Here is a 190568-nt window from a genome sequence, read left to right as displayed (position 1 = left end):
ATCATCTTTCACACCGATCGAGGGGTGGAATATCTGGCGGCCGACTTCCGGAAGAAACTGGCCGCCGCCAATATCGAGCAGAGCGTGAACAGGCCCCGTCGCATGACGGACAACGCCCACATCGAGTCATGGAATAAGTCCATGAAATCCGACATGTACCACCGCAGAGCCTTCAGCACGGACAGGGAGTTGCGGCTGGCGCTTCGCGAATACCTCGATTTCTACAACACCCGACGGCTACACTCATCGCTCGGGTACCAAACACCAGCGGAGTTCGAAGCGCTGTGCAGTTAACCATAAGGTGTCCACTTTTTCGTAGGAAGTCCCCGTCCACGACTCCGCTGCGCTACGTCGTGGCCGCGGCTTATGCTCGGCGTTAGGCATCCATGAGTGAAGAGAACGAGTCGCTCGTATGGCGTTACATGAGCTTTGCGAAATTTGATTGGACCATCCAGAACAAATGTTTATGGCTGTGTCGCGCTGACCTATTGGGTGACCCGTGGGAAATGAGTCTCTCTGGAGAACAGCTAAGACTAGTGATTAATCGCCATCCAATCACGCCTATAGGCGAAGCTCAAAGAGAATCCGCAGAGGAAAGAGCCAAGCGAATCCTAGGGCTATGGCGAAGCCGCACGTTTGTTTGTTGCTGGAACAAGTCGCAACATGAATCAAACGCGCTGTGGAAGATTTATTGCAAGAATCCGGATGGGGTTGCGCTTCAAACAACTCATCAGAAGCTAGAGTCAATCAAGGATCGGCACTCGCTTCACCCGGTTACCTATCCAGTCCCTGGAAGTAGTAATAGGACACCTACGCATACTGATCTTGTAACCAAAAAACGGCCAATGTTTAGCTACGAGGAAGAAGTGCGCATTGTCTTCCACGATGAGAGCAATGAGGCTGGTACAGCCAACGGTGTTCGACTAGAGTTTGACCTTGATCTCATCGAATCAATCCGAGTTCACCCGGAAGCTGGCGAAGCCTTCTTCGAAGTTGTAACGAACATTGTTCAAACTTACGCTCCAAAGTTTAGGGGTAAGGTGGCGTGGTCAGATATGAGACTGGGTCCACCACTCTGATGTACGTCTTTCAAAGGCCTAACCCGTCGTTCAACCTGACGGCCCTGATGCCCGGGCTTCTGTCAGACCCTGCATGCTCTGTGTGGCACAGGGCCGCAGGTTAACTCTGCGTTGGACGACATGAGCAAAGAGTCAGTTATGGCGAAGCTGCGCTCCGATGTTGAGACCTTCGGCTGGCATTGTCTGTCGGTGCATCCGAAAGCGGGAGAAGAAGGGGCGCACTTCACCTACACCATCGGGCTAACAGAAACGCTCGCGCACCCGGAGATCATGATCTTTGGCTTGGGTAGCAAGGTGTCACATCAAATCCTCACCGATTGCGTGGGTATGATTCGTGAGGGCACCACGTTTCAACCAGATGTCGAGTACGAGAATGTGGTCGGGGGAAACTACAAGGTGGTTTTCAAAACCATGAAGCCAGAATTCCTGCTCGAGTACTTTGGCATCGCTGGTCGCTTTTACAATGGAAAGCCCTTCATAGGCCTTGTCATGTTCTGGCCGGACAAAGAGCACTGCTTCCCTTGGCAAGAAACAAACTCGGCAGGCCAGCGTGAGGCGCTAAATGTCGTCCAACTATAGGTTCCACGCGACGTCCCGGCCTCCGCGGCTTTGCCGCTCCGTCCGGGCCACGCGTGAACCTGAGCGTTAGGCCCCAGATGTCACTCATCCACGACATACAAGCCGCCGCAATCGCGAAGGACTCTGACATTCCGACGTTGCTGCGGATGTGCAAGCTTCTCGCAGCCCGAATCTCGCACCAAGAGTTCGCAGACTGGGTGGATCGCGAGCTGAACGGCTACCCAAGTGTTAAGGACTTACCCGACTATCGCGTAGTTCGCGTGGACTCCTATGGTTCTTTCATAGGAACTTCTACCCGAGCCGACAAGTTGCAGATTCCGGTGTCCGTTCTCCCGAGAGAACTTCAAGAGCAGTTCCGCAACGCCTATATGGGCAGCAGCATCAGCGCCTACACGGCGCTCTTGTCGGGTGACAAATCTGGTAGCGTTAGGGAGCCCTGGCCGGTCGCGCTCGCTGTACACAACGCCTCAAAGCTGACTCCTAACATGCAGTGCGTCTCCGCGTGGAAGGAAATCCCGATTGGCGCGGTAGTGCGCCTGATGGATTCGGTGAAAACTCGCGTCCTCGGCTTTGCAATCGATCTAGAGCGTGAAGCACCGGACGCCGGCGAGTTGCCAATTGGAAGTCAACCACCACTTAGCCGCGAGAAGATGACACAGATTTTCAACACGAACATCACGGGCAACGTGGGCAACGTCGCCAATGCCAGTTCCGGCTTTAGCCAGTCGTCCATAACCGTTGAGCCAGGCAACTGGCAGACGCTGCAAACCCGCCTTCTGGAGCTTGGGCTTGCGCCCGAAGACATCGAGGGCCTCAAGCCCGATCTTGAGCGCGCAGCTGCCGCGGGAAGCCCTGAGGAAAAGACGAAGACAGCGAGCAATTGGATCGGTCGTCTTGCCGGCAAGGCAGCAAGCGGTGCGGCAGGCGTCGGCATTGAAGTAGCAGCAACGGGCGTTGCCAAGGCAATTGCCGCCTACTTTGGCCTCTCTGGGGTCTAACCCTTCGCTGCAGCCGACGGCCTACGGCCGCGGCTGAGCTGGAACGTTAGCGCTCATGAAAAGCAATCAAATCTCAGTTTCTTCGCGCACGCTTTCCATTGGTAACTCCGAGTTCATTCGCGCAGTAGCTGTGCCATTTTCCGAAGAAGTCGAGCGTATAGGTCTGCACTACCCCTTGAGCCCTCAAGACAAAGAGGCGGAGCCAAGCGCCGAGTCAGCGGTCTTTGCTGCGGGCGTAGACTTAAGTGGCTTAGTTGGCGTCTTTACTTTTGTCGGAACTTGGGCGGCGACAAAGGCACTCGATGAGCTATTCGATATAAAACTCGGGCCTGCGATACGAACTGCTATACGAAACGCATTTTCAAAATCGTCCGACAAGACTTATGGTATTACTCTGGCAGTACACAACGCCAAAAAGCGCACAACGATTTTAGTGGTCGCTATCGGGGCGAGCGAGAGCGGGCTTCAAAAATCTGAGCAGGCTGTGCGCGCAACCCTGGCATTCGCGGCGCAGAAAGCCGAGCAGGAACCCGCAGAAGGTGTTCATATGTACCTCATTGAAGACGGCAAGTCTGATCTAATCCCCAAGATCACTTCCGACCTTCGTTCTGCCCTTTACGAACTCAGGCATATGAAGCAAACAACTAAGCCGGTAGTCCTGAAACGTGAGCGCTAACCAGAGCTTCAAGTCGACGTCCACGCCTCCGCTTCGCTCCAGCGCGGCTGCGGCTTAAGCTCGGCGGTTAGGCGTCGCAGCAAAACGATACGCGCCAAAGTTACACTCAAAAGACTTGCTCACAGCGGAGGCAACTTTGAGCGACGTCAGGATAACTTCGATCCGGTTTCATAACTTCAAGTCCTTGTACAACTTCTCCGTTGCGCTTCAGGAGATGAATGTTCTTGTCGGCCCGAACAATGCTGGCAAATCGACCGTGATCAGCGCGCTCCGCATTCTCGAGGTAGCACTGCGGCGTGCACGGGCAAAGAATGCGGAACGCGTTCGATTGCCCAATGGAATGATCGGATTTGGACACAACATCTCAGTTTCGCAGCTGACCGTATCGCTTGAGAACGTCAGGACGGACTACAACGAAGAAGATAGTCGCATTGAGTTCCGTCTTTCCAACCGGAACAAACTCTATCTATACTTTCCAGCAGATGGCGGCTGCACGTTGTATTGGGAAACAGAAGGCGCCCCAGTATCTACCGCAGGGCGATTTGCCACCGCCTTTCCAATTTCCGTGAATGTGGTGCCGGTCCTTGGCCCGTTGGAGCATAGAGAGCAACTCGTCACTGATGAAACCGTCAGGGAATCACTAAACACACATCGCGCAAGTAGACACTTTAGGAACTATTGGCGCTATTTCCCAGAACACTGGCAAGTGTTTGCGGAAATGATCTCCGCGACATGGCCGGGGATGACCATCAAGCGCCCGGAGCTCGACCTAGGTTCGCGGCAGTTAACCATGTTTGTTAGCGAGAACCGAATTGACCGAGAGGTCTATTGGGCGGGTTTCGGATTTCAGATCTGGTGCCAGCTGCTAACGCATATCTCTAGAGCGGCTGATGCAACCCTTGTTGCGGTCGACGAGCCGGAGATATATCTACATCCCGACGTACAGAGACAGCTACTCGGCATCTTGCGAAGTCAGTCCGCAGACGTGCTACTTGCCACTCACTCCGTGGAGATCATTGGAGAGTCTGACCCATCTGAACTGTTGCTAATCCAGAAAGGTCGACAGTCGGCCCAACGACTGCGCGATGTTGAGGGGCTGCAACTAGCGCTGCATACCATCGGCTCGGCTCACAACGTAGCGCTCGCGCAGCTTGCCCGGACAAAGAAGCTCTTATTCGTTGAAGGTCAGGACGACTTCCGCACGCTTCGCCGCTTCGCCAAAGTTCTCGGGTATGCCGAACTCACAGCCGGCACCGACGTTACTGCCTTCGAGTCAGGGGGCTTCACCTCGTGGGAGCGCGTTAAATCGTTCGCCTGGGGCGTGCGTAAAACAATCGATCAGCGGATGAAGATCTTTGCTATCTACGACCGTGACTACTTCTGCAAAGCACACGTGGACCATATCCTTTTCGAGTTGCGTAAGGAATTGACGGGGGCGGAGATTCTTGAGCGAAAGGAGATGGAGAACCATCTCCTCAACATTGCGGTACTTCAACGTGCCGTTGACAAGCAGCTTTCCCAAAGAGCCAAGCGAAGCGGGACGTCAGCCCCAATACTTCGCAGCGTCCAAGATTATCTGACCGAGATAACAGACTCGGAAAGACTCAACACGCAATCTCAGTATGTTGCGAAGGAACTGGAGTTTCATCAGAAGTCATCCATCGACAAGAGCACACTCCACAAGCAAGCAATGCAGGAGTTCGAAGCGAAGTGGGATGACATTCATCAACGTATGTCTATAGTACCCGGGAAGGAAGTAATTCGGCGGCTTCGGGAAAGGCTACAGACGGATGCTGGCATTAATCTTACCGATTATCAGATCGTTGATGAGTTTGAGCCCGAAGAGGTACCTGCCGATATGAAACGACTGTTGGCGGAACTTGAGAAGTTTCGCTTGGCACTGATCGATTGATGTCGCTGCAATGCGACGCCTAACCCCTCGGTCGAGGCGAGGCCCAACAACGAATAAGCGAATAAGGGGGCGGAGTAAATAAAGCCGAGCTCATAAACAACAAGTAACATGCTTTAGCCGATAAATGAGTTACCTCGAACTGGCATATCTGCACCTCGCCATCGTGCTGCCGGCTTTCGTCATCGGAACCTATCTTCTGCTCCGAACCAAGGGCACTGCGCACCACCGCGCGCTCGGTCGTGTGTATCTGGTGCTGATGGTCATTACCGGCGGCATCACGCTCGCCATGCCGGCCCAAGTGGGGCCGCAGTTTCTGGGGCACTTCGGGTACATCCATCTGCTCAGCGTGCTGACGCTGGTGACGGTGCCGCTGGCTTATCACGCCGCGCGCACGCATCAGGTGGCGCTGCACCGCCGCAACATGCTTGGGCTTTACTTCGGCGGTTTGCTGCTGGCAGGCGCGTTCGCGTTTGCGCCGGGGCGCTTGCTGCACAGCTGGCTGTTTGGTGCCTGAGGTCTTGAGCTGAAAAAAGCGGGCGGGTTACGGCGCTTGCGCGCCTAACCCGCCCTACGGTTTTGCTCTGATTGTGCTCGACTCTCAGCGAAGACCGCCCTACCAGATCTTCACCCGCTTCTCCGGCGCCAGATACATCTTGTCGCTGTCCTTCACGTCAAAGGCCGTGTAGAACGCCGGCACGTTGATCACCACGCCGTTGCAGCGGAATTCAGACGGCGAGTGCGGGTCGCTCTTGAGGCGTGCCAGCAGGTTCTCTTCGCGGTAGTTGCGGCGCCAGACCTGCGCCCAGCCGATGAAGAAGCGCTGGTCGCCCGTGAAGCCATCCAGTACCGGCGCCGGCTTGCCGCCCAGGGCGAGCTGATAGGCCTTGTAGGCGATGGAGAGTCCGCCGAGATCGCCGATGTTCTCGCCGATGGTGAACGCGCCGCTGAGGTGCTGGCCGGGCAGCGGCTGGTAGGCGTCGTATTGCGCGATCAGGGCCTTGGTGCGCGCTTCGAAGTTCTTGCGGTCCTGCTCCGTCCACCAGCTCTTGAGATTGCCGTCGCCGTCGAACTTGGAGCCCTGGTCGTCGAAGCCATGGCCGATCTCGTGGCCGATCACGGCGCCAATGCCGCCATAGTTCACCGCATCATCGGCATTCAGATCGAAGAACGGCGGCTGCAGGATGGCGGCCGGGAACACGATCTCGTTCTTCAGCGGGTTGTAGTAGGCATTCACGGTCTGCGGCGTCATCTCCCATTCCTCGCGGTCGATGGGACCGCCGAGCTTGTCGATGGCGCGGGCATGCTCCACCGCCGCCGAGCGCATGACGTTGCCGACCAGATCATCGGCCTTCACTTCCAGCGCGGAGTAGTCCTTCCACTTCGTCGGATAGCCGATCTTGGGCGAGAACTTGGCGAGCTTCTCCAGGGCCTTGGCGCGCGTCTCCTCGCCCATCCAGTCCAGCGTGCTGATGCTCTGCTTGTAGGCGGCGAGCAGGTTCTGCACCAGGGTTTCCATGCGCGCCTTGGCCTCGGGCGGGAAATACTTGGCCACGTACAGACGGCCCAGCACCTCGCCCAGGGCGTTCTCGGTGGTGTCCACCGCGCGCTTCCAGCGTGGCTTCAGTTCCTGCGTGCCATTGAGCGTCTTGCCGAAGAAGGCGAAGTTCTCATCCACGAAGTCCTTGGACAGATACGGCGCATAGGCCGACAGCAGCTGCCATTTCAGGTAGACCTTGAGTGTGGGCAGCGGCGTCTTCTGCATCAGCTGGTCCCAGGCGGTGAAGAAGCTGGGCTCACCGATGATCAGGCCCGGCGACTTCTGCACGTTCACGCCTTCGATGTAGGCGTTCCAGTCAAAGCCCGGCGTGAGCTTGGCCAGTTCGGCGAAGGGATATTTGTTGTAGGTCTTGTCGGCGTCGCGGGTGTCCACCTTGGTCCACTGCGCCTTCGCCAGCGCGGTTTCCAGGGCGAGAATCGCTTCGGCGTTCTTGCCCGCATCGGCGATGCCGGCGAGCTTGAGCATGTTCTCGATGTGGCTGCGATAGGCCGCGCGGATGCTCTTGAACTTGGCATCGTCCAGCAGGTAGTAGTCGCGGTCCGGCAGCAGCGTGCCGCCCTGTTCCAGATACACGATGTACTGCGTGGGCGCCTTGGCGTCGGGCTGCACCGCGCCCTGGAAGACGTCCACGCCCAGCCTGGACAGATGCGCCAGCAGCGCGGCCAGATTCTTCTTGTCCTGCAGCGCGTCGATGTTGGCCAGCTCCGCTTGCAGCGGCTTGAGGCCCAGCTCGTTGGCGCGCGCCTCGTCCATGAACGAGGCATAGAGATCGCCCACTTTCTGCTCGTCGGAGCCGGGCTTCTTGTCCTTGGACGCGGCGGCGGTTTCGATCAGCTCGCGCAGATGCAGCTCGGCATCGTCGGCCAGCTTGGTGAAGGCGCCGTAGTTGGACTTGTCGGCGGGCACCGGCGTGTTGTCCAGCCAGTGGCCGTTGATGTGGCGGTAGAAGTCGTCCTGCGCGCGCACCTTGTCGTCGAAGTTGCCCTTCTCCACGCCGGAGACGGCGGCCGGCGCCGCTGCCGGTGGTGGCGGCGCCTTGTCCTTGTGGCAGGCGGCCAGCAGCGTGAGGGCAAGACAGGCGCCGGCGGCGCGCAGGGGCAGGTTCGGCATGGTCGGTTCGATCCGCATCGGACAGGAAGTGGCCACTGTATGGCGATCAGACTGTAATGACAGCCGGAAATTCCCTCAGACGCCGACGGATTTCGCGCCTTGGCTTATCCTGCCGTCGCGCAAGGAAACCCCCGACCATGGCCAAACGCAACTTCAAGACCTCGGCATACCTCAACTACTTCAACGATCTCGCCATGCTCGCCATGCTCGACAGCAGCGGGCAGCTGGCGGACTACGACGAGCTTGTCATCGTCGACGGGCCTTATCGCTACAACAATCTGATGCTCAGCGGTAGCCGCGCGCCCTATCTCGACGAGACCCCCTTCGGGCGCGGTTTCCTGAAGAATCACGCCGCGCGAATCCAGTATCGCAAGGGCGAGTGGGCGGACGAGCGGGAAAAGCGCATCGCCGCCTACGAGCTGTGCAGCCACGAGATCATCGTCAGCCACGACAGCGACGAGATCTACGCCTGGAACGAGGCGGAATTCAGCCGCTTCGTGGCCGGCGCGGCGGGCGTGGCCTATTTCGAATGCCAGAACCTGTGCCTGGATGGTTATGTCTTTTCGCCGGAGAAGCTGGCGGAGCGGCCGCTGTTTCCGCGCAAGGCCTTTGCCTTCAAGAAGTCGCGCATCGGCCCCGCGCAGCACCTGGATTACCTGTGGCTGGTGGGCGTGAATCAGCAGGCCGCCGACCCGCAGCAGAACCACGCAGCGGTGCTCGCGGACGGTTACCACTTCACGCAGATGCGTGACCGCGAGGGGCAGACGCAGAAATACGTCTTCTACACCGCCCTGGACGCCAGCCGCCATGAGCGCCCCTTCGTGAAACGGGTGGCGGGTGAACTTGGCGAGAAGCTGCAGAGCGGTGTGCTCAATGCCGAAGAAGCGGCCGAGATCTTCCTGCTGGGCCTGGAAGGTTTTGCCGGCCTGCCGCCGGCCGGCGCCGGGCAGCGCCTGTATCCGCGCAAGCTGCTGCCGGCGCTGGAGGTCACGCTCAACCGCACCGCCGTGGCGCGCCGCCGTTTCGACTTCAGGCGCGGCTACACCCTGCTCTCCGGGTATCCGCTGATCGCCTTCCTGCCGCCGGATGCGCCGCCGCTGCGCTGCCGCTCGCTCAGCGGCCCGGTCGATTTCGAACTCAGCGAAACGCCGGTGTACCTGGGCGAGGAGATTCCAGCCTTCAGCGCGCCGCTGCGCCAGCGCAACAGCAGCGAGCTGCTGCTGCCGCCCTGGCATTGCGCCGCTGCGGTGAACACGCCCTATCTGGGGCGCCTGCTGCGGCTCTGCCTGCGGGTGCGCAGCGAGCCCGACAAGCCGCTGCCCATGCTGCGCCTGCAGCTCGAAGCGCTGTCCTGAGTGGCGGGCAAGCCATGTTCGAGCCTTCTGCGCAGCGCTTCGATGTCGGCGACAAGCCGGCCTTCTACGCCGAGCTGGCCACGCAGGCACGCGCCCTGTTTGCCGGTGAACGCGACCGCATCGCCAATGCCGCCAATCTCTCGGCCCTGCTCTGGCTGACGCTGCCGGCGCTGAACTGGGCCGGCTTTTATCTCTACGACGGTCGCGAGCTGGTGCTGGGACCGTTCCAGGGCAAGCCCGCCTGCGTGCGCATCGCGCTGGGCCGCGGCGTCTGCGGCACGGCGGCGGCCACGCGCCGCACGCAAGTGGTGGCCAATGTGCATGAGTTCCCCGGCCACATCGCCTGCGATGCGGCGTCCAATTCCGAGATCGTGGTGCCGCTGCTGCGCGGCGAAGAGCTGCTGGGGGTGCTGGATCTGGACAGCCCGCAGCTGGCGCGCTTCGACGCGCAGGATCGCGAAGGCCTGGAGCAGCTGGCGCGGATCTGGGTGGAAGCGCTGGGCTGAGGCAGCTGCAGCAGCACGCCGCGCTGACGGAGAGGGTGCTGCATCAGCAGTTCGTAGGGCGGGTTACGCGCTGCGCGCTAACCCGCCCTGCGGGGCTGTATTGCTTACAAACTCTGCGCCGACCCGGCGATCAGGGCTATCGCCGCCCAGTAGGTGGACAGGATCAGGCCCTGCGCACCGCGATAGAAACCGAAGAACTTGCGCACGCCCAGGGCCGAATCGGAGAGCAGGAACAGCAGCGCGCCGGCCAGGGCATAGGCGCTGTTGTCATTGCCCACGCTCTGCCAGCGCAGCAGTGCGGCCAGGCCCATGGCGCAAAGCACCAGGCCGTAGACCAGCACCGGGATGCGCAACGGCGCCGGCGCCCGCGGCAGCAGCAGCGCTGCGAAGACCAGGGCATACGCCACCACCGCCCAGCCGTAGGCGGGCATGGCCAGCGGCAGCTCGTGGATGAAGGCGTAGACGAACAGCAGATGCGCGAGCAGAAAGCTCGACAGGCCGGTGACGAAGGCGCGGTCGGATTCATACATCAGTGCCACATCGCCGATCAGCGACAGCGCCAGTCCCGCCAGCAGCAGATTGCGATACGCACTGTCCGGCGCCGAGGCGCAGAGCGCGATGATCAGCAGCGTGGTCAGCGGCTTGAGCAGCTTGAACAGCGGCGGCCGTTGTTCGCGCCAGTCGGCGATGATCGCGGCCAGCGCCGACACGGCAATGGCCGCCGGCAAGATGGTGAGCATTTACCCCGTCCCCTTTATGCGTAGCTTGCGGGTAGAGTAGGCCGAAGCCGGCCCACCGCGCCTTGACGCTGCGGCCAGCGCGCGGGGGCGACAAAGAAAAGCCCGGCGCGAGGCCGGGCCAGTCGCCGCGCTGCGAGACGCAGCCGGCATGACGATGAAAGCCCGGTGAGCCTGCCAAGCCCAGATGAAGAGCCGATGACATGGAAAAAATCATCAAGACCGATGCCGAGTGGCGCGCGCTGCTGAGTCCCGAGCAATACCAGGTGACGCGCCACGGCGGCACCGAGTGCGCCTTCACCGGCGCGCTGTGGAACGACCACCGCGACGGCGTGTTTCACTGCGTGTGCTGCGATCTGCCGCTGTTCGACTCGCAAACCAAGTTCGAGTCCGGCACCGGCTGGCCCAGCTTCTTCGATCCGGCGGTGAACGGCCACGTCGCCAGTCGCGAGGACCTCAGCCACCGCATGCGCCGCATCGAGGTGCTGTGCGCGCGCTGCGATGCGCATCTGGGTCATGTCTTTCCCGACGGCCCCAAGCCCACCGGCATGCGCTACTGCATCAACTCGGCGGCCCTGAACTTCAAGCCGCGCGCATGAACATCGCCTGGTTCCAGCACGCCGACTTCGAAGGCCTGGGCTGCATCGCGCCCGCGCTGCTGCAGCGTGGCCACCGCCTGCAGAACGTGCGCCTTTATGCCGGCGAGCCGCCGCCCGCGCCGGATGCTTTCGAGGCCCTGATCGTGATGGGCGGGCCCATGAATATCTACGAATACGAGGAACATCCCTGGCTGCGCGCCGAGAAGCAGGCCATTGCCCAGGCCATCGCCGCCGGCAAGCCGGTGCTGGGCGTGTGCCTGGGCGCGCAGCTGATGGCCGATGTGCTGGGCGGCAAGGTCACGCGCAACGCCGAAACCGAAATCGGCTGGTTCGAGCTCCGGCTGAACGAGCAGGGCAAGCGCGAACCGCTGTTCGCCGGCTTTCCCGAACGCTTCACCGCTTTTCACTGGCATGGCGACACCTTCGCCATTCCCCCCGGCGCGCAGAACCTGATGAGCAGCGCCGCTTGCGTGAACCAGGCTTATCGCTACGGCGAACGCGTGGTCGGCATCCAGTTTCACCTGGAAGTCACCGCCGCCGATGCCCGCGTCTGGTTCGAGCAGGGCGAGCCCCGGCCGCGCACATATGTGCAGCCGGCCGCGGAGATCCTGGCGCAGCTGGATCACTTTGCCGGCAACAACCGCCTGATGCTGCAGCTGCTCGACAACTGGTTGCGCACGGCCTGAGCCATGCCGGAATTACCCGAAGTCGAAACCGTGCGCCGCGGCCTGGAGCCGCATGTGCTGCAGCGGCGCATCACGCGCGTGCTGCTGCGCGAGCCGCGTCTGCGCTGGCCGGTGCCGGAGGCGCTGCCCCGGCTGGCTGCCAAGCGCCGCATCGAGGCCATCGGCCGGCGCGGCAAATATCTGCTGGTCACGCTGGATTCGGGCGACCGCATGATCTGGCATCTGGGCATGTCGGGACGGATGTTCGTGCTGGAGCGCGGCCATCCGCTGGTCAAGCACGATCATCTCGACTTCGAACTCGACAGCGGCCAGCTGCTGCGCTTTCACGATCCGCGCCGCTTCGGCGCGGTGCTGTGGTGGCCGCGCGAGGAAACCGAGCATGTGCTGCTGCGGGCCATGGGCCCGGAGCCGTTCACGCCGGCATTCAATGGCGAGTACCTGTTCGAGAAATCCCGCGGCCGCAGCGTGGCGGTGAAGAACTTCATCATGGACGGCCACATCGTGGTCGGTGCCGGCAATATCTACGCGGCGGAATCGCTGTTCCGCGCCGGCATCCGCCCCACGCGCGCCGCCGGCAAACTCACGCGTGCGCAGTGCCAGCTGCTGGTGGAAAAGATCCGCGAGGTGCTGGGCGAGGCGGTGGAACTGGGCGGCACCACGCTGCGCGATTTCGCCGGCGCGCGCGGCGAGTCGGGCTACTTCCAGCAGGAGCTGTTCGTCTACGGCCGCGAAGGCCAGAGCTGCCGCGTCTGCGGCAGCACCATCAAGCTGGAAGTGCTGGGCGCCCGACAGTCCTGCTATTGCCCGCGCTGTCAGCGCTAGTTCAGCGCGTACGGCACCGCCAGCCGGAAGGGATCGATGCGCGCCTCGAATGCTTCGCTGGATTCGCTGACGATCATGTTGAACTCGCCGTGCATGGTGCCCACCGGCGTGCTCAGCGGACAGCCGCTGGTGTACTGGAATTCCTCACCCGGCGCGAGCACCGGCTGATAACCCACCACACCGGGGCCGCGCACTTCCTCGCTCTGGCCTTCGCCATTGGTGATCACCCAGTGCCGCGAGAGCAGCTGCACGGTCTGTGCGCTCTCGTTGCGGATGGTGATGTGATAGGCGAACAGATACTGGCTGCTGGCAGGATCGGATTGTTCGGCCACGTAGCGTGGCTTGACGATGATGCGGATGCCGCGGGTGAGAGTGTCCGACATCGGGCGCTCCAACTTGGATCAATACATGCCGGTGGCGAGCCGGGCTGCCTCGGACATCATCGACTGATTCCAGGGCGGATCAAACACCATCTCCACCTCGGTCTCGACGATGGTCGGCACCTGCTCGATCTTGCTCTTGACGTCCGCCACCAGGATATCGCCCATGCCGCAGCCCGGCGCGGTGAGCGTCATGCGCACGCTGGCGCGGCGCTGGCCGGGGGCGATGAGTTCGATCTTGCATTCGTAGACCAGGCCCAGCTCGACGATATCCACGGGAATCTCGGGGTCGTAGCAGGTGCGCAGCTGGCGCCAGACCGCGGTTTCGATTTCCTCGTCACTGGCATCGGCGGCCAGTTCCGGGCCGGCCACCACCTGCTGGCCGATGGCGTCGGCATCCTTGCCTTCGATGCGGAACAGATGACCTTCCACCTGCACGGTGAAGCTGCCGCCCAGGGCCTGGGTGATCTGTGCCTTGGCGCCCTCCGGCAGTTCCACCTTGGTGCCCTGCGGAATCAGGATGCCGATGACATCGCGGCTCAGACTGACAGCTTCATTGAAGGCGCTCATGGCGGACGCGAGGCAGAGCCGAGAGGGGCTGATTAATGGAGAAGGATTATCAGTTTAAACCAGCGCGCCGCGCCGCGCGTTCAGCGCCATGCCAGACAAGGCCGTTATGATCCGGCCCTCCCTAGGATCTGCCGGAGTCTTTCATGCGCAAGCCGCTCGCCGTGCTCACCGTTCTTTGCCTGCTGGGTTTTGCGGCGCAGGCCGCGCACGCTGCCGAGCCGCCGCCGCCGCGCATCGTCTCCGTCAGCGGCCAGGGCGAGGTCAGTGTGAAGCCGGATCGCGCGCAGCTGAGCCTCACCGCCGATGCGCTCGATGCCAATCTCAAGAAAGCCCAGGAGCAGGTCAATACCATCGTCCGTAACTATCTGGCCGAGGCCAAGAAGCTCGGCACGACGGACAAGGACATCTCCACTGCCGGCGTCAGCGTTGCCCCGGAGTACGTCTGGGAGCCCAAGCAGAACCGCCAGCGGCTGGTGGGCTATCGCGCCCGGCGTGATATCGCGGTGCTGGTGCGCAATCTCGATCAGCTCGGTGACTACCTGCAGCGCGCCACCGATGTCGGCATCAATCACGTGAATCCGCCGCAGCTGGAATCCAGCCGCAGCACCGAACTCAAGCGCCAGGCCCTGGCCGCTGCGGCCAGCGATGCCCGCGACAAGGCCAAGCTGCTGGCCGAAACCCTGGACATGAAGCTGGGCGCGGTGCGCAGCCTGCGCGTGGACGACAACATCAACACGCCGCCGGTGCCGATGGTGAAGGCGTTTGCGATGCGCGCCGAAGCCGCCAGCGCCGACATGAGCGGCAACGAGCAGATGGGCCTGGCCACCGGCGAGATCAAGTACACCGCCAACGCCAACGCCGACTTCGATCTGCTGGAGCGCTGAAAGCGCAGTTCTGAAAATGCCGCAAGCTCCGCCTTATGTGATGGTTTGACACAAACCGGGAATCACATATCGCAAGTCAGGGCGCGAGCTTGAGCGCGCCATGACATAATCGCGCGCTTTCCGCCGGGCATAGGGGCCTGGAAGTGGCCAGCATCAAGCCAAAATCAACCGCCGTCGTCGGCGTCATCATGGGGTCCCGGTCCGACTGGGAGACGATGGCGCACGCGGTGCAGGTTCTCAGCGACTTGAAGATTCCGCACGAGGCGCGCGTGGTCTCCGCGCATCGCACGCCGGATTTGCTGTTCGAATACGCCGAGCAGGCCGAGGCACGCGGCATCAAGGTGATCATCGCCGGCGCCGGCGGTGCGGCGCATCTGCCGGGCATGTGCGCGGCCAAGACCCAGCTGCCGGTGCTGGGTGTGCCGGTGCAGTCCAAGGCACTCAATGGTCTGGACTCGCTGCTTTCCATCGTGCAGATGCCGGCCGGCATTCCGGTCGCCACCCTGGCCATCGGCAAGGCCGGCGCCAGCAATGCGGGCCTGCTCGCCGCCGCCATTCTCGCCACCACCGACAAGGCCTTGGCCAAGCGCCTCGCGGCCTTTCGCGCGCAGCAGACCGCCAAGGTCCTGAACGACGAACCCCTGCAGCAAAGCTCATGAAAATCGGCATTCTCGGCGCCGGCCAGCTGGGACGCATGCTGGGTCTGGCCGGCTATCCCCTCGATTTCGACTTCGTGTTCCTGGACCCGGCCACCGAGGCCTGCGCCGCGCCGCTGGGCGACCACATCCACGCGGACTATCAGGACGAGGCCGCGCTGGCCGAGTTCTGCAAGCGCGTGGACGTGGCGACCTACGAGTTCGAGAACGTGCCGGCCAAGACCGCCGAGTTCGTGGCGCAGCGCATCCCGCTGCTGCCGGCGCCGGTGGCCCTGACCGTGGGTCAGGACCGGCTCTCGGAAAAGACCCTGTTCGACCAGCTCAAGATCGCGGTGCCGCGCTACATGCCGGTGGCCACGCGCGAGGCCCTGGATTTCGCGGTGCGCAATCTCGGCCTGCCGGCGGTGCTCAAGACGCGCCGGCTCGGTTACGACGGCAAGGGTCAGGCGGTGCTGCGTGCGCCCGAAGACCTGGACGCGGCCTGGGCCCGGCTCGGTGGCCAGCCGCTGATTCTCGAAGCCTTCGTGCCTTTCGAGCGCGAGGTGTCCTGCATCGCGGTGCGCGGTGCCGGCGGCGAGATCCGCTACTACCCGCTGGTGGAAAACGTGCACCGCGACGGCATCCTGCGCACCGCCACGCCGCGCCGCGCCGATCCGCTGCAGGCGCAGGCCGAGGACTATGTGCGCCGCGTGCTGGAGCATCTGCAATACGTCGGCGTGCTGGCGTTTGAGTTCTTCGTCGCGGGCGGCCAGCTGCTGGCCAACGAGATCGCGCCGCGCGTGCACAACTCCGGACACTGGAGCATCGAAGGCGCGGTCTGCTCACAGTTTGAAAACCATCTGCGCGCCATCGCCGGCCTGCCCCTGGGCAGCACCGCGCTGCGCGAGCCCTGCGTGATGGTCAACTTCATCGGCGATGCCCCGCCGCTGGCCGCGCTCGCCGCCATCGACGGCGTGCACATCCACCACTACGGCAAGACCCCCAAGCCGCAGCGCAAGGTCGGTCATGCCACGGTCACCGCGCCGGACGAAGCCCAGCTCGCGCAGCGCCTGGCGCAGCTGCAGCTTCTGGTGGCCCAGAGCGAGAACTAAAAGGCGGCGGGCGTTCAGGCCCTGCGCAGCAGCAGGTCCTCGACGCGCGCATCCGCCGGCAGACGCCAGAGCTGGATCAGCACATAGCTGGCCATGGCGATATTGCCCAGGGCGCAGATCAGCAGCAGCCAGATCACCCGCGCCAGATTGCTGCGCTCCTTGTAGGCCAGCCACAGCCAGAAGGTGAAAAAGCCCAGGTATGTGTCCACCAGCGTGGCGATGAACCAGGGGTGCGTGGCCACCTCGCGCGGCGTCTCGAAGATCGGCAGCTGCAGCGAAGCCCAGCCGGTGGCGGCGAGGATGGCGAGCAGAAACAGCGTGAAGATCAGCTTGAGTTTGAGCATGCAGCAGGGCTCCGATGCGTGGGTCTGAAAAGCTTTCCAAGAATCACGCAGAGGCGCGGCTGTTTGTCATGCCCGCGCAAGCGGGAATCCAGGGCGCTGCGGTTTGCGCGGGCCTGACCCGAAGACTCCGGTGCCGTCGTCATCTTGCGCGTCGCAAGCCTGTTCTGCGCCTTCGCGTCTTTGCGTGATTCTGTTGCCTTGCCTTGCTCTGACCGCCGCGCGCCTCAAGCCTCGCGCCGCAGCGTGATCTGCATCAGATCGATGCTGCCGACGCGAAAACCGCATTCGCAGTAAGCCAGGTAGTAGCGCCACATGCGCAGGAAGCGCTCGTCGAACTGCGCCAGCACCTGCTGCTTTGCGCCCAGCACATTGCGGTGCCAGATCGCCAGCGTCTCGGCGTAGTCCAGGCCGTAGAAGCGCGGGTCCTCGGGCTTGAGGCCCGCCGCCATCGCCAGATCCTGGAAGTGGCCGGGCGGGCAGAGCATGCCACCGGGGAAGATGTACTTCTGGATGAAGTCGCGCTTGCGACGATACTCCTCGAAGATCGCCGGGCTGATGGTGATGCCCTGAATCGCGGCCAGGCCGCCAGGCTTGAGCGCGCGCTGCAGGGTCTGGAAGTAAGCAGGCCACCAGGCCTCGCCCACCGCCTCGTACATCTCGATCGACACCACGCGGTCGTACTGCTCACGCACATCGCGGTAATCGCGCAGTGCGAAGTGCACCTGATGGGAAAGCCCCGCCGCCTGCGCGCGCGCCCTGGCCTCGGCCAGCTGTTCTTCCGACAGCGTGATGGAGGTGACGCGGCAGCCGTAGTGCTGCGCGGCGTAGAGCGCAAAGCCGCCCCAGCCGGAACCGATCTCCAGCAGATGGTGTTCGGGCTTCAGGTGCAGACGCTGCGCCATCAGCGCGAACTTGCGGCGCTGCGCCTCGGCCAGGGTCTCGTTGCGCCCGGCTTCGAACACCGCCGAGGAATAGGCCAGGGTCTCATCGAGCCAGAGCTTGTAGAAGTCATTGCCCAGGTCGTAATGGAAGCGGATGTTCTCGCGCGCGCCGCGCCGGGTGTTGGCGCGCAGGCGGTGCTGCAGCCAGCCATACAGACGGCCCAGCGGATTCTTCTCGTACGGTCCTTTGTAATGAGGCTCGTTGCGGTAGAGCACCATCAGCAGGCTGGCCAGATCGGGCGAATCCCAGCAACCGTCCAGATAGGCTTCGCCAAAGCCCACCTCGCCGCCGCGCAGCACATGGCGGATCAGCGCAGCGGAACGGATCTGCAGCACGCCGTGCGGACCGGGCTCGCTGCCACGGAACTGGCGCAGCTCGCCGCCGGGCAGCAGCACGTCCAGGCTGCCGATGCGCAGACCCTTGAGCATGTACAGCATCAGACGCAGCGACAGCCCGGTGCGCGCGCCCGGCGCCAGCGCCGCCGGCAGCTCCGGCGAAAAGCCGTCGCGGGCCAGCACCGCGTCGAAGTTTTCCTTGTCCTGCAGTTTCACATCGGCCATCGTCAACGCCCCCGTTGTCAGATCGATCAGCTCGCACTCGCCGCCGGCGGCGCCGGCTTGCGATGAAAGCGCGCACCGCGCAGCCACAGCTTCAAGGCCTGCCAGTGGATGGCGCCCAGCACCTTGAGCATCAGCAGCGGCATCGCCAGCACCTGTCGCAGAATCTCGCCATCGCGCAGCGTCAGCCGCTCGCCCGCCAGCGTGGCGTCCATCAGCGGCGCGTCGTCACGTGTCTCGTGAATCGCCACCCGCAGCTGCGCTGCCGGCGCCGCAAGCACGAAGCGGTAGCGGCCGCGCAGATCGAAGAAGGGCGAGACGTGAAAGCACTTGTCCTTCTCCGGCATCGTTCCATACGGCAGCGCCGCGCCGCCGGATGCGAGCACGTAGCTGTGCCGCTCGCCGAAGGTGTTGCGCACCTCGGCGATCACCGCGCGCAGTCCGCCTTGCGCGTGCTCGCAATACCAGAGGCTGATGGGATTGAAGGCCATGCCCAGCACGCGCGGAAAGCACAGCAGACGCACGCGGCCCAGCGGAAACACCAGGCCGTAATCGCGCAGGGTCTGTTCGGCCCAGGGGCGCAGGCCGCCACCGTCGCCGTGATCGGCGTCGTGCAGCGAGAGCAGGTTGAAACGGTTGTGCGAGAAAAAACGCAGGCGCTGGTTCAGCGCAGCGAGCCGGTCGATATCGACCAGCAGATAAAACACGCGATACACGAAGCGGTAATACGGCGGCACATGACGCCGGTGCATGACGCGCGCGGCATACAGACAACCGTCCGCAGCGGCGTCGTGGTTCACAACCGCCCCCACTGCGGCAGGCAGTCGCGGTCCAGCGCCGCCACCGCGCGCAGTCCGGACTTCAGGCCGTCTTCGTGAAAACCGTAGCCGGTCCAGGCGCCGGCCCAGACGATGCCGCGCCGGTTCTGCAGCGCCGGCAACTGTGCCTGTGCGGCGATGGTGGCCGGGGTGTACTGCGGATGCGCGTACTCGGTCTGATACAGCACGCTGCCCTCGGCCGGATCGTGCGGCGGATTGAGCGAGACGATCAGCGGCGTCTTGCCCGGCAGGCGCTGCAGCTGGTTCATCCAGTAGCTCACGCCGATGGGCGCATCGCTCAGGCGATCCTCGGGCAGCAAGGCATTCCAGCTTGACCACACGGCGCGGCGACGCGGCATCAGACTCACATCGGTATGCAGCCAGGCCTTGTTGCGCGCGTAGGGCACATCGCCGAGCAGCGCGCGTTCCTGCACATCGGCATCGGCCAGCAGGCGCAGGGCCTGATCCGAATGCGTGGCACAGACTACGCGGTCGAAACGTTCCTCGCCATTGCGGCTGCTGAGCAGCACGCCGCCATCCTCGCTGCGGCGCAGCGACTGCACGGGCGTGGCACAGCGCACCTGACCCTCGAAGCGCTGCAGCAAGGCTTCGACATAGCGCTGCGAACCGCCGACCACGGTCTGCCATTGCGGGCGCTGATAGACATTGAGCAAACCGTGCGATTCGAAGAAGCGCGCGAAGGCCGGAAAGGGAAAGGCCATGACCCCGGCGGTGGAGCTGCTCCAGATCGGCCCGGCCATCGCCGCCACATAGCGCAGGCGCAGGCTCATGGGATAGCCGCCGCGCTCCAGAAACTCGCCGAGCGTGATCTCGGGCAGGGCGTCGGCCGCCAGCAGCTTCTTGACCTCGGCATTGAAGCGCGTGATCGCCAGCAGCATGCGGATATGCGCAGGCGAGAAGATCAGCGAGGGCTGGGCGAAGATCTTCAGCAGGTTTTCATCGCCGGCCCATTCCACGCGGCCGTCTTCCACCGACACGCCCAGGGACATATCGGTGTCCTGGCGCGGGACGCGCAGCTCATCGAGCAGGGCGTAGAAGTTCGGATAGTTGACCGGGTTGCAGACGATGAAGCCGGTGTCCACGGCCAGCGTGCCTTCGCCGGTGTCCACCTCCACGGTATTGCTGTGCCCGCCGGGACGCAGATGCGCCTCGAACAGCACCACCTGATGGCGGCGTGCCAGCAGATAGGCAGCGGAGAGACCGGCGATGCCGGCACCGACGACGGCGATTTTCATGCGGGACCGAAACAGGAGCAGAGGTTCTGATCCCCTTTACGGCCCGGTGAGGCGCCCGGATGCAGACCGCCCGGCTTATTTCGCCTTGGCCAGCGCCGCCAGCGTCGGCCACACCGTGTCCAGCATGCGGCCCTGCATGGCGGCGGCGGGATGGATGCCATCGTCCTGAAAGGCGTTGGGGTCCAGGGCGAAGCGGTCCATCAGAAACGGCGCCAGCGGCACTTTCAGTTCCTGCGCCAGCCGGGTGTAGCTGTCCTCGAACTGCTGGCTGTAAGCCGGGCCGTAGTTGCGCGGGATGCGCATCTGCATCAGCACCGGCTGCGCGCCGGCCTGGCGTGTCAGCAGCACCATCTGTTTGAGATTGTCACGCAGCTTGGCCACCGGCAGACCGCGCAGGCCGTCATTGCCGCCCAGCTCGATCAGCACCAGGCGCGGACGATGCCGCGTCAGCAAGGCCGGCAGCCGCGCCAGGCCGCCGGCCGAGGTGTCGCCGCTGACGCTGGCATTGACGATGCGCGCGGGATAGCCTGCGTTTTTGAGCCGTTCCTGCAGCAGCGCCACCCAGCCGCGCGAAACCTCGATGCCATAGCCGGCGGAGATACTGTCGCCCAGCACCAGCCAGGTGGGCGCATCCGCGCGCGCCTGCAGCGCCGTACAGAGCAGGACCAGCACACAGAGGACACGTTTGAGCATGAGTTCGGATCGTCAGGCGGTGGTGGCGCGGCATCTCGCCAAAGAGGTTAGCAGCGGCACGCAGACGCTGACGATTCTTCACGACGTCAGTCTCAGCCTGCCGGCCGGCGAATCGCTGGCCATCGTCGGCGCCAGCGGCTCCGGCAAGACCACGCTGCTGTCGCTGCTCGCCGGCTTGGACCGCGCCACGCGCGGACAGGTTCTGCTCGACGGCGTGGACCTGGGCACGCTCGACGAGGACGGCTGCGCGCGTCTGCGTGCCGGGCGCGTGGGTTTCGTGTTCCAGTCCTTCCAGCTGCTGGCCGGCTTCACGGCGCTGGAGAACGTGATGCTGCCGGCAGAGCTGGCGGGCTATGCCGATGCGCCGGCGCGTGCGCGCCTGGCCCTCGACAGCGTGGGTTTGTCGGCGCGCCTGGAACACTATCCGGCGCAGCTCTCCGGCGGCGAGCAGCAGCGCGTGGCCCTGGCGCGCGCCTTCTGCGGCGAGCCTGCGATCCTGTTCGCCGACGAACCCACCGGCAATCTCGATACCGAAACCGGCGCGCGCATCAGCGAGCTGCTGTTCGATCTCAACCACCAGCGCGGCACCACCCTGGTGCTGGTCACCCATGATGCGCAGCTCGCCGGCCGCTGCACGCACCAGCTGCGTCTGCGCGCGGGGCGGGTGATATGAGCGGCGAGGCCAGCGCGCTGCGCTTTGCGCTGCGCCGTCTGCGCCGCGGCTGGCGCAGCGGCGAGCTGCTGATCCTGCTGCTGGCACTGCTGATCGCGGTGAGCGCCAGCGGCACGGTGCGCCTGTTTGCCGAACGCGTGCGCCTGGCCTTGAACGAGGGCAGCAGCGAGGCGCTCGGCGCGGATCTGGTGATCAGCAGCAACAGGCCTTTGCCGGAGCACCTGCGCGAATCGGCGCGAGCTGCGCAGCTGCGCAGCGCCGAGGTCCTGCAGCTGAGCAGCGTGGTGTTCGCCGCTGAGGTTTCCTCCCTGGCTTCGATCAAGGCGGTGAGCGCCGACTATCCGCTGCGCGGCACGCTCAGGCTCGCGGCGCTGCCCTATGCGCCGGCGCAGGACGCCAAGGGGCCGCCGCAAGGTGCGGCCTATGTGGACGCCAAGCTCTGGCAGGACCTGCAGCTGCAGGCCGGCGGCGAAGTGGCCGTCGGTGAACTCAAGCTGCGCGTGGCCGGCGTGATCGAGAACGAGCCGGATCGCGGCAATGGTTTTTCCGATCTGGCGCCGCGCCTGATGATGAACCGCGCCGATCTGGACGCCAGCGGCCTGCTCGGTCCCGGCAGCCGCGCCGACTACCGTCTGTATCTGGCCGGCGCGCGCGAGGCCATCGCGCGCCTGGTGCCGGCGCAGCCCGAGCACGGTCTGCGCTACACGCAGCCGCAGGACGCGCGCCGCGAGCTGCGCGGCGTGGTGCAGCGCGCCGGCCAGCTGCTCGACCTCGCGGTGCTGGCCGCGATGCTGCTGGCCGCCGCTGCCGTGGCGCAGGCCGCGCGCCAGTACGGCGAGAAGCAGCGCGAGGAGATCGCCCTGCTCAAATGCCTGGGCGCTTCGCGCGCGTTCATCACGCGCGCGCTGCTGCTGCAGCTGCTGCTGCTGGGCCTGGCGGCGGGTGCTTGCGGCGCGCTGCTCGCCGCTGCCGGACAGAGCGCGCTGGCGGCGCTGCTGCAGAGCAGCCTGCAACTGGCCTTGCCGCCGGTGTCGCTGCAGCCGCTGCTGGGCGCGGTGGCTCTGGGCTTGCTGATGCTGCTGGGTTTTGCCGCGCCGCCGCTGCTGAGTGCGCGCAACACCCCGGTGCTGCGCGTGCTGCAGCGTGCCGCCGAAAGCCCGGGCGCGCAGCGCCTGAGCCTGCTGCTGGCCCTGGCCACTGCCGCGCTGCTGCTGTGGCTGGCCACCGGGGATGCGCAGCTGGCCCTGCGCGTGGCCCTGGGCACAGCGCTCACCCTGGGCGTGCTGGCGCTGCTCGCCTGGCTGCTGGTGCGCGCGCTGCAGCCGCTGCGCCGCGGCGGCAGGCGCGGCTTCGCGCTGCGCTTCGGCCTGGCCAATCTGGCGCGGCGGCGCGGCGCCACGGTGGCGCAGGCCACGGGGCTGGGCATCGGCCTGCTGGCCCTGCTGCTGGTTTCGGTGGTGCGCGAGGATCTGCTCGACAGCTGGCGGAACAAGCTGCCGGCCGATGCGCCCAACCAGTTCCTGATCAACATCCAGCCCGAACAGCGCGAGGCCCTGCAGGCCTTCTTCGCCAGCCACGGCCTGGGCACGGTCAAGCTCTGGCCGATGGCGCGCGGACGCCTGGTGGCGCTCAACGGCAAGCCGGTGGATGTGGAGTCCTTCGACGATCCGCAGACCCGCGCCTGGATCAACCGCGAGTTCAATCTGTCCTGGACCGATGTCATCGGCAGCGACAATGTGGTGACGCAGGGTCAGTGGTGGGGCGAGGCCGGTCGCGGGCAGGCCTGGCTGTCGGCCGAGGAATACGCCATCGAGCGTCTGCATCTGAAGCTGGGCGACACGCTCACCCTGGATTTCTCCGGCGAGACCCAGACCTTCACCGTGCACAACTTCCGCAAGGTGGACTGGGGCAGCTTCAAGCCCAACTTCTTCCTGCTGGCGCCGGAGGACGCGGTGGGCGAGGCGGTGCCGCGCCAGTACATCGCCAGCTTCTATCTGCCGGCGGCGCGGCGCGCGCTGCTGCGCGAGCTGGTGGCGCAGTTCCCCAACATCAGCGTGCTGGATATCGACGCCGCGCTCAGGCAGGTGCGTGGCCTGATCACGCAGGTGCTGCGCGCCCTGGAGTTCGTGCTGCTGTTCACGCTGGCTTCCGGTCTGGCGCTGCTGCTCGCCGCTGTGGAAGCCACGCGCGGCCAGCGTCAGCGCGAGACCGCGCTGCTGCGCACCCTGGGCGCCAGCCGCGTGCAGATCCTGGCCGCCCTGATGGCGGAGTACGCCTTGCTGGGCCTGCTGGCCGGCGCGGTGGCGGCGATCGCCGCGCAGAGCCTGGCCTGGCTGCTGGCCGTGCAGCTGCTCGACATCCCCTACGGTCCGCGGCCGCTGCTGTGGCTGCTCGGCATGCTGGCCGGCGCGCTGCTGGTGATGGCCCTGGGCTGGCTGTCCCTGCGTGGCAGTCTGCGCACAGCCCCGCGTCAAGTGCTGGCGGGATGAGGATTTCCCCGGGGCGGCCCGGCGCGTTTAGAATTGCGGCCCCGTTTGCTACCGCCCGCACAAGAATCGGAGTTTTGTCAATGAAGAAGCCCGTCAAGGTCGCCATCACCGGCGCCGCCGGCCAGATCGCCTACTCGCTCATTTTCCGCGTCGCCAGCGGCTCCATGCTGGGCCCTGACCAGCCGGTGATCCTGCAGCTGCTGGACATCCCGGACTCGTTGGAAAAGCTCAAGGGCACGGTGATGGAGATCGAAGACTGCGCCTTCCCGCTGGTGTCCGGCGTGGTGGCCACCGCCGATCCGATGGAAGCCTTCGACGGCACCGATTACGGCCTGCTGGTCGGCGCGCGTCCGCGCGGCCCCGGCATGGAGCGCAAGGACCTGCTGGAAGCCAATGCCAAGATCTTCTCCGTGCAGGGCAAGGCGCTCTCCGAGAAGGCCAGCCGCGACGTGAAGGTGCTGGTGGTCGGCAATCCCGCCAACACCAATGCCCTGATCACCGCGTCCAACGCCAAGAAGCTGGACCCCAAGCAGATCACCGCCATGGTGCGCCTGGACCACAACCGTGCGATCAGCCAGCTCGCCGCCAAGACCGGCACCAGCGGCAACGACATCGACAAGGTCATCATCTGGGGCAACCACTCGGCCACCCAGTATCCCGACATCAGCCACACCACCATCGCCGGCAAGGCCGCCAAGAGCCTGGTCAGCCAGGAGTGGGTCGAGAAGGACTTCATCCCCACCGTGCAGCAGCGCGGCGCCGCCATCATCAAGGCGCGCGGCCTGTCTTCCGCCGCCTCGGCCGCTTCGGCCGCCGTCGATCACATGCGTGACTGGGCGCTGGGCACCAACGGCAAGTGGGTGAGCATGGGCATCCCCTCCGACGGCAGCTACGGCATCGCCCCGGGCGTGGTCTACGGCTACCCGGTGACCTGCGCCAACGGCAAGTACGAGATCGTGCAGGGCCTGTCGGTGGACGAGTTCAGCCGCGCCCGCATGAGCGTCACCGAGACCGAGCTGCGCGAAGAGCGCGCCGCCATCGAAGAGCTGCTGAAGTAAGCGCTTCGCGACGCGACACCCAGCTCGCAAAACCGAGGCCTGAAGCGATACGCTTCAGGCCTCTTTTGTTTTCGCCCACCGCTCAAACAACAAGACCGCGGCCATGGAAATCTTCAGCTTCAGCCGGCAGGGCGTGGTGCCCACGCGCCTGGCGCGCGTCGAGCAGATCCCGGAGGAGGGATTCGTCTGGCTGGATTTCACCCGCGACGAAGCCGCGCAATGGCCGAGCTGGGTGCGCCGCCTCACCGGCGTGCAGATCAACAGCGATCACTTCGACGACAGTCTCAATCCCGATCACCCGTCCTACTACGACGGCACCGAGGATTACGACATGCTGGTGTTCCAGGGGCTCACCCCGGAAATCGGCGGCGGCGACTACCTGATCGAAAGCCGCTCGGCGGCGTTCTTTCTGTTCGACGGACTGCTGGTTTCGGTGCGCTCGAAGGAGAACCTGTCCTTCGAGCAGGTCAAGCGCAAGTTCTGTGAGATCAAGCTGCGCTTTCCGTCCACGCCCTTCGGCCTGGTGCATGTGATTCTCGACCTCATGGTCGACCGCTACATGAGCGTGACCGATGAGCTGGAGAAGCGCCTGGAGTCGATCAGCGACGATCTGGTGGACCCCAGGAATCCTTTCGAGGACTGGCAGGAGCTGCTGGCCTACCGCAAGCAGGCGCATGCCCTGGAACTGATCTGCGGCAAGAATCTCGACGCGCTGGACAACTTCCGCCGCGACATGCGCTCGGAGCTTTCCGAAAACCAGCGCATCCGCCTCAATGATCTGCGCGAGCACATCCAGCGCGTGGAGACGCATGCCGACTCCCTGCAGCGCGACATCGAAGTGGCGGTGCAGCTGCACTTCGCCGCCACCGCACACCAGACCAACAAGGTGATCCAGATGCTGACGGTGCTGTCGGCGATCTTCTTCCCCCTGACCCTGATCACCGGCATCTACGGCATGAACTTCGACCACATGCCCGAGCTGCACTGGCGTTACGGCTACTTCTTCGCGCTGGGCCTGCTGGTGACCATTGGCGGTTCGCTGCTGCTGTATTTCAGAAGGCGGAAGTTGTTTTAGAGGGGTCCCCCTCTCCCCAACCCCTCTCCCGCGAGGGGAGAGGGGCTTTGGCTGCGTTGGGATCGAAAGCTCAGCGAGCGCATTGGAGCTATTCCCCTCTCCCCTCGCGGGAGAGGGGTCAGGGGAGAGGGGGGCCTTGCCCCTTCAACCCCGCCGCTTCTCCACCCAGGCCCAGACCATCGTCACCGCGATGGGCGCTTCGCCGGATTCATCCTGCACGCGCACCGGCACCACCATCTCGCCCTTGGGCTCGGCCGCGATGCGCGCAGCGGCGCCTGCATCCAGCGTCGCCGTGGCCTTCAGCGCGCCCTGCGCGCGGCGCTGGTAATCCACGTGCATGCTCTTGAGCAGCGGCAGCTTGTCGTCCGGCACGTTCATGCCGAACACTGCCCCGCTGGTGGTCTCCGCCAGCAGCGCCATCGCTGCGGCGTGAATGCCGCCGATGTGGTTGCGCACCTTGCGGCGGTTGGCCATGTGCACGATGGCCTGCGTGGCGCTCAGATGCTCGAAGCGCGCGCCGCCGGTGCCGGCGAAGCGCACCTGTGAGTTGAAGGCCAGGGTGAGGGCACGACGCGCCAGCGGCGCCGGCAGGCGCTCCAGCTGCGCCACCACGCGCGACAACAGATTCCTGCTCATGAGATTCGGCCGGCGATAAGGGAGGCGGGGATTGTGCCGCCCGCACGCCGCGCCGCCCTTGTCCCGCAGCACCGCGGGCGGTGGCGCAGACGCCAGTGCGCTCCGCTTCGCGGCACAGGTTCTACAATACGCGGCCGTCACACCGTCCCCGCCACCAGGCCCGCCCCGCTCCATGTCCGCGTCCGCCCCACCGCCGCCCCGCTCGCGAGGCCCGCGTCCGTACGCGCTGGAGCTGCACGAACAGGTGCCGGCGCAGCTGGACGAGACCGTGCTGGCCTGTGTGCGCCACGGCCGCGCACTGCCGCCGCCGGCGGATGCGCGCTGCATCGACGTGCCGCTGGCCCTGCTGCAAGGCCCGGGCTGCGAAATCTGGCGCAGCGCCACGCCGGTGCGGCAGAACCGCGAAGGCCGTATCGCCTACGCCGAAAACGGCGAGGTGCTGCTGGGCCATGTGCACTTGCCGGAAGCCGCGCTGGCGGATCTGAGCGCTGCCAGCGAAAGCCTGTACCGCGAGCTGCAGGGCTTCCTGCGGCGCAGCGGTTACGGCGCCTGCCTGCGCATCTGGAACTATCTCGCCGACATCACCAAGGGCCAGGGCGACGCCGAGCGCTACCGGCAGTTCGTGCTCGGCCGCTACCACGCGCTGGCGCAGCAGGATGGTTTCGAGCGCGAGCTGCCCGCCGCCACCGCCATCGGCCTGCAGGACGGCGGTCTGCTGATCTATTTTCTGGCTGCGCGCGAAGGCGGCACGCAGATCGAAAACCCGCGCCAGCTGAGTGCATTTCAGTATCCGCGCCAGTACGGTCCCAAGAGCCCCAGCTTCTCGCGCGCCAACTACCTGGCCTGGTCCGACGGCGCGCAGCTGCTGGTGTCCGGCACCGCCAGCGTGGTCGGTCATGAAACCGCACATGCCGCGCAGGCGCAGCGCCAGCTCGATGAAATCCTCATCAATCTCGAAGCCCTGCTGGCCGAAGCCGACCGCCGCGCCGCACGCACGCACGTCTGGCAGCCGACGCTGATCAAGCTCTACCTGCGCGAAGCCGCGCACCTGAGCGCCGCCAGCGCCCGCCTCGACGCCTGGCTGCCGCCACAGGTGCCGCGCATGATTCTGCTCGGCGAGGTCTGCCGCAGCGATCTGGAGCTGGAGATCGAAGGGATTTTCGGAGTGGGGCTTTAGCCGGACGGCGCCTGCTGCTGAAAACAAGCGCTCGCCGTAAGATCGAGGCGGCGCATCGGCGCCTCAAACGTTCCAGACGGAGTTGCCGCATGTCCGAACCGGAAAAAGCCAAGGGCCCCGCTTCCTATTTTCCTTCCATCGAGAAGAAGTACGGGCAGCCGGTGAGCCACTGGCTGGCGCTGCTCAAGAAGCAGAAAGGCCTCCAGCACATGGAGCTGGTGGCCTGGCTCAAGAACGAGCACGGCATGGGTCATGGTCATGCCAATGCCCTGGTGGCGTATCTGCGGGCGCAGCAGGGGACTTGATCTCGGCGGCTCTGCCCAGCCAGCTGCCAGCGCAGGCATGACCACCGTCAGGCCCGCACCGGCCGCCGAAGGCTTCGCCGTCGGGCAGAGATGGGGTCAATCGCCGGCACCGCAGATCGAGTCCCCGATAAGGGCGCGGTTCATGCGCGAGGGCTACGCGCTGTCGTCAGGCCGAGAGCGGCCGGCGCTTACCGATTCGCCACGAAGCCATCGATCGCCGCGCGCGACACAAACGAGTCATCGCTGAACACGCCGTCCACGCCCGCCTGCAGGAAGCGCAGGATTTCGCTGTAGGCATCGCCGCGTGCGGTGATATCGCTGCTGGAGCGGTAATCGGCAGGCAGGAAATTGTTTTCCGGGCGGAAGGTGTACGGGTGAACGAGCAGGCCCGCCGCGTGCGCATCCGTCACCAGCGTGCTTTCGGCGCCGAGATGACCATCGCCGGTGCGCGCGATCACCATGTTCTTGTCGGGGCCGATGCCGTTGACGGTCCTGGCCAGCTCGGCCAGACCCGCAGGCGTGATCAGATCGGCATAGCCGCGCGGATCACCCGCCGCAACGAAGTCATAAGGCTGCGCAGGCGGCGCGCTCAGCAGCTGAATCAGGCGCAGCGAGGTTTTCGTGCGCAGTGCCTTGAGGTTCGCGACTTCAAAGGACTGGATGAACACCGGTGCATCCGCGGTGGTGTAGCCATTGGCGCTGAGCACGTCGAGCAGCCTCTGCTCCAGCGGCAGGCCGATGCTCTGGAAGTAAGTGGGATGCTTGGTTTCCGGATAGATGGCGATGGTGCGTCCGGTCTCCGTGGTCCTGGCCTTGGCCAGATCGATCACTTCCTGCAGCGTGGGAATCGTGTAAAGGCCGTTGTAGCGCGTATTGTCGGGACGGATGGCCGGGATGCGCTCTTTCGCGCGCAAGGTCTTGAGCTCGGCCAAGGTGAAGTCTTCGGTGAACCAGCCCGTCAGGCTGACGCCATCGATGAGCTTGGTGCTGCGCCGCGATGTGAACTCGGGATGATCGGCGACATCGGTGGTGCCGGAGATTTCGTTCTCGTGACGCGCCACCAGTTGCCCGTCCCTGGTCGCCACCAGATCCGGCTCGATGACATCGGCGCCGTATTCGATGGCCAGATCATAGGACGCAAGCGTGTGCTCGGGCCAGTACGCCGGCGCGCCGCGATGGCCGATGGCCAGAATCGCCGGCAAGGCCTTGGCGCGGGCCGAGCTGCTTTGCGGGCTTGGGTTGTTGTTGCTGCAGGCTGCCAGCATCAGACCGATGACGGCGAGCAGACTGAGGTTCAGGCGGGTGGACATGGGGGATTCCTTGGGCCATTGCGTGCCGCGAGCAGTCGTGAGTGCAACCCACGGACAAGTTCTAAGTGGTCGCGATGACGTGCACATGACATGGCCACGGCCTGACGATCTGCAGGCACAAGGCTCAGAACCACGCCACGCTCAAGCCGTACACCACCAGATAGCGCCCGGTCTTGGCGATGCTGACCAGCAGCAGGAATCGCCACAGCGGTTCACGCAGCACGCCGGCCACCACGGTCAGCGGATCGCCGATGATCGGCGCCCAGCTCAGCAGCAGGGACCAATAGCCGTAACGCTGGTACTGCGCCTGCGCGCGCGCCAGGGTCTGCGCGCGGATCGGAAACCAGCGCCGGTTCTGGAAACGCATCAGGCCCAGACCCAGCAGGTAGTTGAGCCAGGAGCCGAGGATGTTGCCGGCGCTGGCCACGAGCAGCAGCAGTGTGGCGGAATATTTTTTGGAAGCGAGCAGGCCCAGCAGCAGGGCTTCCGATTGCGCGGGAAAAATCGTCGCGGCCAGCAGCGCGCTGGCGAACAGCAGCAGATAGCCACTCATGGTGCGTGCTCAGCGTGCGGCGTGATAGGCCTTGGCCTTGAGCCGGGTGCACCACTGGCGATAGACGATGGCGTTGGTCCAGCTTTGTTCCACCTGCACCTCGGCGATGTAATCGCCCTGCGCCTGCGCCAGCAGATCCTGATACGCATGCGCTGCGTGATTCCTGATGCCGTGACCGATGATGAGCAGGCGCCAGCCGCAGGCCTGGGCCTGGATCTCGCGCACGCTGGCGTTCTTCGGCGGCAGGGTCTGACTGGAGCGGCTGCCGAGTTCCACCGGCAGGCTGGTGCAGGCGCCGAGCAGCAAGGCGGCGGCCAGAACGGGCCAAAGCGTGCGCGGCTTCATCGCACGGCCACCGCGGTGATGCTGGTGCAGCGCATGGTGCCCAGGCCCCAGAAGAACCAGCGTTCCTGCATCGTCACGTCGATCAGCGCGCGCGCATTCGGCACGCTGGCCAGGGCCTGGTCATAGGCGTTCTGCAGACGCTCGTTCAGGCCGATGGGAATCAGCAGCACATTGGTGCCGCAGGCCTCGCCCCTGGCGGCGCCGAGCTTGACGTAGTTGCCTGGCGGCGGCGTGACTTTGATGAAGCCGGAGCTGCAGGCGCCGAGCAGCAGCGCGACGAGCAGCAGCGGCCAGCGGTGATGGGAGCGTGAGGTGGCGGGCATGGTGGCGGGTTTTGCTGCGGGCTTTCCAGGTGGCGTGGGCGTGACGGAAGCGCGTCCCCTCAGCCTAGCCCTCGGCGCCGTCGCTGCGCGATGCCGGCGAGGGCACGGCGCCGCCGAGCGCATCGTGCCACGACGCCGGCTCGGCACGCGGTGCGGAGCGATGACAGGCGCCGAGCAAGCCCAGCATCAGCACGGCAATGAGCAGTTTGCGCATGATCCCGTCTCCTCTTCCGGTTCAAGCTCCGCTGCGCACGCGCGCCACGGCCTTGCGCCAGCCTTCGTAGGCGGCATTGCTTTTTTCCGTCGCCATCTGCGGGACGAAGCGCGCCTGGCTTTGCCAGCGCTTGGCGATGTCGTCCAGCGAGTCGTAGACACCGGCCGTGAGGCCGGCAAGAAAGGCCGCGCCCAGGGCGGTGGTTTCCACGGTCTGCGGGCGCACCACCGGCAGCTGCAGCAGATCGGCCAGGCATTGCGTGAGCCAGTCGTTCACCACCATGCCGCCGTCCACGCGCAGCTCGGTGGGCGGCACCGCGTCCTGCGCCATGGCCTGCAGCAGGTCGCGGGTCTGATACGCCACCGATTCCAGTGCGGCGCGCACGATATGGGCGATGCCGGAATCACGGGTGAGGCCGAAGATCGCGCCGCGCGCTTCCGGGTCCCAGTACGGCGCGCCCAGACCGGTGAAGGCCGGCACCAGATACACGCCCTGCGTATCGGGAATGGACTTGGCGAGATTCTCGGTTTCACCGGCGGCGCGGATCAGGTGCATGGCATCGCGCAGCCATTGCACGGCGGCGCCGGCGACGAAGATGCTGCCTTCCAGCGCATACGTGGTCTGGCCGTTCAGGCGATACGCCACCGTGGACAGCAGGCGCGAGCGTGAGCGGCGGAATTCAGGGCCGGTGTTGAGCACCATGAAGCAGCCGGTGCCGTAGGTGGACTTGATCATGCCGGGCGCGAAACAGGCCTGGCCGATGGTGGCGGCCTGCTGGTCACCGGCGATGCCCCCGATGGCGATCTCGCCGCCCAGCAAGGCGGTCTGCGTGCGGCCGTAGTCGGCGGCGCAGTCGCGCACCTCGGGCAGCAGCGCGCGCGGCACGCGGAAGAACGCCAGCAGTTCTTCATCCCATTGCTGCGTGGCGATGTTGAACAGCGCGGTGCGCGAGGCATTGCTGGCGTCGGTGGCGTGCAGCCGGCCGCCGGTGAGATTCCAGAGCAGCCAGCTGTCGATGGTGCCGAAGGCCAGCTCGCCGTTTTCGGCGCGCGCCCGCGCGCCGGGCACCTGATCGAGCAGCCAGGCGATCTTGGTGGCGGAGAAGTAAGGGTCGAGCAGCAGGCCGGTCCTGGCATTGAGCCAGTCGCTGCGCTCCTGATGCTGCTGGCAGAAGGCGCTGGTGCGACGGTCCTGCCAGACGATGGCGGGATGGATGGGCGTGCCGCTGGCGCGCTCCCAGATCACCGTGGTCTCGCGCTGGTTGGTGATGCCCAGGCTGGCGATCTGCCGCGCCTGCAGCTTCGCGGCGGCCAGGGCTTCGCGCGCGCAGGTCAGGGTGTCCTGCCAGATGCGCTGCGCATCGTGCTCCACCCAGCCGGGCTGCGGATACGACTGCGGCAGCTCGCGCTGCGCCACGCCCAGCTTGCGGCCTTCGGCATCGAAGACAATGGCGCGTGTGCTGGTGGTGCCCTGGTCGATGGCCAGCAAAGCCTTCATGCCAAGCTCTCCGATCTGATCGTCGATAATGTGCAGCCAAGCTTAAAACGATCTGCACCCGTCCGCCCGACATGGTCATCCTCAACCGCCCCGGCCGCCTCATCCCGCTGATCGTGGCCTGCGCGCTGTTCATGGAAAACCTGGACGCGACCATCATCGCCACCGCGCTGCCGCAGATCGCCCAGGCCCTGCACGAGGAGCCGCTGCATCTGAGTCTGGCGATCACCTCGTACCTCTTGAGCCTCGCGGTGTTCATCCCGCTGTCCGGCTGGATCGCCGACCGCTACGGCGCGCGCCGGGTGTTTCGCACGGCCATCGTGCTGTTCACGCTCGGCTCGGTGTGCTGCGGGCTGTCGCAATCCATGCCGCAGCTGGTGGCGGCGCGCGTGCTGCAAGGCCTCGGCGGCGCGATGATGACGCCGGTGGGGCGTCTGGTGCTGCTGCGCAACGTGCCCAAGAGCGAGCTGGTTTCGGCGATGTCCTGGCTCACCATTCCGGCGCTGGTGGGCCCGGTGCTGGGGCCGCCGCTGGGCGGCCTCATCGTCAGCTATGCCTCCTGGCGCTGGATCTTCTTCATCAATCTGCCCATCGGCCTGCTGGGCTTTTATCTGGTCTCGCGCTTCATTCCCGAGACCGCCGCGCGGCCAGGACAGCAGCCTCTGGATGGCCGCGGCTGGGCGCTGCTGGGCATCGGCTGCGCGCTGCTGGTGGCGGGCTTCGAGAATCTGGGCAAGGGCCTGATCGCCGATCCGCTGCTGGCGGCGCTGATCGTCTGCGGCGCGGCCAGTCTGCTGGCCTATGTGCGCCACACCCGCACGCGGGCGCAGCCGATCATCGATCTCACGCTGCTGCGCCTGCCCAGCTTTCGCGCCGCCGTGGGTTCGGGCTCGCTGTATCGCATCAGCATCGGCGCCTACACCCTGCTGATGCCGCTCACCCTGCAGCTGGGCTTTGGCTATTCCCCACTGGTCTCGGGCGCCACGACCTTTGTCTCGGCGCTGGGCGCCATCGTCATGAAGGCGGCCGCGCCGCGCATCGTCAAGCGCTACGGCTTTCGTCCGCTGATGATCCGCAATGCCCTGCTCTCCGCCGCGTTTCTGGTCGGCTGCGGTCTGCTGCCGGCGCTGGACTCACGCTTGATCGTGATGGCCTGGCTGCTGGCCTACGGCTTCTTCCGCTCGCTGGAATTCACCTGCATCAACACCCTGGGTTTCGCCGAAGTGGACGAGGCGCGCATGAGCCAGGCCACCAGCTTCACCAGCACCCTGCAGCAGCTGTCGCTGAGCATGGGCGTGGCCCTGGCCAGCCAGTTGCTGGCGCTGAGCCGTACCCTGCATGGCGGCGGCGCGCTGCTGGCGGTGGACTTCGCATACGCCTTCGTCGGCGCGGCGCTGCTCTGCGTGCTGGCGGCCCTGGGCTTCACGGCGCTGCCGGCGAACGCCGGCGCCAACGTCAGCGGGCATCGCGCCGCGCCGTAGTCGTGAAATGAGGCCGCAGGTGCTGCTGTCATTCCCGCGCAAGCGGGAATGACAGCGCGCGCCGCCGCGCTGCCCGGCCACTGCATGCCCGCGGGCGCGGGCATGACCGGGGTGTTTCGGGGCGACACCGCAGGGCGCAGGCAAGCCGGCCCCGGCGGCGTGTCAATCCCACCTCGGCGCTACAGCGCCACCACCGGCCCGCTCAGCAGCACCGGTCCGGTCGGCAGGCCGGTGGGCGAGCCGCCGGCCGGCTCCAGGCTCACCGCCAGCATGGGCTTGTCCGGCATCCGGATGCCGGCCGGCATCGGCATGCTGCCCTTGCCGGTGGCCGGCAGCAGGCCCAGCGGCGTCGGCGGCTTGCCGGCCTCACCCAGCATCCACAGCTCCAGGCTGTGGGTCTTGTCCAGAGCGTACTGGCCGCGGGTGATGACGCTGATGCGGCCGCGCTGCGGATTCAGCGATACCAGCCACACGGTCTCGGATTTCGGGTCCTGCAGCATCGCCACGAACGGCGGCTTGTGTTCGACCGGCTCGGCCTGCGCCACCTGCGGCGCTGCCGGTGGCGGCTGCTGGCCGATGCGGTAGAGCTGCAGCGACAGCGCCACCACCGCCACGCTCGCGGCCACGGCCCAGAGCTGCAGGAAGGCATTGGCGCCGCGCTTGAGCCGTGCCTGCGCTTGCGGCGGCTGGGCATTGATCTGCCGGTCGATGGCCGCCCACACCAGCTCGCGCGGCGCCTTGGGCGGCAGCTGGCCGAGCAGCGGCGCCAGGCGTGCCTCCCAGAAGCGCACCTCGGCCTGCAGATCGGCGCGGGTCTTGAGCAGGCGCGCGAAGCGCTGGCGCGGCAGGCCGCGCAGGGTGCCGAGCACGTACTCGGCGGCCAGCATCTGCTTCAAGCGGGAATTGCCGTAGTTCATGCGTCCAGGCACTCCCGCAGCTGCTGCAGGCCGCGCCGCACCCAGCTCTTCACCGTGCCCAGCGGCTTCTTCAGGCGCTGCGACAGTTCCTGATGCGTATAGCCCTCGTAATAGGCCAGCAGCACGCTCTGGCGCTGCTCGCCGCCGAGGTTCTCCATGCAGCGCTGCAGCGCGGCGATGCCCTCGCGCTCGGTGGCGCGCAGCTCCGGGTCCAGGGCCTCGCCGGCGGCGAAGGTCATGGGCGGCGCCTCATCCTCCTCCGGCAGCTCGGTCTCGGGGCGTTTCATGCGCAGCAGGTCCAGCGCGCGGTAGCGCGCGATGGTTTGCAGCCAGGTCAGCGGCGCGCCCTTGTCCGGGGCGTAGCTCTCCGCCTTCTGCCACACCTTGAGATAACAGTCCTGCAACGCTTCTTCCGCCCAGTCTCGACGTTGCAGGATACGGATCAGCACCGCATACAGATGCGGGCTGGTGGCTTCGTACAGCGAACGGAAGGCGCGCTGGTTGCCGGAGGCGGTGTCGGACAGCATCTGCATCAGCGCGGCAGCGTCGGCCATGGCGGGTTTTGTCGGAATTTGCAGGCGCGTGTTGGCGCAGTCAGTGTAACCGCGACCGCTATAATCCGCCTCCTCGCCCGCTGCCCAGGATGTTCGACGTGATCACCGGTTCTTACCCAGGCACCCGTCTGCGCCGCACGCGCCTCAATGCCCAGCTGCGCGACATGGTGCGCGAGACCGTGCTCTCGCCCGCGCATCTGATCCAGCCGCTGTTCGTCGCCGAAGGGCCGCTGAAGACCGCGGTGGCCTCCATGCCCGGTGTCAGCCGCCTGGATCTGGACGAGCTGGTGCGCGAATGCGAAAGCCTGCTGGCGCTGGGCGTGGGCTGCGTGGCGTTGTTTCCGGTGACGCCGGCCGAGCGCAAGAGCCCGGGCGCGGAAGAAGCGCTGAATCCCGACAGCCTGATGGTGCGCTCGATCAAGGCCATCAAGCAGGCCGTGCCGCAGATGCTGGTGCTGGCCGATGTCGCGCTCGACCCTTACACCAGCCACGGCCAGGACGGCGTGCTGGATGAGCAGGGCTACGTGGACAACGACGCCACCTGCCAGATCCTGCGCCGCCAGGCCCTGCTCTACGCGCGCAGCGGCGTGGACATCGTCGCGCCCAGCGACATGATGGACGGCCGCGTCGGCCACATCCGCGAGGTGCTGGAGCGCGACAGCCAGAAGAACACCCTGATCATGTCCTATGCCGCCAAGTACGCCTCGGCCTTCTACGGGCCGTTTCGCGATGCGGTGGGTTCCGGCGCCAATCTCGGCAAGGGCGGCAAGGAGACCTATCAGATGGACCCGGCCAACAGCGACGAGGCCCTGCGCGAAGTGGCGCTGGACATCGCCGAGGGCGCGGACATCGTCATGGTCAAACCGGGCATGCCGTATCTGGACATCCTTCGCCGCGTGAAGGACGAGTTCAAGCTGCCCACCGCCGCATATCAGGTCAGCGGCGAATACGCGATGCTGCAGGCCGCCATCGACAAGGGCGTGCTCGACGAAAAGAAAGGCATCCTCGAAGCCCTGCTCTGCTTCCGCCGTGCCGGCGCCGACATGATCCTCACCTACTTCGCCAAGCGCGCTGCCGCCTGGCTGGCCTGATACACGACGGACCATGACCGACCGTTACGCCGTCATCGGCTACCCCGTCTCGCACAGCAAATCGCCCTTCATCCACGCGCAGTTTGCGAAGCAGACGCGGCAGGACCTGCATTACGACGCGGTGGAGGTGGAGGTCGATGCCCTGGCCGAAGCCCTGGCGCACCTGCACGCCGAGCCCTATCGCGGCCTCAACGTCACCCTGCCGCACAAGGTGGAAGTGGCCAAGCACTGCGAGCAGGTCAGCGCGCGCGCGCAGCTGGCCGGTGCGGTGAACACCCTGCTGCGCACCGACAGCGGCTGGCGCGGCGACAACACCGATGGCGAAGGCTTCCTGCGCGATCTCAAGCGCCTGGGCTATGCGGTGCGCGGCGCCCGCGTGCTGGTGCTGGGCGCCGGTGGCGCCACGCGCGGCATTCTCGGGCCGCTGCTCGCCGAGCAGCCCGCGCTGCTGGCGGTGTCCAACCGCAATCCCTGGAAGCCGGAAGCGCTGGCCGAGCAGTTCAAGGCGGTGGGCACGGTGCTGCCGCGCACGCATCTGGCGATCAAGGGTGATCGCTACGATCTGATCATCAACGCCACCTCGGCCGGCCATACCGGTCAGATGCCGCGTCTGCCGGGCCCGTTGCTCGCACAGGGCGGTGCCTGTTACGACCTTTCCTACGGCAGCGCCTTCGAGCCCTTCGCGGCCTGGGCGCGCGAGCAGGGCGCGCAGCGCATCAGCGACGGCCTGGGCATGCTGGTGGAACAGGCGGCGGCGGCCTTCGAGATCTGGCGCGGCGTGCGCCCCGATACCGCGCCGGTGCTCGCCGCACTGCGCAGCTGAGCGCGGCGGTGCCATCGCGCCGCTTCACTTGCGCTCGATGGTGTACAGCATATCGCCGCCGGACTCGACGCCGGTTTCCGACTGCAGCTTGAAGCCGTGGCCGATGCTGTACTGCATGCGGAAGATGTGGCCCGGCTGGAACAGGCCCACGCCGTAGGCGATGAACAGTTTCGGCGAGAGATACTTGCCCACCGTGAACATGGCCTGATCCTGGGTCTGGCCGGGCTTGGCGCCGACGCGCACCTCGTCGATGCCCACCTTGCTGCCCAGCTGCTGCGCCAGCCAGGCGCCGCCGGCCAGGCCCAGCGAGGTGGCGGCGCCGCCCACGGCGGCCTTGTCGGCGGCGCTGGTGGTTTCGTTGAGGGAGCGGCCCAGAATCAGCCAGCCCAGCTGCTGGTCCTGCGGCATGCTCGGCGTGGAGAACAGCTGGAACTGCGGCTTGCGCAGATCCCCGCGCACCAGCAGGCCCACGGTGATGTCGTCGGTGGGCTTGCGCGTGGCGCGCAGGTCCAGCGCCGGCTCGGTGACCGGGCCATTGAAAATCAGGCGGCCGGTTTCGATGCTCAGGTCCTGGCCATAAGCCTTGTAATGGCCGCCATCGAGATTGATTTCGCCGCGCGCGCGCGTGGCCACGCCGGGCCGCTCGATGGCCTGCACCGCGCCCTTGAGCTGGGTCTTGAGACCAAAGCCGTTGAACTGCACGTCCTCGCCCAGGCGCAGGGTGATGTCGGCCGACAGGCGCAGCTCGCGGCGTTTCTGCGCGCCGGGATCATCGCCCACCAGCACCTGATCGCCGCTGGCCGAGACGCTGCCGTCGCCCAGCGACTTGGGCGTGATGTCGGCCTTGGGAATCAGCAGCAGGCCGCTGACGTCCAGCTGCTGCTGCGCCAGCGTGATGCGCAGATCCGGCGAGACCTGCACGCGCGCCTCGCGGGTGTTCACCGCCTGGAAGTTGTCGCCGGAGAGTTTCAGGTCCAGCGCCAGAGGATCGTCCCAGGGATTGATCTGGCCGCTCAGCTGCAGCTGTCCCGGCCCCGAGCTGGCCTGCGCGCTGAGCTTGAGCGGCTCTGCGCCATTGGCCAGCAGCTGCGCGCGGATGTCGTGCACCTCGATGCCCGGCGTCACCAGGCGCAGCGTGCCTTCGCTCAGGCTCAGCTCGCCGCTGGGCTGCGGCTGCGCCAGCGTGCCGCCCAGACGCACATCGCCCTTGAGCGTGCCGCTGGCCTGGGCGATTTCCACGTTCACCAGATGCAGCCAGGACAGATCCGGCAGCTCCACATGCAGCTGACCGTCGAGCGCGCGCTGCATGAAGTCGGTGCCGGGGGCCAGACGCGCCTGCGCGCTGAGGCCGCCTTCGGCGAAGGGCAGCAGCAGATCCAGATGCGAGCCATTGGCATCGTCGCTGATGTTCAGATGCGCGGGCTTGAGCGCCATCGGCGGCAGTCCGCCCAGCTGCCAGCGGCCGGCATCGGTGGCCAGCTGCAGGCGCAGGTCCTGCAAGCCCTGCGCATTGAGCAGCACCTCGCCGTCGCCATGCAGCAGCACCTCGATCTGCGCGCCGCCCGGCAGCAGCGGCTGCAGATAGGCCAGCGCAAATTCACGCAGCGCAAACTGGAAACGCCGCTGCGCGCCGTTCTGCTGCAGGCCGAAGCAGGCCTGCGCCTCGCCGGCCTTCCAGCACAGATCGCTGAAGTGACTGTCCTGCGCGCTGAGGGTGAGCGCGGTGGCCCGCGCCAGGGTCCAGCCCGGCAGGTTCTGCGGCTTGAGCTGCGCCTGACTCAGCTCGCCCTGCCAGCTCAGCCGCTGCGGATCGAAATCACCGTGGGCGCGCAGCAGCAGGCTGCCGGCATCGCCGGCGAGATCCAGCGCGATCTGATGCGCGGCCAGCGGGCCCTGGATGCTCAGCTGTGCCTGCTGCACGCGCAGGCCCGCGTCCAGCTGGGCGAGCTTGAGCTGCACGTCCAGCTGCCGGTCCAGGTCCACGTCCGCCGTCAGCTGCGCCGAAGCCAGGGCATAGCGCTGGTAGTGCAGCTTCTGCGCCTGCGCGCTGGCGATCAGATGCGGGCGCTTGAGCGCGCCCTGCGCCTGGGCCTGCAGCTGCAGGCTGCCGGACAGACCCGGCCAGGCATCGCCGAGATCAGCCGCGCTGAGCGTGGCGCGCGCATCCAGGCTCGGCAGAATCTGGCCGCTGCCGTCGAGCTGCACGCTGCCGCTGTCCAGATGCAGGCTTTCGAAGCGCAAGGTTTCGCCCGCGTACTGGCCGCGAGCCTGCAGATTGAGCGCACGATCACGCAGCTGCGAATTTTCCAGCTGCGCCTCGAACTGCACCTGCGGTGCGGCGCCGACGAGGCGTGTCTGCGCCTTGAAGCGGCCGTTGAGCCTGCCGGGCAGTTCCGGCAGCAGGCTCTTGGGGTCCAGACCGCTGAAGCTGCCTTCACCGTCGATGCGCAGCGCCGCGTTCCAGCTCAGCGCCGCGCGGGCCTGCAGCTCGCCGCCCAGGCCCCGGGCCTGCAGCGTCTCGATCTGCAGGTCCGAGAGCGTGCCGCGCCCCTGCGCCTTGAGCTGCAGGGGCAGCCTGGGCAGCTGCAGCGCACCGGAAAGCTCGTAGCGGTAATCGTCCAGCAGGCCGCGCCAGTGCGCCTCGCCACCGCCGCTGCTGATTTCCTGTTCGCCCTTCTGCGTCAGCTCCTGCGGCGGCCAGCGCAGCTGCTGCCAGCGCAGCGTGAGGTCCGAAGGCTGGTTGTAGCCGAAGTGGCCTTGCAGCGTGCCTTCGAGAAAGCCGTGCAGCTGCGTGGGGGGAAAATCGATGCCGTCCGTGAGCAGCCTGGCCTTGCCGGCCAGCGCCACGCGGCCGACCCAGGGGGTGGTGGTCGCGGCGTGGCGGATGTTCACGCGCGGGCCGATCCAGCCGCCGTTCAACTCGATGTCGGTGAAACGCAGCTCGCTGCCATCCAGCAGCATCACGCGCAGATCACGCACCGCGCCGTCGCGCACGCGCAGGCCCAGCGGCAGCTCGGTGACCGGCGGCGTGGCGGGCGTATCCGGCGTGGGCTTGAGCTTGATGCGCACCTGCCCGGCGCGCACGCGGCCGGCGTCGATGCGCGCCGCCAGCAGAAGCAGGGGCAGCGCGACCTCGGCCTCGGCCTGCGTGATGTCGATGTCCACGGCCTCCACGCCGATGTGCAGCTCGCGCACGCGCAGCGGTCCCCACAAGCGTCCTTCCACGCCTTGCGCGCGGATCATGTCGCCGGTGAGCTTGCCGGCGATTTCAAATCCCAGCTGCGCGCCGGGCGTGGTGAACAACACAAAGATCAGCGCGCCTGCAATCAGCGTCAGCAGCAGGCTGAAGCCGGCGCCCAGGCTCAGCAGCAGATGTTGCAGAAAGCGCTTCACAAGCCCACCCGCACGCCGATATGCAGGCGCACGCCGTTGTCCTCCACCGGGTGTGCGAGATCGATCTGCACCGAGCCGATCGGCGCGCGATAACGCAGGCCCACGCCGATGCCCTGCTTGAGCTTGGGGCTGACGTGATTCTCCACGCCGCCGGCGTCGTAGAAGGTGGCGGCGCCCCAGTTGCCGTAGACGCGCGTCTCCAGCTCCAGGCTCATGGTGGTGAGAAAGTTGCCGCCGACCACCGCGCCATTGGCATCGCGCGGGCCGATGGACTGGTAGTCGTAGCCGCGCACCGACTGATCGCCGCCGGCGAAGAAACGCTGCGATGCCGGCAGGCGTGAGAACTGATCCACCAGATTGGCGCCGGTCTCGTAACGCGCCAGCAGGCGCGTGCGCTGCCAGAGCGGATACGCGCCTTTCACAATCAGATGCGCCTGCGTGAAGCTGACGCTGGACATCGCATCCTTCACCGCGCCGTGCACATCGAAGAACAGGGACCAGCCCTGGCGCGCGTAGATGGCATCGTCCAGCGAGGCGCGGTTGAGGGTGAGGCCGGGCATCAGCATGTCGGCGGCGGTGACGTCCTCGCCCAGCGTCGAGTCCTCGTGCAGGTACTTCAGATAGTAGCGGCGCTGCCACTTGCCCGGCGTGCGGGCCAGGCCGGCGCCGAAACCGTAGAAGCGGCTGAGGCCGGCGCTGTAATCCTGCTGGCCGAGCACACCGTTGAGCGTGAACATCTCGCCGGGCTTGTCGCCGCGCGGGATGCGGTACTCGCCGGCCGCGGTGTTCTTGATGTGCGAGACCTGCGTTTCCACATGCAGGGAATGGCCGGTGTCATTGAGATGGCGGAAGTCGGAGGCCACCGAGCCGCGCACGCCGGTGTCGGTGCCATAGCCGATGCCGAAGTCATAGCGCTGTGATTTGCGCGGCGTGGTGCGGATCAGGATCGGCACCTGATGGTCCTGCGCCTGCTCGCGCTGCGGCAGCATCTCCACGCTCTGGAAATAGCCCAGGTCGCTGAGCGCGAACTGCGTGTCCAGCAATTTCTGCGGATCGTAATCGGCGCCGGCGTGAATCTTCACGTAGCGGCGCAGGAAGGCATCCTCCAGCGGGCGCTCGCCGGTCTGCTCGATGCTGAACTCGCCGAAGCGGTAACGCGGCCCGGTGTCGAAGTGCAGCACTGCCTCCGCGCTGTTGTCGGCGGGCGTCACGCGCAGCTCGGCCTCGGCGTACTGCGCGTCGAGATAGCCCCTGGCGTAGGCGGCGCTGCTCAGGATCGCCTTGGCCTCGTCGTAATCGCTGTGCAGGATGCCCTCGCCTTCCTGCAGGCGGCGATGCATGCGCTTGAGCTCTTTCTCAAAATCCGCCGCGCCCTCGCCGCTGATCTGGATGTCCACGCGCTTCCACACCGTGCGCGGGCCGGGATGGATGATGTACTGCGCCTTCCACTTCGGCGCCGTGCCTTCGAGGCGCGCGTCGATGAAGGGGTTGTAGTAACCGAAGGGCCGCAGCGCCTCGCGCAGCTCCGGGCCGGCCTGACGCTGCAGGCGGTCCACCGTGGCCTGATCCAGATCTTTCTGATTGGCCGCGTCGCGGATCGACAGATAGGCCTCGGCATTGGCCTTCATGGCGCCGCTCACGCCGCTGACTTCCACCTCGATATTGGCCTGCGCCGCTGCGGGCAGAAGCAGCGCGCCGCCCAGCAGGCCCGCAGCGGCGAGCCGGGCCCGCCAGGCGCGGCCGCGCCCGCCGCCGAGCACGGGCAAGCTACTCCGCCCCCGCGTCGCCGATCAGCCAGTTCTGTTCACCACGCGTGTCGCCGCCCAGCGAGGCGAAGTCGAACAGGCTGGCATCGGCCAGCTGCGAGGGCGCGACATTGGTCAGCGAGGCAAACACCTGCTCGATGCGCGCGGGATGCTCGCGCTCCCAGGCGTCCATCATCCTGCGCACCTGCTTGCGCTGCAGCTGTTCCTGCGAGCCGCAGAGATTGCAGGGGATGATGGGAAAGCCTTTGATCCCGGCATAGGCGGCGATGTCGCGCTCGCGGCAATACGCCAGCGGCCGGATCACCACATTGCGGCCATCGTCGGACTGCAGCTTGGGCGGCATGGCCGCGAGCTTGCCGCCGTGAAACAGGTTCAGGAAGAAGGTGGCGACGATGTCGTCCTTGTGATGCCCCAGCGCGATCTTGTTGTAGCCGTGCTCGGCCGCGTAGCTGTACAGCGCGCCGCGGCGCAGGCGCGAGCACAGCGAGCACATGGTCTTGCCTTCCGGAATCACGCGCTTGACCACCGAGTAAGTGTCCTGCTCGATGATGTGATAGGCCGCGCCGATGGATTTCAGATAGTCGGGCAGCACCTGCTCCGGAAAGTCCGGCTGCTTCTGATCCAGATTCACCGCCAGCAGCTCGAAGCGCACCGGCGCCTTGGCCTGCAGCTGCAGCAGCATGTCCAGCATGGTGTAGCTGTCCTTGCCACCGGACAGGCAGACCATCACGCGGTCGCCGTCCACGATCATGTTGTAGTCCATGATCGCCTGCCCCACCTGCCGCCGCAGACGCTTGGCCAGCTTGCCGCGCTCGCGCCGGTCATCGGGCGCGGGCTTGGGCGGCATGTAGATGGGAATTTCCTGGGCAGACATCGGCAAATCCGAGAGGAGCAAAAACGAGCGCTATTGTGGCATGCGGCGCTGTTTGAGCTGCAAACCTGGAGCCGGCTGCCGCTCTCCTGCAAGGACAGAAGGGGCGCAAGGCCGGAGCGGGTTCGTGCGAAATGCGATTGCCTGCGCGTATCACGCTTGCATCCCGCAGGTCCTGAGGCCATCGCCAAAGCTCTCCCCTCTCCACCTTGCGGGAGCGCGGAAGCGGAGCAGGCGGAGGCCGCGCCATTCAGCAAATCGCCCGTCACAGCGTGTAGGCTTGCGACGTTTTCGCGTCCACCAAAACCCGAACCCGCCATGCTCAACCGTCGCCGCTTCCTGCAAGCCTCCTCCGCCTCGCTGGCCCTGGCCGCCCTGGGCCTCACGCCCGAAGTGCTGGCCGCCGCGCGTCTGCGTCTGGGCAAGGCCGCGCCGTATTCCTATGAGGGCCTGGTGGCCCGCGCGCAGGCCGCCGCCGCGCAGCCCTACGCGCCGCCGCCGGCGCTGCCGCGCGCGGTGCTGGAACGCATCGACTACGAGGCGCACGGCAAGATCCACTACCGGCCCGACTACGCGCTGTTCGCCCAAGGCCCGGGCGCGTTCCCGGTGACCTTCTTCCACCTGGGCCGCTACTTCCAGAGCCCGGTGCATATGTACGCGGTGGACAACAGCGGCGGCAGCGCCAGCGAAATCCTCTACGACACGCGCTACTTCGACATGCCCGCCGACAGTCCCGCGCACGAGCTGCCCAAGGGCGCGGGCTTTGCGGGCTTCCGCTTCCAGGAAAGCCGCCTGGGCGATCAGGCGAAAAAGCCCTGGCAGAAAAATGACTGGGTGGCGTTCCTGGGCGCTTCGTACTTCCGCGCCATCGGCGAGCTGTATCAGTACGGCCTGTCGGCGCGCGGCATCGCCCTGGACGTGGCGCAGCCGGAAAAGCCGGAAGAGTTTCCCGCCTTCACGCATTTCTACTTCGAAGCGCCGCAGGACGGCAGCGACAGCGTGGTGGTCTGCGCCCTGCTCGACGGCCCCAGCATCAGCGGCGCCTATCGCTTCCGCATGACGCGCGACAAGGCCGTGCTCACCGAGATCGAATGCGCGCTGTTCCTGCGCCGCGACGTGCTGCGCTTCGGCATCGCGCCGGCCTCCTCCATGTACTGGTTCTCCGAGCGTGCGCGCTGGGAAGCCGACGACTGGCGCCCGGAAGTGCACGACTCCGATGGCCTGGCCATGTGGACCGGCGGCGGCGAACGCATCTGGCGCCCGCTCAACAATCCGCCGCGCACCATGGCCTCGGCTTTCTCCGACAAGACCCCGCGCGGCTTCGGTCTGCTGCAGCGTGACCGCAGCTTCGATCACTACCACGACGGCGTGGCCTACGAGCGCCGCCCGAGCATGTGGGTGGAACCCATCGGCGACTGGGGCGAAGGCAGCGTGCAGCTGATCGAGATTCCCACCGACGACGAGATTCACGACAACATCGTCGCCATGTGGGTGCCGAAGAAACCCGCGCGTGCCGGCGACAGCTACAACTTCCACTACAAGCTGCACTGGAGCGCGCAGGAACCGTATCCCGGTGCGCTGGCGCAATGCACGGCCACGCGCCTGGGCCGTGGCGGCCAGCCCGGTCAGCCGCGTCCGCAGGGCGTGCGCAAGTTCATGGTGGAATTCCTCGGCGGTCCGCTGGAAAAGCTGCCCTTCGGCACCAAGCCCGAAGCCGTGCTCTGGGCCTCGCGCGGCCAGTTCTCCTACGTGTTCACCGAAGCGGTGCCCGACGACGTGCCCGGCCACTGGCGCGCGCAGTTCGATCTCACCGTGGACGGCAGCGAGCCGGTGGACATGCGCCTGTATCTGCGCCTGGGCGACAAGACGCTGTCGGAGACCTGGCTGTATCAGTACCACCCCAGGGGCTGAGGCCCGCCGTCTGAATGGCGAAGGCCGGATTCCGGCCCGGCCTCAGCTGCGCTGACCCGGCAGACGGGCCGGCAGGAACAGAATCGCGCGCAGCAGCGCGAACGCCGCCTCCAGCGACAGGCCCAGCAAACGAAACGGCAGGCTGAGCAGCCAGACCAGCGGCAACAGCAGCAGCGCTGCCAGCGCAATCGGCCAGGACAGCGCGAACAGGATGCACCAGCCGACGAACAGCAACAGCGCTTTCATGGCGAGCCCCGGACGAAATGGCGACGGGGCTTAGGGTCTGTTAACAATTACTTTGCCCGCTGCGTTGCTGCCAGAAATCGCGCCAGGCAAGGCGCGAAACGCAGGCTTTGGTGGTTCCAAAGCCAAGTTTCGCAACGCCGCATGGCGCGATTTCTGGCGCAACCCGAAGGGACGGGGCCGTTTTGCCGCAGGGCGGCGTTGGCAGCCGCTGGCTTGGAATCACCAAGCGGCGCGTCTGCCGCCTTGCCCTGCGGCAAAACGACCTCCGTCGCAGCGCGCAGAGTAATTGTTAACAGGCCCTAGGATGCGTGAGCTGAGCGCGGGGTTTGAATGGCGCGCGTTTCTGGATCGTTGCCGCGTTCATGCCGGTCCAGACCCGCACCCCCTGTGACCCAGGTTGCAGCGGTGCACCCCGAGGTCCTGCCTATACTGCGAGCAGCGCAGTGCAGATCACCGCCGAAAAACGCGGCACTCGGGGAGATGCAGCCATGAACCAGCCGGCACCGCAGGGCGCTTCGAGCAGAAGCGATGAGGAAGCCGCTGCACTCGCAGCGCGCTGGCAGGCGGCGGAGCAGCCGCCGAAATCCCCGGAACAACGCCTGGGTCTGGCCTTGTCCGGCGGCGGGATCCGCAGCGCCACCTTCTGCCTGGGGCTGCTGCGCGGTCTGGCCAAGAACAAGGTGCTGCAGCGCTTCGATTACCTGTCCACGGTGTCGGGCGGCGGATACATCGGCGCGGCCTTCGGGCGCCTGTTCAATGCACAGGTCCGCGCCGCGCAGGTGGAGGAAGGTCTGGCGCGTGATGATTCGCTGTTTCTCTGGTGGCTGCGCAGCAACGGCCGCTTTCTGACGCCGGCCGGCGCAGGCGATCTGTTCACCGCCTGGGCCGGGCATCTGCGCGGCTTCATCGCCACGCAGCTGGAAACCGGCGTGCTGCTGCTGATGCTCTCGGCGCTGCTGGTGGCGCCGCATCTGTGGCTGGCGGCGCGGCCGGATGCCAGCGCCTGGGCGTTTTATGGGCTGCTGCTCGGCAGCCCGCTGTGGACCGCCGCCCTGCTGATGCTGCCGCTGGCGGCGGCGAGCATGTTCGGCTTCTGGTTCAGCGGCGACAATCACCTCAGCTCCAGGCTCGGTGCCGCCGCGGCGGCGGCGCTGGGTCTGGCGCTGCTGCTGCAGATCCTGCCCTTGCCGCCGCTGCGCACTTCGGAAAACGCGCTGGAGGTGGATCTCTGGGCGGCGCCGGCCTGGGTGGCCAGCAGTCTGCTGCTGGCCCTGGTCATCGGCGCGGCGCTGCGCGTGCTGCTGTCCTTGCGGTTCAAGGCCGAGCAACTGCGCGTGCTGTGGACGCAGGCGCTGGCCTGGATGCTGATCGCCACCGCGCTGCTGCTGGTGTTCGGCGCGCTGGATTTCCTCTCCTGGGTGCTCAGCACCTATGTGCTGCAGCAGAGCGCTTCGGCGGGCGCTTCGGGCCTGGGCCTGGGCGCCTTGCTGCTGGGCGCGCTGCGTCTGGTGCTGCCCATGCTGCAGCGTCAGGCCGACAAGACCAGCGGTGCGAGCCTGCCGCTGCCAGCGCTCGCGCATGTGCTGGGACTGCTGCTGCTGGCCATGGTGATGATGTTCTGGATGAGTCTGGCGCAGCTCTGGGTGTTTTTGCTGCAGCCTCAGGATGCCGCGGCGCCGCTCGCCGGCTGGCTGCCGGAGACGCCGGCGCGCTGGCAGTGGCTGGTGGTGACGCTGCTGGCTTACATGCTGCTCACCGGCCGGCATCTGCAGCAGCTCAATCGCTCTTCGCTGCATCTGTTCTACCGCTCGCGCCTCACGCGCACCTATGTGGCGGTGGGCAATGCGCCGGCGCCGGGCTGCGCCCAGCCGCGCTTCCCGCGTCCCTTGCTGGCGCGGGTCGATCGCGAAGCCACCGAGCACACGCGCAAGCTCAGCGAGCTGCTGCCGCAGGACGATATCGCGCTGGCCGACTATCAGCCCTGGCGCCATGGCGGCCCCATTCATCTGATCAACTGCTGCATCAACCAGACCAAGGATGACCGCACCGGCAGTTACAACGCTGACCGCAAGGGCGTGGCGCTGACGGTGAGCGCCCTGGGCCTGGAAACCGGCGCGCAGCTGCCGCAGGGCGGCGCCGGCGGCACACTGGCCGAATGGGTGGCGATCTCCGGCGCGGCGATCAGCAGCGGCATGGGTTCGCAGACGCGCACGGGCGTGGCGGCGCTGCTGTTTCTGGCCAATCTGCGCCTGGGTTACTGGCTGCGCAATCCGCTGGAAGTGCGCGGCCGCTTCGCCAGATTGCTGTGGCAGCTGTGGGGCAAGTACTGCGGCACCGGCGCCGAGATGCTGGCCAGCTTTCCGGGGCTGCGCGGCCCGGCCTGGTATCTGTCCGACGGCGGACACTTCGACAACACCGGCATCTACGCGCTGCTCAAGCGCCGCCTGCCGCTGATGGTGCTGGCGGACTGCGGCGCCGATCCGCTCTATGTGTTCAACGACGTGGAGAATCTGGTGCGCAAGGCGCGCATCGACTACGGCGCCGACATCGAGTTCATCGATCCGCGCTCGCTGCCCTGTACGCCGCAGCAGGAGCCGCTGCGCGAGCTGTTCGACACGCCCGATGGCATCGGTCCGCGGCTCGACCGCCAGTACCTGATGCTGGCGCGGGTGCGGTATGAAGACGGCAGCCTCGCCGCCTTGCTGATCGTCAAGCCACGCCGCAGCGCGCAGCTGCCGCTGGACGTGGCCGGCTATGCGGATCGCGATGGCGGTTTTCCGCAGCAGACCACCGGCGATCAGTTCTTCGACGAGGCGCAGTGGGAGAGTTACTGCGAGCTGGGGCTGCGCCTGGGCGCGGCGATCACGCCGGAACTGCTGGCGCTGCTGCCGCAGTGGGCGGCCGCGGGCAAGCCGGCCGACAATGGCCAGATCACGCCGCCGCCCAAGGACGAGCCGCAGAGCCGGGGCCGGCGCGTGGCCGCCACGGTCGGCACTTCCCTGGGCGTGGGCGCGGTGGCCAGCGTGCTGCTCACGCTCTGGCAGAGCTGGGACGCGCATGCGCAGCGGCGTCTGGAGGCGCAGACTGCGCTCGACCAGAAAGTGCAGGACGTGGTGGCCGAGATCGACAAGGCTTCGCAGGACATCGCCACCAGCAAGAGCTACGACGATCAGCTGCGCATCAAGCTGCTGGCGGTGGTCAACGCCCGGCAGAGCCTGCAGGGCGACAAGCCGGTGGCGGAAATCCTGCAGTCGCAGGCGCTGCGCCTGCAGAAGGTCTGCAAGGACAATCTGGACGGTGATGCGCAGAACAGATGTCTGGTGGACGTGCGCTTGCTGGATGGCGAGAAGCTGGAAGGCTTCTGGCTGAAGCAGCTGCGCGACTACCGGCTCTGGCGCGTGCCGGAAGCTGCCGCGGCGCCGACGACGATGAAATCCTACGCGCCCGCGCCCGGCGCGGCGCCACAGCCTGAAGCGATGGACGGCGCGGCGTATGAGGAAGCGCCGGCGGCTGGCGCGCCCGTCCCGGTGCCTGCGGACCAGCCGGCGCTGCCGATGGGCGATACCGTGCGTCGTGATTGTGCCGCCGATCCCGCCGCCGCCCGGCCGCGCTACACGCTGTACACGCAGATCTACGCCGAGCCGCAGCGCGCGCCGGCCGAGGCGCTGCTGGCCGAGCTGCGCGAGCGCGGTCTGGCCACGCCCGGCATCGAAAACGTGGTGCGCAGCGCGCAGCGCCGCAATCAGGACCCGCCGCTGCCCTGGTCGCAGCCCACGCTGCTGTATCAGCCCGAGAGCAAGGACTGCGCCGAGGCGCTGGCGGCCTATCTGCGCCTGCGGCCGGCGTTCAGGCAGACGCACGCCCAGGCGCTGCCGGCGGGCTTGTCGAACCGCTCCGGCGTGATCGAGCTGTGGCTGCCGGCCGGGCGCAACTGATCAGCGGTGAAGGCTGCGGCCCGCTGGCGCGCTGCGCCTTCGGGCCGCTTCAGATCTCATACTCCGGCCCGCCCGGCACGAGCAGCGACTCCGGCCGCTGCTGCGCGCAGAGCTGCGTGGACAGTTGCCAGTGGAAGCTGAGGCCGTGGAACAGCGCTTCCAGGCTCACCGGGCGGATGATGAATTTCAGGGTGAGAAACAGCAGCAGCAGCGCCAGCAGCGGACGCTTCCAGCCCAGGCTGTGCTGCGGCAGTTTCAGGTATAGCCAGCAGAACAGCAGCAGAAACGCGCCGCCCAGCGCCAGCCCCATCAACACTTCCTCGCCGCTGTGCATCTGCAGCAGGATGCGCGAGATGGCGATGCCGCCCACCAGCAGCGGCAGCAGGATGATCAGCAGCCGGCGCCGCCACAGCGGCGCCTCGCGCATCGCGCAGCAGCCGATGGCGCCGTAGACCAGCGCGCTCATGGCGCTGTGGCCGCTGGGGCTGCGCAGATACCAGTGCTCGATGGGGCAGGCGGCGAAGTAAATCTTCAGCGCGGCGAGACTCGCCGTGCAGCCCAGGAACAGCAGCGCCCAGAGCAGGCCGGCGCGAAAGCCGCTGGCGGACAGCAGCCAAAGGCCCAGCAGCAGCGACAGCCCCCCGAGCAGAAACAGATTGCCCAGGTGCGTGAGCGGCAACATGATGAAACCCAGGTGATGGAAGCCCAGGCTGGTGAGCACTTGCGCCAGGGTCATGTCAGCGGGCGGGCCGGAGACGGCGTTAACGCAGGGCGCTCAGCGGCAGCGGGCCGGGCGCCTCAGAGCCAGTCGCGCGGACGCAGAAACGTCTCCAGCAGCGCCGCCTCCGGCGAGCCCGCCTGCGGCTGGTGCTGATAGCGCCAGCTGGCCAGCGGCGGCATCGACATCAGAATCGATTCGCTGCGGCCACCCGACTGCAGGCCGAAGTGCGTGCCACGGTCCCAGACCAGATTGAATTCCACGTAGCGTCCGCGCCGGTACAGCTGCCAGTCGCGCTCGCGCTCGCCGTAGGGCTGGTCCTTGCGCTTCTCGACGATGGGCAGATACGCCGGCAGATAGTGATCGCCCACGCTGCGCATCAGCGCGAAGCTCTGCGCAAAGCCGCCATCCTGCCAGTCATCGAAGAACAGCCCGCCGATGCCGCGCGGCTCCTCGCGATGCTTGAGGTAGAAGTAGTCGTCGCACCATTTTTTCAGGCGCGGATACACCGCTTCGCCAAAGGGCGCACAGGCCTCCCGTGCCGTGGCGTGCCAGTGGCGCGCGTCGTCCTCGAAGCCGTAGTAGGGCGTCAGATCAAAGCCGCCGCCGAACCAGCACACCGGCAGGGCGTGGGCTTGCTCGCTACGCAATCCTGCTCCGCTCGCAAGAACCGGCGCGACGTCCTTGTCGCCCCTTCCGTCGCTTTGCGACGGAACTTCCGCCATGAAGAAGCGCACATTGGCGTGCGAGGTCGGCACATAGGGATTGCGCGGATGAATCACCAGCGACACGCCCATGGCGCGAAAGCCGCGTCCGGCGAGTTCCGGGCGGTTCTGCGTGGCCGAGGGCGGCAGGCGCTTGCCGCGCACATCGGAAAACGCCACGCCGGCGCGCTCGAACACCGCGCCGCCTTCCAGCACGCGGGTTTCGCCGCGGCCCTGCAGCGGACTGTCGGCAGGTTTTTCCCAGGCGTCACGCACGAAGCTGGCGCCGTCGATCTGCTCGAAGGCCGCGCAGATGCGCTGCTGCAGGCCGCGCAGATACTGCTCGACCGCCTCGGGGTCCAGGTCCAGTGCCGGATTGCTCATCGCCGCAGGATATGTCCGGTGGCGGCGTCGCGGATAGTGGTGGGCTTGGCCAGGCCGCTGAGCGCGCCGGGCACCAGGGTGTCCACCTCGCCCTCGGCGCCGACCTCGAAATAACGCCGCACTTCGAAGGCGCTGCGGGCCGGCTCGCGGCCGGCGGGATTGGCGCTGGTGGACACCATGGGCCGGCCGAAGGCCTGGCAGAGCGCCAGCAGCACCGGATGGCGGGTGACGCGCACCGCCACGCCGTCGTGATCGCCGCTGATCCACATCGGCGTGAAGTCGGTGGCGGGGAAGATCCAGGTGGCCGGACCCGGCCAGGTCAGCGTGGCGCGCTTGAGCGCCTTGCCCGAGGGGATGTCGATGTACGGCATCAGCTGTTCGAGACTGGCGGCGACCAGAATCAGGCCTTTTTCCCAGGGACGCTTCTTCAGCGCCAGCAGCCGTTCCACGGCCAGCGCGTTGTGCGGGTCGCAGGACAGGCCCCAGACCGCTTCGGTGGGACAGGCGATCAGCCGCCCGCCGCGCAGCGCGCGCAGCGCCGCGCGGCGGTGCCAGGGACTCAGATCCATTTAGCCGGCCTTCTTCTTCGCCGCTTTCTTCACGGCTTTCTTGGTTGCCTTCTTGGCGGCCTTCTTCACCGCCTTCTCAGCCGGCGCCGCGTCGGCGGCGGCTGCGGCTGCGGTTTTCCGGGGCGCTTTCTTCGCGCCCTTGCCGCCCTTCTTGGGCGCGGCGGCCTCGGCTTCGGCCAGATAAGCCTCGCACTCGAACACGCTCAGGCTTTCCGGATCGCGGCCCTTGGGGATGCGCGCACGACGCTTGCCGTCGCCGATGTACGGCCCGAAGCGGCCCTTGATGATCTTGATGCCGGTGCCGTCGAAGCTCTTGATGGTCGCCGCTTCCAGCGCCGCGGCTTTCTGTTCGATCAGCTCGATGGCGCGCGGCAGTTCGATGGTGTACGGATCATCGTCCTTCTTCAGCGACACGAAGCTGCTGCCGTGACGCACATAGGGCCCGAAGCGGCCGATGTTGACCTGCACTTCCTCGCCATTGGGCAGGGTGCCGATGTTGCGCGGCAGCTGGAACAGCGCCAGCGCGTCTTCGAGCTTGATGGTGTCGATGCGCTGATTGGCGCGCAGCGAGGCGTAGCGCGGTTTCTCGGGGTCGTCCTTGCTGCCGATCTGCACGAAGGGGCCGTACTTGCCCAGACGCGCGCTCACCGGCTTGCCGCTGACCGGGTCGGTGCCGATCACGCGCGCCTCGGAGACTTCCGCGCGCGACAGCTCCATCTTCTCGTCCACGGTGGGCTTGAAGCTGGACCAGAACTCCGCGAGCAGCGGCTTCCACTGCTTCTCGCCGCGCGAGACCGCGTCCAGATCGTCTTCCAGATGCGCGGTGAACTCGTAGTCCACGTAGCGCGTGAAGTGATCGGTGAGGAACTTGTTGACGATCATGCCCACGTCGGTGGGGATGAAGGCCTTGCCGTCCAGGCGCACGTAGTCGCGCGCCTGCAGGGTGGAGATGATGGAGGCGTAGGTGGAAGGACGACCGATGTCGTATTCCTCCAGGGTCTTCACCAGGCTGGCTTCGGTGTAGCGCGGCGGCGGCTCGGTGAAGTGCTGGTCGGCGATCAGGTCGGCGAGCTTGAGCTTCTCGCCCACTTCCAGCGGCGGCAGCTTCTTGTCGTCATCCTCGTCTTCCTTGCCGGTGGCGGTGTCGGCGCTCTGCAGGTAGGCGGCGATGAAGCCGGGCTCCACCAGCGTCGAGCCGCTGGCGCGGAACGCGTGCTCGCTGCCGGCGCGCAGCTCGGCGGTGACGGTGTCGTACACCGCCTGTTCCATCTGGCTGGCCACCGTGCGCTTCCAGATCAGCTCGTAGAGCTTGGCCTGATCGGGGCTGAGATAACGCGCCACGTCCTTGGGCAGGCGCGCGGCCGACGTCGGGCGCACGGCTTCATGCGCTTCCTGCGCGTTCTTGCTCTTGGTCTTGTAGTAGCGCGGTTCCGGCGGCAGGGCCTTGGCGCCGAACTGCTGCGGAATCACCTTGCGGATCTCGGTCAGCGCATCCTGCGCCAGGTTCACCGAGTCGGTACGCATGTAGGTGATCAGACCCACGGTCTCGCCGCCCAGGTCCGCGCCTTCGTACAGCTGCTGCGCGGCGCGCATGGTGCGGCTGGCGGTGAAGCCGAGCTTGCGGTTGGCTTCCTGCTGCAGCGTGGAGGTGGTGAAGGGCGGCGCCGGATTGCGGCGGCGCTGCTTCTTGTCCACGGCGGCGACCAGCAGCTCGCCGTTCGCGGCCTTGGCGACCATGGCCTTGGCGCTCATCGCGCCGACCACGGTATTGAGCGTGAACTGCTCCACCTTGCGCCCGGACAGCTCCACCAGCTTGGCGCTGAACTGCTGGCGGCTCTTCTCCACCAGCGCTTCCAGCGTCCAGTACTCGCGCGGCACGAAGGCCTTGATCTGTTCCTCGCGCTCGCAGATCAGACGCAGCGCGGGGCTCTGCACGCGGCCGGCGGAGAGGCCCGGCTGCACCTTGCGCCAGAGCAGCGGCGAAAGATTGAAGCCCACGAGATAGTCCAGGGCGCGGCGCGCCTGCTGGGCATTGACCAGATCGGCGGAGATCTCGCGCGGATTCTGGATCGCGTTCTGCACCTCGCGCTGGGTGATTTCATAAAACACCACGCGCTTGACCGGCTTGTTCTTGATCGCGTTCTTCTCGCGCAAGAGTTCCACCAGATGCCAGGAGATCGCCTCACCCTCGCGGTCAGGGTCGGTGGCCAGCCAGAGTTCGTCGGCGTCCTTGAGCGCCGTGACAATCGCGCGCACGTGCTTTTCGTTGCGATCGATGATCTGGTACTTCATGTCGAAGCCATGCGCGACATCCACGGCGCCGTCTTTGGGCACCAGATCGCGCACATGACCGTAGCTGGCCAGGACTTCGAAATCCTTGCCGAGATATTTCTTGATCGTCTTGGCCTTGGCGGGCGACTCGACGATGACCAGATTCTTGCTCATGGACCGCCTGTGGTTCTCGTGGGGCAGGAGCTGCCACACAGGGGCGCCTTATATGCGCAAGCCTGCCGCCGTGTCCAGACCATACGCGTGCGCGCGTGTACGCGCGCGAGGGCACAGGCTTGCGCCCCTGCCTCGCCGGAGCCGGGGGAAAGGGCCGGGGCGAGGGCCAGTGAAGTTCACGGATGGCGCAGGAAAAAGCCGGCGGGTCACGGCGCGGCGCGCCTGACCCGCCCTAAGGGTCCATGCCGTCCTGCGGAAACTGCTGCGAGCGCAGCGCGAGAAAAGTCGCGGCGCGGCGCACAACGGCCGTCCCGCGACGTTTCAGTGTTTGAATTCGCCCTGGTAGTAGACCATCTCTTCCAGGTGCCCGAAGGCCTCTTCGGCCTCCGGCTGGTTGATCAGCACCAGCAGGCAGACCCATTTGACGCGCTCCAGGTCCACTTCTTCCTTGAGCGCCATCAGGCGGTCGATGATCAGCTCGCGCATCTGCACATTGATGATGCCGAGCTGCTCCAGATACATCAGGAAGCCGCGGCAGTCGGTGGAGATTTTCGCGGTCTCCTCGCGCGTGTAGCAGCGCGTGGCGCTGCTGGGCGAAAAGATCAGCGGCAGCTGACGCTGCTGGGCCAGTCCGTCGAGCCAGGAAAAGGCATGGCTGACTTCTTCATCGGGAAAACCTGCGGCGACCAGTTCCTCGCGCAGGGCATCTTGGTTGTCGGCGTCGGAAAACTCGCCTTCCTGGTAGTTTTCGAACAGGTACATCAGCACATCCAGGACCGTTTCTTTCATCCAGTGTCTCCGTGCTGTGTCGAGAAGTGTATCGCAAGGCGCCGCGAAAACTCTTGTGCTGTTGGCGTGCTTCACCTTCCTGTCACAGGCATCCCCGTTTTTCATCCTGCGGCCGACAGGCGTTGATAACGCCCTGATGCCGTGACCGCGATGCCGCCCTCAAGTTCCAGGCGGGTCAGTGCCGCCTGAATCGTACTCACCGGTGCCCCCAGGCGTGCGCTCAGGGCATCGACGTCCAGCAGTTCGTCGCCCAGCGCCGCCAGCAGCCGGCCCGTCAGCGGATCGCGCGCAGTTTGCTGTGCGTCGCGCGCCGCTGCCGGAATGGACGCAGCAAGTCGCGTGCCGAGCAGCGGGCCCAGCTCCTCCAGCACATCGTCCACGGTCTCCACCAGCTTGGCGCCCTGGCGGATCAGGGCATGGCAGCCGCGCGCCTGCGGGTTGTGGATGGAGCCGGGAATGGCCATCACCTCGCGACCCTGTTCCAGGGCCAGACGTGCAGTGATCAGGGAGCCGGATTCGCGCGCCGCCTCCACCACCAGCACGCCCAGGGACAGGCCGGAGATGATGCGGTTGCGGCGCGGAAAGTGGTCCGCCAGGGCGGCCACGCCGGTGGGAAATTCGGAAACCAGCAGGCCGCGCGCGGCGAGTTCATGCGCCAGCGATTTGTGCCGTGCCGGATACACACGATCCAATCCGGTGCCACAGACGGCAATGGTGTATGCATCGGCGCTGAGCGCGCCGCGATGCGCCGCGCCATCGATGCCCAGCGCCAGACCGGAGGTGATCACCAGGCCGCGACGCGCCAGTTCGGCGGCGAAGTCGTGCGCGTTCTGCAGGCCCTGCGGCGTGGCATTGCGCGCGCCGACGATGGCCAGCTGCGGCAGCGTCAGCAGCTCGGTATCGCCCTGACAGAACAGCAGCGGCGGCGGACGCGCGATCTCGCGCAGCTGCGGCGGATAAGCGGCGTCGGCCAGGGTCAGCAGGCGGCGGTTGCCCTGCGCCAGCCAGTCCAGATCAGCGGCGATGCCCGCCGCATCCGCTTCGCGCAGGGCCTGCGCCTGCGCTTCGCTCAGCCCGGCGCCGCGCAGCGCCGCCGGCGAGGACGAGACCACGGTGCTGGCGCTGCCGAAGCGTTCCACCAGCATGGCCAGCGTGCCCGCGCCCAGGCCATCGGCACGGTTGAGCTGCAGCCAGGCGCGGGTTTCGCGGTCGTCCATCCAGAGCCCTTGGTCGCCGCCGAGGTGAGGGGCGGGGGTATAATCGGCAGTCTTCCCGCGCCAGACGCGGCTTGTTTTCACTGTAGTGGGCGCCATTTTAGGGCGTCAACGCAACACCAACGCCGGAATATGTCGCTGCTCACGATTCTCCACCATCCCGATCCGCGTCTGCGCCAGAAGGCGCTGCCGGTGAGCGTGTTCGATGACGCCCTGCAAAAGCTCATCGACGACATGTTCGAAACCATGTACGACGCACCCGGCGTGGGTCTGGCCGCGACGCAGGTGGGCGTGGCCCTGCGCCTGGCGGTGATGGACTGCAGCGAGGACCGCGAGCATCCGCAGCCGCTGGTGCTGATCAATCCGGAAATCCTCAATCCCGCCGAGCGCAAGGAGATGGAAGAGGGCTGCCTGTCGGTGCCCGGCGTCGGCGAGAAGGTGCAGCGCTACAGCCGCCTCACCCTGCGTGCCCTGGATCGTCAGGGCAAACCCTACGAGCTGGTCATGGAAGGCCTGAACGCACAGGCCGTGCAGCACGAGATCGACCATCTCGACGGCAAGCTGTACATCGACTATCTCTCCAGCCTCAAGCGCGAGCGCCTGCAGAAGAAACTCGACAAGCTGCGCCGCGAGGATGCGCCGGCCAAGAGCGCGGCGCGCGGATGAGGCTGGTCTTCGCGGGCACGCCGGAGTTTTCGGTTCCGGCGCTGGAAGCCCTGCATGCGGCGGGCCATGAGATCGTCGGCGTCTACACCCAGCCGGACCGCCCGGCCGGCCGTGGCCGCAAGCTCGCCGCCTCGCCCGTGGCACAGCGCGCCGAAGCCCTGGGCCTGCCGGTGTTCAAGCCGGAGAAGCTGCGCGAACCCGAACAGCAGGCGCCGCTGCGCGCGCTGGCACCGGACCTGATGGTGGTGGTGGCCTACGGCCTGATCCTGCCGCAGGCGGTGCTGGACATTCCCGTGCACGGCTGCTTCAACATCCACGCCTCGCTGCTGCCGCGCTGGCGCGGCGCGGCGCCGATTGCGCGCGCCATCGAAGCCGGCGACGCCGAAACCGGCGTGACCATCATGCGCATGGAGGCGGGCCTGGACACCGGGCCCATGCTGCTCATCGAGCGTCTGCCGATTGCCGCCGATGCCAATGCCGGCAGCCTGCATGATCAACTCGCGGTCATGGGCGCGCGCCTGATCGTGCAGGCGATCCAGAAGCTGGAAGCCGGCGGCCTGCGCGAAACCCCGCAGCCGGCCGAGGGCATGACCTACGCGCGCAAGCTGGACAAGGACGAGGCGCGCATAGCCTGGACGCAGGATGCCGCGCAGATCGCGCGCCGCATCCGCGCCTTCAATCCCGCGCCGGTGGCCTGGACCGAGCTGGACGGAGAGCGCCTGCGCATCTTCGACGCGCGCGCCAGCGCCGGCACGCCCAGCGCCGCGCCCGGCACCGTGGTGCGCAGCGACGCCAGCGGCATCGCCGTGGCCTGCGGCGAGGGCCTGGTGCATCTGCTGCAGCTGCAGTGGCCGGGCGGCAAGGTGCTGTCCGCCGCGCAGATCGCCGCCGGCCGACCCTTGCTGGGGCGGCAGCTGCAATGAGCGGCGCGGACGACGATCTGCCGCCCAAGCCGGATCTGCCGGACTGCTGCAACAGCGGCTGCGCGCAGTGCGTGATGGACGATTACGCCGAAGCCATGCGTCAGTGGCGCGCCGAGTGCGCAGTGATCATCGCGGCGCGGCAGGCGCAGCAGAACGATTCCACCGCGCCCTGAGCGCCGCGCCGCCGCTTCAATTCCCGCTCAAGGCCGCAAGCGGCACCACCGGCAGCACGAGGCTGGACGGGTGTCCGGCATCGCTGTGGATGCGCAGCGTGCCGAGCAGCTGATCGCTCAGGTCCGTGAGCGGCGGCAGTCCATGCGGAAAATCGCTGCTGCTGATCGCCAGGCGCAGGCTGTGACCTTTCTTGATCAGCGCGCTGCTGGGGAACACCTCGATCTGTACCCGCGTCGGCTCGCCGGGCGTGAGCGCCTGACGTGAGCCGGCGGTGTAGGGATGCCAGGGCTGGAGGTTGGCGCCGTCCAGGAAGCGTGACTTGCTCTCGTCCACCGCGCGCAGCGAGGCGGTGAGAATGCCGTTGCTCAGCTCCGTGGACACGCCTTTTTCATCGACATCGGTGACGCGCACCGCGACGCTGGTATCCGTGCCGGAACTGGCCACCCACAGCTCGGCGGCGATGGGACCGTTGAAGTAGTAGTCCTGCGCCATCGGCGCGCTGGTGTAAGTGACCGCGCCCAGCAGCGGCAGCTCGTTGAGGTTGTTCTGGCCCTGGAAGCAGGGCAGCGGCAGCAGGCCCAGCACGCCGGCGGTCCATTGCGCGGTGCTCACCGAACACAAGCCTTCCACCGGAATCTGCAGCGTGCTGTGCGCCGCCTCGCCCGCCGCCGGCGTGTCGAGGCTCAGGCTCTGATCGCCGTGCAGATACCAGCGTGCGGCGCGCGCCTGCGGATGCGGCCAGTCGGAAGCCGAGACGTAATGCTCCAGGCCGTGCACGTACTGCGTGACCGCCGGCATGTCCGCCGCGCCGTTGGCCATGCCGCGCACATAGTGGTCGAACCAGCGCAGGGCGATGGTGTCCAGATCCGGCACGCCGTCGGCCGGCAGGCCGCGGCCGAAGGACGCCGCCAGATGCGTCCAGGGCCCGATCAGCAGCTTGGCTTCGGTGTTGCGCCGGATGGCCTCGTAGAGCAGCGGTTCGCCGCGCTGGAAGATGTCGTGCAGGCCGCCGACGATGAAAGTGGGCGTGCGCACGCGGTCGGCCACCTCGATGGGCGAGCGTTCGCGCCAGAACGCGCTGTCGTAGTTCTGGTCATTCACGCCGAGCGCCGCCTGCGCGATCACCGGCACCTGGAACACCGTCACCGCATCCAGCACGTGCTCCAGCACGATGGGCAGGGCCTGCGCCGAGGGCTGCGCGGGAATCGCGCCCAGGCCGGTGACCAGGCCCATCCACAGCGGAATGAAGCCGACATTGACCTGCCCGCCGGTGAACACGATGTCGCGATAGGCATCGGCCATGGGCACGATGGCGAACACCGCCTTGTGCGCCGGATGCTGCCAGGCGGCGGTGAAGATCTGCGTGATGCCCATGAAGGACGGCCCCCAGGTGCCGACCCGGCCATCGCTCCAGCTCTGCGTGGCCACCCAGTCCATCACCTCGCGGTAATCCTGCTGCTCGCGCGCCGAGAAGGCCTCCCAGGCGCCCTGCGAGGTGCCGGTGCCGCGCACGTCCACCGCCACATGCGCGTAGCCGTGGCGCACGAAGAAGCTGTTGAAGGCAAAGTCGTCGATGGCGCCCGAGGCGCTCTTGTTGTAGCCGGTCTGGGTGAGCACCACCGGCAGCGGCGTGCTCACGGCCTTGCCTTCGGCATCGGCCGGCAGCATCACCTGCACGGAGAGCTGCACGCCATCGCTCATGCGGATGTACTGCGCCGGCAGCTTCGCCGTGTTCGGATATTCCTCGGCGCGCGTGTACTGCCACTGCGCGGCGCGGGGGCTGGTGCTGTCCACGCCCGGCGAAGACGACTGCACGCCACAGGCGCCCAGACTCAGGGCCAGCAGCAGGCTCAACAGCGCGCGACTCGACATGTGTTTCCCCCAGGCATGATGTTTTCGCCTGCGCTGCGGGCTGGCGCGCAGGTCTATGATGTGCGCCCTTTTGTAACCGATCGCCCCTCATGCGCCCATCGCCCGCGCGCCAAGCCCTGAATGTCCGCGCCAGCGCCGCGCGCAGCATCGCGCGCGTGCTGCGCGGCACGAGCCTGGACGATGCCCTGCTGCCGGCGGACCGCTTCCGGGTGCCGGCCGATGCGGCGATGACGCGCCTGCTGGTCTACGGCGTGCTGCGCGATCTGTCGCTGCTGCAATGGCTGGCCGGGCGCATGATGGACAAGCCGCTGCCGCAGGACGATGAGCTCAACACCCTGCTGCTGGTGGGCCTGCATCAGCTGCGCACGCTCAAGACCGCCGAACACGCCGCGATTCACGAAACCGTGGAAGCCGCCGAGGTGCTCAAGCGCCCGCAGGCGCGCGGCCTGCTCAATGCCGTGCTGCGCCGCTACACGCGCGAGGCCGCGCAGCTGGAAGCCAATCTGCCGGGCGATCCGGGCCTGCGCTACTCGCATCCGGCCTGGCTGGTGAAGCAGCTGAAGACCGACTGGCCGTTTCGCGTGGAGGCCCTGCTGGCCGCCAACAACGAGCCGGGGCCGCTGACCCTGCGCGTCAACCGCCGCCGCATCAGCCGCGAGGAATACCTGAAGCGCCTGGGCGAGATGCAGATCGCAGCCAGCGCGGTGGACCATGTGCCCGACGCGGTGATGCTGGCCGAGCCGCGCGCCGTGGAGAAGATTCCGGGCTTTCTCACCGGCCAGGTCTCGGTGCAGGACGCTTCCGCGCAGCTGGCGGTGGAACTGCTGGACCTGCGCGACGGCCAGCGCGTGCTGGACGCCTGCGCCGCGCCCGGCGGCAAGACCGCGCACGCCCTGGAGCGCGCGGCGGTGCAGCTCACCGCCGTGGATCAGGACCCGCAGCGCCTGATCCGCATCGACGAGAACCTGCGCCGCCTGAAGCTCAGCGCGCAGATGATCTGCGGTGATGCCGGCGAGCCGAACCGCTGGTGGGACCGCAAGCCCTACGAGCGCATCCTGATCGATGCGCCCTGCTCGGGCACCGGCGTGATCCGCCGTCACCCGGACATCAAGTGGCTGCGCCGTGAGACCGATATCGCCGCCCTGCAGGCTCAGCAGCTGCGCCTGCTCAAGAGCCTCTGGCCCTTGCTCAAGAGCGGCGGGCGCCTGGTGTATGCCACCTGCTCGCTGCTGGCGGACGAGGGCGAGGAGGTGGTGAAGCGCTTCTGCCTGCTCAGCGGCGAGGCGCGCGTGCAGGCCATCGAGGCCGAATGGGGCGAGGCCACCGCGCACGGCCGGCGCATCGCGCCCGGCGGCGCGCACGACGGGTTTTTCTACGCGGTGCTGCTGAAGAAATAGCCAGGCCCGGGCTGGGGATTTTCGGGTGGCGGAAAAAAGAAAAGCCTTGCGTCGGGCAAGGCTTATCGAGAAAAACGGGGAGCATGATCAGCGGCCCGACCTCCCCCGAAGCCTAGCCGCCGAAACCCCCCTTAACCGTGGCGGAGTCTGACTGCACCTCCGCTCCCAGGTCCCCCAACCGGGTGCACATGAAAGAGCACCCTCGTTGATGGGCTCCACTATAGGGGGGGACAATTTTCCTACTGATAGTAAATTTGCCTCCCTAACCTTGAATTCACTGGCGTGAAAACCGGCATCTTGCGGTGCAACATGAGCCGGCGTAAGGTGCGCGGCCCATGAAAATCATCATCCTCGGCGCGGGTCAGGTGGGGTCCACGCTGGCGGAGAATCTCACCAGCGAACGCAACGACGTGACCGTCGTCGACCGCAATGCGGCCGCGCTGGAGGAGTTGCAGGAGCGTCTGGACCTGCGCACGGTCGCCGGCCATGCGGCCTACCCGGACACCCTGCGCGGTGCCGGCGCCGACGACGCCGACATGATCATCGCCGTCACCGACAGCGACGAGACCAATATGCTCGCCTGTCAGATCGCCGACACCCTGTTCAAGACGCCGACCAAGATCGCGCGCATCCGCGCCACCAACTATCTGCGCGAGGACAAGCTGTTCGGCGCCGGCGCGCTGCCGGTGGACATGCACATCTCGCCCGAGCAGCTGGTCACCGACCAGATCCGCCGCCTGATCGAATATCCCGGCGCGCTGCAGGTGGTGGACTTCGCCGACGGCCGCGTGCGCCTGGTGGGCGTGCGCGCCTACTACGGCGGCCCGCTGGTGTCGCGCCAGCTCAAGGAGCTGCCGCAGCATCTGCCCGGCGTGGAGGCGCGCGTGGCGGCGATCTACCGCCGCGGCCGTCCGATCATCCCGGAAGGCGACACCATCATCGAGGCGGAAGACGAGGTGTTCTTCATCTCCGCCCGCGAGAACGCGCCGAAGATCATCGCCGAGCTGCGCCGCCTGGAGCAGCCGGTCAAGCGCGTGATGCTGGCCGGCGGCGGCAACATCGGCTTTCGTCTGGCCAAGGCCCTGGAAGACACCCGCATCCAGGTCAAGATCATCGAGCGCTCGCGCGAACGCGCGCGCTTTCTCTCCGAAAACCTGCGGCGCAGCATCGTGCTGGCCGGCGACGGCGCCAACGAGGCGCTGCTGCGCGAGGAAAACATCGACGATGTCGATGTGTTCTGCGCGGTGACCAATGACGACGAGGCCAACATCCTCTCGGCGATGCTGGCCAAGCGTCTGGGCGCGCACAAGGCGCTGTGCCTGATCAACCGCCTGTCCTACGTGGAGCTGGTGGAAGGCGGCAGCATCGACGTAGCCATCTCGCCGCAGCAATCCACGGTTTCGGCGCTGCTGGCGCGCGTGCGGCGCGGCGATGTGGTGCGCGTGCACTCGCTGCGGCGCGGCGCCGCCGAGGCCATCGAGGCCGTGGCGCATGGGGACCGCAGCAACTCGCGCGTGGTGGGCCGCCGCCTGGAGGAGATCAAGCTGCCGCCGGGCACCACCATCGGCGCCATCGTGCGCGGCGACGAGGTGATCATCGCCCACCATGACACCGTGGTCGAAGCCGAGGATCACGTGATTCTGTTCATCGTCGACAAGAAACGTGTCGCCGAGGTGGAAAAGCTCTTCCAGGTCGGTTTCTCGCTCTTGTAAGCCCATGCGCAGCGCCCACACCGCAAGCCCCGCGGGCGCTGCGAAGCGGCGCTTCGCCGCCGTGCAGCGCATCGTCGGGCTGCTGCTGATGGGCTTCTCCACCACCATGCTGCCGCCCGTGGCGGTGGATCTGTTCTATGGCGAGAACACCTGGCCGGCCTATCTCATCGCCGCGGCGCTCACCCTGCTTGCAGGGCTGATCATCTGGTGGCCGGTGCGCAACTATCGCGGCGAGCTGAAGGTGCGCGAGGGCTTCCTGATCGTGGTGCTGTTCTGGGTGGTGCTGTCGGCCTTCGGCGCCATTCCGCTGTATCTCACGCACAGCGCCTGGCACAGCCTCACCGATGCGCTGTTCGAATCCATCTCCGGACTCACCGCCACCGGCGCCACCACGGTGGCCGCGGGTCTGGACCTGATGCCGCACGCGACCTTGTACTACCGCTCGCAGCTGCACTGGTTCGGCGGCATGGGCATCGTGGTGCTGGCGGTGGCGGTGCTGCCCATGCTCGGCGTCGGCGGCATGCAGCTGTATCGCGCCGAAACGCCGGGGCCGATGAAGGACACCAAGCTCACGCCGCGCATCACCAGCAGCGCGCGGGCCTTGTGGACCATCTACGTGCTGCTGACCCTGAGCTGCGCGCTGGCCTATCGCCTGCTGGGCATGTCCAGCTTCGATGCGATCTGCCACGCCATGTCCACGGTCTCCACCGGCGGCTTCTCCACGCACGATGCCAGCATCGGCTACTTCCACAGCCTGGGCATCGAAATCGCCGCCATGCTGTTCATGCTGGCCGGCGCCTCCAACTTCGCCCTGCACTTCCTGGCCTGGGAGCAGCGCTCGCTGCGGCTGTACCTGCGCAATGCCGAATTCCGCGCCTTCCTGCTGCTGTATCTGGTGCTGGGCGTGATCGTCTGCGGGCTGCTGTACGCGGCCGGCACTTACGGCAGCCTCGGCGAAAGCGTGCGCAAAGGCCTGTTCCAGGTCATCGCCTACGGCACCGACGCCGGCTTCGCCACCGCCGATCCCAGCCACTGGCCGCACTTCCTGCCGCTGCTGCTGGTGCTGGCCACCTTCATGGGTTCCTGCGCCGGCAGCACCGGCGGCGGCGTGAAGGTGATCCGCCTGGTGTTGTTCGGCAAGCAGGCCAGCCGCGAGATCGCGCGCCTGATCCATCCCAGCGCCGAGCTGCCGATCAAGCTGGAAAACAAGATCGTGCCGGACGCCGTGGTCTACGCCATCGGCGGCTTCTTCTCGGTGTACATCGCCATCACCCTGCTGCTGAGCTTCGCCATGGTCTTCACCGGCCTGGACCCGGTCACCGCCTTCTCCGCCGTGGCCGGCGCCATCAACAACGGCGGTCCGGGCCTGAACAGCGTGGTGGCCAACGTCGCCAGCGTCAGCGAGATCGGCAAATGGATTCTGATCGTCGCCATGCTGATGGGCCGCCTGGAAGTCTTCACCCTGCTGGTGATCTTCACGCCCTCGTTCTGGAGGCGCTGAAGGGGTCGTAGATGCCGGCCACGTCGGCGCGGCACAATACGGCAAACGAATTCGAGCTTAAGGCGGTCCGCCCCATGTCGGTCTTCACCAAAGTCAGCCACGCCCAGCTGCGCAAGTTTCTCAAGCAGTACCCGGTCGGGCCGCTGATCGGTTTCCAGGGCATCGGCGAGGGCGTGGAGAACACCAATTACTTCGTCGATACCGAAGACGGGCGCTGGGTGCTGACGCTGTTCGAACGGCTCAATTACGCCGATCTGCCGTTCTTCCTGGGCCTGATGGATCACCTCGCCTCGCGCGGTTTTCCCAGCGCCATGCCGGCGCGCACGCATGAGGGCGGCAATCTCACCACGCTCAATCACAAGCCGGCGGCGCTGGTGCGCCGGCTCACCGGCCAGAGCGTGCTGTTCCCCAACCTGGAGCAGTGCCGGCAGGTGGGCCGCGCCCTGGGCGAGCTGCATATCGACGCCAAGTCCTATTCCGGACACTGCGACAACTCGCGCGGCGCGCTGTGGCGCGAGCAGACCGGGCGCCTGCTGTCGCGCAAGACCCGCGACGCCGGCATCCGCAAGCTGATCGACGATGAGCTGGCAGTGCAGATGTCCATCGACCTCACCAGCCTGCCGCAGGGCGTGATTCACGCCGACCTGTTCCGCGACAACGTGCTGTTCGTCGATGACCGCCTGACCGGCGTGATCGACTTCTACTACGCCTGCAATGATTCGCTGCTCTATGACCTCGCGGTCACCGTCAACGACTGGTGCTTCGAGGTGGACGGCACGCTCAATCCGGCGCGCTGGGAGGCGATGGTCGGCGCCTATCGCTCGCGCCGCGAATTCACCGAGGCCGAGCGCAGCGCCTGGCCGCTGGTGCTGCGCGCGGCGGCGCTGCGTTTCTGGTTGTCGCGCCTCTACGACTGGACCTTCCCGCGCGAAGGCGATGTGGTGCACATCAAGGATCCGGACCAGTACCGCCGCATCCTGCTGCGGCATCGCGAGCAGGCACCGCCCGCGCTGTAGCCTGCGCGCGGCACGCTGGACCACAATGGCCACCGGCCGTTTCGGCGGCATGGCGGCGACACGGGAATTCACGAGGGGATCTTGCAAGACATGAACGCAGCTGCCGGCGGCGCCGACGCGCCCGTCAACTCACCGCGCCGCGTGCTGCTGGCCAGCCTGGCCGGCACCACCATCGAATTCTTCGACTTCTACATCTACGCCACGGCGGCGGTGCTGGTGTTTCCCAAGCTGTTCTTCCCGGCGTCCGATCCCACCTCGGCCACGCTGCAGTCGCTGGCCACCTTCGCCATCGCCTTCTTCGCGCGGCCGATCGGTTCGGCGCTGTTCGGGCACTTCGGTGATCGCATCGGCCGCAAGGCCACGCTGGTGGCGGCGCTGCTGACCATGGGCCTGTCCACGGTCACCATCGGCCTGCTGCCCACTTACGCCAGCATCGGCGTGCTGGCGCCGCTGGGTCTGGCGCTGTGCCGTTTCGGTCAGGGCCTGGGCCTGGGCGGCGAATGGGGCGGCGCGGTGCTGCTGGCCACGGAAAACGCGCCGCCCGGCAAGCGGGCCTGGTACGGCATGTTTCCGCAGCTGGGCGCGCCGCTGGGCTTCATCTGCTCGGGCGGAGTGTTCCTGCTGCTCTCGGAATTGCTCAGCGACGCGCAGTTCTTCGCCTGGGGCTGGCGCATCCCCTTCATCGCCAGCGCGCTGCTGGTGTTGATGGGCCTGTATGTGCGTCTGAAGATTCACGAGACGCCGGCCTTTCAGAAAGCGCTGGCGCGCGAGGAGCGGGTGCGCGTGCCCATGCTCAGCGTGCTGCGCGATCATCCCCGGGCGCTGATCCTGGGCACGCTGGTGGCGGTGGCCACCTTCGTGCTGTTCTATCTGATGACGGTGTTCGCGCTGTCCTGGGGCACCAGCGCGCTGGGCTATGCGCGGCAGCAGTTCCTGCCGCTGCAGCTGTTCGGCATCCTGTTCTTTGCGCTCACCATTCCCCTCTCGGCGCTGTGGGCCGAGCGCCACGGCCGGCGCCTGACGCTGATGGTGGTGAGTGCGGCGATTGCGGTATTCGGACTGTTCTTCGCGCCGCTGTTTTCCGCCGGCCTGTACGGCGTGGTGGCGACGCTGGCCCTGGGCCTGGCGCTGATGGGCCTCACCTACGGTCCGCTCGGCACCATCCTCTCCGAGCTGTTTCCCACCTCGGTGCGCTACACCGGCGCCTCGCTCACCTTCAATCTCGCCGGCATTCTCGGTGCCTCGCTGGCGCCTTACATCGCCACTTATCTGGCCAAGACCTACAGCCTGCAGTACGTCGGCTATTACCTGAGCGCCGCCGCGCTGCTCAGTCTGCTGGCGCTGGCCTTGACGCCGGAAACCCGCGACCGCGATTTTTCACAAACAGCCTGAGGGCAGGCGCGCCTGCGCGCCACCAACACAAAACGAACGAGGGAGATGCGGCAATGCTCAGCCTGACACGCTACCAATGGTTGGTGCTGTTCGCCGCCTGGCTGGGCTGGGGCTTCGATCTGTTCGACAGCATCCTGTTCAACTTCGTGGCGCCCAACTGTGTGCCCACGCTGCTGGGGCTCACCATCGGTTCGCCGGAAGCCAAGCAGGCCACAGTGTTCTGGACCGGCATTCTCACCTCGCTGCTGCTGATCGGCTGGGCGGTGGGCGGCGTGCTGTTCGGCTATGTCGGCGACCGCATCGGCCGTACCCGCACCATGCTGCTCACCATTCTCATGTACGCGCTCGGCACCGCTGCCTGCGCGTTTGCGCCCAACATCTGGGTGCTGGTGGCCTGTCGTCTGATCGCCAGCCTGGGCATCGGCGGGGAATGGGCGGCGGGAGCTTCGATGGTGGCGGAGGTGATGCCGGAGGAAAAACGCGTGGAGGCCGGCGCCCTGCTCTACACCTCGGCGGCCTTCGGCACCACGCTGGCCACCTTTCTGAATCTGCAGATCGCCGGCCACTGGTTTGCCGACCAGCCGGAAGTCTCCTGGCGCTACATCTTCCTCTGCGGCCTGATCCCGGCGGCGGTGGCCTTCGGCGTGCGCCTGTTCGTGAAGGAGCCGGAACGCTGGCAGAACGTGGCGCAGAACGCCGCGCCGCCGCGTCTGGCCGAACTGTTTTCGCCGCAGCTGCGCCGCGCCACGCTCAGCGGCTTTCTCATGGCGCTGATCGCGCTGATCACCTGGTGGAGCTGCAATGCCTTCCTGCCCACCTTCGCCACCGGCCTGGCGCAGACCGAGGCGGCGCTGCAGGGCCTGTCGCGCGAGGCCACGGTCAAGCTGGTGGAGAACTGGAAGTTCACCGGCACCATGGCCTTCAACATCGGCGGCCTGATCGGCACCCTGCTGACCATTCCCGCCGCCAAGCTGCTCGGCCGCAAGCCGATGTTCGCCATCTACTTCGCCTGCGGCGCGGCGGCGGTGTTCACCACCTTCGGCGGTGACTTCGAGCCGCACACACGGCTGTATCTGTACCTGGCCATCGGCCTGTCGGTGTTCGGCGTGTTCGGCAGCTTCACTTACTACCTGCCGGAGCTGTTCCCCACGCGCCTGCGCGCCACCGGTGCGGGCTTTTGCTACAACATCGGCCGCGTGCTGGCGGCTGCTGGTCCTTTCGTGGTGGGGCTGCTCGGCTCCAAGGTGGCCGGCGGCGAGATCGGCATCCTGTTCTGGATCGGCGTCGTGCCGCTGCTCGGACTGCTGCTGATGCCGTTTGTAGTGGAAACCCGCGGTCAGAGATTACGCGACTGAAGGCCGCTCGTCGGTTCTCCCGATACCGCTGATCCGTACCCGACAGAAGTTATTGGCGGGCGTGTCGCTGCGCTGACAAGAGGCACTGTCACTTTCTTCGGCCCAGCTAGGGAGTTCAAACCATGTCTGTATCCATTTCGGGCGGTTGCTCGCACACCGTCGACCCCGACACCCACGAAGTCGTTCGCGACGGTTATCTGAGCATCGACATCCATTTGCCGCGTCTGGGGCTTTCAGTAGATCTTGATATCCGCACGCATTCGGAATCCGGCCATCACAGCCTGAGCGAGTCGATCGACATCAGCCTGGGCGGAATCAGCATCGACCGCGACGTGAACCTGAGCCTGCCCAGCTCGGTGAGCGGCGGCTCGGCGCTGGGTTCGCTCAGCGGCCTGGTGGGCCACACCGTGGCGCAGCTGGGGCACACCCTGGGGGCGGTTGGCGGTGCGCTGCACGACAGCAGCCATTCTTCGGGTGGCAGCTCGACGCTGGATCTGCAGGACGGCACGCTGATCAGCCTGCCGCACTGGCACCACTGAGTTTCGCTGCGCAGGCGGCGCGCCCGGCTTCGCGGCGCGTCGCCTGCACGAGCGCCGGCATGCGGGCGGCGCACCGGCACTGGCATCCCGTGGCAACGCGCACTACGCTGGGTTTCCTCGTTCAAGCCCAACGGAGCCGGGATGATCCGCATCGCGCATCGCCGCTACGTGCTGATCCTGATGGTGCTGTACGTGCTGCTGTGGCTGGCGCTGGCGGTCGCGCCGCTTGATCGTCACGACTGGCTGCTGGAAAACGTGCTGGTGCTGGCTTTTGCGCTGGGCCTGGCGGCCGCGCAGCGCCACTTCGTGTTCTCGCGCATCTCCTACACGCTGATCTTCCTGTTCCTCTGCCTGCACGCGGTGGGCGCGCATTACACCTATGCCGAGGTGCCATACGAGCGCGCCTGGCAGAGCCTCACCGGCCACAGCTTCAACGCCATGCTCGGCTGGCAGCGCAACAACTTCGACCGGCTAGTGCATTTCTCCTATGGCCTGCTGCTCGCCTATCCGCTGCGCGAGATCTTCCTGCGGGTGGCCGATGCGCGCGGGTTCTGGGGTTATTTCATGCCGCTGGAATTCACCCTGGCCACCTCGGCGCTCTACGAGCTGATCGAGTGGGGAGCGGCGGTGCTGTTCGGCGGCGATCTGGGCGTGGCCTATCTGGGCACGCAGGGCGATGTCTGGGATGCGCAGAAGGACATGGCTTGCGCGGGCGTGGGCGCGCTGCTGGCGATGCTGCTCACCGCCGCGCTGAATGCCTGGATGCAGCGCGATTTCGCGCGCGAATGGACGCAGAGCCTGCGCGTGAAGGACCGCCGCCCTTATGGCGAGGACGAGATCGCGCGCATGCTGGGATTGGACGACGGGCCTCAGGGCCGCACGTAAGTGCCCGTGGCCTGTGCCACCACGCGCGACGGATCGGCGCTGCTCGTCACCCGCACCTGCATCACCAGCTGACGCCGGCCCAGCTTGAGCAGCTCGGCCTCGGCCAGCACATCGCCGGGCGCGGCCTTGGCCAGGAAGCGGATGTTGACGTCGCTGGTCACCGCCATCAGCTCCGGGCCCAGATGCGAGAGCACCAGGGCGTACATGGCCGCATCCACGGCGGTGAACTGCACCGGTCCGGACAGCACGCCGCCGGGCCGTAGCATGCTGGCGTCGAAAGGCAGGCGCACGCGCGCATAGTGTTCGCGCACCGCTTCCACCAGCAGGCCGATGCGCTCGGCGACGGGCAGCCCGCCACGGATCAGCGCCTGCACCGCGGATTCATCCAGCATCAAAGCCATGACCAGCCCCCCAGGGCATCGATGATCAGTTCCAGGGACAGCAGCAGCAGAATCAGCTTGAACAGGCGCGTGAAGGCCGCCTCGCTGATGCGGCCGTTGATGTGCTTGCCCAGCACGGTGCCGGCAATCACGGCCAGACACAGGGGCAGCAGTCTCTGCCATTGCGCCAGCACCGAAAAGCCCACCACGCCGTAAGCCAGCACGCGCAGGCCGTGGCCCAGCACCTGGGTCAGCGCCAGGGTGCCGATGGTGGTTTCACGCCGCCACTCCGGACGCAGGAACAGACGGCCCACGACCAGGCCGGTGGCGCCCACGAACAGACCGATGCTGCCATTGAGCAGGCCGGCGAGCATGAAGGCCGGCCGCTGCGCCAGCGTGCGTCCGGCCGCGCGGGGCAGCAGCGAAAACAGAATCAGGCCCGCCAGCAGCAGCTGGATCAGGCGCGTGTCCAGCGCCGCCGCATACGGCGCCACCAGCACGGTGGCCGGCACCGCCGCCAGCAGGAACCAGCCGGCCGCCGGCCAGTGCACATGCCGCACATAGGCGATGCTGCGCGCGCTGTTGGACACCATCTGCACCGCCGCGAACAAGGGCACGGCCTCGGCCGCGTTCATGCCCAGGGCGTAGAACACCGCAATCAGGATGGTGCCGCCGCCCAGGCCTGCGGCGCCGGAGAGACTGGCGGTGAGAAAGCCGGCGAGCACGATGGCGGCATCGACGGCCAGTTCCGGCGCCAGGCTCATCGCCGCGGATGGCCGTCCCGGTCCAGCGGGCGATTGGCTTCGGCGGCCAGATGCCGCCATTCCAGATAGCTGCGCAGCTCCGGCAGCGTGACGTAGCCGTTGTCGTCGCTGTCCACCTCGGCGAACTTCACGTTCTGCATCGGCAGGGTGGCGAATTCCTCGGGCGTGAGTTTTTCATCGCCGTTGGCGTCGGCCTGCTTGAAGGCGTCGACCAGGGCCTGCTCGCGCGGGTTCAGTGTCGAGCGCGGCGAGGAAGCGCAGGCGGCCAGCGCGGCGGCGAGCAGCGCGGCGATCAGGGTGGGGGCGAGGTGGCGCATGGGTCGCTCATTGTGCCGCAAGCCCGGCGGCAAAAGCTTTCACCAGGCCGTCTGAGCGTTTCGCCGGATTGTCCGCGGCGGCGCCGGCGTCATACTGCCGCCGCCAAGGGAGAGCACACATGTTGCGTCTGTATGGAATGAGCGGTTCCGGCAACTGCTACAAGCCGGCGCTGCTGCTGCGTCAGCTGGGCCAGCGTTTCGAATGGCAGGAGGTGGACATCCTGCAGGGCGCCACGCGCACGCCCGGCTTTCTGGCCAAGAATGCCAATGGCAAGGTGCCGCTGCTGGAGCTGGAAGACGGCCGCGTGCTCGCCGAGTCCAATGCCATGCTCTGCTATCTGGCCGAGCACACGCCGTACTTTCCGGACGATGCCTGGACGCGCGCGCAGATCCTGCAATGGCTGTTCTTCGAGCAGTACAGTCACGAACCCTATATCGCCACGGTGCGCTTCTGGGTGCACTACCTGAACAAGCGCGAAGCCTGGGCGCAGAAAATCGCCGAGGCCATGCCGCGCGGCTATGCCGCGCTGGGCGTGATGGAACAGCAGCTGCAGAAGACCCCCTGGCTGGTCGGCAGCCAGTACACCATCGCCGACATCGCGCTCTACGCCTACACGCATGTCGCGCATCAGGGCGGCTACAGCCTGGACGACTATCCGCGCATTCGTGACTGGATGGTGCGCTTCACGCAGCAGCCGGGCCATGCGCCCATGCCCATCCACGGCTGAACACCGCGCATCGGCTGTGGCATCCGCAGCCGGGCTCAGCACGTATCTTGCTCAAGCCAAAGCCAGCGCTTTGAGCCCGGCGCTGCCGGGCGGCGCAGCGGCTGCGTTCAAGCGGCGATACGAGAGGCGATGAGCGATTCCAACACAGAAGGTTTCTGGCAGCGGCGCCTGATCCGGCCCATCGTCCAGCAGCTGCGTCAGGGCATCACGCCGGAACAGATCGCCCTGACGCTGGCGCTGGCGGCGGTGCTGGGCGTGTTTCCGGTGCTGGGCGCCACCACCTTCCTGTGCGGCATCGCCGCGCTGCTGCTGCGCCTGAACCAGCCGCTGATCCAGGTGGCCAATTACCTGCTCACGCCGCTGCACGTGGCGCTGCTGCTGCCGTTTTATCGCGGAGGGGAAAGCCTGTTTGGCGCCGCGCCGGTGCCCTTGTTCTCGGTCGGCGCGCTGATCGAGCGCTTCGAAGCCTCACCGCTGCGCTTCATCGCCGACTACGGCATGGTGGCGCTCTATGGCATTGCGCTGTGGTGCCTGCTGGCGCCGCTGGTGGCGGCGCCCCTGTATCTGGGCCTGCGTCCGCTGCTGCGCGCGCTGGCGCGTCGCGCCGCAGCCTAGCCGTGCTGTTGCGGTGCTTGCGCCTTGCCCCGAACCAAAAGCCATCGGTTTTACATGTGCCGCCGGGCGCGCAACAGACCGCTGGCGGGCATCCGGCGAACCGGATGCCCGCCCGGGCTTGTCAGCCCACCACCACTTCGCTGATCTGGATCGTCGGCGTCAGCTCGGTGTAGTTGGGAATGTCCGCCAGAATCTGCGGCGCGTTGGGGCCGAAGGCGGCCTGGAAGGCTTCCACGCTGGGGCTGAAGATGTGGCACATGCCCACATAGGTGGGCGGTGCATCCGGCGCGCCGCCGGCCAGACCCTTGTCCACCGTGTAGTGCGAGCAGGCCGCGCCGAGCAGCTTCTTCACCAGCGGCATGTGCTGATCGCGGTAGTACTCATGATTGAAGCGGGCACCGGCCTTGTACGGGTACATCACGCTGACTTTGATCATCGCGCTTCCTCCTGCTTTGGGGTCTGCCGTGGCGAACGGCGGGACGTGGTTTTTCGCCGGCTAGGCTAGCACGGCGCCGGCGCCGGCAGACCGTCATCGGGCTTGGCTACAATTCGCCGTCACCCTGCCAACACTGTCCCGCCCATGACGCGTCCCGCCTCACCCCTGAGCCCCCTGCCCGGTCTGATCTTCTCCTCGCGCTGGCTGCAGCTGCCGCTGTACCTGGGCCTGATCGTGGCGCAGGGCGTGTACGTGATTCTGTTCGTCAAGGAACTCTGGCATCTGATTCACGGCGCCTTCGAGCTGCGCGAGCAGGAAGTGATGCTGATCGTGCTGGGCCTGATCGATGTGGTGATGATCTCCAATCTGCTGGTGATGGTGATCGTCGGCGGCTACGAGACTTTCGTTTCGCGCCTGGGGCTGGAAGGCCATCCCGATCAGCCGGAATGGCTCAGTCACGTCAATGCCTCGGTACTGAAGGTGAAACTGGCGATGGCGATCATCGGCATCTCCTCCATCCACCTGCTCAAGACCTTCATCGAAGCCGGCGCCCTGGGCGCACTGCCGCTGTGCGGCACGGTGGAAGCCACCGCGCGCTGCACCGCTGCCACCACCACCGGCGTGATGTGGCAGACCATCATCCACACCGTGTTCATCTTCTCGGCCATCGGCATCGCCTACACCGACCGCGTGATGAGCGCCGGCGCCGCGGAAGCCAAGGCCAACGCCGAGCACAAGCACTAGCGCGCCAGCGCCATGCTGCGCGCGCTGATCTATGCGCTGGGCATCCTGCATCTGGGGCCGGGCCTGGCTTTCGCGATCCTGGCCTTCGGCTGCGGCGGTGTCAGGCCCGCGCTGGGCCCGCTGTGCGGGCATCAGCAGATCCATTCCTTCATCTGGCTCACCCTGGGCGGCTGGCTGCTGATGACGGCGGGGCTGCTGCTCTATCTGCGTTTCAAACGAGGTCCGGGGAACAAGGCATGAACGCGCTTGGCGACATCCCGCCGCAGCGGATGCGGATCAATGGCGTCGAACTGTCCGTGCGCGTCGCCGGCGAAGGCCCGGCGGTGCTGCTGATTCACGGCTTCCCGGACGATCACCGCATCTGGAGCAAGCAGGTACCGGCCCTGCTGGCTGCCGGCTATCGCGTGATCGTGCCGGATACGCGCGGCTGCGGTGAATCGCAGCTGCTGCCGCAGGTACGCGACTACAAGCTGCCGCTGCTGGTTGCCGATCTGGTGGCCCTGCTCGATGTTCTGGGCGTGAGCCAGGCGCGCGTGGTGGGCCACGACTGGGGCGCGGTGATCGGCTGGCATCTGGCCATGGCGCATCCCGAGCGCGTGGTCTCTTACGTGGCGCTGTCGGTGGGGCATCCCGAGGCTTACGCGCGCGCCGGCCTGATGCAGAAAATCAAGGGCTGGTACGCGCTGATGTTCCAGCTGCGCGGCATCGCCGAGTGGTTCATGCGCGTGGGCAACTGGACGATCTTCCGCCGCTTCACCAACGCGCCCACGCTGGCCCCGCAGTGGATTAAGCAACTCTCGCGTCCCGGCCGGCTCACTGCCGGACTCAACTATTACCGCGCCAACATCGCCATGGTCCTGCCCGGCAAACGTCCCGCCGTGCGCGTGCCGGTGCTGGGCGTGTACAGCACGGGTGATCGCTTTCTGTCCGAGGACCAGATGGTGGACAGCGCGCGTTATGTCAGCGCCGCCTGGCAATACCGCCGCCTGGACGGCGTGGGCCACTGGATGAGCGAGGAAGCGCCCGAGCTGCTCAACGCCATGCTGCTGGAATACTTCGCGGGCTGAGCGAGGTCTGTTGCGCGCCGCCGCGCCGCCGCGCCGCCGCGTTGAAGCGCCGCTGAATCTGCGCCAAGGTATCCGCCATTCCGGCACAGGGGCAGGGGCGAGCATGTACAAGGCATTGGCGATCGGTCTGGCGTTCTTCGCCGTGTTTGCGGTGGCCGGATATTCCGTGGGCCGCTCGGTGGTCACCGCCGAGCCCTACATGATGAGCACCATCGCCAACGCCAGCACCGTGCGCCTCACCGGGCAGCGTCTGGTGCTGGACGTGAGCGATCCCGGCAAGCCGCCCTACTGGAGCCTGGATCTCGCCGACAACCGTCCCGCGTTCCGCAGCGCCGAGGCGATGCTGCGCTCGCTGGACGGCAAGACCGTCTCCGCGCAGAGCAATCTGCTGATGCTGTTCGCCTCCGGCGGCGCCGCGTCCACCACCGTCGGCACCGTCTACAAGCAGGTGCTGGAAGCCAGGAAGACCGGCGACTGGCTCAGCTTCGTGGCCATGGTGGTGGGCGGTGCCTCCGGCTATCTCGCCGGCTACAGTGTCGCCCTGAAAACCGCCAAGCCTTCCGACAAGGAAATCCAGCTGGCCCTGCGCAATCCGCGCACCGTGGAGAAGGTGAAGAAATACGTGTTCCTGTCGCTGCTCAAGAAGCAGCCGCCGCAGACCGCCGCCGCGCCGGCCGACAGCGCCTACTTCGACCAGGCCTGCGCCGCCATCCGCGAGCACGCCGCACACATCGACTGCCTGAGCCAGGCCTGGGCCGCCTCCGGCTACACGCGGCGACCGGCGTACGCCGCCGCGCTGATCCAGGGCGCCGGCAGCGCGCTGAGCAGCGACGAGGTGAATCTCAAGGGCGAGGCGTTCTGGGTGTTTGTGCTGGCGACGGCGCAGGGCGAGTGAGCGCGCAGCGCGTAAGCCAGCTTGCGGTCGTCGCTGATCAGAAGTCAGCGAAGGCGCGCCCGATGCAAACGAGGGCCTGCTCCGGCACAGCTTGCGCTTGCTCATCCGGGTGAATCGAAACAGCACACGGCATGCCCGTTGCCAGCGCCCGAGGCGCCCAGCGCAGCGCCCGCGCTTGAGTATTCCCGAAATGGGTTCGATAACACCCAGTAGGGGAACGCCCCTAACTGACGACTCCGCAGCTCTCGCCCTGTTTCCGCCGCTGCGTCAGCGCCTGCCGGTCTTTCAATGCCTGCAACACACGATCCGGCCGGCGGCGCAGACGCGGCTTTTCCTCAACACGCAAACGGCAGCACCGGCCGCGCCACGCCGCCGCGCTGCTGGCTTTGTGCGCGCTGTTCCGCCAGCCGCACGCGGAAGCGTTTGATCTCGCGGCTCAGGGCTTCGCTTTCCACCAGAAAGCCGTCATGGCCATAAGCCGAACGCAGCTCGGCGTAGCGGCCCTGCGGCAGCAGGCGGGCGATGCGGCGCTGTTCGGCGGGCGGATACAGCAGATCGCTGTCGATGCCGATGAGCAGCGTCGGCACCGGACATTGCGTCAGCGCCAGTTGTACGCCGCCGCGGCCACGGCCGAGATCGTGACGGTCCATGGCGTCGAGCAGGCACAGATAGCTGTCCACGTCGAAGCGCTCCAGAAAACGCGCGCCGTGCGCGTCCAGCCAGCTCTGCACGCTGAATTGCCGCGCATCACGATGCCGGCCGAAGCGTTCCTCGAACTGCTGCCAGTGCCGGTAGCTGCACATCGCGGCCATGCGCGCCACGGCCAGGCCTTCGCGCGGTTCGCGTGCCTGCAGGATCGCGGCGCGCTGCACCTGCGACTGTGCGATGGCCCAGGCCGGTTGTTGCGCGGCGCTGGCGATCACCACGGCGGCGCCGACGCGACGCGGTGCGCTCACCGCCCATTCCAGCGCCTGCATGCCGCCCAGCGAGCCGCCGATCACCAGGTCCAGGCGCGTGATGTTCAGCGCGCCGAGCAGCAGGGCCTGCGCGCGCACCATGTCGCGCACGCTCAGCGCCGGAAAGCGTCGCCCGTAGCGCAGGCCGTCGCGCGGGTTCGGACAGGCCGGACCGCTGGAGCCGTAGCAGCTGCCCAGCACATTGCTGCAGACGATGAAGTCGCGCGCCGGATCGAGCAGGCGCTGCGCGCCGATCAGGCCCGGCCACCATTGCTCGACATCGGCCGAACCGCTCAGCGCATGGCAGACCAGCACGGTGTCGCCACCCGCAGCGGGCCGTCCCCAGCTGCGATAAGCGAGGCGAGCGCCGTGCAGGCGCTCGCCGCTTTCCAGCTCGAAAGGATCCGGCAGTGCGAAGTAACGGGTCTGCGGATGCGCGTGCGCGCCGCTCACTTCATGCGGCCAGCGGCACGCGCGCGGCGCTGAGCGCCTGCGTGAGGTCGTACTTGATGTCTTCGATGTGCTCGATGCCCACGCTGACGCGGATCAGGTCCGGTGTCACGCCGGCCGCGCGCTGCTCGGCTTCCGAGAGCTGCTGATGCGTGGTGGAGGTGGGATGGATGATCAGGGTCTTGGCGTCGCCGACATTGGCCAGATGACTGGCCAGCTGCACCTTGTCGATCAGCCGCCGCGCCGCTTCATAGCCACCGCGCACGCCGAAGTTGAGCACCGCGCCGTAACCATTGCGCAGATAGCGCTTGGCCAGGGCGTGATAGGGGCTGTCTTCCAGGCCCGGATAATTCACCCAGCTCACGTCCGGCAGGGTGCGCAGATAGCGCGCCAGCTCCAGGGCATTGTCCACATGCCGCTGCGCGCGCAGCGACAGCGTCTCCAGGCCCTGCAACAGCAGGAAGGCGTTGAACGGCGAGAGCGAGGTGCCGAAGTCGCGCAGGCCTTCCACGCGCGCGCGGATGGCAAAGGCGATGTTGCCGAAAGGACTGCCGGCGCCGAAGGTCTCCCAGAACTTGAGACCGTGATAACCGGGCGCGGGCTCGGTGAACAGCGGGAACTTGCCATTGCCCCAGTCGAAGCGGCCGGAGTCCACGATCACGCCGCCGATGCTGGTGCCATGCCCGCCAATCCACTTGGTGGCCGATTCCACCACGATGTCGGCGCCATGCTCGATGGGCCGCACCAGAAAGCCGCCGATGCCGAAGGTGTTGTCCACCACCAGCGGAATGCCGTGGCGATGCGCCACATCCGCCAGCGCCTTGAAGTCGGGAATGTTGAAGCGCGGATTGCCGATGGACTCCACATACAGCGCCTTGGTCTTCGGACCGATGGCGCGTTCGAAGTCTTCCGGCTTGTCGCCATCGACGAACTTCACGTCGATGCCCAGACGCGGCAGCGCCACCTTGAACTGGTTGTAGGTGCCGCCGTAGAGATAACTGGTGGAGACGATGTCATCGCCGGCCTGCGCAATGGTGCTCAGCGCCAGGAACTGCGCGGCCTGGCCGCTGGAAGTCGCCACCGCCGCCACGCCGCCTTCCAGCGCCGCGATGCGCTGTTCGAAGACATCGGTGGTGGGATTCATGATGCGCGTGTAGATGTTGCCGAACTCCTGCAGGGCAAACAGACGCGCGCCGTGGTCGGCATCGTTGAAGGTGTAGGAAGTGGTCTGGTAGATCGGCACGGCGCGGGCATTGGTGCCCGGCGCGGGCGCCTGGCCTGCGTGCACCTGCAGGGTTTCATAGCGGTACGGCGGCTTTTCCTGACTCATGTCTTTACTCGGCTGGGGGAGGTGAGGCGAGGGCGGCGCGGTTCAGTTCACCACGCGGCGACAAAGCTGCTCCAGCGCGCGCAGGCCTTCATGCCAGCGGCGATGCCCGGACTGTGTGTTGACGTGTCCGGCCGCGCCCAGGCTCAGCAGCTGACTGCCCCATTGCAGCGACCAGTGCCAGGCACGCTCCGGAGCCAGCCAGGGATCGTCCTCGCTCATCACCAGCACGCTGGGAAAGTCCGGTGCGATGCGATCCAGCTGGGCGTCCAGTCCGAACTTGGCCGGCTCGGCCGGCGCCACCAGCAGTGCGCCGGCAATCAGTCCCGACTGCAGGCGCGCGGCCTTGATCGCACCCAGGCAGCCGAAGCTGTGCGCCACCACGATCACGGGCTTTTGCTGCGTGAGCGCGGTTTCGACGATGGCGCGTGCCCAGGCGTCGAGATCGGGCCGGCTCCAGTCATCGAGGCGGATGCGCGTGAAGCGGGGAAACAGCTGCTGCCAATGCGTCTGCCAGTGCTGCGGGCCGCTGTCGTTCAGACCGGGCGCCACCACCACCGAGCAGCGTGCCAGCGCCGGAAAGTCGCTGGCTGAAACCGGTTTGCGCGCGCGCTCGGCGCGGCGCCGCCAGGGCAGCGTGCTGCGCGGCGAGGTCGAAGAGATGGCAAGGCCCATGTGGATGCTCCAGGCGGGGTGAAGACGGATGGCATCCTAGGGGCCTGGCGCGGCATGGATAAGCCCTATTCTTAGACTTGTTTTGTTGTGGCGCGCGCGCCGCAGCGCTCGGCGTCCGGGCGTGGGCGTCGCAAAACCAAGAACCCCCCGCCATGGCCGGGGGCGGCTTTCAATCCGCTGCGGGACTGCGATTGAGCTGCACCTCGTTGGGGCCGTGCAGCACGCAGGCGGTGCCGCCTTCGCTGTACATCATCGGCACGCAGCGATTGCAGGCGGTGCAGCCCGAGGTGGTGACGCTGCCGTCCTCGAAATGCCGCACCAGCGCCGGATCGTGAATCAGGGCGCGGCCCATGGCGATGGCGTCGAAGCCATCGTTCATGATGGTTTCCACGCCGGCCAGCGATTTCGCGCCGCCCAGATACGCCAGCGGCATCTTCACCGCCGCGCGCACCTGGCGCGAGTGCTCGCGAAAATACAGCTCGCGGAATTCGATCCTGGGTTCCACCAGACGCATCAGGCGCGTGGCGGTGCGCACCACCGGATTCTGAATCGTGGTCAGCGCCTCGGCCGGCATCGGGCTGCCGAAGATCGCCCAGGGCGACTCCACGTTCATGCCGCCGCTCAAGACCAGCAGATGCGCGCCTTCGGCCTGCAGCAGCTGCGCCAGTTCCGCGGCCTGTTCGCCCTGCGTGCCCTTGGCAAAACCTTCGGTGACGCCGATCTTGCAGCTGACCGCGAGCGCATCGCCCACTGCATCCAGCACCTGGCGCAGCACCAGCGCCGGAAAGCGCGCGCGCCGCGCCACGCTGCCGCCGTATTCATCGCGACGCTTGTTGTAGCTGGGCGAGAGGAACTGGCTGAGCAGATAGCCGTGGCCCATGTGGATTTCCACGGCGTCGAAGCCCGCCTCGCGCGCCAGGCGCGCGCCGCGCACGAACTCGCTGGCCACGCGGCGCATGTCGTCCTCGTTCATGGCCTTGCGCCACAGCCGGCCGCTGAGCACGCCGGCGGCATTGAAGCCGCCGCTGGCGCTGAACGGATAACGCGTGCTCAGCTGCGGCAGGAAGTTGAAGGCGCCGCCGTGCGTGATCTGCGCGCAGGCCGCCGCGCCTTCGCGATGCACGGCCTGGGTCAACACGCGCAGATGCCGCAGGCTCTGCGTGTCGAGCGTGATCTGATCGACGAAGGTGCGGCCGTCCGGGCTCACCGCGCAGTACGCCACCGTGCTCATCGCCACGCCGCCGGCCGCCATGCGCCGGTGATGTTCCACCAGCATCTTCGAGGGCACGCCGCCTCGCGCCATGCCCTCGTTGGTGGCGGACTTGATGAAGCGGTTGCGCAGGAGCAGCGGACCGAGCTGCAGGGGCGTATAGGCGCGGGCGGCGGTGGGGCTCAGCGGGTTCATGTGGCGCTCGGGCAGGATCGGCTGCTGCGCACCATAAGCGCCGTGCGCGGCGGCGGCCTCGTCCCAATGCAGCAGCGCGGCCGGCTTCAGCGCTCGCGCTTGAAGGTCAGCACCAGCACGTCGCGGAACGCCGGCTCGCCCGGCTGCTGGGCGTGCACGGCGGTGACGCCGTGAAACACGCGGGCGTCGTCGATCAGGCAGCAGTCGCCGGGCTCGCGCAGGGTGAAGCTGCCCAGCGAACGGCCGTCGGGGGCGTGGATGCTGGTCACCCCGCTTTCGATGTTGTGGCGGCGGATCAGCAGCACCAGCACGTAGTCCACGCCGTCGCGATGCACGCCTTCCGGCGTCGGCAGTCCCGGCGTGCCCGCCTGCGCCTCGATGCGGAACTGATGCGCCTCCACGAACCAGCTGCGCGCGGCGGGCCGCAGGCTGCCGAAGCCGCTCAGGGCCAGGCGCAGCACGCAGCCCAGCGTGCCCTGTTCGAGGTTTTCGCCCATGGGCGCAAACCAGCGCTCGATGCCGCCATTGAGCGGGTTGTAATCCACGCTCTGGTAATGCGGCTGCGCCGGCAGGCGCTGGATGCTGCCATCGGCCTGGGCGCGGAATACGCCATGGCGCCGCCGCCGGTAGCGGCCACGGTCGGCCATGTAAGTGTCCAGCGGCATCGCCTCCCAGCTCTGCGCGAACGCGGGCCAGTCGGCCAGCGAACCCTGTGCCTGCAGCAGCGGCAGCAGGGTGGCGGCGGGCAGCAGGCAATGACCGTCCTGCGCCAGCTGGCGCAGACAGGTCTCGAATTCGGTGGAAGGCTTGGACATGGCGTGAAGGGCGCGCTATTGCAGCCCAGTTGCCCCGGTGAAGCAAGCGCGGCGGCGATCGGGCCATGGTGGCCGCCGCCGGCGGCATGCACAGTGCGAGGACAAATTTGATCGGGGTTCTGTCATGTCCGCGTTTTTCACCAGGCCCGCCGTGTTCCGGCTGGCGATGAGCTGGTATCCGCCGTACTGGGGCAGTGGCATCCGCGTGGCCGAAGTCTCGCCGGACTTTCGTCGCGTGGTGGTGCAGATGCGTCAGCACCGGCTCAACCGCAATGCCTTCGGCACGCATTTCGGCGGCAGCCTGTATGCGATGTGCGATCCCTTCTATGTGCTGCAGCTGGTGGCGCTGCTGGGCGGCGACTATCTGATCTGGGACAAGGCCGCGCGCATCGACTTCCTGCGCCCGGGGCGCGGCACGGTGCGCGCGGTGTTCGAATGGGACGAGGCGCAGCTGGTGCAGATCCGCGCGCAGACCGCCGACGGCGCCAAGTACGAGCCGGAGCGCGTGGTGGAAATCCGCGACGCGCAGGACGAGCTGGTGGCGCGCGTGCACAAGACGCTGTACGTGCGGCGCAAGAAGCAGGCGCGCGGCTAAAAGGCCGGCGGCGCTCAGGTCGAGCTGGGGCGCTTCACGATATTGATGCCCAGCTTCTTGATGCGATGCCAGAGGCTGCGCTCGCTGATGCCCAGCAGCTCGGCGGCCTGCACCTGCACGCCGTTGGTACGCGCCAGGGCTTCCAGCACGAAGCGCCGCTCCAGGCGCTCCAGTTCGGCGTCCAGATCGCTGGGCAGGCCGCCGTTCTCGCTGCTGACCGGTTCATGCAGTTCCGCCGGCAGATCGCCGGCGTCCACGCTGCCGTTGCGCGCCACGATCACCGCGCGCTCCACGCAGTTCTGCAGCTCGCGGATATTGCCCGGCCAGCTGTAGCGCTCCATCAGGCGCAGCGCCGCCGGCGTGAAGGCCGGCATCGGCCGCTCGCTGCTCTTGCCCAGCTCCTGCAGGAAATGCGCGAGCAGCAGGGGAATGTCTTCGCGGCGTTCGCGCAGCGGCGGCAGCTCGATGGGAAAGACATTGAGCCGGTAATAAAGATCGTGACGGAAGCCGCCGCTGCGCACCGCCTCGCGCAGATCGCGATGCGTGGCGGCAATCACGCGCACATCCACGCTGCGGCTCTGGCTGCCGCCCACCGGCTCCACCACGCGCTCCTGCAGCACGCGCAGGATCTTGGCCTGGATGCTCACCGGCATGTCGCCGATCTCGTCGAGAAACACGGTGCCGCCATTGGCCTGCACGAAGCGCCCCGGCCGCGCGCTGACCGCGCCGGTGAAGGCGCCCTTCACATGCCCGAACAGCTCGCTCTCCAGCAGGCCTTCCGGGATCGCCGCGCAGTTGATGGCCACGAAGGCCTCGTTGCGGCGCGCGCTGTTGTAGTGGATGGCGCGTGCCGCCAGCTCCTTGCCGGTGCCGCTCTCGCCGGTGAGCAGGACATTGGCGCGGCTTTCGCAGACCTCGGCGATGGCGCCGATCACACGGCGGAAAGCCGCGCTGGCACCGATCAGATGATCGAAGCGGTAACGGCTTTCCAGCTCGCGGCGCAGGCGCTGGTTGTCCTGCAGCGCCGCCGACAGGCGCAGGGCATTGCCGATGGTGGCGGACAGCTCGCCGATCTCGAAAGGCTTGGCGATGTAGTCGAAGGCGCCTTCCTTGATCATCTGCACCGCGTCCTTCACGGTGCTGTAGGCGGTCATCAGCACCACCGGAATGGTGGCGTGGCGGCTGCGGATGTCCTGCAGCAGGGCGTGCCCGTCCTGGCCCGGCATGCGCAGATCGGAGAGCACCAGATCGACAGGCTCGACGGCCAGCCGCTGCAGCGCGGCCTCGGCGGAGTCGGCGCTGAGCGTGCGATAGCCCAGATCGTCCAGTGCATCGGCAATCACCTCGCGCAGGCGCGGCTCGTCGTCCACCACCAGGATGCAGCGGCGCGGGTTCATGCCAGCACCGGCAGGCTGATTTCGAACACGGTGCCGCCGCTGACGTTGCGGCAGCGGATCTGCCCGCCATGCGCTTCGACGATACTGCGCGTCTTGGCCAGCCCCAGGCCGGTGCCATTGGGCTTGCTGGTGACGAAGGGCTCGAAGATGCGTTCGATCAGCGCCGGGGCGATGCCGCCGCCGCTGTCGCGGAACTGCAGCTGCAGCTGTCCGGCCCGGGGCGACAGTGCGATCTGCAGCTGCCCGCCGCCGGGCATCGCCTCGCAGGCGTTGAGAATGATGTTGAGCACCGCCTGATGCAGCGCGTCCGGATCGCCTTCCACGCGCAGCGCCTGCGCGTGATCGTCGATCTGCAGCTCGATCCGCCGTCGCGCCAGCTCCGGTGCGCAGACCTGCGTCACCTGCGCCAGCAGCGCCGAGGGCGACAGCGCGGTGAGCCGGATCGGCTGCGATCTGGCGTAGGAAAGAAAATCGCCGATCAGACGGTCGATGCGCCGCACCTCGCTGATCACATTGTCGATCAGCTTCAGATCGCGTTCGTTGAGCGCGTAGCGGTTGCGGATCAGTTCGGCGGAGGTGCAGATCACGCCCAGGGGATTGCGCACCTCGTGGGCGATGCCGGCGGCGGCCTCGCCCAGCGCCGAAAGCCGGTCCTGCTGACGCAGCTGCATCTCCAGATGCTTGAGCTGCTCCAGGCGCGAGGCCATGGCATTGAAGGAGTCGGCCAGCTCGGCGACCTCATCATGACCCTGCACCGCGACGCGGCTGCTGTAATCGCCGGCGGTGATGGCGCGCACGCTGTTGGCCAGCGAGCGCAGCGGCCGCGTCAGCCAGCGCGAGACCGCGTAGCCGATGGCCACCGACAGCAGCGTGCCGGTGAGGAAGATGAACAGGAACACGCTGGTGCGCGTCACCCAGCGCGTCGCCGTCATGCTGCTGCGCAGACCGCAGAACACCACACCCTGCAGGCGGCCGGCGTCGTCACGCAGCGGCAGATACAGGCCGGTGTAGGTGCTGTGGTCGACGTCGCGCGCGAAGTATTCGCTGGCCTGCTCGCGCAGCGCCGCCACCACGGCGGGATTGAGCCGCAGCTCGCTGGAGGCGCTCTGGCTGGACTGGAAGATGCGGCGGAAGCCGCCGTCCGCGCCGCTGGGTTCGAACAGGCGGAAGTCGAAGGAGGTGATGTCGCTGATGTGGCTGAAGAAGTCGGAGTCCAGCCAGGTGCCGAGCACCAGCTGGTAGCGGCGGTTCTGATGTTCGAAGCTGCTGCGCGCGGAAATCATCAGGCGCTTGTCCTGCGCGGTGCGGACCTGCGTGAACACCACGTCGCGGCCCAGGCGCACCGGCTGCTGCTCGCGCACCGGCTCGGAGCTGTACACCACCTCGCCATGCTCGTCGAGAATCTGCAGCAGATCAAAGCCCTCGGCGCGCAGGATCATGCGGATCAGCGGCGACAGGCCCTGCGTGCCGGACCTGAATTCGCCGACCAGCCCGGGGTCCTGCGTGAGCACCGCGCTGACCTCGGAGGCCTCGTGCTGGGCATCGATCATCGAGGACACGAAGTAGGTCGCGGTCTCGCGCAGCCAGACGCGCAGATTGTCTTCGAAGGCGCGCGTCACCACGCGGCTCGCCAGCTCGGCGGCGAACAGCATCGGCAGCAGACCCACCAGGATATAGGCCAGCACCAGACGGCCCTGCAGCGAGCTGCGCAGACGCAGCGGCCAGCGCCCGCCCGCCGGCGGCGCGCTCAGGGCCTCGGCGCTGGCAGGCAGGCTGGGTGAGGCCATGCCGGGCGTGCTCAGGCGCTCGCCACGGCAGCCACCGTGAAGGAGGCAGGGGTCGCGGCGCCGGCAGCGATGCCGACGCGCGAGAAGAACTCCACCGAGCGCTGCACCACCTGTTCGCGCTCGCCGTCGAGCGTGATCAGGTGATAGCTGTTCTGCAGCAGGCTCAGGGTCTGCGGTCCGCTGACGCGGCGGCAGACCAGCAGCGCATTGTCGAGACTGGCGACATCGTCCTGCGCCGCGTGCATCACCAGACAGGGACTGCGCACCTGCGGCAGCTGGCGCCGCACGGTACGGGACAGCTGATACATCTGTGCCAGCGCCGGCCAGGGATTGCCGGGCAGGCCGGCGGCGGCGCTGTCACCGCCCAGCATCGCGGCGGCGATGCGCGCGCGGATGCGCTCGTTCTTCAGGCCATAGGGCGGCTGCTCCACGAAGCGCCGCCTGCGGCCGATGCCCAGCACGGTGAGCAGCGGCAGCAGGAAGGACAGCCGCGCCACCGGCGGAATCGCCCAGCCGTCGTAGCGGAAGGTCGCGCCATAAGCCGCCACGCCGGCGATGTCCTGCGGGCGCTCGGCGGCGAGCCTGAGCGCCAGCAGCGCGCCCATCGACAAGCCGCCGACGAACAGCCGCGCATGCGTGCGCAGCAGCTCGCTGGCGGCGGCATCGACGCTGGCGTACCAGTCGCGCCAGCCGGTGGCGATCAGGTCGTCCTCGTTGCCGCAGTGTCCGGCCAGCTGCACCGCGCGCACCGTGTAGCCGGCGCGGTGCAGACCCTTGGCCAGCGGCCGCATTTCCGTCGGCGTGCCGGTGAGGCCATGAACCAGCAGCACCGCATCAGGGCCGCCCGGGAGCTGGTACTCGCTGTTGCGGATCATGGCGCCTGGCCTTTTTAGTGTGTGACGCGATGCAGGGCCTGACCCAGCAGTTCCAGGGCCAGATCGATTTCCGCGTAGCTGATGTGCAGCGAAGGCGCGAAGGTGATCACGTTTTTGTAGTAGCCGCCGATGTCCAGAACCAGCCCGTAGTCTTGCCCAGCCACCTTCAGATCAGCTTTCATGCACTCGGCGACCAGGCGGTCCACCATCGCCTTGTCCGGCGTGAAGCCGTCGGCCTGGCAGATTTCCGCGCGCAGCGCCAGGCCCAGGCCGTCGACATCGCCGATGATGCGAAAGCGCTTCTGCAGTTCCTTGAGCCCGGCGAGGAAGTATTCGCCCTTGCCCATCACCATGTTTTCGTAGTCGGTTTCCGCCAGCATCTTCATGGTCTCCAGGCCTACGGCGGTGCCCAGCGGATTGGAGGCGAAGGTGGAATGCGTGGAGCCGGGCGGAAACACGGCCGGATTGATCAGCTCCTCGCGCGCCCAGATGCCGGCCAGGGGATTGAGGCCATTGGTCAGGGCCTTGCCGAACACCAGCACATCGGGCGTCACGCCGAAGTGTTCGATCGACCACAGCTTGCCGGTGCGGTAGAAGCCCATCTGGATCTCATCCACCACCAGCAGGATGCCGTGCTGGTCGAGCACCTGCTTCAGCTCGCGGAAGAAGTTGGGCGGTGGAATCACATAGCCGCCGGTGCCCTGGATCGGCTCGACGTAGAAGGCCGCGTACTCGGCTTGTCTGACCTTGGGGTCCCAGACGCCGTTGTACTCAGTCTCGAACAGGCGCGCGAACTGCTGCACGCACTGATGTCCGTATTCCTCCTTGCTCATGCCCTTGGGGCCGCGGAAGTGGTACGGGAAGGGAATGAACTGCGCGCGCTCGCCGAAGTGTCCGTAGCGGCGGCGATAGCGATACGAAGAGGTGATGGCCGAGGCGCCCAGGGTGCGGCCGTGATAACCGCCTTCGAAGGCGAACATCAGGCTCTTGCCGCCGCTGGCATTGCGCACCAGCTTCAGCGAGTCCTCCACCGACTGCGAGCCGCCCACGTTGAAGTGCACGCGGCCCTGGCGCTGCCAGGCCTGTTCGGCGTGCTGGGCGATGCGCGTGGCCAGCTCGATCTTGTCGCGGTGCAGATACTGCGAGGCCAGCTGCGGCAGGGTGTCGATCTGCCGCTTCAGCGCCTGGTTCAGGCGTTCATTGGCGTAGCCGAAGTTCACCGCCGAATACCACATCTGCAGATCCAGATACGGCCGCTCCCGGGCATCGTACAGATACGAGCCTTCGCAGCGCGTGAAAATCTTCAGCTCATCCAGGTAATGCACGGTGTCGCCGAAGGAGCAGTACTGCGCCTCGTCCTGCAGCAGGGCTTGTTCATCCATGACTCAAAGGCTCCGGTAGTACAGGGGCTGCGCCTTGGCGGCGCGGCGGTGGTGATGGGGGTGATCGAGCAGCTCGCTGAGCAGGTAATGCAGCTGCGAGAACTGCAGGAAACGGCGGTGCGGGATCTGCCGCTGCTCGCAGTGCTCGGCGAGCCTGCCCTTGGCGAACACGAAATCGGCGCGTGCCGCCAGGCAGAAATCCGAACGGCCGTCGCCGATCAGCAGCACGCGATTGGCGCCCTGTGCCTGCGCCACCGCGCATTTGCACACGCCGCTGCCGGCGCTGCAGCCGGGGCGCGCATGCGGAAACTCCAGACGGTAGTGCTCGCGGTCGGTGGCCAGCAGGCGGTTGGCGTAAATCGGCAGCCGGGGCAGGCGGTGATGCGCGAGCACGCGGCGGATGGCCAGGTCCAGACCGTCGCTGACGATGCTCAGCGGCAGCGCGCGCGAATGACACTCGGCGACGAACCCGGCAAAGCCGGGGTCCAGATGCACGCGCGTGAGCTGCGCATAGAGATCGGCACGCGCGGCGCGCAGCAGCCGCACTTGCGCCGCCATGCAGTCGCGGGCGCTGATCGCGCCGTCCTGCCACTGCTGCTCCAGCGCGCGCCACTCGGGCGCGGCGAAACGCGCCAGCAGCTCATCCGTGACATCGATGGTGGCGATGGTGCCGTCGAAATCGCAGATCACGCTCCAGCGTTCCTGCGCGCGGGCGTGGCGCCAGAGCGTGCTGGGTTCAAGTCGGGTGGAATCGGCCATGCGCAGGCTCCGTGAAGGACTGCCTGCACAGGGGCAAGGACGGTGCCACGGGCACCCTCCAGACAAAACAGGGAGTTATCGGCGCATGCGGCCTGAATCAGCGCGTCGCAGCCTCCGCAAAGCGAAGCCGGCTCCAAAATTTGTAGCCGGCTTCTTGCCGGGAGCGCAGGGAAACCACGCTTTTGCGTAGTGACCTGAAAAACGCCATGGATGGCGTTTTTCGGCAAGCTGTTAGAAAAGCCGCGCCGTTTCGAAGCCAGAGGCCGCAGGGCAAAACTGCGCCTTGGCCTCGGCCGGTCAGATGCCGCGGAACTCCGCGAAGTCCGCCAGCGGCGCGCGCGCGCTGCGCAGCCGGTTCACCGGCGCCTGCTCGTCGGCGTAACCGATGGCCACGGCGCAGAAGAGCATGCGCTCGGCGGGCAGTTGCAGGAATTCCGCGATGGTTTTCGGATAGGCCGACCAGCATTCCTGCGGACAGCTGTCCAGGCCCGCCTCGCGCAGCAGCAGCATCAGGGTCTGCAGGTACATGCCCAGATCCGACCACTGCGGCGGACCCATCTGCCGGTCCACGCTGCAGAACACCGCCAGCGGCGCATCGAAGAACTGGAAGTTGCGCGCGAACTGCTTCAGGCGCCCGGCCCGGTCCTCGCGGGCGATGCCCAGCTCGGCATACAGGGCCTCGCCCAGCTCATAGCGATAGCGCCGGTAAGGCTCGCCCAGCTGCTGCGGATAGACGAAATATTCCGGCGTCTCCTGCGCGCCGCCGGCCAGGCGTTCGCGCATGATGGCCTTGAGGCGCAGCATCTCCTCGCCGCCCACCGCGTGCAGATGCCAGGGCTGCAGATTGCCGCCGGAGGGCGCACGCGCGGCCTGCTCCAGCAGGCGGCGCAGCAGGACGCCATCCACGGGACGGTCGAGAAAGGCCCGCACCGAACGGCGGCTGGCCACGGCTTCACTGACATTCATTTGCGTTCCCCGTCCGGGCCGGAACGGGCCGGCCGGATGTTTCGATAAGCTGTCTGAAAACTTACGGCGGTAATCTGCTGCGGCACCCGACTCGGGTTGACGACTCACAATACTGGAGATGCACATGAAAAAGCTCACGCTCGCCGCCGCCGCCACCCTGATGCTGCTGGGCGCGCAGGCCTATGCCGCTGACGCCGCCCCGGCCGCCCCGGCCGATGCGCCGGCCAAGGCCAGCACGCACGCCAAGGCCCACAAGCATCACGCCAAGAAGGCTGCCAAGAAGGCCGCCAAGCCCGCCGCCGCACCGGCACAGTAAGCCCGGCCGTTAAAAAAAAGCCCGCCGAAAGGCGGGCTTTTTCATTTGCCGGCACAGTCTTCCGAGGATTACAGAGAATCCTTGAGGCTCTTGGACGGCTTGAAGCGAACCGACTTGGACGCCTTGATCTTGATGGCGGTGCCGGTCTTGGGATTCACGCCCTTGCGCGCAGCACGCTTGGCGACATTGAAAGTGCCAAACGGCAGCACCTGCACCTTGCCGTGCTTCTTGATCTTCTTCGCCAGCGTTTCGAAAACCGCGCTCACCGTACGGGCGGCCTGAGCCTTGCTCAGATCCAGTTCCTTGGTGAGATCGTCGATCAGATGCTTACGACCATAACTTGCGGCCACTACCTTGCTCCCTGCAACAAATGCCGGAAATCGCCTCCGGCGGGTTTCGAGCCAATCGCTCTCGCTAAAAAATCAGCGCGCGAAATGTAGCAAGCCACGAAGGTTTCGTGCAGGGGGCTTGCCTTGTTCACAAGCCCGTATCCTCGCCCAGCACCCGTCGCGCACCGCGTCGCGCGCTGCGCCGCAGCGGTGTGATGTTGGCGTGCGCCGAGGGTTCACCGCAGATCGCGGCCTCCAGCTCGCCCAGCGCGTCGGCTGCGTACACCGCCAGTTTCTGCAATGAAGGCAGGGCATCACGGCAACCGGTGAAGGCGAAGGCCAGACGGTCGGCATAACCCACCACCGTGATGTTGAGCGCGTAGCCGTCGAACAGCAGCGGCACCGGATACAGCGCGTCCAGCGGCGCGCCGTGCAGGTACAGCGTCTCACGTGACAGCAGCACGTTGGACACCTGGAAGTTGAACACCGGCGGCAGACGCGCGAGCACGCCGGTCATCTGGCCCACCAGCAGGGGCGACAGGCCCAGCAGCGTGAACTGGCGCAGGGCATCGCCGGAGAGCGTGTGCAGCTGCTCCTTCATGCGCTGCGTCACCGCACGCACCACGTCCAGACGCTGCAGCGGATCGCTCTGCTGCGTGGACAGCGGCACCACGAAGCCGGCGCGCGTGGCCTTGCCCGCTTGCGCCTCGGGCCGCGCCAGACCCACCGGCACCGAGGCCACCAGCGGCACCGGCGGCAGCGCGTCGAGTTCCAGCAGATAGCGGCGCACCGCGCCGGCACAGACGGCCAGGGCCAGATCGTTGACCGTGCAGTGCGCGCGCTCGGCCAGCGACTTGATCTGCGGCAGCGCGAACAGCTGCGTGGCCAGACGCCGCTGTGCGGAGATGCGGACATTGAGCATGCTGCGCGGCGTGGCCAGCGCCGACCGGATGCCGCCTTCCGGGTTGTCGCGCGGCCGGCTCATCTGCACCAGCTTGGCGGCCAGCTGTGCGCCGGCCTTGAACTGCGCGCGCAGCTGCGCGGCGCTGCTGCGCAGCAGGCTCGCGGCCTCATCCTCGCCCTCGTCGCGCGCCGGCAGCGCGCCAGGCAGGTTCCACAAGGCGGTCTGCAGCGCGCCGGCGTCTTCGCTCAGCCAGCGGCGCAGCAGATTGATCGCGCTCAGGCCGTCCAGCGTGCTGTGATGCAGTTTCACGTACAGCGCGAAGCGGCGATGCTCCAGCCCTTCGATGAGATGGATCTCCCAGGGCGGGCGGCGCAGATCCAGCTGATGCGAATGCAGACGCGCCACCAGCACACCGAGCTCGCGTTCCCCGCCGGGGAAGGGCAGCGCGGAATGCCGGAAGTGGTGGTCGATGTCGACCTCGTCCAGGGTCTCCCAGGCCGGCGCCAGCTTGTGCAGACCGCCACGCGCCAGACGCTGGTTGAACGGCGCCGCGGTCACCGGCTGGGCGCGCAGATGTTCGTAAAGGCGGCGCAGATAATCGCGCGGCGCGCCATCGGGCAGGCGAAACGTGAGCAGGCCGCCGACGTGCATCGGCGTACGCGGTGATTCCATGCGCAAGTAGGCGGCATCCACGGGATTGAGGAAGCGCAGTTCAGCGGTCATCCACAGCTCCTTACATGATCGAAAACGCCGCTTCGCAGCGCGGCTTTTGATCCTAGTCAGTTCGGGTGAGGCTACCAGGACATCGAGTACTTAGCTTACGCGCTACAAGAAACCATATGAATGTCGCAGGGAGGAGCAATGCCGTCGTCCAAGGGATTCACGCGCATGAGGCGAAGGATTGCGGTGGCGGCGACCGGATTCTGCGCACTGCTGGGTGCGCAGGCGGCGGGCGCCGGCACCCTGGATCTGGGTAACGAAGTGGAGCTGGAGTACAAGCTCACCGTGACCTATGCGCTGGCGATGCGCACCAAGCACGCCGACCCGCGCCTGACCGATGCGCCGGTGGAAGAGTTCAGCTCCTATCTCAACATTCCCGCTGCGGCGCCGGCGCCGGGCCAGCCCGCGCAGATCTTCCGTTTCGAAGGCCAGGGTCTTTCGCAGTCGATCAACTCCGACGACGGCGACCGTAACTTCGACAAGTGGGCGCTGATTCACAACCGCCTCAGCGGCCTGGGCGAGCTGCAGCTGCACTGGCAGGACTATGGCGCGGTGCTCTCGGGTTCGGGCTTCATCGACGATGTCTACCATCGCAGCAATGACAACGATTCGCCGCGCACGCTCAACCAGTTCGGCCCGGCCGGTGAATATCCCGATCCCAAGCCGCGTGAATTCAGCGGCCCCACCAAGCGTTACGACGGCGGTCGCGCGCGGGTCCTGGAGGCCTATCTCTACGGCAGCTGGTGGCTCAGCGACGAAAGCTCGCTGAACCTGCGCGCCGGCCAGCAGCTGGTGGCCTGGGGCGAGAGCCTGTTCTTCTCCGGCATCGCCAGCGCCATGGGCCCCGCCGATGCCACCAAGGCCTTCGTGCCGGGCGCGGAGGTGAAGGACATCCTGCTGCCGGTGAACCAGATCGCGCTCAATCTCGCGGTCAACAACGAGCTGTCGCTGGTGGGCTATTACAAGCTCTCGTTCCGGCCCACGGAAATCTTTCCGGTGGGTGACTATCTCTCGCCCGCCGACGTGGTCGGTCCGGGCGCGCAGTTCGTCTACGGCTCGGCCAATCCCCTGGCCGCCACCGGCAGCTGCAGCGGCCTGCTGCAGAACTTCCATCTCAACGGTGCGCCGGTGTCGGTGGTGTCGCCGCAGCTGGAGACCCTGGTCTGCGGCCTGCTGGGCATCACCGCCGATACGCTCATCGATGCGCCGGATTACATCTACACCTACCGCGAGAAGGACCTCAAGCCCAGCGCCTTCGGCCAGTACGGTGGCGGCGTGAAGTATCAGCTGACCAGCTCCACCAATCTGGGCCTCTACTATCTGCGCTACAACGACACCAATCCGGCGGTGCAGCTCAACGTCGGCTTCGCTTCCTTCGGCACCGTGGGCGGCGTCAATCTCAGCACGCAGGCGCTCAACCAGTACGTGCCGGTCAGCTACAACGTGAAGTACTTCGACGGCATCCATCTGGCCGGCCTGAGTTATTCCACGGTGCTGGGCGGCTTCAACATCGCCGGCGAACTGAACTACCGCGATGGCATCGACACGCCGGTGGAAGCGCAGATCTCCGGGCACCTGAGTCCGATGTATCAGCGCGGCCGCATCAGCCAGGCGCTGGTCTCGGCCTTGTACGTGACCAATCCGCGGCTGTTCTTCGACGATCTGGTCTCGGTCAACGAAGCGGGCTTCCTGCACGTCAACGGCGTGGATCGGCTGAGCCCCTCGCCCGGCATCATTCCGGTGGGTGAGGGCGGCTCGCTGTTCTACGACCGCAATGCCTACGGCTTCATGAGCCTGCTGATTCCCACCAAGCACAACATCATCTCCGGCTGGGATTTCCAGATGCCCATCGTCTACGGCTGGCTGATCAAGGGCACGCCGGCCATGGCCGGCGCCTTCGGCCCGCTCTATGGTGACGGCGACATGCGCGCGAGCCTGAGCTTCAACATGCAATACCTGCAGAACCTGCAGCTGGGCGTGGGCTACAACTGGTTCTTCGGCAGTCCCAACAAGACCATCAAGCACAGCACGCTCGCGGCCAATCCGTACAGCGACCGCGACTACCTGACCTTCAACCTCAAGTACAACTTCTGATGTGCGCCGCGCACGTCCCCCGCGAGCCTGGAGCCGGCCTTGGATGAACACAATCCCGCTTTTCGCCTGCGCGGCAATCCTCCGCCGCGTGGGCACTTTTCCCAGGCCCCGGCCATGAACGCCGCCGTGTTCGACGCGCAAGAGTTCCGCAAGGCGCTGGGCGCCTTCGCCACCGGCGTGACCATCATCACCACCAGCGGCGCCGATGGCGCGCCGGTGGGGCTCACCGCCAACAGTTTCAATTCGGTGTCGCTGGACCCGCCGATGGTGTTGTGGAGTCTGGCCAACAGCGCCGCCAGCCTGGGCACCTTCCGTCGCGCCGAGTATTGGGCGGTGCATGTGCTGGCCAGCGATCAGGAGGAGCTTTCGGCGCGTTTCGCGCGACGCGGCATCGACAAGTTCGCCGGCCTGGAATACGACGCCGGGCGTGGCGGCATTCCGCTGCTGCGCGGCTGCATGGCGCGCTTCGTCTGCCGCACCGCCTCGCAGTACGAGGGCGGCGATCATCTGATCTTCGTCGGCGAGGTGCTGGATTTCGACCGCAGCGAGGCTGCGCCGCTGGTGTTTCATGCCGGCCGTTATGCGCACGCCACGCATCGCGACAGCCAGGCCACGCGCCCGCGCGAGGCGGCGCTGGCGGGCAGCTTCAGCGAGGACTTCCTCGGCTATCTGCTCGGCCGCAGTCATTTCGCCTTCTTCGGCCAGCTGCGGGATTCGCTGGAGCGCGAAGGGCTCAATGACATGGAGTTCTATGTGCTCTCCACGCTCAGCCTGCAGCCGATACTCAGCGACGAGGAACTGGCGCGCGGCCTGCCCGGCATTGCCGAGGAGCGCTGGCAGCAGGCGCTGGATTCCCTGGTGATGCGCGGCTTTGCCCACACCCGTCAGCGGGATGGTGTGGCCTATGAATTGTCCGAACGCGGCCGCCGCTGCGCCCTGCGTCTGATCTCGCAGGCCAAGGCCCTGGAATCCAAGGTCCTGGAGCGCTTCGACGCCGGCGAAGCCGCCGCCCTCAAATCGCTGCTCGGCCGCCTGCTCGGCGCCATCGACGAAGGCGCCGACGCCATCTGGAAGCCGCGTTGAATCGCCGGCTGCGAAACTGCAACAAGCCGTAGGGCGGCTTGGGCGCGACAGCGCCGTAAGCCGCCATGGCATTGTCGTTCTCGGTTTATCTGGTCTCTTGATTGCGCCTGGGTTTCGTGCGCCTGTCGGCGCCCGAGGTACTTCTCTTTGCTCGTGCAAAGAGAAGTACCCAAGAGAAAGCACGCCCTACGCCTCGCATCCGTCGCCGCTGTCGCGGCGGCGGAAGCCTGCGCTGCTCACGTGCTCGGGGCCGTTGCAGACGCGCCATCCCTGGCGCGGCTGCAACTGAATCGAACTTCCTGTTCGATTCTCCCGCTGCGCTCGCTGCGCTGCTCGGTGCGAGGCAAAGGGGGGTAAGTCAAAAGCAACAGCGCAGCGACGCTCATCGCGAGAATCTGCTGTTGCTTTTGACCTTGGGGTCCCCGTCTCTGGCGCTGAGCTGTGCGGCGAGCGCAGGGGAGAGCCGCCCAGGAAGGGCGGCTCAGTTGCGGCCACACCAGGGATGGCGTGTCCGCAACGGCCCCGAGCACGTTGCACAGCTCAGGCACCGGCGAAGCCGGCGCCAGAGCCGGGGTGTGCTTTCTCTTGCTTACTTCTCTTTGCACAAGCAAAGAGAAGTAAGTCCGCCGCCGAAGGGCGGTGGAAGAAGCCAACAGATCAAGAACAAAACGAAGCAACAATCAGAAAAGCCCAGCGGCTTACGACGCGCTGACGCGCCCAACAAAATTACGCAGTAGTTTTACGAATGCGTTTAACGCGGCAGCAGCAGCGGGTACTGGCTCGTCGCCATCACGTCCAGCGTGCCCAGATCCAGGAAGCGCTCCACGCTGTCCATCATGCGCCGCAGATTGCGCTGATATTTCGCCTGATCGCCGCGCGCATCGAAAAACACCTGCGGATCACGCATCGCCTCGGCGGGAAAGCATTCCTCCACCACCGCCACCCAGTTCGGCGCCTGCGGACTCAGCGCGCGGATGACTTCATTCTGGGTGTACTCGAAAGTGGATTGCGTCTCCAGCGCCACGCTGGTGTGCGTGTCCAGCCACAGCTGGCGCCAGCTGTTGGGGTCCAGGCGGATGGGCCGGCGCAGCAGCGCGATCTGGGCGAAGCCCGGCGTGCGCTGGCCCTGCTGCGGCGGATGGGCGGTATTGCGCAGCGGCTGCGATTCACTGACCAGATAGCAGGCCTGACGTGCGAAGCGCGCCGCCAGCAGCGCGTCCAGCGGTGCGCGCAGCGCGGTGCTGGCGCTGTCCACCCAGACCTGCAGGATCGCATCCGGCGGCGGCTGCGTGGCGATCTGGCGCAGCGGCGCGGCCGGCTTCACCGCCTCGTCCACCAGATTGAGCTGCGCCGCGCGCAGCATGCGCAAACGCCGCAGCGCTTCCTGCAGGTCCTCGCGCAGCAGCTCATCATCCTGCGGCGGGATGGCGCGCCAGAGTGCGTAGATCAGCTTCTGCATCGCCACTCCTCTTACGGCATGTAGGCCCCGCCGTTGGCGTCGAGCGCGGCGCCGGTCACGGCGCTGGCATAGTCGGAAACCAGGAACAGCGCCGCGCGTGCGCATTCATCGTCGGTGGGAATGCGGCCCAGAGGGATGTCCACGGCCACCTGCGCCTTGAGGCTGTCCACGCTCACGCCGTGTTCCCGGGCCTGCCATTCGAAATAGCCCTGCACCGGCGCGCCCCACATCCAGCCCATGTGCACGGAGTTGACGCGGATATTGCTGGGGCCCAGCTCCTTGGCCAGCCACTTCACGGAATTGGCCAGCGCCGCCTTGGACGCTGCATAACCGGCTTCGCCCAGCGGCGGCACCTTGCGCGCGGCCATGGTGTTGATCATCACGATCGCACCGCCGGTCTTCTTCATCTCGGGAATCACCGCTTGCGTGAGCCGCAGCGTGCCGATCAGATTGGTGTCCAGCACCGCGTGCCAGGCATCGAGATTGGCGCTGGAGGCATAGTCCATCTCGCCGTGCACGAAGGCGCTGTTGACCAGGGCATCGACGCGGCCGAAGGTCCTGGCGGTGTTGGCGGCCAGCGCCGCGCAATCTTGCGCCTGGGTGATGTCGCAGACCTGGCGCAGCACGCGGGTCTTGCCGCCCAGGGCCTTGATGCGCGCTTCGGCGTCTTCGAGCTTGTCGCCCGAACGCGCCGCCACCACCACACCGGCCGCGCCTTCACGCGCGGCTTCCACCGCCAGCTTCACGCCCAGGCCGGGGCCGATGCCGGATACCACCACGATCTTGTCTTTGAGCAGCATGGGCCGCTTCTCCTCCGTGTCTTGATGAATCGTTCCAGGGTTGTGAGTCAGAAGTTCCTTGACTTCGCATGCGAATTTCTGACTCACAACACTAGGCTGCCAGCACGTGCCGCTGGCGATAGGCTGAAAAATCGCGTTCCAGCTGCGTCACAGACAGGCCGAACTGTTCCGGCGTGTATTCATGCCCGCCCTGATGCGTCTTCTCGTCGGCCTGCAGCCAGGCCTGCATGCGCGCGGCGGTGTCCTTGTCGAGCTCCAGGCCCAGCCAGTGATAGAGATCGCGCACCACGCTCATGGGCTGCTTCACGGTGTCGCGGAACTGCACGTCGAAGAACTGGTCCGGTGCGCTCTGGCGCACTTGCATGGTGTGATCCAGGGCGCGCCGCATCAGCGTGCTCCATTCGGCGCCGGCCGCCTGGGCATCGGCCTTGTCGCTGTAGATCGCCCAGAGCGTGTGAATGAAGCTGGCGATGGAGGGAATGCTCTGCGCCGGATCGCGATGCGTGAGGATGACCCTGGCGTCCGGAAAGAGCTTGAGCAGCAGATGCATGCGCAGCAGATGATGCGGCGCCTTGAGCACCCAGCGCTGCGCCTCTATGCCGCGCTGGCGCTTCTGCCACTGCAGGAACTGCAGGCAGCGGCGCAGGAACTGGTAGACCACGGTCTGGTCCTGCGCATCCAGCCAGCGCATGTACGAGGGAATGTGCGCGTAGGCATTGAAGGCGGAGAGGAAGGAATGCTCGGTGAGCATCACTTCCTCGTCGGCCTCGTCGGCGTCCATGGGATGGATCGCCACCAGCTTGGGCATGGCGCTGGTCATCATCGCGCACAGCGCGCGGCCTTCCCCGATGCGCGCATTCGGCTCGGCCAGCGACTCGCCGGCAAAAGGCACTGGAAACTGCGATTCCCAGAACGCCATCCAGTAGAAGCGCGGATCGCGCGAGAGCAGGCGATGCAGCTTGGTGGTGCCGGTGCGCGGCAGGCCCCCGATCACCACCGGCGGCGCCACCTGCTCCTGTGCAATCTCGGGATGCTGCCTGAAGTACTGCTCGATGCGCAGGCGGTTGGCCAGCTGCGCAACCAGCTTCTGGCGCATCAGATAGCGGCCGGTGTCGGACAGCTGCGCTTCGCGGTTGAGCGACTCGCAGAGCACGCACAGGCCCTGGTAGGCGCTGGCATCGCCCAGGGCCTGGGCGTCGCCGCCCAGGCCGCCGCATTGGGTGCTGGCTTCGGCCAGCAGGCTGTCGGGATCAAGGGAAATCGGTGCGCTCATGCAGCCAGTACCTGCGGCAGTTCGGAGAAGGACAGCAGCTGCGTGCTCGGATGCACGTGTTCGCGCGCGGCCACCCAGCGCAGGCACAGGGTGCCGCGCCGGTGGCCGGCGGTTTCGAGCCAGTTGGGATGACCCGGATCGCGATGTGCCAGCACCATGGTCACGCTGCCGTCGGCGGCGCGCTGTGCGCTGTGCGCATTGAGATGGATGCGGTGATAGCGGTAGTCCAGCGATTCCATCCACCAGTTGTCGATCTGCAGATTCCAGAAGCGGCATTCGGGGATGCGCGGCAGGCGGATCACCAGCGCCTGGTCTTCTTCCAGGCGCCAGGCGGAGTGGTAATAGAAGATGTTGGGGTCACCGCCGGCGGCCTGGCACACGGCCTGATTGGCCGGCGGCAGCTGGTTTTCGTGTTCCAGATAGCCCTGTGCCCAGTTGGCGAACACCGTGGCGGTGCCTTCGACGAAGCCGGCCACCTTTTTGAGGTTCTGCGCGATGCGCTGCGCCGACAGCGGTTGCGGCTGTGCGCCGGCGCCGGCGCGCTCGATGCGCATCTGCGCAGCGGTTTCGCGGCTGCGGTCATTGAAGGTCTGGCGCACGATCACGGCATTGCTCTCGGGCTCCAGGCGCAGCCAGTTGCCGGGCCTGGGCGTCTGGCTCAGATGCAGCTCGAAGCCGCCATCGGCATCCAGCTGCAGCTCGCGGCCGTCGAGAAAGCCGGTCTGCTCCATCTTGCCGTCGGTTTCATAGCCGCCCTTCTGCGAACCGAAGGACAGATAGGGCACGGTGCCGCGCCGGCCGCGGATCAGGTAGTCGTGATGGCCGTTGATCCGCGCGAACAGATAGGCGTTGTCGGGATTGTCGGCGCCGATCTTGCCGGTTTCATGCGAGGGCAGGAAAAAGCCGGGGAAGTCGGCATCGGCATATTCCAGATGCATTTCCAGGCCGATGCGCAGCAGGCGCGTGAGATAGCGCCAGCCTTCGGCGCGGTCCAGCGCCGTGGCCGGTGTTTCAGGCCGCAGGATCTGTTGTCCCGCGCGCTTGAGCTGCTCGCAGAACTCGCTCCAGACCTGCCCGGAAAGGACCTCCTGCTCCACGCTCATGCCGCGCTCCCGATGGCCAGTCTTGCGACAGTAGAGGCGCGCCGCTACAGCAGCTTCATCTGTTTGCAGTAGTGCCAGCGCGGCGCGCAGGCGCTACTGTCGGCGCCTCCGCCGCCTTGGGAAACGACCGCCATGAATCTGGCCGAACTGGAAAGCCGTCTGCAGAAGCTGGAGGACGCCGAGGCGATCCGTCAGCTCAAGTCACGTTATTTCTTCGCCTGCGACCGCAAGGACCCGCAGACCGTGCGCAGCTGCTTCATCGACGGGCCGATGCTGATCGATTACGGCGCCGTGGGCCGCTTCGACAACGCCGACGCCCTGGTGGCCCTGTACACCGAGGTGGGCTGTCACGATTACATGGTGGAAATGCATCACGGTGCCAACGCCCAGATCGAGGTGCACGACGGCGAGCGCGCCAGCGGCCGCTGGAGCCTGCATTACTTTCTGATCAACACCAAGACCAAAAGCTGCACGCAGCTGGGCGGTCAGTACGAGGACGAGTACCGCAAGATCGGCGCGCAGTGGAAAATCAGCCGCACGCAGTTCCTGGCCACCTCCACCCTGGTGCTGGACATCAACGAGGCCCTGGCCAAGATCCTGTTCGCCGGGCGCGCGCCGGGCGCCTAGGCGCTACAGCAGCTTCAGCACGTTCTCCGGCGGGCGGCCCAGCGCCGCCTTGCCGCGGTACACCACCACCGGACGCTCCATCAGCTTGGGATGGCTGGCCAGCACGTCCAGCCATTGCGCATCGCTGTAGCCGTTGTCGCGGCTCAGGCCCAGCTCGCCGAACAGGTCTTCCTTGCTGCGGATCAGGTCCAGCGGCTTCAGGCCCAGCAGCGTGCAGAGTTCGCGCAGCTGCGCCTTGGACAAGGGCTGCTGCAGATATTCGATCACCGGCAGTGTCACGCCGTGCTCGCGCAGCAGCTGCAGGGTCTGACGGCTCTTGCTGCAGCGGGGGTTGTGCAATATGCAGTCCTGCATAAATCGTCCGGTCCAGGGGAAATCCTCGAGGCGCAGTGTAGCGGCACGTTTTCTACAATGACGGCCCTTTCCCGCGCCCGGATTCCCGATGTCGCAAAGCCCGACCCAAGCCGCCGGCAGCGATGCGGCCGGCGGCCTCGCTTTCGTGTTGCTGTGGAGCACCGGCTATATCGCGGCGGCCTACGCCCTGCACGGCAGCGGTCCCTACACCCTGGCGGCCCTGCGCTTCATCGGCTCGGCGGCGATCATCGGCCTCTGGCTGCTGCTGCGCCCGGCGCCGGCGGTGCCGGCACGGGCGTTGACGCATGCCGCCATCGGCGGGGTGATGCTGCAGGCCGGCTTCTTCGGCTTCATCTATGCGGCGCTGCGCGCCGGCGTGGCGCCGGCGGTGGCGGGCCTGATCACCGGTCTGATGCCGCTCACCACCGCCGTCGGCGCCGCACTGCTGCTGGGCGAGAAACTGCAGCGCCGTGCCGTGCTGGGCCTGCTTCTGGGTCTGGCGGGTGTGCTGCTGGTGGTGGCGCCGGAGCTGCACGGCGGCGGCACGCGCCTGGCCTATGCGGCCGCAGTGGCGGCGCTGCTGTCCCTGAGCCTGGGCACGCTGTACCAGAAGCGCCATGCCAGCGAGCTGGACCCGCGTCTGGCGCTGCTGGTGCAGCTCGGCGCCTCGGCCCTGGTGCTGCTGCCGCTGGCCTGGGGGCTGGAGGGCCTGCGGCTGCATCCCAGCCTGGCCTCGCTGGGCGGCCTGGCCTGGGCGATCGTGGTGAATTCCTGCTGCGGCCTGCTGCTGTATCTGTGGCTGCTTTCGCGCGGCGCGGCGGCGCGTACCGCCAGCCTGTTCTATCTGGTGCCGCCGGTGACGGCCCTGCTCGCGGCGCTGACGCTGGGCGCACAGTTCACGCTGGCCGACGCGCTGGGCTTTGCGCTGGCGGCGTTCGGCGTGTGGCTGGGGCAGCGCTGAGGCGGTATGCGGTTCAGCGCTCGGCGCGATAGCGTGAAGGGCTCATGCCCGTCCAGCGCTCGAAGGCGTGGATGAAGGCGGCCGGCTCGGAATAGCCCAGACGCTCGGCGATGGCCTCCACGCTCAGCTCGCTGTGGCGCAACAGCTGCTGCGCCTTGTTCTGCCGCGCGCTGGCCACCAGGCCGCGCAGGCTGCTGCCTTCCTGGGCCAGGCGCCGGCGCAGGCTGCGTTCGGCCAGGCCGAAGAATTCGGCGATGCGTCCGGCATCGGGCGGGCGTCCCTCGAACAGCTCCAGATGCAGCAGCACCTTGTGGCTGAGGTTGTCCAGCTCGCGTTGCTGATCGACCAGCTGCTGATCGCAGAGATTGCGGTAGAGCGCGTGCGCGGCGGGATCGTGCGTGGGGAACTTCAGGTTCATAAGGGCCTGGTCGATCCAGAAGCGGCCTTCCTTCTGGTCCCAGCGCACCGGGCAGCCGAAGTGCGCTTCGTATTGCGCCGCCTCGGCCGGACGCGGATAGGGCATGTCCACGCGCTGCGGCCTGAGCTCGGTGCCGATGGTCTTCTGGATGTCGTTGACCAGCTTGAAGGTGCCGGACATCTCGCCATCGACCCGGAAGCGGAACGCCCGCCACGGCAGCGGCAGGGGCGCCAGGGACAGCACGCTCAAGCCGCTTTCCTCCTCCTCGAAGCGGATGGTGCTGTAGAGATAGGTGAGCCGCTGGTAGCGCACGCCGCTGAGGATCGCCTCGCGCACATCGGCGCAGGTGAGCAGCAGCATGGACAGGGGGCCGTAGCCGGCAAAGCCGAAGAACGGGCCGGTCTTGAGGCCGGCCATGGGGTCGCGCAGCTGTTCGGCCACTTCCACCAGGATGCGCAGCTCCAGACTGCGCTCGACGCGCGCGCCGGGGTCCAGCCGGTCCAGATCCAGGCCATAACGGGCCAGCACCGGCGCGGGGTCTTCCCCCAGGCTGCGCAGGCCTCGCATGGTGTACATCAGACCCAGAATCGAGCGGCTGCTCATGGCGTGGCTGATTAAATCGGCCTCTGCTCCCGAATTGGCCGGAATTATCAATCAGTCGCCAAAGCCAGCATAGAGCCGCAGGGACAGCGCCCCTAGATTGGCGGCCAAGCGCGATGGTCTTGTCGCGCGCAGCCAATATTGAGGAGACATCATGACCGCACGCGTTCCGCCCCCGTCCACCACCATCGAGACCGAAGTCGCCATCGTCGGCGCCGGTTTCGGCGGCCTGTGCATGGCCATCAAGCTGCTGGAAGCCGGCCGCAAGAACTTCGTGATTCTGGAAAAGGCCATGGAGGTGGGCGGCACCTGGCGTGACAACCAGTATCCCGGCGCCGCCTGCGATGTGCAGTCCCACATGTACTCGTATTCCTTCGCGCCCAAGGCCGACTGGTCGCAGCGTTATCCGGGCTGGCGCGAGATCCAGGACTACATTCTGGATGTCACCAAGCGCTACGGCCTGCGTCCCTTCATCCGCTTCGGCCAGGAAGTGACCGGCGCGGAGTTTCTGCAGGACGAGGGCCGCTGGAAAATCACGACGCGCAACGGCGATGTGATTCTGGCGCGCCACTGGGTGCTGGCCTCCGGCCCGCTGCATGTGCCGGCCGTTCCCGACATCCCGGGTCTGAAGGACTTCAAGGGCAAGATCTTCCACTCCGCACAGTGGGATCACAGCTATGACCTGAACGGCAAGAACGTGGCCTCGATCGGCACCGGCGGCAGCGCCGTGCAGTATCTGCCCGAGATCGCGCCCAAGGTGAACAAGCTGCACGTCTTCCAGCGCACCGCCGCCTGGGTGATTCCGCGCGACATGCGCAAGTATTCGGACTTCAGCAAGAAACTGTTCGCCGCCGTGCCGCTGATGCGCAAGCTGCATCGCGCGCGCCTGTACTGGACCAATGAATCGCGCGTCTGGCCGATCTTCAATCCGCCGCTGGCGCGCGCGCTGCAGAAGCTCGCCACCCTGTTCATCCGCGCGCAGGTGAAGGACCCGGAGCTGGCGCGCAAGCTCACGCCCGACTACACCATCGGCTGCAAGCGCGTGCTGATCTCCAACGTCTACTTCCCCACCTTCAACCGCGACAACGTGGAGCTGGTCACCGACGGTATCCGCGAGGTGCGCGAGCACAGCATCGTCGGCAAGGACGGCGTGGAGCGTCCGGTGGACTGCATCGTGCTGGGCACTGGCTTCGTGGTCGATCCGCGCGTGTACATGAAGGACTTCAAGCTCACCGGGCGTGACGGCCACAATCTGGCGCAGGACTGGGCGCGCGCACCGGAAGCCTATCTGGGCATGACCGTCAGCGGTTATCCCAATCTCTTCCAGCTGGTGGGCCCCGGCACCGCCCTGGGCCACAACTCGATCATCTTCATGATCGAGGCGCAGGTGCATTACATCATCCAGGCCATGAAGGAGATGGAAGCGCGTGGCGCGGCCTATGTGGACGTCAAGCCCGAGGTGCAGCGCGCCTTCAACGCCGACGTGCAGAAGAACCTGAAGAACTCGGTGTGGTCCACCGGCTGCCAGAGCTGGTATCAGACCGCCGACGGCGTCAACTTCACCATCTGGCCCTGGTCCACCTGGCGCTTCTGGCTGCGCACGCGCAAGGTGAAGGCCGAGGAATACGAGTGGGTGAGCCTGCCGACGCAGAAGACCCGCAAGGCGCCGCAGAAAGTCGCGGCTTAAGGCCTCACGAGGCTGCACCAGGCCGGCCGCTGCCACGCGCAGCGGCCGGCCTTACTGTTTGTATTTACAGTTAGCCCCTGCTACTGTTCATGTAAACAGTGCCGAGAGCTGCCATGGACGAACTGACTGCCCGCCAAGCCGAAATCCTCGATTTCATCCGCCGTCACGGCGAGGAAAACGGCATGCCGCCGACGCGTGCCGAGATCGTGGAGGCTTTTGGCTTCCGCTCGCCGACCGCCGCCGAGGATCATCTGCGCGCGCTGGCGCGCAAGGGTGCCATCGAGCTGCGGCCCGGCGCCTCGCGCGGCATCCGCGTGCTGCTGGAGAGCAGCGAGGACGCCGCCAATGACGGCATTCCGCTGGTGGGCAAGGTCGCCGCCGGCGCGCCGATCCTGGGCGTGGAGAACGTGGAGTCCTGGTACAAGCTGGATCGCCGCATGTTCCATCCTGCGCCGGATTTTCTGCTGCGCGTGCAGGGCTATTCGATGCGCGACGCCGGCATCCTGCCCGGCGATCTGCTCGCTGTGCATCGCCAGAACACCGCCGAGAACGGCCAGATCATCGTCGCGCGTCTGGGCGATGACGTCACCGTGAAGCGCTTCGAGCGCAAGGGTGATCAGGTCAGCCTGCTGCCGGCCAATAACGAGTTCCGGCCGATCAAGATCAATCTGCGCGAGCAGGAGCTGCTGATCGAAGGTCGTGTGGTGGGCCTGATCCGCTGCAGCGATTTCGGCGGGGTGTAGCGGCAACGGGGTGTAGCGGCTTGCGCAAGACATGGACAGCCGCGCTGAAAAACTGCAGCAGCTGCTGCGCGACGCGCGTCTCTGGCGCGGCGACCGCCAGGCGCCGCTGCGCGCCTGGCCCACGGGATACGGCGCCCTGGATGCGCTGCTGCCCGGTGGCGGCTGGCCTTGCGGAAACCTGAGTGAAATCGTCTACGCGCAGTGCGGCGTCGGCGAGCTGCGTCTGGCCACCCCCTTGCTGGCGCGGCTCACGCAGCAGCAACGTCCGGTTGCGCTGATTGCACCGCCTTATCTGCCGTATGCGCCGGCCCTGCAGCAGCAGGGCCTGAATCTGCAGCACACCCACATCATCGACGCCGCGCAGGAACCGGACGCGCTCTGGGCCGCGGAGGAGCTGCTGCGCGCCGGTGCCGGCGCGGTGCTGCTCTGGCAGGAGCGGCTGGATCTGCACACGCAGCGCCGCCTGCAGCTGGCCGCCGAGCAGGGCGATGGCGTGTTGCTGGCGTATCGGCGCGGACAGCAGAGCGCGCACGGCACGGCGGCGCTGAGTCTGCGCATCGCGCGCGTGGCGCAGCGCGCGCAGGTGGAAGTGCTCAAGTGTCGCGGCGCACGTCCGGCACAGCCCTGCCTGCTGGCCTCGTGAACAGCCTGTCGCGCCCATGCTCTGGCTGTGTCTGTATCTGCCGCGTCTGCCCGCCGAAGCCCTGGGTCTGCGCGATGCGCGCGAGGTGGTCGTCGCACAGCGCGGCGCCAGCCGCTGGCTGAGTTGCGACAGCGGCCGGCTCGCCGCCGGCACGCCGCTGGCAACGGCCCTGAGTCTGAACGCCGAGCTGCGCGCGCTGCCGCGCAGACCCAAGGCCGAACAGGCCATGCTGCTGGCGCTCGCGCATGGCCTGTATCGCTACGGCAGTCCGGTGCATGCCGAGTTGCGCGAGCTGGATGAAGTGGGCGCGCTGCCGCAGGCGCTGATCTGGCTGGAGATCGGCGCCAGCCTGCGCCTGTTCGGGGGCTGGCCGACGCTGCGCGCACAAGTGCAGGCCCTGCTGGCCGAACAGCAGCATGAGGCGCAGCTCGCGGTGGCGCCGACGCGCGCCGCCGCCGCGCTGCTCGCCAGCCGCGGCGAGCCGGCGTATCTGCCCACGCAGGAAGCCCTGCTCGCGGCGCTCGCATCCTTGCCGGTGAGCAGCCTCTACTGGCCGCACAGCGAGATCGAAGTGCTGCACAGCCTGGGCCTGCGCCGGCTGGCGCAGCTGTTCGCGCTGCCTCGTGCCGCGTTTGCACGTCGTTTCGGTCCGGAGCGTCTGCGTCAGCTCGATCAGCTGCGGGGCCTGGCCGCTGAACCGGCACAGGCTCTGTTGCCGCCCACGCAGTTTCGTCGCCGCTTCGAACTGCTGGGCGAAACCGCGCAGGTCGAGGGTCTGTTGTTTGCGCTGCGCCGCCTGTGTCTGGAACTGCAGGCCTGGCTGCGCGCGCGTGATACGGGCCTGCTGGCACTGCGCCTGAGCTGCGAGCACGCGCAGCGTCGCCGCAGCCTGCAGCTGCTGCGCCTGGCCAGCGCGCATCGCGACGGCGAGCGGCTGTTCACCCTGCTGCGCGAACGTCTCATGCGCGAACCGCTGCCGGCGCCGGTGCGGGCGCTGGAGCTGCGCAGCCTGGAGCTGGCCGAGCCGGTCGCCATCGCCCACGATCTGTTCGATACGCAGGCGCAGGCGCAGCAGAATTTTCAGGCCACGCTGGAACGCGTCGCGGCGCGCCTGGGCGAGTCCGCCGTCTGGCAGCCCGCGCTGCAGGCCGATCATCGTCCCGACCGTGCCTGCCAAGGCGAGCGCGCCGGAGCGGTCAATGCCGGCGACTTGCCGCCACGTCCGCTCTGGCTGCTGGCCAGGCCGCTGCCCTTGCCTGGCACGCCGCAGCTGGAGCCCGACTTCGAACGCATCGAAAGCGGCTGGTGGGACGGCGCCGATCAACGTCGCGACTACCACAGCGCGGAGTGGCAGAACGCGCGCGTCTGGGTGTACCGCCCACGCGATGGTGAGGATGCGCGCTGGTATCTGCAGGGCTTGTGGGGATGAGTTACGCCGAGCTGCACGCGCTGTCCGCCTTCAGCTTCCAGCGCGGCGCCTCCATGCCGCAGGAGCTGATGCAGCGCGCCGCGCAGCTGGGGTATGCGGCGCTGGCGCTCACCGATGAATGCTCGCTGGCCGGTGTGGTGCGGGCCTGGGAACAAGGCCGCCAGCTGCAGGCGCTGGGCCAGCATGCGCCCGCGCTGATCATCGGCAGCGAGCTGCGGCTGGAAGAGGGTTTGCGCTGCGTGCTGCTGGCGCAGACGCAGGCCGGCTACAGCGCGCTGTGCGCCACCATCAGTGCCGCGCGGCGCCGAGCCATCAAGGGTCGTTACCGGCTCACGCGCGCCGACTTCGACACGCCGCGTGCGGATCTCTGCGTGCTCTGGCTGCCGCGCGGCGAGCAGGAGCTGGAGGAACTGGCCTGGCTGCGCGAGCGTTATGCGAATCGCCTGTGGATTGCCGTGGAGCTGCATCGCCAGGGCCGTGATCGCGAGCAGCTCGCGCGGCTGCAGGAACTGAGCCGGCGTTTCGCCGTGCCCTTGCTGGCCAGCGGCGATGTGCACATGCATGTGCGCCGCCGTCGTGCACTGCAGGATGTGATGACGGCACTGCGCCTGCATCAGCCGGTGTCGCGCTGCGGCCATGCGCTGTTTGCCAATGGCGAGCGGCATCTGCGCAAGCTGGAGGTGCTGCGCGAGCTGTATCCCGCCGAACTGCTGCGCGAAACCCTGGTGGTGGCGGAGCGCTGCGCGTTCCGCATCGATCAGGTGCGCTATCAGTATCCGCGCGAAACCGTGGCGCCCGGGCACACGCCGGCGAGCTGGCTGCGCGCGCTGGTGCAGCAGCATCTGCCCGAGCGCTGGCCGCAGGGCTGTCCGGAAAAAGTGCGCGCCACGCTGGACAAGGAACTGGCGATCATCGCCGAGAAAAACTACGAGCCCTTCTTTCTCACCGTCTACGACATCGTGCGCTTTGCGCGTGCGCAGAAGATTCTCTGCCAGGGCCGCGGCAGCGCCGCCAACTCCGCAGTCTGTTATGTGCTGGGCATCACCGAGGTCAACCCCGAGCATCATCAGCTCCTGTTCGAACGCTTCGTGTCGCGCGAGCGCGATGAGGCGCCGGACATCGACGTGGACTTCGAGCACGAACGGCGCGAGGAGGTGATCCAGTACGTCTACCGCAAGTACGGCCGCGAACGTGCCGCGCTGGCGGCGAGCGTGATCAGCTATCAGCCGCGCTCGGCGCTGCGCGATGTGGGCCGCGCGCTGGAGGTCGGCCCGGAAATCATCGACCGCGTCGCGCAGTCCCTGGCCTGGTGGGACGATCCGGAAAAACTCGCCGAGCGCCTGCAGGTGCTGGGCATCGATGCGCAGGCGCCGCGCATCCGCCGCTGGCTGCAGCTCTCCGGCGAACTGATCGCGCAGAGTTTTCCGCGTCATCTCTCGCAGCATGTCGGCGGCTTCGTGATTTCCGATCAGCCCCTGCACGAGCTGGTGCCGGTGGAAAACGCGGCGATGGCCGACCGCACCGTGATCCAGTGGGACAAGGATGATCTGGAAGCGCTCGGCCTGCTGAAGGTGGACGTGCTGGCGCTGGGCATGCTCACGGCCATGCGCCGCACGCTGCAGCATCTGCAGGACTACGACGGCCGCGTGCGGCGCCTGAGCGGGATTCCGCCGCAGGACGCCCAGACCTATCAGATGCTGCAGCGTGCCGAGAGCGTGGGCGTGTTTCAGGTGGAGTCGCGTGCGCAGATGTCCATGCTGCCGCGATTGCGGCCCGCCAATCTCTACGACCTCACCGTGCAGGTCGCCATCGTGCGGCCCGGCCCGATTCAGGGCGGCATGGTGCATCCCTATCTGCGCCGGCGTCTGGGCGAGGAGCCCATCACCTATCCGAAGGGCGAGCGCGATCCGCTGCGCCGCGTGCTGGAACGCACCTGTGGCGTGCCGATCTTTCAGGAACAGGTGATGCAGATCGCGATGGTGGCGGCGGATTTTTCCGCCGACCAGGCCGATGCCCTGCGACGCGCCATGGCCGCCTGGAAACGCGCCGGCGGAATCGAAAAGTTTCGCGACAAGCTGATGCGCGGCTTGCTGCGCAACGGCTACAGCGCCGAGTTTGCCGCGCAGATCTTCCGCCAGATCGAAGGCTTCGGCTCCTACGGTTTTCCGGAGAGTCATGCCGCGAGCTTCGCCTTGCTCGCGTATCAGTCGGCGTATCTGAAGCGCCACCATCCGGCGGCCTTCATCTGCGGCCTGATCAATGCCCAGCCCATGGGTTTTTATCCGCCGAGCATGCTGATCCGCGAGGCGCAGCGCGTGGGCGTGACCGTGCTGCCCATCGATGTCCGGCACAGCTGCTGGGACTGTCATCTGCACGGCCAGCCGCCGCAGGCGCCGGCGCTGCGCCTGGGTTTGCGGCTGGTGAAAGGCTTCAATGAAGCGGCGGCGCAGCGCATCGTCGCGGCGCGTGCGCAAGGTTATGCCGATGTGGAAACCCTGGCGCAGCGCGCGCAGCTGTCATCACGGGAACTGGAAGCGCTGGCGGCGGCGGACGCACTGCACGCGCTGAGCGGCCATCGGCATCAGGCGCGCTGGCAGGCACGTGGGCGGGCGAAGTTCGAAGGCCTGTTGCGCGAGGCCAGCCTGCCCGATGAAGCGGTGGCATTGCCAGCGCCGAGCGAAGGCGAAGACATCCTCGCCGACTATCGCAGCACCTCGCTGACGCTGCGCCGTCATCCAGTGGCCTTGCTGCGCGAGCGGCTCGATGCGCTGCACATCACGGCCAATGCCGCGCTGGAACAGCTGGCCGACGGTGCCCCGGTGCGCGTGGCCGGCGTGGTGATGTTCCGTCAGCGGCCGGGCTCGGCGCAGGGCACGATGTTTCTGACCCTGGAAGACGACACCGGCATCGTCAATCTGATCGTGCGTCCGGAACTGATCGAGCGCGAACGCGAGGCCATCGTCGGCGCGCAGTTCCTGCTGGTGCGCGGTCGCCTGCAGCGCCAGCACCAGGTCACGCATGTGATTGCCGCGCAGTTCGTGGATCGTTCGAGCTGGATCGCGGGCCTGCCGTATCTGTCGCGCGATTTTCGCTGAGCGCCCTGCGCAGCCCGGCTCAGTAATGCACCGGCCGCTGCGCCTGCATCACCGGGCGGGTGTTGAGCATGCGTTCCAGGCGCGCGTCCTTGCGCATCCAGATGCCGTTGATCCAGCTCTGGAAGCGCGTGCGGTATTCGCGGTCGGTTTCGTAATCGCCGTGCATGAGTTCGGCAGGAATCGGCAGCACATCGATGTGCACGGCCAGCTGGTTCTGCTCGCCGCTGGTGAAGCTCCACAGCAGCTTCTTCTGCGTCGGGCGATAGGCGATGGTCACGTCGATGACGCCGGCGAACTGCTCGCCCATGGCATTGAGCGTGAACGACATGCCGCCGGCCTTGGGCGGCAGCAGATGCCGGTACGGTGATTTCTTGGCGAGGCGCTTTTCTTCGGTGAAGCGCGTGCCTTCCAGGAAGTTGATCACGGTCACCGGCTCGCGCTTGTAGATCTCGCAGGCGCGGCGCGTGGTTTCCAGATCCTTGCCGCGCAGCTCGGGATGCGCGGCGAGCTGGCGCTGGTCCAGACGGCGCATGAAGGGGAAGTCCATGGCCCAGCAGGCGATGCCGATCACCGGCACGTAGAGCAGCTCGTACTTGAGGAAGAAACGCGGGAAGGGCACGCGGCCATGCAGCAGATCGAACAGCAGGATGATGTCGGCCCAGGACTGGTGATTGGCAATCAGCAGATAGTTCTTGCCCGGCTGCAGCGGCGTGCGGAATTCCACATCCCAGGTTTCCGCGTGCAGCAGGCGCAGCAGCATCTTGTTGTTGGACACCCAGTTGGTGGCCACCCACACGCAGTAGCGGCTGCAGGCGCGCTGCAGCGGCACATGCGGAATCAGCTTGAGCAGGGCCGCCGGCATCAACAGGATGAAAGCCGCCAGGGTGCTGATGATCAGTGCTGCCGTGGTCAGCAGCATCATCACGCTGGGCGGAAAAATCACTGAGAGCATGGCGGCCTCCGGTGTGCCTCGGTCAGCGGTGGTAAGCGGGACTCAGGCGCTGCACGGCTTCGATCATCGCGCCGGCGTGTTCGGGCGGGGTCTGCGGCAGGATGCCGTGACCCAGATTGAAGATATGACCGTTGCCTTGCCCGTAGCTTTCCAGAATGCCGGCCACCGCCGCTTCGATCTTCGCCGGCGAGGCGAACAGGCAGGCCGGATCGAGATTGCCCTGCAGCGCCACGCGCGTGCCCACGCGCTGTCGCGCGGCCCCGACATCGGTGGTCCAGTCCAGCCCCAAGGCATCGCAGCCGGTGTCGGCCATGATCTCCAGATGCTGGCCGCCGTTCTTGGTGAACAGAATCACCGGCACCTCGGGTGCCACGCGTTTCATGTGCGCCACGATCTGCGCCATCGGCTGCAGCGAGAAACGCCGATAGCCGGCCGGCGAGAGCACGCCGCCCCAGGTGTCGAACACCATCACCGCATCGGCACCGGCGGCGACCTGCGCTTCCAGATACAGGCACACCGAGGCCGAGAGCTTGGCCAGCAGCGCGTCCAGCAGTTCCGGCGCCTCATAGCCCATGCGCTTGATCTGCAGATAATCCGAGCCGCCTTCGCCTTCCACCATATAGGTGGCCAGGGTCCAGGGACTGCCGGAGAAACCGATCAGCGGCAGACGATCCCCCAGCGCGCTGCGGATGGTGTGCACCGCGTCGATCACATAACGCAGCTCCTGCGTGGGATCGGGAATCGGCAGCGCGTCCACGGCGCGGGCATCGCGCACGGTCTGCGCGAACTTCGGGCCCTCGCCTTCCACGAAGCGCAGGCCCAGGCCCATGGCGTCGGGAATGGTGAGGATGTCGGAGAACAGGATCGCGGTGTCGAGCGGATAGCGATCCAGGGGCTGCAGCGTGACCTCGCAGCACAGCTCGGGGCTGCGGCACAGCGCCATGAAGTCGCGGGCCTTGGCGCGCGAGGCGCGGTATTCCGGCAGATAGCGTCCGGCCTGACGCATCATCCACACCGGCGTGCGGTCCACACTCTGGCGCTTGAGCGCGCGCAGGAAACGGTCGTTCTGCAGCTTGCGCATGGTGCTCATCTCTCTAGCCTGCCTTGCGCGCGGCCAGGGCCTGCGCGATCTCGTCCTGAATCTGCTGCGCCATCGCGCGCGGGTCGGCGGCATCCCGGATCGGCCGGCCGATCACCAGATAATCCGCACCGGCGGCAATCGCCGCGCCCGGCGTCATGATGCGTTTCTGATCCGCCTCCACGCGGTTGTCGACCGGACGGATGCCGGGCGTGACGCAGATCAGCTCGCGCGGTGCTTCGGCGCGCAGCTTCTCGACCTCCAGGCCCGAGGACACCACACCGTCGCAACCCGCCGCCAGCGCGCGCCGCGCGCGCGACAGCACCAGCTCGGCGACATCGCAGGCAAAGCCCAGGTCATGGAGATCACCGCGATCCAGGCTGGTGAGCGCAGTCACCGCCAGCACTTTCATGTTGCCGGACTTGGCCTGGGCCGCCGCTTCCATGATCGACTGGTTGCCGTGGATGGTGCAGAAGTCCGCGCCGCGCTCGGCGAGATTGCGCACCGCACGCGCCACGGTTTCCGGGATGTCGAAGAACTTCAGGTCCACGAACACGCGCTTGTCGGCGGCCTTGAGCCAGTCCAGCAGCTCGAAGAAGCCCGGCGCCATCAGCAGCTCCAGGCCGATCTTGTAGAAATGCACGGCATCGCCGAGCCGGCCGACCAGGGCGCGCGCCGCATCGGCGTGCGGCAGGTCCAGGGCGGCGATGAGGCGGTCTTGGGAAGGAATGCTCATCTAGTAACCTGAAATCAGAAAATCGATGGCCGAGAGAATCTCGGCATGTTGTGCGGCCAGATCGGCCACCGCCTCGCGCAGCTCGCGCGCGTCGACCGCCGCCAGATCCGAGACCGCCGCCACCACCGCCAGGCCTTCGACGGTGAACTCCAGATTCAGCCGCGTGTAGAGCCGGCCATAGCGCTCCTTGCGCACCAGCGGCACCACCAGGCGCGAGCCGGTCTGCACCAGGTCGGACTGCACATCGAGCAGGAACGGGACCTCGGCGCGGCTGGGCCGGGTGTTGCGGTAAGCCTGGAACCGGGCCATGGCCTAGAACGAGATCAGATCCTTGTTCCACATGCCTTCGCGGGCGATGCGCTCGCGATGGAATTCGATGGCCTCGCGGTTTTCTTCCTGCCAGCGCCGGCCGCGCTCCTCGCGCAGGGCCTGCTCCAGCTTTTCTTCGAGAAAGCGCGACAGGTTCAGCTGCGCCTTGCGCGCTTCCTGGATCAGGGTCTCGCGGATGCTGAGATTGAGCCGGCGGCGCGGCTCGCTGCTGTACGAGGCGGTGCTCATGGAATACTCCGTTTGATGCGCATGCATTATGCGCATGGCCGGCCGGCCTGGCCAGCTCAGACCCTCGCCAGGGCCTCCCGCACGGCCTGCGCCGAGGGCCGGTTCACGGCCTTCAACTCCTGCGCAAACAAGGCAATACGCCATTCCTCCAGCACCCAGCGCGCGGCATGGAAAGGACCCGGCAGCGCGCGCAGCAGGGGCGTGATCTGCGCCGTGAGCTCCTCGTCGCGCAGCGGCTTGTTGGCCAGGCGCTCCAGGCGCACCTGCAGGCCGCGCAGATAGAGCGTGATGCGTGGCCACTGCGGCTCGGGGATGGCGGCGGCAAAGCCGGGCGCCAGCAGGCTCTCCAGCTGCGCGCGCATGTCCGCCACCGAGGCCGGCCAGCGCGCGGCATAGGCGTCGAGCTGCTTCTTGATGCCGACGGCCTGATTGAGCCAGTTGATCAGGGTGTCCAGGCGCGCGCTGGCGTCCAGGCTGAAGGCGGCGCGACGTTCCAGGGCCTGCTGGAAGTCTTCTCTGCTGCGCACGGCCTCCTCTCCCAGCAGCCGGGTTTCGGCGGCACGCAGCGCCAGCTGCTGGGCGATGTCCTGCGGGTCCAGCCCGAAGGGCGCTGCCAGCAGGGCGAGCTTCAGACGCGCGCTCTTGGCCAGATCGCGGATGCGCTCGGGTACGCGCAGCAGCAGCAGCGCGCGCACGCCGGCGGGGTGCGCACGCGCCGCCGCCTCGGCGGACTCGAACAGGCGCAGATGCACGAACTCGCCTTCGGCCGAGAGCGCCGGATAGCCGCGCGCGCCGTGCGCCAGCGGCACCGACTCGGGCAGCGCCTCGAAGTCCCAGTCCACCAGCTTTTCGCGCGTCCAGCGCTTGAGCGTGTCATCGCTGCGTGCGGCCTGCTGCAGGGCGCTGCGCGCCTCGCCGCGAAAACGTCCGCGCAGCTGCTCCAGGGTTTCGCCCACACCCAGCAGCTGGCCCTTGGCGTCTTCCAGCTGCAGCCGTGGCCGCAGATGCGCTTCCAGCCTGTCCGGTGAAAAATCGCCCGGCTCCAGACGCACGCCGGTCATCGCCTGCAGCGCCTCGCACATGGCCGGCAGCAGCGCGCCCTGTGCCGGATCGAGCCGCTGATGCAGCGCCTGCGCGTATTCGGCGGCCGGCGTGCACTGCCGGCGCAGATGCATGGGCAGGCTGCGGATCAGGGCCTCGATCTTGGCGGCGCGCAGGCCCGGCACCAGCCAGTCGAAAATCTCCGCCGGCAGCTGATGCACCTGCGCCAGCGGAACGTGGAAGGTGACGCCGTCGTGCTCCTCGCCGGGCTCGTGCGAGTACGAGAGCTTCAGGCGCAGATCGTCGATGTCGAGATGATCCGGAAACTGGCTTTCGACATCGGCATTGGCACCGGGGCGCAGGGCATCGGCCTCCTGCATCCGCAGGCCCTGCTGTGCCTGCGGTTCACGCTTGAGCCAGCTCTTCAGGTGCGCGGAGGCGCAGACCTCCGCCGGCACCCGTTCGTCGTACCAGCGGAAGAAATGCGCCTCGTCGGCGAGCAGGTCCGGACGGCGCAGCTTGGCTTCCTTGTCCTGGATGCTGGCGATGAGCTGGAGGTTGTGTTCCAGAAACGCCGGCTTGCGCGGCAGCTCGCCCTTGATCAGTGCCTCGCGGATGAAGATCTCGCGCGCCTCGGCCGGATGCGTGGAACCGTAATGCCGTGCGCGGGTGAGCAGCGGCAGGCCCAGCAGGCTGACGTGCTCGGTGGCGGTCACCTCGCCGCGCTCGCTGTTCCACTGCGGATGCAGGAAGGTGCGCTTGATCAGATGCGGCGCGGCGCGCTCCAGCCACTCGGGTTCAATCGCCGCGTTGTTGCGTGCGAACAGCTGCGAGGTTTGGGCGAGCTGCGCGCTCATCAGCCAGGCCGGCGACTTCTTGATCAGCGCCGAGCCGGGATGAATCTTGAAGCGACGGTTGCGCGGTCCCTGGTACTCGCTCTTCTCCGGCAGCTTGTAGCCGATGTGATCGATCAGGCCGGCGAGCAGGGCTTCATGGACCGGCACGTAGAGTTCATTGAGGCGCTCATCGTTCCAGCGCTTGTCGGCGGCGGGCCGGGGCTCCTCGCGATTGCCCAGCAGATCGCAGATCTGCTTGTACACCGCCTCCCATTCTTCCATGCGCAGGAAGGAGACGAAGTGATCGCGGCAGAGCTTGCGCAGCTGGCGGTTGGAAGCCTGCGCGCTCCAGTCGCGCCATTGCTGCCAGAGCTTGAGCAGGGACAGGAAATCCGAACGCGGATGGCGCCAGATGGCGTGCTTCTGGCGCGCGCTGTCGCGGGCTTCGGCGGGCAGCTCGTGCGGGTCCTGCACCGAGAGCGCGGCGGCGAGCACAAAGATCGCATCCTGCGCGGCCGTGCCGCGCCCGGCCATGGCGATGCGCGCCACGCGCGGGTCCAGGGGCAGACGGGCCAGCTCGCGGCCCAGGGGCGTGAGCGTGCCGGCTTCATCCAGCGCGCCGAGCGTCTGCAGCACGCGATAAGCCTCGGCGACATGACGGCCGTCGGGCGCATCCACCCAGGGGAATTCATCGACCTTGCCCAGACGCAGGGCCGCGAGCGTGAGAATCACGCCGGCGAGATTGGCGCGGCGGATTTCCGGATCGGTGAAGGCCGGCCGCGCGGCGAAATCATCCTCGGCATACAGGCGCACGCAGATGCCGGGACCGAGGCGTCCGCAGCGGCCGGCGCGCTGATTGGCGGCGGCCTGCGAGATCGGCTCGATCTGCAGCTGCTGCACACCGCTGCGCGGCGCGTAGCGGTTGATGCGCGCGGTGCCGCTGTCGATCACATAGCGGATGCCCGGTACGGTCACGGAAGTCTCCGCGACATTGGTGGCGAGCACGATGCGCGGCGCGCGGCCGGTGCTGAACACCTTGTCCTGCGCGCCCGCCGCCAGCCGCGAGTACAGCGGCAGCACCTCGGCGCGCGGATAGCGGCCGGCGAGCACGCGTGCGGCATCGCCGATCTCGCGCTCGCCGGGAAGGAACACCAGCACATCGCCATTGGGCGCCGGCCGCCACAGCGCCTCCACCGCTTCGGCAATCGCGTCTTCCAGTTCCTGATCGCCGGCCATGGGCCGGTAGCGCTGCTCCACCGGATACAGGCGTCCGGAGACGGTGTGGATGGGCGCATCGTGGAAGTGCCGCGACAGGCGCTCGGGATCGAGCGTGGCCGAGGTGATGATGACTTTCAGATCCGGCCGCTGCGGCAGGAGCTGTTTGAGCCAGCCCAGCAAGAGGTCGATGTTGAGGCTGCGCTCGTGCGCCTCGTCGATGATCAGGGTGTCGTAGCTCGTCAGCAGGCGGTCGCGGCCCAGCTCGGCGAGCAGGATGCCGTCGGTCATCAGCTTGATCAGCGAGCGCTCGGAGACGCGGCGGTCGAAGCGCGTTTCATAACCCACCAGCTCGCCCAGCGTGGTGTCGAGTTCGCGGGCGATGCGCTGCGCCACGCTGCGCGCAGCCAGACGGCGCGGCTGGGTGTGGCCGATCAGCCCGCGTGTGCCGCGCCCCAGCTCCAGGCACAGCTTGGGCAGCTGCGTGGTCTTGCCCGAACCCGTCTCGCCGCAGACCACCACCAGCTGCTGCTCGCGGATGGCCTTGAGCAGCTCCTCGCGCGCCTGCACCACCGGCAGCTCTTCGGGATAGCGGATCTGCGCAGGCTTCAGGCGCAGGCGGTTCTCGTAGCGCAGGCGTGCCTGTTCGACGTCCTGATTGAGGCGCTGCAGGTCCAGCTTGCCGCCACGGCGTGCCTGCTCCAGGCGGCGCAGGATGTGGGCGTAGTCGCGGGCGGTGAGCTGCTGTGCCTGCGCGTCCAGCAGGCCGCGCAGCTGCTTGAAGCTGGCCGGATCAGTCATGGGCTCTGGCGGTGCGGCCGATGGGAGCGGAGGGCAGGCTGCGGCACAATGCCGCGCAAGGCGCGACGACGGCCAAGAAATACAAAGAAGGGGAGCAGCGAATGGATTGGCAGAACATCATCGCGGACGTGCGGCAGCATCTCTGGGTTTATCTCTCGCTGCCTTTCATCAGCGCGATCATCGGTTACCTGACCAAGGTGGTGGCCATCCGCATGATGTTCCACCCCATCGAGTTCATCGGTATCCCGCCCTTTCTGGGCTGGCAGGGCATTATCCCGCGAAACGCCGAGCGCATGGCGGGACTGTCGGTGGAAGCCATGACCCGGCACCTGATTTCGGTGCGCGAGGTGTTCAACCGCCTGGACCCGGCGCGCGTGGCGCGCGAGCTGGAGCGGCCGCTGACCGAGGCCATGGAGCGCATCACCCACGAGGTGGCGGAACGCTACCAGCCGGGCCTGTGGGCCACGCTGCCGGAATTCATGCGCCGCAAGATCATCGCCCGCGTGCAGGCCGACATGCCCAACACCATCGAACAGATCATGGGCGAGATCCGCGCGCGCATCGATCAGCTGTTCGACCTCAAGCACATGGTGGTGAGCAATCTGGTCCGCGACAAGCAGCTGCTCAACCGCATCTTCGCCGAGACCGGCCGCCAGGAATTCAGGTTCTTCGGCACCGCCGGCTTCTACTTCGGCTTCGGCATCGGCCTGGTGCAGATGGTCACCTGGGTGTTCTACAAGGAGCCCTGGGTGCTGCCGACCTTCGGTCTGTTCGTCGGCTTTGCCAGCGACTGGCTGGCGTTGCAGATGCTGTTCCGCCCGCTGCGCCCGCGCACGGTCATGGGCCTGAAGGTGCAGGGCCTGTTCCTGCGCCGCCAGCAGGAAGTGGCGCATGACTACGGCAATCTGATTGCCGACCAGATTCTGACGCCGGCCAAGTTCTGGGAGGCGGTGATGCAGGGGCCGCTGTCGGATCGTCTGTTCGAAGTCGTGCAGCGCAATGTGAAGCAGGCGGTGGACGAGCAGGCCGGCGCGGCACGGCCGCTGGTGGCGCTGGTGATCGGCAGCAAGAAGTACAACGAGATGAAGCACGCGGTGGCCGAGGCGCTGATGCGCGAGCTGCCGGTGGCGCTGCAATCGGTGAACCGCTACGCCGAAGACGCCATGGATATCCGCAACACCCTGATCGAGCGCATGCGCGCGATGAGCGCCGAGCAGTTCGAAGGCATGCTGCGCCCGGTGTTCAAGCAGGACGAGTGGGTGCTGATCACGGTCGGCGCGGTGCTGGGCTTTCTGGTCGGCGAGCTGCAGGTGTTCCTGATGATGCACTGAGTCGCGCGAAAACGGACGAGGCAAAAAGAAAACGGGCCGATTTTCATCGGCCCGTTTCCGTTCAAGCACGCCGTGCAGCTGACTTCAGCGAGCCGGCTCCGGCATCTGCGGCAGCGAGTCCCAGGCCGGACCGCCAGAAGCGGCCTCGCCCGAAGCCGGCGCGACGGTGGTGTCCGGCAGCGCGGCGGCCTCACCAGCCGGCGCGGCTGCGGGCTCCGCCGGTGCGGCGGCCGGTGCCGGCTCAGCCGCAGGGGCGGCTTCGGCGGCCGGTGCGGCTTCCGCCGGCGCAGCGGCCGGAGCCGCTTCTGCCGGGGCGGCTTCGGTGGCGGCCGGTGCAGCCGCGCCCTGACCGTTGCCGTTGCTCTCGGTCACCTTCAGCTCGACGCGACGGTTCTTCTCGCGGCCTTCCTCGGTGGCGTTGTCGGCAACCGGCTGGCTCTCGCCGAAGCCCTTGCTGCTCAGACGCGCGGCTTCGATGCCGTGCTGCACGAGATAGTCGTGCACGGCCTTGGCGCGGCGCTCGGAGAGCTTCTGGTTGTAGGCATCGGTGCCGACGTTGTCGGTGTGACCGTCGATCTCCACCTTGATGTCGGTGCGAGACTGCAGCGCGGTGACCACGCCATCGAGCAGCGACTTGGCATTGGCGGTCAGCGAGTACTTGTCGAACTCGAAGTTCACGCCGTGCAGCACGATCACATCCCCCGTGCCGCAACCGCTCAGGTCGATGCGCTCGCCAGCCTGCGGCGGCTTGCAAGCCGGAGGCGGCGGGGGCGGCGGGGGCGGCGCTTCCACCACGGCAGCCGGTTCCGGCGCCGGAGGCGGCGGCGGGGGCGGCGGCGAGGCGAAGGCATAACGCAGGGTGACCATGGCCGACTGCGCTTCGTAGCGCGTGCGGACATTGGAGCCGTCGTTGGCGCTCAGATCGAAGCTCAGGCGTTCGCTGCGCACATAGCGGTAGTCCAGCGAGGCCGTCCAGTGCGGGCTCAGGTCGAAGGCCAGACCGGCGCCGCCCTGATAGACCATGGCGTAGTCGTGACGCGAGGTCAGCTGGCTGCCGTTGTACTGCGGGTCGTCCAGCTTGATCTTGCCGTAACCGAGGCCGCCACCCAGGTAGGGATGCACGGAGCCGGACTTGAACAGATCCCACCAGAGATTGAGGCTGCCGGCTTCGGCTTTCTCGTTGCCGTCGGCCTTCACCGTGCTGCCGGCGGAGCCGCCGACGCCGATCACGGCATTCTTCAGGCCGTTATCGCGATAGCTGTATTCCAGTTCGGGACGCAGGCCGTTGGCGAATGCGTAGCCGAGCGTGGCGCCGCCAACCCAGCCGGTATCGAACTTGAGCTTGGCGATTTCGGTGCCGTTGTCCAGCGCGCCGAGACCGGTATCGCCGTAAATCTTGAGATGCTGCTTGGAAAGAAAATTCGCGCCGCCTTCCAGGCCGAGGTAGATGCCGTCGCCCGCCATCACAGGCAGGGGAGCGGCACAGGCCAGGGCCAGTGCAAGACGGTTGAGCGATTTGGGTTTGCGCGACATGACGGTCCCCTCGCCTTGAAAGCTGTTTGTTGGTAGATCGGGTTTGTAACACCGGTGTGCAGTCCCGGTGCCAGTGTGCGATTAAACCAGAGTTTGCTTTCAGATGCAGGACTTTTCCGCAGCGTGCCCTGCGCAGAAAGCACAGCAAGGTGAGCTGCGTCGCATGGTGCTTGCAGCGCGACGCGTGAAATTCGCACAAGCCTGATCGGCACAGCGGAAATGCGGCGTCTGTGTGCCGGCGGCAGTGTCTCAGAGCAGGCCGTCGCGCTGGCGGCGCAGCTGCGTGGGTGCGGCGCCAAACCAGCGCACGCAGGCACGCGTGAAGGCACTGAGTTCGGAATAGCCCAGCAGTGCGGCGATGTCGCTCAGCGGCAGATGCCGCTCGCCCAGATATTGTGTCGCCAGCCGCCGACGCAGATCCTCCACCAGCTCGGCATAGCTGCAGCCGCTTTCGGCCAGACGCCTTTGCAGCGTCCAGCGCGCCAGACCCAGCGCTGCGGCCACCGCCTCGATGTGCGGATAACCCGACACCAGCCGCGAGCGGATTTCGCCGCACAGGCTGTCGACGAAGCTCAGCTGCCCGGTATCGCCCGCCACCTGCAGCAACTGCTGGCGCAGCTGCACCAGCGTGGACAGATCGCGGCCGGGCATGGCCTGCAGTGGATCGCGCAGACGGAAGCGCAGGGCATTGCGCGACTGGCCATAGCGCACCGGCGCACGGAACGCCTCGCGGTGCTCGCGCCACTGGCCCGGTCGCGGATGCTCGAACCAGACTTCGTCCGGCGCCCAGTCCGCGCCCAGGCAGCGGCGCAGCACATTGGCAAACATGCCCAGGGTCAGCTCGGCGTCCTGACGCCGCTGCAGGATGCGGCCGTCGAGAATGCGGTACTCCAGGCTCAGCACCCCGTTCTGCTCGCGAAACGCGGTTTCGGTGACCTGCTGGTGAAACGGGAACAGGCCCGCCAGATGTTCCAGCGCGCTGCCCAGGTTGGGCGCGGCCAGCGCGATCTGGCCGATCAGGCCCAGCTGCTCGGGCTGGAACTGCTGGCCGTAGCGCAGACCGAAGTTGTCGTCGCCGGTGTCGGCCGCCGCCAGCTCCATCATCCGGCAGTAGGCACCCAGGTCCAGGGGCAGCAGCGGATTGTCGATGCTGGCGCCATCCAGTCCGGCGCGCGACAGCACGGTGCTGTCGTTGCCGCCCTCGCAGCGGATGAAGGCGCGCACGCCGCTGGCGGCTGCCGCCAGTACATGGCGGCCCTGTCCGGAGCTGGTCGATGCCGAAATCCGCATCTTGCGCTGCAGGTCCTTGAACGAAGAATCACGAAAAATCGAAAAAGCAGGACCGCGTCCCCCGACACGGTCCTGCCACAGCCAGCTTCACTCCCAAGCGTGACAGCGCTTGACGGAGCAATAAGCGTGCAAACCGCTCAGGCCGCGTCCGGCGCGCTCGCCAGCAGCGCATCATCGCTGGCCGCCGCAGCGCGCGACTTGGCGCTGAGGAAGTAGAACAGCAGGCTCACCGCGAACAGCGCCAGGAACAGGCCGAACACGATCTTGTTGTAATAGATCATGGTGCCCATGAACACCAGCGCCAGCAGCAGGGCGATGGCCGGGAACGCCGGATAGAACGGTGCCAGGAACGGCCGCACCAGCTTCGGCTCGCTGCGGCGCAGCTTGAACAGGCTGAGCATGGAGACGATGTACAGCAGGATGGCGCCGAACACCGACATGGTGACGATGTTGGCGGTCAGCGGCTGGCCGCCGATCTGGATGAAGCTGTCGGAATAGATGGCCGCGATGCCGACCACGCCGCCGGCGAGAATCGCCCAGTGCGGGGTCTTGCGCGTGGGATGCAGCTTGGCGAAGAAGCCCGGCAGAAAGCCGGCACGCGCCATCGCGAAGATCTGTCGCGAGTAGCCCATGATGATGCCGTGGAAGGAAGCGATCAGGCCGAACAGGCCGATCCACACCAGCATGTGCAGCCAGCCGCTGGATTCACCCACCACCATCTTCATGGCCTGCGGCAGCGGATCATTCATGTTGGCGAGCTTGGACCAGTCGCCCACGCCGCCGGCGAAGAACATCACGCCGAAGGCCAGCACCACCAGGGTGAGAATGCCGCCCACGTAAGCGCGCGGAATGACTTTCTTCGGGTCCTTGGTTTCCTCGGCGGCCATGGCCGCGCCCTCGATGGCGAGGAAGAACCAGATGGCGAAGGGAATCGCCGCGAAGATGCCGCCCAGCGCCGCCGGCGTGAAGCTCGACGTGCCCGCCCAGCCATTGGCGGTGAAATGGCTCCAGGAGAAACCCGGCGCCACCACGCCCATGAACACCAGCAGTTCGAAGATCGCCAGCAGGGTCACGAACAGCTCGAAGGTGGCGGCGATGGACACGCCGGCAATGTTCAGCGCCATGAACACGATGTACGCGCCCACTGCGGCGGTCTTGGGATCGAGTGCCGGGAACTGCACATTCAGATACGCGCCGATGGCCAGCGAGATCGCCGGTGGTGCGAACACGAACTCGATCAGCGTGGCGAAGCCCGCGACGAATCCGCCGAAAGGCCCGAAGGCGCGATAGCTGTAGGCGAAGGGACCGCCGGCATGCGGAATGGCCGTGGTCAGCTCGGTGAAGCTGAAGATGAAGGTGGTGTACATCACCGCCACCAGAATGGTGGAGACCAGGAAGCCCAGGGTGCCCGCCGAGGCCCAGCCGTAACTCCAGCCGAAGTACTCGCCGGAAATCACCAGGCCCACCGCGATGCCCCATAAATGCCAACCGCTCAGGCTTTTCTTCAACTCGGTCTTTGTTGCTGCTTCGCTCATGACACCACTCCTAGAATTGTTCGCCGTGCAGGGGCGAATCAGGTAAGCGCTTGCGGCGCCGAAGGCAGCGAGACCGTCGGCGTTTCCAGTTTCAGATCCACGCCGGTGAGCTGGCGCTCGCGCGCCTCGTTCATCAGCCACAACAGGGTTTCGGCGGCCTGCGCGTGCGAGAGGCCATCGCCGTGCACATTGGAGATGCAGTTGCGCTCGGCATCGACACGGCCCAGGCGCGGCTGCCAGGTGAGATAGATGCCCAGGCTGTCGGCCACCGACAGGCCCGGCCGCTCACCGATCAGCACCGCCACCATGCGCGCGCCCAGCAGCTCGGCGATCTCGTCGCCCAGGGCCACGCGGCCTTGGGCAGCCAGCGCAATCGGCGCGAGCCGCATGCCGTCCAGACGCGGCAGCAGGGCCGCGAGCAGACCCGGCACCTGTGCGCTCACGGCGGCGGCGGACAGACCGTCCGCCACCACGATGGCCAGATCAAAGTCGCCGGCCAGCGCCTGCAGGCGCGAGACGTCTTCTTCATGCAGACGCCGGCCCAGATCGGGACGACGCAGATAGGTCTGCCGGTCCGGCGCCCGCGAGCGCACCGGCACGCTGGGATGCGCCAGCTGCGCGGCCAGGGCATGGAAGTCCACCGCGCCGTGCACGGCATCGCGCGCGCGGCTGTGTGCGGCCTGAAAATCCAGCAAGGCATTCGTGGGCTGCGCGTCGCCGGCGCGGCCGATGCCGATGCGCGCGCGCGTGAGGCCGCGAAAGCGCGCGAAGGGATCGTGCGTGATCCCGCTCATGGCGCGGCCGCAAACAGCTGGCGCAGGGCCTTGCTGTTGGCCTCGGGCGGCGGCAGGCGGCCGTGCTCATCGCACAGGCCCATGCGCTGCAGCCAGGCCGCGAACTCCGGCGCCGGCTGCAGATTGAGCAGATGGCGCAGGCCGAGAATGTCGTGGTAGGCCAGGCTCTGGTAGCTGAGCATCACATCGTCGGCGCCGGGCACCGCGATCATGAAGTTCACGCCGGCGGTGGCGAGCAGGGTCATGAGCGTGTCCATGTCGTCCTGATCGGCTTCGGCGTGATTGGTGTAGCAGACGTCCACGCCCATCGGCAGACCCAGCAGCTTGCCGCAGCAGTGATCTTCCAGGCCGGCGCGGATGATCTGCTTGGCATCGAAGAGATATTCCGGGCCGATGAAGCCGACCACGGTATTGACCAGCAGCGGCGAGAACGGTCGCGCCACCGCGTAGGCGCGCACTTCCATGGTCTGCTGATCCACGCCGTGATGCGCATTGGCCGACAGCGCGCTGCCCTGGCCGGTTTCGAAGTACATGACGTCCTCGCCCACGCTGCCGCGCTGGAGTGCGCGCGCCGCGTCCAGGCCTTCGCGCAGCAGCTTCAGATCGATGCCGAAACCGCGATTGGCGGCCTCGCTGCCGGCGATGGACTGGAACACCAGATCCAGCGGGGCGCCGCGCTCGATGGCGCGCAGGCTGGTGGTGATGTGCGCGAGCACGCAGGACTGCGTGGGAATCTCGAAGCGCTGGCGCAGCTCGTCGAGCATCTGCAGCAGGCGGATGGTGTCGGGCACCGAATCGGTGGCGGGGTTGATGCCGATCACCGCATCGCCGATGCCGTAGAGCAGGCCGTCGAGCGTGGCGGCGGCGATGCCCATGGGATCGTCGGTGGGGTGATTGGGCTGCAGGCGCGAGCCGAGGCGCCCGGCCAGGCCCAGGGTGTTGCGGAACTTCGTCACCACCCGGCACTTGGCGGCCACCGCAATCAGATCCTGATTGCGCATCAGCTTCGACACCGCGGCCACCATCTCCGGCGTGAGCCCCGGTGCCAGGCGCGCGAGTGTGTCGCTATCGGCCGCGTAGGACAGCAGGTAGTCGCGGAACTGACCCACGCTCATCGCCGAAACCGGCGCAAAGGCCTGCGCGTCGTGACTGTCGATGATCAGGCGCGTGACCTCGTCGTCCTCATAAGGCACGACCAGATCTTCCAGAAAGCTCTTGAGCGGCAGCTCCGCGAGCACGCGCTTGGCGGCCACGCGCTGCTCATCGCTCTGCGCAGCCAGGCCCGCCAGCTCATCGCCGGAGCGACGCGGCGAAGCGCAGGCCAGCACCGCCTTCAGATCGGCGAAGCGATAGCTGCGTGCCCCCAAGCGGGTTTGATAAAGCGCCATGAAACCGACCAGCCCCGGGCCCATAAGCCCTGTATCAGACTGCGTTTCATCTTGCTAAAGCCCTGCCAGCGGATTTGACATCCGAACACAGAACGGCGCGGCAGGCCGCCGCGCCGTTTCAGCCGGGAGGCCCGATCAGCAGTTCAAGCTGTTGTTTCAGCTCGTTGATTTGTTCCTGCTGCGCGCTCAGCTGCTGCTCCAGCGCAGCCAGCCGCGCCTCCGTGGAGCCGCTGCGCGGCGCTGCGGCCGGCTCGGCTTCCCAGTCCTGCGGCACCGCAATGGACTCGCCGCCGCACAAAAGATGGGCATAACGCACCGCCGACTGTCCCGGCGCGCGCGGCAGCTGCGTCACCATGGGCTGCGCGCGGTCGGCCAGATCATTGAGCACCGTACGCACCGACTCATCGTCCCCGGGACCGCCCAGCGGCGCGGCATGCGCGCGCAGCTCCGCCAGGGTCTGCGGCCCGCGCAGCATCAGCGTCACCAGCACCGCCTGCGTCTGCGGCTTGAGCAGCAGCTGATGCAGAAACTGATGCCGCCACTTCTGCGCGCGGGCGCTGAAGTTGTCGCGCACCACCAGCTTGAGTTCCTCCAGAAGCCCCAGGGCATTGCCCACCTCGCCCTCGCTCAGATTCATGAGCGGAAAGCGGGACGTCTTCTGGTTGGCCGCGAGCATGATCGCGTTCTGCGTCATGGGGTAGTACTGCGGCGTGGTGATGGACTTCTCCACCAGCGAGGCGATCACGCGGGCTTCGTTCGGGCTGAGCAGCAATTCGGCCATGTCTATCCTGGGCTCATCTGACGCGGGCGCGCATCGTAGCGGGTGGTGGGGTGGGGCGCTATTGGGTGGGCGTTGGTGAGCGCCGCGAACCCGACTGCCATCGTCGGGGAGTGTGAGCGTACGGGGGTTGGTGAAGCTGCGGTGCTTCGTGTCCGGCTTGAAGCATCCGAGTCGCGTTTACTGGCTGGCACTGGTGGGAGGAATAATCTGTCAAGCGGGGGCGTGCAAAAGAGGTGGAGACGATATTGCTCCGGAGAGAGGGCCAGCGCTCAGTTCCGCTTGAGAGTGGCCGTGATAATTAGCTGTCATCAACGAGGGGTGTCGCATGGCAAGCAACAACACAGCTGGCTTGACGGAGAGTGCCGCGGCTCTCTCCGAGGCTTACAGCCAGCATGCAGGGGTGCTGAGAACCTGGCTCGTCGCCTATGGAATTGGTGCGCCCGCGCTCTTCCTCAGCCAAGACAAGATATGGGAGGTTCTGGCCAAGTCCGGACGACTACCGAGCATTGGCATCTTGTTCTTGGCCGGCGTCGCCCTTCAGGTTGTTCTTGCCGCCGTCAACAAGTCCGTCATGTGGGCTTGCTATTACGGCGAAATGAAGCCTGCGTACAAGGACACGCGGCGCTATAAGTTGGCCGATTGGCTCTCTCGCCAATACGCCATCGACTTCGTGCTGGATTTGATCTCGATGGGGGGATTCGGAATTGCCACGTACCAATGCTTTGTGGTTCTGTCTTCAAGCGTGATTGCCTGAGAAGTCAGAAGAGTGCCGAGTAAATTAAGAAGTTATCGGCAAGCCCTCCGAGCAATTTACTCCGGGCGTTCATCTCGGCTCCATGCAGCCCGAACCAATGGAAATTATCCATGCGATACCTGATGCTGTTCTTGGTGATGACGCTGACCGCGTGCGCCACCAAAGTTCCTGTCGGCGAGATTGATCCGAGCGCGGCCATCATTCAGAACCAAAGGCTGGAAGATGGGGAGCACGCGATATCGGCGATGTTTGTGGTCATCGATGGGCAGATGGTGAAGCCGGATGTCATGACCCGTGGCATCGATGCACGTTACGCGGTCGCGCCGGGCAATCACAATCTGGTTCTGCAGGTGGTGCACGGCAAGAACAGCGTGTGGGCACCGGGGCCGCTGATGGAAGCCTATCTGCCGCTCAGCGCGCGCCTGGAAGTCGGTCACATTTATACAGGGCAGGCAAGAGTGGAGCGCGGCATCGCGTATGCCCGCCTGCTTGATCAGCAGACCGGGCAGGCCGTGTCGGAGAATGCAGCCGCAGCGCTGGTGCCAGCCAAGATCGGCGGCGTGATGTTGATTCCGGTGCACTGAGCGCAGCGTTCATGTAGTGCATCGTCGCAGGCGCCACAAACCCGCAAGGCGGGCCAAGTCCCCTGCTGAATCGGTTAGCATCCGGCCTGCAGTGCGCATGGACTTCATCGCCGAAGCCGAGCACTGCCGCGTCAGGCACAGGGCGCGATGCAGGCGCGCCGCAGAGCGCGTCACAGGTCGTTGGGAAACAGGTCATCAGGAGTTCGTGGCAATGAATTTATCCCCCATCAGCGCCGCGCCCTCGGCGGGCGCGCGCATTTCGTGGTTTTCTCTGTTTCATCCCCAATCGCGTCTGGCGTCGGCCTTGCTGCTGGCGCTGGCCTTCGGCAGCGCCTCGGCGCGCCCTCTGTCGTACACGGCCGCCACGGTGGAACCGATGCCCGCCGGCGCGCAGGGCGAGGCGGCGGTGCCGGCTAGTCCGGACGGGTCGGCCGAGCCTTCGCCGTCTTCCGAACTCGCCCAGGGCGGCGATGTGCAGGCGAAGGCTGGCGCCGGCAGCGCCATCCAGCTCAGCACCCCGGCCAGCTACAGCGCGAACTTCAGCACCAACACCGCGCACATCGCGGTGGCCAAGGTCAGCAATACCTCCAGCACCGTGACCTCCGGCGCGCTGCGCCTGGAGCTGTGGGCGAGCAAGAGCGATTACAACGGCGGCAGCCTCAACGGTTATCGCCTGGCGGTGCTGCCCTTGCACGCCAGCGGCAGCAGCAGCACGCAGCTCGCGCCCGGGGCTTACTTCCACGACATCTCGCAGGATGTGCTCGTCGACACCGTGCCGCCGCCGGGTACCTACTATCCGGTGCTGATGGTCACGGAGTACACCAGCGCCTGCACCAGCAATGACGGCTACTGCTTCGACGATTACCTGAAGCTCACGCCGCAGCTGCAGGTGGCCAGCAGCGGCGGCACCAGCAGCAATGCGGTCGAAGTGGTGGGTGCCACTTCCAGCACGCCGGATTATCTGGCGCAGACCGTGCGCTTCAAGGTGGCGGAGCTGCACAACGGCTCGCTGACGCGCACCAGCGGCAGCCTGCGTCTGGAGCTGTGGGCCACCACCAGCGCCTACAGCGGCGGCAGCATCAGCGGCTACCGCATGGCGGTGGCCCCGCTGGCCGGGCTGAGCAATACCAACAGCCAGGGCACGCTGCGGCCGGCCGGCTCCTTCACCAACCTCGATACCACCGTGCCCATCAGCAGCCAGCCGCCGCAGGGCAGCTACAGCGGCACGCTGATCGTCAGCGAGTACAACCAGAGCTGCGGCACTTCCGACGGCTACTGCATCGTCGATTGGGTGAGCTACGCCGATCCCTATCAGGTGCCGCTCACCTCGGTGCCCGATACCAGCGGCAACCTCGGCGGTGGCGGTGGTGGTGCGCTGGGTTGGCTGAGCCTGTCGCTGCTGGGTCTGGGCGCAGGCTTCGCCCGCGTTCTGCGCCGCCGCTAGGCAAGTCGTCACCAGCTGCGCGCCTGCCTCGCCGCAACGGCAAGGCAGGCGCGCCTGCGCACGCCGGCCCTTTAAGCGCCGGCACATCGCGCAATGCCATAATCCGCGCATGACTCTCACCGAACTGCGCTATCTGGTGAACCTCGACAGGGAGCGGCACTTCGGCCGCGCCGCCGAGCGCTCGTTTGTCTCGCAGCCCACGCTGTCGGTGGCGCTGAAGAAGCTCGAAGACACGCTGGGCGTGATTCTGTTCGAGCGCAACCGTGGCGAGGCGCGGCCCACGCCGATTGGCGAGCGCATCATCGCGCAGGCCAAGCGCGTGCTGGCGGAAGCGCGGCTGATCGAGGATCTGGCGCGCGCCGGTCGCGATGAGCTGGCCGGCCCGCTGCGCTTCGGCGCCATCTACACGGTGGGCCCGTATCTGCTGCCCAATCTGGTGCCGCTGCTGCGTGAGCGCGTGCCGCAGATGCCGCTGGTGATCGAAGAAAACTTCACCGCGCGTCTGCTGGAACAGCTGCGCGACAACGAGCTGGATGTGATCTGCGTGGCGCTGCCGGTGGATCTCAACGGGCTCTCGGCCTGGCCGGTGTATGACGAAGACTTCATGGTGCTGATGCCGCCGGAGCATCACTGGGCCAAGGAAAAGGCCATCGCCGCGCGCGAGCTGGCCGGCGAGCCGCTGCTGCTGCTGGGGCCGGGACACTGCTTCCGCGAACAGGTGATCGAGGCCTGCCCCAAGTGCATCGATCCGGATCGCGACGGCCCGCAGCCGCAGACCGGCAGTTCGCTGGAAACCATCCGTCATATGGTGGTCGGTGGCCTGGGCATCACCGTGCTGCCGCAATCCTCGGTGGACAATCGCCTGGAGGAACGCGCGCGCCTGCTGGCCAAGCCCTTCGTGCCGCCGGGGCCGCATCGTTCCATCGCCCTGGTCTGGCGCAAGACCTATCCGCGCCGCGCCGCCATCACGCAGCTGCGCGACGCCATCCTCGCCTGCGGCATGAAGGGCGTGCGCTATCGCCCGGACGAGGCGATGCCCGCGGAGTGAGCGCATGAAAGCTCTCTGGGCACTGCTGGCGCTGCTGCTGTTCGCCGGCAGCGCGCAGGCGCAGGACGGCGACACGCAGCAGCGCACGGCGTTTCGCGCCGCACTGGAAGTGGCGCGGCGCGGCGAGCTGCCGGCCGAAGCGCCGCTGCTGCGCCACTACGCCCTCACGCCTTATCTCAGCGCCGCGCGCCTGCTGACGCTGCTGCCGCAGACGCGTGATGCCAGCCTGGACGCCGAGACGCAGCGCTTTCTCGATGCGCAGGGCGACTGGCCGGTGGCCGGCGAACTGCGCCGCGCCTGGCTGCTGCAGCTGGCAGCGCGTCAGGCCTGGCCGCAGTTTCTCGCGCAGTATCCGGCCGACAGCAAAGACAGCCTCCTGCAGTGCTGGCGCTGGCAGGCGCGCATCGCGCTTGCCAGCGAAGAGCCGGCGCGTCGCGCGCTGGCCCCCGAGCTGCTCGCGTTCTGGCGCGAGGCGCCGCAGCTGCCGCCGCCCTGCAATCCGGTCTTCGACTGGCTGGCGCAGCAGCAAGTCATCGGCGACGCCGATCGCGAAGCGCGCGCGCGCAAGGCCCTGGATGCCGGCAATGCCGACTTCGCCGCCGGCCTGATCGCCGCGCTGCCGCCCGAACGCGCCGCGCCGCTCAGGCAATGGCTTTCGCTGCTGGATGATCCGCGTACGGCACTGGCCGCGCTGGCAGCGGATACCAAGGCCAGAATCGAAGCGCCGGCCCTGATCGCGGGCTTTACGAAGCTGGCGCGCCGCGATGCCGATGTTGCCGCGCAGCTGCTGCCGGCCTTTGCGCCGCCGCGCATCAGCGTCAGCGAGCAGGCCGAGCTGACGCGCAGCCTGGGACTGGCGCTGGCCTGGAACCGCGATGCGCGTGCCCTGGATTATTTCCAGAAGCTGTCCAGCGCCAGCGCGCTGGCCGATACGCGCACCGCCGAATGGCGCATCCGCGCCGCGCTGTGGAATCAGAGCTGGACGCTGGCCGCGCAATGGCTGGCCGAGCTGCCGGTGACGATGGCGCAGGAGCCGCGCTGGCGCTACTGGCGTGCGCGCGTCGAAGCGCAGCTCGGACACAGCGAGGCGGCGCGCAGCGCCTATGAAAATCTCGCGCAGGACAATGGCTATTACGCGCTGCTGGCCGCGCATCAGCTCGACCGGCCTTATCGTCCGCGCTGGCGCCAGCTCGCCGAAGATCTCGACGCGCAGAACCGTCTGCTGCGCAGCGCAGCGCTGACGCGCGCCCGCGAGCTGTTCTATGTCGGTGAGATCAGCTGGGCCAATGCCGAGTGGCGCAGCGCCACGCAGAATCTCAACGAAGCCGAACGCATCCAGGCCGCGCGCCTGGCCTCGCGCTGGGGCTGGCACTGGCAGACCGTGCTCACGCTCAATCAGCTCGACGCCAGCGATGCCCTGGACCTGCTCTATCCGCGCGCCTTTACGCAGGAGATCGCGCTGGCCGCGCAGGACGCGCAGCTGCCTTCCGACTGGGTGTACGGCGTGATGCGCCAGGAAAGCCTGTTCCTGCCGCAGGCGGTGTCCTCGGCAGATGCCCTGGGCCTGCTGCAGCTCAAGCTCGACACCGCGCGCGATGTGGCGCGCAAGATCGGCTTGCCGCGTCCGCAGCGCGAGGAGCTGTTCCAGCCGCAGCTCAATCTGCGGCTGGGCAGCGCCTATCTGCAGCAGATCAATGCGCGCTATGACGGCCAGTTCGTGCCCACCATCTGCGCCTACAACGCCGGGCCCAATGCCGTGGCGCGCTGGCTGCCGCCGCAGCCCATGGCCGCCGACATCTGGATCGAGAACGTGCCGTACAACGAAACGCGCGGCTATGTGCAGCGCATTCTCTGGCACATCGCCGTGCACAGCTGGCAGCTCAGCGGCCAGACGCGCGAAATCGACAGCCTGCTGCAACCGGTGCGCAAGCCATGAAGGTGTATCTGGTGGGAGGTGCGGTGCGCGACCGGCTGCTCGGCCTGCCGGTGAAGGAGCGTGACTACGTGGTGGTGGGCGCCACGCCCGAGGCCATGCTCGCGCAGGGCTACAAGCCGGTGGGCAAGGACTTCCCGGTGTTCCTGCATCCGCAGACCGGCGAGGAGTACGCGCTGGCGCGCACCGAGCGCAAGTCCGGTCATGGCTATTCGGGTTTCACCTTTCACACCGGCGAGGACGTGACGCTGGAAGATGATCTGTCGCGCCGCGACCTGACCATCAATGCCATCGCCCAGGACGAGCAGGGCACGCTCATCGACCCTTACGGGGGTCAGCGCGATCTCGCTGCGCGCCAGCTGCGCCACGTCTCGCCGGCCTTCACGGAAGATCCGCTGCGCGTGCTGCGCGTGGCGCGCTTTGCCGCGCGCTTCGCGCCGCAGGGTTTTACGGTGGCGCCCGAGACCCGCACGCTGCTGCGCCAGCTGGTGGCCAGCGGCGAGCTCGATCACCTGGTGCCCGAGCGGGTCTGGCAGGAAACCGGCAAGGCCCTGCGCTGTGAACAGCCCTCGCGTTATTTTCTGGAACTGCAGGACTGCGGCGCGCTGGCGCTGCTGATGCCGGAACTCGCGGCGCTGTCCGGCGTGCCGCAGCGCGCCGACTACCATCCGGAGGTGGACAGTCTGGTGCACACCCTGATGTGCGTGGACGCCGCCGCGCGCGAGGGTTTCAGCCTGCCGGTGCGCTACTCGGCCCTGGTGCACGATCTGGGCAAGGCCGCCACGCCGCCGCGCGAATGGCCCTCGCACCACATGCACGATCAGCGCGGTCTGCCGCTGGTGGAGACTTTCTCGCGGCGTCTGCGCGTGCCCAATGACTGCCGCGAGCTGGCACTGCTGCATACCCGCGAACATCTGCTGGTGCATCGCGTGCGCGAGCTGCGTCCGGCCACGCTGCTGGATCTGCTGGAGCGTTCGCAGGCCCTGCGCGCCGGCGAGCGCTTCGAGCTGATGCTGCAGGCCTGTCTGTGCGATGCGCGCGGCCGGCTCGGCTTCGAGCACTGCGAGTATCCGCAGAACGACTACCTGCGTGCGGCGCGCGCCGAGGCCATCCAGCTGCAGGCTGCCGATGTGATGGGCGAGGGCCTCAGCGGCCCGGCCATCGGCCAGGCCCTGCGCCAGCGCCGCATCGCCGCGCTCAAGCAGTGGCGCGCCGGTCTTGGGGGAAATCCCTCGGTTTGATGGGCCTCGTCTTGACGGCGGCATTTGCCTGCCGCAACAATATTTGCCTAAGCAAATATTGTTGCGGCAATGAAATATTACGACCCCAAGCGCTTCCGCTCGCAGGACAGCCTCGGCTATCTGAGCAAGATGGCGCACAGCCTGATGCACGACTGCGCCGACGAGATTCTCGCCGGTCACGAGATCAGCTTCATGCAGTGGATCGCCATGCGCAAACTGCGCGAAGGCCTGGCGCTGACCGCCAGCGAGCTGTGCCGCGCCATGAGCCACGACAATGGCGCGCTGACCCGCATGCTCGACCAGCTGGAAGCACAGGGCTTTTTGCAGCGTCAGCGCAGCGAGGAAGACCGCCGCGTGGTGACGCTCAAGCTCACCGCCAAGGGTGAGCGCAAGCTCGACGAAGTCACCGCCCTGGTGGTCGGCCGCCTCAACGAGGTGCTGGAAAATTTCACGCGCGGCGAACTCGACGAGCTTACGCGCCTGCTCAAGAAGCTGATCGGCAGTCTGCAGGACTGGCGCGCGCAGCGTGATGGAGAAGCCGCATGAAGCCGCAGCGTCTGAGCCTGATTGCCGCCGCTGCGCTGCTGGGCGCCTGCGTGCTGCCGCAGAAGGAAGCACCGCGCACGCAGGCCATCGACACGCAGCAGCTGGGCCTGGCCGGCGCGGCATTCAGCGCGGCGCCCGAAGCCTGGTGGCAGAGCTTTGGCGATGCCCAGCTCGATGCGCTGATCGCCGAGGCGCTGGCACACAATCCTTCGCTGGACGAGGCGCTGGCGCGCATGCGTGGCGCACAGGCGCAGTCGCAGGCCGCCGCTGCCGGCGGCAAGCCGCGTTATGCGCTGGACGGCAGCGTGCAGCGCCAGCGGCTCTCGGAGAACTACATCTATCCGCCGGCCGCCAGCGGCTTCAATCCGCATGGCGGCGGCACCTACTGGTTCGCCGATCTGGGCCTGAATCTCAACTGGGATCTCGACTTCTGGGGGCGGCAGGCCGATCTGCTGCGTCAGGCGCGCGGCGAGCAGCAGGCCGTGGTGCTGGACCACGAAGCCGCACGTCTGGCCCTGGCCGGCGCCATCGCCCAGGCCTACGTCGATCTGCATCGCGCCTACGGTCTGATCGATATCGCCACGCAGAGCCTGACGCAGCGCCAGACGCAGCTGCAGCTTTCGCAGCAGCGCCTGCAGGCTGGACTCGACAACGCGCTGCAGCTGCAGAACGCGCAGGCGCAGCTGGCGCAGGCACAGGTGCAGCTGCAGCAGGCACAGACTGCGCGCGAGCTGGCGGTGCATCGCCTCGCCGCGCTCAGCGGCCATGGCGCGGATGCCTATGCGCAGCTGAAGCGGCCGCAGCTCAAGCTCGACGCGGCCTTGCCCCTGCCCGAGCAGCTGCCCATCGATCTGCTCGCGCACCGGCCCGATGTGCTGGCGGCGCGCGCGCGCGTGGACGCCGCCGGCGCCGGCCGTGACGCCGCCCGGGCGGCCTTCTATCCGGATGTGAGCCTGAAGATTTTTGCCGGCTACCAGTCGGTGGGTCTGGACCAGCTGCTGCAGGCTGCCAGCGCCGGCTACGGCGCCGGGCCGGGTCTGCATCTGCCGCTGTTCGATTCGCAGCGTCTGCGCGCCGATTATCGCGGCGCCACCGCGCAGCTGGATCTGGTGGTGGCGCAATACAACCAGACCGTGCTCGACGCGGTGCGCGATGTCGCCGATCAGCTCAGCCAGGTGAGTTCGCTGGAACAGCAACTCGCCCAGCAGCAGAACCGCGTGCAGGCCGCGCAGCGCGCGCAGCAGCTGGCGCAGCAACGCTATGGCGCGGGCCTGGGCTCACGTCTGCCGGTGCTGGACCTGCAGTTGCAGACCCTGGGCGCGCAGCGCGAGCTGCTCGACAGCAGCTGCCAGCTGATCACCAGCCGCGTCAGCCTGCTGCTGATGCTCGGCGGCAGCTTCCATTCCGACACTCAACAGGCCGCGGTCAGCGGCACGCCCCGCTCATGAACACCACTCCTGCTTCTGGCGCCGCTCCCGCCGCGCCCAATCCGCGTCGCCGCCGTCTGCTGATTCTGGCGGTGGTTCTGCTGCTGGTCTTCGGCGGCTACGGCCTGTGGTGGTTCGTGCATGGCCGCTGGTACGTGAGCACCGACGATGCCTACGTATCCAGCGACATCGTGCAGATCAGCGCCTCGGTCGGCGGCACGGTGCTCAGCGTGGCGGTGGACGACACCCAGCACGTCGAGCGCGGGCAGCTGCTGGTGCAGCTCGATCCGGCCGATGCGCAGCTGGCGCTGGCCGGCGCCGAGGCCGAGCTGGGCCGCACCGTGCGTCAGGTGCGCGCGCTGTTCGCGCAGGCCGACGGTCTGCGTGCGCAGCAGCGCGAGCGCGAGGTGGCGCTGCGCGGCGCGCAGTCCGATCTCAAGCGTCGCGAGGCGGTGTCGGCCGATGGCGCGATCTCGGCCGAGGAACTGACGCATGCCCGCGATCTGGTGGCGCAGCTCAATGCCTCGCTGTCGGCGACGCGCGAGCAGCTGGCCAGCACCACGGCGCAGATCGATCACACCGATGTCGCGCATCATCCGCAGGTGCTCGCCGCCGCCGCGCGCGTGCGCGAAGCGGCGCTGGCCCTGCAGCGCACGCGCATCGTGGCGCCGGTGTCCGGCGTGATCGCGCGGCGCGGCGTGCAGATCGGCGCGCGCATCAATGCCGGTGCGCCGCTGATGGCGGTGGTGCCGCTGGAACAGGCCTGGGTGGACGCCAACTTCAAGGAAGTGCAGCTCAAGGACGTGCGCGTCGGCCAGCCGGTGCGTCTGCACGCGGACTACTACGGCAGCGGCGTGGATTATCACGGTCACGTCGCGGGCCTGGCCGCCGGCAGCGGCAGCGCCTTCGCGCTGCTGCCCGCGCAGAACGCCAGCGGCAACTGGATCAAGATCGTGCAGCGCCTGCCGGTGCGCATCGCGCTGGATGAAAAGCAGCTCAGCGAGCATCCGCTGCGTGTGGGCCTGTCGATGATCGTGGAGATCGACGTGCACGATCAGTCCGGCAGCACCCTGGCCAGGCAGCTGCGCAGCCGTGCCGCGCCGCAGGCGCAGGCCGCCGCGCAGAACGATGCCGAGGTGGAGCAGCACATCCAGGCGATCATCGCCGCCAACAGTGGCAGGTCCGGCGCGTGAGCGCAGGCGCTGCCAGCCCCGCGGCGGGCGCATCGCCGCCGCTGTCGCGCGGCATGATCGCCACGGCGCTGGCCCTGGCGACCTTCATGCAGGTGCTGGACACCACCATCGCCAACGTCTCGATCCCCACCATCGCCGGCAATCTCGGCGTTTCACCCGATCAGGGCACCTGGGTGATCACCTCGTTTGCGGTGGCCAATGGCATCTCGGTGCCGCTCACCGGCTGGCTGATGCAGCGCTTTGGTGTGGTGCGCACCTTCGTGATGTCGGTGCTGATGTTCACGCTCGCCTCGTTTCTCTGCGGCGTGGCCTGGAGCCTGCCCTCGCTGATTCTGTTCCGCGTGCTGCAGGGCGCCACCTCCGGACCGATGATTCCCGGTTCGCAGACCCTGCTGCTGGGCCTGTTTCCGCCGGAGAAGCGCGGCGTGGCGCTGGCGCTGTGGTCGATGACCACGCTGGTGGCGCCGGTCTGCGGCCCCATCCTCGGCGGCTTCATTTCCGACAACTACAGCTGGCCCTGGATCTTCTTCATCAATATCCCGGTGGGGCTGTTCTGCGCCGCGATCTGCTGGCAGGGCCTGCGGCGCAGCGAAACGCCGATGCGCAGGATTCCGGTGGACGTGGTGGGCCTGAGTCTATTGATCGTGTGGGTGGGCTGCCTGCAGATCATGCTCGACACCGGCAAGGATGCCGGCTGGTTCGACTCGCCGCAGATCGTGCTGCTGAGTCTGGTCGCGGGCATCGGCTTTGTCGCCTTCATCATCTGGGAGCTGGGCGAGGCGCATCCCATCGTCGATCTGTCGCTGTTCCGGCGGCGCAATTTCACGCTGGGCACCACGGTGTTCTGTCTGGGCTATGCGGCCTTCTTCGGCGCGGTGGTGCTGCAGCCCTTATGGATGCAGACCTGGGTGGGCTACAACGCCACCTGGGCCGGTCTGGTGGCGGCGCCGGCGGGTCTGGTGGCGGTGGCGGTATCGCCACTGGTGGGGCGCAATATCGCCCGCGTGGACGCGCGCATCTTCGCGTCCATCTCGCTGCTGGCTTATGCGGTCTCGTATTTCATGCGCGCCGGTTACACCGCCGACGCCAGCTTCAGCGCCTTTGTGCTGCCGATGCTGGTGCAGGGTGTGGGCATGGCGACCTTCTTCGTGGCCATGATCAGCATCCTGCTCGACGGCGTGCCGCCGGAGCAGGTGCCGGCGGCCTCCGGTCTGTCGAACTTCCTGCGCATCACCGCCGGCAGCTTCGCGACCTCGATGGTGACCACGCTCTGGGACGATCGCGCCGCCTTTCACCAGACACGCCTGGCGGACACCTCCAGCATTTATCAGCCGCAGCTGCAGCTGCCCTTGCAGCAGCTGCAGAGCCTGGGCCTGGATGCGACACAGGCGCAGGCGGTGCTGGCGCACACGCTTTCGGCGCAGGCCTATCTGAAATCGGCGCTGGATTTCTTCTGGCTGGGCGCCTGGCTGTGTCTGATTCTGGTGGGCGCGGTCTGGTTCACCCGGCGTCCGCAGGGCGGCGCACCCGCCGCTGCCGCCGAGTGATCAGGCCGGCAGCAGCACCAGCAGCGCTGCGCCCAGCGCGATGCGATACCAGGCGAAGACCGTGAAGCGGTGGCTCTGCACATAGCGCAGCAGCCACTTCACGGCGATGAAGGCCACCACCGCCGAGACCAGCAAGCCGAAGCCGAACAGGCTCCAGTTTTCCTGATGCAGGGCGCCGGCCTTGGCCAGTTTCAGGAATTCATACCCGCTGGCGGCGAACATGGTGGGAATGCCGAGCAGGAAGGCGAACTCGGTGGCCTGCGGACGCGAATTCAGCCCCGCCAGCATCGCCGCGAAAATCGTCGCCGCCGAACGGGAGGTGCCGGGAAACACCGCCGCGAGTATCTGCGCGGCACCGACGATCAGCGCGATCTTCCAGGTGAGCTGCGCGGACACCGGCAGGCGTTCGGCATGACGCTCGATCAGCAGGATGGCGATGCCGCCGATGATCAGCGCCCAGGCCACCGGCTGCACGGTCTCGGGCAGGGAAAGGCCCAGCTTCTTGGCGGCCAGACCGCCCACGCAGGTGACCAGAAACGCCGCGCAGAGCTTGGCGATGTAGTCGCGGTTGTCGCGCTGGTGCAGGCCCAGCAGCAGCGTCAGCAGACGCTCGCGATAGATCAGCAGCACGGCGAGCATGGCGCCGGCCTGGATGCCGACATTGAACAGCTCGGAGCGCGCGCCCAGCCAGTGTTCGGCAATCAGCAGATGGCCGGTGGAGGAGATGGGCAGGAATTCGGTGACGCCTTCGATGATGCCCAGCCACAAAACGTCGAGCCACTCGCTCATGTGCGCGTTCTTCCGCCGCCAGAAAGGCCGACAAGGATAAGCCAGCGCGGCTTGCGCCGCGCTTGGCTTCAGAGCGTTACGCCTTCGAGCTCCAGCAGGCGCTGCTTGCGCCACAGGCCGCCGCCGTAGCCGCCGAGCTTGCCGCTCTTGTTTACCACGCGGTGGCAGGGCACGACGATGGCCAGACGGTTCAGGCCGTTGGTGGTGCCCACTGCGCGGCAGGCGCCGGCGCGGCCCACGTGTTGCGCCAGCGCTTCGTAAGACCAGGTCTGGCCGTAGGGAATCGTGAGCAGCGCACGCCACACCGAGCGCTGGAACTCGCTGCCCGGATACACCAGCGGCACGTCGAAGTCGCGGCGCCGGCCCGCGAAGTATTCGTCCAGCTCGCGGCGGATCTGCGTGAGATAAGGATGTTCGCCCGGCACGATGGCGCAGCCGAAATACCGGCGCAGCGCGTCGAACTGCTTGTCCAGCATGCGCCGCTCGGTGAATTCCAGCAGCAGCAGGCCCTGATCATTGGCCGCCGCCACCAGCGGGCCCAGCGGGCTGTCCAGCCAGGCCAGACGGATCGGCTCCGCCGTCGCCTTGCCCGGTGCGTCGCCGAAGGTCTTGCCGTAGGCGGCGCGAAAACCGCTGGCCGAAGCAAAGCCACTGCCCAGGGCGATGTCCTCGACACGATGGCCCTGGCGGATGTCATGAAAGGCGGTACTCATGCGACGTCCTCTGCAATAGGCGGCGAAGCTCATGCCGTAATGGTTCTGGAAAAAGCGCCGCACGCGTGCCGGGTCCAGGCCGCGGGCGCGCAGCTGATATTCGCGGATCGGCGTGCCCGGATCGCGCTCGATGGCTTCGATCAGCTGGGCCGCCCAGGCCGGCGGCTTGCCCGGCGCTTCCAGCGGCCGGCAGCGCTTGCAGGGACGGTAGCCGGCGAAGCTGGCCTGCCTGGGCGTGGCGAAGAATTCGACATTGCGCGGCAAGGGTTTCTTCGCGCGGCAGGAGGGCCGGCAGAAGATGCCGGTGGTCTTCACGCCCAGGTAGAACACGCCGTCATAGCTGGCATCGGAAGCCAGATAGGCGCGGGTCATTTCCGGGGCGGCGGGCAGCTGGGGCATGGCGGAATGCTAGTCGTGCGCGTGCACGGCGCGCCAGCAAAAAAACGACAAACAATTCGGTCTTAGGCGGGCAGCAGCGCCAGCGTCTGCTGCGTCTCGCCCTGCGCCACGCCCTCCGGCCCGAAGCGGCGTTCGATGAAATGCGCACGATGCGCGTGGTCGATGCACAGCACGGTGCTGGCGCGCGTGCCGTACTCGGCGCCGCGGATGAAGGCCGGCGAGAGAAAGCGCTCGCGCTCCAGGCCCACGCCGGTGTCGGGCAGTTCGAAGGACTCGGCCTCGCGCGGATCGGCCAGCGCCGTGAACAGCGCCTGGGGGTCTTGTTCGCCCCGCGCGCACCAGCGCGCGAGCGCGGCCTTGAGGTGCAGCAGCTTGGGCCAGGGTGTGTCCAGGCTGGCATTGCTCACCGCGTGGATGCCGGGTGCCAGCGGCGCGCTGCGATACAGCGGCGCATTGCTGGCGTAGTGCGCGCCTTGCGCATCGCCCAGCAGCAGGTTGAAGCCGGCGTAGCGCGGCGCCCGTGGCGCGAGCGTGTCCGCCCACTGCGCGGGATTCAGCGGCTCGCGCAGATAGCCGGCCACCAGCTCGCCGCGCGAGGGCGCATCTGGATCGCGCGGCTCCATGCGCCGCACATTGGTCACCGCCGCCCAGCGGCCGTCGCGATGCAGGGCCAGCCAGCCGCCGCCCTGCAGCAGATCGCGACCGCCGAAAATCAGCGGCGCATCGTCCCAGCTCGCGGCCGGCGCGGTGGGGCGGGCGTGGAATTCATCGCGATTGGCGGCCAGCACCAGGCGGTAGCGCGGGTGCGCATTCAGGGCGAGGGCGATCAGGCACATGGCGCGCAGCATAACGGGCTTGCGCCACGCGCGGCGTTTCCGGCTACAGTCCTGCCATGAGCGCAAGCAAGAAACGCGAGAGCTACGAGCAGCAGCAGTGGCGCGAGCTGCAGCGCTGGCTGAACGATCAGCCGGACTGGGGCACGCGGGTGATGGCGCCGCCTTCGCGCATTGCCGCCTATGCCGCGCAGCATCTGGTGCCGGTGGCGGCGCTGCGCGCGGTGCTGCGCGGCGCGGATCAGGCGGCGTCCTGGAGCGCGGCGCAGCGTGATGTATTGCGCGCCGCCGGCGTGGACACGCTGGCGGCGATGGCGCAACTGCCGCTGTCCGACTGCGACCGTCAGGCGCGGCGCGTGGAATGGCGCGCCATGGCCCTGGCCGGCAGCAGCGGCACGCTGTTCGGCGTGGCCGGTGCGGCGGGCATGGTGGTCGACGTGCCCACGCTGCTGACGCTGGCGCTGCGCACCATCCATCGCAGCGCCTTCTGCTACGGCGAGGACTGGCGCGGCGAGTCCGGGCAGAGCCTGGCCATCGGCGTGTTCGCGCTGGCCTCGGCCAATTCCCTGGAAGAAAAACAGAGCGCCTGGCAGGCGCTGCAAGAGGGCGGCGAACTCTATGAAGCCGCCTGGCGCGACGGCGTGGAGCGTGTCGCCGAACGCGAGCTGGCCAAGGAGGCCGCGCAGCTGAGCCTGAAGACCCTGGCGCAGCGCGTGGGCCTGAACCTGGGCCGGCGCAAGGCGCTTGGCGTGATGCCGGTGCTGGGCGCGGTGCTCGGCGGCGCGGTCAACGCCGGCTATCTGCGCGATGTCGCCAAGGTGGCGCGCTACGCGCTGCAGTACCGCTGGCTGCAGCAGCATCAGCCCGAGCTGCTGGCCCGCCACCAGAAAAACAGCAAGAAGGAGAAAGCCCATGCCGCAGGTGCAGCTGAACGGTCAGACGATCCAGTTTGAAGATACCGGCGGGCCGGGCCTGCCGGTGCTGTTCAGTCACGGCTTTCTGATGGATCAGGAGATGTTCGCCGCGCAGCGCGAGGCCCTGCGCGGCGAGTTTCGCGTGATCAGCTGGGACCAGCGCGGCTTCGGCCGCAGCGAGTTCGACGGCCAGCCCTTCACCTACTGGGATTCGGCGCGGGACGCGCTGGCGCTGCTGGATCACTTGCAGATCGAACGCGCGGTGCTGGCCGGCATGTCGCAGGGCGGTTATCTGTCGCTGCGGGCGGCGCTGCTGGCGCCGCAGCGCGTGCAGGCCCTGGTGCTGATCGACACGCAGGCCGGCCCCGAGCACGAGGACAAGCGCGCCGCCTACCGGCAGCTGCTCGACACCTGGGCCAGCGTCGGGCCGGTCGATGCGCTGGCGCAGACCATCGCCACCATCATCATCGACGATCCGGCGGAGAACGCGCGCTGGATCGCCAAGTGGCGGGCGCGTCCGCATGCGACGATCCGTGAGCCGGGCCGCTGCCTGCTGGAGCGCGATGATCTGCGGCCGCGGCTGAGTGAGATCCGCTGCCCGGCCCTGGTCATCCACGGCAGCCGCGATACCGCCATCGAGCCGGCGCAGGCCCAGGCCCTGCGCGAGGGCCTGCCGCGCGGCGAGGGCGTGGTGCTGATCGAAGGCGCCGCCCATGCCGCCAATCTCACCCATCCACAGGCGGTGAATCTGCCGCTGCTGGCCTTTTTGCGGCGCATCGCTGCCGCCGGGCCGGCCTTGTAACCTGCGATTCATCCGGCTGTCATAGACTGAATCCCCGTTTTTGCCGCAGCAGACCGGATCATGAGCAACGCCCCGCCGGAGCTGGAATTCCAGCCCGCCGATCTTTACCTCAACCGCGAACTCTCGCTGCTGGAATTCAATCGCCGGGTGCTGGCGCAGGCCCTGGACGAGGCCGTGCCGCTGCTGGAACGCCTGAAGTTCCTGTGCATCTCCAGCGCCAATCTCGATGAGTTCTTCGAGATCCGCGTCGCCGGCCTGCAGCAGATGGCCGAGCTCAACCCCGGCAATCGCGGCGCCGATGGCCTGAGCCCCGCCGAAACCCTGGTGGCCATCGCCAGCCGCGCGCATGCCCTGGTCGCCGAGCAGTACCGGGTGTTCAACGAGGTGCTGATTCCGGCGCTGGAGAAGGAAAAGATCCGCTTCGTGCGGCGCAGCGAATGGACCGCCGAGCAGGATGGCTGGCTGCGCCAGTATTTCCAGAACGAGCTGCTGCCGGTGCTCTCGCCCATCGGCCTGGATCCCGCGCATCCCTTTCCGCGCATTCTCAACAAGTCGCTGAACTTCATCGTCCAGCTCTCCGGCAAGGATGCCTTCGGCCGCAACACCGGTTACGCCATCGTGCAGGCGCCGCGTGCGCTGCCGCGTCTGATCCAGATTCCGCGCGAGGTGGCTGGCAGCGGACCGTACGACTTCGTGTTCCTGTCCAGCGTCATTCACGCCTATGTGGACGAGCTGTTCCCCGGCATGGAGGCCAGCGGCTGCTACCAGTTCCGCCTCACGCGCAATTCCGATCTGCTGGTGGACGAGGAAGAAGCCAAGGATCTGATGGAGGCCCTGGAAGGCGAACTGTCGCAGCGCCAGTGGGGCGATATCGTGCGTCTGGAAGTGGCGCACAACTGTCCGGAACAACTCTGGCGCTATCTGATGGAGGTGGCGCAGCTCAATGTCGAGGACGTCTACCAGGTCAACGGCCCGGTGAACCTGCATCGCCTGATGGCGATTCCCGATCTGATCGATCGCAACGATCTGAAGTACGCGCCCTTCAATCCGCGCGTGCCCAAGGCCCTGGCCGGCGATCTGTTCGCCGCGATGCGCGAGCGCGATCAGCTGCTGCATCACCCTTACGATGCCTTCGCGCCGGTGGTGGAGTTCCTGCGTCAGGCCGCGCGCGATCCCAAGGTGCTGGCGATCAAGCAGACCCTGTATCGCACCGGTGATCGCTCGGCCATCGTCGATGCCCTGGTGGAAGCCGCCAGCGCCGGCAAGGAAGTGACGGTGGTGGTGGAGCTGCGCGCGCGCTTCGACGAGGCCAACAACATCGACCTCGCCGAAAAGCTGCAGGACGTGGGCGCGCACGTGGTCTACGGCGTGGTCGGCTACAAGACCCACGCCAAGATGTGCCTGGTGGTGCGTCGCGAGGACACCGGCGCGCTGCGCAACTACGTGCACCTGGGCACCGGCAACTACCATCCGCGCACCGCGCGCCAGTACACCGATTACGGCCTGTTCACCGCCGACGCCGCCATCGGCAAGGACGTGCACGCGGTGTTCCTGCAGCTCACCAGTCTGGGCAAGGTCACCAAGCTCAACCGTCTGCTGCAATCGCCGTTCACCCTGGCCAAGCAGCTGCACGCCAAGATCGAACGCGAGATCGAGAACGCGAAGAAGCACAAGCCGGCGCAGATCATCGCCAAGATGAACTCGCTGGTGGAGGCCGAGATGATCCAGGCACTCTACCGCGCCTCGCAGGCCGGGGTGCAGATCGAGCTGATCGTGCGCGGCATGTGCTCGCTGCGGCCCGGCGTGAAGGGGCTGTCGGAAAACATCCGCGTGCGCTCGGTGGTGGGGCGTTTTCTGGAACACCACCGTGTGTACTACTTCGCCAACGGCGGTGAGGCCGAGATGTATCTGTCCAGTGCCGACTGGATGGAACGCAATCTGTTCAAGCGCGTGGAAGTGGCCTTCCCGGTGCTCGACAAGAAGCTGCGCGAGCGCATCCTGATCGATCTGCAGGCGTATCTGGCCGACAGCGCGCAGAGCTGGCTGCTGCAGGCCGACGGCTCGTATCAGCGTCCGGAGAAGATCGAAGGCAAGCCGGTGCAGCAGCGCCTGATGGAAGAAGGCTGAGCGCTTTCAGGCCAGCCGCAGTTTCATCGGCAAGGTTTCCAGATGGGCCGCTTCGCGCTCCAGATCGGCGCGCGTCAGCGGATGCTCGTCCAGCCAGTGCTTGCGCGTGAACTGCAGGTCCAGGGTCCGGCGCGTGGCCTGCACCCGCAGCGGCGGTTTCAGATCGGCGGCGCGCGAGCGGTGCAGCAGATAGGCCAGGCGCAGGATCATCGCCAGATAGCGCAGCGGCTCCACCCAGTTCTGCGGCAGCTCGGCCAGCGCACCGGCCGCGAACTTGCCGCGATGCAGGCGCACCAGGGCCGCGAGCGCTTTCTGATCGGTCTGTGAAAAGCCGGCCAGATCGCTGTGGCGGACGATGTATTCGCCATGCTTGTGGTAGCCGTTGTGGGTGATCACCAGCCCCACCTCGTGCAGGCGCGCCGCCCAGCGCAGGAACTGTCCGGCCAGATGCGGTTCCAGATCCCAGGCCTCGCCGACCTGATCGAGAATCTGAAGCGCGGTGCGCTCCAGATTTTCCGCCTGCACCAGATCCACGCCGTAGCGCTCGGCCATGCTCGCCACCGCCTGCTCGCGCACATCGTGATCGCTCAGGCGGCCGATCAGATCGTAGAGCAGGCCCTCGCGCAGGGCGCGGTCGGAGGTTTCCATGCGGCGGATGTCGAGCGTGTCGAACACGCCGGCCAGCACCGCCAGGCCGCCGATGAACACCGGACGCCGGTCTTCGCGCAGCCCGGGAAAGTCGATGTCGCCGATGTCCTTGCGCTTGAGCGCCAGCGCGATCACCTGCTCCAGGCCTTCGCGCGTGAGGTGCTCGTCGCTCCAGCCCTGCTCCTTCATCACCCGCCAGATGCCACGGATGGTGCCGGAGGAGCCGATGGCGACATCCCAGCCCGCCTTGCGATACGGCTGCTGCAGGAATTCCAGTTCCACGCCGGCGGCCAGGCGCGCGCGCTTGAAGCGCGCCTCGCTGATGCGGCCGTCCTCGAAGAATTTGCGCGTGTGCACCACGCAGCCCAGCGACACCGATTCCATCAGCCGGGGTTCTTCGCCGCGGCCGATGATCAGCTCGGTGCTGCCGCCGCCGATGTCCACCACCAGGCGACGCGGATGCGCGCGGCCGCGGCCGTGAATCACGCCGCGATAGACCAGGCGCGCTTCTTCCAGGCCGGCGATGATTTCGATGGAGTGGCCCAGCGCCGCCTCGGCTTCGGCGTGGAAGCCGCTGTTGGCGGCGAGCTTGCGCATGGTGTTGGTGCCCACCGCGCGCACATGCGCGGCGGGAATGCCGCGCAGACGTTCGCCGAAACGCCGCAGGCAGTTCAGCGCGCGCTGCGCCACGTCAGTGCGCAGATTGCGGCTGCCACCACCGTCCAGGCCTTCGGCCAGACGCACCGGTTCGCGCAAGCGGTCGATCACCTGCAGTTCGCCGCCGCTCATGCGCGCGACCAGCATGTGAAAGCTGTTGGAGCCCAGGTCGATGGCCGCGAACTCCTGGCCGCTCAGGCGCGGGGCTGGACGCAAGCGACGCTTCAGCATGCGCCCGGCCTGCGGCAATACGTAGGGAGGAAGGCCGGAGCGTCGCGCATCAGCGTGGCAGGCGTAAGGAGAGCGGGAATGCGGCGCAGGTTAACAGGTGGATGATGACGGACTCCAGCGCGGCCGGTCCGCTGCTAGGACAAAGCCCGCCCCGGCGCGTTGACCGGGAGCAACATTTCCCCGAACATAACGCGGCTTTCATGCCGCTTCGGTCCGATTCAAACGATACGTCTGGGGAGTCTTCGCTATGAAATTCGCGCTTCGGGGCTTGTTGGCCCTGACCGCCCCGCTGGCGGTGGCGCTGTTCGCGCCGGTCGCGCAGGCCGCGGCGGGTAATGTCGATGCCGGCCGCGTCAAGGCCAACACCTGCATGGGATGCCACGGCATTCCCAAGTACAACAATGTCTATCCCACTTACCGCGTGCCCAAGATCGGCGGTCAGTCGGCGGAATACATTGGCGCGGCGCTGACGGCCTACAAGTCCGGTGAGCGTAGTCACGGCACCATGCATGCCCAGGCTGCTTCGCTGTCGGATCAGGACATCGCCGACATCGCCGCCTTCATCGCCACCGCGCCGAAGCACCCGTAAAGGATCGTCATGAAGCAGCTCATCACCTACGCTCTCCTCGGCCTGCTGCCCGCCACGGCGGCGCTGGCGGCCGAATCGGTCGCCGCTCCGGAAAAGGCCGCGATCTGCTCCGCCTGTCATGGTCCCAACGGCGCCAAGCCGATTGCACCCACTTATCCGGTGCTGGCCGGCCAGTACGACAACTACCTGGAACGCGCGCTGCACGACTACAAGAGCGGCGCACGCAAGAATCCGATCATGGGCGCCCAGGCCGCAGGCCTGAGCGATGCCGAGATCAAGGCGCTGGCGAACTACTTCTCGCTGCAGGACAGCCCGCTGTATACGCCGACTGTGCACTCGGGCACGAAATAATCGGCGTAGCTACATCGCTGGGCAAAAACAGGCGCCGCAAGGCGCCTGTTTCGTCTTCGGTGCTCTGCGCAGGCGGTTAAACTATTCGCCTTGTGTTCAGCTGTGCGATCTAGACTCCAATAACCCGATGCCCGGACAGGGCACGCATTTGTCAACGAGGGAAGTCCGAATGAACAAGAAGCTGTGGCTGTTGCCTCTGCTGTCCCTGCCCTGCGCCGCGATGGCTGCCCCGGGTTATCAGGTTCCGCCGATCGGCGTGGACCTTTACTACATCCCGCAGACCAAGCTCGAAGCCACCGATGCCTTCAGCGGCCTCACCGCCGATGATGATGGCGATGGTTTCGGCGCGCGCATCACGGCGCCGCTGGCCAACACCGGCCTGCGTTTCAATGCCGAGTATCAGTCCTCCAAGCTCAGCGACAGCGATATCGACGTCGATCAGCTGCGCATCGGCGGCAGCTGGATGACGCCGGGCCCGGTCCGCTTCGGCGCGGTGGGCGAGTACATCGATCTGACCCTGGATGCCAACGGCAACGGCAAGTCCGAGCTGACGGGCTTTGGCGTGCATGGCCGTGTGGAAGTGGATCTGCCGCCGATGCTCTCGCTGTACGGTCAGGTGGGCTATGTGAACCTGGATGACAACGGCACCGTGGACGGCGTGGAGTTCACCGTCGGCGGCCTGCTGCAGCTCAACCGCCAGTTCGGCGTGTTCGCGGACTACCGCGAGTCCGACCTGGAAGACGAGAACAGCAACAAGCTCAACATCAGCGACGCCCGCGTCGGTGTGCGCCTGCTGTTCGGCCCCGGCGTCTACTGATCGCCGCGCTGCAAGCGAGCATGAAAAAGCCCCGCAATCGCGGGGCTTTTTCTTTGCGCCCTGGCTTACTCGTCGAGGAAGCTGCGCAGAGTGAGGCGGGGCTTTCAAGGAATGCCAGTGGCATTCCTTGCCCGGCGAACGCCTGGGGCTGGGGCCCCCCAGGCCGATCACCGCACTACTCGTCGAGGAAGCTGCGCAGATAATTCGCGCGGCTCGGATGACGCAGCTTGCGCAGCGCCTTGGCCTCGATCTGGCGGATGCGCTCGCGGGTGACATCGAACTGCTTGCCGACCTCTTCCAGGGTGTGGTCGGTGTTCATGTCGATGCCGAAACGCATGCGCAGCACCTTGGCCTCGCGCGGCGTCAGCGAGCCGAGGATCTGGTGCGTGGCCTCGGCCAGGGACTGCGCGGTGGCAGCTTCCTGCGGCGACACGGCGGCGGTGTCTTCGATGAAATCGCCGAGGTGCGAATCCTCGTCGTCGCCGATCGGCGTCTCCATGGAGATCGGTTCCTTGGCGATCTTCAGCACCTTGCGGATCTTGTCCTCGGGCATCTCCATCTTCTTGGCCAGCTCTTCGGGCGTGGGTTCGCGGCCCATTTCCTGCAGCATCGTGCGGCTGATGCGGTTGAGCTTGTTGATGGTTTCGATCATGTGCACCGGGATGCGGATGGTGCGCGCCTGATCGGCGATGGAACGGGTGATGGCCTGACGGATCCACCAGGTGGCGTAGGTGGAGAACTTGTAGCCGCGGCGGTATTCGAACTTGTCCACCGCCTTCATCAGGCCGATGTTGCCTTCCTGGATGAGGTCCAGGAACTGCAGGCCGCGATTGGTGTACTTCTTGGCGATGGAGATCACCAGACGCAGGTTGGCCTCCACCATTTCCTTCTTGGCGCGGCGGGCCTTGGCCTCGCCGACGTTCATGCGGCGGTTGATGTCCTTGATCTCGTCGAGCGCGATCAGGTTGTCGCCTTCCATCTTGCGCAGGTGTTCCTGCAGCGCATAAATCTCTTCCTGGCGGGCATTGAGCTCGGAGGAATACTTGCGCTTGGCGCGGATCAGCTTCTGCACCCAGTCCGGGCTGGTGGAGCCATTGCTCTCGCGGTAGACCTTGAGGAATTCCTCGCGCGACATGCCGGCGTCCACCACGCAGATGCGCATGATGGCCTTCTCGGTGTTGCGGATGACTTCGATCTTGGCGCGCAGGTTCTGCGTGATCTCGTCGACGATCTTCGGCGAGAGCTTGAAGGTCATGATGTGCGTGGCCACCGCCTCGCGCTTGGCCTGCGTTTTGGGGTGCGCGCTGCCGAGCTTGACCAGGGCGTCCCAGGCCTTGTCGTAGAGGCGCTGCAGCTCGGCGAAGTTCTCGGCGGTGATCACCGGGTCCGGACCGGTGTCGACGGTTTCTTCCTCTTCACCGTCGCCGCTTTCCTCTTCTTCCTCTTCCTCTTCCTCGGGCAGCTCTTCCGGCAGTTCCGGCGCGGCCTCTTCCACGGCATTGGGGTCGAAGAAGCCGGTGACGATGTCCGCCAGACGCTTCTTGCCGAGCTTGGAGTTCTCGTAGGACTCCAGCAGGATGGCCACCGTCTCCGGGTACTGCGCCATGGCGAACATGGCTTCGTTCAGGCCTTCCTCGATACGCTTGGCGATACGGATTTCGCCTTCGCGGTCCAGCAGCTCCACGCTGCCCATCTCGCGCATGTACATGCGCACCGGGTCGGTGGTGCGGCCGAACTGATCGTCCAGCGCGGCAATCGCGGCGGCGGCTTCTTCCGCCGCGTCTTCCTCTTCCTCGTTGGTGGCCACCACCGCCGGTTCGGAGAACAGCTGCTCTTCTTCCTGCGGGGCATCCTCGTGAACCGGGATGCCCATCGCCTGGATCATGCTGATGATGTCTTCGATCTGCTCGGTATCGACGATTTCCGGCAGATGGTCCGCGACGTCGGCGTAAGTCAGATAGGCCTTTTCCTTGCCCAGCGCGATCAGGACCTTGATCTGCGACTGCTTCTGCGCCTGCTTGTCGAGGGCGGAGATTTTTTCGGCTTTCTCGGAATTAATGTTGGCCATGCAATGCTCTTTGAACCAATACGGGCCGCCGGACGAGCGGCGGATAGCGCGGAACTGCGCATTATACAGAAAATCAAGTGGGGTCTAGCGCGGCGATTTTCCAGAGCCACGCGTCCGCTCGGCCAGGGCCCGCCATTCACGGGCCTCGGGTTCGCTCAGGCTGCCGTCCTGTGCCTTGGCCTGTAACTGCCGGCGGCGGGCGGCCAGGGCCTGATCATTTAGATAGTTCAGAACGTCCAGAAATTCCCGCTCCACGGCCTCGTCGCTGGTTTTCGCGGCGAGCGTGGGACCCAGCTGCGGATCGTTCAGGTCGGAAGCCAGCACGCGGCTGATGGCATCGGCTTTTTTGCCCTCGCCCAGAAAGCTCAGCAGCTGCGCGGCACGCGCGCCCGGGTGCAGCTGGAAGAAATCCACCACCTCCAGCAGGAACTCCAGGCCTGGCAATTCGGATTGCAGCAGCAGCTCGACATTGCCGACGCGGTCGGCCAGCTCGGGCTTTTCCAGCAGCAGCTGCAGGGCACGCCGCACCGGTTTGGCGGACACCGGCAGCTGCTCCGGCGTTTTGCCTGCCGGCGCGGGCGCTGCAGCGGCGGCCGGCGTCTCGCTGCCCAGGCTGGCTTCGATGTCCTCGCGGCTCAGGCGCATGCGCCGGCCCAGCTCGTCGATCAGCAGGGTGCGCAGGGTGCCGGCGCGCAGGCGCTGCAGATGCGGCTTGGCCAGGGACAGCAGCTTGGCGCGGCCCTCCAGACTGCCGACATTGGCCTGCTTGAGCAGGGCGTCGAGCAGGAACTGGGAGAGCGGCTGCGCGCGCTCGACTTCCTGGCGGAAGGCCTCGGCGCCGATCTGCTGCACATAGGTGTCCGGGTCCTGGCCTTCGGGCAGGAACATGAACACGCACTCGCGGCCGTCGGCCATTTCCGGCAGCACCTGCTCCAGGGCGCGCCAGGCGGCGGCGCGGCCGGCGCGGTCACCGTCGAAGCAGAACACCACCTTGGCGGTGGACTTGAAGATCAGCTGCAGATGCTCGCGCGTGGTGGCGGTGCCCAGGGTGCCGACCACCTCGCGCACGCCGTACTGCGCCAGCATCACCACGTCCATATAGCCTTCGACCACGATCAGGTACGGCAGCGCGGCCGTGCTGGCGCTGCGCGCTTCATAAAGGCCATAGAGATTGCGGCCCTTGTGGAAGAGCACGGTCTCCGGCGAGTTCAGATATTTGGCCGGATCATTGGCGAGCGTGCGGCCGCCGAAGGCGATCACCCGGCCGCGCGTATCGCGGATCGGGAACATCACGCGGTTGCGGAAGCGGTCATACACCCCCGAGCTGCCCTCGCGCTCGATCAGCAGGCCGGCGTCCAGGGCGTGGCGCTGGTTCTGCAGGAACTGCGTGAGCGCATCCCAGCTGTCCGGCGCATAGCCGATGCCGTAGCGCTTGGCGGTCTCGCCGCTGACGCCGCGCTTCTTCAGGTACTCGATGGCGGTCGGGGCGTGGCGCAGGCGCTCGGTGAAGAAGCGCTGCGCGGCGGCCAGGGCGTCGAGCGGACCGTCCACCACCACGCGCGGCTCATTGCCGCCTTCACGCGGCACTTCCACGCCGGCGCGGCGCGCCAGTTCTTCCACCGCTTCGGGAAAACCCAGGCGGTCGTATTCCATGAGGAAGGTGATCGCCGTGCCGCTCTTGCCGGAGGAGAAGTCGAAGAACATCTGCTTCTGCGGCGAGACGAAGAAGGACGGCGTCTTCTCGTTGGTGAACGGCGAGCGGCCCTTGAATTCCTTGCCGGCGCGCTTGAGTTCCACGCGCGCGCCGATCAGCTCGACGATATCCGTGCGCGCGAGCAGGTCGTGAAGGAAGGCGTCTGGAATCCGGCCGGCCATGACGATGTAAGAGCGGGCTTGCCCGCGACGGTCGCGAGCAGGCTCGCTCCTACAAGATTAGCTCAACTTCGCCTTGATCAGCCCGGAAAGCTTGCCCATGTCGGTACGGCCCTGGGCCTTGGGCTTGATCCAGGCCATGACCTTGCCCATGTCCTTGCCGCCGGCGGCGCCGGTTTCGGCGATGGCCTGCACGATCAGGGCGTCCACTTCCTCGGCGCTGAGTTGCTGCGGCAGATAGGCCATCAGCAGCTGGATTTCGCTGGCTTCCTTGTCGGCCAGTTCGGGACGGCCGCCGGCGCGGAACTGGCTTTCCGAATCGCGGCGCTGCTTGATCATCTTTTCCACCGCCGCCTGCACCACGGCATCGGTCAGCTCGATGGACTCCACGACTTCACGCTGCTTGAGCTCGGCCTGCAGCATGCGCAGCACCGACAGGCGTGCCTTGTCGCCGCCCTTCATGGCGGTCTTGACGTCTTCACTGATGCGGGTCTTGAGATCGGACATGGCGATGGCTTCCGGTGAGATCGATAGAAACGACGAAACCCCGGTTTTGAGGCCGGGGCTTGAAGAGTGCTTCGGACTTGGCACTCGCCGCCTGTCTTCGAGGCGGCGACGTGCGGGTCAGGACGACACTCGCGAATCCGCCTTTAGTAAAGGCGAATGCGCCGGTTCGATTCGCGCTGAACCTTCTTGGCCTGGCGCTTGACCGCGGCGGCGCGCATGCGCTTGCGTTCCTGGCTGGGCTTTTCGAAGTACTCATGCTTGCGCAGGTCGGTCAGGACACCAGCCTTTTCGCAGGTGCGCTTGAAGCGGCGCAGGGCTACTTCGAAAGGCTCGTTGTCGCGAACGCGGACGGAAGGCATGCAATCACTCTCTTTGAAAATTGGACACAAATTGGGCAGACAGGCCCATAAGGGGCGGCGATTCTAGCCTGCGTCGCCGGCGAAGTGCAATCACGTTGCGCGGTCGGATTCGTACAATACGGGTATGACTGCTGCCTCTACCGCCCCGGACCGTCCGATTCTGGGCATCGAAACCTCCTGCGATGAAACCGCCTGCGCCGTGTACGAGGGCGCGCGTGGCCTGCTGGCGCACCGCCTGCACAGCCAGATCCGCCTGCACGCCGAGTACGGCGGCGTGGTGCCGGAACTGGCCTCGCGCGACCACGTCAGCCGCATCCACGAGCTGGTGCGCGGCACCCTGGCCGATGCCGGCCTGCAGCCGCAGGAACTGGGCGGCATCGCCTACACCGCCGGCCCGGGCCTGATCGGCGCGCTGATGGTCGGCGCCTCGCTGGCGGCGGGCATGGCGGCGGCGCTGGGCCTGCCGCTGATCGCCGTGCATCACATGGAAGCGCATCTGCTGGCGCCGATGCTGGAGGAAAACAAACCGGCGTTCCCGTTTCTGGCGCTGCTGGTCTCCGGCGGCCACAGCCTGCTGGTGGCGGTGCGCGGCGTGGGCGAGTACGAGCTGCTGGGCGAAAGCCTGGACGATGCCGTGGGCGAGGCTTTCGACAAGACCGCCAAGCTCCTGGGCCTGCCGTATCCGGGCGGCCCGGAGCTGGCGCGCCTGGCCACGGCCGGCGATGGCCGGCGTTACGACTTTCCCAGGCCGATGACGGATCGCCCGGGCCTGGATTTCAGCTTCAGCGGCCTGAAGACCGCCGTGCTCACCGCGCTGCCCAAGCACGCCAGCGAACAGGACAAGGCCGATCTGGCAGCGTCCTTCCAGGAAGCGGTGACCGACACCCTGGCCATCAAGTGCCAGCGCGCACTCAAGCATTCCGGCTTCAAGCGCCTGGTGGTGGCCGGCGGTGTCGGTGCCAATCTGCGCCTGCGCGAAAAGCTCGGCCTGCTCGCACAGCGCGAGGGCTTTGCGCTGTTCTTCCCGCGCCAGGCTTTCTGCACCGACAACGGCGCGATGATCGCTTACACCGGCTGGGCGCGCCGCGCGCAGGGCCGTCTCGCCACCGCCAGGATTTTCACCACCCCGCGCTGGCCGCTGGCCGAGTTGCGCGCGCCCGAGAGCAGCTAAAGACATGGACAAGGTTTTCATCCGCGGCCTGCAGGTCGAAACCATCATCGGCGTGCACGGCTGGGAGCGGCAGCTGCCGCGCCCGCTGATTCTGCAGCTGGAGCTTGGCGTGGACACCCGCGAGGCCGCCGCCAGTGATCAGGTGCGCGATGCCATCGACTATGACGCGGTCACGCAGCGCGTGAAGAAGATTGCGCAGGATTTCCAGCCGCAGCTGCTGGAAACCCTGGCCGAAAAAATCGCGCGTGAGCTGTTCGACGCCTTTGCCATCCAATCCCTGCGTCTGGCCATCGACAAGCCCGGCGCAGTGGCGGATGTGAAAAGCGTGGGCGTGGAGATCGAACGCCGTCGCGAAGACTACGCGGTCTGCGGACGCTGATCGCCGCCGGTGAGCAGCACGCTCACATAATCGGCGAGGCTGTCGAACACCCGCACGCCGCCAAGCTCGCTTGCGTTCTTGGTTTCCGTTTCGCGGCCGTTGCCGGTGCGCACCAGCACCGGCCGGGCACCGGCGGCGCGTGCGGAGCGGATGTCGCGCAGCGAGTCGCCGACCACGGTGACGTTGTCCAGCGCCACGCCCAGCCGCCTCGCCAAGTCCAGCAGCATGCCCGGCTCGGGCTTGCGCATGACCGTGGGCTGATCGGGATGATCGGGCGCGAAGAACATGCCGTCGATGCGTCCCCCCAGTTCCGCAAGCTGCTTCTGCAGCTTGTCGTTCATCGCGCTGAAGGCGTCGTAGTCGAACAGCTGCTGATTCAGGCCGGACTGATTGCTGGCCACGAACACCCGATAGCCCGCCTGATGCAGACGCGCGATGGCCTCCAGGCTGCCGGGAATCGGCTGCCACTCGGCGGCGGACTTGATGTAGTCGGGCGAGTCTTCGTTGATCACACCGTCTCGATCCAGCACCACGATTTTCATCGGCATCTCATGTAGGGCGGGTTAGCGGCGACAAGCCGCGTAACCCGCCATTGGCAGGTCCATGGTGGGTTACGGCCTTCGGCCTAAGCCACCCTACGCGCCGTGACGCCGTCCCTGGCGTGACTTCATTTCTTGATTGCACCCCGGCCCGGCCATCCTTGGCCGGGCGTTCGCCAACTCAAGGTGCCATTCAAGGCACTTTGAGTTGGCTCACCCCGGTAGCAGGGACAGATCGGCTACGGATCGGCAGGCCGCGTCCAGGCGCTTGAGCAGGGCCAGGCGATTGGCGCGCACGGCCGCGTCTTCGGCGTTGACCATCACGCCTTCGAAGAAGGCATCGACACTCTCGCGCAGCGAGGCGAGGTTCACCAGCTGCTGCGTGTAGTCGCTGACCTGGGCGTTGCGCGCCTCGACTTCGCCGAGCTTGGCGTGCAGGGCCTTTTCCGCCGCGTGCTCGAAGCGCGCGGCATCGATGGTTTCACTCACGGCGCCGGCCTGCTTGAGGATGTTGCGCACGCGCTTGTTGGCGGCGGCGAGATTCGGCGCGGCGGCATTGGCGGCGAAGTGATGCACGGCCAGCACGCGGCGCTGCAGATCCAGGGGCTCGCCGATGTTCATCGCGCGCACCGCCTCGAAGCTCTCCACCGCAATCTCGCGACCGTCCACGCTGCTGCCCACCAGATAGGCGCGCAGACGTTCGAGCACGAAGTCCAGCAGCTCCTGCAGGGTCTTGTCGTCCTTCTTGCCGGCGGGCTGCGCATCCAGCGCGGCTTTCAGCAGCGTGCGCAGATCCAGCGGCAGCTGCGCTTCGATGCAGATGCGCAGCACGCCCAGGGCGGCGCGGCGCAGTGCGTAAGGGTCCTTGCTGGCGGTGGGCTTCTGGCCGATGGCGAAGATGCCGGCGAGCGAGTCGAGCTTGTCGGCCAGGGCCACCAGCTGGCCTTCGCGCGCGGACGGAATCGGCGTGCCCTGCTGCGTGGGCAGGTAATGCTCGCGGATGGCTTGCGCCACGGCCGCCGGCTCGCCGGATTTGGCGGCGTAGTAACCGCCCATCAGGCCCTGCAGCTCGGGGAACTCGTAGACCATCTTGGTGACGAGATCGTTCTTGCACAGCTGTGCGGCGCGCGTGGCGGATGCCGCATCGGTCTTGAGTTCGGCCGCGATCTGTGCGGCGAGCGCTCCGATGCGCGCGACCTTGGCGGCGGTGCTGCCCAAGTCCTTCTGAAACGTAATGCTCGCCAGCTTCTCGCCATACGCCGCCAGCGGCTGCTTCAGATCCTGCTGATAGAAGAACAGCGCATCAGTGAGACGCGGACGCACCACGCGCTCGTTGCCGGCAATCACCTGCGCGACATCGCGCGAGACGATGTTGGCAACGGTGATGAAGGTGTTGGTGAGCTGCGTCATCGCGGCGTCGGCGAACACCGTGAAGTAGCGCTGATTGGTTTCCACCGTGGCCACGATCACTTCCGGCGGCAGCTCCAGGAAGCGCTGCTCGAAATGGCCGGTGATGGCCACCGGCCATTCCACCAGCGCGGTCACTTCATCGAGCAGGTCTTCGGTGATGCGTGCATGACCCTTGAGCTTCGCGGCCTCGGCTTCGATCTGTTTGCGAATCTCCGCCTTGCGTGAGGCCACATCGGCCCAGACGTAAGCCTCCTTCAGCGCTTCGACGTACTCGGCGGGGCTGCGCAGGCTGATCGCGTCCGGTGCGTGGAAGCGGTGGCCGTAGGTCAGCCGGCCGCTGGCAAGGCCGAAACGCTGCAGCGGTACGACCTCGCTGCCGAGCAGGCAGCACAGCCACTGCACCGGACGCACGAAGGTTTCCTCCGAGCTGCCCCAGCGCATGCGCTTGGGCACCAGCTCGTCCATCTGCTTGAGCGTCTCTTCAAAAATCTCGGCGATCAGCGCCGCGGTGGGCTGGCCGGGCGAGGTCTTGGCGAAGTGCAGCTTGCCGTCCTTCTGACCGATCTCGGCAAAGGCCACGCCGCAGGATTTGGCAAAGCCCAGGGCCGCCGGCGTGGGCTGGCCATCCTTGAAGGCCGCGGCCAGCGCCGGGCCGGAGCGTTCCAGGGTCTGGTCGGGCTGGCGCTCGGCCACGGCCTCGATCAGCAGGCCGATGCGCCGGGGCGTGGCCAGGGTGCGGCTGGCGCCTTGCGTCACGCCACGCCGGCGCAGGCCCTCGACCAGGCCGGTCTGCAGCGCCTGCGCCAGGGGCTGCATGTAGCGCGCGGGCAGGTCTTCGGTTCCGAGTTCGAGCAGCAGATCGACAGGCATGGTCATGGGCTGGGCAAAAGAGCGCGCAATTGTCGGGGATTGCTCGGGTTTCGCCAAATGCCGGCAAGGCTCGGGCGTGTCCTGCACATGACCAATGACTATCGAAACAACAGAAACAATCAATTTCACTAATCAATGGCCGCTGCCTAAGGTAGGCGCATCACCACCGCCGCCGAGCCAGACCATGAGCATCGCCATCGCCGCCATCCGCCGCAACACCGCGCAGCTGTCCCTGCACCGACTGAGCGCCGCCCTGCAGCTGTCGCTGATCTGCGCGGCCACCGGCCACGTACTGATGAATCGGGAACTGGCCGAGCGCCTGGCGGCTTTCGCGATTTCGCATTGAACCCCGCAGTCCTGAAGAACGAGGAACACGTCATGAGCAACGAGAGCAAATGCCCATTTCACGCCGGCAGCGGCGGCACCGGCAACCGCGACTGGTGGCCGCATCAGCTGCGCCTGGATCTGCTGCATCAGCATTCCGACCAGTCCAATCCCATGGGCGAGTCCTTCGATTACGCGCAGGCCTTCAAGAGTCTGGACTACGCGGCGCTGAAGAAGGATCTGGCGGCCTTGATGACGGATTCGCAGGACTGGTGGCCGGCCGACTTCGGTCATTACGGCCCGCTGTTCGTGCGCATGGCCTGGCATAGCGCCGGCACCTACCGCAGCGGTGACGGCCGTGGCGGCGCCGGTCGCGGCCAGCAGCGCTTCGCGCCGCTCAACAGCTGGCCGGACAACGGCAATCTGGACAAGGCGCGCCGTCTGCTCTGGCCGATCAAGCAGAAGTACGGCAACAAGATTTCCTGGGCGGACCTGATGATTCTCACCGGCAACGTCGCGCTGGAGAGCATGGGCTTCAAGACCTTCGGTTTCGCCGGCGGCCGCGCCGATGTCTGGGAACCCGATCAGGACGTGTACTGGGGCATGGAAAAGTCCTGGCTCGGTGGTGAGCAGCGCTACAGCGGTGATCGTCAGCTGGAAAACCCGCTGGCCGCCGTGCAGATGGGCCTGATCTACGTGAACCCGGAAGGGCCGGACGGCAAGCCTGATCCGCTGGCTGCCGCCCGCGACATCCGCGAAACCTTCGCGCGCATGGCCATGAATGATGAAGAGACCGTGGCCCTGATTGCCGGCGGCCACACCTTCGGCAAGGCGCATGGCGCCGGCGATGCCAGGCATGTGGGCGCGGAGCCGGAAGCGGCCGACCTCGAAGCGCAGGGTTTCGGCTGGCAGAGCAGCTACCGCTCCGGCAAGGGCGGCGATGCCATCACCAGCGGTCTGGAAGTCACCTGGACGCGCACGCCGGCGCAGTGGGGTCATGATTACTTCACCCATCTGTTCGGCTGCGAGTGGGAGCTGACGAAGAGCCCGGCCGGTGCGCATCAATGGGTGGCCAAGGATGCGCCGGCGACGATTCCGGATGCGCACGAGCCCGGCAAGAAGCACCGGCCGGCCATGCTCACCACCGATCTGTCGCTGCGTTTTGATCCCGCCTACGAGAAGATCTCGCGCCGCTTCCTGGCCGATCCGGCCGCCTTCGCCGAGGCCTTCGCCCGCGCCTGGTTCAAGCTCACGCATCGCGACATGGGCCCGCGTGCGCGCTACCTGGGGCCGGAAGTGCCGGCCGAGGAATTGCTCTGGCAGGACCCGCTGCCCGCGGCGAATCACCCGCGCATCGAAGCGCAGGACATCGAGGCGCTCAAGCAGCAGATCGCAGCTTGCGGGCTGACGGTGTCACAGCTGGTCAGCACCGCCTGGGCCTCGGCCTCGACGTATCGCGGCTCGGACATGCGCGGTGGCGCCAATGGCGCGCGCATCCGGCTGGCGCCGCAGAAGGACTGGGCGGTGAATGAACCGGCGCAGCTGGCGCAGGTGCTCCAGGTCTACGAAGGCATCCGGAGCGCTTTCAATGCCAGCGCCGGCGGCGGCAGGAAAGTCTCGCTCGCCGATCTGATCGTGCTGGGCGGCGGCGTGGGCATCGAGCTGGCGGCGAAGAGGGCCGGACACAAGCTCAGCGTGCCGTTCACGCCGGGCCGCGTGGACGCCACGCAAGCGCAGACCGATGTCGAATCCTTCGCAGTGCTGGAGCCGATGGCCGATGGCTTCCGCAACTACCAGAAGGGCCGCGCCCTGATTCCGGCCGAGGTGCTGCTGCTGGACAAGGCGCAGCTGCTCAGGCTCAGCGCGCCGGAGATGACGGTGCTGATCGGCGGCCTGCGCGTGCTGGGCGCCAACGTCGGCGGCGCCGCGCATGGCGTGTTCACGCAGCGCCCGCAGACCCTGAGCAATGACTTCTTCGTGAACCTGCTGGACATGGCCACCGAGTGGCGGGCCAGCTCGCCGAGCAAGGAAGTCTACGAAGGCCGCGATCGCAGGAGCGGGGCGCTGAAGTGGACCGGCACGCGCGCCGATCTGGTGTTCGGCTCCAACGCGCAGCTGCGCGCCCTGGCCGAGGTCTATGCCAGCGCCGATGCCCAGGAGAAGTTCGTGCGCGACTTCGTCGCGGCCTGGGTGAAGGTGATGAACCTGGATCGCTTCGATCTGGCTTGAGTGTGTGGAAGTGCCTTGCCGCCGCTGGTGCCCCTGCCAGCGGCGGCTTTCTTGTTTCAGGTCTTGGGCGTGTAGAAAGGCAGATAGCAGGCGGCGAATGTCGGCAACGCCTCGCAGCCTGCGCGATGCGCCTGCAGTGCCGGATAGGCATCCAGCGACAGACCCGCGCCCTCGGTGATGAAGGTCAGCGCGCAGCCCAGGGTGATGTCGGGCTGCAGCAGGCGCTCGCCGAGCAGCCAGCTGTGCGGCGCCGCACGGCGCAGCTGTTCCAGTTCGGCGAGCGCGCCCAGGGACTGCTCGCGGCAGCGGTCCGTCCAGGGCGCGTGGCGCTTGTCCTCGGGACGGAACGCGCGTTCGATCACCAGTTGCAAGGCTTTATCCGCAGCGCCGGTGGCCAGGGCCATGAGCTTGAGCGCGCGGCGGCGTTCGTTGCCGCGTGCCGGCAGCAGCGCGCGTTCGGGTCCGGCGAGTTCGTCGAGATAATCCAGAATCGCGCCGGACTCGATCAGCACCTCGCCGTTTTCCAGCATCAGCGCGGGCACGCGGCCCAGCGGATTCTGCACGCGGATGCGCGTGAAGTCCTTGCCCACCGACCAGGCTTCGTGCGCGAAGGGCATGCCCAGCACGCGCAGGCTCACCGCCACGCGCCGCACGAAGGGCGAGTCAAACAGTCCGATCAGAATCACACGCTCACCCCGGAGGCAGCGGCTTGAGCAGCGCCACGCCATCGTGAATCAGACGACTCAGCACCTGGCGGCTGGCCTTGAGCCAGGCCTGACTGCTGGCCTCGTCCAGCGGCGCGTCCTTGGCGGGCGGCTCGGCATCGGGCATGGGCAGAAAGCTCAAGCCTTCCACGCTCTGGAAGAAACCATAGGACGCGGCATGTACTTTCAGATTCTGGTCAATCACGCAGATGCGCACGCTAGGCCAGGCGGAGACGCGTGAAAAGGCCAGCAGGCTGCGGGAGTGGATGGCAAAGCCCCGGTAGCGCTGATTGATCTCATCCCAGCCCAGCAGGGGCACCGCGACCAGCAGTGTGTCCAGCTGCTGTGCGCGCATCAGCGCCGCAAGCTCGCCCTGCAGTTCGGAATTCACCGCCAGATCACGCTTGAACAGTTCCACCGGCGCAAAAAAGTCTTGCACCCGATCCCGCAGCTGGATCGGCGGCGTCAGCTCGACGGCGGCAAAGCCGGCCTGCTCCAGCTCCTGGCGCATCTGCGCCGAGACAAACTGCTGCAACGGTGCCGCATCGTGCGGATAGATGCTGATGAAGTTGGCAAAGGCGGTCGTGCCGATATGCACATGGGTGAGCACGGTCTCGGTCAGATTCAGCACGCCGATGCGCGGCCTGCCGCCGCTCGCCATCGCGACCGGCGCTGCCGGCACAGCGGCGGCAGGCGGCGCCGTCACCGGCGCTGCTGCCGGGGCATTGCCGGCGCTTTCAGCGGCTGCCGGTCCGCCAAAGCGTTGCGACTCAAACAGCGAGCCCGAGTTGGCGCAGGCACTAAGCAGCAAGACCGCAGACAGCAGCAGCGGCCGTCTCCACAAACTCAGCATGGCATTCCCCGATTTGCCGTGTTCAGGCCGCCGTGAGCGGCCCCCGCGCGCAGTATGCCCAGCCGGCGCGCCGTGGTCAGCCTTGCTGCTTCAGGCTGCCTTGGCGCTGGGCAGCGGCGCGAAGCCGGCGATGCGCGCACGCGCGTTGTAGTAGGCCTCGGCGCAGGCACGCGCCAGCGTGCGCACGCGCAGGATGTAGGCCTGACGCTCGGTCACGGAAATCGCGCCGCGCGCATCGAGCAGGTTGAAGGCGTGCGAGCAGGACACCATGCGCTCGTAGGCGGGCAGGGGCAGCGCCGGTTCCAGGGCCAGCAGCTTGACGCACTCGGCCTCGGCCTTGTTGAAGCGCTCGAACAGCGTGGCGACTTCGGCGTGCTCGAAGTTGTAGGCGCTCTGCTCGACCTCGTTCTGGTGATAGACGTCGCCGTAGGTGACGATGCGTCCGCCGGTGTCGGACCACACGAGGTCGTAGACGCTTTCCTTCTTCTGGATGTACATGGCCAGGCGTTCCAGGCCATAGGTGATTTCGCCGGCCACCGGCCGGCACTCGATGCCGCCCACCTGCTGGAAGTAGGTGAACTGCGTGACTTCCATGCCGTTGAGCCAGACTTCCCAGCCCAGGCCCCAGGCGCCCAGCGTGGGCGATTCCCAGTTGTCCTCGACGAAGCGGATGTCGTGGGTGAGCGGGTCGAAGCCCAGCAGCTTGAGCGACTGCAGGTACAGGTCCTGGATGTTGGCCGGCGAGGGCTTCATCAGCACCTGGAACTGGTAGTAGTGCTGTAGGCGGTTGGGGTTTTCGCCATAGCGGCCGTCGGTCGGGCGGCGGCTGGGCTGCACGTAGGCGGTGTTCCAGGGTTCCGGCCCCACGGCGCGCAGGAAGGTCGACCAGTGGAAGGTGCCGGCGCCCATTTCCATGTCCATGGGCTGCACGATCACGCAGCCTTGCCCGGCCCAGAATTTCTGCAGGGTGAGAATCAGATCCTGAAAAGTCATGGCCGCGCGACGGATGAAAGACGAAAAGGGCGGCGAGTATAGCAATGCGCCCGGCGCACCTCTTGCTGCGGAACTCAGACCTGCGAGCCGGTTATAGTGACAACGCTATGCCTTACACACTCAAAGATCTCTTTCTCAAGAACAAGACCTGGGCCGGCGAACGCGTGGCCGAGGACCCCGACTACTTCCGCCGTCTGGTCAAGCAGCAGAAGCCGGATTACCTGTGGATCGGCTGCGCCGACTCGCGCGTGCCGGCCAATGAAATCCTGGGTCTGCCGCCGGGCGAGGTGTTCGTCCACCGCAACATCGCCAACGTGGTGGCGCACACCGACTTCAACTGTCTGTCGGTGATGCAATTCGCCGTGGACATGCTCAAGGTCAAGCACGTGATGGTGGTGGGCCATTACGGCTGCTCCGGCGTGCACACCGCCCTGCATCAGGGCCGCGTCGGACTGGCCGACAACTGGCTGCGCCATGTGCGCGATATCTTCGATCTGCATCAGGTGCGCCTGGAACAGATCGAAGATCCGGTGCTGCGCCATGACCGGCTCTGCGAGCTCAATGCCATCGAACAGGTCCGCCACGTGGCGCAGACCTCCATCGTCGAGGACGCCTGGCAGCGCGGACAGGAGCTGACCCTGCACGCCTGGGTCTACGGCCTGAAGGATGGTCTGCTGCGCGATCTGGGCATGACCGTGCGCAGCAGCCAGGAGCTGGAATCGGTTTACCGCGCGGCCGTGACCGCGCTGTTCGAGAACTGAAACGGCCGTCCGCAGCGGCCCGAAAAGCGCTAGCATGGCGTTGCGGTCCGCCGCGTCCCCTCCTCGTCAATGGCATGCTTCGTGCAATATCCACGCGCGCTGGGGGTGTTTGACGCCGGCCACCGGAATTCTTTGATCTCTAAGGAGAAAGTATCATGTCGGGCAGTGATGTTCTGAAGACTATTAAAGAAAAGGAAATCAAGTTCGTTGATTTCCGCTTCTGCGACACCCGCGGCAAAGAGCAGCACGTCACCGTGCCCGCGCACACCATCGAGGAAGAGCTGTTCACCGATGGCAAGATGTTCGACGGTTCGTCGATCGCCGGCTGGAAGGGCATCAACGAGTCCGACATGATCCTGATGCCGGACGCCAGCACCGCCTTCGTCGATCCCTTCTTCGAAGACCCCACCCTGGTGCTGTCCTGCGACATCATCGAGCCCTCCACCGGCCAGGGCTACTCGCGTGACCCGCGCTCGCTCGCCAAGCGCGCCGAGGCCTATCTGAAGAGCACCGGCATCGCCGACACCGCCTTCTTCGGTCCGGAAAACGAATTCTTCATCTTCGACTCCGTGCGTTGGGATGCGGCCATGAAGGGCTGCTTCGTGGAGATCGACTCCGTGCACGCCGCCTGGAACTCGGGCCGCGATTATCCGGATGGCAACACCGGTCACCGTCCGGGCGTGAAGGGTGGTTACTTCCCCGTGCCGCCGGTCGACGGCCTGCAGGACATCCGCGCCGCCATGTGCACCACGCTGGAAGCCGTGGGCATGCCGACCGAAGTGCATCACCATGAAGTCGCCACCGCCGGCCAGTGCGAAATCGGCGTGCGTTTCGGCACGCTGGTGAAGAAGGCCGACGACGTGCTCAAGCTCAAGTACGTGGTGCAGAACGTCGCCCACCAGTTCGGCAAGACCGCCACCTTCATGCCCAAGCCCATCGTCGGCGACAACGGCAGCGGCATGCACGTGCACCAGTCCCTGGCGCTCGGCGGCAAGAACCTGTTCTCCGGTGACAAGTACGGCGGTCTGTCCGACATCGCGCTCTGGTACATCGGCGGCATCCTGAAGCACGCCAAGGCCATCAACGCCTTCACCAACCCGGGCACCAACAGCTACAAGCGCCTGGTGCCGGGCTTCGAAGCGCCGGTGATGCTCGCCTACTCGGCGCGCAACCGTTCCGCCTCGATCCGCATCCCGTACGTGGCCAACCCCAAGGGCCGCCGCATCGAAGTGCGCTTCCCGGACTCCCTGTCCAACCCGTACTTCGCCTTCGCCGCGATGATGATGGCCGGACTCGACGGCATCCAGAACAAGATCAATCCGGGCGATCCGTCCGACAAGGATCTCTACCATCTGCCGCCGGAAGAAGACGCGAAGATTCCGCGCGTCTGCCACTCGCTGGACATGGCCCTGGAGAACCTGGACAAGGACCGCGAGTTCCTGACCCGCGGCGGCGTGTTCACCGACGATCTGATCGATGCCTACATCGAACTGAAGATGCAGGAAGTCACCCGCTTCCGCATGACGACCCACCCGGTCGAGTTCGACATGTACTACTCGATGTAAGCGCATCCTTCGCGCGCCGTGTCACAAAAAACCCCCGCGTGAGCGGGGGTTTTTTTATGGTCCCCGGGCACCGCCGGAGGTTACGCACCATAATTGGGCGAAAGCGTGCCGGCGCGCCGGTGACGTGCGCGCGGCCTCGCACCGGGTTTGCTGCGCTGCGGCATGCGGGCTCGGGTCGAGCCCGTCTCCGCCTGTAATAAGGATATTTCAATCAAGGATTTTGCCACGCGCCGCGGCACCGCTGGCGCCGTCTGGGCCGGGCCGGGACAGTGAAGTCCCAAATGAGTGCACAAGCACTAGAATTGTGCGCCATCTGAACCCGGAAGCGCCTGTTTATGCCCCAAATACTGGCCTGCATCTTGCGTTGGCAAGGCAAATGAAACTTGGTGTCCGCGGACGGGTAACAGCAGAGGACGTCCTCGACGGACTGACCACCGCCGTGGTTGCGCTCGACGAGGGTTTGCGAGTCTCCATGATCAATTCGGCTGCCGAGGGACTGTTCGAAGTCTCGCGCCGCATGGCGCTGGGCGTGCCTTTGGCTGAGGCGGTGCCGCACTTCGCGCCGCATGAGCTGCGCCTCAAGCGCTCCCTGGATGGTTCCACGGGCTTCATCGAGCGCGAGACCAAGCTTTCGCGGGCCGGCGGCAACAGCGTCACCGTCGATCTCACCGTCACCCCCTTCGTGGTCGGCAAGCGTCCGGGCCTGCTGATGGAAATGCTGCCGGTGGAACGGCATCTGCGCATCTCCCGTGACGAGCTGCTGCAGAGCCAGTTCGGCGCCTCGCGCGAGCTGATCCGCGGCCTGGCGCACGAAATCAAGAATCCCCTGGGCGGCATCCGTGGGGCCGCGCAGCTGCTGGAACGCGAGTTCCCGGATTCCCAGCATCGCGAATACACGCGCGTGATCATCCGCGAGGCCGACCGCCTGCAGAATCTGGTCAACCGCATGCTCGGCCCCAACCGCGCACCGCTCAAGGCCCTGCTCAACATCCACGAGGTCCTGGAGCATGTGCGCCGTCTGGTGCAGGCCGAGGCCTCGCCGGAGGTGGCGGTGCTGCGCGACTACGATCCTTCCATTCCGGAAATCAGCGTCGACCGCGAGCAGATCATCCAGGCCGTGCTCAACGTGCTGCGCAACGCCCTGCAGGCGGTGGGCACGCAGGGCACCATCACCCTGCGTACCCGCACCCGCCGCCAGCTGACCATCAGCGGTGTGCGGCACAAGCTCGCGGTGCAGATCGACATCGAGGACAGCGGTCCCGGTGTGCCGCCGGACATGGCGGAAAAGATTTTCTACCCGATGGTGACGACGCGGGCCGACGGAACCGGCCTGGGCCTGCCGCTATCGCAATATCTGGTGCACAGCCACGGCGGCATCATCGAGTACCGCTCGCGCCCGGGCTGCACCGTGTTCTCCATTTACTTGCCGATCGAAGTGTCATGACAGCGCTCAACGTCTGGATCGTGGATGACGATGAATCCATCCGCTGGGTGATGGAAAAATCCCTGGCGCGTGCCGGCATGAGCGTGACCAGTTTTCCTGGCGCCGCCGAACTGCTCGACGCCATCGCCGATGCCACGCCCGATGTGCTGATCTCCGACATCCGCATGCCCGGCGTCGACGGCCTGACCCTGATGCAGCGCGTGCGCGACGCGCATCCCGAGCTGCCGGTCATCATCATGACCGCGCACTCGGATCTGGACGCGGCGGTGGCGGCCTACAAGGGCGGTGCCTTCGAATATCTGCCCAAGCCCTTCGATGTCGATGGTGTGGCCGATCTGGTCAAGCGCGCCGCACGCAAGCGCGAGCAGCCCGAGGAAGTGCAGGGCGAACCGCCGGCCACCATGATCGGCGAAGCGCCGGCCATGCAGGACGTGTTCCGCGCCATCGGCCGTCTCTCGCAGTCGCACATCACGGTGCTGATCACCGGCGAATCCGGCACCGGCAAGGAGCTGGTGGCGCGTGCCCTGCACACCAACAGCCCGCGTGCCGGCAAGCCCTTCATCGCCATCAACACCGCCGCCATTCCCAAGGACCTGCTGGAATCCGAATTCTTCGGCCACGAGCGCGGCTCTTTCACCGGCGCCGCCACGCAGCGCAAGGGCCGCTTCGAGCAGGCCGATGGCGGCACGCTGTTCCTCGATGAAATCGGCGACATGCCGGCGGACCTGCAGACGCGCCTGCTGCGCGTGCTGTCCACCGGCGAGTTCTACCGCGTCGGCGGTGTGGCGCCGGTGAAAGTGGATGTGCGCGTGATCGCCGCCACGCATCAGGATCTCGACTCGCTGGTGCGCGAAGGCCGCTTCCGCGAAGACCTCTATCACCGCCTCAACGTCATCCGCATCCGCATCCCGCCGCTGCGGGAACGTCCCGAGGACATTCCGCAGCTGGCGCGCTCCTTCCTGCTGCGCGCTTCCGAAGAGCTGAAGACCGAACCCAAGCGCCTGCGGCCCGATGTCCTGCACAAGCTCAAGGCCTTCCATTGGCCGGGCAATGTGCGCCAGCTGGAAAACATCTGCCGCTGGCTGACGGTGATGGCGCCGGGCCAGGACGTGCATCTGCAGGATCTGCCGCCGGAACTGCTGGCGGTGAGCAGCAGTGCCGCCGCCGCCCCTGCAGCGGCAGCGGCGGCTCCCGCCATGCCCAGCGCGCCCGCGCCTGTCGCCGCCGCACCGGCAGCGGCGCCGACACTGGTCGCGCCGATTGCCGACAGCGGCAACTGGAACGACCGTCTGCACGCCTGGGCCGAAGCGCAGCTCGCGGCCGGGCAGAGCGATCTGCTCGGCACCGCCGTGCCCCTGTTCGAACGCACCATGATCGAAGTGGCGCTCGCCGCCACGCGGGGTCAGCGTCAGGAAGCCGCCAAGCGCCTGGGCTGGGGCCGCAACACGCTCACGCGCAAGATCAAGGAGCTGGGCATGGGCGATGACGACAGCGAGTAGTCGCCGCGTGCTTCGCGGGCGCTAGGGCAGCGCCAGATTCCACAGCGGCACGGTGACAAAGCCCAGCAGGGTGCCGATGCCCAGCAGGGTGTTGGCCACCGGCGGATCGAGGTGGTATTGATCCGCGAGAATCGCCGCCGAGATCATCGGCGCCATCGCCGCTTCCAGCACTGCGATGGTCAAGGGCAGGCCGCGCGCGCCCAGCACCAGACCCAGGCCCAGCACCAGGGCCGGAATCAGCAGCAGCTTGAACGCCAGGCCCAGGGCCACGGGGCTGAGCTGGTCGCGGCCCAGATGCAGCTTGAAGCGCAGGCCCACCGAGAACAGCGCCAGCGGCGTGAGCGTGCCGGCGATGCGCGCCAGCACGCTGTCGAGCAGCGGCGGCCAGCCGCCGAGCGCACCGACCAGCATCGACACCATCAGCGAGATGAAGGCCGGAAACAGCAGCACGCGCCGCGCGATGGCGCGCGCGCTCACCGCCTGTCCGGAATAACTCGCGGCGACGATGCCGCCGCCCACCGCCAGCGCCACGAAGCAGCCGCCCTGATCGGCCACCACCGCCAGCGCCAGGCCCTCCTGACCGCGCAGGGCTTCCACCAGCGGATAACCGATGAAGGAGGTATTGCCCAGGCCGGTGACCAGGGTCAGCGCGCCGATGCGCGCGCGCGACCAGTGCAGGCGCTGGCCCACGAAGGCCCACAGCAGCCAGGCGGCGATGAACACCAGATATTGCGAGGCGATCAGATACACCATGTGCGCGTCGAAATGCAGACGCGGCACTAGGTTCAGCACCATGGCCGGCAGCGCGATGTTGATCAGCCACCAGTTGATGGCCGGCGCCAGGCCGATGGGCGGATGCGCATAGCGTGCGATCAGCCAGCCCAGGGCGAGACAGATCAGCAGCAGTGCGAAGGCGGTCATGGGGCGCGGATTGTAGAAGCCGCGCGCGGTGCGCTCAATTGGCGGCAGCGGCGGCACGGGCCTGTTCGCGCAGCCGCTGCAGCTCGGCGCGGTCGCGATACACGCCGTTCTGGATCACCGCCGCGATGCGCCGGGTGTTGCCGATATCGGTCAGCGGATCGGCGTCGAGCAGCAGCAGATCGGCGATGTAGCCGGGCGCGATGCGGCCCAGCTGTGCCTGCAGGCCCAGGAATTCGGCGGCATCGCTGCTGGCGCTGCGCAGCGCCTGCTGCGGCGTGAGACCCGCCGCGACCAGTTCCGCCAGCTCCTCGTGCAGTGCAAAGCCGGGCAGGCGATAAGGATCGCCGCCATCGGTGCCGGCCAGGATGCGCACGCCGGCGGCGGCCATCGCGGCAATCAGGCTGCGGTCGCGTTCAAAGCTGCGCCGCTCCAGCTCGGCGTCCTCGGCCTCGCGGCCGGCGAGACGCGCATCCTGATCCGGACGCCAGAACACGAGCTGCGAACGCGGCACATAAGCCAGCTGCGCCGCGTCCAGCTGAATCTGCTGCGGATAGGCAAAGCTGCGCCGCTGCACCAGGGTCGGCACCTGCCAGGTCTGCTGGCGCACGAAGGTCTGATACAGGGCCTGACAGCGCGCGGCATCGAAGCTGTCCAGCGCATCCCGCAGATAGGCGCGTCGCGCCTGACGACGCGACTCGGCCTCGCCGCCGGCCATGACTGCCGCCTTGCGCTGCATCAGCTCGGCCTCGCGACTGGAGCAGGTGAAGGCGACGTTGAACAGATGCTCGATGCTGTGCTGCCCGGCCTCGGCAGCTTCGCGCGCGGAAACCGCGCCCGGCACATGACCGGCGAACACCAGGTGACGGCGGCGCGCCTCGTCAGCCAGCGCGAAGTAGCTCGCGCGCGAAAGCCGGTTGAACACTTTCAGGAAGTCCGCGCCCTGCGCCTGCAGCTCGGCCACGGCGGCGCGTGCCTGCGCGCTGCTGTCGATGACGCGCGACCAGCGCGGGATGCTGGGATAGGGGCCGTCGAGAAACGGACCCGGCGCGACGAAACGCGGGCCGATGCGCGTGCCGGCGGCGATCTCCTCGCGCCAGCGCCTGAGCTGCGCGAAGTCTTCATCGCCGCCCATATCGCGCACGCCGGTGATGCCCTGCGCGATGAGCAGCGGGAAATACACCTCGGGCCGTGGCGCGCGCAGCACATGCACATGCATGTCCCACAAGCCTGGAATCAGGAACTGGCCGCGCGCCGGAATCTGTCGCGCGTCCGCCGGTGCGCGCCGGCTTGCCGCAGCGCCGATGGCGGCGATGCGGCCGTCCTCGATCAGCAGGTCTTGTGCGGCTTGTGCGTCCTGCAGCGGATCGATCAGCGTGACTTCGCGGATCAGCAGGGCCGGCGTCGCGGCGACCAGGGCCGGCAGCAGTGCGCCGCAGCAGCTCAGGAGCAGCGCGGCAAGGCGTGGCGCGGACATCAGCGCGTACGCCGGCCGCGCCGCAGCACTACGACTGCGCCAGCAGCGCCTGCACGATGGGCTCCATGGCCTTGAGCCCGGCGCTGCGGCCGATGCCCAGGGCTTCTTCGCGGCTCTTGCCGTCCACGTAGCGTGCTTTCAGCGCGAACAGCGCACCGACGCGATTGCTGCTGGCGCAATGCACCAGGGCATGGCCCTTGAGGCCGTCCAGCGCCTCGGCGAGCTTGCGCGCATTGTCGGCGGTGAGATCACCGCCGCCGGCCACCGGAATGTTCACGTACTCCAGGCCCAGCGCCTGGGTCAGCGCGTCTTCCTGGTATGCACAGGGTTCGGCGGGCGGACAGAGGTTGATCACGCGCGTCACGCCGCGGCTCTTGGCCAGTGCGAAATGCTCCGGCGCGGGACGGCCCGCAGTGCTGATGTTGGCGAAGGGCTGGCCGGCATTGGGCAGTTCGGGCAGAAGCATGAGCGGTCCTTGGGCGGGTGGGTGATTCTCGGGGGCTGCAAGCTTAGCGCTTCAAGGGCACACTGCGCAGACACTCCCGGGGGTTTTCCATGAGCGAACGTTTCACGCTGTACACCGCCGCCACGCCCAATGGCCACAAGGTCTCGATCCTGCTCGAAGAACTGGGCGAGCCTTATCGCCTGCAGGCGCTCAATCTCGGCAGTGGCGAGCAGAAGGCGCCGGACTACCTCAAGCTCAATCCCAATGGCCGCATCCCCACGCTGGTGGATCATGCGCAGGGCGATTTCGCGATCTTCGAATCCGGTGCGATTCTCCTGTATCTGGCCGAGGCGTTCGGACGCTTCATTCCGGCGGACCCCAAGGGCCGCAGCCAGGTGCTGCAATGGCTGATGTTCCAGATGGGCGGCGTCGGGCCCATGCAGGGTCAGGCCAATGTCTTCTTCCGTTACTTCCCGGAAAAGATCCAGTCCGCCATCGACCGCTACCAGAACGAGACGCGGCGCCTGTATCAGGTGCTCGATACGCGCCTGAAGGACCGCGAATATCTCTGCGAGGACTACTCCATCGCCGACATCGCCAACTTCACCTGGGTCAATGTCCACGCCTGGGCCGGCGTGTCGCTGGACGGCCTCGACCATCTGGCCGCCTGGCGTGAGCGCATCCGCGCACGTCCTGCGGTGCAGCGCGGTCTGGCGGTGCCGGGCGATGTGCCGGCGGCGGATCTGGTGAAAACCGCGCAGAGCATCCTCACGCGCTGAGCGCGCTGCGGCCGCCACGCGCTCACAGCAGCAGCGTGGCCAGCGCCAGCAGCAAGACGCCGAAGGCATCCACCCAGGCCACGCGCCGCAAGGCGGCGTTCGGCCTGCCGCGCAGCGCCAGCCACAGGAAGCCGGCCATGCTCAGCGCGGTGAGCGTCAGTGCCGCGATGCGCAGCGGCGCCTGCACGATGCTCCACAGCAACAGCAGCCCGGGCAGGGCCAGCAGCAGCGCACGATGTCGCAGCAGGTGCAGCAGATCGGCCTGCACCTGCGGCGACAGCTCGATGCCGTAGAGCTTTTGCAAGGCGCCGGCGCCGCGCCAGCCGCCGAGCGGCAGCAGCTGTACCGCGGCCAGCGTCAGCAGCAGGAGCTGCAGCAGACGCTCGTTCACGCCAGCGCCGGGCTGCGCTGCTCGCGTGCGGGCCACAGCCCGATCAGCAGGTAGAGCAGCGGGCCGAAGCTGCCCGCCGTCAGCGTGAGCAGCAGATACGGCCAGGCCCGGCGTCCGCTGCGCCGTGCATCGGCCAGCATCCACACCATCGCCAGCGTGCAGGCGATGCTGAGATCTGCCAGGGCCTGCCAGCCGGCGCTGTTTTCGAAAAGATGCGAAAAGATGCCGATATAGCCGTGCTGCGAAAGCGCATAAGCGCTCAGCGCGGTGAAGTCGGCCAGCAGCAGCGCCACGAGTATGAAAGCGAGCTTGCGGTTCATCACGAAGTCCTCCATCGAAAGTGCGCGCGCAGCTTTGCGCAGCGGCTGCGGTGCCGCAATTACGCGCCAGGTAATCGCATCGCCGCAGGCGCATGACAGAATGCGGACATGGATCGGATCAATCCCAGTTCGGATCAGGGCGGCTTCGGCACGCTGCTGCGCGAGGCGCGGCGCCTGCGCCGGCTCTCGCAGCTGGAGCTGGCGCTGCGCGCGCAGGTCTCGCAGCGGCATCTGAGCTTTCTGGAATCCGGCCGCGCGCAGCCCAGCCGCGAGATGGTGATCGCCCTGGCGCAGGTGCTGGACCTGCCGCTGCGCGAACGCAATCGCCTGCTGCACACCGCCGGTTTCGCCGGCCTGTATCCGCAGCGCCGCCTGGAGACCGCCGACATGCAGCCGGTGCGTCAGGCCCTGGAGCTGCTGCTGCGTCATCAGGAGCCGTTTCCGGCGGTGGCGGTGGATCGCGCCTGGAATCTGTTCATGAGCAACAGCGCCATGCAAGGCCTGCTCGCCATGCTGGGTGATGTGGACGCGCTCTGGCGGCGCGTCTGCGGCGAGGGCCCGCGCAATGTCTTCAAGCTGATTTTCCATCCGCAGGGCTTGCGGCCGCTGGTGGTGAATCTCGATGAGATTGCGCCGCCGCTGCTGGCGCGCACCGCCCGCGAGGCCCTGGAACATCCCGAGGTGCAGGCGGTGCTGGACGAGGTGCTGCGCTATCCCGATCTGCCGCTGAAGCTGCGCCACATCGATCTCGACGCCAGCCGCCTGCCGGTGCTGCCCCTGCATCTGCGCCTGGGTGAGCTGAACCTGCGTCTGTTCACCATGCTCAGCAGCTTCGGCACGCCGCAGGACGTCACCGCCGACGAGCTGCGTGTGGAGAGCTTCTTTCCGCTGGATGCCGAAAGCGAAACGCTGCTGCGTCGTCTCGCCGGCTGAATCGCAAACCGCCTCGGTGCGCGCCCGATAGCAGGCTGATCGGAAAAATATTTTCAAGCCATAAGGTTTTCATCAGGCGAATTGCAGGCTTTGCTTTTAGGTTTCTCCTGTGCCCTGAAGGAACCGGGGCATTCCCCCAACAACCGTTCCGGCAGCGAAGTGGACGCACAGGGACTTCGCGCCCCGTCGTGCTGCGGACGTGCCGCACTTCGGGAAGCAAAGCGCGATGGCCGTGGAATGGGATGCGACATGGTCGCAGGAACAACGACCGCCGGTAGCCGTGGCGCTGGAACACATCGGCAAGCAGCTCGCGCAGGCGGTGCGGGCGCTGGGCGGCCTGGCCGGCGACGCGTGCGCACGTGCCGCCTATGAGGCGCACTTCGGGCCCTTGTCCTGGCATCGTCTGCGCCATGTGCGTCGTGTCGTGCAGCTGATGCATGAGCGCATCACGCAGCCCGAGTCGGGCCTGCTGATGAGCTATGTCCCGGACATGCTGGCGTACGAGGCGCTGCGCCTGGGCGCCCTGCCGACGGGCGTGAAGCTGAATCAGGTCGAGGCCTTCGTGGCGCAGCTCGGCGTGGCGCCGAAGGTGCCGCTGCGCATGTTCATTGCGCCGGCGTTCTTTACTGCGAGCCGAGGCGCCACCGGCACCCTGTTGCACGAGCTTTCCCATGGCGTCGGCAACACCATGGACTACGCCTACGTCTGGCAGCGTCGCTATGCGTCACTGAGTCCGGTGCAAAGGACGCGCAATGCCGATTCGTATCGCGCGTACTGCGGGCAGTTCGACGTGCGCGTCTGAGCCGACGCGGACCTGCAGCCCATGCCGACGGCCAGAATGTCCGTGAACGAAGATCTCTTCGATGGCTGTCTGCATCACAGCCAGCTGCCGGGACGGCTGGCCGCAGCGCTCTGCCGGCTGGCGCAAGGCGCGTCGCTGCGGGAGGTGGAGCTCAGGCTGGAGGCATTCGGCAGCGTGCGCCTGCATCGCCAAGGGCAGGACTGGCAGATCGCCTTGGCGCCGGATGCCGCATCCCTGCGCAAGACGGGCGACGCCCGCGCGCCCGCGACGGGTGTCGATGATGCCGTGCGCGCCGCCGAAGCGCGCCCCGGCGACGAGCGCGCGATTGGCGCATCCGCGCCATCTCAAGGGCCGGACTGTGTGTGCGTGCTGGACGCGGGCCGCGAGACCGGCGAGCTGCGTCTGGGCTGGCCGCAGCCGCCCGACGAGGCCGAGCTGGAGATCTGGCGCGCGTTTCTGTCGCGCTGTGCAAAGCTCGTGCGTCGCTGCGAATTCCAGCGCTGGTCGGAACAAAGGCTCGGGCGCGCGCTATGGCTGGTGGGTTCCAGCCAGCCGCTGCTGGAGATGGAGCAGTTCATCGAGCGCACCAGCCACAGCCGTCTGCCGGTGGTGCTCAGCGGTGAGCCGGGAACGGAGAAGGCGATGCTGGCCGCGGCCATTCATGGCTACGGTCCCTTGCGTGAGCGGGCCTTTGTCGAAATCAATTGCGCCGAGCCGCTTGGCACGCCCGAGCAATGGTTCCAGAGGGCCAGGGGCGGCACGCTGTTTCTCAGCGGCATCGATCAGCTGGCGCCCGCCCTGCAGGCACAGCTGCCGCAGTTCATGCACTCGCATCTGGCGCAATGGCTCGGTGGCGCGCAGATGGCCGATGTGCGCATCATCGCCGCCAGCACTGCGGATCTCGCGCAGCTCGTGCAGGAAGGCGCGTTCTCGGCCGCGCTGTTCATGGAGCTGGACTTTCTCAGCCTGGTGATCCCGCCGCTGCGGCAGCGGCCCGAGGACATCGCGCCACTGGTGCGCGCGATTCTCCTGCGTCATGGCTTCGAGGCGCAGGAGAAGATTTCCCACACGCTGATTGCGACCTGTCAGGCGCATCGCTGGCCGGAAAACCTGTTCGAGCTGGAACGCGTCATCGCCAGGCTCGCGGTCATGAGCAACGGCGGACCCATCGGCCAGGCCGACATCCTGCAGCACACGCCATGGGTCGCCGGTCAGCTGCGGGTGCCGGCCTGCAGCCTGCGGCAGGATCAGACGCGGGACATCGACGAGCAGGCTCCCGAGCTGCCGGCGGCCGAGCGCTGGGTGCGCTGCGCCGTCGCCGGCGACGCCGGGGCGCTGAAGTCGCTGCATGACGGCTTGCGGCGCGCCTTGCTGTATCTGGGTGAGCATTACATGCAGTCGATCACGCTGGGTCAGCTGGCGGCGCAGGCGCATGTCAGTCCCTCACATCTGACGTATCTGTTTCGCAGCGAGCTGGGCATCGCCTTCAAGCCTTTCCTGCAATGCATCCGCGTGCACAAGGCCAAGGAGATCCTGAGTGGCAATGTCCGCAAGCGCATCACTGAAGTCGCCGGAAGCGTGGGCTTCGCCGATCTGAGTCACTTCGAAAAAAGTTTCCGCCGCATCGTCGGCTGCAGCGCCCGCGAGTTTCGCCGCAGCGGCTGAGCTGGTTCAGCGGTAGCGCGGCGTGCCGACGGTGATCGCCAGGGCGGCATCCGGGCTGTCGCCCGGCGTACCGGCGGGGCTCACCGAGACCGCCAGCGAAAGATCGCCGCTGCTCTCGCTGTTGCGCACGCCATAGAGCTGCACCTGCGAGGCGCTGCTGGAACCGACGATGCCGGCCGCCTCGCCCTGCAGGCTCCAGCGGATCTGCGGTTCGCCGAAGGCGGGGTTGGTGGTGACGCTGTACGTCTGCTGGGCGCCGACGGCGATGGTGGTCGGCGGCGGCTGCTGGTCGCCGGACAGAATCGTCACCGCATAACTGGTCAGCGGGATCACGGCCTGCGTCTGCGCATCGCCGATCACCGCCACGACGCCCAGACCATCGGCACCTTCGCTGCTGCTGGGACTGACGGCGCGTGCGATCACGCTCGCGCCTTCGCTGCGCAAGGCCACGTTGCCGCTGCCGGTCCAGAAGAATTGTGCTTCTTCGCAATCGGGCTGCAGCTGTGCCTGCAGCGTTGCGCTGGCGCCGACCGCCAGCGCCGTTGGCGCGCTGCCCTGCTCGCTGACGATGGCGACGCCGAAGGCAATGCATTCCTGCCGCGCCTTGAGCACGCTGCCGGCGATGCTCAGCTGGGCCTCCACCCAGGCGGGCCCGGCGGCATTGGCGACGAAGCTGATTGCGGCGGCGTTGGCATCGCCCATGATCTGCAGGCCACTGCTGCAGCTCCAGCGCCATTGCGCTGTCGCCGTGCCCAGTTGTGCCTGCGCCGGCACGAGCTGCGCGCGCGCGACGCGGACCTCGCCCACGCCCAGCAAGGGGCCGGCTTCGATGGCCGCCTCGTCGTCCGCGTACAGGGCCGCGCGCAGGCCGAGCACGGTGATCGGCAGCACGGCCACGGCATCCTGACTGGCGCAGCTGAGCGTCAGCGTCAGCTGTGCCGGCGTCTGTCCCGCCTGCTGGCCGAGAATTTCCGCCGTGCCCTGCGCGTCGACGCCCAGCAGCGCGATATTGCCGCTGTCGCCCGGCGACCAGCTCGCACTGACCGGACTCACCGCCGGAACCGCTGCCGCCGCATAGCGCGCGCGGTTGCCCACGCCCAGCAGCTGGCTCGGCGCCAGGCTGGGATCGAGATTGCAGATCGCGGCGGCGAAAACCGTGATCGTCAGGCTGGTCGAAGTGGAAGGGCCATGGTCCGCAGGCATGAAGGTGGCGGTCAGCGTAGTGGCGCCGACCTGCGCACTGGGCTGCGCAGCGGCGGCCAGGGACACCTCGTTCTCGTCGCGCTTGCGCTTGAGCGTCACCGCAGTCGTGTCGCCCGACAGCGACCACAGCACGCTGCCGGGAACATCGGGAAGATCATAGAGGCGATAGCTGGCGGAGCGCGATACGGCAATCGCGCTGGCAGCCGCGCCGCCGCTGGGATTACGAATCTCCATCGTGGCTCCGGTTCACCATTGCACTTCAGCGGTGAGAATGGCGTGCGGCGGATACGGCGTGACGTAATGCGCCTGCTGGGCCAGCACCGCCTGGTTGGCGCCCATCGCGTTCGGACTGAACGCCAGGATGTGGCTCAGATTACTCGACGCACCAACGAAATTGGGAAACAGCGCGGCGTTGTTGTTGACGTCGGCGGCCGTGATGTTGAAATCACCGGCGACGATCAGCACATCGTTGGGCGTCAGTGCGGCGAGATCGGCCGTGTACTGATTCGAGTTCTGGAAAAACTCGAACGCCGGATACATGCCGGGTCCGGCGAAAGGATTGGCGAGCATGCCCAGCGTCGCCCAGCTCGCCGCCAGCCAGTTGGCCTGCAGCTCGGCGTGCCAGGTGTAGAAATAAATCGTGTGCACGACGACGCCGATGGTGATGGTCATCACCTTGCGCACCGGCGCGCGGATGTTGCGCGCCGCCTGGCGCAGATTGTTCTTGGCGGCGGCGCTGATCGCCAGGCCGTTGATATAGCCTTCCACGCCGTTGCCAAGCGCCGGCGCCAGCGAGATCAGCGCCGCAGCGCCTGCGGACACCGGGCCGCCGCCGGTCGGGTCCCAGCCGATCAGATAGGAGCGGTTGACGCCCACCGCCAGCGGCTGCGCCCCGGGATTGAGTTCGCGTGGATGATCGGGTGGATTGACGAAGCCCGCGAACGGTGCCGCGCCGCCGGTGAGCTGTGCATAGATGCTGCCGGGCGGCACGATGCCGACACGCGCTTCCTGAATGGCGACCAGCTTCACGGCCGGCGCCGTGCCGTTGATGGCATTCACCGACAGCGCCAGCTGCGCGCCGCGGCCGTCGGCCTCGCCGCCGGAATTCCAGGTGACCATGCGCAGGCTAGGCATGAGGGCTGCTCGCTATCGCCATGGCGGCGTGCCTTGGGGAGTCGTGCTCAGACATTGTTCACATCGCCGGCCGCCAGCAGTTGCCACAGCGCCCATTCGCCGCCGCGTGTGCTGAGATAGTTGGGATCGTCCGGATACGGCAGCAGGCGCTGCAAAGGATCCGGCGTGGTGCGCGCGGAAACGCTCTGATAGGCCGCCGGCTGCAGCTGACTCAGAAAGTAGACCCAGTCGCCCTCCCGCACCGTGCGTTGCGGATCGCGGCTGGACAGCATGCGGATCTGCCACTGACAGCCGCCATATTGCGGATCGCGGCCGTAGTAAACGCAGGACACGACCGGGTCCGCGCACAACAGCTTGAGGCCGATCCAGGCGCTTTCCGTGGTCACCAGCAGCAGCTTCGACATATTCGCCACCGGCCCGTACGTCGGGTCGCTGCACGGCGAAGACAGCTGGAAGCACACGGCCTTGGCGGGATTGTCGGTGAGCGTGGGATACCAAAGGCCCTTGATCGACTGCGAAACGCTCAGATAGCGCGCCCCGGACTGCGCGTACCAGGGATCGCCGATATAGCGCACCAGGTATTTCTGTTCGTAGAGCAGCGGCGGGCGATCATCATCGTCGCGGGCATCGCGCCGATACAGCTGGGTGGGGATGTTCAAGGCCTCGGCGGGCCTGGCGATCTCGCGCGGCACATCGAGCAAGACCGAATCGAAGGTCGGTGCCTGCGCCACGCGCTCGCCCATCAGCCAGTACTGACGGCCGATGCCGGCCATGCTCAGCACGGTGGCGATGATCGAGGTGTGATCGAAGGGCGTCGGCTGCGGCGAACGGAAGATGCTGGACGGTGCGATGCGCGGCGAGATCAGCAGGGTTGGCACGCGGATGCCGAACTGATCGAAGTTGAAGCCGAACTGCGTGCGCGTCGCGGCATCCATGTCCTGCTTGCCGACGGCGTCCGGCCCCAGCGGCACGCGATCGTTGAAGGAAGGGCTCGCTGCCGGCGGCACCAGGTGATCGTAAGTGCCGCCGTTCTCGTCGAAGGTGACGATCAGCAGCGTGTCCTTCCAGCTCGGCGAATCGGCGATGGCGGTGTAGACGTTCATCAGAAAGTCTTCACCGACGGTGGTGTCCGAAACCGGATGGTAGTCGTTGCCGACGGCGCGCTTGATGGTGTCCCACTGCGCGCCACCGCCCCACTTCGGCTCCACCCAGCTGACCGCCGGCAGACGTCCCTGACGCGCGGCGGTGAAGAAGGCGTTGCCCGGATCATCGCTGTCGAACTGCACGAAATTTTTCTGATACGAGGGATCGGCAAGCTGCGGGAACATCGTCTTCACATACTGGTACTGCCGGCCCAGCGAGATGTCCTTGGGCGGCCAGTTGTCCTGCCAGTAGACCGTCCAGCCGATGTCGAACTGCGACAGCACTTCGAACAGGCTGCGCGTGGAGGCGGGCAGCGCATCGGCGTGCGAGCCTCCGGAAGCCTTGTTGAAACCGTATTGCAGCGGATTGATGGTGCTGGCGAAGGCATCGTAGAAGCTGTTGGTGACCAAGCCACGCGAGGTTCCCGCCATCGAGAACGCGCGATTGGTGTTGGTCTGGCTCGGCACCGAGCAATACCACTCGTCCGACAGGCCGTAGTAGCGCGCCAGTCCGCTGAGCACCGGCAGCTGCTCGGGCGCGTAGGTGTCCATGATCTCGCTGAGCTCGGCACCGCCCAGGCGCTTGCCGGTCTGGTGATAGACATCCTGGTCGAAGTCGAGGATGTAGCCGGTCATCGGCGGCGGCTTGCTGCCCTGCTGGCCGAGTTTGGCGATCAGCTTCTGGCGCGTCTCGGCGTCCTTCCAGTCCGCCGCTTCCAGGCCCGTGCCCCACATCTGATTCATGATGTGCGTGAAGCTTTCGCCCGGGTTGTAGGCGGGCGTCTTGGGCGCACGCGCGCCCTTGCGGGGCAGCGCCGGCGGCGTTTCAGGCGAGGGAAAGGGATTGGCCAGCGCCTGGAGCTGTTCCGCGCTCAGCGTCGACAGGCCCAGGAAATCGCGACGGTCCTTGGCGTTGCCGAAAAAGCTTTGTGGGCGATTGGCCTTGTCGTCATACAGCCAGCCCAGCAGATGATCGAAGCCGCGATTCTCCAGCATGAGCACCACCACGTGCTTGATCTTGTCGTGCGGCAGCTGGCTTTTCATGATGATGAGATCCGCTGATCGATGTCCGCGCTCAGTTCGCTTCGCCGGCGGCCGGCGTGGCCTGGGCTGGCGCCGGCGTCTGTTCGTTGCGCTGAATTCCCTGGTCCGAGGCCGCGACGGAATCGGGCTGTGCCGCACCCTGCGCCTTGGCCGCGAGCTGCAAGGCGTTGACGATGCTCTGCTCGGCCTGCTTGATCTGCGCATCGACACTGCGCTCGGCCTGCTTCACCGCAGTCTCGGTCGCCTGCACGGCCTTCTGCACGGCGGCGGAGGCCTGCTCGGCCGGCTTGTCCGTCATCACCGCCTGCAGGGCTTTCTGCGCCGCGGCCATCGACTGCTGGACCAGCTTGTCGGCAGCGGCCATGGTCTCGCGCACGCGCTGTCGCTGCTGTTCGATCGCCGCCGTCGGATTGATGGGTGCGGCGCCGCCTTCACTCGGATCGCTCTTGCTGTTGCTCATGCGCATCTCCCGGGCGTCAGGCGCCCTGATTCGGGGTGGCGGGTGGCGGCGCCGGGGTCGCGCCGCGCCGGAAGCTGCGCAGGCAGATCACGCCGGCGCTGCTTTGATGCAGCTCGGCCTGTTCGTGGCCGGACTGCAGCTTGAAGGTGCAGGACGCGCCGTCCTGCCCCAGGCGGCCGTGTTCCGCGCGCGCCGAGGCCAGCAGCGAGCGCGCCGACTCCAGGTAATGGCGCACGATGCTGCGTGCCTCGTGCCCGCTTTGTGTGGTGTAGGGACTGTGCAGCACCAGCTGGCGCACGCCGTCGGAGGCGCGCTCGAAGCCGAGCAGCCGGCCGGCGCGCACCCAGTCGTGCACCACGCGGCCCACCTCGCCCGGTGCCACCAGGCCGTTGACCTGCGGGCAGTCCAGCGCGTCGAACAGCAGCGGCAGCAGCGTGGCCAGCGCCTGATCGGCGAGATGGCCACGCGCCTCGGGCGTGCCGGCCTGCGCGCCCAGCTTGGCGGCCAGGCTCAGATAGCTGTCGTAGTAGTCCGCGAACTCGATCGGTGTGCGGCCCTGGTGCACCGCAAAGGACGCGGCCTCTTTTGCCAGCGGTGAGGCGGCGCTGGTCTGCAGGGCATGCAGCGCCACCCGGTCATTGAAGTCCACCGCGTCGAACACCGCAGCGTCGGCCACGCCCAGGCCTTCAAGAAACGCCGCGACGCCGGCCAGATCGGCATGCACGAGCAGCTGGTGACGGGTGAGCAGATCCTTCACCGCGGCGATATTGCCGCTCTGCTCGGCATCGGCCAGGGCCTTGAGTTCGTTGTGGTGCAGGGTCATCAGCTTCACGGGGCTGACGTTCAGCTGCAGCTGCGGCAGCAGGCACAGCCGCGTGGCATGCAGGCCCTGCTGCACGGCGGCCAGCAAGGCGGTCTCGTCGCTGAATTCGTATCGGGCGGATGGATGGCTGCAGCCCCAGTGCAGCCACTGCACGCCGCCGTCGATGAGGCGCAGCACGAGCTGGGCGCGATGCGACAGCTCGCCGAGATGTCGCACATGTTGCCGGGCAAGGAGGATGGCCATGAGCGCGGACCTCAGCCGGAAGGAAAGCCTTTCAGGACGGTCGCGGCTGCGGCGCCGATGGCGCCATAGTCTTCCGTGGCCTTGCTCACCATGCTCTGCGCGGTGCCGATGATGGTGGCAAAGCGCTGGTCGCCGGTGGCCAGGTACTGCGCCATCGCCACGCCCGCCGCAGTGGTTGCGATGGTGCTGATGTTGCGCAGCGCATCGGTGGCGTCCTGCACGGCGATGGCCGTGGACTGCGCCACGGATTGATACGCCTTGCCGGCGCCGCTGGTCAGTACGACCTGCGGGCCCATCGTCGCCATCTGCACCTGATTGATGGCATCGATGATCTGCGCGTTGACCTTGGTGTTGTCAGACATGGCGGGTTCTCGGAGTGGGTCCGCGGCGGTGCATCAGCTCAGGGCTTGGTGCCGGAGGCAGGCGTGTTCGTGCCGCTGCTCGCGGCGGCGGTGCCGCCGGCACTGCCGGCGAGCTGCTGCAGGCTGGCCTGCGCGGCGGCGGCATTGGCGGCCGCCGTCTGCTCGGCAGTCTTCAAGGTGGCGATGCCTTGCTCGGCCTCGGCGCTGGCCTGTGCGATGACAGTGGCCTGCGTGGGTGTCGGCGCCGGCGGCGTCGGCAGCGGATTAACTTCCGGCGGCACCGGCGGCGCCGGTGGTGGCGGCGAGACCTGGATGGGAAACGGCGCGTTGAGCATCTTGCCGCAGGCGGCGGTGACGGCGGCGGAGCTGATCAGGCCGGCGCCCTGCTGGCGCGTCACGGCGTTGTGCATCGCCATGCCCAGGGTTTCCAGCAGCACGGCATCGAGCATGCCGAAGGACTGCGAAGGCGACTGTCCGGTGATCAGCGTGGTCACGCCGGTGACCGAGTCGATGATCTGTGCGTTGACGGTGCCGCTGTCGTTCATTTTCCTGTACTCCCTTTGCCGATGATCAAAGCCAGTGTCTGTGCCAGTGCCGCCTGTGCGAGCACCTGACCGCGCTGCTGCGCCGCTGCGGCATTGCCCATCACCAGACCGATGCTGTCGGCCATGGCGAGGTAGCTCATGCCCATCGCCAGCGATGGCGCGATGCCGATGCTCAGCAGCGTGCCGCCGAGCGTCGGCGCCACCAGACTGGCCACGGCGCTTTTAGCGGGCATCTGCGCGAGGCGCGGCAGCCCTTGGGTTTACCGCCTGCCGCCAGGGCGCGAACGGCGCTGGCGGCAGGCGGAACATTGCGCGCGCCGTGCTCAGACCAGGCCCAGCACTTCGCGGGTGGCGACGCCGGCGGACGCGGTATCCACCGCCAGCAGCGTGGCCACCGCCTGCGTGGTGGAGGCCTGCATGGTCACGTAGGACTGCTGCTGGTTGTTGGTGGCGTTGTGCGCGGCGTTGGACAGCGCCTGGCCGGTGGCGACGAACAGATTGCCCATCGCGACGGCAGGGGCGTCGCCGAGGACCTTGGTGTTGACCTGCGTCACCGAGTCGGTGATCTGGCTGTTGACCGCGGTTGGAAATGCCATGTGATGACTCCTTTAAAAAGTTGAACGGTGTTTGCCGCTGCCGGCGGACGGGCCGCCTGCCGCGGCGGGTCAGCCGCCGCCGCCGAGAATCGTCTTGGTCGAAAGCCCGGTGGAGGCGGTGTCGAGCGAGTACAGCAGCGCGACGCCCATGGTGGTGACGGCCTGCGCGGTGACGAACATCTGCTGCTGGGCCATCGTCGCGTTGTGTGCGGCGTTGGCCAGCGCCTGCGCGGTGGCCTGATACAGATTGCCCATCGCGATCGCCGGAGACGTGCCCAGTACCTGGACATTGGCCTGCGTGACCGAATCGGTGATCTGATTGTTGACTGCGGTTGGAAAGGCCATGCGGCTGGCTCCTACGGATGGCGAGGCCGGGCGGCTGGGCGATCAGGAACGGGAACGATGATCCGCATGCGGATCAGGCGCCCAGGACTTCCTTGGTCGCCGCGCCGGTGGACGCGGTGTCGATCGAGTACAGGGTTGCCACGCCCATGGTGGTGGCAGCCTGTGCCGTCACGAAGCTCTGCTGCTGCGCGTTGGTGGCGTTGTGCGCGGCGTTGGCCAGGGCTTGCGCCGTGGCCTGGAACAGATTGCCCATCGCGATCGCCGGCGCATCACCCAGCACCTTGGTGTTGGCCTGCGTTACCGAATCGGTAATCTGGCTGTTGACTGCGGTTGGAAAGGCCATGTCGAACTCCTTGCTGCGGATTCAGGGGGCCACCGGCGACGCCGCCGGCGGACCGGGTGCGGAGGCTTAGCCCAGACCCTTCACGCCGGTGCTCAGAATTTCCTTGGTGGCGACACCGGTGGACGCGGTATCCAGCGAGTAGAGCGTGGCCACGCCCATGGTGGTGGCGGCCTGCGCCGTCACGTAGCTCTGCTGCTGCGCGTTGGTGGCGTTGTGCGCGGCGTTGGCCAGAGCCTGCGCCGTGGCCTGGAACAGATTGCCCATCGCGATCGCCGGCGCATCGCCCAGAACCTTGGTGTTGGCCTGGGTGACGGAATCCGTGATCTGATCGTTCACTGCGGTCGGGTATGCCATGTGCTTCTCCTTCAAGTGCGGAATGGGGATCGACCCGGAACACTTCCGGTTCGCCTGAATTCGCCAGGGCGGTTTGGGTCTCTGGCTTACGGCGGGATGCTAGGTGGCTGCCCTGGGAAAAGATCGGCGGCGCTGACGGAAAACCGCGCCGCGATCGGCATGCAATCCGGCTTTGATCGCGCAGTGGCCGCCTGGTCCGTCAGGGCGTCCGCATGGCGCCGCGCGGCAAGGGTGTGGTCGGGGAAAAACGCGGCCTGAATGATGAAATCCCGCCGCGTGCGCGATGCGCACCGGCTTCTATCGCGATGGACTGCTGACGGGCACGGCGAAGGCGCCCGGCCACAGGCGTGGCAGGCAGATGCTTCTTGCGTCCGGGTTCAGTCGGGCAGCAGCGGCAGCGCCCAGGGCAGCTCGTGGTAGCACTCGCTGCCCGGCGCCTGGATCAGCGGCGGCGCCGGCGGGCGGGTCAGGGTGTCGAGGATTTGCGCGAAACAGGCCATGGCCTGCGGATCCTGCGGTCTGCTCAGCTGTTCGGTGCGACCGAGTGTCAGCAGCAACCGGTGACGGCGGGCGGTGGCGGCGGTGCTGTCGCCATCGCGGACCGCAGCCGCACGATGCGCGCGCGCGCCGCGCAGTGCCGATCTGCCGGACGTGCGTGGTTCGCGCGGCAGTTCCAGATCGAGTTGTGCCAGTGCCGTGGCTTGCAGGCCGTCCTGCGCGTATCGCTGCTGCGGCAGGGGAATCAGGCCGGCGTACATCAGCGACGAGCGGCCGCCGGCATCCGTGCCCAGCATCAGCACCACGTTGTGCGGCGCGCCGGCCTGCTTCAGAAGCGCGCGCCTTGCGGCGGCCAGCAGCCGGTTGCGAGCGAAGGATGGCGCCTCGTCGCGCGCCGAGTGTGACCGAGGCTCGGGCGGGTGCCTGACGAAGCCTGCGCCGGGCGGCGCATCACGGCACACCGGTGCGATCAGCCGATAGCCGCGCTTGCGCACGGTCTGGATGTAGCGCGGCGCGGTTGCGCAGTCGCCGAGCGCGCGGCGCAGCATCGCCACTGCGCGCTGCAGGGGCGCGTCGCCGTAGAAGGTGCCACCCCAGATGTCGGCCAGGAGCTGATCCGGGGCGATGACCCGGAACGGCCGTTCCGCAAGATAGAGCAGTAACTGCATCGGCCGCGGTTCAAGCAGGGCGTGGCCCGAGGCCGATTCGATGCGCAGCAGATCGTTTCGTACGATCCACTCGCCGATTTGCAGCGATACCTCGGAAGCTTCAGGTGCCGAATCCATGGTGCTCCCGGATAAAAATCCATGACGGGGGGCATGGACATTTACACGAAAGATGATAGGCAGGCCACTATGATGATGTGACCGTGATCACGGCAACGGCGAGATGCGAAGCGCGATGCCATGCCCGGAACAGGCCAGCGATGCGCGATGTGCGGAAGCGGCGCCGACGGCTCGCGGCGCCGCGGATGCTCAAGCCAGCTTGGCGAACAGATCGTATTCGTCGGCGTCCACGACCTTCACCTTCAGACGCTGACCGGGCAGCGGCCGCAGCTTGCCCTGGATGTAGACCTTGCCGTCGATCTCCGGCGCATCGGCTGCCGAACGCGCGACGCTGGCGGCATCCTCGTGCACCTCGTCCACCAGCACTTCGATGGTCTGGCCGATCTTGCGCTGCAGGCGCGCAGCGCTGATCGCCTGCTGCTTTTCCATGAAGCGCTCGTAACGTTCCTGCTTGACCTCATCCGGCACCGCGCCGGGCAGGGCGTTGGCGGTCGCGCCTTCCACCGGCGAGTACTGGAAGCAGCCCACGCGATCCAGCTGCGCTTCCTCCAGCCAGTCGAGCAGCAGCGCGAAATCCTTCTCCGTCTCGCCGGGAAAACCGACGATGAAGGTGCTGCGGATGGCCAGCTCCGGGCAGATCTTGCGCCAGGCGGCAATGCGCTCCAGCGTGTCCTCGGCGGCGGCCGGACGCTTCATGGCCTTGAGCACCTTGGGCGAGGCATGCTGGAAGGGCACGTCCAGATACGGCAGCACCTTGCCCTGCGCCATCAGCGGAATGATGTGATCGACATGCGGATAAGGGTAGACGTAGTGCAGGCGCACCCAGGCGCCCAGCTCCGACAGGCCCTCGCACAGACCCAGCATGCGCGTCTCGTAGTCGCGATCACGCCAGCGGCCGCTCGCGTACTTCAGATCTGCGCCGTAGGCCGAGGTGTCCTGCGAGATCACCAGCAGTTCCTGCACGCCGGACTTCACCAGACGCTCGGCTTCGCGGAGCACCTCGGCCACCGGCCGCGAGGCGAGCTTGCCGCGCATCGAGGGGATGATGCAGAAGCTGCACTTGTGATTGCAGCCTTCGGAAATCTTCAGATAGGCGTAATGCTTGGGCGTGAGCTTGATGCCCTGCTGCGGCACCAGGTTCATGAAGGGATCGTGCGCGGGTGGTGCCGCCGCGTGCACGGCCTTCATCACGCCGGCGTAATCCTGCGGGCCGGTGATCGACAGCACCTCGGGAAACTTGTCGCGGATCACCTCGGACTTGGCGCCCAGGCAGCCGGTCACCACCACCTTGCCGTTCTCGGCCATGGCCTCGCCGATGGCGTCCAGCGACTCTTCCACGGCGGCGTCGATGAAGCCACAGGTATTGATCACCACCACATCGGCGGCCTCGTAGCTGGGCGAGGTGACATAACCCTCGGCGCGCAGCTGGGTGAGGATGCGCTCGGAATCCGCCAGGGCTTTGGGGCAGCCCAGGGACACGAAGCCCACCTTGGGCGCGGCGGCAGGTTTGGCGGAACGGGCGCGGGGCGAAGAACGCGGCATAAAGGAGCCAAGAAGCAGGACGAACCCGGCATTTTAGCGCGTCCCGGCCGCGAACCGGGATTCACCCCGGTCTTGTCATGATTCTGTCATGGTCGCGCCTGCACAGTGGCATCGCCGCGCCGCATTGATACGGCGCAATTGAGCCGCCTGCCGGGCTCGGCTACCTTAGCCGCGCAGCAAGCAAGGCGCCATCGGCAGGATCTTTCACTCGGGGAAGTCTCATGCACGAACCCATCCAGGGCCATAGCACCAACAGCCTCGTCATGATGCACGACGGCGTACTGAAATCCTTGAGCATCGACGACCAGCTGCCTTCCAGCGCCAGCAAGATCTACGGCGTGCGCGAAAGCAGCGAATGGCGTCGTCTCGCCGACGCCATCGAGCAGGAACTGCAGCGCCGCGAAGTGGCGGTGGCCAAGATTCCCTGGTGAACCGGGCGTCCTGGCGACGCCTTCATCGCGCGGCGGCGGGCAGGGGCTGCAGGCGCTGCCACAGCAGCGCATCCAGACTCGCGCGGCCCGGGCCGGCCATCAGCAGCCAGAAGAAAATCACGATGTAGAGCAGCTCGTCGGTTTCCACGAAGCCGTCCAGATCGCTGATGTTGTGAATCACCACCAGGCCCACGGCGCCCAGCATGTTGATGATCATCGGAATCATCGCCAGGCGCGTGCACAGGCCCAGCATCATCAGCGCCCCGCCGATCAGATCGGTCCAGGCCGACAGCCCGGCGCTGAAGGCCGGGAACGGAATGCCCCATTCCACGAAGCGCTGCGTGAAGCCCTCCAGGTGCTGCACCTTGGCCAGGCCCGTCTCCAGCCAGAAGTAGCCGAAGAACAGGCGCAGCAACAGCGGCGCCAGCCAGTCCAGTTTCTGTGTCAGCTGCAGTGCTTGTATCGGCAATCGGCTCAGCATGGCGTCTCTCCATTGGCATAAAGTCCAGGCCGGCATGCTAGGAATGCCGACCGGCCGCGCCTATGTCTGTGCGTATGCGCCTTATGACCGCGCGTTCCGGAACGTTCGGGCATAAGCTGCACACGCCCGGGCACAGACGCCGGCCGGCCAGACGCAGAATATGCGCATCGTCGCCGGCATGAGCGCCGTGCGCCAGGTCGTATCACCACCAATGCTTTCGGAGATGAACCAATGAAGACTGCCAAGATGACCGGAATTGCCCTCGCCACCGCCGCCGCCGGCTTCTTCGCCATGGGCGCGACCACGCTGGCGCAGGCCGCCGACGCCACGGTCAAGTGCGAGCATTCCACGGCCTGCAAGGGCCACAGCGCCTGCAAGAACAGCAACAACAGCTGCAAGGGCCAGAACGCCTGCAAGGGCGAAGGCATGACCGAGCAGAAGAGCGAGAAGGACTGCAAGGCCGCGCAGGACGCCGCCAAGAAGTAAGGGTTCGGTGCCGTGCCCGGCCGACGTGGCCGGGCACGGTCCATCCGGGGCAAGATCATGAACACCCGCCTGCGCTATCCCGCTCTCGGCTTCGGCCTGGGCTTGCGCGTACCGCATTACGAAGACCTGCTGCGTGAGCCGCAGCGTGTGGACTGGCTGGAAATCATCAGCGAGAACTTCATGGTGCCGGGCGGCCGTCCGCTGCACTACCTCACGCGACTGCGCGAGCGGTATCCGATGGTGATGCACGGCGTTTCGCTGTCCATCGGCAGCGTCGATGAGCTGGATCGCGACTATCTGCGCCAGCTGCGCGCACTGATCGATCGGGTGCAGCCGGCCTGGGTGTCCGATCACCTCTGCTTCACCGGCGCCGGCGGACACAATCTGCATGATCTGCTGCCGCTGCCTTACACCGAAGAAGCGCTGCGCCATGTCGCGGCGCGCGTGCAGCAAGTGCAGGATCTGCTGGGCCGCCGCATCCTGCTGGAGAACGTCTCCAGCTACGTGAACTTCCGCAGCTCGGAAATGAGCGAGTGGGAATTTCTGGCCGAGCTGGCGCAGCGCGCCGACTGCCTGCTGCTGCTGGACGTGAACAACATCCACGTCAGCAGCCACAACCACGGTTTCGACCCGCTGGAATATCTGCGCGCCATGCCCGCCGCGCGCATCCAGCAGCTGCATCTGGCCGGCCACAGCCGCCAGGGCGGGCTTTTGATCGACACCCACGATGCGCCCGTGCCGCCGCCGGTGTGGGCGCTGTACGCCGAGGCCTGCGCCCGCTTCGGCGAGGTCTCGACCATGATCGAACGCGATGCCGAGATTCCGCCGCTGGCGGAGCTGCTGGGCGAGCTGGACGAGGCCCGACGCATCGCCGGTGCGCGGAAGGCGCGGGCGGCATGAGCACGCTGGCCGGCCTGCAAGGCCAGTTTGCCGCGCACATCCTGCGCGGCGAAGAAGCGCGGGCACTGGTTCAGGCGCAGGACCAGGACGATGCCGCGCGCCGCCTGCGCGTTTATCACGAGGCTTATCGCCTGCGTCTGATCGAGGTGCTGGCCGAAGAGCATGGCGGCCTGCGCGCACTCACTGGTGAATCCGGATTCGACACGCTGCTGCGCGACTACATCGAGGCGCAGCCCTCGCCGCATCGCAATGTGCGCTGGTACGGCGAAGGCCTGTCGGCCTTTCTGGCGCGCGATGCGCGCTGGGCGCAGCAGCCGGCGCTGGCGCAGATGGCGGCGCTGGAATGGACCCTGACCCTGGCCTTCGATGCCGAGGATCAGCCCCTGCTGCGCATCGACGATGTCGCGAACCTGAGCGCCGCGCAGTGGCCGCAGCTCAAGCTGCAGCTGGCCGCGCATGTGCACAGCCAGACCCTGCACTGGAACCTCGCCGCGATACGCGAGGCGGTGGACGCGGGTGCGGCGGCGCCGGACCTGCAGGCGCAAGACCCGCAAGCCTGGGCCATCTGGCGCCGCGCCTACGGCGTGCGCTATCGCGCGCTGGAAGCGGAAGAAGCGGCCTTGCTGCCGGCGCTGCGCGAGGGCCTGAACTTCGCCGCGTTCTGCGAACAGCTGCGTGCCTGGCATGAAGAAGAACAACTGGCGCCGCGCGCCGCCGGATTGTTGCGGCGCTGGATCGAGGATGAGTGGCTGCGGCTGGTGCTGTGACTCGGGCGCGCAGACGGGGCTTGTAGTGGGATTCAGCGCGCTGCGAGGGTGGGTAGCGCGCTGCGCGCTAACTCACCAGCTGAGAGGTTCAGGCCCTCGCGCAGCAGGCGTAGCCCGGATGCAGCGCAGCGCAATCCGGGGACGCATCACCCGCCGCCATCAACAGCCCCGGATTGCGCTGCGCTTTATCCGGGCTACACAAGCCGCTGAGCATCGGCGTCATTCAGCAGGTCGCAGGGCGGGTTAGCGCGCAGCGCATAAACCACCGGGCCTGCGCCCCGTCGACGCCAAGCCTTACTTCTTCAGCGAACCCTTCAGCGCATCCGCCAGCGCCGCGCCCAGCGAGCCTTGCAGGGCCGGCGCGGCGGGCTTGTTCATGGCACGGCCGCCGCCACGGCGCTCCGGCGGACGGGCATCGCCGCTGCGCGAGATCGGCGCGGCGCTGCCATCGTCCTTCTTCATCGACAGCGCGATGCGCTGACGCTTCACGTCCACGTCCACCACGCGCACCTTCACGATCTGGCCGGCCTTCACCACCTCGCGCGGGTCTTTGACGAAACGATCCGAAAGCTGCGAGACATGCACCAGACCATCCTGATGCACGCCGATGTCCACGAAGGCGCCGAAGGCGGCGACATTGGTCACCGTGCCTTCCAGCATCATGCCGGGCTTCAGGTCCGCAATCTCGTTCACGCCATCGGCAAACTGCGCGGTCTTGAACTCCGGGCGCGGATCGCGGCCGGGCTTTTCCAGCTCGGCCAGAATGTCGCGCACCGTGGGCAGGCCGAAACGCGCATCGACAAACTGCTGGGCGTCGAGGCTCTTCAGGGCCTTGGCATCGCCCATCAGGCTTTTGAGTTCGCGGCCGCAGGCCTGCACGATGCGCCGCGCCAGATCGTAGGCTTCGGGATGCACGGCGCTGGCGTCCAGCGGCTCATGGCCTTCGCGGATGCGCAGAAAGCCCGCGCACTGTTCGAAGGTCTTCGGTCCCAGGCGCGGCACTTCCAGCAGCTGCTTGCGGCTGGCGAAGGCACCGTTCTGATTGCGATAGAAGACGATGGCGTCGGCCAGGCTGCCGCCCAGGCCGGAGACGCGCGCCAGCAGCGAGGCCGAGGCGGTGTTGAGATCCACGCCCACTGCGTTCACCGCATCTTCCACCACCGCGTCCAGCGACTTGGCCAGACGATACTGATCGACATCGTGCTGGTACTGGCCCACGCCGATGGATTTGGGATCGATCTTCACCAGCTCCGCCAGCGGGTCCTGCAGGCGCCGCGCAATCGACACTGCGCCGCGCAGCGAGACATCCAGATCCGGAAACTCCGTCGCCGCGGTTTCGCTGGCCGAGTACACCGAAGCGCCGGCCTCGCTCACCACCAGCTTGCGCGGCCTGGGCTCGGGCAGCAGCGCCAGCAGATCGGCCACCAGCTTTTCGGTTTCGCGGCTGGCGGTGCCGTTGCCGATGGCAATCAGTTCGATGCTGTGCTTCTTGATCAGGCGTGAGAGTTCAGCCTGCGCGCCGCGCACATCGTTGCGCGGCTGGAAGGGATAGACCGTGGCGGTTTCCAGCAGCTTGCCGGTGCCGTCGATGACCGCCACCTTCACGCCGGTGCGGATGCCAGGGTCAAGGCCCAGCGTGGCTTTGGAGCCCGCCGGCGCGGCCAGCAGGAGATCC

At 66.8% G+C, this 190568-nt stretch carries 185 protein-coding genes (1 of these 185 cut by a window edge); 87 read left to right on the top strand and 98 right to left on the bottom strand.

Annotated features, from left to right (window positions below):
- The 7 genes from BMY12_RS08530 to BMY12_RS08505 all read left to right on the top strand — a co-directional run.
- A partial coding sequence (locus BMY12_RS08530; protein WP_218140125.1) for an integrase core domain-containing protein occupies window positions 1-294 on the top strand: 294 nt, incomplete at its 5' end.
- A gap of 92 nt (window positions 295-386) precedes the next feature.
- Window positions 387-1079 carry a hypothetical protein gene (locus tag BMY12_RS19940; protein WP_143068893.1) on the top strand — a complete coding sequence of 231 codons (693 nt, stop codon included), beginning with the start codon at window positions 387-389 and terminating at the stop codon, window positions 1077-1079.
- Window positions 1080-1217: 138 nt separating this feature from the next.
- Entirely contained in the window at window positions 1218-1658 is a 441-nt protein-coding gene (locus tag BMY12_RS08525; RefSeq protein ID WP_177188900.1) for a DUF4262 domain-containing protein, read from the top strand.
- 77 nt (window positions 1659-1735) lie between these two features.
- Window positions 1736-2656, top strand: coding sequence for an AbiTii domain-containing protein (locus BMY12_RS08520; protein WP_093284614.1), 921 nt, complete (start codon window positions 1736-1738; stop codon window positions 2654-2656).
- Window positions 2657-2711: 55 nt separating this feature from the next.
- Window positions 2712-3332, top strand: a complete 621-nt coding sequence (locus tag BMY12_RS19935; RefSeq protein ID WP_143068891.1) for a hypothetical protein — start codon at window positions 2712-2714, stop codon at window positions 3330-3332.
- A gap of 136 nt (window positions 3333-3468) precedes the next feature.
- Window positions 3469-5244 (top strand): ATP-dependent nuclease, encoded by a 1776-nt coding sequence (locus BMY12_RS08510; RefSeq protein ID WP_093284612.1) that lies wholly within the window; start codon window positions 3469-3471, stop codon window positions 5242-5244.
- A gap of 124 nt (window positions 5245-5368) precedes the next feature.
- On the top strand, window positions 5369-5758 hold the full coding sequence (locus BMY12_RS08505; RefSeq protein WP_093284528.1) for a DUF2306 domain-containing protein: 390 nt from the start codon (window positions 5369-5371) through the stop codon (window positions 5756-5758).
- Between the two features lie 99 nt (window positions 5759-5857).
- Here the strand turns inward: BMY12_RS08505 and BMY12_RS08500 are convergent, their stop codons facing one another.
- Complete coding sequence (locus tag BMY12_RS08500) at window positions 5858-7912, bottom strand: M13 family metallopeptidase (RefSeq protein ID WP_093284609.1); 2055 nt, start codon at window positions 7910-7912, stop codon at window positions 5858-5860.
- 137 nt (window positions 7913-8049) lie between these two features.
- Here BMY12_RS08500 and BMY12_RS08495 point away from each other — a divergent pair, with 137 nt between their 5' ends.
- A complete protein-coding gene (locus BMY12_RS08495) occupies window positions 8050-9267 on the top strand; it encodes a hypothetical protein (protein WP_093284526.1) in 1218 nt (405 codons plus the stop codon).
- Window positions 9268-9281: 14 nt separating this feature from the next.
- A complete protein-coding gene (locus tag BMY12_RS08490; protein ID WP_093284523.1) occupies window positions 9282-9773 on the top strand; it encodes a GAF domain-containing protein in 492 nt (163 codons plus the stop codon).
- A gap of 104 nt (window positions 9774-9877) precedes the next feature.
- Here BMY12_RS08490 and BMY12_RS08485 read toward each other — a convergent pair whose 3' ends face one another.
- Entirely contained in the window at window positions 9878-10513 is a 636-nt protein-coding gene (locus BMY12_RS08485; protein ID WP_093284521.1) for a lysoplasmalogenase family protein, read from the bottom strand.
- A gap of 200 nt (window positions 10514-10713) precedes the next feature.
- Between BMY12_RS08485 and msrB the strand changes: the two genes are divergently transcribed.
- Genes msrB through mutM form a run of 3 tightly spaced genes read left to right on the top strand, consistent with a single transcriptional unit; the run spans window position 10714 to window position 12617 of the window.
- Window positions 10714-11109 (top strand): peptide-methionine (R)-S-oxide reductase MsrB, encoded by a 396-nt coding sequence (gene msrB / locus BMY12_RS08480; RefSeq protein WP_093284518.1) that lies wholly within the window; start codon window positions 10714-10716, stop codon window positions 11107-11109.
- Window positions 11106-11795: a type 1 glutamine amidotransferase gene (locus BMY12_RS08475; RefSeq protein ID WP_093284515.1), complete on the top strand. Its 690-nt coding sequence runs from the start codon at window positions 11106-11108 to the stop codon at window positions 11793-11795. Before msrB ends, BMY12_RS08475 begins: the two co-directional genes overlap by 4 nt.
- A gap of 3 nt (window positions 11796-11798) precedes the next feature.
- Entirely contained in the window at window positions 11799-12617 is an 819-nt protein-coding gene (mutM, locus tag BMY12_RS08470; protein ID WP_093284513.1) for a bifunctional DNA-formamidopyrimidine glycosylase/DNA-(apurinic or apyrimidinic site) lyase, read from the top strand.
- Here the strand turns inward: mutM and apaG are convergent.
- A complete protein-coding gene (gene apaG, locus BMY12_RS08465; protein ID WP_093284510.1) occupies window positions 12614-13000 on the bottom strand; it encodes a Co2+/Mg2+ efflux facilitator ApaG/CorD in 387 nt (128 codons plus the stop codon). The two genes, mutM and apaG, sit on opposite strands and share 4 nt — an antisense overlap.
- Window positions 13001-13018: 18 nt before the next feature.
- Complete coding sequence (gene sufT / locus BMY12_RS08460; protein ID WP_093284508.1) at window positions 13019-13567, bottom strand: putative Fe-S cluster assembly protein SufT; 549 nt, start codon at window positions 13565-13567, stop codon at window positions 13019-13021.
- Between the two features lie 143 nt (window positions 13568-13710).
- Here sufT and BMY12_RS08455 point away from each other — a divergent pair, with 143 nt between their 5' ends.
- The 3 genes from BMY12_RS08455 (at window position 13711) to BMY12_RS08445 (ending at window position 16198) form a co-directional block, all read left to right on the top strand.
- Window positions 13711-14451 (top strand): SIMPL domain-containing protein, encoded by a 741-nt coding sequence (locus BMY12_RS08455; RefSeq protein ID WP_093284505.1) that lies wholly within the window; start codon window positions 13711-13713, stop codon window positions 14449-14451.
- Window positions 14452-14639: 188 nt separating this feature from the next.
- Complete coding sequence (purE, locus tag BMY12_RS08450; RefSeq protein WP_093284607.1) at window positions 14640-15110, top strand: 5-(carboxyamino)imidazole ribonucleotide mutase; 471 nt, start codon at window positions 14640-14642, stop codon at window positions 15108-15110.
- Window positions 15107-16198, top strand: a complete 1092-nt coding sequence (locus BMY12_RS08445) for a 5-(carboxyamino)imidazole ribonucleotide synthase (RefSeq protein WP_093284503.1) — start codon at window positions 15107-15109, stop codon at window positions 16196-16198. Before purE ends, BMY12_RS08445 begins: the two co-directional genes overlap by 4 nt.
- Window positions 16199-16212: 14 nt before the next feature.
- Here the strand turns inward: BMY12_RS08445 and BMY12_RS08440 are convergent, their stop codons facing one another.
- The 5 genes from BMY12_RS08440 to BMY12_RS08420 form a co-directional block, all read right to left on the bottom strand.
- Window positions 16213-16542: a DUF1475 family protein gene (locus BMY12_RS08440; RefSeq protein WP_093284501.1), complete on the bottom strand. Its 330-nt coding sequence runs from the start codon at window positions 16540-16542 to the stop codon at window positions 16213-16215.
- A 224-nt stretch (window positions 16543-16766) separates the two neighbouring features.
- Window positions 16767-18044, bottom strand: a complete 1278-nt coding sequence (locus BMY12_RS08435; protein ID WP_093284498.1) for an SAM-dependent methyltransferase — start codon at window positions 18042-18044, stop codon at window positions 16767-16769.
- 26 nt (window positions 18045-18070) lie between these two features.
- Window positions 18071-18841 carry a DUF1365 domain-containing protein gene (locus BMY12_RS08430; RefSeq protein ID WP_281242411.1) on the bottom strand — a complete coding sequence of 257 codons (771 nt, stop codon included), beginning with the start codon at window positions 18839-18841 and terminating at the stop codon, window positions 18071-18073.
- Entirely contained in the window at window positions 18838-20115 is a 1278-nt protein-coding gene (locus BMY12_RS08425; protein ID WP_093284496.1) for an NAD(P)/FAD-dependent oxidoreductase, read from the bottom strand. The genes BMY12_RS08430 and BMY12_RS08425 overlap by 4 nt, the downstream gene beginning before the upstream one ends.
- Window positions 20116-20190: 75 nt before the next feature.
- Window positions 20191-20808, bottom strand: coding sequence for an arylesterase (locus BMY12_RS08420; RefSeq protein WP_093284494.1), 618 nt, complete (start codon window positions 20806-20808; stop codon window positions 20191-20193).
- Between BMY12_RS08420 and BMY12_RS08415 the strand changes: the two genes are divergently transcribed.
- From BMY12_RS08415 to BMY12_RS08400, 4 genes are all read left to right on the top strand, one after another.
- Window positions 20807-21481, top strand: coding sequence for an ABC transporter ATP-binding protein (locus BMY12_RS08415; RefSeq protein ID WP_093284492.1), 675 nt, complete (start codon window positions 20807-20809; stop codon window positions 21479-21481). The two genes, BMY12_RS08420 and BMY12_RS08415, sit on opposite strands and share 2 nt — an antisense overlap.
- Window positions 21478-23970, top strand: a complete 2493-nt coding sequence (locus BMY12_RS08410; protein ID WP_093284489.1) for an ABC transporter permease — start codon at window positions 21478-21480, stop codon at window positions 23968-23970. The genes BMY12_RS08415 and BMY12_RS08410 overlap by 4 nt, the downstream gene beginning before the upstream one ends.
- 80 nt (window positions 23971-24050) lie before the next feature.
- A complete protein-coding gene (locus tag BMY12_RS08405) occupies window positions 24051-25028 on the top strand; it encodes a malate dehydrogenase (protein WP_093284487.1) in 978 nt (325 codons plus the stop codon).
- 103 nt (window positions 25029-25131) lie between these two features.
- Window positions 25132-26103, top strand: a complete 972-nt coding sequence (locus BMY12_RS08400) for a magnesium transporter CorA family protein (protein WP_093284484.1) — start codon at window positions 25132-25134, stop codon at window positions 26101-26103.
- A 144-nt stretch (window positions 26104-26247) separates the two neighbouring features.
- Here BMY12_RS08400 and BMY12_RS08395 read toward each other — a convergent pair whose 3' ends face one another.
- Window positions 26248-26739 carry a DUF4442 domain-containing protein gene (locus tag BMY12_RS08395; RefSeq protein ID WP_093284481.1) on the bottom strand — a complete coding sequence of 164 codons (492 nt, stop codon included), beginning with the start codon at window positions 26737-26739 and terminating at the stop codon, window positions 26248-26250.
- Window positions 26740-26911: 172 nt separating this feature from the next.
- Here BMY12_RS08395 and BMY12_RS08390 point away from each other — a divergent pair, with 172 nt between their 5' ends.
- The gene (locus tag BMY12_RS08390) at window positions 26912-27916 is read left to right on the top strand and encodes a chorismate transformation FkbO/Hyg5 family protein (RefSeq protein ID WP_143068890.1); all 1005 of its coding nucleotides are present in this window, start codon (window positions 26912-26914) and stop codon (window positions 27914-27916) included.
- Window positions 27917-28005: 89 nt separating this feature from the next.
- Window positions 28006-28221 carry a DUF4287 domain-containing protein gene (locus BMY12_RS08385; RefSeq protein WP_093284475.1) on the top strand — a complete coding sequence of 72 codons (216 nt, stop codon included), beginning with the start codon at window positions 28006-28008 and terminating at the stop codon, window positions 28219-28221.
- A gap of 188 nt (window positions 28222-28409) precedes the next feature.
- On the opposite strand, the gene BMY12_RS08380 is transcribed toward BMY12_RS08385, so the two are convergent.
- The 6 genes from BMY12_RS08380 to glpK all read right to left on the bottom strand — a co-directional run bounded on the left by BMY12_RS08380 (window position 28410) and on the right by glpK (window position 32463).
- A complete protein-coding gene (locus BMY12_RS08380) occupies window positions 28410-29531 on the bottom strand; it encodes a glycerophosphodiester phosphodiesterase (protein WP_093284472.1) in 1122 nt (373 codons plus the stop codon).
- 124 nt (window positions 29532-29655) lie between these two features.
- Window positions 29656-30084, bottom strand: a complete 429-nt coding sequence (locus BMY12_RS08375) for a YqaA family protein (RefSeq protein ID WP_093284470.1) — start codon at window positions 30082-30084, stop codon at window positions 29656-29658.
- 9 nt (window positions 30085-30093) lie between these two features.
- Complete coding sequence (locus BMY12_RS08370) at window positions 30094-30429, bottom strand: hypothetical protein (RefSeq protein WP_093284468.1); 336 nt, start codon at window positions 30427-30429, stop codon at window positions 30094-30096.
- Window positions 30426-30752, bottom strand: coding sequence for a hypothetical protein (locus tag BMY12_RS08365; protein ID WP_093284466.1), 327 nt, complete (start codon window positions 30750-30752; stop codon window positions 30426-30428). Before BMY12_RS08365 ends, BMY12_RS08370 begins: the two co-directional genes overlap by 4 nt.
- Window positions 30753-30816: 64 nt before the next feature.
- A complete protein-coding gene (locus BMY12_RS20275) occupies window positions 30817-30966 on the bottom strand; it encodes a hypothetical protein (protein WP_177188899.1) in 150 nt (49 codons plus the stop codon).
- Window positions 30967-30987: 21 nt separating this feature from the next.
- A complete protein-coding gene (gene glpK, locus BMY12_RS08360; protein WP_093284464.1) occupies window positions 30988-32463 on the bottom strand; it encodes a glycerol kinase GlpK in 1476 nt (491 codons plus the stop codon).
- Between the two features lie 71 nt (window positions 32464-32534).
- Here glpK and BMY12_RS08355 point away from each other — a divergent pair, with 71 nt between their 5' ends.
- Window positions 32535-33941, top strand: coding sequence for a DHA2 family efflux MFS transporter permease subunit (locus BMY12_RS08355; protein ID WP_093284461.1), 1407 nt, complete (start codon window positions 32535-32537; stop codon window positions 33939-33941).
- Between the two features lie 179 nt (window positions 33942-34120).
- On the opposite strand, the gene BMY12_RS08350 is transcribed toward BMY12_RS08355, so the two are convergent.
- Window positions 34121-34858 (bottom strand): anti-sigma factor, encoded by a 738-nt coding sequence (locus BMY12_RS08350; protein WP_093284459.1) that lies wholly within the window; start codon window positions 34856-34858, stop codon window positions 34121-34123.
- Entirely contained in the window at window positions 34855-35412 is a 558-nt protein-coding gene (locus tag BMY12_RS08345) for an RNA polymerase sigma factor (protein ID WP_093284456.1), read from the bottom strand. Before BMY12_RS08345 ends, BMY12_RS08350 begins: the two co-directional genes overlap by 4 nt.
- A gap of 89 nt (window positions 35413-35501) precedes the next feature.
- On the opposite strand from BMY12_RS08345, the gene hemB reads away from it, so the two are divergent.
- Window positions 35502-36503: a porphobilinogen synthase gene (gene hemB, locus BMY12_RS08340; protein ID WP_093284454.1), complete on the top strand. Its 1002-nt coding sequence runs from the start codon at window positions 35502-35504 to the stop codon at window positions 36501-36503.
- 13 nt (window positions 36504-36516) lie between these two features.
- Window positions 36517-37326: a shikimate dehydrogenase gene (aroE, locus tag BMY12_RS08335; RefSeq protein ID WP_093284451.1), complete on the top strand. Its 810-nt coding sequence runs from the start codon at window positions 36517-36519 to the stop codon at window positions 37324-37326.
- A gap of 24 nt (window positions 37327-37350) precedes the next feature.
- Here the strand turns inward: aroE and BMY12_RS08330 are convergent, their stop codons facing one another.
- The 3 genes from BMY12_RS08330 to ttcA are packed head-to-tail and all read right to left on the bottom strand — an operon-like array spanning window position 37351 to window position 43359.
- A complete protein-coding gene (locus BMY12_RS08330; RefSeq protein WP_093284449.1) occupies window positions 37351-40719 on the bottom strand; it encodes a translocation/assembly module TamB domain-containing protein in 3369 nt (1122 codons plus the stop codon).
- Complete coding sequence (locus tag BMY12_RS08325) at window positions 40716-42479, bottom strand: autotransporter assembly complex protein TamA (protein ID WP_093284446.1); 1764 nt, start codon at window positions 42477-42479, stop codon at window positions 40716-40718. The genes BMY12_RS08330 and BMY12_RS08325 overlap by 4 nt, the downstream gene beginning before the upstream one ends.
- Before the next feature lie 7 nt (window positions 42480-42486).
- A complete protein-coding gene (gene ttcA / locus BMY12_RS08320) occupies window positions 42487-43359 on the bottom strand; it encodes a tRNA 2-thiocytidine(32) synthetase TtcA (RefSeq protein WP_093284445.1) in 873 nt (290 codons plus the stop codon).
- A 315-nt stretch (window positions 43360-43674) separates the two neighbouring features.
- Here ttcA and BMY12_RS08315 point away from each other — a divergent pair, with 315 nt between their 5' ends.
- Window positions 43675-45267 carry an OpgD/OpgG family glucan biosynthesis protein gene (locus tag BMY12_RS08315; RefSeq protein ID WP_093284442.1) on the top strand — a complete coding sequence of 531 codons (1593 nt, stop codon included), beginning with the start codon at window positions 43675-43677 and terminating at the stop codon, window positions 45265-45267.
- A gap of 42 nt (window positions 45268-45309) precedes the next feature.
- Here BMY12_RS08315 and BMY12_RS08310 read toward each other — a convergent pair whose 3' ends face one another.
- Entirely contained in the window at window positions 45310-45513 is a 204-nt protein-coding gene (locus BMY12_RS08310) for a hypothetical protein (RefSeq protein ID WP_093284440.1), read from the bottom strand.
- 488 nt (window positions 45514-46001) lie between these two features.
- Between BMY12_RS08310 and BMY12_RS08305 the strand changes: the two genes are divergently transcribed.
- Window positions 46002-49448 carry a patatin-like phospholipase domain-containing protein gene (locus tag BMY12_RS08305; protein ID WP_177188898.1) on the top strand — a complete coding sequence of 1149 codons (3447 nt, stop codon included), beginning with the start codon at window positions 46002-46004 and terminating at the stop codon, window positions 49446-49448.
- Between the two features lie 49 nt (window positions 49449-49497).
- On the opposite strand, the gene BMY12_RS08300 is transcribed toward BMY12_RS08305, so the two are convergent.
- The 6 genes from BMY12_RS08300 to dprA form a co-directional block, all read right to left on the bottom strand.
- Window positions 49498-50184 (bottom strand): phosphatase PAP2 family protein, encoded by a 687-nt coding sequence (locus tag BMY12_RS08300; protein WP_093284435.1) that lies wholly within the window; start codon window positions 50182-50184, stop codon window positions 49498-49500.
- A 62-nt stretch (window positions 50185-50246) separates the two neighbouring features.
- Complete coding sequence (hemF, locus tag BMY12_RS08295; protein ID WP_093284432.1) at window positions 50247-51254, bottom strand: oxygen-dependent coproporphyrinogen oxidase; 1008 nt, start codon at window positions 51252-51254, stop codon at window positions 50247-50249.
- Entirely contained in the window at window positions 51251-51823 is a 573-nt protein-coding gene (gene tsaC / locus BMY12_RS08290; RefSeq protein ID WP_093284430.1) for an L-threonylcarbamoyladenylate synthase type 1 TsaC, read from the bottom strand. The genes hemF and tsaC overlap by 4 nt, the downstream gene beginning before the upstream one ends.
- Window positions 51824-54268, bottom strand: coding sequence for a DNA topoisomerase I (locus BMY12_RS08285; protein ID WP_093284427.1), 2445 nt, complete (start codon window positions 54266-54268; stop codon window positions 51824-51826).
- Window positions 54269-54589: 321 nt separating this feature from the next.
- On the bottom strand, window positions 54590-55057 hold the full coding sequence (locus BMY12_RS08280) for a Smg family protein (RefSeq protein WP_093284424.1): 468 nt from the start codon (window positions 55055-55057) through the stop codon (window positions 54590-54592).
- Window positions 55058-55158: 101 nt separating this feature from the next.
- The gene (dprA, locus tag BMY12_RS08275; RefSeq protein WP_093284422.1) at window positions 55159-56274 is read right to left on the bottom strand and encodes a DNA-processing protein DprA; all 1116 of its coding nucleotides are present in this window, start codon (window positions 56272-56274) and stop codon (window positions 55159-55161) included.
- Window positions 56275-56403: 129 nt separating this feature from the next.
- Here dprA and def point away from each other — a divergent pair, with 129 nt between their 5' ends.
- From def to BMY12_RS08260, 3 genes are read left to right on the top strand one after another with little or no spacing between them, the layout of a single operon-like run.
- Window positions 56404-56937: a peptide deformylase gene (def, locus tag BMY12_RS08270; RefSeq protein ID WP_093284419.1), complete on the top strand. Its 534-nt coding sequence runs from the start codon at window positions 56404-56406 to the stop codon at window positions 56935-56937.
- Window positions 56934-57860, top strand: a complete 927-nt coding sequence (gene fmt, locus BMY12_RS08265) for a methionyl-tRNA formyltransferase (protein ID WP_093284417.1) — start codon at window positions 56934-56936, stop codon at window positions 57858-57860. Before def ends, fmt begins: the two co-directional genes overlap by 4 nt.
- Entirely contained in the window at window positions 57857-58033 is a 177-nt protein-coding gene (locus BMY12_RS08260) for an oxidoreductase-like domain-containing protein (protein ID WP_093284414.1), read from the top strand. The genes fmt and BMY12_RS08260 overlap by 4 nt, the downstream gene beginning before the upstream one ends.
- Before the next feature lie 16 nt (window positions 58034-58049).
- Here the strand turns inward: BMY12_RS08260 and BMY12_RS08255 are convergent, their stop codons facing one another.
- Entirely contained in the window at window positions 58050-59906 is a 1857-nt protein-coding gene (locus BMY12_RS08255) for a CocE/NonD family hydrolase (RefSeq protein WP_093284411.1), read from the bottom strand.
- Between the two features lie 89 nt (window positions 59907-59995).
- Here BMY12_RS08255 and rsmB point away from each other — a divergent pair, with 89 nt between their 5' ends.
- From rsmB to BMY12_RS08215, 8 genes are all read left to right on the top strand, one after another.
- The gene (gene rsmB, locus BMY12_RS08250) at window positions 59996-61303 is read left to right on the top strand and encodes a 16S rRNA (cytosine(967)-C(5))-methyltransferase RsmB (RefSeq protein WP_093284409.1); all 1308 of its coding nucleotides are present in this window, start codon (window positions 59996-59998) and stop codon (window positions 61301-61303) included.
- A 335-nt stretch (window positions 61304-61638) separates the two neighbouring features.
- On the top strand, window positions 61639-63015 hold the full coding sequence (gene trkA / locus BMY12_RS08245) for a Trk system potassium transporter TrkA (RefSeq protein ID WP_093284406.1): 1377 nt from the start codon (window positions 61639-61641) through the stop codon (window positions 63013-63015).
- A 4-nt stretch (window positions 63016-63019) separates the two neighbouring features.
- Entirely contained in the window at window positions 63020-64516 is a 1497-nt protein-coding gene (locus tag BMY12_RS08240; protein WP_093284404.1) for a TrkH family potassium uptake protein, read from the top strand.
- Between the two features lie 74 nt (window positions 64517-64590).
- Entirely contained in the window at window positions 64591-65532 is a 942-nt protein-coding gene (locus BMY12_RS08235; protein WP_093284401.1) for a homoserine kinase, read from the top strand.
- A 90-nt stretch (window positions 65533-65622) separates the two neighbouring features.
- Window positions 65623-66924, top strand: a complete 1302-nt coding sequence (locus BMY12_RS08230; RefSeq protein ID WP_093284398.1) for an MFS transporter — start codon at window positions 65623-65625, stop codon at window positions 66922-66924.
- A 53-nt stretch (window positions 66925-66977) separates the two neighbouring features.
- Window positions 66978-68279, top strand: coding sequence for an MFS transporter (locus tag BMY12_RS08225; RefSeq protein ID WP_093284395.1), 1302 nt, complete (start codon window positions 66978-66980; stop codon window positions 68277-68279).
- A gap of 122 nt (window positions 68280-68401) precedes the next feature.
- Window positions 68402-68818 carry a hypothetical protein gene (locus BMY12_RS08220; protein ID WP_093284393.1) on the top strand — a complete coding sequence of 139 codons (417 nt, stop codon included), beginning with the start codon at window positions 68402-68404 and terminating at the stop codon, window positions 68816-68818.
- A gap of 141 nt (window positions 68819-68959) precedes the next feature.
- Window positions 68960-69703 carry a DUF2238 domain-containing protein gene (locus BMY12_RS08215; protein ID WP_093284390.1) on the top strand — a complete coding sequence of 248 codons (744 nt, stop codon included), beginning with the start codon at window positions 68960-68962 and terminating at the stop codon, window positions 69701-69703.
- On the opposite strand, the gene BMY12_RS08210 is transcribed toward BMY12_RS08215, so the two are convergent.
- Genes BMY12_RS08210 through BMY12_RS08200 form a run of 3 tightly spaced genes read right to left on the bottom strand, consistent with a single transcriptional unit; the run spans window position 69688 to window position 71164 of the window.
- Window positions 69688-70104 carry a PaaI family thioesterase gene (locus BMY12_RS08210; RefSeq protein ID WP_218140123.1) on the bottom strand — a complete coding sequence of 139 codons (417 nt, stop codon included), beginning with the start codon at window positions 70102-70104 and terminating at the stop codon, window positions 69688-69690. The two genes, BMY12_RS08215 and BMY12_RS08210, sit on opposite strands and share 16 nt — an antisense overlap.
- Complete coding sequence (locus BMY12_RS08205) at window positions 70095-70847, bottom strand: TSUP family transporter (RefSeq protein ID WP_093284385.1); 753 nt, start codon at window positions 70845-70847, stop codon at window positions 70095-70097. Before BMY12_RS08205 ends, BMY12_RS08210 begins: the two co-directional genes overlap by 10 nt.
- Window positions 70844-71164, bottom strand: coding sequence for an EF-hand domain-containing protein (locus BMY12_RS08200; protein ID WP_093284382.1), 321 nt, complete (start codon window positions 71162-71164; stop codon window positions 70844-70846). Before BMY12_RS08200 ends, BMY12_RS08205 begins: the two co-directional genes overlap by 4 nt.
- Before the next feature lie 119 nt (window positions 71165-71283).
- Here BMY12_RS08200 and BMY12_RS08195 point away from each other — a divergent pair, with 119 nt between their 5' ends.
- A complete protein-coding gene (locus BMY12_RS08195; protein WP_093284380.1) occupies window positions 71284-71892 on the top strand; it encodes a glutathione S-transferase family protein in 609 nt (202 codons plus the stop codon).
- A 129-nt stretch (window positions 71893-72021) separates the two neighbouring features.
- Complete coding sequence (locus BMY12_RS08190) at window positions 72022-72507, top strand: DUF2062 domain-containing protein (RefSeq protein ID WP_093284377.1); 486 nt, start codon at window positions 72022-72024, stop codon at window positions 72505-72507.
- A gap of 121 nt (window positions 72508-72628) precedes the next feature.
- On the opposite strand, the gene BMY12_RS08185 is transcribed toward BMY12_RS08190, so the two are convergent.
- Window positions 72629-72943: an EthD family reductase gene (locus BMY12_RS08185; RefSeq protein ID WP_093284375.1), complete on the bottom strand. Its 315-nt coding sequence runs from the start codon at window positions 72941-72943 to the stop codon at window positions 72629-72631.
- Between the two features lie 144 nt (window positions 72944-73087).
- Between BMY12_RS08185 and BMY12_RS08180 the strand changes: the two genes are divergently transcribed.
- The 4 genes from BMY12_RS08180 (at window position 73088) to BMY12_RS08165 (ending at window position 75649) form a co-directional block, all read left to right on the top strand.
- A complete protein-coding gene (locus BMY12_RS08180) occupies window positions 73088-73687 on the top strand; it encodes a TIGR00645 family protein (protein ID WP_093284373.1) in 600 nt (199 codons plus the stop codon).
- Window positions 73688-73699: 12 nt separating this feature from the next.
- Window positions 73700-73927, top strand: coding sequence for a hypothetical protein (locus BMY12_RS08175; protein WP_093284371.1), 228 nt, complete (start codon window positions 73700-73702; stop codon window positions 73925-73927).
- Window positions 73924-74754: an alpha/beta fold hydrolase gene (locus BMY12_RS08170; protein ID WP_093284368.1), complete on the top strand. Its 831-nt coding sequence runs from the start codon at window positions 73924-73926 to the stop codon at window positions 74752-74754. The genes BMY12_RS08175 and BMY12_RS08170 overlap by 4 nt, the downstream gene beginning before the upstream one ends.
- Before the next feature lie 103 nt (window positions 74755-74857).
- A complete protein-coding gene (locus BMY12_RS08165; RefSeq protein ID WP_093284366.1) occupies window positions 74858-75649 on the top strand; it encodes a hypothetical protein in 792 nt (263 codons plus the stop codon).
- Window positions 75650-75984: 335 nt separating this feature from the next.
- On the opposite strand, the gene metX is transcribed toward BMY12_RS08165, so the two are convergent.
- The 5 genes from metX to BMY12_RS08140 form a co-directional block, all read right to left on the bottom strand.
- A complete protein-coding gene (gene metX / locus BMY12_RS08160) occupies window positions 75985-77058 on the bottom strand; it encodes a homoserine O-acetyltransferase MetX (protein ID WP_093284363.1) in 1074 nt (357 codons plus the stop codon).
- A gap of 1 nt (window position 77059) precedes the next feature.
- Window positions 77060-78385 carry an O-acetylhomoserine aminocarboxypropyltransferase/cysteine synthase family protein gene (locus BMY12_RS08155; RefSeq protein ID WP_093284360.1) on the bottom strand — a complete coding sequence of 442 codons (1326 nt, stop codon included), beginning with the start codon at window positions 78383-78385 and terminating at the stop codon, window positions 77060-77062.
- 42 nt (window positions 78386-78427) lie between these two features.
- Window positions 78428-79057 (bottom strand): RBBP9/YdeN family alpha/beta hydrolase, encoded by a 630-nt coding sequence (locus tag BMY12_RS08150; RefSeq protein WP_093284358.1) that lies wholly within the window; start codon window positions 79055-79057, stop codon window positions 78428-78430.
- Window positions 79058-79226: 169 nt separating this feature from the next.
- Window positions 79227-80462 carry an NADH:flavin oxidoreductase gene (locus tag BMY12_RS08145; protein WP_093284355.1) on the bottom strand — a complete coding sequence of 412 codons (1236 nt, stop codon included), beginning with the start codon at window positions 80460-80462 and terminating at the stop codon, window positions 79227-79229.
- Between the two features lie 86 nt (window positions 80463-80548).
- The gene (locus tag BMY12_RS08140) at window positions 80549-81277 is read right to left on the bottom strand and encodes a 2OG-Fe dioxygenase family protein (protein ID WP_093284352.1); all 729 of its coding nucleotides are present in this window, start codon (window positions 81275-81277) and stop codon (window positions 80549-80551) included.
- Window positions 81278-81401: 124 nt separating this feature from the next.
- Between BMY12_RS08140 and BMY12_RS08135 the strand changes: the two genes are divergently transcribed.
- Window positions 81402-81872: a DUF4442 domain-containing protein gene (locus BMY12_RS08135; RefSeq protein ID WP_093284350.1), complete on the top strand. Its 471-nt coding sequence runs from the start codon at window positions 81402-81404 to the stop codon at window positions 81870-81872.
- Window positions 81873-81886: 14 nt separating this feature from the next.
- Here the strand turns inward: BMY12_RS08135 and BMY12_RS08130 are convergent, their stop codons facing one another.
- The 6 genes from BMY12_RS08130 to BMY12_RS08105 all read right to left on the bottom strand — a co-directional run bounded on the left by BMY12_RS08130 (window position 81887) and on the right by BMY12_RS08105 (window position 89038).
- Window positions 81887-83269: a sigma-54-dependent transcriptional regulator gene (locus BMY12_RS08130; RefSeq protein ID WP_093284347.1), complete on the bottom strand. Its 1383-nt coding sequence runs from the start codon at window positions 83267-83269 to the stop codon at window positions 81887-81889.
- Window positions 83266-85056, bottom strand: a complete 1791-nt coding sequence (locus BMY12_RS08125; RefSeq protein ID WP_093284345.1) for a sensor histidine kinase — start codon at window positions 85054-85056, stop codon at window positions 83266-83268. The genes BMY12_RS08130 and BMY12_RS08125 overlap by 4 nt, the downstream gene beginning before the upstream one ends.
- Window positions 85057-85067: 11 nt before the next feature.
- Window positions 85068-85931 carry an alpha/beta hydrolase gene (locus tag BMY12_RS08120; protein WP_093284342.1) on the bottom strand — a complete coding sequence of 288 codons (864 nt, stop codon included), beginning with the start codon at window positions 85929-85931 and terminating at the stop codon, window positions 85068-85070.
- Window positions 85932-85945: 14 nt separating this feature from the next.
- On the bottom strand, window positions 85946-87313 hold the full coding sequence (locus tag BMY12_RS08115; RefSeq protein WP_093284339.1) for an aspartate aminotransferase family protein: 1368 nt from the start codon (window positions 87311-87313) through the stop codon (window positions 85946-85948).
- Window positions 87314-87316: 3 nt separating this feature from the next.
- Window positions 87317-88072, bottom strand: a complete 756-nt coding sequence (locus BMY12_RS08110; protein WP_093284337.1) for an MtnX-like HAD-IB family phosphatase — start codon at window positions 88070-88072, stop codon at window positions 87317-87319.
- 297 nt (window positions 88073-88369) lie between these two features.
- Complete coding sequence (locus BMY12_RS08105) at window positions 88370-89038, bottom strand: nitroreductase (protein ID WP_093284334.1); 669 nt, start codon at window positions 89036-89038, stop codon at window positions 88370-88372.
- Between the two features lie 124 nt (window positions 89039-89162).
- Between BMY12_RS08105 and BMY12_RS08100 the strand changes: the two genes are divergently transcribed.
- Window positions 89163-89354: a hypothetical protein gene (locus tag BMY12_RS08100; RefSeq protein WP_143068887.1), complete on the top strand. Its 192-nt coding sequence runs from the start codon at window positions 89163-89165 to the stop codon at window positions 89352-89354.
- Window positions 89355-89422: 68 nt separating this feature from the next.
- On the opposite strand, the gene BMY12_RS08095 is transcribed toward BMY12_RS08100, so the two are convergent.
- Window positions 89423-89704, bottom strand: a complete 282-nt coding sequence (locus tag BMY12_RS08095) for an HU family DNA-binding protein (protein ID WP_245732412.1) — start codon at window positions 89702-89704, stop codon at window positions 89423-89425.
- Window positions 89705-89831: 127 nt separating this feature from the next.
- Window positions 89832-91310: a wax ester/triacylglycerol synthase family O-acyltransferase gene (locus BMY12_RS08090; protein WP_093284329.1), complete on the bottom strand. Its 1479-nt coding sequence runs from the start codon at window positions 91308-91310 to the stop codon at window positions 89832-89834.
- A 165-nt stretch (window positions 91311-91475) separates the two neighbouring features.
- On the opposite strand from BMY12_RS08090, the gene BMY12_RS08085 reads away from it, so the two are divergent.
- Window positions 91476-93401, top strand: a complete 1926-nt coding sequence (locus tag BMY12_RS08085; RefSeq protein WP_093284326.1) for a DUF1302 domain-containing protein — start codon at window positions 91476-91478, stop codon at window positions 93399-93401.
- A gap of 114 nt (window positions 93402-93515) precedes the next feature.
- A complete protein-coding gene (locus BMY12_RS08080) occupies window positions 93516-94484 on the top strand; it encodes a flavin reductase (RefSeq protein ID WP_093284323.1) in 969 nt (322 codons plus the stop codon).
- A gap of 751 nt (window positions 94485-95235) precedes the next feature.
- Here BMY12_RS08080 and BMY12_RS08075 read toward each other — a convergent pair.
- The 4 genes from BMY12_RS08075 to BMY12_RS08060 form a co-directional block, all read right to left on the bottom strand.
- Window positions 95236-95943 (bottom strand): EthD domain-containing protein, encoded by a 708-nt coding sequence (locus BMY12_RS08075; protein ID WP_093284320.1) that lies wholly within the window; start codon window positions 95941-95943, stop codon window positions 95236-95238.
- 11 nt (window positions 95944-95954) lie between these two features.
- Window positions 95955-96743: an SDR family oxidoreductase gene (locus tag BMY12_RS08070; RefSeq protein ID WP_093284317.1), complete on the bottom strand. Its 789-nt coding sequence runs from the start codon at window positions 96741-96743 to the stop codon at window positions 95955-95957.
- Window positions 96744-96834: 91 nt separating this feature from the next.
- Complete coding sequence (locus tag BMY12_RS08065) at window positions 96835-98016, bottom strand: sulfotransferase family protein (RefSeq protein ID WP_093284314.1); 1182 nt, start codon at window positions 98014-98016, stop codon at window positions 96835-96837.
- On the bottom strand, window positions 98013-99119 hold the full coding sequence (locus BMY12_RS08060; RefSeq protein WP_093284311.1) for a DUF1214 domain-containing protein: 1107 nt from the start codon (window positions 99117-99119) through the stop codon (window positions 98013-98015). Before BMY12_RS08060 ends, BMY12_RS08065 begins: the two co-directional genes overlap by 4 nt.
- A 132-nt stretch (window positions 99120-99251) precedes the next feature.
- On the opposite strand from BMY12_RS08060, the gene BMY12_RS08055 reads away from it, so the two are divergent.
- The gene (locus BMY12_RS08055; protein WP_093284309.1) at window positions 99252-99746 is read left to right on the top strand and encodes a nuclear transport factor 2 family protein; all 495 of its coding nucleotides are present in this window, start codon (window positions 99252-99254) and stop codon (window positions 99744-99746) included.
- A gap of 3 nt (window positions 99747-99749) precedes the next feature.
- On the opposite strand, the gene arsC is transcribed toward BMY12_RS08055, so the two are convergent.
- The gene (gene arsC / locus BMY12_RS08050) at window positions 99750-100100 is read right to left on the bottom strand and encodes an arsenate reductase (glutaredoxin) (protein WP_093284306.1); all 351 of its coding nucleotides are present in this window, start codon (window positions 100098-100100) and stop codon (window positions 99750-99752) included.
- An 88-nt stretch (window positions 100101-100188) separates the two neighbouring features.
- On the opposite strand from arsC, the gene BMY12_RS08045 reads away from it, so the two are divergent.
- Window positions 100189-101061 (top strand): DMT family transporter, encoded by an 873-nt coding sequence (locus BMY12_RS08045; protein ID WP_093284304.1) that lies wholly within the window; start codon window positions 100189-100191, stop codon window positions 101059-101061.
- Window positions 101062-101074: 13 nt separating this feature from the next.
- Here the strand turns inward: BMY12_RS08045 and BMY12_RS08040 are convergent, their stop codons facing one another.
- Window positions 101075-102082: an AraC family transcriptional regulator gene (locus BMY12_RS08040; protein WP_093284301.1), complete on the bottom strand. Its 1008-nt coding sequence runs from the start codon at window positions 102080-102082 to the stop codon at window positions 101075-101077.
- Window positions 102083-102233: 151 nt separating this feature from the next.
- Between BMY12_RS08040 and BMY12_RS08035 the strand changes: the two genes are divergently transcribed.
- The 5 genes from BMY12_RS08035 (at window position 102234) to BMY12_RS08015 (ending at window position 109676) form a co-directional block, all read left to right on the top strand.
- Complete coding sequence (locus BMY12_RS08035) at window positions 102234-103766, top strand: flavin-containing monooxygenase (protein WP_093284299.1); 1533 nt, start codon at window positions 102234-102236, stop codon at window positions 103764-103766.
- 113 nt (window positions 103767-103879) lie between these two features.
- On the top strand, window positions 103880-104509 hold the full coding sequence (gene lexA / locus BMY12_RS08030) for a transcriptional repressor LexA (RefSeq protein ID WP_093284296.1): 630 nt from the start codon (window positions 103880-103882) through the stop codon (window positions 104507-104509).
- A gap of 31 nt (window positions 104510-104540) precedes the next feature.
- Window positions 104541-105152: a translesion DNA synthesis-associated protein ImuA gene (imuA, locus tag BMY12_RS08025; RefSeq protein WP_093284294.1), complete on the top strand. Its 612-nt coding sequence runs from the start codon at window positions 104541-104543 to the stop codon at window positions 105150-105152.
- Window positions 105153-105168: 16 nt separating this feature from the next.
- The gene (locus tag BMY12_RS08020; RefSeq protein WP_093284291.1) at window positions 105169-106581 is read left to right on the top strand and encodes a Y-family DNA polymerase; all 1413 of its coding nucleotides are present in this window, start codon (window positions 105169-105171) and stop codon (window positions 106579-106581) included.
- Complete coding sequence (locus tag BMY12_RS08015; protein ID WP_093284289.1) at window positions 106578-109676, top strand: error-prone DNA polymerase; 3099 nt, start codon at window positions 106578-106580, stop codon at window positions 109674-109676. The genes BMY12_RS08020 and BMY12_RS08015 overlap by 4 nt, the downstream gene beginning before the upstream one ends.
- 19 nt (window positions 109677-109695) lie before the next feature.
- Here the strand turns inward: BMY12_RS08015 and yihG are convergent, their stop codons facing one another.
- From yihG to hrpA, 6 genes are read right to left on the bottom strand one after another with little or no spacing between them, the layout of a single operon-like run.
- Window positions 109696-110628 (bottom strand): 1-acylglycerol-3-phosphate O-acyltransferase, YihG family, encoded by a 933-nt coding sequence (gene yihG / locus BMY12_RS08010; RefSeq protein ID WP_245732408.1) that lies wholly within the window; start codon window positions 110626-110628, stop codon window positions 109696-109698.
- 22 nt (window positions 110629-110650) lie between these two features.
- Window positions 110651-111709 carry a uroporphyrinogen decarboxylase gene (gene hemE / locus BMY12_RS08005; protein WP_093284596.1) on the bottom strand — a complete coding sequence of 353 codons (1059 nt, stop codon included), beginning with the start codon at window positions 111707-111709 and terminating at the stop codon, window positions 110651-110653.
- Window positions 111710-111722: 13 nt separating this feature from the next.
- Window positions 111723-112442 (bottom strand): orotidine-5'-phosphate decarboxylase, encoded by a 720-nt coding sequence (gene pyrF / locus BMY12_RS08000; protein ID WP_093284286.1) that lies wholly within the window; start codon window positions 112440-112442, stop codon window positions 111723-111725.
- Window positions 112443-112751: a CcdB family protein gene (locus tag BMY12_RS07995; RefSeq protein ID WP_093284284.1), complete on the bottom strand. Its 309-nt coding sequence runs from the start codon at window positions 112749-112751 to the stop codon at window positions 112443-112445.
- A gap of 3 nt (window positions 112752-112754) precedes the next feature.
- Complete coding sequence (locus BMY12_RS20270) at window positions 112755-113000, bottom strand: type II toxin-antitoxin system CcdA family antitoxin (RefSeq protein WP_177188897.1); 246 nt, start codon at window positions 112998-113000, stop codon at window positions 112755-112757.
- Between the two features lie 56 nt (window positions 113001-113056).
- Complete coding sequence (hrpA, locus tag BMY12_RS07985) at window positions 113057-116893, bottom strand: ATP-dependent RNA helicase HrpA (protein ID WP_093284281.1); 3837 nt, start codon at window positions 116891-116893, stop codon at window positions 113057-113059.
- Window positions 116894-116994: 101 nt separating this feature from the next.
- Here hrpA and BMY12_RS07980 point away from each other — a divergent pair, with 101 nt between their 5' ends.
- Window positions 116995-118224, top strand: coding sequence for a DUF445 domain-containing protein (locus BMY12_RS07980; RefSeq protein WP_093284280.1), 1230 nt, complete (start codon window positions 116995-116997; stop codon window positions 118222-118224).
- An 84-nt stretch (window positions 118225-118308) separates the two neighbouring features.
- Here the strand turns inward: BMY12_RS07980 and BMY12_RS07975 are convergent, their stop codons facing one another.
- The 6 genes from BMY12_RS07975 to BMY12_RS07950 form a co-directional block, all read right to left on the bottom strand.
- Entirely contained in the window at window positions 118309-119757 is a 1449-nt protein-coding gene (locus BMY12_RS07975) for an OmpA family protein (RefSeq protein WP_093284277.1), read from the bottom strand.
- Window positions 119758-120006: 249 nt separating this feature from the next.
- Window positions 120007-121047 (bottom strand): AraC-like transcriptional regulator QhpR, encoded by a 1041-nt coding sequence (gene qhpR / locus BMY12_RS07970; protein WP_093284275.1) that lies wholly within the window; start codon window positions 121045-121047, stop codon window positions 120007-120009.
- A gap of 137 nt (window positions 121048-121184) precedes the next feature.
- Window positions 121185-122582 (bottom strand): ethanolamine permease, encoded by a 1398-nt coding sequence (gene eat / locus BMY12_RS07965; RefSeq protein ID WP_093284272.1) that lies wholly within the window; start codon window positions 122580-122582, stop codon window positions 121185-121187.
- 38 nt (window positions 122583-122620) lie between these two features.
- Complete coding sequence (eutC, locus tag BMY12_RS07960) at window positions 122621-123376, bottom strand: ethanolamine ammonia-lyase subunit EutC (protein ID WP_093284269.1); 756 nt, start codon at window positions 123374-123376, stop codon at window positions 122621-122623.
- Window positions 123373-124764: an ethanolamine ammonia-lyase subunit EutB gene (locus BMY12_RS07955; protein ID WP_093284591.1), complete on the bottom strand. Its 1392-nt coding sequence runs from the start codon at window positions 124762-124764 to the stop codon at window positions 123373-123375. Before BMY12_RS07955 ends, eutC begins: the two co-directional genes overlap by 4 nt.
- Before the next feature lie 118 nt (window positions 124765-124882).
- Window positions 124883-125545, bottom strand: a complete 663-nt coding sequence (locus BMY12_RS07950) for a YceH family protein (protein ID WP_093284267.1) — start codon at window positions 125543-125545, stop codon at window positions 124883-124885.
- 325 nt (window positions 125546-125870) lie between these two features.
- Between BMY12_RS07950 and BMY12_RS07945 the strand changes: the two genes are divergently transcribed.
- The 10 genes from BMY12_RS07945 (at window position 125871) to BMY12_RS07900 (ending at window position 137262) form a co-directional block, all read left to right on the top strand.
- Window positions 125871-126299 (top strand): hypothetical protein, encoded by a 429-nt coding sequence (locus BMY12_RS07945; protein ID WP_093284264.1) that lies wholly within the window; start codon window positions 125871-125873, stop codon window positions 126297-126299.
- Between the two features lie 110 nt (window positions 126300-126409).
- Window positions 126410-126883, top strand: coding sequence for a hypothetical protein (locus BMY12_RS07940; RefSeq protein ID WP_143068886.1), 474 nt, complete (start codon window positions 126410-126412; stop codon window positions 126881-126883).
- A 211-nt stretch (window positions 126884-127094) separates the two neighbouring features.
- Complete coding sequence (locus BMY12_RS07935) at window positions 127095-128327, top strand: hypothetical protein (protein ID WP_143068885.1); 1233 nt, start codon at window positions 127095-127097, stop codon at window positions 128325-128327.
- Window positions 128328-128436: 109 nt separating this feature from the next.
- Window positions 128437-129375 (top strand): hydrogen peroxide-inducible genes activator, encoded by a 939-nt coding sequence (locus BMY12_RS07930; protein WP_093284256.1) that lies wholly within the window; start codon window positions 128437-128439, stop codon window positions 129373-129375.
- Between the two features lie 4 nt (window positions 129376-129379).
- Window positions 129380-131311: a lytic transglycosylase domain-containing protein gene (locus BMY12_RS07925; protein ID WP_093284254.1), complete on the top strand. Its 1932-nt coding sequence runs from the start codon at window positions 129380-129382 to the stop codon at window positions 131309-131311.
- A complete protein-coding gene (locus BMY12_RS07920) occupies window positions 131308-132549 on the top strand; it encodes a multifunctional CCA addition/repair protein (RefSeq protein WP_093284251.1) in 1242 nt (413 codons plus the stop codon). Before BMY12_RS07925 ends, BMY12_RS07920 begins: the two co-directional genes overlap by 4 nt.
- 69 nt (window positions 132550-132618) lie before the next feature.
- Window positions 132619-133095: a MarR family winged helix-turn-helix transcriptional regulator gene (locus BMY12_RS07915; protein ID WP_093284249.1), complete on the top strand. Its 477-nt coding sequence runs from the start codon at window positions 132619-132621 to the stop codon at window positions 133093-133095.
- Window positions 133092-134543: an efflux transporter outer membrane subunit gene (locus tag BMY12_RS07910; protein WP_093284246.1), complete on the top strand. Its 1452-nt coding sequence runs from the start codon at window positions 133092-133094 to the stop codon at window positions 134541-134543. The genes BMY12_RS07915 and BMY12_RS07910 overlap by 4 nt, the downstream gene beginning before the upstream one ends.
- Complete coding sequence (locus tag BMY12_RS07905; RefSeq protein ID WP_093284243.1) at window positions 134540-135715, top strand: HlyD family secretion protein; 1176 nt, start codon at window positions 134540-134542, stop codon at window positions 135713-135715. Before BMY12_RS07910 ends, BMY12_RS07905 begins: the two co-directional genes overlap by 4 nt.
- A gap of 53 nt (window positions 135716-135768) precedes the next feature.
- Window positions 135769-137262: a DHA2 family efflux MFS transporter permease subunit gene (locus BMY12_RS07900; RefSeq protein ID WP_093284588.1), complete on the top strand. Its 1494-nt coding sequence runs from the start codon at window positions 135769-135771 to the stop codon at window positions 137260-137262.
- Here BMY12_RS07900 and BMY12_RS07895 read toward each other — a convergent pair whose 3' ends face one another.
- The 3 genes from BMY12_RS07895 to BMY12_RS07885 all read right to left on the bottom strand — a co-directional run bounded on the left by BMY12_RS07895 (window position 137263) and on the right by BMY12_RS07885 (window position 140011).
- Window positions 137263-138051 carry an undecaprenyl-diphosphate phosphatase gene (locus BMY12_RS07895; protein ID WP_093284240.1) on the bottom strand — a complete coding sequence of 263 codons (789 nt, stop codon included), beginning with the start codon at window positions 138049-138051 and terminating at the stop codon, window positions 137263-137265.
- Window positions 138052-138119: 68 nt separating this feature from the next.
- Window positions 138120-139163, bottom strand: coding sequence for a bifunctional transcriptional activator/DNA repair enzyme AdaA (locus BMY12_RS07890; RefSeq protein ID WP_093284238.1), 1044 nt, complete (start codon window positions 139161-139163; stop codon window positions 138120-138122).
- A 62-nt stretch (window positions 139164-139225) separates the two neighbouring features.
- Complete coding sequence (locus BMY12_RS07885; RefSeq protein WP_218140122.1) at window positions 139226-140011, bottom strand: NRDE family protein; 786 nt, start codon at window positions 140009-140011, stop codon at window positions 139226-139228.
- Between the two features lie 44 nt (window positions 140012-140055).
- On the opposite strand from BMY12_RS07885, the gene BMY12_RS07880 reads away from it, so the two are divergent.
- The 3 genes from BMY12_RS07880 to ppk1 are packed head-to-tail and all read left to right on the top strand — an operon-like array spanning window position 140056 to window position 143839.
- Window positions 140056-140949, top strand: a complete 894-nt coding sequence (locus BMY12_RS07880; RefSeq protein WP_093284235.1) for an EcsC family protein — start codon at window positions 140056-140058, stop codon at window positions 140947-140949.
- On the top strand, window positions 140909-141712 hold the full coding sequence (locus BMY12_RS07875; RefSeq protein WP_093284233.1) for an alpha/beta fold hydrolase: 804 nt from the start codon (window positions 140909-140911) through the stop codon (window positions 141710-141712). Before BMY12_RS07880 ends, BMY12_RS07875 begins: the two co-directional genes overlap by 41 nt.
- 60 nt (window positions 141713-141772) lie before the next feature.
- On the top strand, window positions 141773-143839 hold the full coding sequence (gene ppk1, locus BMY12_RS07870) for a polyphosphate kinase 1 (protein ID WP_093284230.1): 2067 nt from the start codon (window positions 141773-141775) through the stop codon (window positions 143837-143839).
- 6 nt (window positions 143840-143845) lie between these two features.
- Here the strand turns inward: ppk1 and BMY12_RS07865 are convergent, their stop codons facing one another.
- On the bottom strand, window positions 143846-145375 hold the full coding sequence (locus BMY12_RS07865) for a Ppx/GppA phosphatase family protein (protein ID WP_093284228.1): 1530 nt from the start codon (window positions 145373-145375) through the stop codon (window positions 143846-143848).
- A gap of 247 nt (window positions 145376-145622) precedes the next feature.
- On the opposite strand from BMY12_RS07865, the gene BMY12_RS07860 reads away from it, so the two are divergent.
- The 3 genes from BMY12_RS07860 to BMY12_RS07850 all read left to right on the top strand — a co-directional run bounded on the left by BMY12_RS07860 (window position 145623) and on the right by BMY12_RS07850 (window position 147132).
- Complete coding sequence (locus BMY12_RS07860) at window positions 145623-145964, top strand: c-type cytochrome (protein WP_093284225.1); 342 nt, start codon at window positions 145623-145625, stop codon at window positions 145962-145964.
- A gap of 9 nt (window positions 145965-145973) precedes the next feature.
- A complete protein-coding gene (locus tag BMY12_RS07855; RefSeq protein ID WP_093284223.1) occupies window positions 145974-146315 on the top strand; it encodes a c-type cytochrome in 342 nt (113 codons plus the stop codon).
- A 169-nt stretch (window positions 146316-146484) separates the two neighbouring features.
- Complete coding sequence (locus BMY12_RS07850) at window positions 146485-147132, top strand: outer membrane protein (RefSeq protein WP_093284221.1); 648 nt, start codon at window positions 146485-146487, stop codon at window positions 147130-147132.
- A 175-nt stretch (window positions 147133-147307) separates the two neighbouring features.
- On the opposite strand, the gene rpoD is transcribed toward BMY12_RS07850, so the two are convergent.
- The 4 genes from rpoD to rpsU form a co-directional block, all read right to left on the bottom strand.
- Window positions 147308-149200 carry an RNA polymerase sigma factor RpoD gene (gene rpoD, locus BMY12_RS07845; protein WP_093284218.1) on the bottom strand — a complete coding sequence of 631 codons (1893 nt, stop codon included), beginning with the start codon at window positions 149198-149200 and terminating at the stop codon, window positions 147308-147310.
- An 84-nt stretch (window positions 149201-149284) separates the two neighbouring features.
- Window positions 149285-151075: a DNA primase gene (dnaG, locus tag BMY12_RS07840; RefSeq protein WP_093284215.1), complete on the bottom strand. Its 1791-nt coding sequence runs from the start codon at window positions 151073-151075 to the stop codon at window positions 149285-149287.
- A 57-nt stretch (window positions 151076-151132) separates the two neighbouring features.
- On the bottom strand, window positions 151133-151579 hold the full coding sequence (locus tag BMY12_RS07835; RefSeq protein ID WP_093284213.1) for a GatB/YqeY domain-containing protein: 447 nt from the start codon (window positions 151577-151579) through the stop codon (window positions 151133-151135).
- A gap of 143 nt (window positions 151580-151722) precedes the next feature.
- The gene (gene rpsU, locus BMY12_RS07830; RefSeq protein WP_026353118.1) at window positions 151723-151938 is read right to left on the bottom strand and encodes a 30S ribosomal protein S21; all 216 of its coding nucleotides are present in this window, start codon (window positions 151936-151938) and stop codon (window positions 151723-151725) included.
- A gap of 124 nt (window positions 151939-152062) precedes the next feature.
- Here rpsU and tsaD point away from each other — a divergent pair, with 124 nt between their 5' ends.
- Complete coding sequence (tsaD, locus tag BMY12_RS07825) at window positions 152063-153109, top strand: tRNA (adenosine(37)-N6)-threonylcarbamoyltransferase complex transferase subunit TsaD (protein ID WP_093284210.1); 1047 nt, start codon at window positions 152063-152065, stop codon at window positions 153107-153109.
- Between the two features lie 4 nt (window positions 153110-153113).
- On the top strand, window positions 153114-153488 hold the full coding sequence (gene folB, locus BMY12_RS07820) for a dihydroneopterin aldolase (RefSeq protein ID WP_093284208.1): 375 nt from the start codon (window positions 153114-153116) through the stop codon (window positions 153486-153488).
- Here folB and gmhB read toward each other — a convergent pair.
- Complete coding sequence (gmhB, locus tag BMY12_RS07815) at window positions 153467-154030, bottom strand: D-glycero-beta-D-manno-heptose 1,7-bisphosphate 7-phosphatase (protein ID WP_093284205.1); 564 nt, start codon at window positions 154028-154030, stop codon at window positions 153467-153469. The genes folB and gmhB overlap by 22 nt on opposite strands.
- A 210-nt stretch (window positions 154031-154240) precedes the next feature.
- Window positions 154241-156313, bottom strand: coding sequence for a glycine--tRNA ligase subunit beta (gene glyS, locus BMY12_RS07810; protein ID WP_245732404.1), 2073 nt, complete (start codon window positions 156311-156313; stop codon window positions 154241-154243).
- Between the two features lie 178 nt (window positions 156314-156491).
- Here glyS and BMY12_RS20265 point away from each other — a divergent pair, with 178 nt between their 5' ends.
- Together BMY12_RS20265 and katG are read left to right on the top strand one after the other, a co-directional pair.
- Window positions 156492-156653 carry a hypothetical protein gene (locus BMY12_RS20265; RefSeq protein ID WP_177188896.1) on the top strand — a complete coding sequence of 54 codons (162 nt, stop codon included), beginning with the start codon at window positions 156492-156494 and terminating at the stop codon, window positions 156651-156653.
- A 32-nt stretch (window positions 156654-156685) separates the two neighbouring features.
- Window positions 156686-158860, top strand: coding sequence for a catalase/peroxidase HPI (gene katG / locus BMY12_RS07805; protein WP_093284203.1), 2175 nt, complete (start codon window positions 156686-156688; stop codon window positions 158858-158860).
- A 56-nt stretch (window positions 158861-158916) separates the two neighbouring features.
- Here katG and BMY12_RS07800 read toward each other — a convergent pair whose 3' ends face one another.
- From BMY12_RS07800 to glyQ, 3 genes are all read right to left on the bottom strand, one after another.
- On the bottom strand, window positions 158917-159546 hold the full coding sequence (locus BMY12_RS07800; RefSeq protein WP_093284200.1) for a glutathione S-transferase family protein: 630 nt from the start codon (window positions 159544-159546) through the stop codon (window positions 158917-158919).
- A gap of 4 nt (window positions 159547-159550) precedes the next feature.
- Window positions 159551-160270: a hypothetical protein gene (locus tag BMY12_RS07795; RefSeq protein ID WP_143068884.1), complete on the bottom strand. Its 720-nt coding sequence runs from the start codon at window positions 160268-160270 to the stop codon at window positions 159551-159553.
- A 237-nt stretch (window positions 160271-160507) separates the two neighbouring features.
- Window positions 160508-161410, bottom strand: coding sequence for a glycine--tRNA ligase subunit alpha (gene glyQ / locus BMY12_RS07790; RefSeq protein WP_093284195.1), 903 nt, complete (start codon window positions 161408-161410; stop codon window positions 160508-160510).
- Window positions 161411-161517: 107 nt separating this feature from the next.
- On the opposite strand from glyQ, the gene can reads away from it, so the two are divergent.
- The 4 genes from can (at window position 161518) to ntrC (ending at window position 166679) form a co-directional block, all read left to right on the top strand.
- Window positions 161518-162171 (top strand): carbonate dehydratase, encoded by a 654-nt coding sequence (gene can / locus BMY12_RS07785; protein ID WP_093284193.1) that lies wholly within the window; start codon window positions 161518-161520, stop codon window positions 162169-162171.
- 155 nt (window positions 162172-162326) lie between these two features.
- Window positions 162327-163736, top strand: coding sequence for a glutamate--ammonia ligase (gene glnA, locus BMY12_RS07780; protein WP_093284190.1), 1410 nt, complete (start codon window positions 162327-162329; stop codon window positions 163734-163736).
- A 376-nt stretch (window positions 163737-164112) separates the two neighbouring features.
- On the top strand, window positions 164113-165180 hold the full coding sequence (glnL, locus tag BMY12_RS07775; protein WP_093284188.1) for a nitrogen regulation protein NR(II): 1068 nt from the start codon (window positions 164113-164115) through the stop codon (window positions 165178-165180).
- A complete protein-coding gene (gene ntrC / locus BMY12_RS07770; protein WP_093284185.1) occupies window positions 165177-166679 on the top strand; it encodes a nitrogen regulation protein NR(I) in 1503 nt (500 codons plus the stop codon). Before glnL ends, ntrC begins: the two co-directional genes overlap by 4 nt.
- Window positions 166680-166700: 21 nt before the next feature.
- On the opposite strand, the gene BMY12_RS07765 is transcribed toward ntrC, so the two are convergent.
- From BMY12_RS07765 to BMY12_RS07755, 3 genes are read right to left on the bottom strand one after another with little or no spacing between them, the layout of a single operon-like run.
- A complete protein-coding gene (locus BMY12_RS07765) occupies window positions 166701-167600 on the bottom strand; it encodes an AEC family transporter (RefSeq protein WP_093284580.1) in 900 nt (299 codons plus the stop codon).
- Window positions 167601-167634: 34 nt separating this feature from the next.
- On the bottom strand, window positions 167635-169074 hold the full coding sequence (locus tag BMY12_RS07760; protein WP_093284182.1) for an amidohydrolase family protein: 1440 nt from the start codon (window positions 169072-169074) through the stop codon (window positions 167635-167637).
- Between the two features lie 28 nt (window positions 169075-169102).
- Window positions 169103-169540, bottom strand: coding sequence for a protein tyrosine phosphatase family protein (locus BMY12_RS07755; RefSeq protein WP_093284180.1), 438 nt, complete (start codon window positions 169538-169540; stop codon window positions 169103-169105).
- An 89-nt stretch (window positions 169541-169629) separates the two neighbouring features.
- Between BMY12_RS07755 and BMY12_RS07750 the strand changes: the two genes are divergently transcribed.
- Entirely contained in the window at window positions 169630-170298 is a 669-nt protein-coding gene (locus tag BMY12_RS07750; RefSeq protein WP_093284177.1) for a glutathione S-transferase family protein, read from the top strand.
- Window positions 170299-170320: 22 nt separating this feature from the next.
- Here BMY12_RS07750 and BMY12_RS07745 read toward each other — a convergent pair whose 3' ends face one another.
- Complete coding sequence (locus BMY12_RS07745; RefSeq protein WP_093284175.1) at window positions 170321-170689, bottom strand: hypothetical protein; 369 nt, start codon at window positions 170687-170689, stop codon at window positions 170321-170323.
- Window positions 170686-171009, bottom strand: coding sequence for a DUF2834 domain-containing protein (locus tag BMY12_RS07740; protein WP_093284578.1), 324 nt, complete (start codon window positions 171007-171009; stop codon window positions 170686-170688). Before BMY12_RS07740 ends, BMY12_RS07745 begins: the two co-directional genes overlap by 4 nt.
- A 108-nt stretch (window positions 171010-171117) precedes the next feature.
- Between BMY12_RS07740 and BMY12_RS07735 the strand changes: the two genes are divergently transcribed.
- From BMY12_RS07735 to BMY12_RS07725, 3 genes are all read left to right on the top strand, one after another.
- The gene (locus tag BMY12_RS07735) at window positions 171118-171942 is read left to right on the top strand and encodes an MmyB family transcriptional regulator (protein ID WP_093284173.1); all 825 of its coding nucleotides are present in this window, start codon (window positions 171118-171120) and stop codon (window positions 171940-171942) included.
- A gap of 226 nt (window positions 171943-172168) precedes the next feature.
- Window positions 172169-172744: a M35 family metallo-endopeptidase gene (locus BMY12_RS07730; RefSeq protein WP_093284170.1), complete on the top strand. Its 576-nt coding sequence runs from the start codon at window positions 172169-172171 to the stop codon at window positions 172742-172744.
- A gap of 42 nt (window positions 172745-172786) precedes the next feature.
- Window positions 172787-174409, top strand: coding sequence for an AraC family transcriptional regulator (locus BMY12_RS07725; RefSeq protein WP_177188895.1), 1623 nt, complete (start codon window positions 172787-172789; stop codon window positions 174407-174409).
- Window positions 174410-174415: 6 nt separating this feature from the next.
- Here the strand turns inward: BMY12_RS07725 and BMY12_RS07720 are convergent, their stop codons facing one another.
- The 14 genes from BMY12_RS07720 to rimO form a co-directional block, all read right to left on the bottom strand.
- Window positions 174416-175846, bottom strand: a complete 1431-nt coding sequence (locus tag BMY12_RS07720; protein ID WP_093284165.1) for a hypothetical protein — start codon at window positions 175844-175846, stop codon at window positions 174416-174418.
- A 12-nt stretch (window positions 175847-175858) separates the two neighbouring features.
- Window positions 175859-176746, bottom strand: coding sequence for a hypothetical protein (locus BMY12_RS07715; protein WP_143068883.1), 888 nt, complete (start codon window positions 176744-176746; stop codon window positions 175859-175861).
- Between the two features lie 47 nt (window positions 176747-176793).
- Window positions 176794-178932, bottom strand: coding sequence for an alkaline phosphatase family protein (locus tag BMY12_RS07710; RefSeq protein ID WP_177188894.1), 2139 nt, complete (start codon window positions 178930-178932; stop codon window positions 176794-176796).
- Between the two features lie 31 nt (window positions 178933-178963).
- Window positions 178964-179392 carry a hypothetical protein gene (locus BMY12_RS20260; protein WP_177188893.1) on the bottom strand — a complete coding sequence of 143 codons (429 nt, stop codon included), beginning with the start codon at window positions 179390-179392 and terminating at the stop codon, window positions 178964-178966.
- A gap of 16 nt (window positions 179393-179408) precedes the next feature.
- Window positions 179409-180458: a hypothetical protein gene (locus BMY12_RS07705; RefSeq protein ID WP_093284158.1), complete on the bottom strand. Its 1050-nt coding sequence runs from the start codon at window positions 180456-180458 to the stop codon at window positions 179409-179411.
- An 11-nt stretch (window positions 180459-180469) separates the two neighbouring features.
- Window positions 180470-180820, bottom strand: coding sequence for a hypothetical protein (locus BMY12_RS07700; RefSeq protein ID WP_093284155.1), 351 nt, complete (start codon window positions 180818-180820; stop codon window positions 180470-180472).
- A 38-nt stretch (window positions 180821-180858) separates the two neighbouring features.
- Window positions 180859-181365, bottom strand: coding sequence for a RebB family R body protein (locus BMY12_RS07695; protein WP_093284153.1), 507 nt, complete (start codon window positions 181363-181365; stop codon window positions 180859-180861).
- Complete coding sequence (locus BMY12_RS07690; RefSeq protein WP_093284151.1) at window positions 181362-181598, bottom strand: RebB family R body protein; 237 nt, start codon at window positions 181596-181598, stop codon at window positions 181362-181364. The genes BMY12_RS07695 and BMY12_RS07690 overlap by 4 nt, the downstream gene beginning before the upstream one ends.
- A gap of 90 nt (window positions 181599-181688) precedes the next feature.
- On the bottom strand, window positions 181689-181961 hold the full coding sequence (locus BMY12_RS07685) for a RebB family R body protein (protein ID WP_093284147.1): 273 nt from the start codon (window positions 181959-181961) through the stop codon (window positions 181689-181691).
- A 69-nt stretch (window positions 181962-182030) separates the two neighbouring features.
- On the bottom strand, window positions 182031-182306 hold the full coding sequence (locus BMY12_RS07680; protein ID WP_093284145.1) for a RebB family R body protein: 276 nt from the start codon (window positions 182304-182306) through the stop codon (window positions 182031-182033).
- 73 nt (window positions 182307-182379) lie between these two features.
- A complete protein-coding gene (locus tag BMY12_RS07675) occupies window positions 182380-182649 on the bottom strand; it encodes a RebB family R body protein (protein ID WP_093284142.1) in 270 nt (89 codons plus the stop codon).
- A 66-nt stretch (window positions 182650-182715) separates the two neighbouring features.
- Window positions 182716-183003 (bottom strand): RebB family R body protein, encoded by a 288-nt coding sequence (locus tag BMY12_RS07670; protein ID WP_093284575.1) that lies wholly within the window; start codon window positions 183001-183003, stop codon window positions 182716-182718.
- 377 nt (window positions 183004-183380) lie between these two features.
- A complete protein-coding gene (locus tag BMY12_RS07665; RefSeq protein WP_093284139.1) occupies window positions 183381-184286 on the bottom strand; it encodes a winged helix-turn-helix domain-containing protein in 906 nt (301 codons plus the stop codon).
- Window positions 184287-184475: 189 nt separating this feature from the next.
- Entirely contained in the window at window positions 184476-185828 is a 1353-nt protein-coding gene (gene rimO / locus BMY12_RS07660) for a 30S ribosomal protein S12 methylthiotransferase RimO (protein WP_093284137.1), read from the bottom strand.
- A gap of 221 nt (window positions 185829-186049) precedes the next feature.
- Between rimO and BMY12_RS07655 the strand changes: the two genes are divergently transcribed.
- Window positions 186050-186259 (top strand): hypothetical protein, encoded by a 210-nt coding sequence (locus tag BMY12_RS07655; RefSeq protein ID WP_093284134.1) that lies wholly within the window; start codon window positions 186050-186052, stop codon window positions 186257-186259.
- 22 nt (window positions 186260-186281) lie between these two features.
- Here BMY12_RS07655 and BMY12_RS07650 read toward each other — a convergent pair whose 3' ends face one another.
- Window positions 186282-186740: a DoxX family protein gene (locus BMY12_RS07650; RefSeq protein WP_218140121.1), complete on the bottom strand. Its 459-nt coding sequence runs from the start codon at window positions 186738-186740 to the stop codon at window positions 186282-186284.
- Window positions 186741-186971: 231 nt separating this feature from the next.
- On the opposite strand from BMY12_RS07650, the gene bufA2 reads away from it, so the two are divergent.
- From bufA2 to BMY12_RS07635, 3 genes are read left to right on the top strand one after another with little or no spacing between them, the layout of a single operon-like run.
- Entirely contained in the window at window positions 186972-187226 is a 255-nt protein-coding gene (gene bufA2, locus BMY12_RS07645; RefSeq protein ID WP_093284129.1) for a BufA2 family periplasmic bufferin-type metallophore, read from the top strand.
- 57 nt (window positions 187227-187283) lie between these two features.
- A complete protein-coding gene (gene bufB, locus BMY12_RS07640; protein WP_093284127.1) occupies window positions 187284-188126 on the top strand; it encodes an MNIO family bufferin maturase in 843 nt (280 codons plus the stop codon).
- Window positions 188123-188893, top strand: coding sequence for an HvfC/BufC N-terminal domain-containing protein (locus tag BMY12_RS07635; RefSeq protein ID WP_093284124.1), 771 nt, complete (start codon window positions 188123-188125; stop codon window positions 188891-188893). The genes bufB and BMY12_RS07635 overlap by 4 nt, the downstream gene beginning before the upstream one ends.
- Window positions 188894-189187: 294 nt before the next feature.
- Here BMY12_RS07635 and BMY12_RS07630 read toward each other — a convergent pair whose 3' ends face one another.
- A protein-coding gene (locus BMY12_RS07630; RefSeq protein WP_093284121.1) for a Tex family protein crosses the window boundary here: on the bottom strand, window positions 189188-190568 show its 3' portion. 947 nt of this gene lie beyond the right edge of the window; the window shows 1381 of its 2328 coding nt (coding positions 948-2328); the start codon falls outside the window, past its right edge; it ends in the stop codon at window positions 189188-189190.

This window comes from Solimonas aquatica (genome assembly GCF_900111015.1).
Lineage (GTDB): Bacteria > Pseudomonadota > Gammaproteobacteria > Nevskiales > Nevskiaceae > Solimonas > Solimonas aquatica.
The sequence above is the reverse complement of the archived record's forward strand: the minus strand, read 5'-3'. Positions and strand labels throughout refer to the sequence as shown.

Coding starts and splice junctions, on each gene's coding strand:
- BMY12_RS19940 (WP_143068893.1), top strand. CDS start 387: ATGAGTGAAGAGAACGAGTCGCTCGTATGGCGTTACATGAGCTTTGCG.
- BMY12_RS08525 (WP_177188900.1), top strand. CDS start 1,218: ATGGCGAAGCTGCGCTCCGATGTTGAGACCTTCGGCTGGCATTGTCTG.
- BMY12_RS08520 (WP_093284614.1), top strand. CDS start 1,736: ATGTCACTCATCCACGACATACAAGCCGCCGCAATCGCGAAGGACTCT.
- BMY12_RS19935 (WP_143068891.1), top strand. CDS start 2,712: ATGAAAAGCAATCAAATCTCAGTTTCTTCGCGCACGCTTTCCATTGGT.
- BMY12_RS08505 (WP_093284528.1), top strand. CDS start 5,369: ATGAGTTACCTCGAACTGGCATATCTGCACCTCGCCATCGTGCTGCCG.
- BMY12_RS08500 (WP_093284609.1), bottom strand. CDS start 7,912: ATGCCGAACCTGCCCCTGCGCGCCGCCGGCGCCTGTCTTGCCCTCACG.
- BMY12_RS08495 (WP_093284526.1), top strand. CDS start 8,050: ATGGCCAAACGCAACTTCAAGACCTCGGCATACCTCAACTACTTCAAC.
- BMY12_RS08490 (WP_093284523.1), top strand. CDS start 9,282: ATGTTCGAGCCTTCTGCGCAGCGCTTCGATGTCGGCGACAAGCCGGCC.
- BMY12_RS08485 (WP_093284521.1), bottom strand. CDS start 10,513: ATGCTCACCATCTTGCCGGCGGCCATTGCCGTGTCGGCGCTGGCCGCG.
- msrB (WP_093284518.1), top strand. CDS start 10,714: ATGGAAAAAATCATCAAGACCGATGCCGAGTGGCGCGCGCTGCTGAGT.
- BMY12_RS08475 (WP_093284515.1), top strand. CDS start 11,106: ATGAACATCGCCTGGTTCCAGCACGCCGACTTCGAAGGCCTGGGCTGC.
- mutM (WP_093284513.1), top strand. CDS start 11,799: ATGCCGGAATTACCCGAAGTCGAAACCGTGCGCCGCGGCCTGGAGCCG.
- apaG (WP_093284510.1), bottom strand. CDS start 13,000: ATGTCGGACACTCTCACCCGCGGCATCCGCATCATCGTCAAGCCACGC.
- sufT (WP_093284508.1), bottom strand. CDS start 13,567: ATGAGCGCCTTCAATGAAGCTGTCAGTCTGAGCCGCGATGTCATCGGC.
- BMY12_RS08455 (WP_093284505.1), top strand. CDS start 13,711: ATGCGCAAGCCGCTCGCCGTGCTCACCGTTCTTTGCCTGCTGGGTTTT.
- purE (WP_093284607.1), top strand. CDS start 14,640: ATGGGGTCCCGGTCCGACTGGGAGACGATGGCGCACGCGGTGCAGGTT.
- BMY12_RS08445 (WP_093284503.1), top strand. CDS start 15,107: ATGAAAATCGGCATTCTCGGCGCCGGCCAGCTGGGACGCATGCTGGGT.
- BMY12_RS08440 (WP_093284501.1), bottom strand. CDS start 16,542: ATGCTCAAACTCAAGCTGATCTTCACGCTGTTTCTGCTCGCCATCCTC.
- BMY12_RS08435 (WP_093284498.1), bottom strand. CDS start 18,044: ATGGCCGATGTGAAACTGCAGGACAAGGAAAACTTCGACGCGGTGCTG.
- BMY12_RS08425 (WP_093284496.1), bottom strand. CDS start 20,115: ATGAAAATCGCCGTCGTCGGTGCCGGCATCGCCGGTCTCTCCGCTGCC.
- BMY12_RS08415 (WP_093284492.1), top strand. CDS start 20,807: ATGAGTTCGGATCGTCAGGCGGTGGTGGCGCGGCATCTCGCCAAAGAG.
- BMY12_RS08420 (WP_093284494.1), bottom strand. CDS start 20,808: ATGCTCAAACGTGTCCTCTGTGTGCTGGTCCTGCTCTGTACGGCGCTG.
- BMY12_RS08410 (WP_093284489.1), top strand. CDS start 21,478: ATGAGCGGCGAGGCCAGCGCGCTGCGCTTTGCGCTGCGCCGTCTGCGC.
- BMY12_RS08405 (WP_093284487.1), top strand. CDS start 24,051: ATGAAGAAGCCCGTCAAGGTCGCCATCACCGGCGCCGCCGGCCAGATC.
- BMY12_RS08400 (WP_093284484.1), top strand. CDS start 25,132: ATGGAAATCTTCAGCTTCAGCCGGCAGGGCGTGGTGCCCACGCGCCTG.
- BMY12_RS08395 (WP_093284481.1), bottom strand. CDS start 26,739: ATGAGCAGGAATCTGTTGTCGCGCGTGGTGGCGCAGCTGGAGCGCCTG.
- BMY12_RS08390 (WP_143068890.1), top strand. CDS start 26,912: ATGTCCGCGTCCGCCCCACCGCCGCCCCGCTCGCGAGGCCCGCGTCCG.
- BMY12_RS08385 (WP_093284475.1), top strand. CDS start 28,006: ATGTCCGAACCGGAAAAAGCCAAGGGCCCCGCTTCCTATTTTCCTTCC.
- BMY12_RS08380 (WP_093284472.1), bottom strand. CDS start 29,531: ATGTCCACCCGCCTGAACCTCAGTCTGCTCGCCGTCATCGGTCTGATG.
- BMY12_RS08375 (WP_093284470.1), bottom strand. CDS start 30,084: ATGAGTGGCTATCTGCTGCTGTTCGCCAGCGCGCTGCTGGCCGCGACG.
- BMY12_RS08370 (WP_093284468.1), bottom strand. CDS start 30,429: ATGAAGCCGCGCACGCTTTGGCCCGTTCTGGCCGCCGCCTTGCTGCTC.
- BMY12_RS08365 (WP_093284466.1), bottom strand. CDS start 30,752: ATGCCCGCCACCTCACGCTCCCATCACCGCTGGCCGCTGCTGCTCGTC.
- BMY12_RS20275 (WP_177188899.1), bottom strand. CDS start 30,966: ATGCGCAAACTGCTCATTGCCGTGCTGATGCTGGGCTTGCTCGGCGCC.
- glpK (WP_093284464.1), bottom strand. CDS start 32,463: ATGAAGGCTTTGCTGGCCATCGACCAGGGCACCACCAGCACACGCGCC.
- BMY12_RS08355 (WP_093284461.1), top strand. CDS start 32,535: ATGGTCATCCTCAACCGCCCCGGCCGCCTCATCCCGCTGATCGTGGCC.
- BMY12_RS08350 (WP_093284459.1), bottom strand. CDS start 34,858: ATGAACTACGGCAATTCCCGCTTGAAGCAGATGCTGGCCGCCGAGTAC.
- BMY12_RS08345 (WP_093284456.1), bottom strand. CDS start 35,412: ATGGCCGACGCTGCCGCGCTGATGCAGATGCTGTCCGACACCGCCTCC.
- hemB (WP_093284454.1), top strand. CDS start 35,502: ATGTTCGACGTGATCACCGGTTCTTACCCAGGCACCCGTCTGCGCCGC.
- aroE (WP_093284451.1), top strand. CDS start 36,517: ATGACCGACCGTTACGCCGTCATCGGCTACCCCGTCTCGCACAGCAAA.
- ttcA (WP_093284445.1), bottom strand. CDS start 43,359: ATGTCTGCCCAGGAAATTCCCATCTACATGCCGCCCAAGCCCGCGCCC.
- BMY12_RS08315 (WP_093284442.1), top strand. CDS start 43,675: ATGCTCAACCGTCGCCGCTTCCTGCAAGCCTCCTCCGCCTCGCTGGCC.
- BMY12_RS08310 (WP_093284440.1), bottom strand. CDS start 45,513: ATGAAAGCGCTGTTGCTGTTCGTCGGCTGGTGCATCCTGTTCGCGCTG.
- BMY12_RS08305 (WP_177188898.1), top strand. CDS start 46,002: ATGAACCAGCCGGCACCGCAGGGCGCTTCGAGCAGAAGCGATGAGGAA.
- BMY12_RS08300 (WP_093284435.1), bottom strand. CDS start 50,184: ATGACCCTGGCGCAAGTGCTCACCAGCCTGGGCTTCCATCACCTGGGT.
- hemF (WP_093284432.1), bottom strand. CDS start 51,254: ATGAGCAATCCGGCACTGGACCTGGACCCCGAGGCGGTCGAGCAGTAT.
- tsaC (WP_093284430.1), bottom strand. CDS start 51,823: ATGGATCTGAGTCCCTGGCACCGCCGCGCGGCGCTGCGCGCGCTGCGC.
- BMY12_RS08285 (WP_093284427.1), bottom strand. CDS start 54,268: ATGAGCAAGAATCTGGTCATCGTCGAGTCGCCCGCCAAGGCCAAGACG.
- BMY12_RS08280 (WP_093284424.1), bottom strand. CDS start 55,057: ATGAAAGAAACGGTCCTGGATGTGCTGATGTACCTGTTCGAAAACTAC.
- dprA (WP_093284422.1), bottom strand. CDS start 56,274: ATGGACGACCGCGAAACCCGCGCCTGGCTGCAGCTCAACCGTGCCGAT.
- def (WP_093284419.1), top strand. CDS start 56,404: ATGTCGCTGCTCACGATTCTCCACCATCCCGATCCGCGTCTGCGCCAG.
- fmt (WP_093284417.1), top strand. CDS start 56,934: ATGAGGCTGGTCTTCGCGGGCACGCCGGAGTTTTCGGTTCCGGCGCTG.
- BMY12_RS08260 (WP_093284414.1), top strand. CDS start 57,857: ATGAGCGGCGCGGACGACGATCTGCCGCCCAAGCCGGATCTGCCGGAC.
- BMY12_RS08255 (WP_093284411.1), bottom strand. CDS start 59,906: ATGTCGAGTCGCGCGCTGTTGAGCCTGCTGCTGGCCCTGAGTCTGGGC.
- rsmB (WP_093284409.1), top strand. CDS start 59,996: ATGCGCCCATCGCCCGCGCGCCAAGCCCTGAATGTCCGCGCCAGCGCC.
- trkA (WP_093284406.1), top strand. CDS start 61,639: ATGAAAATCATCATCCTCGGCGCGGGTCAGGTGGGGTCCACGCTGGCG.
- BMY12_RS08240 (WP_093284404.1), top strand. CDS start 63,020: ATGCGCAGCGCCCACACCGCAAGCCCCGCGGGCGCTGCGAAGCGGCGC.
- BMY12_RS08235 (WP_093284401.1), top strand. CDS start 64,591: ATGTCGGTCTTCACCAAAGTCAGCCACGCCCAGCTGCGCAAGTTTCTC.
- BMY12_RS08230 (WP_093284398.1), top strand. CDS start 65,623: ATGAACGCAGCTGCCGGCGGCGCCGACGCGCCCGTCAACTCACCGCGC.
- BMY12_RS08225 (WP_093284395.1), top strand. CDS start 66,978: ATGCTCAGCCTGACACGCTACCAATGGTTGGTGCTGTTCGCCGCCTGG.
- BMY12_RS08220 (WP_093284393.1), top strand. CDS start 68,402: ATGTCTGTATCCATTTCGGGCGGTTGCTCGCACACCGTCGACCCCGAC.
- BMY12_RS08215 (WP_093284390.1), top strand. CDS start 68,960: ATGATCCGCATCGCGCATCGCCGCTACGTGCTGATCCTGATGGTGCTG.
- BMY12_RS08210 (WP_218140123.1), bottom strand. CDS start 70,104: ATGGCTTTGATGCTGGATGAATCCGCGGTGCAGGCGCTGATCCGTGGC.
- BMY12_RS08205 (WP_093284385.1), bottom strand. CDS start 70,847: ATGAGCCTGGCGCCGGAACTGGCCGTCGATGCCGCCATCGTGCTCGCC.
- BMY12_RS08200 (WP_093284382.1), bottom strand. CDS start 71,164: ATGCGCCACCTCGCCCCCACCCTGATCGCCGCGCTGCTCGCCGCCGCG.
- BMY12_RS08195 (WP_093284380.1), top strand. CDS start 71,284: ATGTTGCGTCTGTATGGAATGAGCGGTTCCGGCAACTGCTACAAGCCG.
- BMY12_RS08190 (WP_093284377.1), top strand. CDS start 72,022: ATGAGCGATTCCAACACAGAAGGTTTCTGGCAGCGGCGCCTGATCCGG.
- BMY12_RS08185 (WP_093284375.1), bottom strand. CDS start 72,943: ATGATCAAAGTCAGCGTGATGTACCCGTACAAGGCCGGTGCCCGCTTC.
- BMY12_RS08180 (WP_093284373.1), top strand. CDS start 73,088: ATGACGCGTCCCGCCTCACCCCTGAGCCCCCTGCCCGGTCTGATCTTC.
- BMY12_RS08175 (WP_093284371.1), top strand. CDS start 73,700: ATGCTGCGCGCGCTGATCTATGCGCTGGGCATCCTGCATCTGGGGCCG.
- BMY12_RS08170 (WP_093284368.1), top strand. CDS start 73,924: ATGAACGCGCTTGGCGACATCCCGCCGCAGCGGATGCGGATCAATGGC.
- BMY12_RS08165 (WP_093284366.1), top strand. CDS start 74,858: ATGTACAAGGCATTGGCGATCGGTCTGGCGTTCTTCGCCGTGTTTGCG.
- BMY12_RS08155 (WP_093284360.1), bottom strand. CDS start 78,385: ATGAGTCAGGAAAAGCCGCCGTACCGCTATGAAACCCTGCAGGTGCAC.
- BMY12_RS08150 (WP_093284358.1), bottom strand. CDS start 79,057: ATGGGCCTTGCCATCTCTTCGACCTCGCCGCGCAGCACGCTGCCCTGG.
- BMY12_RS08145 (WP_093284355.1), bottom strand. CDS start 80,462: ATGAACCCGCTGAGCCCCACCGCCGCCCGCGCCTATACGCCCCTGCAG.
- BMY12_RS08140 (WP_093284352.1), bottom strand. CDS start 81,277: ATGTCCAAGCCTTCCACCGAATTCGAGACCTGTCTGCGCCAGCTGGCG.
- BMY12_RS08135 (WP_093284350.1), top strand. CDS start 81,402: ATGTCCGCGTTTTTCACCAGGCCCGCCGTGTTCCGGCTGGCGATGAGC.
- BMY12_RS08130 (WP_093284347.1), bottom strand. CDS start 83,269: ATGAACCCGCGCCGCTGCATCCTGGTGGTGGACGACGAGCCGCGCCTG.
- BMY12_RS08125 (WP_093284345.1), bottom strand. CDS start 85,056: ATGGCCTCACCCAGCCTGCCTGCCAGCGCCGAGGCCCTGAGCGCGCCG.
- BMY12_RS08120 (WP_093284342.1), bottom strand. CDS start 85,931: ATGATCCGCAACAGCGAGTACCAGCTCCCGGGCGGCCCTGATGCGGTG.
- BMY12_RS08115 (WP_093284339.1), bottom strand. CDS start 87,313: ATGGATGAACAAGCCCTGCTGCAGGACGAGGCGCAGTACTGCTCCTTC.
- BMY12_RS08110 (WP_093284337.1), bottom strand. CDS start 88,072: ATGGCCGATTCCACCCGACTTGAACCCAGCACGCTCTGGCGCCACGCC.
- BMY12_RS08105 (WP_093284334.1), bottom strand. CDS start 89,038: ATGAATGTCAGTGAAGCCGTGGCCAGCCGCCGTTCGGTGCGGGCCTTT.
- BMY12_RS08100 (WP_143068887.1), top strand. CDS start 89,163: ATGAAAAAGCTCACGCTCGCCGCCGCCGCCACCCTGATGCTGCTGGGC.
- BMY12_RS08090 (WP_093284329.1), bottom strand. CDS start 91,310: ATGACCGCTGAACTGCGCTTCCTCAATCCCGTGGATGCCGCCTACTTG.
- BMY12_RS08085 (WP_093284326.1), top strand. CDS start 91,476: ATGAGGCGAAGGATTGCGGTGGCGGCGACCGGATTCTGCGCACTGCTG.
- BMY12_RS08080 (WP_093284323.1), top strand. CDS start 93,516: ATGAACGCCGCCGTGTTCGACGCGCAAGAGTTCCGCAAGGCGCTGGGC.
- BMY12_RS08075 (WP_093284320.1), bottom strand. CDS start 95,943: ATGCAGAAGCTGATCTACGCACTCTGGCGCGCCATCCCGCCGCAGGAT.
- BMY12_RS08070 (WP_093284317.1), bottom strand. CDS start 96,743: ATGCTGCTCAAAGACAAGATCGTGGTGGTATCCGGCATCGGCCCCGGC.
- BMY12_RS08065 (WP_093284314.1), bottom strand. CDS start 98,016: ATGAGCGCACCGATTTCCCTTGATCCCGACAGCCTGCTGGCCGAAGCC.
- BMY12_RS08060 (WP_093284311.1), bottom strand. CDS start 99,119: ATGAGCGTGGAGCAGGAGGTCCTTTCCGGGCAGGTCTGGAGCGAGTTC.
- BMY12_RS08055 (WP_093284309.1), top strand. CDS start 99,252: ATGAATCTGGCCGAACTGGAAAGCCGTCTGCAGAAGCTGGAGGACGCC.
- arsC (WP_093284306.1), bottom strand. CDS start 100,100: ATGCAGGACTGCATATTGCACAACCCCCGCTGCAGCAAGAGCCGTCAG.
- BMY12_RS08045 (WP_093284304.1), top strand. CDS start 100,189: ATGTCGCAAAGCCCGACCCAAGCCGCCGGCAGCGATGCGGCCGGCGGC.
- BMY12_RS08040 (WP_093284301.1), bottom strand. CDS start 102,082: ATGAGCAGCCGCTCGATTCTGGGTCTGATGTACACCATGCGAGGCCTG.
- BMY12_RS08035 (WP_093284299.1), top strand. CDS start 102,234: ATGACCGCACGCGTTCCGCCCCCGTCCACCACCATCGAGACCGAAGTC.
- lexA (WP_093284296.1), top strand. CDS start 103,880: ATGGACGAACTGACTGCCCGCCAAGCCGAAATCCTCGATTTCATCCGC.
- imuA (WP_093284294.1), top strand. CDS start 104,541: ATGGACAGCCGCGCTGAAAAACTGCAGCAGCTGCTGCGCGACGCGCGT.
- BMY12_RS08020 (WP_093284291.1), top strand. CDS start 105,169: ATGCTCTGGCTGTGTCTGTATCTGCCGCGTCTGCCCGCCGAAGCCCTG.
- BMY12_RS08015 (WP_093284289.1), top strand. CDS start 106,578: ATGAGTTACGCCGAGCTGCACGCGCTGTCCGCCTTCAGCTTCCAGCGC.
- yihG (WP_245732408.1), bottom strand. CDS start 110,628: ATGCTCTCAGTGATTTTTCCGCCCAGCGTGATGATGCTGCTGACCACG.
- hemE (WP_093284596.1), bottom strand. CDS start 111,709: ATGCGCAAGCTGCAGAACGACCGTTTCCTGCGCGCGCTCAAGCGCCAG.
- pyrF (WP_093284286.1), bottom strand. CDS start 112,442: ATGAGCATTCCTTCCCAAGACCGCCTCATCGCCGCCCTGGACCTGCCG.
- BMY12_RS07995 (WP_093284284.1), bottom strand. CDS start 112,751: ATGGCCCGGTTCCAGGCTTACCGCAACACCCGGCCCAGCCGCGCCGAG.
- BMY12_RS20270 (WP_177188897.1), bottom strand. CDS start 113,000: ATGAGCACCGCCTCGTACAGCAGCGAGCCGCGCCGCCGGCTCAATCTC.
- hrpA (WP_093284281.1), bottom strand. CDS start 116,893: ATGACTGATCCGGCCAGCTTCAAGCAGCTGCGCGGCCTGCTGGACGCG.
- BMY12_RS07980 (WP_093284280.1), top strand. CDS start 116,995: ATGGATTGGCAGAACATCATCGCGGACGTGCGGCAGCATCTCTGGGTT.
- BMY12_RS07975 (WP_093284277.1), bottom strand. CDS start 119,757: ATGTCGCGCAAACCCAAATCGCTCAACCGTCTTGCACTGGCCCTGGCC.
- qhpR (WP_093284275.1), bottom strand. CDS start 121,047: ATGCGGATTTCGGCATCGACCAGCTCCGGACAGGGCCGCCATGTACTG.
- eat (WP_093284272.1), bottom strand. CDS start 122,582: ATGAGCGAAGCAGCAACAAAGACCGAGTTGAAGAAAAGCCTGAGCGGT.
- eutC (WP_093284269.1), bottom strand. CDS start 123,376: ATGAGCGGGATCACGCACGATCCCTTCGCGCGCTTTCGCGGCCTCACG.
- BMY12_RS07955 (WP_093284591.1), bottom strand. CDS start 124,764: ATGGCGCTTTATCAAACCCGCTTGGGGGCACGCAGCTATCGCTTCGCC.
- BMY12_RS07950 (WP_093284267.1), bottom strand. CDS start 125,545: ATGGCCGAATTGCTGCTCAGCCCGAACGAAGCCCGCGTGATCGCCTCG.
- BMY12_RS07945 (WP_093284264.1), top strand. CDS start 125,871: ATGGCAAGCAACAACACAGCTGGCTTGACGGAGAGTGCCGCGGCTCTC.
- BMY12_RS07940 (WP_143068886.1), top strand. CDS start 126,410: ATGCGATACCTGATGCTGTTCTTGGTGATGACGCTGACCGCGTGCGCC.
- BMY12_RS07935 (WP_143068885.1), top strand. CDS start 127,095: ATGAATTTATCCCCCATCAGCGCCGCGCCCTCGGCGGGCGCGCGCATT.
- BMY12_RS07930 (WP_093284256.1), top strand. CDS start 128,437: ATGACTCTCACCGAACTGCGCTATCTGGTGAACCTCGACAGGGAGCGG.
- BMY12_RS07925 (WP_093284254.1), top strand. CDS start 129,380: ATGAAAGCTCTCTGGGCACTGCTGGCGCTGCTGCTGTTCGCCGGCAGC.
- BMY12_RS07920 (WP_093284251.1), top strand. CDS start 131,308: ATGAAGGTGTATCTGGTGGGAGGTGCGGTGCGCGACCGGCTGCTCGGC.
- BMY12_RS07915 (WP_093284249.1), top strand. CDS start 132,619: ATGAAATATTACGACCCCAAGCGCTTCCGCTCGCAGGACAGCCTCGGC.
- BMY12_RS07910 (WP_093284246.1), top strand. CDS start 133,092: ATGAAGCCGCAGCGTCTGAGCCTGATTGCCGCCGCTGCGCTGCTGGGC.
- BMY12_RS07905 (WP_093284243.1), top strand. CDS start 134,540: ATGAACACCACTCCTGCTTCTGGCGCCGCTCCCGCCGCGCCCAATCCG.
- BMY12_RS07900 (WP_093284588.1), top strand. CDS start 135,769: ATGATCGCCACGGCGCTGGCCCTGGCGACCTTCATGCAGGTGCTGGAC.
- BMY12_RS07895 (WP_093284240.1), bottom strand. CDS start 138,051: ATGAGCGAGTGGCTCGACGTTTTGTGGCTGGGCATCATCGAAGGCGTC.
- BMY12_RS07890 (WP_093284238.1), bottom strand. CDS start 139,163: ATGCCCCAGCTGCCCGCCGCCCCGGAAATGACCCGCGCCTATCTGGCT.
- BMY12_RS07885 (WP_218140122.1), bottom strand. CDS start 140,011: ATGCTGCGCGCCATGTGCCTGATCGCCCTCGCCCTGAATGCGCACCCG.
- BMY12_RS07880 (WP_093284235.1), top strand. CDS start 140,056: ATGAGCGCAAGCAAGAAACGCGAGAGCTACGAGCAGCAGCAGTGGCGC.
- BMY12_RS07875 (WP_093284233.1), top strand. CDS start 140,909: ATGCCGCAGGTGCAGCTGAACGGTCAGACGATCCAGTTTGAAGATACC.
- ppk1 (WP_093284230.1), top strand. CDS start 141,773: ATGAGCAACGCCCCGCCGGAGCTGGAATTCCAGCCCGCCGATCTTTAC.
- BMY12_RS07865 (WP_093284228.1), bottom strand. CDS start 145,375: ATGCTGAAGCGTCGCTTGCGTCCAGCCCCGCGCCTGAGCGGCCAGGAG.
- BMY12_RS07860 (WP_093284225.1), top strand. CDS start 145,623: ATGAAATTCGCGCTTCGGGGCTTGTTGGCCCTGACCGCCCCGCTGGCG.
- BMY12_RS07855 (WP_093284223.1), top strand. CDS start 145,974: ATGAAGCAGCTCATCACCTACGCTCTCCTCGGCCTGCTGCCCGCCACG.
- BMY12_RS07850 (WP_093284221.1), top strand. CDS start 146,485: ATGAACAAGAAGCTGTGGCTGTTGCCTCTGCTGTCCCTGCCCTGCGCC.
- rpoD (WP_093284218.1), bottom strand. CDS start 149,200: ATGGCCAACATTAATTCCGAGAAAGCCGAAAAAATCTCCGCCCTCGAC.
- dnaG (WP_093284215.1), bottom strand. CDS start 151,075: ATGGCCGGCCGGATTCCAGACGCCTTCCTTCACGACCTGCTCGCGCGC.
- BMY12_RS07835 (WP_093284213.1), bottom strand. CDS start 151,579: ATGTCCGATCTCAAGACCCGCATCAGTGAAGACGTCAAGACCGCCATG.
- rpsU (WP_026353118.1), bottom strand. CDS start 151,938: ATGCCTTCCGTCCGCGTTCGCGACAACGAGCCTTTCGAAGTAGCCCTG.
- tsaD (WP_093284210.1), top strand. CDS start 152,063: ATGACTGCTGCCTCTACCGCCCCGGACCGTCCGATTCTGGGCATCGAA.
- folB (WP_093284208.1), top strand. CDS start 153,114: ATGGACAAGGTTTTCATCCGCGGCCTGCAGGTCGAAACCATCATCGGC.
- gmhB (WP_093284205.1), bottom strand. CDS start 154,030: ATGAAAATCGTGGTGCTGGATCGAGACGGTGTGATCAACGAAGACTCG.
- glyS (WP_245732404.1), bottom strand. CDS start 156,313: ATGACCATGCCTGTCGATCTGCTGCTCGAACTCGGAACCGAAGACCTG.
- BMY12_RS20265 (WP_177188896.1), top strand. CDS start 156,492: ATGAGCATCGCCATCGCCGCCATCCGCCGCAACACCGCGCAGCTGTCC.
- katG (WP_093284203.1), top strand. CDS start 156,686: ATGAGCAACGAGAGCAAATGCCCATTTCACGCCGGCAGCGGCGGCACC.
- glyQ (WP_093284195.1), bottom strand. CDS start 161,410: ATGACTTTTCAGGATCTGATTCTCACCCTGCAGAAATTCTGGGCCGGG.
- can (WP_093284193.1), top strand. CDS start 161,518: ATGCCTTACACACTCAAAGATCTCTTTCTCAAGAACAAGACCTGGGCC.
- glnA (WP_093284190.1), top strand. CDS start 162,327: ATGTCGGGCAGTGATGTTCTGAAGACTATTAAAGAAAAGGAAATCAAG.
- glnL (WP_093284188.1), top strand. CDS start 164,113: ATGAAACTTGGTGTCCGCGGACGGGTAACAGCAGAGGACGTCCTCGAC.
- ntrC (WP_093284185.1), top strand. CDS start 165,177: ATGACAGCGCTCAACGTCTGGATCGTGGATGACGATGAATCCATCCGC.
- BMY12_RS07765 (WP_093284580.1), bottom strand. CDS start 167,600: ATGACCGCCTTCGCACTGCTGCTGATCTGTCTCGCCCTGGGCTGGCTG.
- BMY12_RS07760 (WP_093284182.1), bottom strand. CDS start 169,074: ATGTCCGCGCCACGCCTTGCCGCGCTGCTCCTGAGCTGCTGCGGCGCA.
- BMY12_RS07755 (WP_093284180.1), bottom strand. CDS start 169,540: ATGCTTCTGCCCGAACTGCCCAATGCCGGCCAGCCCTTCGCCAACATC.
- BMY12_RS07750 (WP_093284177.1), top strand. CDS start 169,630: ATGAGCGAACGTTTCACGCTGTACACCGCCGCCACGCCCAATGGCCAC.
- BMY12_RS07740 (WP_093284578.1), bottom strand. CDS start 171,009: ATGAACCGCAAGCTCGCTTTCATACTCGTGGCGCTGCTGCTGGCCGAC.
- BMY12_RS07735 (WP_093284173.1), top strand. CDS start 171,118: ATGGATCGGATCAATCCCAGTTCGGATCAGGGCGGCTTCGGCACGCTG.
- BMY12_RS07730 (WP_093284170.1), top strand. CDS start 172,169: ATGGCCGTGGAATGGGATGCGACATGGTCGCAGGAACAACGACCGCCG.
- BMY12_RS07720 (WP_093284165.1), bottom strand. CDS start 175,846: ATGGAGATTCGTAATCCCAGCGGCGGCGCGGCTGCCAGCGCGATTGCC.
- BMY12_RS07715 (WP_143068883.1), bottom strand. CDS start 176,746: ATGCCTAGCCTGCGCATGGTCACCTGGAATTCCGGCGGCGAGGCCGAC.
- BMY12_RS07710 (WP_177188894.1), bottom strand. CDS start 178,932: ATGAAAAGCCAGCTGCCGCACGACAAGATCAAGCACGTGGTGGTGCTC.
- BMY12_RS20260 (WP_177188893.1), bottom strand. CDS start 179,392: ATGAGCAACAGCAAGAGCGATCCGAGTGAAGGCGGCGCCGCACCCATC.
- BMY12_RS07705 (WP_093284158.1), bottom strand. CDS start 180,458: ATGGCCATCCTCCTTGCCCGGCAACATGTGCGACATCTCGGCGAGCTG.
- BMY12_RS07700 (WP_093284155.1), bottom strand. CDS start 180,820: ATGTCTGACAACACCAAGGTCAACGCGCAGATCATCGATGCCATCAAT.
- BMY12_RS07695 (WP_093284153.1), bottom strand. CDS start 181,365: ATGAACGACAGCGGCACCGTCAACGCACAGATCATCGACTCGGTCACC.
- BMY12_RS07690 (WP_093284151.1), bottom strand. CDS start 181,598: ATGCCCGCTAAAAGCGCCGTGGCCAGTCTGGTGGCGCCGACGCTCGGC.
- BMY12_RS07685 (WP_093284147.1), bottom strand. CDS start 181,961: ATGGCATTTCCAACCGCGGTCAACAGCCAGATCACCGACTCGGTGACG.
- BMY12_RS07680 (WP_093284145.1), bottom strand. CDS start 182,306: ATGGCCTTTCCAACCGCAGTCAACAATCAGATCACCGATTCGGTCACG.
- BMY12_RS07675 (WP_093284142.1), bottom strand. CDS start 182,649: ATGGCCTTTCCAACCGCAGTCAACAGCCAGATTACCGATTCGGTAACG.
- BMY12_RS07670 (WP_093284575.1), bottom strand. CDS start 183,003: ATGGCATACCCGACCGCAGTGAACGATCAGATCACGGATTCCGTCACC.
- BMY12_RS07665 (WP_093284139.1), bottom strand. CDS start 184,286: ATGGATTCGGCACCTGAAGCTTCCGAGGTATCGCTGCAAATCGGCGAG.
- rimO (WP_093284137.1), bottom strand. CDS start 185,828: ATGCCGCGTTCTTCGCCCCGCGCCCGTTCCGCCAAACCTGCCGCCGCG.
- BMY12_RS07655 (WP_093284134.1), top strand. CDS start 186,050: ATGCACGAACCCATCCAGGGCCATAGCACCAACAGCCTCGTCATGATG.
- BMY12_RS07650 (WP_218140121.1), bottom strand. CDS start 186,740: ATGCTGAGCCGATTGCCGATACAAGCACTGCAGCTGACACAGAAACTG.
- bufA2 (WP_093284129.1), top strand. CDS start 186,972: ATGAAGACTGCCAAGATGACCGGAATTGCCCTCGCCACCGCCGCCGCC.
- bufB (WP_093284127.1), top strand. CDS start 187,284: ATGAACACCCGCCTGCGCTATCCCGCTCTCGGCTTCGGCCTGGGCTTG.
- BMY12_RS07635 (WP_093284124.1), top strand. CDS start 188,123: ATGAGCACGCTGGCCGGCCTGCAAGGCCAGTTTGCCGCGCACATCCTG.